Source organism: Lentibacter algarum (assembly GCF_018860975.1).
Lineage (GTDB): Bacteria > Pseudomonadota > Alphaproteobacteria > Rhodobacterales > Rhodobacteraceae > Lentibacter > Lentibacter algarum_A.
Window position 1 is genome coordinate 1 of the sequence record NZ_JAHKQI010000010.1, and the last position, 227916, is coordinate 227916.

214 protein-coding genes, 3 tRNA genes and 1 pseudogene are annotated in these 227916 nt (G+C 56.1%); 96 read left to right on the forward strand and 122 right to left on the reverse strand.

Annotated features, from left to right (window positions below; genetic code table 11):
- Positions 1-11: 11 nt before the first annotated feature.
- Positions 12-155, reverse strand: a complete 144-nt coding sequence (locus KO498_RS15300) for a hypothetical protein (RefSeq protein ID WP_215960801.1) — start codon at positions 153-155, stop codon at positions 12-14.
- Positions 156-292: 137 nt separating this feature from the next.
- Between KO498_RS15300 and KO498_RS15305 the strand changes: the two genes are divergently transcribed.
- Positions 293-1405: a CobW family GTP-binding protein gene (locus KO498_RS15305; protein ID WP_215960802.1), complete on the forward strand. Its 1113-nt coding sequence runs from the start codon at positions 293-295 to the stop codon at positions 1403-1405.
- Positions 1406-1489: 84 nt separating this feature from the next.
- Here the strand turns inward: KO498_RS15305 and KO498_RS15310 are convergent, their stop codons facing one another.
- From KO498_RS15310 to dctP, 4 genes are all read right to left on the reverse strand, one after another.
- Positions 1490-1978: a GbsR/MarR family transcriptional regulator gene (locus KO498_RS15310; protein WP_215960803.1), complete on the reverse strand. Its 489-nt coding sequence runs from the start codon at positions 1976-1978 to the stop codon at positions 1490-1492.
- 81 nt (positions 1979-2059) lie between these two features.
- Positions 2060-3457, reverse strand: a complete 1398-nt coding sequence (locus KO498_RS15315) for a TRAP transporter large permease (RefSeq protein ID WP_215960804.1) — start codon at positions 3455-3457, stop codon at positions 2060-2062.
- On the reverse strand, positions 3457-4086 hold the full coding sequence (locus KO498_RS15320) for a TRAP transporter small permease subunit (protein WP_215960805.1): 630 nt from the start codon (positions 4084-4086) through the stop codon (positions 3457-3459). Before KO498_RS15320 ends, KO498_RS15315 begins: the two co-directional genes overlap by 1 nt.
- A gap of 59 nt (positions 4087-4145) precedes the next feature.
- Positions 4146-5159: a TRAP transporter substrate-binding protein DctP gene (dctP, locus tag KO498_RS15325; RefSeq protein ID WP_215960806.1), complete on the reverse strand. Its 1014-nt coding sequence runs from the start codon at positions 5157-5159 to the stop codon at positions 4146-4148.
- Positions 5160-5358: 199 nt separating this feature from the next.
- On the opposite strand from dctP, the gene KO498_RS15330 reads away from it, so the two are divergent.
- Together KO498_RS15330 and KO498_RS15335 are read left to right on the forward strand one after the other, a co-directional pair.
- Positions 5359-6168: a division plane positioning ATPase MipZ gene (locus KO498_RS15330; protein WP_215960807.1), complete on the forward strand. Its 810-nt coding sequence runs from the start codon at positions 5359-5361 to the stop codon at positions 6166-6168.
- A complete protein-coding gene (locus KO498_RS15335) occupies positions 6168-7280 on the forward strand; it encodes a THUMP domain-containing class I SAM-dependent RNA methyltransferase (RefSeq protein ID WP_215960808.1) in 1113 nt (370 codons plus the stop codon). The genes KO498_RS15330 and KO498_RS15335 overlap by 1 nt, the downstream gene beginning before the upstream one ends.
- A gap of 91 nt (positions 7281-7371) precedes the next feature.
- On the opposite strand, the gene KO498_RS15340 is transcribed toward KO498_RS15335, so the two are convergent.
- Positions 7372-8133: a DMT family transporter gene (locus KO498_RS15340; protein ID WP_354667672.1), complete on the reverse strand. Its 762-nt coding sequence runs from the start codon at positions 8131-8133 to the stop codon at positions 7372-7374.
- Entirely contained in the window at positions 8130-8567 is a 438-nt protein-coding gene (locus KO498_RS15345; protein WP_215960809.1) for a MarR family winged helix-turn-helix transcriptional regulator, read from the reverse strand. The genes KO498_RS15340 and KO498_RS15345 overlap by 4 nt, the downstream gene beginning before the upstream one ends.
- A 72-nt stretch (positions 8568-8639) precedes the next feature.
- On the opposite strand from KO498_RS15345, the gene hmgA reads away from it, so the two are divergent.
- From hmgA to KO498_RS15395, 10 genes are all read left to right on the forward strand, one after another.
- Positions 8640-10001, forward strand: a complete 1362-nt coding sequence (gene hmgA, locus KO498_RS15350) for a homogentisate 1,2-dioxygenase (protein WP_215960810.1) — start codon at positions 8640-8642, stop codon at positions 9999-10001.
- Positions 10002-10086: 85 nt separating this feature from the next.
- Entirely contained in the window at positions 10087-11349 is a 1263-nt protein-coding gene (gene fahA, locus KO498_RS15355) for a fumarylacetoacetase (RefSeq protein ID WP_215960811.1), read from the forward strand.
- Positions 11350-11430: 81 nt separating this feature from the next.
- Positions 11431-11895, forward strand: coding sequence for a DUF2059 domain-containing protein (locus KO498_RS15360; RefSeq protein ID WP_215960812.1), 465 nt, complete (start codon positions 11431-11433; stop codon positions 11893-11895).
- A gap of 4 nt (positions 11896-11899) precedes the next feature.
- Positions 11900-12850: an MBL fold metallo-hydrolase gene (locus KO498_RS15365; RefSeq protein WP_215960813.1), complete on the forward strand. Its 951-nt coding sequence runs from the start codon at positions 11900-11902 to the stop codon at positions 12848-12850.
- Between the two features lie 54 nt (positions 12851-12904).
- Positions 12905-14530, forward strand: coding sequence for an FAD-dependent oxidoreductase (locus tag KO498_RS15370; protein WP_215960814.1), 1626 nt, complete (start codon positions 12905-12907; stop codon positions 14528-14530).
- Between the two features lie 4 nt (positions 14531-14534).
- Positions 14535-14729: a DUF2783 domain-containing protein gene (locus tag KO498_RS15375; RefSeq protein WP_215960815.1), complete on the forward strand. Its 195-nt coding sequence runs from the start codon at positions 14535-14537 to the stop codon at positions 14727-14729.
- A gap of 141 nt (positions 14730-14870) precedes the next feature.
- Positions 14871-16736: a cation:proton antiporter domain-containing protein gene (locus KO498_RS15380; RefSeq protein ID WP_215960816.1), complete on the forward strand. Its 1866-nt coding sequence runs from the start codon at positions 14871-14873 to the stop codon at positions 16734-16736.
- A gap of 60 nt (positions 16737-16796) precedes the next feature.
- Positions 16797-18206 (forward strand): pyridoxal phosphate-dependent decarboxylase family protein, encoded by a 1410-nt coding sequence (locus tag KO498_RS15385; RefSeq protein ID WP_215960817.1) that lies wholly within the window; start codon positions 16797-16799, stop codon positions 18204-18206.
- An 11-nt stretch (positions 18207-18217) separates the two neighbouring features.
- Entirely contained in the window at positions 18218-18997 is a 780-nt protein-coding gene (locus KO498_RS15390) for an aldolase/citrate lyase family protein (protein ID WP_215960818.1), read from the forward strand.
- A gap of 67 nt (positions 18998-19064) precedes the next feature.
- Positions 19065-19715 (forward strand): GntR family transcriptional regulator, encoded by a 651-nt coding sequence (locus tag KO498_RS15395; RefSeq protein WP_215960819.1) that lies wholly within the window; start codon positions 19065-19067, stop codon positions 19713-19715.
- On the opposite strand, the gene KO498_RS15400 is transcribed toward KO498_RS15395, so the two are convergent.
- The gene (locus KO498_RS15400) at positions 19712-20392 is read right to left on the reverse strand and encodes a type 1 glutamine amidotransferase (RefSeq protein ID WP_215960820.1); all 681 of its coding nucleotides are present in this window, start codon (positions 20390-20392) and stop codon (positions 19712-19714) included. The two genes, KO498_RS15395 and KO498_RS15400, sit on opposite strands and share 4 nt — an antisense overlap.
- 85 nt (positions 20393-20477) lie before the next feature.
- Between KO498_RS15400 and KO498_RS15405 the strand changes: the two genes are divergently transcribed.
- From KO498_RS15405 to KO498_RS15420, 4 genes are all read left to right on the forward strand, one after another.
- Entirely contained in the window at positions 20478-21734 is a 1257-nt protein-coding gene (locus KO498_RS15405; RefSeq protein ID WP_215960821.1) for a cytochrome P450, read from the forward strand.
- Positions 21735-21748: 14 nt separating this feature from the next.
- Positions 21749-23038, forward strand: a complete 1290-nt coding sequence (locus tag KO498_RS15410) for a glutamine synthetase family protein (protein ID WP_215960822.1) — start codon at positions 21749-21751, stop codon at positions 23036-23038.
- A gap of 27 nt (positions 23039-23065) precedes the next feature.
- Positions 23066-23380 (forward strand): 2Fe-2S iron-sulfur cluster-binding protein, encoded by a 315-nt coding sequence (locus tag KO498_RS15415; protein WP_215960823.1) that lies wholly within the window; start codon positions 23066-23068, stop codon positions 23378-23380.
- 67 nt (positions 23381-23447) lie between these two features.
- Entirely contained in the window at positions 23448-24665 is a 1218-nt protein-coding gene (locus tag KO498_RS15420) for a DegT/DnrJ/EryC1/StrS family aminotransferase (protein ID WP_215960824.1), read from the forward strand.
- On the opposite strand, the gene KO498_RS15425 is transcribed toward KO498_RS15420, so the two are convergent.
- The 4 genes from KO498_RS15425 to KO498_RS15440 all read right to left on the reverse strand — a co-directional run bounded on the left by KO498_RS15425 (position 24652) and on the right by KO498_RS15440 (position 28797).
- The gene (locus KO498_RS15425; protein ID WP_215960825.1) at positions 24652-25617 is read right to left on the reverse strand and encodes a LysR family transcriptional regulator; all 966 of its coding nucleotides are present in this window, start codon (positions 25615-25617) and stop codon (positions 24652-24654) included. The two genes, KO498_RS15420 and KO498_RS15425, sit on opposite strands and share 14 nt — an antisense overlap.
- 6 nt (positions 25618-25623) lie before the next feature.
- Complete coding sequence (phaR, locus tag KO498_RS15430) at positions 25624-26202, reverse strand: polyhydroxyalkanoate synthesis repressor PhaR (RefSeq protein ID WP_215960826.1); 579 nt, start codon at positions 26200-26202, stop codon at positions 25624-25626.
- Between the two features lie 141 nt (positions 26203-26343).
- The gene (locus KO498_RS15435) at positions 26344-26793 is read right to left on the reverse strand and encodes a phasin, PhaP (protein WP_215960827.1); all 450 of its coding nucleotides are present in this window, start codon (positions 26791-26793) and stop codon (positions 26344-26346) included.
- Positions 26794-27000: 207 nt separating this feature from the next.
- Positions 27001-28797 (reverse strand): PHA/PHB synthase family protein, encoded by a 1797-nt coding sequence (locus tag KO498_RS15440; protein WP_215960828.1) that lies wholly within the window; start codon positions 28795-28797, stop codon positions 27001-27003.
- Positions 28798-28910: 113 nt separating this feature from the next.
- On the opposite strand from KO498_RS15440, the gene phaZ reads away from it, so the two are divergent.
- Positions 28911-30197: a polyhydroxyalkanoate depolymerase gene (phaZ, locus tag KO498_RS15445; RefSeq protein ID WP_215960829.1), complete on the forward strand. Its 1287-nt coding sequence runs from the start codon at positions 28911-28913 to the stop codon at positions 30195-30197.
- Here phaZ and KO498_RS15450 read toward each other — a convergent pair.
- Complete coding sequence (locus KO498_RS15450) at positions 30194-30331, reverse strand: hypothetical protein (RefSeq protein ID WP_215960830.1); 138 nt, start codon at positions 30329-30331, stop codon at positions 30194-30196. The two genes, phaZ and KO498_RS15450, sit on opposite strands and share 4 nt — an antisense overlap.
- Positions 30332-30377: 46 nt before the next feature.
- Between KO498_RS15450 and KO498_RS15455 the strand changes: the two genes are divergently transcribed.
- Positions 30378-31157, forward strand: a complete 780-nt coding sequence (locus KO498_RS15455; protein WP_215960831.1) for a GNAT family N-acetyltransferase — start codon at positions 30378-30380, stop codon at positions 31155-31157.
- 126 nt (positions 31158-31283) lie between these two features.
- Here the strand turns inward: KO498_RS15455 and KO498_RS15460 are convergent, their stop codons facing one another.
- The 4 genes from KO498_RS15460 to KO498_RS15475 form a co-directional block, all read right to left on the reverse strand.
- The gene (locus KO498_RS15460; protein ID WP_215960832.1) at positions 31284-31997 is read right to left on the reverse strand and encodes an alpha/beta fold hydrolase; all 714 of its coding nucleotides are present in this window, start codon (positions 31995-31997) and stop codon (positions 31284-31286) included.
- Positions 31998-32081: 84 nt separating this feature from the next.
- Entirely contained in the window at positions 32082-32696 is a 615-nt protein-coding gene (locus KO498_RS15465; RefSeq protein WP_215961299.1) for a hypothetical protein, read from the reverse strand.
- Between the two features lie 17 nt (positions 32697-32713).
- Complete coding sequence (locus KO498_RS15470; protein WP_215960833.1) at positions 32714-33142, reverse strand: VOC family protein; 429 nt, start codon at positions 33140-33142, stop codon at positions 32714-32716.
- Positions 33143-33177: 35 nt separating this feature from the next.
- The gene (locus tag KO498_RS15475) at positions 33178-33927 is read right to left on the reverse strand and encodes an alpha/beta fold hydrolase (protein WP_215960834.1); all 750 of its coding nucleotides are present in this window, start codon (positions 33925-33927) and stop codon (positions 33178-33180) included.
- A gap of 159 nt (positions 33928-34086) precedes the next feature.
- Here KO498_RS15475 and thrS point away from each other — a divergent pair, with 159 nt between their 5' ends.
- From thrS to KO498_RS15500, 5 genes are all read left to right on the forward strand, one after another.
- Entirely contained in the window at positions 34087-36033 is a 1947-nt protein-coding gene (gene thrS, locus KO498_RS15480; RefSeq protein ID WP_215960835.1) for a threonine--tRNA ligase, read from the forward strand.
- Between the two features lie 211 nt (positions 36034-36244).
- Entirely contained in the window at positions 36245-36550 is a 306-nt protein-coding gene (locus KO498_RS15485) for a BufA1 family periplasmic bufferin-type metallophore (RefSeq protein WP_215960836.1), read from the forward strand.
- A gap of 54 nt (positions 36551-36604) precedes the next feature.
- A complete protein-coding gene (gene bufB, locus KO498_RS15490; RefSeq protein WP_215960837.1) occupies positions 36605-37462 on the forward strand; it encodes an MNIO family bufferin maturase in 858 nt (285 codons plus the stop codon).
- Positions 37459-38217, forward strand: coding sequence for an HvfC/BufC N-terminal domain-containing protein (locus KO498_RS15495; RefSeq protein WP_215960838.1), 759 nt, complete (start codon positions 37459-37461; stop codon positions 38215-38217). The genes bufB and KO498_RS15495 overlap by 4 nt, the downstream gene beginning before the upstream one ends.
- Positions 38214-38768 carry a DoxX family membrane protein gene (locus KO498_RS15500; protein WP_215960839.1) on the forward strand — a complete coding sequence of 185 codons (555 nt, stop codon included), beginning with the start codon at positions 38214-38216 and terminating at the stop codon, positions 38766-38768. Before KO498_RS15495 ends, KO498_RS15500 begins: the two co-directional genes overlap by 4 nt.
- 14 nt (positions 38769-38782) lie before the next feature.
- On the opposite strand, the gene KO498_RS15505 is transcribed toward KO498_RS15500, so the two are convergent.
- Positions 38783-39103 carry an ArsC/Spx/MgsR family protein gene (locus tag KO498_RS15505; RefSeq protein ID WP_215960840.1) on the reverse strand — a complete coding sequence of 107 codons (321 nt, stop codon included), beginning with the start codon at positions 39101-39103 and terminating at the stop codon, positions 38783-38785.
- Between the two features lie 177 nt (positions 39104-39280).
- Here KO498_RS15505 and KO498_RS15510 point away from each other — a divergent pair, with 177 nt between their 5' ends.
- Complete coding sequence (locus KO498_RS15510) at positions 39281-39487, forward strand: cold-shock protein (RefSeq protein ID WP_215960841.1); 207 nt, start codon at positions 39281-39283, stop codon at positions 39485-39487.
- 71 nt (positions 39488-39558) lie between these two features.
- Here the strand turns inward: KO498_RS15510 and KO498_RS15515 are convergent, their stop codons facing one another.
- Positions 39559-39837, reverse strand: coding sequence for a hypothetical protein (locus KO498_RS15515; protein WP_215960842.1), 279 nt, complete (start codon positions 39835-39837; stop codon positions 39559-39561).
- 132 nt (positions 39838-39969) lie between these two features.
- Positions 39970-40875, reverse strand: a complete 906-nt coding sequence (thyX, locus tag KO498_RS15520; protein ID WP_215960843.1) for an FAD-dependent thymidylate synthase — start codon at positions 40873-40875, stop codon at positions 39970-39972.
- A gap of 188 nt (positions 40876-41063) precedes the next feature.
- Here thyX and KO498_RS15525 point away from each other — a divergent pair, with 188 nt between their 5' ends.
- The 4 genes from KO498_RS15525 (at position 41064) to KO498_RS15540 (ending at position 44809) form a co-directional block, all read left to right on the forward strand.
- On the forward strand, positions 41064-42161 hold the full coding sequence (locus KO498_RS15525) for a hypothetical protein (RefSeq protein ID WP_215960844.1): 1098 nt from the start codon (positions 41064-41066) through the stop codon (positions 42159-42161).
- Positions 42161-43534 (forward strand): tetratricopeptide repeat protein, encoded by a 1374-nt coding sequence (locus KO498_RS15530; RefSeq protein WP_215960845.1) that lies wholly within the window; start codon positions 42161-42163, stop codon positions 43532-43534. Before KO498_RS15525 ends, KO498_RS15530 begins: the two co-directional genes overlap by 1 nt.
- A 61-nt stretch (positions 43535-43595) precedes the next feature.
- Positions 43596-44018, forward strand: coding sequence for a VOC family protein (locus KO498_RS15535; RefSeq protein WP_215960846.1), 423 nt, complete (start codon positions 43596-43598; stop codon positions 44016-44018).
- 68 nt (positions 44019-44086) lie between these two features.
- A complete protein-coding gene (locus KO498_RS15540; protein WP_215960847.1) occupies positions 44087-44809 on the forward strand; it encodes a DUF1194 domain-containing protein in 723 nt (240 codons plus the stop codon).
- Here KO498_RS15540 and KO498_RS15545 read toward each other — a convergent pair.
- From KO498_RS15545 to KO498_RS15555, 3 genes are all read right to left on the reverse strand, one after another.
- Positions 44748-45260, reverse strand: coding sequence for a MarR family winged helix-turn-helix transcriptional regulator (locus KO498_RS15545; RefSeq protein WP_436835944.1), 513 nt, complete (start codon positions 45258-45260; stop codon positions 44748-44750). The two genes, KO498_RS15540 and KO498_RS15545, sit on opposite strands and share 62 nt — an antisense overlap.
- Before the next feature lie 93 nt (positions 45261-45353).
- Complete coding sequence (locus KO498_RS15550) at positions 45354-45617, reverse strand: succinate dehydrogenase assembly factor 2 (protein WP_215960848.1); 264 nt, start codon at positions 45615-45617, stop codon at positions 45354-45356.
- Entirely contained in the window at positions 45617-46003 is a 387-nt protein-coding gene (locus KO498_RS15555) for a helix-turn-helix domain-containing protein (RefSeq protein WP_215960849.1), read from the reverse strand. The genes KO498_RS15550 and KO498_RS15555 overlap by 1 nt, the downstream gene beginning before the upstream one ends.
- An 87-nt stretch (positions 46004-46090) precedes the next feature.
- Between KO498_RS15555 and KO498_RS15560 the strand changes: the two genes are divergently transcribed.
- Positions 46091-47293 (forward strand): pyridoxal phosphate-dependent aminotransferase, encoded by a 1203-nt coding sequence (locus tag KO498_RS15560; protein WP_215960850.1) that lies wholly within the window; start codon positions 46091-46093, stop codon positions 47291-47293.
- Positions 47294-47311: 18 nt separating this feature from the next.
- On the forward strand, positions 47312-47713 hold the full coding sequence (locus tag KO498_RS15565) for a hypothetical protein (protein ID WP_215960851.1): 402 nt from the start codon (positions 47312-47314) through the stop codon (positions 47711-47713).
- On the opposite strand, the gene KO498_RS15570 is transcribed toward KO498_RS15565, so the two are convergent.
- The 17 genes from KO498_RS15570 to KO498_RS15650 all read right to left on the reverse strand — a co-directional run bounded on the left by KO498_RS15570 (position 47710) and on the right by KO498_RS15650 (position 70230).
- Positions 47710-49077, reverse strand: a complete 1368-nt coding sequence (locus KO498_RS15570; protein ID WP_215960852.1) for an MATE family efflux transporter — start codon at positions 49075-49077, stop codon at positions 47710-47712. The two genes, KO498_RS15565 and KO498_RS15570, sit on opposite strands and share 4 nt — an antisense overlap.
- A 140-nt stretch (positions 49078-49217) precedes the next feature.
- Complete coding sequence (locus tag KO498_RS15575; protein ID WP_215960853.1) at positions 49218-50405, reverse strand: HlyD family efflux transporter periplasmic adaptor subunit; 1188 nt, start codon at positions 50403-50405, stop codon at positions 49218-49220.
- Complete coding sequence (locus KO498_RS15580) at positions 50402-52903, reverse strand: ATP-binding cassette domain-containing protein (protein ID WP_436835947.1); 2502 nt, start codon at positions 52901-52903, stop codon at positions 50402-50404. The genes KO498_RS15575 and KO498_RS15580 overlap by 4 nt, the downstream gene beginning before the upstream one ends.
- 71 nt (positions 52904-52974) lie before the next feature.
- Positions 52975-54240, reverse strand: a complete 1266-nt coding sequence (locus KO498_RS15585) for a TolC family protein (protein ID WP_252731497.1) — start codon at positions 54238-54240, stop codon at positions 52975-52977.
- 123 nt (positions 54241-54363) lie between these two features.
- Positions 54364-57540 carry an Ig-like domain-containing protein gene (locus KO498_RS15590; RefSeq protein WP_215960855.1) on the reverse strand — a complete coding sequence of 1059 codons (3177 nt, stop codon included), beginning with the start codon at positions 57538-57540 and terminating at the stop codon, positions 54364-54366.
- 290 nt (positions 57541-57830) lie between these two features.
- Complete coding sequence (locus KO498_RS15595) at positions 57831-58670, reverse strand: alkaline phosphatase family protein (protein WP_215960856.1); 840 nt, start codon at positions 58668-58670, stop codon at positions 57831-57833.
- Positions 58667-59533, reverse strand: a complete 867-nt coding sequence (locus KO498_RS15600) for a DUF4349 domain-containing protein (protein WP_215960857.1) — start codon at positions 59531-59533, stop codon at positions 58667-58669. The genes KO498_RS15595 and KO498_RS15600 overlap by 4 nt, the downstream gene beginning before the upstream one ends.
- Before the next feature lie 231 nt (positions 59534-59764).
- Positions 59765-61402: an ABC transporter ATP-binding protein gene (locus tag KO498_RS15605; protein WP_215960858.1), complete on the reverse strand. Its 1638-nt coding sequence runs from the start codon at positions 61400-61402 to the stop codon at positions 59765-59767.
- On the reverse strand, positions 61399-62214 hold the full coding sequence (locus KO498_RS15610; RefSeq protein ID WP_215961302.1) for an ABC transporter permease: 816 nt from the start codon (positions 62212-62214) through the stop codon (positions 61399-61401). Before KO498_RS15610 ends, KO498_RS15605 begins: the two co-directional genes overlap by 4 nt.
- On the reverse strand, positions 62214-63170 hold the full coding sequence (locus KO498_RS15615) for an ABC transporter permease (RefSeq protein WP_215960859.1): 957 nt from the start codon (positions 63168-63170) through the stop codon (positions 62214-62216). Before KO498_RS15615 ends, KO498_RS15610 begins: the two co-directional genes overlap by 1 nt.
- Before the next feature lie 14 nt (positions 63171-63184).
- Positions 63185-64768: an ABC transporter substrate-binding protein gene (locus KO498_RS15620; RefSeq protein ID WP_215960860.1), complete on the reverse strand. Its 1584-nt coding sequence runs from the start codon at positions 64766-64768 to the stop codon at positions 63185-63187.
- Between the two features lie 121 nt (positions 64769-64889).
- A complete protein-coding gene (locus tag KO498_RS15625) occupies positions 64890-66866 on the reverse strand; it encodes a CocE/NonD family hydrolase (protein WP_215960861.1) in 1977 nt (658 codons plus the stop codon).
- A gap of 36 nt (positions 66867-66902) precedes the next feature.
- A complete protein-coding gene (locus tag KO498_RS15630) occupies positions 66903-67415 on the reverse strand; it encodes a hypothetical protein (protein ID WP_252731499.1) in 513 nt (170 codons plus the stop codon).
- Positions 67416-67681: 266 nt separating this feature from the next.
- On the reverse strand, positions 67682-68170 hold the full coding sequence (gene hpaR / locus KO498_RS15635) for a homoprotocatechuate degradation operon regulator HpaR (RefSeq protein ID WP_215960862.1): 489 nt from the start codon (positions 68168-68170) through the stop codon (positions 67682-67684).
- Positions 68171-68247: 77 nt separating this feature from the next.
- Entirely contained in the window at positions 68248-68910 is a 663-nt protein-coding gene (locus KO498_RS15640) for a DNA-3-methyladenine glycosylase I (protein WP_215960863.1), read from the reverse strand.
- Between the two features lie 9 nt (positions 68911-68919).
- Positions 68920-69528 carry a carboxymuconolactone decarboxylase family protein gene (locus KO498_RS15645; RefSeq protein ID WP_215960864.1) on the reverse strand — a complete coding sequence of 203 codons (609 nt, stop codon included), beginning with the start codon at positions 69526-69528 and terminating at the stop codon, positions 68920-68922.
- Between the two features lie 18 nt (positions 69529-69546).
- On the reverse strand, positions 69547-70230 hold the full coding sequence (locus tag KO498_RS15650; protein WP_215960865.1) for a nitroreductase: 684 nt from the start codon (positions 70228-70230) through the stop codon (positions 69547-69549).
- Positions 70231-70385: 155 nt separating this feature from the next.
- On the opposite strand from KO498_RS15650, the gene KO498_RS15655 reads away from it, so the two are divergent.
- A complete protein-coding gene (locus KO498_RS15655) occupies positions 70386-72347 on the forward strand; it encodes a DNA gyrase/topoisomerase IV subunit B (RefSeq protein ID WP_215960866.1) in 1962 nt (653 codons plus the stop codon).
- Positions 72348-72362: 15 nt separating this feature from the next.
- Positions 72363-73070 (forward strand): hypothetical protein, encoded by a 708-nt coding sequence (locus tag KO498_RS15660; RefSeq protein WP_215960867.1) that lies wholly within the window; start codon positions 72363-72365, stop codon positions 73068-73070.
- A 120-nt stretch (positions 73071-73190) separates the two neighbouring features.
- Here the strand turns inward: KO498_RS15660 and KO498_RS15665 are convergent, their stop codons facing one another.
- Positions 73191-73526, reverse strand: a complete 336-nt coding sequence (locus tag KO498_RS15665; RefSeq protein WP_215960868.1) for a hypothetical protein — start codon at positions 73524-73526, stop codon at positions 73191-73193.
- Between the two features lie 160 nt (positions 73527-73686).
- Between KO498_RS15665 and KO498_RS15670 the strand changes: the two genes are divergently transcribed.
- On the forward strand, positions 73687-74361 hold the full coding sequence (locus KO498_RS15670) for a hypothetical protein (RefSeq protein WP_215960869.1): 675 nt from the start codon (positions 73687-73689) through the stop codon (positions 74359-74361).
- On the opposite strand, the gene murD is transcribed toward KO498_RS15670, so the two are convergent.
- From murD to KO498_RS15715, 9 genes are all read right to left on the reverse strand, one after another.
- Entirely contained in the window at positions 74358-75749 is a 1392-nt protein-coding gene (gene murD / locus KO498_RS15675) for a UDP-N-acetylmuramoyl-L-alanine--D-glutamate ligase (protein WP_215960870.1), read from the reverse strand. The genes KO498_RS15670 and murD overlap by 4 nt on opposite strands.
- An 18-nt stretch (positions 75750-75767) precedes the next feature.
- On the reverse strand, positions 75768-76850 hold the full coding sequence (gene mraY, locus KO498_RS15680) for a phospho-N-acetylmuramoyl-pentapeptide-transferase (RefSeq protein WP_215960871.1): 1083 nt from the start codon (positions 76848-76850) through the stop codon (positions 75768-75770).
- The gene (locus KO498_RS15685) at positions 76851-78281 is read right to left on the reverse strand and encodes a UDP-N-acetylmuramoyl-tripeptide--D-alanyl-D-alanine ligase (RefSeq protein ID WP_215960872.1); all 1431 of its coding nucleotides are present in this window, start codon (positions 78279-78281) and stop codon (positions 76851-76853) included.
- A complete protein-coding gene (locus KO498_RS15690; RefSeq protein WP_215961303.1) occupies positions 78278-79756 on the reverse strand; it encodes a UDP-N-acetylmuramoyl-L-alanyl-D-glutamate--2,6-diaminopimelate ligase in 1479 nt (492 codons plus the stop codon). The genes KO498_RS15685 and KO498_RS15690 overlap by 4 nt, the downstream gene beginning before the upstream one ends.
- Before the next feature lie 127 nt (positions 79757-79883).
- Positions 79884-81665, reverse strand: coding sequence for a peptidoglycan D,D-transpeptidase FtsI family protein (locus KO498_RS15695; protein ID WP_215960873.1), 1782 nt, complete (start codon positions 81663-81665; stop codon positions 79884-79886).
- Entirely contained in the window at positions 81662-82015 is a 354-nt protein-coding gene (gene ftsL, locus KO498_RS15700) for a cell division protein FtsL (RefSeq protein WP_215960874.1), read from the reverse strand. The genes KO498_RS15695 and ftsL overlap by 4 nt, the downstream gene beginning before the upstream one ends.
- Complete coding sequence (gene rsmH / locus KO498_RS15705; protein ID WP_215960875.1) at positions 82012-83001, reverse strand: 16S rRNA (cytosine(1402)-N(4))-methyltransferase RsmH; 990 nt, start codon at positions 82999-83001, stop codon at positions 82012-82014. Before rsmH ends, ftsL begins: the two co-directional genes overlap by 4 nt.
- Positions 83002-83004: 3 nt before the next feature.
- A complete protein-coding gene (mraZ, locus tag KO498_RS15710; RefSeq protein ID WP_215960876.1) occupies positions 83005-83511 on the reverse strand; it encodes a division/cell wall cluster transcriptional repressor MraZ in 507 nt (168 codons plus the stop codon).
- A gap of 640 nt (positions 83512-84151) precedes the next feature.
- A complete protein-coding gene (locus tag KO498_RS15715) occupies positions 84152-85207 on the reverse strand; it encodes an Mrp/NBP35 family ATP-binding protein (protein WP_215960877.1) in 1056 nt (351 codons plus the stop codon).
- Between the two features lie 204 nt (positions 85208-85411).
- On the opposite strand from KO498_RS15715, the gene KO498_RS15720 reads away from it, so the two are divergent.
- Positions 85412-85642, forward strand: a complete 231-nt coding sequence (locus KO498_RS15720) for a DUF1127 domain-containing protein (protein WP_436835945.1) — start codon at positions 85412-85414, stop codon at positions 85640-85642.
- A 122-nt stretch (positions 85643-85764) separates the two neighbouring features.
- Here the strand turns inward: KO498_RS15720 and KO498_RS15725 are convergent, their stop codons facing one another.
- Positions 85765-88113: an ATP-dependent helicase gene (locus tag KO498_RS15725; protein WP_215960878.1), complete on the reverse strand. Its 2349-nt coding sequence runs from the start codon at positions 88111-88113 to the stop codon at positions 85765-85767.
- A gap of 177 nt (positions 88114-88290) precedes the next feature.
- Here KO498_RS15725 and KO498_RS15730 point away from each other — a divergent pair, with 177 nt between their 5' ends.
- From KO498_RS15730 to KO498_RS15740, 3 genes are all read left to right on the forward strand, one after another.
- Positions 88291-89769, forward strand: coding sequence for a tetratricopeptide repeat protein (locus tag KO498_RS15730; protein ID WP_215960879.1), 1479 nt, complete (start codon positions 88291-88293; stop codon positions 89767-89769).
- A 1-nt stretch (position 89770) separates the two neighbouring features.
- Positions 89771-90907, forward strand: a complete 1137-nt coding sequence (locus KO498_RS15735) for an alpha-hydroxy acid oxidase (protein ID WP_215960880.1) — start codon at positions 89771-89773, stop codon at positions 90905-90907.
- 94 nt (positions 90908-91001) lie between these two features.
- A complete protein-coding gene (locus tag KO498_RS15740) occupies positions 91002-94445 on the forward strand; it encodes a pyruvate carboxylase (protein WP_215960881.1) in 3444 nt (1147 codons plus the stop codon).
- A 90-nt stretch (positions 94446-94535) separates the two neighbouring features.
- On the opposite strand, the gene KO498_RS15745 is transcribed toward KO498_RS15740, so the two are convergent.
- A complete protein-coding gene (locus KO498_RS15745) occupies positions 94536-95213 on the reverse strand; it encodes a ZinT family metal-binding protein (RefSeq protein ID WP_215960882.1) in 678 nt (225 codons plus the stop codon).
- Between the two features lie 379 nt (positions 95214-95592).
- On the opposite strand from KO498_RS15745, the gene KO498_RS15750 reads away from it, so the two are divergent.
- The 3 genes from KO498_RS15750 (at position 95593) to KO498_RS15760 (ending at position 96485) form a co-directional block, all read left to right on the forward strand.
- The gene (locus KO498_RS15750) at positions 95593-95844 is read left to right on the forward strand and encodes a hypothetical protein (RefSeq protein ID WP_215960883.1); all 252 of its coding nucleotides are present in this window, start codon (positions 95593-95595) and stop codon (positions 95842-95844) included.
- An 85-nt stretch (positions 95845-95929) separates the two neighbouring features.
- The gene (locus KO498_RS15755) at positions 95930-96313 is read left to right on the forward strand and encodes an MAPEG family protein (protein WP_215960884.1); all 384 of its coding nucleotides are present in this window, start codon (positions 95930-95932) and stop codon (positions 96311-96313) included.
- A gap of 97 nt (positions 96314-96410) precedes the next feature.
- A tRNA-Gly gene (locus KO498_RS15760) sits at positions 96411-96485 on the forward strand.
- 89 nt (positions 96486-96574) lie between these two features.
- Here the strand turns inward: KO498_RS15760 and KO498_RS15765 are convergent.
- From KO498_RS15765 to KO498_RS18285, 3 genes are all read right to left on the reverse strand, one after another.
- Entirely contained in the window at positions 96575-97582 is a 1008-nt protein-coding gene (locus tag KO498_RS15765) for a tyrosine-type recombinase/integrase (RefSeq protein ID WP_215960885.1), read from the reverse strand.
- A 193-nt stretch (positions 97583-97775) separates the two neighbouring features.
- Entirely contained in the window at positions 97776-98066 is a 291-nt protein-coding gene (locus KO498_RS15770; RefSeq protein ID WP_215960886.1) for a hypothetical protein, read from the reverse strand.
- 274 nt (positions 98067-98340) lie between these two features.
- The gene (locus KO498_RS18285; protein WP_252731530.1) at positions 98341-98481 is read right to left on the reverse strand and encodes a topoisomerase DNA-binding C4 zinc finger domain-containing protein; all 141 of its coding nucleotides are present in this window, start codon (positions 98479-98481) and stop codon (positions 98341-98343) included.
- Positions 98482-98778: 297 nt separating this feature from the next.
- Between KO498_RS18285 and KO498_RS15780 the strand changes: the two genes are divergently transcribed.
- Both KO498_RS15780 and KO498_RS15785 read left to right on the forward strand, forming a co-directional pair.
- On the forward strand, positions 98779-98943 hold the full coding sequence (locus tag KO498_RS15780; protein WP_215960888.1) for a hypothetical protein: 165 nt from the start codon (positions 98779-98781) through the stop codon (positions 98941-98943).
- Positions 98940-99200, forward strand: a complete 261-nt coding sequence (locus tag KO498_RS15785; protein WP_215960889.1) for a hypothetical protein — start codon at positions 98940-98942, stop codon at positions 99198-99200. The genes KO498_RS15780 and KO498_RS15785 overlap by 4 nt, the downstream gene beginning before the upstream one ends.
- Before the next feature lie 413 nt (positions 99201-99613).
- Here KO498_RS15785 and KO498_RS15790 read toward each other — a convergent pair whose 3' ends face one another.
- From KO498_RS15790 to KO498_RS15810, 5 genes are read right to left on the reverse strand one after another with little or no spacing between them, the layout of a single operon-like run.
- Positions 99614-100534 carry a cation diffusion facilitator family transporter gene (locus KO498_RS15790; protein ID WP_215960890.1) on the reverse strand — a complete coding sequence of 307 codons (921 nt, stop codon included), beginning with the start codon at positions 100532-100534 and terminating at the stop codon, positions 99614-99616.
- A 3-nt stretch (positions 100535-100537) separates the two neighbouring features.
- Positions 100538-100942 (reverse strand): OsmC family protein, encoded by a 405-nt coding sequence (locus KO498_RS15795; protein WP_215960891.1) that lies wholly within the window; start codon positions 100940-100942, stop codon positions 100538-100540.
- A gap of 30 nt (positions 100943-100972) precedes the next feature.
- Entirely contained in the window at positions 100973-101209 is a 237-nt protein-coding gene (locus KO498_RS15800) for a thioredoxin family protein (RefSeq protein WP_215960892.1), read from the reverse strand.
- A 24-nt stretch (positions 101210-101233) separates the two neighbouring features.
- Positions 101234-102292, reverse strand: coding sequence for a permease (locus tag KO498_RS15805; protein ID WP_215960893.1), 1059 nt, complete (start codon positions 102290-102292; stop codon positions 101234-101236).
- Complete coding sequence (locus KO498_RS15810; protein ID WP_252731500.1) at positions 102289-102603, reverse strand: ArsR/SmtB family transcription factor; 315 nt, start codon at positions 102601-102603, stop codon at positions 102289-102291. The genes KO498_RS15805 and KO498_RS15810 overlap by 4 nt, the downstream gene beginning before the upstream one ends.
- A gap of 228 nt (positions 102604-102831) precedes the next feature.
- Between KO498_RS15810 and KO498_RS15815 the strand changes: the two genes are divergently transcribed.
- The gene (locus KO498_RS15815) at positions 102832-103002 is read left to right on the forward strand and encodes a hypothetical protein (RefSeq protein WP_215960894.1); all 171 of its coding nucleotides are present in this window, start codon (positions 102832-102834) and stop codon (positions 103000-103002) included.
- On the opposite strand, the pseudogene KO498_RS15820 reads toward KO498_RS15815, so the two are convergent.
- Positions 102999-103632 (reverse strand): annotated as a pseudogene (locus KO498_RS15820) (tyrosine-type recombinase/integrase). The gene KO498_RS15815 and the pseudogene KO498_RS15820 overlap by 4 nt on opposite strands.
- A gap of 322 nt (positions 103633-103954) precedes the next feature.
- Between KO498_RS15820 and KO498_RS15825 the strand changes: the two are divergent.
- On the forward strand, positions 103955-104470 hold the full coding sequence (locus tag KO498_RS15825) for a hypothetical protein (protein ID WP_215960895.1): 516 nt from the start codon (positions 103955-103957) through the stop codon (positions 104468-104470).
- 58 nt (positions 104471-104528) lie between these two features.
- Here the strand turns inward: KO498_RS15825 and KO498_RS15830 are convergent, their stop codons facing one another.
- On the reverse strand, positions 104529-107087 hold the full coding sequence (locus KO498_RS15830; RefSeq protein ID WP_215960896.1) for a PAS domain-containing protein: 2559 nt from the start codon (positions 107085-107087) through the stop codon (positions 104529-104531).
- 316 nt (positions 107088-107403) lie between these two features.
- Here KO498_RS15830 and KO498_RS15835 point away from each other — a divergent pair, with 316 nt between their 5' ends.
- Positions 107404-107829 carry a response regulator gene (locus KO498_RS15835; RefSeq protein ID WP_215960897.1) on the forward strand — a complete coding sequence of 142 codons (426 nt, stop codon included), beginning with the start codon at positions 107404-107406 and terminating at the stop codon, positions 107827-107829.
- A 337-nt stretch (positions 107830-108166) separates the two neighbouring features.
- Here the strand turns inward: KO498_RS15835 and KO498_RS15840 are convergent, their stop codons facing one another.
- Together KO498_RS15840 and KO498_RS15845 are read right to left on the reverse strand one after the other, a co-directional pair.
- The gene (locus KO498_RS15840; protein ID WP_215960898.1) at positions 108167-109015 is read right to left on the reverse strand and encodes a hypothetical protein; all 849 of its coding nucleotides are present in this window, start codon (positions 109013-109015) and stop codon (positions 108167-108169) included.
- A gap of 1 nt (position 109016) precedes the next feature.
- Positions 109017-109247: a DUF6471 domain-containing protein gene (locus KO498_RS15845; RefSeq protein ID WP_215960899.1), complete on the reverse strand. Its 231-nt coding sequence runs from the start codon at positions 109245-109247 to the stop codon at positions 109017-109019.
- A 99-nt stretch (positions 109248-109346) separates the two neighbouring features.
- Between KO498_RS15845 and KO498_RS15850 the strand changes: the two genes are divergently transcribed.
- Complete coding sequence (locus KO498_RS15850) at positions 109347-110309, forward strand: IS1595 family transposase (protein ID WP_215960900.1); 963 nt, start codon at positions 109347-109349, stop codon at positions 110307-110309.
- Here KO498_RS15850 and KO498_RS15855 read toward each other — a convergent pair.
- The 8 genes from KO498_RS15855 to KO498_RS15885 all read right to left on the reverse strand — a co-directional run bounded on the left by KO498_RS15855 (position 110306) and on the right by KO498_RS15885 (position 115591).
- Positions 110306-110677, reverse strand: a complete 372-nt coding sequence (locus KO498_RS15855; RefSeq protein ID WP_215960901.1) for a hypothetical protein — start codon at positions 110675-110677, stop codon at positions 110306-110308. The genes KO498_RS15850 and KO498_RS15855 overlap by 4 nt on opposite strands.
- Before the next feature lie 3 nt (positions 110678-110680).
- Entirely contained in the window at positions 110681-111166 is a 486-nt protein-coding gene (locus KO498_RS15860; RefSeq protein WP_215960902.1) for an ImmA/IrrE family metallo-endopeptidase, read from the reverse strand.
- 94 nt (positions 111167-111260) lie between these two features.
- Positions 111261-111677, reverse strand: a complete 417-nt coding sequence (locus tag KO498_RS15865; RefSeq protein ID WP_215960903.1) for a hypothetical protein — start codon at positions 111675-111677, stop codon at positions 111261-111263.
- A 311-nt stretch (positions 111678-111988) separates the two neighbouring features.
- Positions 111989-112270: a hypothetical protein gene (locus KO498_RS15870; RefSeq protein ID WP_215960904.1), complete on the reverse strand. Its 282-nt coding sequence runs from the start codon at positions 112268-112270 to the stop codon at positions 111989-111991.
- A 151-nt stretch (positions 112271-112421) separates the two neighbouring features.
- Positions 112422-112550 carry a hypothetical protein gene (locus KO498_RS18365; protein WP_289847847.1) on the reverse strand — a complete coding sequence of 43 codons (129 nt, stop codon included), beginning with the start codon at positions 112548-112550 and terminating at the stop codon, positions 112422-112424.
- 107 nt (positions 112551-112657) lie between these two features.
- Entirely contained in the window at positions 112658-113479 is an 822-nt protein-coding gene (locus tag KO498_RS15875) for an NTP transferase domain-containing protein (RefSeq protein ID WP_215960905.1), read from the reverse strand.
- Positions 113480-113513: 34 nt separating this feature from the next.
- Positions 113514-114281, reverse strand: a complete 768-nt coding sequence (locus KO498_RS15880; RefSeq protein ID WP_215960906.1) for a CDP-alcohol phosphatidyltransferase family protein — start codon at positions 114279-114281, stop codon at positions 113514-113516.
- Complete coding sequence (locus KO498_RS15885) at positions 114278-115591, reverse strand: pyridoxal-phosphate-dependent aminotransferase family protein (RefSeq protein WP_252731501.1); 1314 nt, start codon at positions 115589-115591, stop codon at positions 114278-114280. The genes KO498_RS15880 and KO498_RS15885 overlap by 4 nt, the downstream gene beginning before the upstream one ends.
- Positions 115592-116121: 530 nt before the next feature.
- On the opposite strand from KO498_RS15885, the gene KO498_RS15890 reads away from it, so the two are divergent.
- The 7 genes from KO498_RS15890 (at position 116122) to KO498_RS15920 (ending at position 120766) form a co-directional block, all read left to right on the forward strand.
- On the forward strand, positions 116122-116970 hold the full coding sequence (locus KO498_RS15890) for a TIGR01459 family HAD-type hydrolase (protein WP_215960907.1): 849 nt from the start codon (positions 116122-116124) through the stop codon (positions 116968-116970).
- Positions 116971-117352: 382 nt separating this feature from the next.
- Positions 117353-117865, forward strand: a complete 513-nt coding sequence (locus KO498_RS15895; protein ID WP_215960908.1) for a hypothetical protein — start codon at positions 117353-117355, stop codon at positions 117863-117865.
- Between the two features lie 81 nt (positions 117866-117946).
- Positions 117947-118420 (forward strand): tRNA (cytidine(34)-2'-O)-methyltransferase, encoded by a 474-nt coding sequence (locus KO498_RS15900; RefSeq protein ID WP_215960909.1) that lies wholly within the window; start codon positions 117947-117949, stop codon positions 118418-118420.
- Positions 118421-118945: 525 nt separating this feature from the next.
- Entirely contained in the window at positions 118946-119152 is a 207-nt protein-coding gene (locus KO498_RS15905) for a hypothetical protein (RefSeq protein ID WP_215960910.1), read from the forward strand.
- A 10-nt stretch (positions 119153-119162) separates the two neighbouring features.
- Positions 119163-119801, forward strand: coding sequence for a HipA domain-containing protein (locus tag KO498_RS15910; protein WP_215960911.1), 639 nt, complete (start codon positions 119163-119165; stop codon positions 119799-119801).
- Positions 119802-120075: 274 nt separating this feature from the next.
- Positions 120076-120294, forward strand: coding sequence for a nitrate/nitrite transporter NrtS (gene nrtS / locus KO498_RS18430; RefSeq protein WP_215960912.1), 219 nt, complete (start codon positions 120076-120078; stop codon positions 120292-120294).
- Position 120295: 1 nt separating this feature from the next.
- Positions 120296-120766 carry a MerR family transcriptional regulator gene (locus KO498_RS15920; RefSeq protein ID WP_215960913.1) on the forward strand — a complete coding sequence of 157 codons (471 nt, stop codon included), beginning with the start codon at positions 120296-120298 and terminating at the stop codon, positions 120764-120766.
- A gap of 9 nt (positions 120767-120775) precedes the next feature.
- On the opposite strand, the gene KO498_RS15925 is transcribed toward KO498_RS15920, so the two are convergent.
- The 5 genes from KO498_RS15925 to KO498_RS15945 form a co-directional block, all read right to left on the reverse strand.
- Positions 120776-121867, reverse strand: a complete 1092-nt coding sequence (locus KO498_RS15925; RefSeq protein ID WP_215960914.1) for a GlxA family transcriptional regulator — start codon at positions 121865-121867, stop codon at positions 120776-120778.
- A complete protein-coding gene (locus KO498_RS15930) occupies positions 121797-122501 on the reverse strand; it encodes a class I SAM-dependent methyltransferase (protein ID WP_215960915.1) in 705 nt (234 codons plus the stop codon). The genes KO498_RS15925 and KO498_RS15930 overlap by 71 nt, the downstream gene beginning before the upstream one ends.
- Before the next feature lie 14 nt (positions 122502-122515).
- A complete protein-coding gene (locus tag KO498_RS15935; protein ID WP_215960916.1) occupies positions 122516-123364 on the reverse strand; it encodes a 3-methyl-2-oxobutanoate hydroxymethyltransferase in 849 nt (282 codons plus the stop codon).
- Between the two features lie 657 nt (positions 123365-124021).
- On the reverse strand, positions 124022-124195 hold the full coding sequence (locus KO498_RS18435; RefSeq protein ID WP_354667681.1) for a winged helix-turn-helix transcriptional regulator: 174 nt from the start codon (positions 124193-124195) through the stop codon (positions 124022-124024).
- 113 nt (positions 124196-124308) lie between these two features.
- Positions 124309-124548 (reverse strand): Lrp/AsnC ligand binding domain-containing protein, encoded by a 240-nt coding sequence (locus KO498_RS15945; RefSeq protein WP_215960918.1) that lies wholly within the window; start codon positions 124546-124548, stop codon positions 124309-124311.
- Between the two features lie 131 nt (positions 124549-124679).
- Here KO498_RS15945 and hisB point away from each other — a divergent pair, with 131 nt between their 5' ends.
- A complete protein-coding gene (hisB, locus tag KO498_RS15950; RefSeq protein WP_215960919.1) occupies positions 124680-125267 on the forward strand; it encodes an imidazoleglycerol-phosphate dehydratase HisB in 588 nt (195 codons plus the stop codon).
- Entirely contained in the window at positions 125267-125905 is a 639-nt protein-coding gene (hisH, locus tag KO498_RS15955) for an imidazole glycerol phosphate synthase subunit HisH (RefSeq protein ID WP_215960920.1), read from the forward strand. The genes hisB and hisH overlap by 1 nt, the downstream gene beginning before the upstream one ends.
- On the opposite strand, the gene KO498_RS15960 is transcribed toward hisH, so the two are convergent.
- Together KO498_RS15960 and KO498_RS15965 are read right to left on the reverse strand one after the other, a co-directional pair.
- Positions 125906-126295, reverse strand: coding sequence for a DUF2147 domain-containing protein (locus KO498_RS15960; RefSeq protein ID WP_215960921.1), 390 nt, complete (start codon positions 126293-126295; stop codon positions 125906-125908).
- A 123-nt stretch (positions 126296-126418) separates the two neighbouring features.
- Positions 126419-126805, reverse strand: coding sequence for a DUF2147 domain-containing protein (locus KO498_RS15965; protein ID WP_215960922.1), 387 nt, complete (start codon positions 126803-126805; stop codon positions 126419-126421).
- A gap of 132 nt (positions 126806-126937) precedes the next feature.
- Here KO498_RS15965 and hisA point away from each other — a divergent pair, with 132 nt between their 5' ends.
- A complete protein-coding gene (hisA, locus tag KO498_RS15970; protein ID WP_215960923.1) occupies positions 126938-127660 on the forward strand; it encodes a 1-(5-phosphoribosyl)-5-[(5-phosphoribosylamino)methylideneamino]imidazole-4-carboxamide isomerase in 723 nt (240 codons plus the stop codon).
- Between the two features lie 8 nt (positions 127661-127668).
- Here the strand turns inward: hisA and KO498_RS15975 are convergent, their stop codons facing one another.
- Complete coding sequence (locus KO498_RS15975) at positions 127669-128121, reverse strand: DUF302 domain-containing protein (RefSeq protein WP_215960924.1); 453 nt, start codon at positions 128119-128121, stop codon at positions 127669-127671.
- A 184-nt stretch (positions 128122-128305) separates the two neighbouring features.
- Here KO498_RS15975 and hisF point away from each other — a divergent pair, with 184 nt between their 5' ends.
- Positions 128306-129070: an imidazole glycerol phosphate synthase subunit HisF gene (hisF, locus tag KO498_RS15980; protein WP_215960925.1), complete on the forward strand. Its 765-nt coding sequence runs from the start codon at positions 128306-128308 to the stop codon at positions 129068-129070.
- Positions 129067-129372 carry a phosphoribosyl-ATP diphosphatase gene (locus KO498_RS15985; RefSeq protein WP_215960926.1) on the forward strand — a complete coding sequence of 102 codons (306 nt, stop codon included), beginning with the start codon at positions 129067-129069 and terminating at the stop codon, positions 129370-129372. The genes hisF and KO498_RS15985 overlap by 4 nt, the downstream gene beginning before the upstream one ends.
- Here KO498_RS15985 and KO498_RS15990 read toward each other — a convergent pair.
- Positions 129369-129842 carry a CoA-binding protein gene (locus KO498_RS15990; RefSeq protein WP_215960927.1) on the reverse strand — a complete coding sequence of 158 codons (474 nt, stop codon included), beginning with the start codon at positions 129840-129842 and terminating at the stop codon, positions 129369-129371. The genes KO498_RS15985 and KO498_RS15990 overlap by 4 nt on opposite strands.
- A gap of 187 nt (positions 129843-130029) precedes the next feature.
- Positions 130030-130815 carry a 23S rRNA (guanosine(2251)-2'-O)-methyltransferase RlmB gene (rlmB, locus tag KO498_RS15995; RefSeq protein ID WP_215960928.1) on the reverse strand — a complete coding sequence of 262 codons (786 nt, stop codon included), beginning with the start codon at positions 130813-130815 and terminating at the stop codon, positions 130030-130032.
- 118 nt (positions 130816-130933) lie between these two features.
- Here rlmB and KO498_RS16000 point away from each other — a divergent pair.
- Positions 130934-131017, forward strand: a tRNA-Tyr gene (locus KO498_RS16000).
- A gap of 136 nt (positions 131018-131153) precedes the next feature.
- Here the strand turns inward: KO498_RS16000 and KO498_RS16005 are convergent.
- Genes KO498_RS16005 through KO498_RS16015 form a run of 3 tightly spaced genes read right to left on the reverse strand, consistent with a single transcriptional unit; the run spans position 131154 to position 136397 of the window.
- A complete protein-coding gene (locus tag KO498_RS16005; RefSeq protein ID WP_215960929.1) occupies positions 131154-134417 on the reverse strand; it encodes an error-prone DNA polymerase in 3264 nt (1087 codons plus the stop codon).
- Positions 134414-135829, reverse strand: coding sequence for a Y-family DNA polymerase (locus KO498_RS16010; protein ID WP_252731504.1), 1416 nt, complete (start codon positions 135827-135829; stop codon positions 134414-134416). The genes KO498_RS16005 and KO498_RS16010 overlap by 4 nt, the downstream gene beginning before the upstream one ends.
- A complete protein-coding gene (locus KO498_RS16015; RefSeq protein ID WP_215960931.1) occupies positions 135816-136397 on the reverse strand; it encodes an ImuA family protein in 582 nt (193 codons plus the stop codon). Before KO498_RS16015 ends, KO498_RS16010 begins: the two co-directional genes overlap by 14 nt.
- A 138-nt stretch (positions 136398-136535) precedes the next feature.
- On the opposite strand from KO498_RS16015, the gene KO498_RS16020 reads away from it, so the two are divergent.
- The 5 genes from KO498_RS16020 (at position 136536) to KO498_RS16040 (ending at position 143726) form a co-directional block, all read left to right on the forward strand.
- The gene (locus KO498_RS16020; RefSeq protein ID WP_215960932.1) at positions 136536-137222 is read left to right on the forward strand and encodes an NUDIX hydrolase; all 687 of its coding nucleotides are present in this window, start codon (positions 136536-136538) and stop codon (positions 137220-137222) included.
- Positions 137223-137231: 9 nt separating this feature from the next.
- On the forward strand, positions 137232-138233 hold the full coding sequence (locus KO498_RS16025; protein ID WP_215960933.1) for an SPFH domain-containing protein: 1002 nt from the start codon (positions 137232-137234) through the stop codon (positions 138231-138233).
- Positions 138234-138250: 17 nt separating this feature from the next.
- Positions 138251-139174, forward strand: a complete 924-nt coding sequence (locus KO498_RS16030; protein WP_215960934.1) for an NAD(+)/NADH kinase — start codon at positions 138251-138253, stop codon at positions 139172-139174.
- A gap of 169 nt (positions 139175-139343) precedes the next feature.
- Positions 139344-140615, forward strand: a complete 1272-nt coding sequence (locus KO498_RS16035) for an efflux RND transporter periplasmic adaptor subunit (RefSeq protein WP_252731505.1) — start codon at positions 139344-139346, stop codon at positions 140613-140615.
- Positions 140616-140618: 3 nt separating this feature from the next.
- The gene (locus KO498_RS16040) at positions 140619-143726 is read left to right on the forward strand and encodes an efflux RND transporter permease subunit (protein WP_215960935.1); all 3108 of its coding nucleotides are present in this window, start codon (positions 140619-140621) and stop codon (positions 143724-143726) included.
- Between the two features lie 3 nt (positions 143727-143729).
- On the opposite strand, the gene KO498_RS16045 is transcribed toward KO498_RS16040, so the two are convergent.
- The gene (locus tag KO498_RS16045) at positions 143730-144302 is read right to left on the reverse strand and encodes a hypothetical protein (RefSeq protein WP_215960936.1); all 573 of its coding nucleotides are present in this window, start codon (positions 144300-144302) and stop codon (positions 143730-143732) included.
- A gap of 88 nt (positions 144303-144390) precedes the next feature.
- Between KO498_RS16045 and KO498_RS16050 the strand changes: the two genes are divergently transcribed.
- The 6 genes from KO498_RS16050 to KO498_RS16075 all read left to right on the forward strand — a co-directional run bounded on the left by KO498_RS16050 (position 144391) and on the right by KO498_RS16075 (position 152341).
- A complete protein-coding gene (locus tag KO498_RS16050; RefSeq protein WP_215960937.1) occupies positions 144391-145395 on the forward strand; it encodes a hypothetical protein in 1005 nt (334 codons plus the stop codon).
- Complete coding sequence (locus tag KO498_RS16055) at positions 145392-145778, forward strand: hypothetical protein (protein ID WP_215960938.1); 387 nt, start codon at positions 145392-145394, stop codon at positions 145776-145778. Before KO498_RS16050 ends, KO498_RS16055 begins: the two co-directional genes overlap by 4 nt.
- A 162-nt stretch (positions 145779-145940) precedes the next feature.
- Positions 145941-147221, forward strand: a complete 1281-nt coding sequence (locus KO498_RS16060; RefSeq protein WP_215960939.1) for an O-acetylhomoserine aminocarboxypropyltransferase/cysteine synthase family protein — start codon at positions 145941-145943, stop codon at positions 147219-147221.
- 173 nt (positions 147222-147394) lie between these two features.
- A complete protein-coding gene (locus KO498_RS16065; protein WP_215960940.1) occupies positions 147395-149926 on the forward strand; it encodes a hypothetical protein in 2532 nt (843 codons plus the stop codon).
- 86 nt (positions 149927-150012) lie between these two features.
- Entirely contained in the window at positions 150013-150468 is a 456-nt protein-coding gene (locus tag KO498_RS16070; RefSeq protein WP_215960941.1) for an Lrp/AsnC family transcriptional regulator, read from the forward strand.
- Positions 150469-150475: 7 nt separating this feature from the next.
- Positions 150476-152341 carry a monovalent cation:proton antiporter-2 (CPA2) family protein gene (locus tag KO498_RS16075; protein WP_215960942.1) on the forward strand — a complete coding sequence of 622 codons (1866 nt, stop codon included), beginning with the start codon at positions 150476-150478 and terminating at the stop codon, positions 152339-152341.
- 174 nt (positions 152342-152515) lie between these two features.
- On the opposite strand, the gene KO498_RS16080 is transcribed toward KO498_RS16075, so the two are convergent.
- Genes KO498_RS16080 through pcaF form a run of 7 tightly spaced genes read right to left on the reverse strand, consistent with a single transcriptional unit; the run spans position 152516 to position 158055 of the window.
- Positions 152516-153262 carry a PaaX family transcriptional regulator C-terminal domain-containing protein gene (locus KO498_RS16080; protein WP_215960943.1) on the reverse strand — a complete coding sequence of 249 codons (747 nt, stop codon included), beginning with the start codon at positions 153260-153262 and terminating at the stop codon, positions 152516-152518.
- On the reverse strand, positions 153252-154322 hold the full coding sequence (locus KO498_RS16085) for a 2Fe-2S iron-sulfur cluster-binding protein (RefSeq protein WP_215960944.1): 1071 nt from the start codon (positions 154320-154322) through the stop codon (positions 153252-153254). The genes KO498_RS16080 and KO498_RS16085 overlap by 11 nt, the downstream gene beginning before the upstream one ends.
- 9 nt (positions 154323-154331) lie before the next feature.
- Positions 154332-154793 (reverse strand): 1,2-phenylacetyl-CoA epoxidase subunit PaaD, encoded by a 462-nt coding sequence (gene paaD / locus KO498_RS16090; RefSeq protein WP_436835946.1) that lies wholly within the window; start codon positions 154791-154793, stop codon positions 154332-154334.
- A 3-nt stretch (positions 154794-154796) separates the two neighbouring features.
- Positions 154797-155549 carry a 1,2-phenylacetyl-CoA epoxidase subunit PaaC gene (gene paaC, locus KO498_RS16095; RefSeq protein ID WP_215960945.1) on the reverse strand — a complete coding sequence of 251 codons (753 nt, stop codon included), beginning with the start codon at positions 155547-155549 and terminating at the stop codon, positions 154797-154799.
- Positions 155549-155833, reverse strand: a complete 285-nt coding sequence (gene paaB / locus KO498_RS16100) for a 1,2-phenylacetyl-CoA epoxidase subunit PaaB (RefSeq protein WP_215960946.1) — start codon at positions 155831-155833, stop codon at positions 155549-155551. The genes paaC and paaB overlap by 1 nt, the downstream gene beginning before the upstream one ends.
- An 11-nt stretch (positions 155834-155844) precedes the next feature.
- On the reverse strand, positions 155845-156837 hold the full coding sequence (gene paaA, locus KO498_RS16105; protein ID WP_215960947.1) for a 1,2-phenylacetyl-CoA epoxidase subunit PaaA: 993 nt from the start codon (positions 156835-156837) through the stop codon (positions 155845-155847).
- Between the two features lie 12 nt (positions 156838-156849).
- Positions 156850-158055 carry a 3-oxoadipyl-CoA thiolase gene (gene pcaF / locus KO498_RS16110; protein ID WP_215960948.1) on the reverse strand — a complete coding sequence of 402 codons (1206 nt, stop codon included), beginning with the start codon at positions 158053-158055 and terminating at the stop codon, positions 156850-156852.
- Positions 158056-158258: 203 nt separating this feature from the next.
- Here pcaF and KO498_RS16115 point away from each other — a divergent pair, with 203 nt between their 5' ends.
- Genes KO498_RS16115 through KO498_RS16125 form a run of 3 tightly spaced genes read left to right on the forward strand, consistent with a single transcriptional unit; the run spans position 158259 to position 162561 of the window.
- Positions 158259-160241, forward strand: coding sequence for an acyltransferase family protein (locus KO498_RS16115; RefSeq protein ID WP_215960949.1), 1983 nt, complete (start codon positions 158259-158261; stop codon positions 160239-160241).
- Entirely contained in the window at positions 160238-161791 is a 1554-nt protein-coding gene (locus KO498_RS16120; RefSeq protein WP_215960950.1) for a GMC oxidoreductase, read from the forward strand. The genes KO498_RS16115 and KO498_RS16120 overlap by 4 nt, the downstream gene beginning before the upstream one ends.
- A complete protein-coding gene (locus tag KO498_RS16125) occupies positions 161788-162561 on the forward strand; it encodes an SDR family oxidoreductase (RefSeq protein ID WP_215960951.1) in 774 nt (257 codons plus the stop codon). The genes KO498_RS16120 and KO498_RS16125 overlap by 4 nt, the downstream gene beginning before the upstream one ends.
- Before the next feature lie 29 nt (positions 162562-162590).
- On the opposite strand, the gene KO498_RS16130 is transcribed toward KO498_RS16125, so the two are convergent.
- Positions 162591-163358 carry a WecB/TagA/CpsF family glycosyltransferase gene (locus KO498_RS16130; protein ID WP_215960952.1) on the reverse strand — a complete coding sequence of 256 codons (768 nt, stop codon included), beginning with the start codon at positions 163356-163358 and terminating at the stop codon, positions 162591-162593.
- 196 nt (positions 163359-163554) lie between these two features.
- Here KO498_RS16130 and KO498_RS16135 point away from each other — a divergent pair, with 196 nt between their 5' ends.
- The 6 genes from KO498_RS16135 to KO498_RS16160 all read left to right on the forward strand — a co-directional run bounded on the left by KO498_RS16135 (position 163555) and on the right by KO498_RS16160 (position 171549).
- Entirely contained in the window at positions 163555-164682 is a 1128-nt protein-coding gene (locus KO498_RS16135) for a Gfo/Idh/MocA family protein (protein WP_215960953.1), read from the forward strand.
- Positions 164670-165602 carry an NAD-dependent epimerase/dehydratase family protein gene (locus KO498_RS16140; protein WP_215960954.1) on the forward strand — a complete coding sequence of 311 codons (933 nt, stop codon included), beginning with the start codon at positions 164670-164672 and terminating at the stop codon, positions 165600-165602. Before KO498_RS16135 ends, KO498_RS16140 begins: the two co-directional genes overlap by 13 nt.
- The gene (locus KO498_RS16145; RefSeq protein WP_215960955.1) at positions 165599-166864 is read left to right on the forward strand and encodes a glycosyltransferase family 4 protein; all 1266 of its coding nucleotides are present in this window, start codon (positions 165599-165601) and stop codon (positions 166862-166864) included. The genes KO498_RS16140 and KO498_RS16145 overlap by 4 nt, the downstream gene beginning before the upstream one ends.
- Positions 166861-167841, forward strand: a complete 981-nt coding sequence (locus KO498_RS16150) for a glycosyltransferase (protein ID WP_215960956.1) — start codon at positions 166861-166863, stop codon at positions 167839-167841. Before KO498_RS16145 ends, KO498_RS16150 begins: the two co-directional genes overlap by 4 nt.
- Before the next feature lie 7 nt (positions 167842-167848).
- The gene (locus tag KO498_RS16155; protein ID WP_215960957.1) at positions 167849-169942 is read left to right on the forward strand and encodes an NAD-dependent epimerase/dehydratase family protein; all 2094 of its coding nucleotides are present in this window, start codon (positions 167849-167851) and stop codon (positions 169940-169942) included.
- Between the two features lie 170 nt (positions 169943-170112).
- Complete coding sequence (locus tag KO498_RS16160; RefSeq protein ID WP_252731506.1) at positions 170113-171549, forward strand: CpsD/CapB family tyrosine-protein kinase; 1437 nt, start codon at positions 170113-170115, stop codon at positions 171547-171549.
- Between the two features lie 9 nt (positions 171550-171558).
- Here KO498_RS16160 and KO498_RS16165 read toward each other — a convergent pair whose 3' ends face one another.
- The 7 genes from KO498_RS16165 to KO498_RS16195 form a co-directional block, all read right to left on the reverse strand.
- The gene (locus tag KO498_RS16165; protein WP_215960958.1) at positions 171559-172860 is read right to left on the reverse strand and encodes a Wzz/FepE/Etk N-terminal domain-containing protein; all 1302 of its coding nucleotides are present in this window, start codon (positions 172858-172860) and stop codon (positions 171559-171561) included.
- A gap of 224 nt (positions 172861-173084) precedes the next feature.
- Positions 173085-173711: a 4'-phosphopantetheinyl transferase family protein gene (locus tag KO498_RS16170; protein ID WP_215960959.1), complete on the reverse strand. Its 627-nt coding sequence runs from the start codon at positions 173709-173711 to the stop codon at positions 173085-173087.
- Positions 173712-173752: 41 nt separating this feature from the next.
- Complete coding sequence (locus tag KO498_RS16175) at positions 173753-178360, reverse strand: MupA/Atu3671 family FMN-dependent luciferase-like monooxygenase (RefSeq protein WP_215960960.1); 4608 nt, start codon at positions 178358-178360, stop codon at positions 173753-173755.
- Complete coding sequence (locus tag KO498_RS16180; RefSeq protein ID WP_215960961.1) at positions 178357-179373, reverse strand: glycosyltransferase family 2 protein; 1017 nt, start codon at positions 179371-179373, stop codon at positions 178357-178359. The genes KO498_RS16175 and KO498_RS16180 overlap by 4 nt, the downstream gene beginning before the upstream one ends.
- Before the next feature lies 1 nt (position 179374).
- Positions 179375-185827 (reverse strand): type I polyketide synthase, encoded by a 6453-nt coding sequence (locus KO498_RS16185; RefSeq protein WP_215960962.1) that lies wholly within the window; start codon positions 185825-185827, stop codon positions 179375-179377.
- A gap of 132 nt (positions 185828-185959) precedes the next feature.
- Positions 185960-187324, reverse strand: a complete 1365-nt coding sequence (locus KO498_RS16190) for an oligosaccharide flippase family protein (protein WP_215960963.1) — start codon at positions 187322-187324, stop codon at positions 185960-185962.
- Positions 187321-188178, reverse strand: coding sequence for a glycosyltransferase family 2 protein (locus KO498_RS16195; RefSeq protein WP_215960964.1), 858 nt, complete (start codon positions 188176-188178; stop codon positions 187321-187323). The genes KO498_RS16190 and KO498_RS16195 overlap by 4 nt, the downstream gene beginning before the upstream one ends.
- 126 nt (positions 188179-188304) lie before the next feature.
- Here KO498_RS16195 and epsE point away from each other — a divergent pair, with 126 nt between their 5' ends.
- The gene (epsE, locus tag KO498_RS16200; RefSeq protein ID WP_252731507.1) at positions 188305-189531 is read left to right on the forward strand and encodes an exopolysaccharide biosynthesis GT4 family glycosyltransferase EpsE; all 1227 of its coding nucleotides are present in this window, start codon (positions 188305-188307) and stop codon (positions 189529-189531) included.
- A gap of 163 nt (positions 189532-189694) precedes the next feature.
- On the opposite strand, the gene KO498_RS16205 is transcribed toward epsE, so the two are convergent.
- Complete coding sequence (locus tag KO498_RS16205; protein ID WP_252731508.1) at positions 189695-192637, reverse strand: calcium-binding protein; 2943 nt, start codon at positions 192635-192637, stop codon at positions 189695-189697.
- Positions 192638-192751: 114 nt separating this feature from the next.
- Between KO498_RS16205 and KO498_RS16210 the strand changes: the two genes are divergently transcribed.
- Complete coding sequence (locus KO498_RS16210) at positions 192752-193240, forward strand: serine acetyltransferase (RefSeq protein WP_215960965.1); 489 nt, start codon at positions 192752-192754, stop codon at positions 193238-193240.
- An 82-nt stretch (positions 193241-193322) separates the two neighbouring features.
- Here the strand turns inward: KO498_RS16210 and KO498_RS16215 are convergent, their stop codons facing one another.
- Together KO498_RS16215 and KO498_RS16220 are read right to left on the reverse strand one after the other, a co-directional pair.
- A complete protein-coding gene (locus KO498_RS16215; protein WP_215960966.1) occupies positions 193323-194615 on the reverse strand; it encodes a glycosyltransferase family 4 protein in 1293 nt (430 codons plus the stop codon).
- Positions 194616-194621: 6 nt separating this feature from the next.
- Complete coding sequence (locus KO498_RS16220; protein ID WP_215960967.1) at positions 194622-196007, reverse strand: hypothetical protein; 1386 nt, start codon at positions 196005-196007, stop codon at positions 194622-194624.
- Between the two features lie 185 nt (positions 196008-196192).
- On the opposite strand from KO498_RS16220, the gene KO498_RS16225 reads away from it, so the two are divergent.
- A complete protein-coding gene (locus KO498_RS16225; protein ID WP_215960968.1) occupies positions 196193-197347 on the forward strand; it encodes a glycosyltransferase family 4 protein in 1155 nt (384 codons plus the stop codon).
- Here the strand turns inward: KO498_RS16225 and KO498_RS16230 are convergent.
- The gene (locus KO498_RS16230) at positions 197328-198017 is read right to left on the reverse strand and encodes a sugar transferase (RefSeq protein ID WP_436835948.1); all 690 of its coding nucleotides are present in this window, start codon (positions 198015-198017) and stop codon (positions 197328-197330) included. The genes KO498_RS16225 and KO498_RS16230 overlap by 20 nt on opposite strands.
- Before the next feature lie 1051 nt (positions 198018-199068).
- On the opposite strand from KO498_RS16230, the gene KO498_RS16235 reads away from it, so the two are divergent.
- The 9 genes from KO498_RS16235 to KO498_RS16275 all read left to right on the forward strand — a co-directional run bounded on the left by KO498_RS16235 (position 199069) and on the right by KO498_RS16275 (position 211115).
- Positions 199069-201957, forward strand: a complete 2889-nt coding sequence (locus KO498_RS16235) for a molybdopterin oxidoreductase family protein (protein ID WP_215960969.1) — start codon at positions 199069-199071, stop codon at positions 201955-201957.
- Complete coding sequence (locus KO498_RS16240; protein ID WP_215960970.1) at positions 201957-202814, forward strand: alpha/beta fold hydrolase; 858 nt, start codon at positions 201957-201959, stop codon at positions 202812-202814. Before KO498_RS16235 ends, KO498_RS16240 begins: the two co-directional genes overlap by 1 nt.
- Positions 202811-203545, forward strand: coding sequence for a 4Fe-4S dicluster domain-containing protein (locus KO498_RS16245; protein WP_215960971.1), 735 nt, complete (start codon positions 202811-202813; stop codon positions 203543-203545). The genes KO498_RS16240 and KO498_RS16245 overlap by 4 nt, the downstream gene beginning before the upstream one ends.
- Positions 203545-204414, forward strand: a complete 870-nt coding sequence (locus tag KO498_RS16250; protein WP_215960972.1) for a dimethyl sulfoxide reductase anchor subunit family protein — start codon at positions 203545-203547, stop codon at positions 204412-204414. Before KO498_RS16245 ends, KO498_RS16250 begins: the two co-directional genes overlap by 1 nt.
- 118 nt (positions 204415-204532) lie before the next feature.
- The gene (locus KO498_RS16255) at positions 204533-206602 is read left to right on the forward strand and encodes a 3-hydroxyacyl-CoA dehydrogenase NAD-binding domain-containing protein (RefSeq protein ID WP_215960973.1); all 2070 of its coding nucleotides are present in this window, start codon (positions 204533-204535) and stop codon (positions 206600-206602) included.
- A gap of 28 nt (positions 206603-206630) precedes the next feature.
- Positions 206631-207830, forward strand: a complete 1200-nt coding sequence (locus tag KO498_RS16260; RefSeq protein WP_215960974.1) for an acyl-CoA dehydrogenase family protein — start codon at positions 206631-206633, stop codon at positions 207828-207830.
- A complete protein-coding gene (locus KO498_RS16265; RefSeq protein WP_215960975.1) occupies positions 207827-208873 on the forward strand; it encodes an acyl-CoA dehydrogenase family protein in 1047 nt (348 codons plus the stop codon). The genes KO498_RS16260 and KO498_RS16265 overlap by 4 nt, the downstream gene beginning before the upstream one ends.
- Complete coding sequence (locus KO498_RS16270) at positions 208870-209649, forward strand: enoyl-CoA hydratase-related protein (RefSeq protein ID WP_215960976.1); 780 nt, start codon at positions 208870-208872, stop codon at positions 209647-209649. The genes KO498_RS16265 and KO498_RS16270 overlap by 4 nt, the downstream gene beginning before the upstream one ends.
- Entirely contained in the window at positions 209646-211115 is a 1470-nt protein-coding gene (locus tag KO498_RS16275) for a class I adenylate-forming enzyme family protein (protein WP_215960977.1), read from the forward strand. Before KO498_RS16270 ends, KO498_RS16275 begins: the two co-directional genes overlap by 4 nt.
- A gap of 12 nt (positions 211116-211127) precedes the next feature.
- Here KO498_RS16275 and KO498_RS16280 read toward each other — a convergent pair whose 3' ends face one another.
- From KO498_RS16280 to KO498_RS16340, 13 genes are all read right to left on the reverse strand, one after another.
- Positions 211128-212213 carry a DUF1513 domain-containing protein gene (locus tag KO498_RS16280; RefSeq protein WP_215960978.1) on the reverse strand — a complete coding sequence of 362 codons (1086 nt, stop codon included), beginning with the start codon at positions 212211-212213 and terminating at the stop codon, positions 211128-211130.
- Position 212214: 1 nt separating this feature from the next.
- Positions 212215-213231, reverse strand: coding sequence for an imelysin family protein (locus tag KO498_RS16285; protein ID WP_215960979.1), 1017 nt, complete (start codon positions 213229-213231; stop codon positions 212215-212217).
- Complete coding sequence (locus tag KO498_RS16290) at positions 213228-214793, reverse strand: di-heme oxidoredictase family protein (protein WP_215960980.1); 1566 nt, start codon at positions 214791-214793, stop codon at positions 213228-213230. Before KO498_RS16290 ends, KO498_RS16285 begins: the two co-directional genes overlap by 4 nt.
- Before the next feature lie 75 nt (positions 214794-214868).
- On the reverse strand, positions 214869-215876 hold the full coding sequence (locus KO498_RS16295) for a porin (protein WP_215960981.1): 1008 nt from the start codon (positions 215874-215876) through the stop codon (positions 214869-214871).
- A 76-nt stretch (positions 215877-215952) separates the two neighbouring features.
- Positions 215953-217215: an imelysin family protein gene (locus KO498_RS16300; RefSeq protein WP_215960982.1), complete on the reverse strand. Its 1263-nt coding sequence runs from the start codon at positions 217213-217215 to the stop codon at positions 215953-215955.
- Between the two features lie 16 nt (positions 217216-217231).
- Positions 217232-217747, reverse strand: a complete 516-nt coding sequence (locus KO498_RS16305; RefSeq protein WP_215960983.1) for a hypothetical protein — start codon at positions 217745-217747, stop codon at positions 217232-217234.
- Complete coding sequence (gene hemP / locus KO498_RS16310; RefSeq protein ID WP_215960984.1) at positions 217744-217908, reverse strand: hemin uptake protein HemP; 165 nt, start codon at positions 217906-217908, stop codon at positions 217744-217746. Before hemP ends, KO498_RS16305 begins: the two co-directional genes overlap by 4 nt.
- Entirely contained in the window at positions 217905-218078 is a 174-nt protein-coding gene (locus KO498_RS16315) for a hypothetical protein (protein WP_215960985.1), read from the reverse strand. The genes hemP and KO498_RS16315 overlap by 4 nt, the downstream gene beginning before the upstream one ends.
- Before the next feature lie 288 nt (positions 218079-218366).
- Positions 218367-218456: transfer RNA gene (locus tag KO498_RS16320), tRNA-Ser, on the reverse strand.
- A 74-nt stretch (positions 218457-218530) separates the two neighbouring features.
- Positions 218531-218794, reverse strand: a complete 264-nt coding sequence (locus KO498_RS16325) for a helix-turn-helix domain-containing protein (RefSeq protein WP_215960986.1) — start codon at positions 218792-218794, stop codon at positions 218531-218533.
- 265 nt (positions 218795-219059) lie between these two features.
- Positions 219060-219416, reverse strand: coding sequence for a hypothetical protein (locus KO498_RS16330; RefSeq protein WP_215960987.1), 357 nt, complete (start codon positions 219414-219416; stop codon positions 219060-219062).
- 11 nt (positions 219417-219427) lie between these two features.
- Positions 219428-220525: a redox-regulated ATPase YchF gene (ychF, locus tag KO498_RS16335; protein WP_215960988.1), complete on the reverse strand. Its 1098-nt coding sequence runs from the start codon at positions 220523-220525 to the stop codon at positions 219428-219430.
- 67 nt (positions 220526-220592) lie between these two features.
- Positions 220593-222161: a sulfatase-like hydrolase/transferase gene (locus KO498_RS16340; RefSeq protein ID WP_215960989.1), complete on the reverse strand. Its 1569-nt coding sequence runs from the start codon at positions 222159-222161 to the stop codon at positions 220593-220595.
- Between the two features lie 120 nt (positions 222162-222281).
- On the opposite strand from KO498_RS16340, the gene trpA reads away from it, so the two are divergent.
- The 4 genes from trpA (at position 222282) to KO498_RS16360 (ending at position 225723) form a co-directional block, all read left to right on the forward strand.
- Complete coding sequence (gene trpA, locus KO498_RS16345; RefSeq protein WP_215960990.1) at positions 222282-223073, forward strand: tryptophan synthase subunit alpha; 792 nt, start codon at positions 222282-222284, stop codon at positions 223071-223073.
- 83 nt (positions 223074-223156) lie between these two features.
- Positions 223157-224323: an alpha-hydroxy acid oxidase gene (locus KO498_RS16350; RefSeq protein ID WP_215960991.1), complete on the forward strand. Its 1167-nt coding sequence runs from the start codon at positions 223157-223159 to the stop codon at positions 224321-224323.
- A gap of 2 nt (positions 224324-224325) precedes the next feature.
- Positions 224326-224946, forward strand: coding sequence for a hypothetical protein (locus KO498_RS16355; RefSeq protein ID WP_215960992.1), 621 nt, complete (start codon positions 224326-224328; stop codon positions 224944-224946).
- Positions 224947-225066: 120 nt separating this feature from the next.
- Positions 225067-225723, forward strand: coding sequence for a 50S ribosomal protein L25/general stress protein Ctc (locus KO498_RS16360; RefSeq protein WP_215960993.1), 657 nt, complete (start codon positions 225067-225069; stop codon positions 225721-225723).
- Positions 225724-225794: 71 nt separating this feature from the next.
- Here the strand turns inward: KO498_RS16360 and KO498_RS16365 are convergent, their stop codons facing one another.
- From KO498_RS16365 to KO498_RS16380, 4 genes are read right to left on the reverse strand one after another with little or no spacing between them, the layout of a single operon-like run.
- Entirely contained in the window at positions 225795-226229 is a 435-nt protein-coding gene (locus KO498_RS16365; protein WP_215960994.1) for a hypothetical protein, read from the reverse strand.
- 27 nt (positions 226230-226256) lie between these two features.
- Positions 226257-226781 carry an SRPBCC domain-containing protein gene (locus tag KO498_RS16370; protein WP_215960995.1) on the reverse strand — a complete coding sequence of 175 codons (525 nt, stop codon included), beginning with the start codon at positions 226779-226781 and terminating at the stop codon, positions 226257-226259.
- Positions 226774-227142, reverse strand: coding sequence for an ArsR/SmtB family transcription factor (locus KO498_RS16375; RefSeq protein WP_215960996.1), 369 nt, complete (start codon positions 227140-227142; stop codon positions 226774-226776). The genes KO498_RS16370 and KO498_RS16375 overlap by 8 nt, the downstream gene beginning before the upstream one ends.
- Positions 227143-227197: 55 nt before the next feature.
- The gene (locus KO498_RS16380) at positions 227198-227869 is read right to left on the reverse strand and encodes an FkbM family methyltransferase (RefSeq protein ID WP_215960997.1); all 672 of its coding nucleotides are present in this window, start codon (positions 227867-227869) and stop codon (positions 227198-227200) included.
- Between the last annotated feature and the right edge of the window lie 47 nt (positions 227870-227916).

Consider the following 227916-nt stretch of genomic DNA (forward strand, 5'->3'; position numbering starts at 1 on the left):
GAAATTGGGGGCTAGACAGGATCATCGCACTGTATTTCAACCACCGAAACAAGCGCCTGCGGGCCCAGCTCTCTGATCTCTCGCACCAAACGCTTGATCCGCTGTGTATGCCAGAGCAAAGCTGCTTTCTGGCGAAAATCGAGCGTCAGACTCATAGCTGCGTGCCCTCTTCAATTTGTATGACTATGCTCTTGTTATTTTACAAAGTTCAGAGCATTGGCTGATCTTGCCGTTCACCTTGTTACAGTATAACAATCATATTCAGCAGAAAACCACAACCCGGAGCAATCGCATGACCCATCCGATCCCAGTCACCCTGCTCACCGGCTTTCTTGGTGCTGGAAAAACAACGATTCTGAACCACCTTCTGCATGATCCCTCCGCAGGCCGTGTCGCTGTTGTGGTGAACGAATTCGGCGAAGCTGGCCTCGATCATGACCTGATCGAAGAGGCCGCGGAAGACGTGGTTCTGATGCCCGCCGGATGCATTTGCTGCACAATTCGAGGGGATCTGACCAGAACGCTTATTTCCTTGCTCGCAAGACGCACCCGGGGTGAGCTTCCCTTTGATCGCGTTGTGATAGAAGCGACAGGCCTGGCCGATCCGGGCCCGATCCACCACACGCTTTTGGTTGATCGGGTATTGGCGCCAAATTTCGCGCTCGACGGTATTGTAACCGCCGTCGACGCCGTGCTCGGCACATCTACGCTACAACGCCATGAAGAGGCACAAACACAAGTCGCAATGGCCGACCGTATTGTGCTGACAAAATGCGATCTGGCAGACAACGCCACGATCAAAGCGCTCGCCGCGCGGCTTGATCAGCTTAACCCTGGCGCACGACGCATTACCGCCAATAAAGGTGCAGTGCCCTCTGGCGAATTGTTCGGAATCGGTGCGCTGCGCCGCTCGATAGAGCCGGATCATGCCCTAAACTGGCTGGCAGCCCCCGCACCCGCGGCTGACCCATTAGCCGGCCTTTCAGGAATGACCCTCCCGAAGAAAGACCCGATACTTGATCTCGCCGCGCCCTCGCACCATGCCTCCGATGATCGGATTGCCACAGCCTCGATCACAATAGATGAACCAATTCCGGCACAGGTTTTTGACTTCTGGCTTGATACTTTGATCTCCCTTAGAGGGCCTGACATCCTGCGAATGAAGGGGATCGTACATATTGAGGATGTGCCCAAACCTTTTGTGTTTCACGGCGTGCAACACATTTTCGAGCCCCCCGTGCCGCTCGAGAGCTGGCCAGACGGCAACCTCACCAGCCGCGTGGTTGTTATCGCGCGTGACATTTCTAAAGCCGACCTCGAAGAGAGCCTTTCCGTTTTGCACATGCGCCCGAAACAAGGCGATGACGCCGGTGGCCTGTCCGAGCACAGCCTGCCGACACCGTAACTCCATCAGATCATCACAAAACGAAGTCTGGGTTTTGCACCGCTGCGGTCGCGGAACGAATGCCTGCCTGCATGCATGAGCAGGTTATTCGTCCACGCGGTTCGTTTCATGCAAAGCCTGCGTGACACCTTCAAGACCCGCCCCCATTGCGCGATAATATGCAGCATAATCAGCAACACGCCTACGTGGCCCCACTTCTGATGCCGGAATGGTGTTGAGCGACTCCTCGATATCTCCTGCCGCACGATGCATCCGCATAGCAGCGGCTTCCACCATGTTTGCAAAAGCGTTATCAAGCACTTGGAAGTAGTCTTGCCTGTCGCCAGCCTTCGATACCCGCTTGATGAGCTGCTGGGTTTCCAGAATGCGCACGCTTGAGCTCACGCTGCCACGGCTGACTTGCAGCGCTGTTGCCAACTCGCCGAACGACACCCGATCGCCGTCATACAGCAACATTGCCAGAACGCGCCCGGCAATACGCGGCACACCTTCCGATTGGGCGATGATGCCGATTTTTTCAATGAATTCTGCGCGTGCCTCCTCGGCAGCGTGCACATCCCTGATTTTGGTCAAACCGCTTCTCCCGAAGTGCTGTTTTAACCATTCCTAGCTTCTGGACAGCGCCCCGTCCAGTGCGTTCAGTTTAGAGTGAACTTAGACCAGAGACGGCAGCCAAAGCACGATCCCCGGGAATGCAACAAGCCCCGCGATGGTAAACGCGTCTGCAATGAAGAACGGCGTCACGCCTTTGAAAACGTCCTGCACTGTAAGGTCATCACGCACGCCAGCGACCACAAAACAGTTGAGGCCAATGGGCGGGGTGATCAAACAGAACTCGGCCATCTTGACCACCAGAATGCCGAACCAAATGGCACACATCGGGCCCGACATACCGAACGCGCTGTCAGCAGCCGCGACTGTTTCACCGCCGTTAAGCGCCATAACCGCTGGGTAAACCACAGGGAGCGTCAGCAGCAACATACCGATCGCATCCATGAACATGCCAAGCACCGCATAGGCCAGAAGAATGCAGATCAAGATCAGCATCGGCGACATTTCAAGCGTGGTGATCCAGTCGGCAAAAGCACCGGGCAAATCAGCAAAACCAAGGAAACGCACGTAGATCAGAACGCCCCAGATGATAGTGAAAATCATCACCGTCAGCTTGGCAGTTTCGAGCAGTGCCAGCTTGAGTTGTGGCCAGCGCATCCCGCGGTAAAGCGCCATCAGGAAGACAACGAATGCGCCCACAGCACCGCCCTCGGTCGGCGTGCCCCAAGCATCGCCAAATGGGTTGTATACAAAGAAGATGATGATCACGACGACCATCACAATAGGCAGTGCCGGTGGCAGGCTTTCAAAGCGCTCACGCCATGTGAAGCCGGACACAGGCGGGCCAACGTTCTTGAACACCATGGCGATACCGATGATCAGCCCCGCATAAATAACCGCCGAAAAGACACCCGGCACAAAGCCGGCGAGCAAGAGCTTGCCCACGTCTTGCTCAACAATGATGGCGTAGATCACCAAGATCGCCGAGGGTGGAATGAGGCTGGCCAAAGTGCCGCCCGCCGCAACGACACCCGCCGCGAATTGCTTGTTATAACCGATCTTGAGCATCTCCGGGATGGCGATACGGGCAAAAACCGCCGCCGTCGCCACACTTGCACCTGACACCGCAGCAAAGCCCGCTGTGGCGAAAACCGTGCTCACCGCCAAGCCGCCAGGCACCCAGGCGATCCAGCGTTTGCAGGCCTCAAACAGCGCCGTGGTGAGGCGTGCGTAATAGGCCAGATAGCCGATCAGAATGAAAACAGGGATAAGCGAAAGCACCTGCGCACTCACCTTTGAGTGCGGTGTCAAACCCGCGATCTTGACGCTGATCTGAAAGGCTTTCCAGAACTTGTCAGGCGCATAGTCAAAGCCGTTCCAGCGCAGCCAGACAAGGCCGACGAAGCCCGCCAAACCCGCTGCAAACGCCACACGCATGCCCAGAACAACAAGCACCAACATGCCCGCCGAAACCCAAAGGCCGATTGTGATAGGATCCATCAGTCAGCCCCTTCCATCGCTTCTGCTTCAAGCATCGCCTGTTCGGCCGCGCTTAGCGTTAGCGGCACAGCAACCGGCGCTTCAAGCCCGAGCACAAACGCGCGCGCGTAGCCAACGGCCTGCAAAACAAGCCGTAAAGACAGCACCGCAAAGGCCACAGGCACAACCAGCTTTGAAGGCCAGATCGGAAGCCCGATGTCGATAGAACTGTCACGGCTGCAAAACGGTCGCGAGCAATCAAACGAGCGGTCAAAATGCTCCCATGCGCCCCATGTGAGCGACAGAATGAGCACAAGTATCAGCAGCACAGTGATCAACTCAAACAGCCACAACAGCCGCCCTTTGAGGTTGCCTACCAACAGGTCCATCCTGATATGCGAGCCGTCTCGCTGAACATATGAAACGCCCATGATCGCGATAATCGGCATCGCGGCTTCGATGTAATCAACATAGCCCGCCAGCGGTGACTGAAAGAACTTCCGGCCAAAAACCGAGTAAGCTGCCAGAAACATCAGCGAGAAAATCGCCAAACCGCTGAGCAACGCGCAAAACCGCTCAACAGGCAACAACGCCCTGTCCAAACGGCTCAATAAACTGGAATCCTCCAGCACTGCAGCTGATCCTGCCATCTTCCCCCCACGACGCAAAAGAAAAGAGGCCCCCGCAAGGGAGCCTCGTAATGTTTGGCTTACTCGGCCATTTTGGCTTTTTCGAGCTCTGCGGCGACGAGGTCATACAGCTCTTGCGCCGGAAGGCCCTGTGCCGTCATGTCCGCAATCCACTGCTCGCGAATAGGATCAGCCGCAAGTTTTCGGAACTCGGCCAATTGCGATTCCTCAATATTGATCTTGTCGACGCTCTTCTCGGCGAGAATAGTGTCCCACTTCTTGAGCAGCTCACCGTAGTTGGCAAGGTAGTGATCAATCGCTTCAGGGATCGAGCTGTCAAGCGCTTCGCGTTCGGCATCCGACAGAGCTTCATAAGCATCAGTGTTGACCACAACCGGGCAGTTCACAGTGCCGGGGTTGAGGTTCGCAGTCCACCACGACGCTTTGTTGATCGTGCCAAAGCTCAGGTGCGCGTGTTGAGCAAAAGCAACCGTGTCTACAACGCCCGAGTCCATCGCCTGAAAGGCTTCACTCGCAGTTACAGATGTCGGAACCGCACCAATTGCCTTGAAAGCTTCGCCGATACCGCCGGTGGCACGTACGCGCATGCCTTCAAAGTCACTCAGCAGAACACGTGGCTCGCCTGTGCCAACAAGGTTGTATTGCGGCATGGGCGAAGTCATGATGATCTTGGCATTCCACTGGGCCATCTCTTCGATAACTGCAGGATGTTGATAAACAGCGTGGCTGATAGCAACTTCCTGCGCGAGGTTCTCGACACCAAGGAACGGCAGCTCAAGCACGGTGATCGCGCGGTTCTTGTCGCGGTGATAGCCGGCACAGAACTGCGCCATCTCGAAGGCACCGATCGAGATACCGTCAAGGTTCTCACGGTTCTTTGAGAGCCCGCCGTAGCTCACGTTGATCGTAAACTCGCCGTTGGTTTTCTCGCTCACCAGCTCGGCCAGCTTTTCAACATGTTCGGTAAACGCGCGGCGCTTGCCCCAAACAGACACGTTCCATTCGGTCGCGGCTGCTTCGGTCGCAAAGCTCAGTGCAACGGCCGCAACGGCCGTTTTCGCTAGATAATTCATGGTGTTCTCCCTTAAGTCCGGCCTTTCGCGGCCAGTATACACATGAAACTAGCGCGGCTTCCCTCACTTGCCAACCCCCGCTTGCAGGCGCCCCCAACAATCGCCTTTCTAGCGCTTTTCTAATTGCCCACAGCGCTCTATAGTCGGCCTCAGAAAATTTCATTGCAGCAAAACTGCAATTCTTAGGGGGCACCGGGTCATGGCACATATCATCGTTGTGGGCAACGAAAAGGGCGGCGCTGGCAAGTCGACGGTCAGCATGCATATCGCAACGGCCCTGGCTCGTATGGGGCACCAAACTGCGGTGCTTGATCTTGATCTGCGGCAGAAAACCATTGGCCGCTATCTGGAAAACCGCGAAGCCTATCTGGCGACACTTGGCTTTGATCTGCCGTCGCCCGAGTATCACGAGCTTCCCGAGATCGACAAATCAAGCCTCAAGCCGGGTGAGAACATCTATGACCACCGCCTTTCCGCCGCCGTCGCCACACTCGAACCTGACAACGATTTCATCCTGATCGACTGCCCCGGCTCGCACACGCGGCTTAGCCAAGTCGCCCACTCGCTGGCCGACACGCTGGTCACCCCGCTCAACGACAGTTTCATCGACTTTGATTTGTTGGCCCATATCGACGCCGAGGGCGAAAAGATCAGCGGCCCCTCGGTCTACTCCGAGATGGTCTGGGCTGCACGACAACTGCGCGCGCAAGCTGGCCTCAAACCGATCGACTGGATCGTGATGCGCAACCGCCTCGGCGCGCAACGCATGGTCAACAAAGACAAGATGGAACGTGCAGTTAGTAGGCTCGCCAAGCGCATCGGCTTTCGTGTCGCGCCGGGCTTTAACGAGCGGGTGATCTTCCGAGAGCTCTTCCCAAGGGGCCTCACCTTGCTCGACCTCAAAGATGTCGGTGTGCAAAAGCTCAACATTTCAAATGTCGCGGCACGCCAAGAGCTGCGCGACATGATGAAGTCGCTCAACCTGCCCGGCGTCAGCATCAACTTCTGATGACAACCGCCTCAAATTTCGACATTTTCCTCATTTGCCCTCCTGGGCTCGAGCCGCTTTTGGCCGCAGAAGCAAAGGAATCTGGCTTTGCCCCTGCCAAGGCTGTTTCCGGCGGTGTCGAGGTGCAAGGCGGCTGGCCAGAGGTCTGGCGCGCCAACCTTATGCTGCGCGGCGCTGTTCGCGTTCTGGTGCGCATCGGTGGCTTTCGTGCCTTTCACCTCGCCCAGCTCGACAAGCGCGCCCGCAAATTTCCATGGGCCGAGTTCCTGCGCCCCGACGTGCCGTTGCGCGTTGAAGTCACCACCAACAAGCGCTCCAAAATCTACCACGCCAAGGCCGCTTCCGAGCGCATTGAACGCGCTATTTCAGAAGAACTCGGCGCACCGATCAGCAAAGAAGCTGCCTTGGTCTTGAAAGCACGGTTTGATGACAACCTCGTCACCTTCTCGCTCGATACATCCGGCGAGAGCCTGCACAAACGCGGCTTCAAACCCGCCGTCAACAAAGCTCCGATGCGCGAAACTCTGGCTGCCATGTTCCTACGTGACTGCGGCTACGACGGCAGCTTTCCGGTGCTTGACCCGATGTGCGGCTCGGGCACTTTTGTGATAGAGGCCGCCGAGCGCGCCCTTGGCCTCGCCCCCGGCCGCACCCGCAGCTTTTCCTTTGAAAACCTCGCCAGCTTTGATCCTGAGGTTTGGGATGAAATGCGCGCAGGCGTCACGCCCAAACCAACCGACCAGCGCTTTTACGGATCCGACCGGGATCAAGGCGCAATCACCATGAGCCAGCGCAACGCCGAGGCCGCAGGTGTAAGCGAGATCACCGACTTCGCCTGCACGCCAATCACAGCGCTCAAAGCCCCTGAAGGGCCAAAGGGGCTGGTTATAATCAACCCGCCCTACGGCGCGCGGATAGGCAACAAAAAGCCGCTCTACGCCCTGCACGCCGCCCTTGGCACGACACTCAAAGCCGAGTTCAAAGGTTGGCGCGTGGGCTTGATCACCTCCGAAGCGGGCCTTGCTAAAACCACAGGCCTGCCCTTCAAAGCCGGCCCCTACGTGCCGCATGGTGGCCTCAAAGTCAGGCTCTACCAGTGCGACGCGCTCTGAGCAGCAGCACCGCATTCGACACCAGCAAAGCCCCGATCACAACAGCTCCGCCGATCAACGCATAGCCGCCCGGATCTTCGCCCAGCGCATACTACACCAGCAAAGGTGCCAGCACCGATTCCAGCAAAATCAGCAAAGCCACTTCCGCCGACGAGATATACCTCGGCCCCAAGGCCAGCCCGATCGAACTGATGGCAATAAACCCCCCATGCAACACCGCAAGGTTGATCTGCCCGCTCGGCAAGACAGTCGGCGTCACAAATGGCCACAGCACAACAGCCGCTGCCAGGTAGGCAACCGGCAGCATCGGCACCATCGACACGCTGCGCAAACTGCGCGCCGCCGTTAAAGCCACCGCGAAAATCACTGAAACCGCAAGCGCATAAGCGTCTCCGACAAGGCTCGTCCCCTCGGTCTCACCCGAGCCGTAGACAATGATGCCAAGGCCAACAAACACCGCCGCCATCGTCAGGATCATCCGCAGCCTGATCGGCTCGGATAGAAAAACACGGCTGATCAGCGCCGAAAACACCGGCATCGACGCCAGAATGATAACCACATTGGCAACGCTGGTATGCCTGACAGCCAGCGCAAACAACACGCCGGTGCTGCCCATCGCGACAAGATAAACCAGCGATATCCAGCCCCCCGAGAAGGCCTTTCTGATCCCGCTCAAACCGTAAACCGGCAGCACATAGACCAGCAGCAACGCACCACAAGTCAGCGAGCGCCAGAAAGATATCTCAATGGGCGGCGCATCCAACAGCCGCACAAACAGCGAATCAGGGATAACAAATAGAACCCCGACAAGCGTAATAAGTAGCCCCTTGAGATGATCAGGCAATCGGCTCATGTCATACGTGCCAAGTGCCGCAACATCTGCCTGAGCTTGGCAATGTCCTCAGGCGAAAACTGCTCGGCCAGTCCGGCATCATACTCTTTGGCCACACTGCGCAGATCAACATAAGCCGCCTGTCCAGCCGCCGTTAGCGTCAGATACTCGAGCCGCCTGTCAGCTTCATCGCGTTGGCGCGTCAGCAACCGCCTCTCTTCAAGCTTAGCAACCGCGCGGCTGATCTTTGTTTTGTGCATTTTGGTACGCTCGCCAATTTCCTTAGCGCTCAGCGTGCCATAGATACCAAGGTGAAACAGCACCCGCCACTCCGTGCGCAACATGCCGTAACGGTCTTTATAGATCCGCTGAAAAGCAAGGCTGCTCTCTTCCGCCGCCTGATTGAGCAGATAGGGGAGAAAACCCTGCAATTGAAAATCATCTTTTTGTGTCATATCGCCTCTCTTCTTCTTGTTAGTTACAAAATCAACCGTTAACAATGCAACTATTATTTTGAGGAGACTGCCATGACCAACCAAACCTCCCCCCGCAAGATGACGCAAGCACCGAGCCCCGAAGGCCCGCATGCCGGGTACATGCCCGGCTTTGGAAACGACTTTGAAACCGAGGCCCTGCCCGGCGCATTGCCCCAGGGCATGAACTCACCGCAGAAATGCAACTACGGCCTCTATGGCGAGCAGCTTTCCGGCACGGCCTTTACAGCGCCGTCCCATCAGAACGAGCGCACATGGTGCTACCGCATCCGCCCGAGTGTAAAGCACTCACACCGCTACGAAAAAATTGATCTTCCCTATTGGAAATCTGCACCCAACGTTGTGCCTGATGTCACGTCTCTCGGCCAATATCGCTGGGATCCTGTGCCCCATTCCGACACGCCGCTCACGTGGCTCACAGGCATGCGCACGATGACAACAGCGGGTGACGTTAACACCCAAGTCGGCATGGCCACACATATCTATCTCGTGACCGAAAGCATGGAAGACGAATACTTCTTCTCGGCGGACAGCGAGATGCTTGTCGTGCCCCAAGAAGGCCGTTTGCGATTCTCTACCGAGTTGGGAATCATCGACATCGCCCCGCAAGAAATCGCCATCATCCCGCGTGGTCTTGTCTATCGCGTCGAGGTGCTGGAAGGCCCGGCGCGTGGCTTCGTCTGCGAAAACTACGGCCAGAAGTTCGAACTCCCCGGTCGCGGCCCCATCGGCGCCAACTGCATGGCCAACCCGCGTGACTTCAAAACTCCTGTGGCGGCATTTGAAGACCGCGAAGTGCCCTCGACCGTAACAATCAAATGGTGCGGCCAGTTCCACGAAACCAAGATTGGCCAGTCGCCGCTCGACGTCGTCGCTTGGCACGGCAACTACGCCCCGCTCAAGTATGACCTCAGCACATATTGCCCCGTCGGCGCGATCCTGTTTGATCACCCCGACCCCAGCATTTTCACCGTGCTCACCGCGCCGTCCGGCCAAGAAGGCACCGCCAACATTGACTTTGTTCTTTTCCGCGAACGCTGGATGGTCGCCGAAGACACCTTCCGCCCGCCTTGGTATCACAAAAACATCATGTCCGAGCTGATGGGCAACATCTACGGCCAGTATGACGCCAAGCCAAAGGGCTTCATCCCCGGTGGTGTGTCACTGCACAACATGATGCTGCCCCACGGCCCCGACAAGAACGCTTTTGAAGGTGCCAGCAATGCCGACTTGAAGGCCGAGAAGCTCGACAATACCATGAGTTTCATGTTCGAAACCCGTTTCCCGCAACACCTCACTGCTTTCGCTGGCAAAGAGGCTCCGCTGCAGGACGACTACATCGACTGCTGGACAGACATGGAAAAGAAATTCGACGGCACACCCGGCAAGAAATAGAACTCAGCGGCGCGCAGAAAATGCGCGCCCGACACCCACTCCGACGGGTGTGTTTTCGAGCACACCAAATTGACAAGGAACACCTATGACACTTCTCAAATCTTGGGTCACCTCGGCCAACACCGCCGATCACCCCTTCCCGCTCAACAACCTGCCTTACGGCGTGTTCTCAACCGGTGAAGACGACCCGCGCTGTGGCGTGGCCATCGGCGACATGATCCTTGATATGGCTCAAGCCGAAGCAACCGGCCTCATCACCCTCGGTGAAACAGCCTACTTCGATGTGCCCTTCTGGAACGAAGTTATGGAAGACGGCCCCGCGCTCTGGTCAGCTCTGCGCAAACGCCTCACCGCGATCTTTGCTGAGGGTTCAGCCGATCAGGCCGCAGCCGAGGCGCTTCTCGTAGCCCGCGCCGACGCCGAACTCTACATGCCCTTCCTCGTTGCAGAATACACCGATTTCTACGCAGGTCGCCAACACGCCGAAAACATGGGCGCCATCCTTCGCGGCGGCCCCGAGCTTCCAGCAAACTGGTTGCACATCCCGATCGGTTATAACGGCCGCGCCTCCTCTGTTGTTGTCTCCGGCACCCCCGTGCGCCGCCCCCTCGGCCAAATGAAAGCACCAGACGCTGAGATGCCAAGCTTCGGCCCCTGTAAGCGCCTCGACATCGAACTCGAGCTCGGCGCAGTCGTCGGCACGGGCTGCGATGTCGGCTCAAACATCACCACCGAGCAAGCCGACGATATGATCTTCGGCTACGTGCTCCTGAATGACTGGTCAGCCCGCGATATCCAGGCTTGGGAATACCAGCCCCTCGGCCCGTTCCAAGGCAAAGCCTTCGGCACCTCGATCAGCCCCTGGATCGTCACCAAAGAGGCGCTGGAACCCTTCCGCACATCAGTGCCGCCACGCGATCACAAGCTGCTGCCCTACCTCACCGAAAGCAAACCCGGCCTCTATGACATCGAACTCGAAGTGCTCATGCAGCCCGAAGGCAGCGAGACCACAACAGCGCTTACGAAAACCAACTACAGCCGCATGTATTACTCGGCCGCTCAGCAACTCACCCATCACGCCGTCGGCGGTTGCGGCATGACCCCGGGCGATCTCCTGGGCTCCGGCACCATCTCCGGCCCGACCAAAACAGAATACGGCTCGCTGATGGAAATGGGCTGGGCCGGCAAGGAGCCCTTCACACTCGACAGCGGCGAACAGCGCAGCTGGCTTGAGGATGGCGACACCATGACCCTACGCGGCAACGCCCGCGGTAAGGGCTACACCATCGGCTTTGGCGACTGCGTGGGTCAAATCCTTCCCGCCCTCAAAGACCAGTTCAACAGCTAGCCTTTTTTCTTGGCTCAAATATCCCCGCCGGAGGCTTCAGCCCAAGCCTCCGGCACAGCATCAGTTCAGAAAGCCCGGCCTATGAAAACACTCCTGAAAACACTCGCCCTGTTGCTCTTGATGACAGGTACAGCTCAGGCGCAAAGCCGTATGGAGCTTGCCCGCCAGTATGTCGAGCTGCCTGCAGTGCAACAAATGATGCGCGACATGTTTTCGCCCGAGACAATGTATCTGCAAATGAAAGCCTCAATGCCGGCGGCAGCCAAAATCTCCAACGCCAAAAAGCGCCGGATCGGCAACGTGATGTCACAGGGCATGATGCAAGTGCTGCCCACGTTCAACAAAGTGATGATCCGCGAGTCCGCACGTGCCTTCACCAAAGCCGAGCTCAAAGCAATGGTCACTTTCTATTCATCCCCTGAAGGCGCATCAATCCTGCGCAAATCAACAGGCTTCATGAACAAATCACTCGCGAAGATCGCACCTCAAATGCAAGCCGTGCAAAAGGCTGTAACACCCGCAATCATCAATATATTGAAGGACTAAACCAATGGCAAAAGCATTCGCATCCCAAGGGGACATGACGGAAAAGAAAATCACTTTCGATGAGGTCGGCAAAGATATCTACGCCTTCACCGCCGAAGGCGACCCGAACTCAGGCATCATCATCGGTGACGAAAGCGTGATGATTGTCGAGGCGCAAGCAACCCCGCGCCTCGCCAATAAAGTCATCGAAAAAGTGCGCTCCGTCACCGACAAACCGATCAGCCACGTTGTGCTCACCCACTATCACGCCGTACGCGTGCTCGGTGCATCGGCCTACGGCGCAGACCAGATCATCATGGGCGACGCCGCCCGCGCAATGGTCGTCGAGCGTGGCCAGGAAGACTGGGACTCAGAGTTCCAACGCTTCCCCCGCCTGTTTGAAGGCCACGAGAGCATCCCTGGCCTCACCTATCCGACAACAACCTTCTCGGACGACATGACAGTCTACCTCGGCAACCGCCGGATCGACCTTATGCACCTTGGCCGCGCCCACACAGCCGGCGACATCGTCATTCACGTGCCGGACGAAAACGTCATGTTCACCGGTGACATCGTTGAATACCACTCGGCCTGCTACTGCGGCGATGGTCACTTCTCCGACTGGGGCCAAACGCTCGACAACATCGCCAGCTTTGACGTTGACGCCATCGCCCCCGGCCGTGGCGACGCGCTGGTTGGCAAAGAAATGGTCAACGCCGCCATTGAGAACACCCGCGACTTCGTGGAAAGCACCTACCGCCCTGCCTACAAAGTGGCGGCTCGCGGTGGCACATTGAAAGAAGCATGGGACGCCGTGCGCGCCGAATGTGACCCCAAGTTCGCCGACTACGCGATCTACGAGCACTGCCTGCCTTTCAACGTGGCGCGCGCGTTCGACGAAGCTCGCGGCATCGAAACCCCACGCATCTGGACCGCCGAACGCGATCTGGCCATGTGGGCCGATCTGCAAGGCTAAAACACCTTGGTCAGCGTAAATATGCGCTGACCAAACCACCGGAGGAGAACACCCATGCTCGACGACAGATACACCCTCGCCTACAAGCTCTACCCCTACGCGCGGCACGCAGATCAGGACGCCGACGCGCCTGTGCGCCACCCCGTTGTGGTCTTGGGCGGCGGGCCAATTGGCATCGCCACCGCAGTTGACCTCGCGCAGCAGAACATCCCTGTTGTCGTGCTTGACGACCACGAGGGCGTCGGCATGGGCAGCCGTGCGATCTGTTTCGCCAAACGCACGCTGGAAATATCCGACCGCTACGGCGCGGCCAAGCCGATGGTCGATAAGGGCGTTGTCTGGAACATCGGCAAAGTGTTTCACAAAGACGGGCAGGTGTTTGACTTCAACCTGCTCCCTGAAGAGGGCCACGAGTTCCCCGCCTTTATCAACTTGCAGCAACCCTACTTCGAGAGCTTCCTCATTGAGCGCGCATACGAGCTACAAAAGCAAGGCGCACCTATCCAGATCCGCGGCAAAAACCGCGTCGATGCTGTGACAGTCCATGACGACCATGCCACGCTTGAAGTGATGACCCCCGAAGGCCCCTACACGCTTGAGACCGACTGGCTGATCGGCTGCGATGGGGCAAGCTCTCCCCTGCGCACAATGCTCGGGCATGAGTTCACGGGGCAGGTCTTCAAAGACAGCTTCCTGATTGCTGACATCAAGATGATCAACACCAACTTCCCGACTGAACGCTGGTTCTGGTTTGAGCCCTCGCATGGCTCGGGCGCGTCAACCCTGCTGCACAAACAGCCCGATGATGTCTGGCGGGTTGATTTCCAGATCGGCTGGGACATCGACCGCAAGGAAGAGATGAAAGAAGAGAACATCCGCCGTCGGCTTGATGCCTTCTTGGGCGATGACGTTGAATATGAAATGGTCTGGTCGTCGATCTACACCTTCCAGTGCAAGCACATGGACAGCTTCCGCCACGGACGGGTGATCTTCGCCGGTGACGCGGCGCACCAAGTCTCGCCGTTCGGTGCGCGCGGTGCCAACTCGGGCATGCAAGACGCTGACAACCTCGGCTGGAAACTCGGCATGGTGATCAACGGCCAAGCGCCCGAAAGCCTGCTCGACAGCTACAACTCCGAGCGTCTGCAGGGCGCCGCCGAGAATATCCTCAACTCGACCCGCTCAACCGACTTCATCACACCCAAAAGCGAGATGAGCCACGTGTTGCGCAACGCCGTGCTGGAGCTGTCCGGACACTATGAGTTTGCGCGCCCACTGGTGAACTCGGGTCGCCTCTCGGTGCCCTGTGTCTACGACGGATCACCGCTCAACTCGGCAGACGCGCTGATCGACGGCCCTGCCCGAACGCGCCCCGGAGCCCCATGCCCTGACGCGCCGCTTGCAGACGGGTTCTTGCTGTCAAAGCTCGGCGGGCAGTTCACGCTTCTGGCGATCAACTGCGAGGTGCCCGAAGCGCTCACAGAAAGCGGCGTGACAACAACCGTGCTCTCGCTGAAATCCGCAGATGACAAAACAGGTGCCTTGGCCGAGCGTTACCTTGGGGACGCCGCATCAGCGGTCTACCTCATCCGCCCCGATCAACACGTCGCAGCACGGCGCGAGCACTACGACGAAAACCTGTTCCGCACGGCCCTCAAACGCGCGATAGGCAAGGAGTAAACCCATGGCAGACCTGATCCTGACCCCGAACATCGCCTCCGGCGACGACTTTTATGAAGAACTGATAAGCGCCCACGACGGGCTGAGCAAAGAAGACAGCGACGCCTACAATGCGCGCTTGTTGCTGATCCTCGCCAACCATATCGGCGACAGGGAGGCTCTGAGCGCCGCCATAAAGGCAGCAAAACGGCAAAGCTGACAAACCAGGCGCGGCCGCCCAGGCTGCGCTTACTACCCCCTCCTGTCTCTGGCGCAATTCGCAAGTTGCGCCGATGGCCCCGCTGCGCATAGACTCTCTAAATGCGCGCAGCGGCCATGCCCCCAACAAGACAGGTTTCACATGACAGGCTTTCTTTTACTCGCAACTATTTTTCTGGTCGCCGGTGTGATCGCCGTGCCGATCGCCTCTCGGCTCGGTCTCGGATCTGTGCTTGGCTACCTCATCGCCGGCATCGCGATCAGTCCGGTGCTGGCTTGGCTGCATGTTGACGTCGTCTCGCTCCAACACTTCGCCGAATTCGGCGTGGTGATGATGCTGTTCATCGTCGGGCTTGAGCTTGAGCCCAAAATGCTCTGGGGTATGCGACACCGCCTCATGGGCCTCGGCGGCGGGCAAGTCTCGCTGACAACCCTTGCAGTCATGGCCGTGGCTATGGCTTTTGGCCAGCCTTGGACAGTGGCACTGGCCATCGGCCTTGTGCTGGCGCTTTCCTCAACCGCAATCGTGCTGCAAACGCTGGGTGAAAAAGGCCTCATGCGCTCGGACGGCGGGCAGTCTTCCTTCTCGGTGCTGCTCACTCAAGATATCGCCGTGATCCCGATGCTCGCCCTCATCCCGCTGCTCGCCCTGCCCGAGCTGCACGACGCCCTCAGCCACGCCGGCACCGATCATGGATCAGATCACGGCCCCGAACTTTCCCTCGTGGCAAACCTCAACGGCTGGCAAACCGCCTTGATGACCCTCGGCGCTGTCGGCTTTGTGCTGGTGGCAGGGTCCTTCCTGACATCCCCGCTGTTTCGTTTCATCGCCGCGGCAAACCTGCGCGAACTCTTCGTCGCTGCCGCGTTGATGATCGTCATCGGCATTGCCCTTTTGATGACGCTGGTGGGCCTCTCGCCTGCGCTCGGTACCTTCCTCGCCGGTGTGGTGCTCGCCAACTCCGAGTACCGTCACGAGCTTGAGAGCGACATCGACCCGTTCAAAGGCCTGCTGCTTGGCCTCTTCTTTATGACAGTCGGCGCAGGCATCAACTTCGCCCTGCTGTTTGAAAACCTCGGCACCATCGTGGCACTCACCCTCGGCCTGATCGCCCTCAAAGCCGCTGTCCTACTTGCCTTAGCGCACATTTTCAAACTTGAAGGCGCCGACAAATGGCTGTTCGGCCTCGGCCTCGCACAGGCCGGTGAGTTCGGCTTTGTGCTGCTCAGCTTCACCGTAGCAAACGCGGTTATCCCATCGGCCATAGCCGATCAGCTCCTGCTGGTTGTCGCGCTCTCGATGCTGCTCACCCCGCTCCTGTTTATCGCCTACGACAAGCTCATCGCCCCGCGCTACTCGCTTGACCAAGAGCGCGAAGCCGACACCATCGAAGAAAACCGCAAGATCATTATCGCTGGCGCTGGCCGTGTCGGTGCGCTTGTCTCGCGTATCCTGCGGCCCGCTGGCTATGACACCACAGTGATTGATTACAGCTCTGCCCAACTCGACATGTTGGCGCAGTTCGGCGTCAAGCACTACTACGGCGACGCCTCGCGCCCCGACATGCTGCACGCCGCAGGCATTCATGAGGCCAGCATCCTGATCATTGCGATTGACGACAAAGAAAAGATCTCTGAAATCACCGAATATGTTAGAAAAAATCACCCGCATGTGCACATCGTCGCCCGCGCGATGGACCGCAACCATGTCTATGATCTCTTCGCTCACGGCGCGAATGACATCATCCGTGAGACATACGACAGCACCCTGCGCATGACTCGCTCGGTGTTTGAAGCCCTCGGCATGAGCCGCGCAAAAGCCACCGAACTGGTCGAAGCCTTCGATGACTCAGACCGCCGCGTTATGCTCGAAATGGCTTCTGCTTACAAAGTCGGCATTCATCCGACGCAAAATGAGGAGTTCATGGAAATCGCCAACACCAGCCTACCCGCCTGGAGCCAGGAGCTGACCGAAAGAATGGAAGCCATCATCGTCAAAAAGAAGTGATCAATCACTTGCGTCTTATGTGCTTTTCGTTAACATGATAACAAATAAGGGAGGCACTTGATGCGCTGGACAGATTTCCCCAAATGGGGCCGCTACGTTGCCGATTGGGCCGCAGACTATCACGCAACCGTGCGCGAGCGGCCCGTGCGCGCGCAAACCAAACCCGGTGATATCGCGGCACAACTGCCCTTCACCGCGCCAGAAACGGCCCAACCGATGGAAGACGTGATCGCCGACTTCGAGAGCATCGTCATGCCCGGCATAACCCACTGGCAACACCCGCGTTTCTTTGCTTACTTCCCGTCAAACGCCTCTCCGGCGGCGGTGCTGGCGGACTACTTCACAACCGTCATGGCGCCGCAATGCATGCTCTGGCAAACCTCCCCCGCCGCCACCGAAATGGAAACCCGCATGATGGAATGGCTGCGCGACGCGCTTGGCCTTTCTGGCGAGTTTCACGGGGTGATCCAAGACAGCGCCAGCGGGGCAACCCTCGCCGCGGTGCTAACCATGCGCGAGAAAGCCCTTGGCTGGGCTGGCAACGAAGACGGCCTCTCGGACATGCCCCGCCTGCGCGTTTATGCCTCCGAAGAAGTGCACACCTCCGTTGACCGCGCGATCTGGATTTCCGGCATCGGGCAGAACAACCTCGTGCGCATCCCCACGCGCGGCCCCCTGCGCGCGATGGACCCTGAGTTGCTCGACCAAGCCATCAAAGCCGACATAGCAGCAGGCTATAAGCCCGCAGGCGTTGTCGCTTGCACAGGCGGCACAGGCACCGGCGCCTGCGACGAGATCGCCGCGACTTGTATGGTCGGCAAAGCGCATGGCCTCTATGTTCATGTTGACGCCGCATGGGCCGGTTCAGCGATGCTCTGCGAAGAGTTCCGCTCGCTCTGGGCGGGTGTTGACTATGCCGATTCTGTCGTGCTCAACCCGCACAAATGGATGGGTGCGCAGTTTGATCTCTCGGCTCACTTTGTGCGCAACCCCGAAGACCTGACGCGCACATTGGCTATCCAACCCGAGTATCTGAAAACACACGGCAAAGACGGGATCATCAACTATTCCGAATGGTCAGTTCCGCTTGGCCGTCGCTTCCGTGCGCTCAAACTCTGGTTCATGTTCCGCGCCTACGGGCTTGAAGGCCTGCGAGAGATGCTGCGCAATCATGTTGCATGGTCGGTCGAGCTCTGCGAGCGGCTACGAAACACGCCCGATTTCGAGATTGTCACCGATCCGGTTCTGTCGCTGTTCACCTTCCGCTTTGCGCCCTCAGGCGTGGATGACCTCGACGCGCTCAACCTAGACCTCGTCAACAAGATCAACGATGATGGCCGCATCTACATCACCCAAACCCGCACACAGGGAAAGCTGGTCATCCGCTTCCAAGCAGGCCAATGGGACGCCACCCGCGATGATGTTATGACCGCCTATGACGTGATCACCGAAATCGCTGCAACGCTCTAAGGAGAGACAACATGCCTGCTCGCAAGAACTCTTTCAAAGCCGCTTTGAAAGCTGGCAAAACTCAAATCGGCTGCTGGGCTGGCTTTGCGCATGCCTACCCCACAGAGGTGTTGGCCACCGCCGGGTTTGACTGGCTAGTGATCGACGGTGAGCACGCCCCCAACGACTTGCAGACTCTTTCGGCGCAGATATCTGTGCTTGACGGGCAGCATTCCGAAGCCGTGGTGCGCCTGCCGGTTGGCAACGAATGGCTAGTCAAACAGGTGCTCGACGCGGGCGCGCAAACCCTGCTCATTCCGCTGGTAGAAACCGCCGAGCAAGCAAACGACATGGCCCGCGCCATGCGCTACCCGCCCGAAGGCATCCGCGGCGCCGGTGCCGCCTTGGCGCGCGCCTCGAAGTTCTCGGCAATCACTGACTATGTGCCAACCGCCAACGCCGAAATGTGTCTGCTGGTGCAAGTCGAAACCAAACGCGGCATGGAAAACCTTGATGCGATACTAGACATCGAGGGCGTCGATGGCGTGTTCATCGGCCCGGCCGACTTGGCCGCCGACATGGGCCACCTCGGAAATTCCGGCGCGCCCGAGGTAAAAGCTGCAATCAAAGAAGGCCTCGCTAAAATCTCTGCTTCCGACAAAGCCGCTGGCATTCTCGCCGTCGACGACGGGGTCGCGCAAGAATATCACAGCTGGGGCGCACAGTTTCTCGCCGTGGGCATTGATGTGCTGATGCTGGCAACGACCGCGCGCTCAACGGCTGGCCTTTGGCGCGATCGCATTGCAGACTGAACACATTTAGAACCGCCATAAATATCCAGATATGGACATCGTTTCCCAGTTGCCTGTAAGTTGAGGCATGGCTGGACAAACAGAGATGATCATCACAGGGATTTTACAGAGCATCGACGACGGTGCCCTCAACCCCGGTGATTTGATCGAAGATAGCACCCTGATTGCGCGTTACGGCGTGTCGCGCACACCTGTCAGAGAGGCGCTCATCCAGTTGGAAGCCGAAGGTCTGCTCATCCGCGCACCGCGCAAAGGCGCCGTGATCTTCAAGCCGACGCTTGAGCAATTTTTGTCGATACTTGAAGTGCATGCCAAGCTCGAAGGGCAAGCCGCCGGCCTTGCCGCAAGGCGTCTCTCGGCGAAACATGCAAGCGCCCTTGAAGCCGCAACCGTCGCCTGCGAAGCCCATGCCAAACAGCATGGCGACAATGCTCCGGACGCCTACTACCAGCTCAACCTCGACTTTCACCGTGTTGTCGCCGAAGCCGCCGGAAACACATTCTTGCTGGACATGATCAAAAGCAACGCCCGCAAGCTGATGGCCTATTACCGTGCGCGTTATCACTATCGCGGCGTGATAGCTGCCTCCGCCGTCGAGCACCGCCAAATCACCACTTTGATCTTAGCACGCGATAGCGGCAACGCAGAAAAAGCGATGGAACAGCACGTCAGCTTTGATCACGTGACCGCAATGGACCTTTTAGCAGCTCTAAGCTAACTTTTCTCTAAAAACAAAGCTATACGCTCCGCCATTGCCACCATATCAGCCTGCCCGACCAAGGATTCTCGCGCCGCGTCGATCACATCCGCTGGCAGTTCATCCGCCAGATGCTCAACCAATGCCGCGATGAACTCAGGCTCCATTTCGGGGTGGTACTGGTTGGTCATCACCCCCTGCCCGATAACAAAGCCCGCGACGCCGCAGTCAGGCCCTTCAGCGATAATTTCGGCGTTGTCCGGCAGTTTGATCACTTGTTCAGAGTGGCTCGCATATAGCGGCAGGCTGGTTCCGTCGCGGTATTTGGCCTCGACCAAACCAAAAACCCAGCCTTCAGGATTATCGCCAACTTCCCCGCCAAGCGCCTTGGCAATGGCCTGATGCCCGAAGCACGCGCCGAACATCGGCAGGCCCTTGGCATAGATCTCACGGATCAACCCGAACAGCCTTTCGACCCACGCCTCACCCGAGTTTACAGAGTGTGGCGAACCGGTGATCATCACCCCGTCCAGCCCCTCAAGGCTGTCGGGGAACACGCCGTCCTTGACGTCAAACACCTCGAACTCCCAGTCGGGGCGCACCTTGAGCATCATTGCCGGAAACTTCTCGCCGTCCTTCGGCCAAGCCTGTGAAAACGCGCTCTCATCGGTGTTTGTCATCAATACGGCTATACGCATGGTTTGGTTCTCGCAGATTCTTCTTTACATATTCTAAGCTCCTTATAATATACTTAACAGATGAACAACAAGGTGAAATTCTGCAATGACTGTCTGGAACCCGACTGACGACGGCTATGCCGACCTCTCAAGCCACGACACGTTCGAGCAAGGTGCGCCGCACAACACCTTTGCCCGTCTGCGCCGCGAAGACCCACTGAGTTGGACAGAATACGCTGGCGGCGAGAACTACTGGTCGGTCACCCGCCAAGCCGACATCCTTGAAATGAACCGCAACACAGCGGTGTTCTCCTCCGCGCGTGGCATCCGCATGGAAGACCAGAGCTACGAGGAATACCTCGCCCGCCGCACCTTTCAGGAAACGGACGCACCCGAGCATATGATGACGCGTATCAAGGTTGCCAAAGCCTTCTCGAAACCGGTGATCGCGAAGTTTGACGACGAAATCACCAAGCTCTGCGACAACATCCTCGACGAGGCGCTGAGCGAAGACAGCTTTGACGCCACCAAAACGATCGCCCGCCAACTGCCGATGCAAATGCTCGGCCGCATCCTTGGCCTGCCCGAGGAAGACCTGCCTTGGCTGGTGGAAAAAGGCGACGCCCTTATTGCCAACACCGATCCCGATTTCACCGACCACGTGCTTGATAAAATGAGCACCGACGAGTTCCGCATGATGCCGTTCAACTCCCCCGCCGGAGCCGAACTTTTCGTTTATGCAAAAGAGCTTATGGCCAAAAAGGAAGCCGCCGGAGACACCTCGGGCATCCTTCATATGATCATGCAAGAAGGCAAAGACGGCAACACCATCACCGAGGAAGAGTTCCGCAATTTCTTCTGCCTGCTGGTTGCTGCGGGCAATGATACCACGCGCTATTCTATCGCCGCGGGCATTCAGGCAATGTGCCACCAGCCCGAGCTTTTGCAGCAAATGCAAAGCGACGATATCTGGGCCACAGCCCCCGACGAGATCATCCGCTGGGCCACACCTGCGCTCTATTTTCGCCGCACCGCGATGCAAGACTACGAGATGCACGGCAAGACCATCCGCGAGGGTGACAAGGTGCTCTATTGGTGGTCATCAGGCAACCGCGACGAGAACGCCTTCGAGCAGCCCTTCCGCGTGAACCTTGCCCGCCAAAACAACAAACATGTCAGCTTCGGCCAAGGTGGCCCGCATGTCTGCCTTGGCATGTGGCTGGCGCGGCTTGAGGTGCGCGTACTGTTTCAATCCCTTGCCAAACGCCTGTCTCACATCGAAGCTGACGGAGAGCATAAGTTCCTGCGTTCAAACTTCGTTGGTGGGATCAAATCACTGCCCGTGCGCATCAAGCGCGCCTGAATTAGGAGAAAACCATGCCAGACCGCTTGCGCGCCCTTTATTGCGACCATCTCAGCATCATGCGGGGCAAATACCTGCCCGCCAGCAAGATAGCCGACAGCGACACGCGGTTTTGCCGCTCCACATTCGGCGTCCATTACGACAAGGACTTACTGCCTGCCCCGGGCGCTATGATGATGGAGGGCCTGCCGGATATGGAGCTCAAATGGCGCGCAGAAGAGATCCGCGACAGCTGGGATGACGGCACGAAAATCGTGCTCGGTGACTTGTATGATGATGCGGGTGCGCCCCTGCCTATGTGCCCGCGCGGGGCCCTTAAGCGGGCGGTTAAGTCGTGGGAAGACAAAGGCTTAACCCCGAAAGTTGGCATCGAGCTTGAGTGCTTCGCTCTGCAAACCGACGACCAGGGCCGCCTCGTGCCTTACGACGCCCCCGGAGGTGTAGTTTACGGCACAGGCCCCTTCTCTGATCCACTCAGGTTTAACGACGCGATCTGGGAAGAAGCCACGCGCCTTGGCTTTAACATCGACATGATCACCGCCGAGTATGACAGCCCGCAGTATGAATACACGCTGACGTTTGACAACGCAGTGAAGGCCGTCGACGACATCGTCTTGTTCCGCCTCATGGCGCGTGAGATCGCGCTTGAGCACGGCATCTTGCTGACATTCCTGCCAAAACCTATCGCAGAAGCCGGCGGCTCGGGCATGCATATCAACTTCTCTTTCGTTGATCACGACGGCAAAAACGCTGTCTCTTCCGGCGACAAGGGTGGCCCCGAGCATATGAACGACCTCGCCAAAGGTTGCCTTTCCGGCCTCATGCACCACCACAAAGGCCTTGCCGGATTGATTGCTCCGACAGCCAACAGCTACCAGCGCTTGCAGCCCGGATCGCTTTCCGGATTTTGGAAAAACTGGGGCGGCGACCACCGCAATGTGACCACCCGCATCAGCTCGGAGGGCGGCGCAAAAGCGCGGATGGAACACCGCATGGCTGACGCCTCCTCAAACCCCTACACCTCGGTTGCGGCGGTGTTGCAAGCCTCGCTGCTCGGGGTCGAAAACGGCTATGAACTGCCACCAATGGAAACCGGCGACGGCTTTGAGAAAACCGATGCCAAAGAGAGCACAAGTTCAGACCTCAAAGGCGCAATTGCCGACCTGAAGGCAGACACAGCCCTCTGCCAAGCTGTCGGAGAGACGCTCACGGCCAACCATGTTTTCATGAAAGAAAAAGAAGCAAAGAAAACCCGTGATCTGGAAGGCGACGCGCTGCGCGACTTCTATGTGCACTACATTTGAACTCGGTCTGATCTGGAGAAAACTGAAATGAAAGTCACTTGGAAACTGCCCGATGGCAGCGAGATTGCCGCCGATGTTGCGAATGGCACCAATATGATGGAAGCCGCCGTCGCCAACAACGTGCCCGAAGTGATCGGCGAATGCGGCGGCTCGCTCGCCTGCGCGACTTGCCATGTTTACGTTGACGCGGACTGGGAAGCAGCGACAGGCGAGATCGACGACTTTGAAGACGCAATGCTCGACGCAACCGAAGCAGAACGCTCTGATGCATCGCGATTGTCCTGTCAGATCATCGCGGCAGACGCGCTTGACGGTTTGGTGCTGATCGTTCCGAAAGCGTAAGCGAAGGGTTTTGTTTTTTTATGATTTGATTTAGAATACCGGAAAGCAACTTTCGGATAATCTGAACATGTCACAAAATCCCGCCTCCGTCTATGACGCCGAACCCATCCCCGCCGAAGCCCGCGCCGAGATCGACGAGATGCTACAAAGCGGTGATTTGTTTCGCTATACCGCACCGGAAAATGCGCCGGTAACGCTGCTGGAGCGCGAATTTGCCAGCCTGCTCGGCAGCAAATACGCGCTGGCTGTCAGCTCTTGCTCGGCGGCGCTGTTCCTGTCGCTCAAGGCGCTCGGCCTGCCCCGTGACGCGCGGGTTCTACTTCCCGGCTTCACCTTCGCCGCGGTGCCTTCCTCGGTTGTGCACGCGGACTGCGTGCCAGTGCTCTGTGAAGTGGCCGACAACTACCGCATTGATATTGCTGACTTTACGTCCAAGCTTGACGACAACATCAGCGCCGTGATCATCAGCCATATGCGCGGACATACCTCCGACATGGATGCCATCATGCGGCTTTGCAATGCGCGCAACATTCCCGTTGTCGAAGACGCTGCGCACTCTCTCGGCACCACGTGGCATGGCGAAAACATCGGCACGCTGGGCAAAGTCGGTTGTTTCTCTTTTCAATCCTACAAAATGATCAACGCGGGTGAAGGCGGTGTCTTGGTCACCGATGATCCCGAAGTGGTCGCGCAGGCCGTGATCATGTCTGGAGCCTATGAGCACAACTGGCGCAAGCATATGCCCGTGGGTGACAATTCCTCTGCTCTGGAAAAAGCCTTTGCGCGCTGGCAGAACAAACTGCCGCTCTATAACTTGCGTATGTCAAACCTTTCGGCAGCGGTTATCCGCCCGCAACTGCCGCACCTCGCACGGCGTGTTCGTGACGGGCTGAAAAACCACGACTATGTGGCTGCCCTGCTCGCCCAATGCCCGTGGATCTCGGTTCCCGACAAACTCGCGGCAGAACAGCGTGCGCCAGACTCGATCCAGTTCAACCTTGTCGGCATGTCTGATGACGAAACATTGGCATTTGCCCAAGCCGCAGCCGAGCACGGCGTTAAGGTGCAGGTCTTCGGCCTGTCGCAAGACAACGCCCGCGCCTTCTGGAACTGGGAGTTTCTGCCGGAGGGCATCCCCGATCTGCCGCAAACCCGCAGTATGCTGTCACGCGCCTGCGACACCCGCCTGCCCGTGCGCCTGACACAACGCGAGCTCGACAATATCGCGAATGCGATCATTCAAGCCGCGCAAGATGTTAAGGGAAGCTTTGCTAAAGCAGTTTGATCGCCGCACCGAGCTGTGGATAGGCAGCAAGAGCGGGGCCAACAACCTGCTTTTGCAGCACCGGCCGTAGCTTTTGCGCGGTCTGGGCGGGCATTTCCTGCAACACGCCAGACCGTGCAATCAGGCTGATACGCCTTTCCAAAGGCTCGAACGGCAGCTCCATCACATCAATCCTTGAGGCAAAACGCCTCGCGCGCATCAGCGCCAGTGGCGTCAGGATCGTCCAGCCCGCCCCCTGCGCAACCATCGCCAAAATCGCATGATAGCTATCAAGTTCGAACCGGTGCGCCAGCCGCAGGTTTTGCCGCGCCAAATGTGACGCGATCTGCCGCCCCATGTGATGCCGAGACGTATATTGCACAAACGGCAACCGCTTGAGTTGCTTGAGCACATCGCCCCCGGCTTCAACCGCGCCTTTGGGGGCAGCAACAACATAGCCGTCTTCCAGCAGCGGATGAACTTCCATCCAGTCGGCAACCGCGCCCATTTCTGCGGCGACGATCACATCAAGCGCGCGCGCATCTAACTGATCATAAAGAGAATGGCTGGCGCCGGTCTCGAGCAAAAACTGGCATCCCTTGAGTTCACCCGCCATCTGGGTGAGCAGCTTCGGGGTTACGTCTGCTTCGAAATCTTCAATCATTCCAAGGCGAAAGCGTGTTAGCGCCGCAAGATCTGACATCGCCAGTTCGGCGCGCACCTGCTCGGCTTCGTTCATGATGTTTTGCGCCCTGCGGCGGAAAATCTCGCCCGCTGGCGTCAGCCGCACCGGGCGCGCATTGCGCTGTAACAGCGTCACCCCCATCGCCCCTTCAAGGTTGGTCAGCTGTTGGGAAACCGCCGAAGGGCTCGCTCCGAGCCGCCGCGCTGCTGCCGTGATCGAGCGCTCCTCGGCCGTAGCAATAAAGACCTCGACGCCCCAAAGTGTAATCTTCCCGGAGGCCTCTACCATGAAAGCCTACTTTCCCATCTTCGCAAGTTTGGCCTGAAGTGCCGCCAACTCGGCCTTGATGCCGTCAAGCCCTTCGTCCTCGGCTTCGGACGCATCCCCGGCACTCTCCTCAGGTGTTGGTGCGGGGTTCCCGCCAGCAATCCCGCCAGCAATCCCACCTGTAACTGCCTTCAGAAACGCCTGTTGCTGGGCTTTCATGGCGTCAAATCCGGGCATGTTGCTTATCGGGTTCATCGCCCCCATGTTTTCCATCATCTTTGACTGGCCGTCGCGCAGCATGTCAAAGCTGGCCTGCAAGAACTGCGGCATAACGCCTGCGGCTTGGTTGGTATAGCTGCGCACAATGTCGTTGAGCACCGACACTGGCAACATGTTCTCGCCGCGGCTTTCGTGCTCGGCAATGATCTGCAAGAGATATTGCCGCGTCAGATCATCGCCTGACTTCAAATCAACAATCTGCACTTCGCGCCCCTCGCGGATAAACGAAGCGATGTCTTCAAGCGTCACATAATCACTGGTTTCGGTGTTATAGAGCCGACGGCTGGCATACCGCTTGATCAGTAGGGTTTTTTCGGTGTCTGACACGGGCTGTATCCTCCCAGGATGTGTGCGCTGCAGCATAGCTTAGTGGAGCCGCACACAAAAAGAAAGAGCGGGCCCAATCAGACCCGCTCTTCAAATGCGCTTCACCTTAAGGGAGGGAAAGGGAGCGCAAGACTGCTAAGCTTACTTGGCTTTTGTAGTCGCTTTTTTCGCAGCTTCAGTCACGTCGGCTGTTGCTTTTTTAACTGCGGCTTGCGCACCTTCTGAGGCGTCTTTGCCAGCGGCCATCATAAGCTCAACTGTTTCCATTTGAACTTTTTTCGCAACTTCGGCGAAAGCGGCCATGTTTTCAGCAGCAACTTCAGCTTGAGCTGACGCGAAGTCTGTCATCGCTGACGCGTAGTCTGTAGGCTCTGCTTTGGCTTTTGACATGTCGCCAAGTTTGGCAAGTGTGTCAGCGGCCCATTTGTTTGAGATTTCGGCTGATTTTTCTGCAGCTGTCAAAGCAACTGAAGAGAACTTTTCGCCAAGCTCGGCTTGGTTTTTGAACGCGCCGTCAAAGGCTGCGGTGTCAACTGGGAAGGCACCCATAAGGTCTTTGAGTGTCGCGGCGAAATCAACTGTCTTAGTCATGTGTCTAATCCTTAGGTTGTGGCGCGGTGCAACATCTGCGGCGCCTGTTCTGTTCTGATGACAAACATATAGACGCTGCGTTGCAGCATTTCAAGGATTATTCTGCAATGCAGCAAATTCCAGCCAGATCAACATACCTCTTTGTTTTTATAGCAATAAAGTGTGACATTCATGCAAATGCTGCGCTGCAGCATCATTAACACCAACTCAAACAACCGGTTTTTCTGTCACATAACTGCCCGGCGCATCACAAAGTGAGTCGTAGCCCTTGCCGCCTGCCGTCTTGGGCGCTGCGACTTTCTCGCCTGATTGGGCAGCAAGCCAGTCGCCCCACCTGTGCCACCATGAGCCTTCGTTAAACTCGGCACCGCTCATCCAGCTGTCGGCATCCTTGGCTAAGGTCGCGTTGGTGTAATGCCCATACTTCTTCTTGCTTGGCGGGTTGACGATCCCGGCAATATGGCCCGACTGGCTGACAACAAAAGTCTTGTCCTTGCTGCCCGTCTCCCTAAAGCCGCGGTAGCAATCTTTCCAAGCAGCGATGTGATCTGTCTCGCAAGTGATCGCAAACAGCGGCACATCGACATCACGCACATGCAGCGTTTCTCCCAGTACCTCAAAGCCGTCAGTCACAAAGGCGTTCTTCTGGCATAGCCCTCGCAAATACTGCATCACCATCTTGCCGGGCAAGTTGGTGCTGTCGCCGTTCCAGAACAGCAGATCAAACGCCGGAGGTGTCTCGCCCATCATGTAGCTTTTGATCGCTGGCCCGTAGACCAAGTCATTGGAGCGCAAAAAACTCATGGTCCGCGACATGATCACAGAGCGCAGCACGCCGTAGTTTTCCACTTCCGCCTCGATGCCGTTGACAAAGTCGTCCTGCAAAAACGGGGTGAACTCGCCCTGCTCGCCAAAATCCGTCAACGCTGTAAAGAATGTCGCTGACTTAACCGAGTTGTCGCCCTTGGCTTTCATATAAGCCAGCGCCAGATGCAACGTCGTGCCGGCAATACAGTAGCCAACAGCGTTGACTTGCTTTTGTCCGCTGATCTCTTTGACAACCCGCACAGCTTCAAGAATGCCGCTCTCTATATAGTCATCTAGCCCTGTGTCGCCCTGCGCACGCCCGGGGTTGCGCCAGCTGACCACAAACAAAGTAAACCCCTGCTCGGTGATCCACTTGATCAAACTGTTCTGTTCCTTCAGATCAAGAACGTAAAACTTGTTGATCCACGGCGGAAAGACAATCAGCGGCACCTCATGCACCTCCTTGGTGCGTGGCGCATATTGAATGAGCTCGATCAGCTCGTTGCGAAACACCACCTTGCCCTCGCTGGTCGCGACATTGCCGCCAAGCTCGAATGCACTGCTGTCCGCCAGCCGCACCAGCATCTCGCCGTTGTTGGCTTCAATGTCGGCAACAAAGTTCTCCAGCCCCTGCACCAGCGACTCACCATTGGTCTCAACGGCCTTCTCAAGCGCATCGGGGTTGGTGCCAAGAAAGTTCGTTGGCGCCAACATGTCGATAATCTGATCCGAAAAGAACGTCAGTCTGCGCTTATCCGTCGCATCAAGATCAGAGACATCGTCAACCGCTTTGCGCAGCGCGTCCGCGTTGATCAGATACTGCTGTTTCACATAATTGAAGTAAGGGTTGCTCTGCCACAACGGGTTGGCAAACCGCTTGTCTTTTGGCCCCCGATCTTCCGGCGCTTGAAAGCCTTCCTCTCCAAAAGCCTTCTGTGCTTCTACATAATGCGCAAGGGATTTCCCCCAGTATTCAAGCTGATGCGCAAAAACGCGTTGCGGGTTTTCCAGCATCTCTGCCCAATAATTGGTCGCGGCCTGCTGGAACAACTCAGGGTCAGGCCCGGACAGCGAAGGGTTCACAGGTTGGCGTCCCTTAAAGGCCGCCAAAAGCCGCGCCGTAAGCGCCTCAACCCGCTCCATGTTGGCCTTCATCTTGTCGGCAGCAGCGCCACTATCACTATCTGTTGTTGTCATCTTAACAAATTTCCCCTAGCTTTTCTGCTCTGCAGCATAAACAATGCTGCAACACGACAATCGCGAACCCGACGCCTCACCTCCCGTAAGGCGCTCAGAGCAAGGACACCGATATGCGCTACATGGCTACATACGACTGGATGGAAACCATTCGGAATACCAACCAGTGGCTCGGTGCAACGGCCCTGTCTATGGCATCCTACCCTGCTTTTGCCATGGTGCCAAACCCCGCGCTTGAGTGGATGGCCGCTTGGGGCCAAGTGACGGAACGTAGTTTCCAACGCATGACAGCCAAGCCCGATTGGAACATCGACACGCTGGCAGGCGCCGATGGCCGCGATCACATCGTTGACATCAAAACTGTCGTCAGCCGCCCGTTCGGTGACTTGCTGCACTTTGACGTGACAGGCCGCGAAACAGCCAAGCGCAAGGTGCTTGTCGTCGCGCCCATGTCAGGCCACTACGCCACGCTTCTGCGCAAAACCGTCAAAAGCCTCATTCCTGACTGCGAAGTCTATATCACCGACTGGCACAATGCCCGCGACATTCCCGTCTCCGAGGGCAAGTTCGACATTGAAGACTACACGCTCTACCTTGTTGATTTTATGCGCGAACTTGGCCCCGACACCCATGTCATTGCCATCTGTCAGCCAGCCCCGCTTACCCTCGCTGCAACGGCCTACCTTGCCGAGCAAGACCCAGACGCCCAGCCGCGCTCACTCACCCTTATCGGCGGCCCGATCGACCCTGATGCAACCCCGACTGACGTCACTGACTTTGGCAACCGCGCCACGATGGGCCAGCTGCAAGAAACCATGATCCAACGTGTCGGCTTTCAGCACAAAGGCGTTGGTCGTCAGGTCTACCCCGGCTTGCTTCAGCTCACGTCCTTCATCTCGATGAACGCCGAAACGCACAGCCAGGCCTTCATTGACCAGATTCATCGTGTCGCTCAAGGCGAGGCATCGGACAACGACAAGCATAACGCTTTCTACGACGAATACCTCGCCGTGATGGACATGACCGCCGAGTTTTACCTCTCGACAGTCGAGCGCATCTTTAAAAATGGTGAAATCGCCGCCAATGAATTCGTTGTTGATGGCCATAAAGTCGACATCGGCGCAATCACCACTGTCGCCGTCAAAACTGTCGAGGGCGAGAAAGACGACATTTCGGCGCCCGGCCAATGCATTGCCGCGCTTGATCTTTGCACAGGCCTGCCCGACAGCAAAAAGGCCTCACATGTCGAGCCCGGCGCAGGTCACTACGGCATATTCGCAGGCAAAAGCTGGCGCAATAACATCCGCCCTCTGGTGCTTGATTTCATCGATGCCAACGCCGCCGCACCAGCAAAGGCCCCGAAAGCCAAAAAGAACGCCGCAAACAGCAACGCGGCCTAAACGAGCAGCCACTCGGCCAACCACAGAATACAGCCAAAGGGCAGCGCAACGGCCAAAGCCAACAGCGCTGCCCCAAGCTTTGTCAGCCGCACCGCTGCAATTTCGCGCCCGTAGACAGTTTTCTGTTTTTTCATAGGCCACATTAACCACGTCTTAGTTTCAATTGTCCTAACTCGGGGCATGACATCCGATCTGCCCCTCCAACAGTCCGAGATTTTCGCCAAGGCCATGGCGCTCATCAATCGCCCGACCGAGCAGGTCGCAGATACGCTCATCTTGCGCCGCCGCCCTTTCCCCGCACTTGCCTCTCGGCCTCTGCTTTCCGGTAATGGCTTCAAGCTGCTCGCCCGCCACGGTGTTCGCCTGATCAACGCCGAGCGCCCGCAAGACGCCCCCGCCCTGCGCGCCGCAGGCTTTCGCCAGATCATGACACCCGCGCACATCGCCGAGCTTGACCTCTCGCAAACTCGCGAGCAGCTGCGCGCCGCCATGCAAGGCAAATGGCGCAACCGCCTTGCCGCCGCGCAGGCCCGCGGCCTGCATCAGGTTCATCATCGTGTCTTTGACCCTGCCCGCGACGCATGGTTGCTCAAAGCCGAAGCCGCACAGCAAAAACGCCGCCAATACCGCGCCTTGCCGCCTGCCCTTACCCTTGCGATGAGCCAGGCCTCGCCCGAAAGTTCGCGCCTTTTCACATGCGCAGACGCAGCGATGCTTTTCGTCTTACACGGCCGGCGCGCCAGCTACCACATAGGGCACTCCGGGCCTGAAGGGCGCGCGGCGTCAGCCCACAACCTGCTCCTCGCCACCGCGATGAAAGCCCTGCCAGATCATGGCATCCGCTGGCTCGAACTCGGCACGATCGACACCGAAACAGCTGCAAGCCTCGCCCGCTTCAAACTTGGCTCCGGTGCAAGTGTTCGTGCCCTTGGCGGCACATGGCTGCGCGCGCTGCCTTAACTTTTAGCCTCGCTAAATCGCCCCCAAAAACTGTGCATACGCATTATGCATGTGTTTATGCACTGTGGTATGCACGGGTTGTGCAAGCTGGTTTTCAGCAATTTGGCAATGGTTAACGACGCCCGATCAGGCGCGCAAAACATAGGGCTGCTTTAACCAATCCGAGAGCAATTGGTTAACGCGATCCGGCGTTTCCAACGGCGGCACATGGCCCGCCTCTTCAATGATCTCAAGTTTGGCATAGGGGATCAGTTCCGCCATGAACTCATGTCGTTTCGGCGGTGTCAGCCCGTCTTGAGCACCACACATAACCAGCGCCGGAACACGGCACTTTCGTAAAGCAGCCTGCTGGTCTCGGCGGCGTTGCAAGGCCTTGAGTTGTTTGACAAAAACCTCAGGGCCAATGGCTTCAGCCATCTCCTGTAGCCGCGCCTGAACCTCGCGCAAACCCGCACCTTGAGCAAGGTATTCCGCCTTCAAAAATCCGCGCAAAACCTCCATCATCCGCCCGGATTTGATGCCAACCAACATCGGCTCGTAGGCGGCAGCGCTTTGCGGCGTTTCCGCAAGCGGGTTGGTGTCCATCAAGCATATTCGTGTCACCCGCTCGGGCGCGCGCCGCAGAATTTCCATCGCAATGATGCCGCCCATCGACAGCCCCGCGAGCGCAAATTTTTGCGGAGATTCCAACAAGATAGCCGAGGCGATCTCTTCGATCCGCTCGCCCCGTGTGGTGCAGGCCACCATCACATTACGCTCCAAACAAAAATGCTCGATCTGCGCCTGAAACAGTCGCGCATCGCACATCATTCCCGGAATAAACAGAAGCGGTTCGCTCATCAGCGCTGTGTCCTCTTGGCTGGATCAGATGCACTTTCTCACACCCGCCGCGCGCGTCAACCACTCAATGTTAACCGCCATGAATTAACTTGTCGCAAACCCGCGAAACTTTGGGAAATCGGCATAGCGCCGCTGCCGTTCAGCAAGCTCCTCTTTCGGCTCAGCCCCACGCATCAAAAGCGTGCCCCGCGGCGCAATGTAACTTGATATCACCCTCCACGGCTCGGGCCTCCAGCTTATGTTGAATGCGCAAAGCTTAGGGAAGAACCACAGCTCGGAGTAAGGCAAATGGTCATGAATGAAGTATGCTAAGTCCCTCCAATCACGCCCTTTTTCATACTGATCGGCAAACCACGGAATGACGACAGACGCCCCCGCAATCGCTTCTTCGCCTACCCCCCTGTCCCAGACATGGCACTCTTGAGGATAGTCGTTTCGCGCGCAGTTCAACCCGTTTTCATTGCCATAGGTGTTAAGCTCGGGCGAGCGATACCCCGAGCGCACCGCCACCCTTCCAAAAGTCTCTTCCAGCGGGTCAAGAAGCGCCTCACAAAACGCCTGCCCATTAACAATCGTTAACTCCGGATCGCGCGGAATATTTTGCAACCTGTGAAAATTGGCAATCTCCGAATACAGAAACTCACGCATGTAGAAATACTTCGAAAGCCGCACTCTACCTAAAGTTTCAAGGCTCCACATGCTCTTCGGGCGCCGCATCACTCGTGGCCATTCCAGCGAAATTCGCCCGCCTCTGACAGCTTTGAGAACGGGTTATGCGCAACCTCCCAAACATGCCCGTCAGGGTCAGCAAAATAACCATGATGCCCACCCCAGAATACATCTCCGGCCTCTTTCAGAACCGTCGCACCAGCCGCCTTAGCCGCCGCCAAAACAACCGCAACTTCAGGCTTTTCACGCGTGTTATACCCGAGTGTCATCGCCCCGTTTCCAAGTTCTTCAACAGGCAAGCCAATGTCTTCAGCAAGCTTGTCACGCGGATAAAGACCCAGCGTCATGCCAATCAGATCATAGGCAACAATGCCGTCCTCGGTATCCACGCGCTGCCAGCCAAGTGCGTCATAAAACGCCGCAGACTTGCCAATATCAGACACCGCCAGCGTTATCAGTGATACTCTTTGCTCCATGGCCTAACCTCATGTTATTGATTATGAAAAATCGCCTATACTGTGCCGGAAACCTGCTTCACAGCCTGCACAATCATGGCCAAACACCGCTCGTCAGAGAAGCGGTGGTCAGCGTCTTTCACCAGCCTAAGTTGCATATCCGGCCCCTCGGCATGCTCAAGCAAACGCACCGCCGTTGCCACACTCACAGCACTATCATCGGTGCCTTGCAAAAACCGAACAGGAAACGGCAGCGGCAACTCACTGCGTAAAACCAGGTGCTCGCGCCCGTCTTCGATCATCCGTTTGGTGATCACATAAGGCTCCATATAATCCGACGGCAACTCGACATGCCCGATACTCTCAAGCGCAGCTTTCTGTGCGTCCGTAAAGCTTGCCCAGTAGCCGTCCTCGGTAAAGTCGGGTGCTGCGGCGATGGTCACCAGCCCCGCGATCCGCTCCGCGCGCGCCCGCGCCAATAACAATGCCTGCCAGCCGCCCATCGAGCTTCCAACCACGACCAAAGGCCCCTCCGTCAAAGCATCAATCACTGCCAATGTGTCCTCATGCCAGTCGCCGATGCAGCCCTCTTCAAAGCGTCCCGAGCTTTCGCCATGGCCGGAGTAATCAAAGCGTAAAAACGCGCGGCCCTCGGCTTTGGCCCAGTCCTCAAGAACCACCGCTTTGGTGCCCTGCATGTCTGACTTGAGGCCCCCAAGGAATACCACGCACGGCCCAGATCCTTTGCTATAGTGGTAAGCAAGCTCGCGGCCTACAGGCGTTTTCAACATCTTGGCTTGGGTCATCTTTGCCTCCCTGCAACTCGACCATCACCTTGCTACAACACAATGCGCGCAGCAACCCCAGAGCCGCTTGACTTTACACCTCCAAGCGCTCAAAAACCACGCGAACCATACCCGCAACCGGGCGCTTTTGTAGGCGCCAAACTGACGAGGAGCTAGGCCATGAGCCAGATTTCCCTTACTTTTCCTGACGGCAATTCACGCAGTTACGAGGCTGGCGTCACTGCCGCCGATGTCGCCGCAGACATCTCGAGCAGCCTGCGTAAAAAGGCGATTTCGGCAACAGTCAATGGTGAGCACTACGACTTGCAATGGCCGATTGAAGCCGATGCCAGTATCGCGCTGCACACCCTCAAAGACGAAGAGCAAGCCAACGAGCTTATCCGCCACGACTTTGCGCATGTCATGGCCCGCGCCGTGCAAGAACTTTGGCCTGACACCAAAGTCACCATCGGCCCGGTAATAGACAACGGCTGGTATTATGACTTTGACAGACAGGAGTCGTTCACACCAGAAGACCTCGCCCTGATCGAGAAAAAGATGAAAGAGATCATCAACTTGCGCGACACCGTGCGCACCGAGATCTGGCCGCGCGACAAGGCAGTTCAATACTACAAAGACAATGGCGAACCCTATAAAGTCGAGCTGATCGACGCCATCCCCGGCGACGAACCTCTGCGCATGTATTGGCATGGCGAGTGGCAAGACTTGTGCCGCGGCCCACACCTTCAGCACACCGGGCAGTTGCCTGCTGACGCTTTCAAGCTGATGAGTATTGCCGGCGCTTACTGGCGCGGCGATAGCAACCGCGAGATGCTCCAGCGCATTTACGGCGTGGCCTTTACAGGCAAGGAAAAGCTCAAAGCGCACCTCAACATGCTTGAGGAAGCTGCCAAGCGTGATCACCGCAAACTTGGCCGCGAGATGGACTTGTTCCACATGCAAGAAGAGGCCCCCGGGCAGATCTTCTGGCACCCGAACGGCTGGCGCATCTATACCGAGTTGCAAGACTATATGCGCCGCCGTCAGCGCGCCGGTGGGTATGTCGAGGTCAACACACCGCAGGTGGTCAACCGCAAACTCTGGGAGGCATCCGGCCACTGGGAGAGCTACCAAGAGAACATGTTCATCGTCGAAGTTGACGAAGACCACGCCCGCGAGAAAACAATCAACGCCCTCAAGCCGATGAACTGCCCCTGCCACATTCAGGTTTTCAACCAAGGCCTTAAGAGCTATCGTGACTTGCCCCTGCGCATGGCCGAGTTCGGCTCTTGCAACCGTTACGAGCCCTCTGGCGCTTTGCACGGCATCATGCGCGTGCGTGGCTTTACTCAAGACGACGGGCACATCTTCTGCACCGAAGATCAGATCGTTGACGAAACAGCCAAGTTCATCAACTTCCTCTCGGCAGTCTACTCAGACCTTGGCTTTGACGACTGGGCAATCAAGCTTTCCACCCGCCCTGAAAAGCGGATCGGAAGCGAAGAAACTTGGGACAAACTCGAAGCCGCCTTGGGCGACGCCTGTAATGCTGCTGGACATGAATATGAGTTGCTGCCGGGCGAAGGCGCGTTCTATGGCCCCAAGCTTGAGTTCACCTTAACCGACGCGATCGGCCGCGAGTGGCAATGTGGCACCCTGCAAGTTGACAGCAACATGCCCGAACGGTTGAACGCCGCCTACATTGGCGCCGATGGCGACAAGCACCTGCCCTATATGTTGCACCGTGCCACGCTTGGCAGTTTCGAGCGCTTCATCGGCATCCTGATCGAGGAGCACGCAGGCAAGCTGCCTTTCTGGCTCGCCCCGCGTCAGGTTGTTGTCGCCACAATCATCTCGGACGCTGACGACTACGCTGCTGAGGTTGTTGCAGCACTTCAGGCTGCAGGTGTGCGCGCCGAGCTTGATACTCGTAACGAGAAGATCAACTACAAAGTCCGCGAGCACTCACTTGGCAAGGTTCCGACGATCCTCGCTATCGGCCACCGCGAAGTTGAGGAGCGCACACTTACCGTGCGCATCCTCGGTGAAAAGCAGACAAGTGTTACAAGTTTCGACGAAATCATCGAGAAACTGGCAAAAGCTGCCACTCCGCCCGATCTTCTGTAACATTTAACGAGAAAAACCAGAGCGGGCGCCCCCTAACAGCGCCCGTTTTTGTAACTATTGGGCAAAATTCGGCTCAAAAGGGCCAATTTCACCCACGAAACCTCGCATACGCGTGACACACGCGACCGTGAATGGTCTGAAATCTTCCTTCAAGTTAGCTTTGGATCACCGCAACACCGCGGCCCGATTTTAACACTTAAGGGAGATACCCATGTCAAAGATGATGAAAACAGTTGCCGTAGCAGGCGCAGTCGCCGCAGCACTTAGCGCCCACGCAACCACCGCCTCAGCCGCCGAAAAAGAAAAATGCTTCGGCGTTGCCCTTGCAGGCGCAAATGACTGTGCAGCAGGCCCGGGCACGACATGCGCCGGCACCTCAAAAGTTGACTACCAAGGCAACGCTTGGTCGCTGGTTGACGAAGGCACATGCCTGACAATGGAACTTCCGGCTGGCATGGACGACATGGCACGTATGGGCTCACTCGAGGCTCTGGATCGTGACCTTCCTAAGTCTTAAGCTGACGATCAAGGGCGGGGAAACCCGCCCTTACCCACTCTGAGAGGCCTCGCTATGCTCGACGCAAACAAGCCGTTTCCCAGCCTTCCTGCCAAGAGTGGCGTTGGGTATAAACCGCAGCATTTCGCCGAGATCATGCAAGACGCGGGGCCTGTCGGTTGGCTCGAAATACATGCCGAGAACTACATGGGCGACGGTGGCCGCCCGCTTGCACAACTGCGCCATCTCTCCGAAAGTTTTCCGATTTCCGTTCACGGCGTTGGCCTGTCGATTGGCGGCGAAGGCGCGCTTGATAGCGAGCACCTCGCCCGCCTCAGACACCTCTGTGAATGGCTTAATCCTGCAAGCTTTTCCGAGCATCTGGCTTGGTCGTCACACGAAAGCGCGTTTCTGAACGACCTTTTGCCGCTGCCTTACAACACCGTAACGCTCAACCGTGTCGCCGATCACATTGATCAGGTTCAAGAGGTTCTTGGGCGTCAAATGCTGCTCGAAAACCCGTCATCCTACCTCGCATTCGAGGCTTCAGACATGAGCGAAACCGAATTTCTGCGCCAAATCTCCAACAGAACAGGCTGTGGCCTGCTGCTGGATGTGAACAACGTGTTCGTATCGGCAACCAACCTCGGCTATAGCCCGCAGGCTTACATTGACGATTTCGCGCTTGCGAATGTTGGAGAGATCCACCTCGGTGGTCACGACGAAGACGAAGATGATGCCGGCCGCCCGCTGCTGATCGACAGTCATGGTCGCGAAGTGATTGATCCGGTCTGGGCCTTGCTGGACTACACACTTGAGCGCTCCGGTGTGCGCCCTTTGCTTGTCGAATGGGACAATGATGTGCCCGAATGGCCGCTGCTCGCAGCCGAGGCCGAACGCGCAGACGCCGCACTGCAAAAGGCTCTTGCATGAACAACCATACAGCCTTCACCAGCGCGCTGCTCGACCCTGCCTTACCGGTCCCCGAAGGCTTGCTTGACGGCTTCGGCGCATCTGCAGGCAAGCGGTTTTCTGTCTATCGCAACAACGTGACGGTTTCGCTGATCGACGCGCTGCATGAGGGCTTCCCGGCCATAGTAAAACTGCTCGGAGAGGCAAACTTCAGCAATGTAGCGCGCGACTATCTGCGCGCCGAGCCGCCCTCATCCCCTTTGATGATGCTCTACGGGCGCGGCTTTCCCGACTACCTCGCAGCTTGCCCGCCTTTGGCCAAATTCGGTTACTTGTGTGACGTGGCGCGCCTTGAGTTTGCCCTCCGCGAGAGCTACCACGCCGCCGACGCGACTCCCATTGCTCCACAAGATTTTGCGCAAATAGCTCCGGAGCAACTCGCACAGGTTAAGATAACGCTCACGCCGTCTGCACGGCTGATCACCTCAGCATGGCCCGTATTTTCGCTTTGGCGCTACAACATGCAAGACGGGGCGGAGAAGCCCATCGCTCGTGCTGAAAGCACGCTCATCACCCGTCCGGAATATGACCCCATTCCTCATTTATTGCCCTCTGGCGGTGACATTTTCCTGAACGCGATAATCGCCCAAAACTCACTTGAAGAAGCGGCCAGCCAAGCCTCTGAGAAACATAGCAATTTCGACTTATCCACAATATTATCCACATTGCTGTCGTCACAGGCAATATCTCACTTATCACTTGAGGATCAGCCATGAACTTATTGTTTTCATTTTATAATAGCCTCTCGCAGAGAGCTTCTAAACTGGCTCCCGATCTGCTGCCATTGCTCGCACGCTTTACCTTTGCAGCAGTTCTAGTGGGCTATTTTTGGGCCTCCGGCGCGACCAAACTAGGCGATGGCGCGCTCGGTTTCCTCTATCCGTCAACAGGCGCCTATGCACAGATATTCCCACGGGCGATGGAGGCCGTTACCTACGACACCTCGCAGTTATCCGTCTTTCACTGGCTCGTCGTTGTCGGCGGAACACTGGCGGAGTTTGTCCTGCCGCTTTTGGTGCTTGTCGGGCTGTTTACCCGCCTTGCTGCACTCGCGATGATCGGCTTTGTCGCCCTTCAGTCTCTAACCGATCTCTTCGGTCACGGCGGGCTAAAACACCCCGAAACACTTGGTGCCTGGTTTGACAGAATGCCTGACAGCGCAATCCTTGATCAGCGGGCTTTCTGGCTCCTGTTGCTAATAACACTGGTGCTTCACGGCGGCGGCTGGCTTTCACTTGATCGCTTGCTGACACGCTCGAAAGCCTGATCGCGATTGTCCAGTCAGCCCAGCAATACCGCCTGCACATCATTCCCCCACCCGAGATAAAGCGCATCTCCGGCAACGATCAATGGTCGCTTCATCAACGCAGGATGCGCCATGAGCAACGCAAGTGGCTGTTCGGAACGCTCAGCCTCACTTAACCCCCTCCAAGTCGTTGATCTTGTGTTCAAAAGCGTCATTCCGAACTGCCCGAATGCTCGCCCCAACAGAGCCTCGTCTATGCCATCAGCGCGCACGTCAACCAAAGTGTAGCCCTCAAGTGCCTTCAAGGCCTTGCGGCAAGTGTCGCAGTTCTTCAGCCCGTAAATTGTCCGAGACATCTCATACCTCCATATTTCATTTGATTTTCGCACAGATCGTGCAATCCTGACAACGTGACTTTCAGTTTCCGAGCTCCGATTTTCACGCCTTTCAGCTGCCGGACGCTTCGAAAACGCGAGTGTCACTGACAATCGCGGCCGGCCAGATACGCCCCGCCAAGTGAAGGAGACAACACTATGCCAAACGGAACCGTAAAGTGGTTTAACACCACCAAAGGTTACGGCTTCATCGAGCCCGAAGGCGGCGGAAACGACGTATTCGTGCACATTTCTGCGGTCGAACGCTCGGGGCTAACTGGCCTCGCAGACAACCAGAAGATCACATTCGAACTACAAGAAGGTCGCGACGGGCGCGAGATGGCCTCAGATATCAAGCTTGCTTGACGTCACGACAAAAGCAAAAACGCGCGGATAACTCCGCGCGCTTTGATCTTAGCCAATGCTGGCAAGACGGCTTAGTAGCAGCCCTTTGAGCCTTCAAGGCAAGTGTCTTTGTAAACGTGGCGAACCCGCTTTTTGCGCACAACCCGCTTCTTTACAGGGTGTGACATCATGCTGGCATATGATTGCGACTGGTTCGGTGTTCCGCAGCAAATAACGCCACCCATAACAATCGGCGACAGGCCGTTCGGGCAGTTGTTCGTGCCTCCGTAAGGATAGGTAGGAGCCTCGGCAAAAGCCGGAAGCGCGATCATGGCAGCAACAGCCGCTCCGATAAGTGTGTTCAGTTTCATTTCGTGTCCCTCACCCAAATGTTGTGTGTTCTTTCGTCTAGGCTACTGATTGTCGCCGAAAGGTCAAACGAAAAGCTTTGAAACAACGTGTTTTCAGTCGCGTTTCCAGTTTCAATTCCGCGCTCGCCAGCCTTACTTGAGCAAGCCCATAAACTCGCGCCATTCGCCCTTGCTCATGCCCGAGCTTTCCTGAGTGACGTCTTCGCCCTTCAGCATTGCGCGCACAGCCTCAAGCGCTTTTGACGACAAGGTAGCACCGCCCATGCGGTAATCTTCAAAGGCAGCATAAGCAGCAGGCACCCAATCCGCGACAACTTTACAGATCGCATCGGCATAAACCCGAATCTCGTATTGCGCATGTGCATCGGCCCGCAAGCGCAGGAAGTGCAGCAAGTTGTGCAAGTCAACCTTCCAATACCACTGTGTATAGATGTTCGCGGGTAGGTTCATCCGTGCCAGTTCGCGCGCCAAACCTTGCTGGCCGTCATCTGAGATCATCTCTTCATAGTGATCATATGCGCGCGATGCGTCGTCGCGCAAGTAACGCAGCACACGCTCGGCCTCTTCGCCAGTCAGCGCTTCGCCGCGACCTTGGTTGTTCACAACCGACTGAGCTGCGAGCTGGTCTGCTTGAGGAATGTAAAACTCACGGTCCAGGATAGAATAGCGCGCCGAATACTCGTTCACATTTGCTGTCCGGTGCCTAATCCATTGGCGCGCCACGAACACCGGCAGCTTCACATGCAACTTCACTTCGCACATTTCAAACGGTGTCGAGTGCCAATGGCGCATGAGATAGCGGATAAGCCCCTCGTCATTCTGAACCGACTTCGTCCCGCGGCCGTAGCTTACCCGTGCCGCCTGACAGATCGCCGCATCGTCGCCCATGTAGTCGATCACCCGGATAAACCCGTGATCAAGCACAGGGTAAGCCGTGTAAAGATGCTTCTCCATGCCTTCACTCACAGCACGCAACGTGTTTTGCGGCGTGGCGCGCAATGCCTCGATTTCGGCTATCTGATCGGCATTGAGCGGCATAGAAAGAATCCTTTTTGGCGGCTGAGTCGTGGCGACTATATCTTGCGAAAGCACATCAATGAAACACAAGAAGTTGCGCGGAAACGCCACAATTGAAGATTCTTCCTCCAATCAGGCATAGCTTTGATTGACAACGCCCGCACAACCAGCGATTTTTCATCAAATTTGGGACATCGAGGGCTGCCAGCATGAAACGAGCATTTTCACTTTTCACACTTCTTGCCTTCCTTTCAGCCTGCGGCGGTGACGGAACAAACCCCTTTGATGATCCGATCGACCCGACAGACCCAAGCTCAAAAAACAGCAAGTTCCTGTTTGATATTGATGACAAGTTCACAATGAATGATGTGGTCTACAACGAGGCCAGTGATCAACTCGTAATCAACAACCTGCCGTTTGACGGCCCTGACGGCATTTATGACCGCACGCGCACCGAACGCGGTGTTGGCGTGTATCGCAGCCGCAAAACCGGCACCACAGGGCAGATCCGGCACTATGCGGTGTTCATGCGTAACGAAGACATGCAGGTTGCCGCAGCCGCTGGTGCGGAGTGGGTTGATGTCGGCTATGGCGGCGCCAACGTAAAACGCAACGGCTACAATCTGCCTGGCGGTGTTGGTGAATATGTCTTCCTCGGAACATACGGCTCGGTCAGAACACGCAGCGACGGCGCAGGGGCGCACATCGTAACCGGCGACGTGACCCTACTTCTCGACATCTTTGACTTTGATGAAAGTGGCGGTGAACCGGGCGACGGCATTCTTGAAGGCAGTATTGTCGGCTACATCGACAACCGAACCCGCACCGACGCCGAGACAGGTGCACCTATCACAAACAACCTCCCCACCGTGAGCCTGACTCTGGTTCAATATGATCCGGAAACCGGCGAGTTTGACGAAGGTATTACCAGCACCGGCCACAACGGAAGTATCCGCGATGAAGGCCTCTGGGAGGGCTTTGTTGGTGGCTCGGATGGCAGCTCGATTGGCGCCTATGTGACGCTCAACGGCCCTGCCGAAATCCAGACAATAAGCTATGAAGTCGCTACATACACTGCCCCTGATGGCTCGACTGGTGTTGTCTCGGGCTACACGGCAGAAACCGATTACGATGCCATTTTTGCAATGGTTAATGCTGGCGAACAAGTGGGGCTCCAGACGGCCGACCAATCAGGCATACCTGCCGGATCAAGCGTGTCAGTCGAAATCGAAACCGTCACAATTGAAACGGCTGCGGATGGCCGCGAGATCGGTGTCTTGCTGACAGAACAAGAGCCTGACAGCTAATGCAACGCTCGGTGACGGGCCTGCTGAAAGCGGCCTCTTTGGCCTTGTCATTGCTTGCTCTTCCGGCATTTGCCCAGCAGGAACCTGTGCGCTTGTCGCCGCAAGAGGCCCGTGGCTTCGCAATGACGCTACTGCGGCAGGACAGGCCAGCCGCCGCCCGCGCTATAGCCCTTGGTTTGCTCAAAAAAGACAGCCGTGACTTTGTCGCGCTGATGGTTCTGGCTGATTCCGAGAAGAAACTAGGCCGCCCCGTGCAAGCCAAATTCGCGGCCCGCCGCGCCTTTCGCACCGCCAAGCGCGACAAAGACCGCTTTACCGCTGCCTATATAATGTCCGGTATTCTCAAGGCGGAAGGCAAGTTTCAGCAGTCGCAACTCTGGCTGCGTCGCGCCGGACAAGCCACCGACGAAGAGCGCCTGCAAAACGCCGCGCGCGGCGAATTCCGTCGCGTTCGCGCACTAAACCCGTGGACGCTCACCTTCGGCCTCACCGTCACTCCGACATCAAACGTCAATGGTGGCCCGAACGACAACACCTACACCATCGGTGACTTTGTCTTTGTCGATGATACCGCCGTGCCGCTCTCGGGTTTTGAAATCGGGGCGCGTTTTGGCGTCAAGCGCCGCTTCAAGCCGCAGGACTGGGGGCAAGTTTCCTTCTCGCTCAACTACGACGAGCGCCAGTATGTCCTGTCAGACAGCGCCAAAGCCAGCCAGCCCTCCGCCCGTGGCAGCGACTATGCGTTCCGCTCCTTGCAAGGCAACCTGAGCTTTGATTTTACTCACAAAAATAAGGCGGCCAGTTCATCGTTTGACGTAACCCTCGGCCACCATTGGCAAAAAGAAGAGTCCCTCTCCAGCTACTACAAGCTGCGCTATGGGCGTCAGAACACCCTGTCGGACATAGCCCGCATCGGCTACGGCGTCAGTTACGAGAACCAGTCGCGCAAAGACACGGCCGCGCGCTCGACAGAATCATTCGGCCTCGACGGGTTCTGGCTCAAAAAAATGCCGTCAGGCGACTATCTGCGCCTCGGGTTCAATCTTGCGAAAGTTGACAGCGCTTCAAGTGACATGGCCCACACCGCCTACGGGTTTTCAACCGGCTATGTGCGTGCCAAGCCTTTCCTCAAGTCGCGCCTGACGCTTGGGGCGTCGCTACACATGCGCGAGTATGACAGATTGCGCTATGCGTCCTACGGCGTTCGCCGCGACAAGAAGCTCTCACTATCCGCCGATATGTTGTTTACCGAGATTGACTATTTGGGGTTTTCGCCCTCGATCACCCTGCGCGCAACGCGCAACCTCTCCAACGTGACCCTGTTTGACAGTCAGGAATTCGGGATCAGTTTCGGCGTGAAGTCAACTTTCTGAACTTGGCGCTGGCGAAAATTTCGCTAGTCTTGGAGACAAAGCAGAAAAGGACACCTCCGCAATGAAGTATCTTCACACTATGGTTCGGGTCAAAGACCTCGACAAGAACATCGCGTTTTTTGAGTTACTCGGCCTCGTAAAAACCCGCCAGTATGACAGCGAAGAAGGTCGATTTTCACTGATCTTCATGGCTCCGCCCGAACAGCCTGAATGCCCTGTTGAGCTCACATACAACTGGGACGGCGACGACGAACTGCCCTCTGACAGCCGTCACTTCGGGCACCTCGCTTATGAAGTCGACGATATTTACGAGACCTGCGCACACCTTCAGGCCAACGGCATCACCATCAATCGCCCGCCGCGCGACGGTTACATGGCCTTTATCCGCTCCCCCGACAATATCTCGATCGAGCTTTTGCAAAAAGGCGAGCGCCTTGCTCCGGCCGAGCCTTGGGCCAGCATGGAAAGCGTTGGCCACTGGTGATAAAAAAGGCAGCGTTCGGATTGGCTCTTGCGATTGCGCCCTTACCAGCGCAGGCGCAAGAATGCCGGATGGCGCTGCTGCTCGCCGTCGATGTCTCCACGTCGATCGACCAGGTTGAATACGCCTTACAGACAACCGGCCTTGCCGCCGCCTTGCTCGCCCCCGATGTGGTGCATGCCTTTCTTGCCTTTCCCGATCAGCCTGTAGCTTTGGCGGTTTTTGAGTGGTCAGGGCGCTATAATCAAGTCACTGTTCAAGACTGGGTGGTGGTCACGACACCCGCGCAGCTTGTTTCAGTCGCCGACACCGTAAGCAAACACCAGCGCAGCAACAACGACTCGCCAACAGCAATGGGGCATGCCCTGGGCCATGCCAGCACACTGTTACAGTTGGCGCCGCGCTGCGTTGAGCAAACGATCGACATTTCCGGTGATGGCAGCAACAACGAGGGCTTCACCCCCACGCAAGCATATGGCGCTTTCCCTTTTCAGGCTGTCACGGTCAACGGTCTGGCGATTGAAGTCGCCGCCATTGAGGCCGAAGCCGAACTGATCGAGTATTACCGCAACGAAGTGCTGCACGGGGCTGGCGCATTTCTCGAAGTTGCACAGGGTTTTGAAGATTTTGAGCGCGCTATGGCCCGTAAGCTGCAACGCGAACTGGCTCCGAGCAATCTTTCGAAAGCACCGGAGCCAGCCGCACCGCATAACCAAAAACCTCTAAAAATCGCTAGTAAATATAGCGAATCTGATCAGCCCAGTAGCGCTCTACCCGTTTCAGCGCACTGGTGATGTTCTCAAGCCCTTCATTGGTCAGCACAGACTTTGACACCAGCCCCTCTGCATGCCGTTGGAACAACTCGGCCACAACCCTATGGATCTCGCGCCCGCTTGTCGTAAGCTTCACGCGCACAGAGCGGCGGTCAATCTCACAGCGTTGATGGTGCATATAGCCCATTTCAACCAGCTTCTTGAGGTTGTAGCTCACGTTTGAGCCTTGGTAGTAACCGCGCGACTTTAACTCGCCCGCTGTCACTTCGTTGTCACCGATGTTAAACAACAACAATGCCTGCACTGCGTTGATTTCGAGCACACCAACGCGCTCGAACTCGTCTTTTATAACGTCTAGTAGCAAACGGTGTAGCCGCTCTACCAAGGCCAGCGACTCTAGGTAGCCAGCCATAAAACCCGCCTCGGGGCCCGCGCCGCTAGGCCCGTTGCTCATATTCATGTGTAAGCTCATTCTTGTCTCCGTCGAAACTGATCTGATCGGAAACTGAAGCATAAAGCCGAAAATTCAGTTAAATTTCCGCGGGGTCGTTAAAATTCTACCAAACTAAGTTGAATGCACGAGATCGGATATCTCGCTTACGAGCACAGAATGCGCGTCCGGCGGCGCAACCTGCCCGCTCACCCATTGGTACAGGTCTTGGTCGTTCTCATCGAGCAACGCCTCGTAAGCGTCAAGCTCGTCAGCGCTCATGCCCTCAAGTCGGGCAGCAGCAAAGCGCATGAAGATCAGGTCCATCTCTTTGATGCCACGGCGCATCGAGCGCATGTGCAGCCGCTTGAGCCGGTGTTCATGTGTCTCACGCGTCATCAGCCGTTCCAGGCCCTTAGGCGCTTTTCCAAAGCACTCAGCCGGTTTGCCGTGCGAATAGAGCGGCCTTTCAAATCAACGATCTCGGCGATAATCGCTTCAAGGTCAGCGCCATCAGAAGCCCCTTCAAGCGGCCCCTGCCCTTCGCCCTCGCCTTCAAGCAGCCACATGATCGAGACATTCAACATTCCCGCCAGCATGCTCAGTTTGTTGGCGCGCGGCTCGGCCATGTCGTTTTCCCAGTTTTGCAACGTCGCGAGCTTAACGCCCAACCGCTTGGCAAGCTCCTCTTGAGACATCTTGGCAATCTCGCGTGCACCTGCAACACGATCCCCGAAAGTTGAGGTTTCAGGGTCAAACCAGTCATTGGTCATTTCTTCCGACATTCCGCTCCTATCTGGCTGATCTTTCTTGATCCGCACTCAGACGCAACCTATGACAGTGAGCAGCTAAGTCAAACAAGGTTTATTGTCATGTCTTTCCTCGCCAAGTCTCTTGCCCGTGTAAAACCCTCGCCCACAATCGCTGTCACCACCAAAGCAGGCGAGCTTAAGGCTGCTGGCAAGGATGTGATCGGCCTCGGCGCGGGTGAGCCTGATTTCGACACACCTGACCACATCAAGGCAGCAGCCATCGCCGCGATCAACGCGGGCAAAACCAAGTATACTGCCCCCGACGGCATCGTTGAGCTCAAGCAAGCAATCTGCGACAAGCTCAAGCGCGACAACGGGCTGACATATACCACCGCGCAGGTTTCAGTCGGCGCCGGCGGCAAGCAAACGCTCTACAATGCGCTCATGGCAACGCTCAACGAGGGCGACGAGGTGATCATCCCCGCGCCCTATTGGGTGAGCTACCCTGACATGGTGCTGCTGGCTGGCGGCACCCCCGTCACCGCCCCCGCCAAGGCCGAGAACGACTATAAGCTCACCGCCGATGAGCTCGAAGCTGCGATCACGCCAAAAACCAAATGGCTGATCTTCAACTCGCCGTCTAACCCGACAGGTGCGGGCTACACCCGAAGCGAGCTGAAGGCCCTGACAGATGTGCTGATGAAACACCCGCATGTCTGGGTGATGTCTGATGACATGTATGAGTTCCTCGCCTACGACGGATTTGAGTTCTGCACTCCTGCTGAAGTCGAACCAGAGCTCTATGAGCGAACCCTCACCTGCAATGGCGTCAGCAAAGCCTACGCGATGACGGGCTGGCGTATAGGTTACGCGGCTGGCCCTGTCGAGCTGATCTCTGCCATGCGCAAGATCCAGTCGCAGAGCACTTCAAACCCCTGCACGATCTCGCAGTGGGCAGCGGTCGAAGCCCTCAACGGCACTCACGACTTTGTCGCCACCAACAATGTGATTTTCAAGCGCCGCCGCGATCTGGTGGTCAAAGCGCTCAACGCGATCGAGGGCATCACCTGCCCGACACCGGAAGGCGCGTTTTACGTCTACCCTTCCATCGCGGGGCTGATCGGCAAAACATCAGAAGCCGGCACGCTGATCGACACAGACGAGGCCTTTGCAACTGCGCTTCTGGAAGAAACTGGCGTTGCCGTGGTGTTTGGTGCAGCCTTTGGACTTAGCCCCTGCTTTCGTGTAAGCTATGCCACATCAGACGAGGCCCTCACAGAGGCCTGCGCACGTATTCAAAAATTCTGCGCTGCGCTGACATAATTACAGGGGTTCTCGGGCATGGTCGCTGACCTTCCAAACTACTACTTTCGCGTGCGTGACAACGGCGCTTTCGTGTTTCGGGTTGATACCGAAAACCGTCAGCGCCGCATCGACATGGACCAAATCGCCGTGGTCAATATCCGCAATGGCGAGATCAAACCTCAAGGCCAGCGAGAACTGTCAAAGGAAGACATCACTGCGATCAAAACCTGGATGGCCGAGCGCATTGAACTGCTCGCCTACCGTGACATCGACGACATCCACCGCGCGGTTGACTACCTCAACACCACCAGCCATTGGGCCCAGTCAAAAGCCACCGATGAGCAACTCGAAGCCGTGACCGACGCACTCTTGCTGGCCATGCACGACCTGCGCACAACCCTCGTGCGCAAAAAGGCCGAGCGGCTGACCAACGACTAGGCTGTCGCGTTTTTCTGCCCCGGCTGCCAGCGCAAAAATCTCCAGATCAGCAGAACTGCAGCGACGGCAAGCCCGAGTGCTAGCCCGAGCCAGATGCCGATTCCGCCGAACCCAAACACAAAGCCCAGCAAGTAAGACACCGGCACGCCGATCACCCAATAGGAGATCGCCGCGATGATCATCGGGCCTCGCGTGTCCTGGACCCCGCGCAAGATACCAAGCCCCATAACCTGTGCCGCATCAACAAGCTGAAACAGCGCTGCCGCCGCCATAAGCCCGACTCCGATCGCCAGCACAGCAGAGGTGTCAGTGTCCTCAGGATCAAGAAAGGCAGAGAGAAGCACCTCGGGCATGGTCAAAAACACAACCGAGGCCACCAGCGCGACGACAACCGACATGCCCAACACCACCAGCCCGCCGTGGCGCAAAGCCGCATAGTCACCTCTGCCAAAAGCACGCCCTGCGCGCACCGTCGCCGCATTCGAGAGGCCCAGATGCACCATGAACGTCAACGACGCGACCTGTAGAGCAATACCATGCGCCGCAAGTTGTAACGTGCCAAGCCAGCCCATCATAACAGATGAGGCCGCAAACAAGCCGACCTCGGCAAGCGTGGTGATGCCGATAGGCCAGCCGAGCCGGAACACTGCCAAAAGCGCAGGCCAATCAGCCCTCCAGAAGCGCACAAACACCTCATGCTCGGGCGTGGCATAGCGCGTGTAGGCCACCATCAGAATGACAGAAATCACCTGCACCGAAAGCGAAGCCCAAGCCGCACCAACAATGCCAAGCTCGGGCGCTCCCCAGTTGCCAAAGATCAAAGCATAGTTGATCAGAATATTGGCAAAGACGGCAACAATCGTCACCCAGAGCACAACTTGCGTGCGCTCTAACGCAGAAAGAAAGCTCTTGAGAACCATGACGATCAGCGCCGGAAAAATGCCCCAACCCGCAACTCCGAGATAAGCAGCCCCCAGTGCCGCCAACTCCGGCTTTTGCCCAAGCGCCAGAAGCAGTGGCTCGGCAAAAAGAAACACCGGCAACACGGCAATTCCGAACAGAATCGACGCCCAAATCCCCATGCGTGTCACACGCCGCGCACCACGCTCATCGCCCGCACCCTCGGCCTGTGCAACCATCGGCATCACCGCAAAGGCAAAGCCAGCGCCAAAGATGAACAAAACAAAGAACAGCGTGCCAGCCAGCACCTGTGCGGCCAAAGCCTCAACACTATACCAGCCAAGCATGATCGTATCCGCCAGCTGAATAGAAAACTGCGCCACATGACTGCCCACCAAGGGCAAGCCAAGCAGCAGATAAGCATTAATATGCTCGCGAGTGGTTTGAGTTTTTTCCTGCGTCATAGCCAAGCCTTACGCCCGCAGAACCGCCGCGGCAAGAGGTCGCAACATGATAGGCAAGTAACCGGCTGGTCAGGCTAACGTTCGGCTTGATCACTCCAACATAAGTCGCTGGCGATGATCACGCGACTGCGCACACACCCCTAAGGCTCGCGGAAGGCCTCACGTGACTTGTAAAGCGGCTTGAGCAAGTACTGCAGCACCGTCTTTGAGCCAGTGTGAAGCTCGACATTGGCCTGCATACCCGGGCGTATCTCGATCCGGCTCTGACGGTCGGTAAGCTGGCTCATATCCACCCGCACAGTTACCTTGTAATGCGCCGAAGCCTCAGGATCGCGCGCCCGGTCATCCTTGAATGTATCTGCCGAGATCACGTCAACCTTGCCCTTAAGCGAGCCGTAAATGGTGTAGTCATAGGCCGACAACTTCACAGTTGCCTCCTGCCCGCGCCGCACACCAGCGATGTTCTCAGGCTTCACCCGCGCTTCAACGAATAGCTCTTCGTCCAGCGGGATAATCTGCAAAATCTCTTCACCGGGTCTCACAACACCGCCAATAGTTGTCACGGCAAGGCCGTTGACGATACCGCGCAGAGGCGACTTCAACACAGTCCGCTCAAGCTGGTCTTGGCTGGCCTTATAGGTCTGCTTTAACGTCGCCAACTCCTTAAGCGTGTCCGAGTATTCCTGCGCCCGCTCAAGTTCGGTCTGGGTGACAATCTCATCATACTTGATCTTGGCATCCGCATAAGACTTGCGCGCACGTGTCACTTCGATCAAAGCGACGATCTTCTTTTTCAACAAGCCTTCAAGCAGGCGTTTCTCTTGAGCGGACTGTTCAAGAACCTGCTTGGCACCGGCTTTCGCCGAGGCAAAATCAGTCTGTCGAGCAACCAGCAATGCGCGCTCTGAAGCCACAATATCGGGGCTGCGCACCTGAAGCGCTTCCGGCACACCAAAATCGCTGCGGCCTTCAAGCTCGGCCTCAATACGGCGGCGGCGGATATCAAGCGCGATGATCTGATCACCAAGGTCATCAACCGAGCTTTGAAACTGCGTGCCGCGCAGCTTTGCCAGCACGTCACCTTCGTCAACAACCTGGCCTTCTTTTACCAAAAGCTCGGCCAGAATGCCGCCTTCAAGGTTCTGGATAATCTGCGGCCGCGAGGAAGAGATCATCTCGCCTTCGGCGCGCACAATCTCGTCGACCCATGCAAAGGCCGCCCAAGCGACAAACAAAAACACCGTCAGCGCACAGAGCCAGATTGTCAGGCTCGGCCCACGCAGCTTGGCGTTCATCTGGCCTGCTAGGTTGGTTGTTCCTGCGCTCATGATTGCCCCCCCGAAGCCTTGCTAAGATGTGCAAGCACTTGGTCGCGAGGCCCGTCAACGGCCATACGCCCGCCCTGCAAAATCAGGGTGCGAGTGGTCAGCTGCAAAATCGGCACGCGGTGTGTCGCGATAACGGCAGTGCGCCCCTTGAGCCAAGTTTCCAAACGGTCAACCAGCACCTTCTCAAGCGTTTGGTCAAGCGCGGCAGTTGGCTCGTCGAGCAGGCAGATCTTGGGGTTTTGCAGCCACAACCGCGCCCAGCCAATAGACTGACGCTGGCCAACAGAAAGCCCGATACCGCCATCGCGGATCTCAAGATCTAGCCCCTTGGGGTGGTTCTTCACAAACGGCCCGAGGCCTGAAAAATCAAGCGCCTGCATCAGCCGCTCGTCGTCACGCTCTAGCAGGCTGAGGTTAAGGTTGTCGCGCAGGGTTCCGGCAAAGAGTTTCACCTCTTGGCCGAGGTAGCCAACCATGCGCCGCACATCGCGCGGATCAAGCTGGCTCATGTCGGTGCCGTCTAGCAGCACACGGCCCGTTGTCGGCGCATAAAGCCCCGCCAGCACCTTGAGCAGCGTTGACTTGCCTGAGCCGTTCGAGCCAAGCACAGCAACCGCCTCACCCGCCTTCAGCGCGACATTGCTCACATCAAGCTGCGGGGCGGTGCCCTCGTCATAAGTGAACTTGAGATCAGAAAGCTCGAAGCGCCCTTCAAGGTTTTCACGGCGCAAGAAGCTGCGCTCTTGCGGGCGGTCCTGCTCGGCCATTGCAATGCTATCAAGCCCGTCGAGCGCCGCCTTCACATTGCCCCAACGGGCCATTGTGCCTGCAAGCTGTGTTAGTGGGCTCAGCGTGCGGCCTGTCAGCAGGCCAACAGCGATGATCGAGCCAACCGTAAACTCACCGGCGAACACAAGGTATGTGCCCATGATCACCGCGCTTACATAGGTCGCCTGCTGCACGCCTTGACTCCAGAACGTCAGCGACGAAGCCAGTCTGCGCTGCTCACTGGATTTGAGCGCCGACAAAGCTGTCAGCTCTTCCCAAAGCCGCTTGACGCGATCCTCCGAGCGCTGTGTCTTGACGGTGTCGAGTTCAAAGATGACCTCATGCAGCATCCGGCTTGATTTGGCGCTCGCGCCCTGCGTTTCCTTGGTCAGCGCGATCATTTTCTTTTGCAAAAAGAAACCGGGAACGACCATCAGAATGCCACCAAGGATCAAGACCCAAACCACATTGCCTGCGATCGACGCCACCAGGAGCAAGAACACAAAGATAAACGGAATGTCGGTGAGTGCGCCCACAGTTGACGCGGTGAAAAACTCGCGAACAGAGCCGAACTCGCGCATCGACGAGAAAATCTGGCTTGGCTCTTTCCCGGCCCGCTCACTGCGCATGCCCAAAATCCGGTTCATCAACAGCTTTTGAACATTGAGTTCTATCTGTCTGCCCGAGCCGTCCATAAGACGGGCGCGCGCCACTTTCAGCATCCCTTCCATCAGGATCGCCAGCGCGGCACCGCCGGCAAGCACCCACAATGTGGCCTCGCTCTGGTGCGGAATCACGCGGTCGTAAACCTGCAAGCTAAACAGCGCCACCGCGACAGCCAGCAAGTTCGACACAAACGAACCAAGCCCGACTTCCATAAACGGTTTGCGAAAGCCCTTGAACTCGCTCCAGAACCAATGTGGCGCATCACTCTTTGGCGCGTGTGCTTTTGAAATCTTCTCTAAAGGCGCCTCAGCCTTGACGTAAGTGCCTGTAAAGTATGGCTCGAATTCAGCCATCGGCACGAGAGCGCGGTTGTCTGTGCATGTGGTGTCATAAAGCACCACAGCCTCACCGTCGCGCTCAAGCACCAGCAGCATCTGCCCGTCGCTCATCAATGCAATCGCAGGCCACTCCGCTTGCCCGAGCTGCCTGACTGTCTCAACAGCCGCATTCAGCCCGACAGCCTCAAGCCCTTCAACAAGCACACTTGGTTGCTTCTCTGCCGCGGCACCTTCCTGGTGCACGATCACGTCAAGAACGTCTCGTGCAACCGCCTGCACCCCTAGCAAACTTGCATAGGTCGCAGCCAGTTCGGCACGCGCACGCGTCTGTTTTGGGTTGGCGGGTTTCGGCTTGGCCTTGATAAGCGCTTTCGCGGCTGGTTTCGCAACTGGTTTTGCGGCTGGCTTCACCGCCAAGCCCACAGTGGCCTTGATGGCAGGCTTGTCCGCCGGTGTTGCAACACCTTCATCAGCAGTCTTTGTTGTCCGCGCGCCCAGAGCTTTGCCGAGCGGTTTGGCATGGATCGCAGGCTTGGGCTTGGCACGGTGCTTGGCGCGCGCCGCCTCTTCAGCTTCAGCCGCAAGCACATCACGGCGCTTGATCACCGGCTTTTTCTTGGCAACAACGGCTGGCTCCGGCTTCACAACGGCTTCAGGCTTCGCCCGCCGCTTCATCTTTAGTTTGCCGGTAGGTGCTTCGGTGTTGGCAGGCGTTTTGGCGGGCATTTCCGCGCTATCAACGGCCTTAAGCCGGGCTTTTCCCCCGGCTTTGATGCTCAACGTGACAGGATTCTTGCTCAAATCTCGCTCCCGTCAGCAAGCAGGCCAAGTTCTCGCGCCATTTCAAGGTTTGCAGCTGCAAGGCTGTATTTCAACTCGATCGCCGCCTGCGCTTGCGTGGCGTAGGTTTCATATACGCCGACAACATCCATCACCTGCCGTTGCCCTGCGTCATACTGGGATTGGAACAGATCAAGGTTTGCCTTCGCCTGCCCCGTCAGTGCTTGGGCTTCTGCCGCCTGGCGTGCCAGAGCCGAGGCTTGCGCGCCATACTTGGCAATCCGACGGTCAGCCTCTTCACGAGCCTGCGCAACGCGACGCCCTGCAGCTTCTTCTGTCGCTTTGATAGCTTCGAGGTTGGCTCCCATACCAAGGCCAATCGGGTTCTCCGGAGCAATCGATCCAGTGATGCCGCCGCCATTCGAGTTTGCAGAGGCGGTAACTGTCGGCAGATACCCTGCTCTGTCAATCTTTGCACTGGCGATAGAGCGTGTCTTCTCCGCCTCGGCATGCATCACGCTCAAGGGCTGCACCGAGCCGCGCGCCACGACGATCTTGCTCACACCCTGCACGGCATCAAGCTTGCGAACCGACATCGCGTTTAGCTCGGCAATCGCCGAAGCCGCTGCATCCGTCTCGGCGGAAAGCTCGGCATGCATCTTGGCGAGCTTGTGGCGAATGACGTTAAGATCAGACATATCCGAAACACCGCCTTTGACGCGCTCGGTCATGATCCACTCGAAGTGCTTCATATCTTTCAACGCAGCACTCAACATCGCCGACTTTTCGCGCGCTTCCTGCCCAGCAAGATAGAGCGAAAGCGCCGTATGCACGCGCTCGTTGGTGTCAACAGCAAGGTTCACCGCAGCCACCTCGACATCGGCCTTGGCAAAGGCGCGCTCGGCCTTTTTCTTGCCGCCCGAGTAAAGCACCGCGTCAACCACAATGCTGGTCACGGCGTCACTCAACGATGTCAGCGAAATGCTCGGCCCGATGGTTGGCAACCAGTTCTTTGACTGCGCTTCAGACCTGAGCCGCGCACTCTTGAGTTCGCTTTCTGCTGCACGCGAGTTCGCGGCGAGAACTGGCGTCGCGACTTGCTCGTAGGCGCTGCCCGAAGGCAACACGCTGCTGCGCGCCTGCAAACTGGTGATAACAAATGATCCGGCATCAGCCGTGTCTGTCTTTTTGCTCTGACCGGCCCCGAAAGGCGCCGTCTTCATCCGGCTGACAATGCCTTCTCCGTCTTGGCTCATACAGCCGCCAAGTGCGGTAATCCCCATCAGAAATCCAACAGTTTTACCGCTTAAAAAATACCCATGCCCCATGGCTCGCCTCGTTTTTTCCGGCGTTATAATTATATGTCGTCGGCGGGGCGCCCCTGCTCAAGGCGCCCCAACCGTAGTTTAGATAACTGTGATATCGTCGTCGATCAGCACCTGCGTATCGCCGACTGTGTAGACATCATAAGTGTCTGTGCCTTCGCTAACGCTTGTGTCAGATTTGACAGCACCGTCGATTGTCACTGTATCGTCGTTACCACCGTGGATCGCCAGCGTGTCGCTGTTGTCCGCAAAGGCTTCGATCTGATCAAGTGACAGCGTCAGGTTGGTGTCTTCCGCATAGGTCAGATCAATCGCTTCGATCTCAAGCCCCGCAAGGCCCGGGTTGACGCTGCTCATGTCAAGGGTGTTCGAGCCCGCAGGGTCATCCAACGCAACGAATGTGCTTGAAACGTTACCTGCGGCATCTTCAGCCGACACAACCAGATGCGATCCATCCTGAACCATCGGATCAAGACCGTAGAGGCTGTCGCCACCAAGAGGGACACCATCGCTATCAGCTGCAACTTCCGTCGCCGAACTGCCTGACACTTCATAGACCGTCTGGGTGTCATCGCTGCTCACAACCTGAACTGCGCTATACCCGTCAACACCGGCGACATTGACGTCAAACACACCGTTGATCTCTGGGCTATCAGGGATATCCGCATCAATCTCGATGGTTTGAGTTTCGCTCAACACGTTGCCCGCGAGGTCCTTCGCAGTGATGACAAGATCAGCCGAGTAGCTTTCAGCCGAGAAGGCTTCTGCCGGCAAGTCTGCCGTCCAGTTGCCGCTTGCATCAACAGTGGCCGTATAGTCAGAACCGCCGAAGCTGACAACAACGGTTGAACCCGCTTCAACCGAGCCCGTTACGCTGACACCGTCAGCAACATCGCTTGCGTTGAAGACAGCCGTGCCGCCCTCTTCTACGGCGCCGCCCGAAAGCTCGTTCACCAGCGTGTCAAACTCGACAGAGCGTGTGGTCGAGGCCGTGTTGCCCGCGCGGTCTGTCACATCAACTTCCAATGTGTGCGTGGCTTCACCTTCAGGCAGGGCATATGACGGATACGTCACCGACCAGTTGCCACCCGCATCAACCGAAGCCGAGCGCGTTTCACCATCAATCGTGACCATAACGCTTTGCGAGCCAGGCTCTGTTGTGCCGCTAAACTCAACGCCACCATCGCGCTCGACAGCATTGACGACATCATCGCCAGCAACCAGGTCAGTCGAAATGCCGAGGTTAAGAACCTCTGTATCGACATCAACATTGCCCGTTACGGTGCGCACGTTACCCGCCGCATCCATCGTCGTGGCGGTGATTTCAGCGTTGTAAGTGCCCTCTTCGATCTGGCTGGCGCTAAAGTTCGCTGTCCAGTTGCCGGACGCATTGGTTTCTACAGTGACCGTTGCATTGCCAAGCTGCACATCAACCATGTTGCCTGCATCCGAAGTGCCGCGAACGGTCACGCCGTCTGAAGCTTCCTGTGCGTTGACGATGTTGTCGCCTTCGATAGGAAGTGTGCTCAGCGTCAGAGAACCCGCAACATTGTCGATCACCACTTCCTGTGTGAGTGTCGAGCTGTTTTGAGCACCGTCTGTCGCTACGGCCGTCATCATAACTGTGCCACCGTCGCTCTGCGGCACTTCACCCGCCGAGAAATTGACAGTCCAGTTGCCACTCGCGTCAACCGTTGCCGCACGATCAATGCCGCCGAAGTTAACCATAACGGTTGATCCCGGCTCGACCGTGCCGCCAAAGGCCACACCGCTTTGCGCTTCGGTTGCGTTTACAACGCCGTCCGCGCCGCCAGTTGTCGTGTTGATCACGTAATCGCTTACAAGCGTGTCAAACTCGACAGTGCCCGTGGCGCTTGATGTGTTGCCGTTGGCGTCGGATGCGTTCACCGTAACGTTACCCGTCCACTCGCCGGTCTGAACCTGGCTTGAGGCGTAAGTCACGCTCCAGTTGCCGCTCGCATCAACCGTGGCAGGCATTTCAACCCCGTCGAGCGTGACCATAACAGTCGAACCGGCCTGCGCCGTCCCTGTCAATGTCACCCCTTGGGCGTGCTCGGCCTCGTTGACAACACCGTCAGCGCCGCCGTTTGCACCAGTCAGCGTGACATCACCGATGGTATCAACAACCAGTGTTTCCACTGTCGTTGTCGAGTTGCCAAAGCTGTCTGTCGAAATGATTGTTACATCAGTTTCATACTCGCCACCGACAATTTCGGTGTTCGAGAAAGTCACATTCCAGCTGCCATCTTCGCCAACAACCGTTTCGTGCGTAACGCCGCTCACGGTTACAGAAATCGAAGCGCCAGCCTCGCCTGTGCCGCTCAGCTCAACACCGTCTGAATGGTCTGCGAAATTCACCAGATCACCGGTTGATTCAACACCATCAACCATAACGATCTCAGGGCCGGTCAAATCAATTGTAATATCCGGGCCCGTCAACTCGGTGACAGTGCCGCCCTCTTCGGTGACAGTAACCTGCGCCGTGTAAACGCCGTCATCAGGGAAGTTTTCACCGTCAAAAACAGCCTCCCACTGACCGTTCTCGTCGCTGACCACAGTGACAGTCTCGCCACCGATCACAACCACAACCTCCGACCCCGGATCAGCGGTGCCGGTTACGCTCACAGTCTCCTGCTCGCTGGTCACATCGTCACCACCGATAACAACTGTGCCGTCATTGACGGTTGGCTCTACATAGGTCGAGCCACCTCCACCGCCACCTGCAATACCGCCGATGAGACCAACACCACCAGCAACCGCGCCGGCAGTTCCGAGCGCGCCACCAAGGCCACTCAAAATGCCCGCTCCAAGCATACTCACATCATCGTCAGCCATGCCCGCATGCGCAACTTCGGTGCCATCCACAAAGATAAGCTCGTCGGTATCACCATACTTACCCCAAGCTTCCGCAACGCCGTATTGGCCGTAAAGCTCGCCGTTAGCACCTTCAACCAGGCTCACCTGACTGATGTAAGTGTCCGCCGAAAGGAACAGATCAGCAACCGGTTGCCCCGATGCGTTGAAAAAATCCTCAATCAGGATGATCCGGCCGTCTGCCAGCGTGATCTCCAGATTGCCGCCCAGCCGCTTGTAGCTGGACACGTCGCTCTGGCGCAGGTTGAAAGAGTAATCAGCCCCCGCCTCCGCTTCGATTGTTGTAATATTCTTACTTGCTTCGACCGAACCACGATCGACATTTCCCGTGCCATCACGGGCAACAAAACTAATAGGTTTCATTACACCACCATTTGCCTCAACACACGCGACGTCATTTGTTGCGCCGCATTTCTGACACATTCAGTATCAGATAGGTGATTCGTTTGGCTAGTGCCTAAATGTTGCTCACCCCCTAAATAGCCTATCATTGCAGACATTTAGGGGGTCCTACGTTGCAAGCTTGCAACAAACATCACGCAAAACATGCTCCACGCTGCGCCGCTGCTATCGCTTAAGTTGTTCGAGGTTCAACTCACTATTCTTGGGGATGTCTCTCAGTTGCAGATCTCTGGACCATATCATCACCGAAATCACTCAGTCAGAAAAACAGACGCTTTCATTGTGTCCGGCACAGGCGCCCCCAACCGGCTCAGGATCGTTGGCGCCAGTTGCAACTGGTCAATTTCGACATCTTTTGCCGGCCCCTGCCCCGCACCAAAGTAATACAGCGCCGAGAGCTGCTGCAAATCACCCTTACCGCCGTGATGCCCGCGCTCGTCTTGCCCGTGATCGGCGGTCACCATGATCTCATAGCCCATCTGCCGCCAGCGCCAGATAAACGGTGCCAGCATCTCGTCCATCACAAAGCAGGCATGGTCCATCTCCTGACAATCGTGAAAGTAGCGGTGCCCCATGCTATCAAGCGTGCAGGTGTGCAGCATGCCGTAATCCAGCCCCTTGTTCAGACAAAGGTTGGTCAATGTGCCAAACAGATCAACATCAGAAGGCGTCATCTGGTTGTTCGCCCCATACCCCGTCATCGAGTGAAAGCGCCCGTGGTTGATGCTATCGCTCTCGGGCTCGTCATACTCCACATCGCGCACATAATCATAAGGGTGCCGGTTGAAGAACTCACTCCAGAAACTATGCGCCACAGCCCCCGTCACGCCGCCGCCCTTGCGCACCGCGGCAAACACATCTTCCTGCTTAAGCCGGAACACATTGCCGTTGCCCGTGCAGCCGTGCACTTGCGGCGTCACGCCGGTGTGAATGCTCGCATAGCAGCTGGCCGAGATCGACGGCAGCGTTGCGCGTATTGTCCAGCTCTGCGCCTCGCCACTTGCAACCCAACCCTCAAGGTTGCCAAACAACCGCCGAAAATTGCGCAAAGGCACGCCGTCAAGGATGATCAAAAGTAGTTTACGTTTCATGCTTTGCTGTCTCCATCGCCTGCCAGCGCCTTCAGCCAGCGCATCGCCAAGATGCTCAAAAACGAAGCACAAGCAAACATAAAGAACGCCCCGATGAGCAAAAAGTAATACTTCACCGCCCACTCAAGCGCCACTTTACTACGTGTCATCAAGCCAATCTCACGCACCTTCGCTGCAGGCACCTCACGCATCGTCAGCTTAATGGTGACAAACTCGAACTCGCTGTCAAACTCCCCGACCGAAACACCAAGCGACTGGATCTGGCTCTCAAGGTCGAGTATCCGGGTCTCAAGCGCGATCAAATCCGCCAGCTCCGCCTCACGGCTCTTCAACGTCACAAGGTTGTCGCGCGACTTTTCCAAACTCTCCCGCCGCGCCAGAAGCTCGCGATACTCGTTGGTCTTGTCGGTCTTGTTCACCTGAAAGCTCACAGGCTGCCCAATCGCCCGCAGCTGCTCGATAACAGCGTCAAAGTGGTCAGGGTTCACTCCGAGTGCGATTTGCAAATGCCGTTGCCCGGCAAGCCCGAAGGCCTGCTCATGCTGCACCAGTGCCTTCACGCTCTTGGCGATGCGCCGCAACTCGGCTTCGTCCTCATCAAACATCTCGGACACAAGCCCAAGCGTCGCCACCTTCTCGTAGCGTTGATCAACCGAGGCAGGCCCAACTCCGATGGCCTTCTTCTGGCCTGCATAGTTCTTGCGTGACAGCTCGAAACTCGAGTTCACCTGCTGATAGAACGCTCCCGTCGAGACCACCTCGCCGTTCGGCTGGGTCATATATCCATAACCAAGCCGGAACAAAAACATCAGCAAAAAGCCGATCAAAAAAACACCCAAGCGCCGCGCAAATACAGATTTCAAATCACATCCTCCAAATATTCATTCAACCTGCCCACTACAGATCGCAATCACAAGCGAGCAACCGCAAGCAAGCAACCCCCCGCCGCTTTTCTTTTCGCAAAAATACTCATTCGAACTCTCAACCAAATACAACGAAATGCGCGCGGGGGCTTTAGCCTCCGCGCGCGAGTCCTGTGCGTCAGCACAGGAAATCCAACAGCCTTGGTTTCAGCAGCCTTGGTTTCAGCAGCCCTAGTTCCCGCCGCTCTCCATTTTGCGGTTGGCAATAACCTCTTCCAGCCAGCCAAGCTTCATCTCCGGAACAGAGCTGAGCAGCAAGTCGGTATAGTCGTCAAATGGCGGCGACAATACCTGTGACTTTGGACCATAGCGCACCACTTCACCTTGATACATCACCGCGATGCTGTCAGCGATCGCGCGCACGGTCGCAAGGTCGTGGGTGATAAACAGGTAAGCCACATCTTCACGCTTCTGCAAGTCCAGCAGCAACTTCAAAATTCCATCCGCAACCAGCGGATCAAGTGCGCTCGTCACCTCGTCACAGATGATCAACTTGGGCTTTGCGGCCAGCGCGCGAGCAATACACACCCGCTGCTTTTGCCCGCCCGAAAGCTCGGCTGGGTAGCGGTCTTGAAACCCCTCGCCCAACTCGATCTCGTCGAGAAGTTCCTGAATGCGCTTTTGCTTTTCGGCGCCCCTAAGCCCGAAGTAGAACTCGAGCGGACGGCCAATGATCGTGCCAACGGTCTGACGCGGGTTCATCGCCGTATCCGCCATCTGGTAGATCATCTGCAACTCGCGCAAGTCTTCCTTCGGTCGGGTTTTCATCACCGGTTTCAAGTCGCGTCCGGCAAAATGCACATTGCCGTCTTTCTGCGGCAAAAGCCCGGTGATCACCCGTGCCAGCGTTGACTTGCCCGAGCCGCTTTCGCCAACCACAGCCAAGGTCTGGCCAGCATGCAGCTCGACATTGATGTCCTTGAGAACATCAAACTTCGTGCCTTTGTAGCGCGCAGTCACATTCTCGACCTTGAGCACAGCTTCATCCGAAGAGACCTTTTCTTCATGGTCAATCGAACGCACAGAAACCAATGCCTTGGTGTAGTCTTCTTTGGGTGAGTTGATAATCTGGTCAACACTGCCGTATTCAACCATTTCGCCCATTTTGAGCACCATGATGTCATCTGACACCTGCGCCACAACCGCGAGGTCGTGGGTGATATAGAGCGCCGCGACACCCGTATCCCTGATCGCTTCCTTGATCGCCATAAGCACATCAATCTGCGTCGTCACATCTAGCGCTGTTGTCGGCTCGTCAAACACCACAAGGTCAGGCTCGGGGCACAGTGCCAGTGCCGTCATACACCGTTGCAACTGCCCGCCCGAAACCTGGTGCGGATAGCGTTTGCCGATGTTCTCGGGGTCTGGCAGGCCAAGCTTGCGAAACAGTTCAACACCGCGCGCTTCCGCGTCTGCTTTGCTGAACTTCCCGTGCCGGATGGCCGCTTCCGTGACTTGCTCCATGATCTGGCGTGCAGGGTTAAAGCTCGCCGCTGCCGATTGGCTCACATAGGTCACTTCCCCACCGCGCAAAGAGCGCAGATCGTTGCGCGTGGTGTGCAAAATCTCGCGGTCATTGACCCAGACTTCGCCCCCCGTCAGCTCAACACCGCCGCGCCCGTAAGCCATAGCGGCAAGGCCGATGGTTGACTTACCCGCGCCACTTTCGCCGATCAATCCAAGCACTTTGCCCTTCTCGACCTCGAAATCGACACCATGCACGATCTCGATATCATGCGGCTTCTCACCGGGCGGATAAACCGTCGCGCCGATCTTGAGGCCTTTGACTTTCAGCATTGCGTTGCTCATCCGCGGCCCCCTTTCAGGCTGGTGGTGCGGTTCAGCACCCAGTCAGCGACAAGGTTCACCGAGATCGCCAGCGTCGCAATCGCAACCGCCGGATAAAGCGCAGCACCAATGCCATAGACGATACCGTCTTTGTTTTCCTTCACGATGCCGCCCCAATCGGCCAGCGGTGGTTGCACACCAAGCCCGAGGAAGCTGAGCGTCGAGATGAAAAGAACCATAAAGATGAAGCGCAGGCCAAGCTCGGCTACAAGCGGGCTAAGCGCGTTTGGCAGGATCTCTCTGAAGATCACCCAAGCCCCGCCCTCACCACGCAAACGCGCCGCTTCAACATAGTCCATGACGTTAATGTCAACAGCGACAGAACGCGCCAGCCGGAACACGCGAGTGGCGTCAAGTAAGCCCATCACAAGGATCAGCACAGGCACGGTGACAGGCACCATCGCGAGGATAACCAAGGCCATGATCAGCGAGGGGATCGCCATGATCAAATCAACGAACCTGCTCAACAGCTGATCCGCCCAGCCGCCCAGCGTCGCCGCCAGAAAGCCAAGCGTTGACCCCGTCACAAACGACAGGATCGTGCCCGCTGTGGCGATAAAGATCGTCGTCTGACCACCGTAAATCATCCGCGTGAGCAGATCACGGCCAATGTTGTCAGTGCCCAGCAAATGCTTACCACTGGAAGGCTCCCAAACATCGCCGACAATTTCAGCCATGCCATAGGGCGCGATGAAAGACGCAAAGATCGCTGTCAGAAAATAGGTGATTGTTATGAACAACCCGAGCTTGGCCGATAGAGGAATATTTTTTATCATTTCGGGTGCCTCAATCTTGGGTTCGCAAGGATCGAGATAATATCCGCCAGCATGTTCAGGCCAATGTAGATCGCGGCAAAAATAATGCCGCAAGCCAGCACAACCGGCACATCGCGTTTCGTCACCGCATCAACAAGGAACTGCCCCATGCCCGGGTAAACAAACACAACCTCGACAACGACAACGCCAACAACAAGGTATGCAAGGTTGAGCATCACCACATTCACAATCGGTGATACCGCATTTGGAAAGGCGTGTTTGGCAATCACATTAAACGTGCTCAAGCCCTTAAGCTCGGCAGTTTCGATATATGCCGACTGCATCACGTTGAGAATTGCCGCGCGTGTCATACGCATCATATGCGCCAGAACAACCAGCGTCAGCACCAACACAGGTAGCGTAATCGCGTTCAGCTTCTGCCAAAGGCTCATACTGTCATTGACCATCGCCAAAGCCGTGCCAAAACCAAGCTTCACCGCGAGGAAATACACCAGCACATAGCCAATAAGAAATTCGGGAATAGAGATCGTCGTCAGGGTGATCGCCGAAATCAGCTTGTCAGGCCAGCGGTCGCGGTAGCGCACGGCCAGCAAGCCAAGGAAAATCGCCAGAGGGACTGAAACAACAGCCGCCCAGAAAGCTAAGAAAAGCGTGTTACCAAGGCGCTTTCCAACACTTTCCGCAATGTCGAGCCGGTTCACGATCGAGGTTCCGAGATCGCCGGTCATGATGCCGCCGAGCCAGTCAAAGTATCGTGAAACAGCAGGCTCGTTCAGGCCCATTTCCTCGCGCAGGTTGGCAAGGGATTCAGGTGTCGCCGCTTGGCCAAGAACAGCCTGTGCCGCGTCACCCGGAAGAGCCTCAGTGAGGCCAAATATCATCGCGGAAGCCGCGAACAACAACAGGATGCCCAGCGATAAACGCTGGGCAACCAATTTGATAATGGGGTGCATACTCTATGTCCCGCTTACGCGAACCATGTCCGACGGGTAATTTGTCCGTTCATCAGCTCACCGCTTGGGTCAAGGTCCCAACCAGCAACAGTTGTGCTGACACCGTCGATGAAGTCGTTGAACATCGGGCAGATCAAGCCGCCTTCGTTGCGCACCAGAGTGCCCATCTTCGAGTAGATATCTTTACGCTTGGCTGTGTCGAGTTCGGCACGGGCCTCAAAGAGCATCTTGTCAAATTCGGGGTTGGTGAACTTTGTGTCGTTCCAGTCAGCCGTCGAGAGATACGCAGTCGCATACATCTGGTCTTGCACAGGGCGTCCGGCCCAGTAGCTGCAGCAGAACGGTTGCTTGTTCCAAACTTCTGACCAGTAACCATCGTTCGGCTCGCGCTTGATCTCAAGCGGAATACCGGCTTGTGCAGCAGTCTGCTGGAAGAGCGCAGCCGCATCAACAGCACCGGGGAAGGCACCGTCAGCTGTGCGCAGGATGATAGGGCTGCCGTCGTGGCCAGAAGCCTTGTAGTGCTCGGCCGCTTTCGCCAAGTCAAACTCGCGTTGCTCGATGCTTGTATCAAACAGCGGGTAAGCCGCGTTGATCGGCATGTCGTTGCCAAGCGAGCCGTAGCCGCGCAGGATTTTGTCAACCATTTCAACGCGGTTGATGGCATACTTCAGCGCAAGACGCAGTTCGTTGTGGTCAAACGGGGCTGTGTCTGTGTGCATGATAAACACATAGTGCCCACGGCCAGGCGTTGACTTAACGTTGATGTTTGGCGCGCGGTCAAGCAGGCTGGCAACCTTAGGCTCAACACGGTTGATCGCGTGAACCTGACCCGACTGAAGCGCCGCTGTGCGCGCTGTCGAGTCGTTGATCGCGATGACTTCAACGCCGTCGTAATGCGCGTCGTCACCCCAGTAGTTTTCAAACTTGCTGAAAGTTGAGCGAACACCTGGCTCGTCAACGTCAACTTTGTATGGCCCCGTGCCGATGCCCGCATCCGGTGCATCCATGCCGCCGTTAGGCTGGATCATCAGGTGATAGTCCGCCATCAGATATGGCAGGTCAGCGTTGGCTTCCGAAAGCGTCACGCTGAACACGTCGCCCTCGACTTTCATGCTCTCGATGCCCTTCATGATCCCCAGAGCACCAGACTTTGAGTCTTCATTGCTATGGCGTTCCATTGTCTTGAGAACGTCATCACCCGTCATGGTTTTGCCATTGTGGAACTCAACATCCTTGCGCAGCTTAAACATCCACGTCTTCGCGTCAGGTGTGCTTTCCACGCTCTCCGCAAGCCGTGAGTCGATGCTGCCGTCTGCCGCAACTTCTACCAACGGGTCAGCGAACTGACGCCCGATGTGGTAAGGCATCTGACTCGCCCATGTTGCCGGATCAAGCGAGTTGGTGCTTTCGCCGCCAATCGAACCAATCTTGAAAACGCCGCCTTTTTTGGGGCCTTCAGCCTGCACAGCCGTGGCAAACATCGTGCCTGCAGCCGCTGCCGAAACACCAAGTGCGCTTGTTTTGCCGATAAATTCACGGCGTGAAAGCTTGCCTTGGCCTGCGCGTTTCTTAAGATAGTCAAGTTCGTTGGTCATCGTGTTCTCCCAGTTGGATAACGTCCGGTTTTCCGGCGTTTTTGTTAATCTTTGCCACAAAAGACCCGATCAATCGTTTCGTATCAAGGGTTTTCTGAGTCTTATAATTGCTTGACGCCCGTCATAGCATGTGCCGTGGCCGCTTTTCCGTAACGTCGCGGGTGTATATTTTTTTGTCGTTTTCATAGGCCTCAAGCCGCCCCGTGAGGTAAAAGTTCTCGGCATCCGCGTGCATCTTCGCATAGGTTTCCGTGCGCAAGGCAAGCCCCTCACGCTCAAGCTCCTCTGTCCAGTGTGTCTCGCCGCGCGCGCAAAGCGGGTCATCAGGGTGGATGGCCCAGATCTCCCGCGCACAACCGCCCGACACAAGCCCGTGAACACTGTCGCGTCGCTTGCCAAAATCGTCATTGATATGCAGTGACACCTCTCCCGTGACCATATCAAGCCGGCTCTCACGGCTGTTCTTGGCCTCACGTATCACCTCAACCTGCCACTCCGGCGCACTCACGGCTGGCTCAAAGCCGCATTCGTCGCCTTCACCCACGGGGCTTACGGGCAAAGCAAGCTCACCGCCCGTCAGCGTCAAGGCGCAGGCTTCGGGTGAAGGCCACAACAGCGGCCAATAGGCCGAGCTCACCGCCACGGCAAGCCTGTGCCCGCGCGGCAGTTTGTAAGCGATATGATCGAGCTTCACAGTGATAACAACCGCCTCGCCAACGGGCATCTCTTCAGGCCGCTCATGACTGTTGCGATGCGTCAGGTTCAGAACCCCATAAGTGATGCGCGCACTCGCCCCGTCAGGGTGAATGTGGTTGAGCCGCACACAGACCTGCCCCAATGGCTTGTCCGCGGCCAGCGTCAAAGTCACCTCCGGTGCACCGATGATCTCGATATCCTCGCGCTGCACCTCCCCCGTAAACACAGCTGAAAAGGCGTCATCAACCCGCTGCTCACTCGGCATCTCGGGCCCAAGCCAGATCGCGCAGTATTCCCCTGCCGCCGCCCCGCAATGCGCCGGAGAGGCAACCACAGCCTCAAACGCACCGCCGCTGCCAAGCTTGCCACCAGCCCCGAGCTTCATACGCGCCACATCGGTCGCAGGCCCGCGCCGCGCCGTCCACCTGCCCGGCCGCTCGTCATACCATGCTTTGGGCCGCAAGCCCTCCATCACATAGGCTCGGTAGTCGGCATCATCCTCAACGCCGGTTTCAATGCCCTTAAGCCATTTGTCCCACCAGCGCTGCGCCTCTTGCAAAAAGCCGATGCGCGGCTCGGGCACAGCAAAATGCGGATACTTGTGCACCCACGGCCCGACAATCCCCTTGGCACCGACATTCTCAACCAAAGCAGGCACGGTGTTCTTGTAGGCATCACCCCAGCCACCCACAGCCAGAACCTTGGCCGTGATCTTGCTATAATCCTCACAGACCGAGCCGTGCTTCCAGTAGTCGTCTCGCGTCTGGTGCTGCAGCCACTCCGCCGCCAGAAACGGCTCGTTCTCAAGCCGCTCAAGCCAGATCTCGCGCCAGTCGTCAGGCCTTAAAGCAGGGTCAGGCGGACGGCTTGAGTAGGCCCACATCGTGCTGCCCCAACCGAAGTTCTCGTTGAGCAAACAACCGCCCTTGTAGTGAATATCGTCAGCATAGCGGTCAACCGTCGAGCACAGCGTGATCACCGCCTTAAGCGGCGCGGGCTGCATTGCGGCCACTTGCAGGCTGTTGAACCCGCCCCAGCTGATGCCTTGCATGCCAACGTTACCGGTGCACCAAGGCTGCGCCGCCAGCCATTCGATCACCGAAACAGCATCATCAAGCTCCTGTTGGGTATATTCATCTGTCATCAAGCCTTCGCTGTCACCGTTGCCGCGCATGTCGACGCGCACCATAGCGTAGCCCCGCGCCGCCATCCAAGGGTGGCTCAGCTCGTCGCGCGCAGTGGTTCCATCGCGCTTGCGATAGGGCAGATGCTCAAGCACCGCTGGCACCGGATCATCACCCGCATCAACAGGCATCCAGACCCGCGCTGACAAACGGCACCCATCGGGCATCACAATGCCCATGTCCTCAATTTCAGTTATGTCGCGGGTGTTGATGCTCATACGTGGCCCTCCAGATGAGGGCCACGTTAGGCGCGATCAGTCAGCTGTCAAGCCGCTGTTGGCCTGACTGTTGGCCTGGCTGTGGGGCGCGCGAACCGACAGAAACACCGAGATCAGATAGGACATGATCAGCGTCATGCCGACATGACCCACAAAAGATGACTGCGTGTATGTGCCAAAGCCCATCATAAACGTGCGCCCAACCAGCGGTGCCAACATTCCTTGCGCCACAAACCAAAGCGCTCCGCCCGCAACCAGCCCCGCCACCAGCGTCTTTGTCGGCATCAGGAGCCGCACCAGATAAGTAAATAGCCCGAACCCGAGCGCTCCAATGGTGAAATGCACCACAAAAGCCGCGCCATAGCCAAGCTTTACGCCGGTGAACATATCCGTCAGCGCGATCACAAGGTTTGCAGGCTGTAACGCAACCCCGAAAAGCAAGGGCGACACCAGCCAAGCATAAAGCTCAAAGCTGAACTCGCCGATCAGCCCTGCAAGGGCCACAGCCATCAGCATCCGCGGTTGAAAATTGTCAAAATATTGGTTCATGTTGTTTGCTTTCATTTTAGCGATCACTCAAAAAAGCCTTAACCGCCAAATAATCTGGAAACAAATCACGTCTATTCACCAGAAATACCAGTCTTGTGACTGCCGCGTGACTTGAGCCGGATTTATCTAGCAAACGACACAAACACCCTCACCCAACACAAGCGGCACCTAGGCTTAGGCCCCGTCTTGGTGCCCGCTCTTGTGAGCCTTGCGTTCCTCGCAGTGATTTTTGGCAAAGTCGTTACTTCACAACCGGCAGCTAGCGCCTATCCCAGATCAAGTTCCGAAATCTCGTTGAGCAGGTTGAGCAAAGCCCGCCGCTCCTCTGGGCCGAAACGTGCCTCAAGGCGGGCGCTGATCTCGGCGCTTTCAGGCATCGCCTGTGCGATCAATTCCTTGCCAACTTGCGTGATATTGACCAACACCTTGCGCTTGTCGTCAGGGTGCGCGCGGCGGCTGATGTAGGCCTTGCGCTCCAATAGCTGCATGATCCGCGTCAGCGACGGGTTGAGCAAACAGGCGGCCTCGGCAATGTCTTTCGGGTCCATCGTGCCGCGCTCGTCAAGCACCCGCAAAACCCGCCATTGTTGTTCTGTCACATCAATCTTGCCAAGCATCTTGCGATACGGCGCCATGATGTTCTCACGCGCCCGCAACATTGCGATCGGCAAAGAACGGTTGGTCCGCGGCAGGTTCGACTGTGGCGGCAGGTTCGACTGTGGCGTCTGTGGGGTCTGTGGCTTCTTGTCTGTCATGCGCCCTTTTTGCCCAAACACGGCAACAATTCAAGCAGGCAGATTAGCGCAGCCGCAACCATACGGCTTCTTTGGCGTTAGACGCTCATCGCCAGCACACGGCTGATCTCGGTCAGCGAGCGGCCGGATTGCTCCGACCAGGTGTTAAAAGCGCCCTGCACCGCCCTAAGCGCTGTCTTTGAGCTCGGCGCTTTGTCGATCACCCCCTCGGCCACCAAGCGCCCCACGACATCGGGCGAGAGAATAAAACTGTCGCGCCCGAGCATGCGCATACCATACGCACCCGTCTGGCCGCCAAGTCGCGAACCGCGTTTCTTGAGCATGTCCAGCAGGCCAACAAAATCATCCGCGGGCCAACCGCCCAGCACCTTGCCAACGCCGCCCTCCTCACGCAGTTCAAGCAAAAACGCTGCATTGTCGCGCACCGAGGCGATCTTCGGCCCCGAGCGCACAATCCGCTTATCCGTAAGCAGGCTGTCAAACATTTCGTCATCCATGAAGGCACAGCGCCCAAGGTCAAAGCCGTGAAATGCCTGCTCAAAATCCGGCCATTTGTTTTTGATCACCGTCCAGGCAAGGCCGGTGCTAAACACATATTTGCTAAGCTCGGCAAGCCAGCGGTCTTCGGGAATAGCCGCCAGCTGAGCCGCGCTCGCAGGCTTCTCAAGCATCGCCTCAAGCGCCGCCGCGCCGCCTTTGCGCTTGGCAGCAATGCCGAAAATCTCGTCAAAACTGCGCATATCGGCTCCCTATCTATGCGACCAATCGTCAGGGTTTTCCGAGTTGTTGGGCGACAACCCGATGACATCACCCTGCGTGCTGACACCAAGGCCAAGCACCGTGCGGTTGGCATAGCTGAAGTAAGCGCTGACTTGGTTGATCTCCAGAATCTCACCATCATCAAAGCCCGCATCGCGCAGCGCTGTCATGTCAGCTTCGCGCACTGTCGCAGGCGCAACTGTCAGCTTGCGCGCATACTCCATGCCCGCCATCTCTCGCCCGTCAAGCGGCGCGCTGGTAATATCTCCCGCCTCTATCGCGGCCCTCAAGGCAGTTGAGCGCGGCTCATCGTCAAGCAACCGCCGCATGCCCTGAAAATGGTGCTCGACACAATAATTGCAGGCATTCAGTGACGACACATAAGTGCCGATGCACTCCAAATACCACTTCGGCAGCGTGTTGCCCGTATGATGCAGCACATACTTGTAAACAGCCATATGCCCTTCCATAGAATGCGGGCGCAGGCTGTGGGCCATCATGATGTTGTCGACGTTATCATCAGGGCCCTTAACGCGATCATAAAGTCGCTTGAGCTTACCCGTGGCGTCTTCGTAAGGAACCGTTCTGATCCAGCTCATCGCTCACCTCGCTCTTGCTTAGCTCTCGTCAAACCCGACAAACCGCGCAACATTTGGCACAGCGCGCCGGTGTGATCTGACAGAGTTGGCAGCAAATTCCTCGTCTGGCCAGCCCAAAGCAACACAAGTCAGGATAACTTCATCGTCAGGAATACCCGCATGCTCGCGCACAACCGGCGACTGCATGATGCCCTGCCCGTTGATCACCGTGCCAAGCCCCTTGCTCCACGCGGCAAGCACGAGGCCGTATGTCACAGCCCCCAAATCAAAATGCGCAATGGTGCCGTTGCCCATGAGCGAGCGGTCAAACGTCACCACGATCGACACTGGCGCATCAAACTGCCGAAATCCCCGCATCACCCAGTCCTGACGCATCTCTTTGTCGTGACGCTCGATGCCCATAACGGCGAAGAGCTGCTTGGCAATCTCGATCTGCCGCTCGCGGTGCACACCGTCATAAGCGCCATGATCCTCGATCTCACGCTCCGGCGGCACACCCGCCAGCATCCGCGCGCTGTTGCCATTGCGCACAGCCTCAAGCGGCGCACCCGTCAGCACATGCAAATGCCAAGGCTGGGTGTTCATCGAACTCGGCGCACAATTGGCCATCTCGATGACCTCTTCCAACACCTCGCGCGTCACCGGCTTGTCGGTAAACCCTCTTATGCTGCGCCGCTCGCGCATCGCTTGCTCAAGTTCCATCGCCCGGTCTCCTTTTGCTCTATCGCAGGCAAGCTTCCACAAAGCCGCACAAGCGTCACATGTTCCCCTACGTCAAAACCACGCGGCTTAAGCCTTCCCCCCCGCGCGCTGCTCTGACATACTGTGCAAAAGCAAAAAATGAACGAGCAGCGGTAATGTCAGACGATCTTCTCAATGGCTCGGGCCAAAGCCCCGACAGCTACGACGCCTCCTCCATCCAGATCCTTGAGGATATGGAGCACGTCCGCCTGCGCCCCGGCATGTATATCGGCGGCAAGGACGACCGCGCCCTGCACCACATGGTCGCCGAAATCATCGACAACTCAATGGATGAAGCCGTCGCAGGCCACGCCACCTGGATCGAAGTCGAGCTGCACGAAAACGGCCATGTCTCTGTGCGCGACAATGGCCGCGGCATCCCCACCGGCCCGCACCCCAAAGACCCAAGCAAATCAGCGCTCGAGATCATCTTTTGCACGCTCAACGCAGGCGGCAAGTTCTCCGGCGACAGCTACGAAACATCCGGCGGCTTGCACGGCGTTGGCTCATCCGTCGTCAACGCCCTGTCCGATCACCTGCGCGTCGAAGTCGCCCGTAACAAAGAGCTCTTCGCGATGGAGTTCTCCCGTGGCGTCCCGCAAGGCAAACTCGCCAAAATCGGCGCAGCGCCCAACCGCCGCGGCACCGCCGTCACCTTCCACCCTGACGCCGAGATCTTCGGCTCGCTCAAACTCAAGCCCTCCCGCCTCTTCAAAATGGCGCGCTCAAAGGCCTACCTCTTCTCCGGCGTCGAAATCCGCTGGAAAACCGCGCAGCAAGACGGCGAAACCCCGCAAGAAGCCACATTCCACTTCCCCGGTGGCCTCGCCGACTACCTGTCTGAGACCATGGGCGGCGCAACCACATACGCCGAACAACCTTTCGCAGGCACAGTGTCATTCGAGAAGTTCGAGCGCCCCGGTAAAGTCGAATGGGCGATCAACTGGACACCCTCGCGCGACGGCTTCATCCAAAGCTACTGTAACACCGTCCCGACCCCCGAAGGCGGCACCCACGAGGCTGGCTTCTGGGCCGCGATCCTCAAAGGCATCAAGGCCTACGGCGAGCTTGTCGGCAACAAAAAAGCCGGAACAATCACGCGCGAAGACCTCACCACAGGCGCAGGCGCACTGGTGTCGTGCTTCATCCGCGAGCCCGAGTTCGTCGGCCAAACCAAAGACCGCCTCGCAACAGTCGAAGCACAGCGCATGGTCGAAAACTCGGTGCGCGACCACTTTGACAACTGGCTCGCCGCCGACACCAAATCAGCCGGCGCGATCCTTGATTTCCTCGTGCTGCGCGCCGAAGAACGCCTGCGCCGCCGTCAGGAAAAAGAAACCTCGCGCAAATCAGCCACGCAAAAGCTCCGCCTGCCCGGCAAGCTCACCGATTGCTCGTCAAAAACCCGCGAAGGCACCGAGCTGTTCATCGTGGAAGGTGACTCAGCCGGCGGCTCTGCCAAAATGGCGCGCGATCGCAAAACCCAAGCGCTCCTGCCTCTGCGCGGCAAAATCCTCAACGTGCTCGGCGCCGCCTCCTCCAAGATCGGCACCAACCAGGAAATCGCCGACCTCACCCAAGCTTTGGGCGTCGGCTTGGGCAGCAAATTCAACGTCGATGACCTGCGCTACGACAAAGTCATCATCATGACAGATGCCGACGTCGACGGCGCCCACATCGCCGCCCTCTTGATGACATTCTTCTTCACCCAAATGCGCCCGATGATCGACGCAGGGCATTTGTATCTGGCCTGCCCCCCGCTCTACCGCCTCACCCAAGGCGCACGCCGCTTGTATGTCGCCGACGACGCCGAAAAAGACCTGATGATGGAAAAGGGCCTCGGCGGCAAAGGCAAAATCGACGTGCAACGCTTCAAAGGCTTGGGCGAAATGGACGCGAAAGACTTGAAAGACACCACAATGAATCCGGAAAGCCGCAAGTTGATTAGGGTAACAATCGACGAAGACGAACCCGGCCAAACCGGCGACTTGGTAGAACGCCTAATGGGCAAAAAACCCGAAATGCGCTTTCAGTATATCTCCGAGAACGCTAGGTTCGTTGAGGAGTTGGATGTTTAGTTGAGGGAGAAAGAAATGCCCAATAGGATTTCAGCGGAATGGGTAGGCGTCATTGCCACTATTGCATTTGGCCTTTTGGGTTTTTGGGGAGGCCAAAGCTATGAGGAAGCATACGGCTTACAGCTCGATCAATTCACCCATCAAAAGGGCGTCGATGCCGATCAAAAAGTTATTCAAGAAGCACAGTTGGCAGCCGAACTGTTGGGCCACCTCACTAGTGAAGATGAGCTCGAAAGGGCATTAGCCATCGAAACAATCAACTACGGCATGGAAACCTTTGGAGCACAATTGCTAACACGTGTCATTGGCAAAGACGGGAATAGCTCAGACGCGACTGTCATTGCGGCAAAAGATGCAATTACAGAGCAACGCAACAGATTAGCCGCCAACTTGTTTTCTGCGATCAAAGATACGCGCTACGAAAGCTTTAAGATCATTGAAGCCGGTTGGACTAATGACCAAGAAATAGTCGGCAACCTGTTGAAAGAAATTGAAGATCATAACTCTAAGGAAACATGGCCAGTTGTAGATGCAGCCCCTAATGAGTGGCTATTTGAAACTGGTGTTCTGAATGTCTTCAATGTTCTTGGTCGCTTTTCAAAAGAAACTTTATCTTCCGATAAGGCTGACATCTGTTCAATAACAAATGAGCAGATGTCAAATGGCCCTCAAACGAAAAAAGCAGCGCTCTACCTTCAGAGACAAGCTGGAGGGTGCTCCTAAAGAACTTGCGCAGATTCATTCAGCGGCCCAAAACTAGACAGTGATAGTTCCCCATAGGGCGCAGCTCGGCCAAGCCGAGCAACGATGGTTATTCCCGTAGCACTAGCAATCTACAGCCCCTCAAACAGCCACACCCTCCCGATCACTCCACAGCACCGCAAACAGCCCAGCCGCCGCCAGCGCATCAAACAGCGCGAAGCCGCTTGCCAACCAACTCGGCGCGCCCCAAGGCTCACTCAACGCCACGCACATGCCGCCAAGTGCGAGGAAAAAGCAAAGCCACGTCAGCCCGCGCGAGCCACGCCTTACCAGCCGCCACGCCAGCACCGCCCAGACAGCGCCGATCACCGCCAACAACAGCGCCCCGCTCGTCAGCCCGATCACAGCAGGTGCCGCCAAATGCAAAGCCGCCGATCCATACATCATCCACGCTGCGAATTTCAGTCTAGCATTCATGTCTTTCTCCTTGGTTAACCGCACGCCGCATTAACTCATCGAATTTGCCTAAAATCGTCTGCATCCATTATGCACATAAATATGCACTGCGGTATGCACCCGAGTCACAGCAGCCCTTTTCGCCCTTTAACACTTTCAGGCCCGCCGCTAACCTGCCCCGATGCGCTACCTTGCCTTTGCCCTTCTCCTATCCGTCGCCGCCTGCGGGCGGCCCTTCTCCGAAAACGAGAAAACCTTTATAAACCAGATATATGGCGAGACATTCAATTCCGGCCGCCCCCGTTTTCACAACGGCGCATTGGTCGGCTCTGTCACGTTCAAACGCCAAAAACGCCCGCGCCTCACCTGCCGCGAGCGCATATTCCCCGAGCCGGTAGAGGAAATCGTCACAACAGGCCCCGCCGCCGTCGCACTTTTTAACCATGTTTTCTATACTAAGCCCTTTTACGTGAAGGATTATTTGCCAGATTACCCGCAAGAAATGCACCTCTACGCCGCGATGCTGTTTGCCCATGAAGCAACCCATATTTGGCAGTGGCAAAACCGCGAGAAAACCGGCTACCACCCCCTTAAAGCCGCAGCCGAACACGGCCGGGTTGATGACCCCTATCTCTTTGAAATTTCAACAGAAAATAAATTCTTGAGCTACCCCTACGAGCAGCAAGCCAGCCTTGTCGAGGAATATGTCTGCTGCAAAAGCCTCGATCCGGCAGCGCCCCGCACAAAGCGGCTCGAATCACTGCTCAAAGGCGCATTTCCCCTCGGGAATATTGTTATACCTCAAAAGGTTACGCTCCCGTGGGCAGGTGCGAAGACAGAGCGAATATGCCGTTAAAGGCGCTTTAACACTTCTTGTGTAAAGTCATCCCCACGTTTCTCGAAACTGTCATACTGATCAAAACTCGCACAAGCCGGAGCCAACAAAACAACGTCCCCCGCCTCGGCATCCTTCATGGCTGATTCGACAGCCTTTTTCATAGTTCCGCAAGTTTGCACATCAATTCCCTGAAGTTGCATCGCAAACTGTGCCGCTTCGCGTCCGATAACATAAGCCTTCTTCACGTTGGGCAACCCTTCAGACAAGCCGCCCAAACCGCCTTCTTTCTCAAGTCCGCCACATATCCAGCGGATATTCCTGAACGCCTTCAATGCCTTTTCTGCGGCATCAACATTGGTAGCCTTGCTGTCGTTAACGTATTTGACACCGCCCTCCTCTGCAATCAGCTGCGAGCGATGGGACAAGCCCTTAAAGCTATGAAATCCCTTCTCAATTTCCCGAGGTGCAAGGCCCAAGGCCCGACACACAGCATAGGCGGAACAAGCGTTCTGGTGGTTGTGCGCGCCCGGCAATCCTGGGACTTCACGCAGGTCTACTGACGCAACCTGCCGCCCTTTGCGCCACTCGGCCAAGAAGCCTTTGCGCGCAAAAACGTTCCAGCCAATGCCTCCAAGTTTTTGCTCTACAGACACGCGGATAACCCGATCGTCTCCCGTGCCTTGGCTCAGTTGGTTCTCCAAAAACCTTCCCTCGGCCTCATCAATGCCGATCACCGCCCGGTCCGGGCCGCCTTCGGCAAACAAACGGCGTTTGGCTGCAAAGTAGCCACCGATGCCACCGTGCCGGTCTAGGTGATCAGGGCTGAGGTTGGTGAACACGGCTATGTCCGGCGTCAAGTTCCTGGCCAGTTCCGTCTGATAAGACGAAAGTTCAAGCACAATCACCTCACCGGAATGAGGGGGGTCAATATCCAGAACTCCGCGCCCGATATTGCCGGCCAACTGCACTGGTTTACCAGCGTTTTCAACAATATGTGCTATCAAAGCTGATGTAGTTGATTTGCCGTTCGACCCCGTCACAGCAACAACTCTAGGCGGCACGTCAAGCGCATCCCATTCGCCTCCGCCAAGAGAGCGAAAGAACAGGCCGATGTCATTGTCTACAGGCACTGAAGCTGCCATCGCAGCCGCAATCACACGGTTCGGTTCTGGGTAAAGATGCGGAATTCCCGGGCTGACAATCAGCAGTTCCAGTTCGGCCATCACCTTAATCAGGTTCTCGCACTCAAATCCTTCAGCCCCGGCGGCTTCGCGCGCTTCTTGGTTGTCGTCCCAGCATAACACGACGGCTCCACCTGCCCGCAGTGCCCGCGCAGCAGACAGCCCGCTTCGTCCAAGCCCCAGCACCCCGACGCGCACGTTTTCGTAGCCAACTACAGGGATCATCCGCCGCCTCCTTTACGCTTAGCGAACCTTCAAAGTCGCAAGGCCGATCATCGCCAGAATAAGCGCAATAATCCAGAACCGGATTACGATCTGCGGCTCAGCCCAGCCCTTCTTTTCATAGTGATGGTGGATCGGTGCCATCAGAAACACACGCTTGCCTGTCCGTTTGAAGTAGAGCACCTGAATGATTACGCTGAGCGCTTCAACAACAAACAAACCGCCCACGATACCAAGCACCAATTCGTGCTTTGTAGCAACTGCGATCGCACCTAGAGCACCGCCCAATGCAAGTGATCCCGTGTCGCCCATAAACACAGCTGCCGGCGGAGCATTATACCAGAGGAACCCGAGGCCACCGCCAAATATCCCTGCGCAAAATATAAGAATTTCCCCTGTCCCAGGAACATAGTGAACATCGAGATACTCGGTAAAATCGACGCGACCAACGGCGTAGGCGATCACCCCAAGAGTGCCCGCTGCGATCATAACTGGCATGATCGCAAGGCCATCCAAACCGTCAGTCAAATTGACCGCATTCGCAGCGCCAACAATGACGATCATTGCAAAGGGAACAAAGAGATAGCCGAGGTTTACCAGCGTGTCTTTGAACACCGGCAAAGCCAGCTTATATTGCAGCGCGTCGGGGTGATAGCAGGCCGCCCAGTACCCCGCGATTGCACTTATCACAAGGCCCAGCAGCATACGGATCTTGCCTGAAACCCCCGCGGTGTTTTGCTTGGAAACCTTGGCATAATCGTCGGCGAAGCCGATCGCAGCAAAGCTCATGGTGACGAACAAAACCAACCAGACAAACGGGTTATCAAGCCGCGCCCAAAGCAACGTCGAGGTGAGCAAGGCCCCGACAATCAGCAAGCCTCCCATCGTCGGTGTGCCGGCTTTTGCCATATGGCTCTCGGGGCCATCATCGCGGATAGGTTGCCCTTTGCCCTGACGGCGGCGCAGCACGTTGATGAGCGGAGGCCCGAAGATAAACCCAAACAGTAGAGACGTTAGAAAAGCACCGCCTGCACGAAAGGTGATATACCTGAAAAGGTTGAAAAAATCACCGCCGTCAGACAGCTCGGTTAGCCAAAATAGCATCTACTCATCCCTCGTTATTTGCCCGTTTCTTCGGGCTTTTGAGCGCACCGCATCGCGGATCGCCGTCACAACTTTGCTCACGGCGATGCCTTTTGATCCTTTAACCAAAATGATGTCGCCCGCGAACAGATAGTGCCGCACGTTATGGGCCAAGTCGTCGGCAGTTTCAAACCATTCACCTTGCTTGTCAGCAGGCAATGCATCCCAAGTGTTTTTCATAAGCGGGCCAACACAGTGCACCTGATCAATCGCCTCGATAGATGGCAATTCTGCGACTTCGGCATGCAACTTCACCGCGTCTTGCCCCAGTTCAAGCATGTCTCCCAAAACCGCGAGCTTGCGGCCTTTTTCTTGAGGGATATCCGCCAATACTTGTAGCGACGCAGCCATCGAAGCTGGATTGGCGTTAAAGGCGTCATCGATCAATTCGATCACATCATCTTCAACCTCGTCAAGTCGCAGGATTTCGCGTTTGCCGCGTCCCGCAGGAGGTTGCCAATATGCAAGGTCAGCCGCAGCAATGGCGCAGTCTATCCCAATTGCCTCACAAGCCGCAATTGCACCCAGTCCGTTCATTGCAAAGTGCTGACCGGCAGCACCCACTTTGAACACCAGGTGGGCGCCGTTCACTTCCGCCTCGGCTACAGTGATATCCCCATGAAGTTTGGTCGATAGAAGCCTATAATTAGATGCTTTAACACCATAATCAACAGATTTTGCACCACAGTCAGCGGCCGCCTCTGCCAACACATGTGCAGTCGAAATATCAGCATTCCAAACCGCCACGCCCCCGGCCTCAAGCCCCTCGAGTATCGCTGCTTTTTCGCGTGCAATACCGTCAAGGCTTTCAAACGCGGCCATATGGGCAGCAGCAACTGTGGTAATAAGCGCGACATGCGGCCGCGCCATTTGTGCCAGTGGCCCGATCTCACCAGGATTACTCATGCCAATCTCGATCACGGCGAAATCTGTCTCGCGCGGCATTCGCGCCAGTGTTAAGGGCACACCCCAATGGTTGTTATAGCTCGCTTCCGCCGCGTGGCAGAAACCTTGCCGCACCAGTATCTCGCGTAACATTTCTTTTGTTGAAGTTTTGCCAGCGCTGCCAGTCACCCCGATAATCTTCGCGGTCGTGCGCGCCCGCCCCGCTTTACCGAGGGCTTCAAGCGCTGCCTGCACGTCATCAACCAGCAACAACTTGTCAGAGCCCTCAAGCCCTTGCGGCACATGGCTCACAAGTGCGGCAGCAGCTCCTTTTTCCAAAGCGGATGCAACAAATTCGTGCCCGTCACGCGCAGCACGCAATGCGACAAACAAATCACCGGCAACAAGTGTGCGCGTGTCGATGGATACGCCCAGAGCCGCCCAGTCAGACCTGACAACACCACCCGTAGCAGCAGCCGCTTCAGCACTTGTCCAAAGTGGCGTCATAACCTGCCCTCCAAGGCTGCAACGGCAATGCTGGCTTGCTCTACATCATCGAACGGCAGCACATCGTCACCGACAATCTGGCCGCTTTCATGGCCTTTACCAGCTATCAACAGCGCGTCACCCGGTTCAAGCAAGTCAACGCCACGCAAGATAGCCTCGGCCCGATCACCGACGTTGTTTGCCTCTGGACACCCCTGCATCACAGCTTCGCGAATGCTGGCAGGATCTTCTGAGCGGGGGTTGTCATCGGTGACAATAACCACATCTGCGTTTTGTGCAGCAGCGGCCCCCATCAAAGGGCGCTTGCCTGCGTCACGGTCGCCGCCCGCACCGACAATCGCGATGATCCGCCCTGCAACATGTGGGCGCATCGCCTTAAGTGCAGTCGCCACAGCATCAGGCGTGTGGGAATAGTCAACAAACACCGACGCGCCGTTCTTGCGCGTCGCGGCAAGTTGCATACGGCCGCGCACGGTGCTCATCTGGTCAAGCGTCTCAAACACCCGCGCAGGCTCTTCGCCACAAGCTATGACCAGCCCGGCCGCAAGCAACACGTTCTCGGCCTGAAAGCCACCAATAAGCTTTAAGTCAGCGCGGTAGCCCTTTGATGCGTGCTTAAAAAACACTTCCTGCCCCGTGCCGTGGTATCGCTGTGCTGTCAGCTGAATGTCGGCACCGTCTGTGCGCCCGACCGCCATCACCTTAATATCACGCGCCGCAGCTATCGCTGCCATTTCCGGCCCGCGCGCGTCGTCAACATTGATCACAGCGGTGCCGTCTTCCGACAGAACACGCGAAAACAACCCCGATTTGGCGGCAAAATACTCATCGAACGTGCTGTGATAGTCGAGATGATCTTGCGTGAAGTTGGTAAACCCAGCGGCCTTTAGGCGGACACCATCTAGCCGGTTTTGCGCCAAACCATGTGAAGATGCTTCCATCGCGGCGTGACTTACGCCTGCATGTGCGGCCTCCGACAAAGTGCGGTGCAATGTGATCGGCTCGGGCGTCGTATGTGCAAGCGGTGCGTTCCAGTCCCCTTCAACACCAGTCGTGCCCAAGTTTATCGCCCGTTTGCCCAGCTCTTGCCAGATCATCCGCGCAAAGGTGCTGACACTGGTTTTGCCGTTGGTGCCTGTCACAGCTAACATCACATCCGGCTGCGCGCCAAACCAGAGAGCAGAGGTGTAAGCCAATGTTTGTCTTGGGTTCTCTGTCAAAACGAGCACAGCATCTGAAGCATCCAGCTCGGCCTTGGCAAGCAGCGCACCCTCGTTATCCGTCAATACCGCAGCAGCTCCCATGCGCAACGCATACTGGATAAACTCACCGCCATGCACCTGTGTTCCCGGAAGGGCCGCAAACAGGTAGCCTTCCTTCACCTCACGGCTGTCAACGGCAAGCCCTGTGATGCTTGCATCGTCCCCACGTGAGGCTCGAAGCCCCAGCTCACTTAGTTTTTTCTGCAACGCCAGCGCCCCACGCTTAAACTAAAACGTTTCGCAAAAATCCTGCCTCACAGGTTTGACGCGACACGCTCACGACTTTGAAGTAGTTATATCGCCCCGCACTACCCTTTCTTCGGACAAAACGCGAGACGTTTTAGTTTGATGTCAGCGTTATACCAGTCAATTTCCCCGGTTCAATCTCTGGTCGCAGCCCAAGCAGCGGCGCGACACGATTTATCATCTCGGCAGCAACAGGAACGGCTGTCCAGCCCGCAGAGCGACGCTTTTCACCGTAGGTATAAACCTCGGGTTCATCGAGGGTCACAATCAAAACATAACGTGGGTTGTCGCTTGGAAACATACTGGCAAACGTCGCGATAACTTTACTTTTGTAGTAGCCACCACGCGGTTTTGGCTTGTCGGCCGTGCCTGTTTTTCCTCCGACAGAATAGCCCGCAACCTCACCGAAACTCGCGGTGCCGTCAGTAACAACCTTGCGCAACATGCCCTGCATAAGGCGCGCGACTTGTGGAGAAAGCACCTGCGGGCCACTGACGGGTGCTTGCTGCTTTAACAAGGTCGGCGTCACTTTCCGGCCGCCGTTGGCGATCGTCGCATAAGCGGCAGCAAGGTGCATAGGCGTTGCCGAAAGCCCATGACCATAGGAGATCGTCATTGTCGAAATCTCCGACCAGTTCTTTGGAAACAGTGGCTTGCCGCCTGCTGCTTCCGGCATTTCGACAGCTGTCTTTTCCAGCATTCCAAGCGCACCCAAGAACTCTTTTTGTCGCTTGGCTCCGATCATCTGGGCGATCCGCGCCGTGCCGATGTTCGAGCTTTTGGTCAGCACGGTTTCAACATCTAAACTGTTGCCGTAGTTGTGAAAATCTCTGATCTTGTGCTTGCCCCACTTGAGTGGCCCACGGGTGTTGATCATTGTCGAAGGGTTCACCAGCCGCAGATCAATCGCTTGCGCAATGGTAAACGCCTTGAATGTTGAGCCAAGCTCATACACGCCCTGCAATGCACGGTTAAACAGCGGGCTGTCATCGGGGCTGCCTTCTACCGGCGGCAACGGGCGGTTGTTTGGGTCAAAATCCGGCAGACTGACAACCGAGATAATCTCGCCGGTTCTCACATCCATCAAAATGCTGGCGGCACCTTTGGCGCCCATCAGCTTCATCCCGCCGTAAAGCACCCGCTCGGCGGCGGTTTGAACGGTCATATCTAGTGAAAGTTGTAGCGGCTTGGTGCCGTTGCCCGGATTGCGCAGATAGTCGTCAAATGTCTTCTCAACGCCAGCGGTGCCGATCACCTCGGCAGCATGCACGCCCTCGCGGCCAAAGCTCGTGCCGCCAAGCACATGCGCCGCCATGCTCCCGTTAGGGTAAAGGCGTGCCTCGCGTGGGCCAAACAGCAGCCCCGGCTCGCCGATATCATGCACAAGCTGTAGCTGCTCGGGGCTAATCTTCTTTTTCACCCATACAAATTTGCGTTTTCCGGTGAAATCTTTCTGCAAACGTGCGAGCTTGAGGTCGGGGAAGATCTTCACCAGGGCTTTCGCAGCCTTTTCTGGTTCGATCATTTCTTGCGGCTGCGCATAGAGCGAGTGCGTTTCGATGTTTGTCGCCAGCACGCGGCCCTCACGGTCAATGATATCAGCACGCTGCGCCAAAATCTCGTGTCCACCCGCAGCTGCGCGCGGCTCGGCGGCTTCCGAACTGGCCAATAGGGCCATTCTCGCCCCGATCACAGTGAAGGCACATAGGAACATCACCCCGAGAACAAGCAATCGCCCCTCGGCCTTGCCGCGCATTTCGGCTTGCATAACTTCATGGCGTTGGCTGGTGTGGCGCCGCTCGATGACATCTGGGTCAGCGCCACGTTTGCGTGCATCCAGTATCGTCGCCAACGGCCGAAGAGGAATGCGTGTCATTGGTCGGCTCCTTCACTTGAAACGTCAACAGACCCGTCCAGATCAAACTCCAGTTCGTCTATCGGTGCAGGGTAATCAACCTCGCTCACCGCGCCAAAATGCTCGGGCGTCAACGGCAACAAGCCGATGCGCTCAAAGTTGAGCTCCGCAAGCTCACGCAAACGATCAGGGCGGTTCAGGTATGCCCATTCGGCCCGCAGAACGGCAAGCCTTGCGCGGGCTTTTCCGATGTCGCGTTGCAGGTGGTCCAGTTGCGAATATGCTTCCTGCGTCTTGTAGTTTTCATGATAGGCCCAAAAGGCGCTTCCGATCACGCAAAGCGCTGTTAACAATACAACAATCGTTCTCATGATCTTCGTCCTTCTAACTCTGGCGCACCCAATTCAGCCGCTGTTACATGACGTGCCGGCGCCTCGGTTCTAACCGCCAATCGCAAAAGCGCACTGCGGCTGCGTGGGTTTTGTGCCAACTCGTCACCGTCTGGCCCGATGGCTTTTTTGCTTTTCAACTCAAATGTTGGCGCTTCGACTTCTTGCAGTGGCGCATAGCGGCTGCCCCCGCCAGAAAGCCCCGCACGATCTCGCAGGAACCGCTTAACAACGCGGTCTTCCGACGAGTGAAACGAAACGACTGCCAGCGTGCCACCGGGCTTGAGCGCGCGCTCAGCTGCCTGCAAGCCTTCAACCAATTCGCCAAACTCGTTGTTCACCGCGATGCGCAACGCCTGAAAACTTCGCGTCGCGACATGGCTTTGCCCCGGTTTTTTGTTGCGGGGCATAACACCTTCGATGATCTCGACAAGTTGCCCCGTAGTGGTGATCTGGCTTAGCTCGCGCGCCTTGCCAATCGCCCGTGCAATCCGGCGTGAAGCGCGTTCTTCTCCGAAAAGATAAAGAATATCAGCGAGTTGCTCTTCACTGTCTTCATTGACGATCTCACGAGCGGAACGGCCTTCCTGACTCATCCGCATATCAAGCGGCCCGTCTTTCATAAAGGAAAACCCGCGCTCGGCTTGGTCAAGCTGCATTGAGCTCACGCCCAGATCCAGCAGGACACCATCAACACCCTGCGCAACGTCATCAAGCTTTGAAAAAACTGTCTGCGCCAGCTCAAGTCGCGCACCAAACTCTGCGCCCCACTCAACCGCCATTTCATGCGCAAGAGGGTCGCGGTCAATGCCGATCACCTTGGCAGCACCAGCTTCCAGGAAGCCGCGAGTATACCCGCCAGCGCCCATCGTACCATCAATCCAAACGCCCCGAACAGGTGCGACACGTTCAAGAATGGCCCCTAGCAAAACCGGAATATGAGGACGGCTCGTAGCGGCGGATGTCATAAATTACTCCTCGTCCGCAGCCTTATCAAGGTAGACCAACGGATCGAAATCATCGGGCAGCTCATCGAGCCACTCCTCAGTTTTCGCCAGCTCTTCCTGTTCGTAAGTTTCAGGGTTCCAAATCTGGAATGTATCGCCCGCAGCAATGAAGAACGCTTCATTTTTTAGGCCGATTTTCTCGCGCAGCTTTTGTGGCAAAACAAGGCGGCCCGTATCATCAACGCTGGTTGGCAAAGACTGCCCCTGATAAAGGCGTTGCAGTAATTTACGCTGAGGGGTGCCACGGCCAAGTTTGGCGATCTTGTCGTCGACTTCGTTAATTGCCTCGACAGTATAGACTTCTAGGTAAGCGCGGCGGTGATCGCCATAGACAATCACGAGCTCCGGTGTATCGCCTTCGCGCCAGTTGGGGTCAGAAGCTTCGAGCACACGTCGAAAAGAGGCCGGAATTGACACCCGCCCCTTAGCATCCACCTTATGGTGGCTTTCGCCGCGAAATCTACGAACCAACCTGTCCGCCTCTCATTTACGTTCCCCCGAAACCTGTCCTTAGAAATGAAAACGGCGGTTGATCTGCTGCCACTGATCAACCACCGCCCTCGTCCCGCTTAGCGGGGTGTCCAGCTGCGCGCGCCACCTGGGGGGATGTCTGCTCGCCCGCGCGCCGGATCTCTTGTTCTGATGAAGTAGGGGCCTGTATGAAACCTGACTTAGGGAGTTTGTTTCGGGGTCTTTTAGATCGCCCCTTTGTTTCCCAACCTCATCTCGTATCAATAGGGATAGTGTGGGATTTCATGGTAATCAATAGAAATCTTTGGAAATCGACACTGTATTTAGAAATCTGGACCTTCAAAAACTACATCTAGTGGTGAATTTACGTCAGAAAAACACCAATTGTGGCAGCGAAGGCAAAAATCACCACCATATATAGTGGCCAACCGTGAGAAAATTAAATTCCCATGAAATCCAAACTTTCGGGCGATAAGTCGTGTTTTTCAGCCTGAGAATCCGAATTCTCACCCAGATCAGCCCAAAACCGATGAAAAACTAGGCCGCCGCCGCGTTTGATTCGGGATTTAGCCCGCCAAAAAGCAAGAACGCCCATGGTTTCCCATGCGCGTTCCCATCGTTTCCCACGAAGTATCGACTATCAGATCAGTTTTCGCGCCAACTCGCGGTAAAGTGCGGCGGCTGCCCCCTCGCCCGCTGCAACCGGCGTGCCAGCATCACCGCCAAGTCGTGTATCCAGATCAATCGGCAACTGCGCCAAAAGCGGCGCCTTCATCGCTTTGGCCTCGGCTTCGACGCCGCCATGACCAAACAGATGCGCCTCATGCCCGCACTTAGGGCAAATATAGAGTGACATATTCTCGACCAACCCCAGCACCGGTATGCTCAGCTTATCAAACATATCAATTGCCTTGCGCGCATCAATCAAGGCAACATCCTGCGGAGTTGAGACAATCACCGCCCCATCCAACACCTTTTGCTGCCCGAGTGTGAGTTGCACATCGCCGGTGCCAGGAGGCAGATCAAGCACCAGCACATCAAGCTCTCCCCAATCAACGTCACCAAGTAACTGCTGGATCGCGCCCATCAACATCGGCCCGCGCCAGACCAGTGCTTGCTTTTCCTCAACCATCAGCCCGATCGACATCATCTTGATGCCAAAAACCTCAGGCGGAACGATCTTGCCTTCCGGACTTTGCCCAGGACGATGAGTAACCCCAAGCATCCGCGGCTGGCTTGGGCCGTAAAAGTCGGCATCAAGCAGACCAACACGCTGCCCCTCTCGCGCCAGAGCCACAGCGAGGTTCACGCTTACTGTAGATTTGCCGACACCACCCTTCCCCGAGCCAACCGCGATAACGCGCTTAACACCCGCAGGCCTGATGTCGCGGCGCTTTGGATCTGGGTGACCACCAACTTTCAAACTAGGCGGCGCCTTCTGAGCAGGCTGGCCTTCATGCGCAGTTAACACAACCGTTGCTGTTTCAACCCCGTCGAGCCCTTCGACCAGCTCGACAGCTGCTAGCCGTATTGGTTCCATCTTGCGAGCATCATCTGCACTCGGCGCTTCAAGGATAAACCGCACGGCTCCTGCCTCAACTTGCAAAGCACGCACCATGTCAGCGCTGACAACATTGCGCCCGTCCGGCAGCTGTAGGCGGCTCAACTCTGCCAATACTTGATCTTTCGTCAGCATATCCTGCCCCTTTTCTAACCTGTTGCTAAGGTGCCCTTTCACAAGTGAAGTTCAAGCGAAAACACTCGCCGTGAGCAATCACAAAACTTTACGCTAGGGAAGTATGCAAATGCTGCATGGCGGCATTGCAAGATTGTCCCTTTTCGCAGTTGCAGCATTTCCCTATCTTACTCTCAACACAGTAAGACAAATGAGTAACAAGATATGAACTACGTATTCGCAAGCACATCCGGCGCGCTCGAAGCCGCCATCTCATCCGCAGCTGGCAAAGCCGTTGCAATGTTTAGCAACGCAATCGAAGCCGCGAAACTCCGCAGCGACTACCGCAAAACAGTTGCAGAACTTTCCGAGCTTTCAAACGCTGACCTGGCAGACTTGGGTATGTCACGGTCTGGTATTCACGCCGTTGCCTATAAGGCTGTCTACGGCATCTAACACAGTTTCACGAGATTGTGCCGGTTTCTCCTCCCTTTTTACCGGTGCATAATACGGCGACGAACCTTCTCCTCCCTTAGGTTCGTCGCCATTTTTTTGTCCGCTGCCTAGCCTGAAGCCGCTCAGAACGGCACATTGCCTGCCTCGGCCGCATCGACAATAAATCGCGCAACAACTTTCTTGGTGCCCGCTTTGTCAAAAGCAATTTCCAGTTTGTCGGCATCCACGTTCAGCACGTTCCCATAGCCGAATTTGGCGTGGAATACCCGCCCCCCAACCGCAAATGACGCCACCACTTTGGCGTCAATCACTTGCCCGCGTGGCTCTTTGGGTTGCGTTGTTGGGCGTTGGCTCGCCCGCGTTTGCATCCGCTTCCAGCCTGGTGAGTTGTAGACATTCGCATCGGCAACAGCGCTTTCAAGCCCCGAACTCATACCAGACCCAACATGTGGTTGCGCGGCACCAAAGTTGCCACCGTAAAGCCCGGGGGGTGTGAGCACATCAACATGCGCTTCCGGCAACTCATCAATAAAGCGGCTCGGCATCTGGCTTTGCCATTGCCCATATACAAGCCGGTTGCCCGCAAACGAGATAGTGCAAACCTCCTCCGCCCGCGTGATACCGACATAGGCCAGCCGCCGCTCTTCCTCGAGGCCCTTAATACCGCTTTCATCCATCGAGCGTTGTGACGGGAAAAGCCCCTCCTCCCATCCGGGCAAGAATACGGCCGGAAACTCCAAGCCCTTCGCCGCGTGCAGTGTCATAATGCTGACTTTCTCCGCAGCATCCTCGCTCTCGTTGTCCATGATCAGGCTGACGTGCTCCAAAAACCCTTGCAGGTTCTCAAATTGTTCAAGTGCTTTGACAAGCTCCTTCAGGTTTTCAAGCCGCCCGGGAGCCTCGGGTGTCTTGTCATTCTGCCACATCTCGGTGTAGCCGCTCTCATCCAAGATCATCTCGGCCAACTCGACATGGTTCACTTCAGGGCTGGCATCAAGCCCCCGCCAGCGCTCAAGATTGTCGAGAAAACGCCCCAACTCAACCGCGCCCTTGCCGCCAAGCCCCTTGGCCTCAAGCAAAAGCCGCGCACCGGCACTGAGCGGCACAAAATTGTCGCGCGCGCTGGTTTGCATCTTCTTTTGCGCAACATCTCCAAGCCCGCGTTTGGGCGTGTTCACCACGCGCTCGAACGCAAGATCATCTTCAGGGCTCACAACCAGTCGAAAGTAAGCCATCGCATCGCGGATTTCCAAGCGCTCATAAAACCGCGGCCCGCCGATCACCCGATATGGCATGCCAATTGTCAAAAACCGGTCTTCAAAGGCGCGCATCTGGTGGGACGCACGCACGAGGATGGCCATGCTATCAAGCCCGAGCTTGTCGCGCCCGCGCGTGCCTCGTTGCATAGCCTCAATCTCTTCTCCAACCCAACGCGCTTCTTCCTCGCCGTCCCAATGGCCAATCAGGCGCACTTTCTCGCCCTCGGTTTCCGCAGTCCAAAGCTCCTTGCCAAGCCTGTTTTCATTGCCTTTGATTACACCCGAAGCCGCCGCCAGAATGTGCGGTGTCGAGCGGTAGTTCTGCTCAAGTCGAACCGTCTTCGCGCCCGGGAAATCTTTCTCAAATCTCAAGATGTTACCGACTTCGGCTCCGCGCCAGCCGTAGATCGACTGATCATCATCACCGACACAGCAGATGTTCTGATGCGCGCCGGCCAGCAAACGCAGCCACAAATACTGCGCCACGTTGGTGTCCTGATACTCGTCTACCAACACGAATTTGAACCAGCGCTGATACTGCGCCAGAATGTCGTCATGCTTTTGAAATATGTTCACTACATGCAACAGGATATCGCCGAAATCGACTGCATTGAGCTCGCGCAGGCGGGTCTGATATTGCCTATATAGCTCCGGTGCGCGCCCGTCATAAGCCCCCGCCTCGTCCGCAGGCAAATTCTCGGGAAGCCAAGCGCGGTTCTTCCAACTGTCAATGATCCCCGCGAGCATTCGCGCAGGCCAGCGCTTGTCGTCAATCTGCGCCGCCTGCACCAACTGCTTGAGCAAACGCAGCTGATCATCCGTGTCCAAAATCGTAAAATTGCTCTTTAGCCCGACAAGCTCTGCGTGTCGTCGCAGAATTTTCACACAAACCGAGTGAAACGTGCCAAGCCAAGGCATCCCCTCAACCGCGCCGCCCATCATCGCGCCGACACGGGTCTTCATTTCCCGCGCCGCCTTGTTGGTAAAAGTAACCGCTAATATCTCGTTTGGCTGTGCACGTCCGGTGTTGAGCAAATGCACAATCCGCGTGGTCAAAGCCTTGGTTTTGCCGGTGCCAGCACCTGCCAGCATCAAAACCGGCCCATCAAGCGTCTCGACAGCCTCGCGCTGTTCGGGGTTCAACCCGTCCAAATAGGCCGTGCCCTGCGCTGCACCACGCGCCGCTAGGGCCTTTTCCGATAAAGAAACCACTGCATCACCACTGTTGTCTGTCTTATGTCCTGCCTCTACCCCTATCAAACTAGCGCGTCGAGTCAAAGCAATGTTCGCCTTGTGTTCTCCACTCAACAACCAAAACCTGGTTGTGGCTGGACAAGGTTGTATTTCTGCGGCCAAATGCGAGGCTCTCGCTGCCAACAGATCGCACTTATGAACCGCCTCGCCCGACACTTGCTTTCCTTTTGCGTCACGGCCTCCATCGCAGTGTTTTCAACTGTCGCCTCGGCACAGGAAATTCCGGCCAAACGCCTGAATGACGTCACCTTTAACCTTGCCCTGAGCGAATGCACGGCTGGTGACAAGCAATCCTGTTATAATGCGATGATTTTCTCGCCTTACAGCCCCCCCATCTCGCATTCTGATAAAGAGATCGCAGCGCTGCTTGTACGCGCCACAAACCTTTGCAGTGGAGGCAACATGCTTGCCTGTGGCGATGCTGGCAAACTCACTCAGATCATTCAGTCCTACAGGGTTACCGCTGACGCCTATGACTTCTTTTCAAAAGCCTGCGACGGCGGCGACGGATATTCTTGTTACCGAATGGGTGATTTTGGCTTTGCCTTGCAGCAAACCGAAGATGCAACACCGTTTCTGCCTTATTACGAAAGCCTGAAAGCACCTTGTGACGCTGGCGATCATCCTGCCTGCACAAACCGCGCAACGCTCAATGCCTATCTTGCCGATGTCTACCCCGAGCCCGCCATCTGGCATGCGCCCTTGCTTGCGGCCTGCAAAGGAGAGCTCGCCCGGGCTTGTGCCATGCTTTCCTATATCCACAGCAGAGATGGCCAGGAGGACTACTTCTCAAACTTGGGAACACCACCAGGCATGAGCAAAAGCCAGCGCACGCGCGACCGCCACGCATACAACTATGCCATCGACGCCTGCAAACTGGGAAACCCTACCGGCTGCTGGAATGCCAGCATCGCGCTGGTCAACGGAGAAGGAGCCAGAACAAATTGGGAGCAAGAACAAGCCTACCTCGTTCAGGCCTGCCGCCTAGGATATCCTGACGCATGTGGCGAGATCAATCACGAGACATACTGGCGCAAGAGTGATCGCCTCTCTGATCTGGAAGCGGCCTGCCGCGAAGGCGACTTTAGCGCTTGCCTATACCTGCTAGAACGAAAAACACCTGCAAAGCAGTTGCTTACAAAAGATTACACCGAAAGGAGTCTTGAAATATGCGAGATGGGAAGCAGTGTCGCCTGTGGCACCGGCGCACATTTGATCCGCGTCGTTTTGAAGGATTATCCCCGTGCCCTACGCTATGCCGAGGCTGGATGCACTAGGAACGATAGCAACGCCTGCACCGTGGCCGGCGCGCTTTACTGGGTGAACATTGACGGCGGCAAGCAATACGAGAAAGCCAGCACATACTATCAAAAGTCCTGTGACTTGGGCAATGCACAGGGCTGCAACGCAATCGGATTTTTCCATTTCAAAGGCTATCACCTCAAGCAAAGCAACACCCGCGCAGCCCATTTCTTTAACATCGCCTGCGATAAAAACCTCGCGATTGCATGCTTTGACTTGGCCTCAGCACTCATAGATACAAACGCTGATGCAAGCCGGAAAGCCGCGCTCAAAGCCTGTCAACTCGCGCCCGAAAAATACTGCGATAATTAGCATGGAACTTCACAGCACTTACCCCGGCCTTCCTGACTTGCGCGCCGCCGCTCGAAAGCGCATTCCCAAGTTTGTGTTTGAATATCTCGACAGCGGCACAGGGCTTGAGACGACAACCTCCAGCAACGCCCGGCGCTTGCAGGATATCAAGTTCATGCCATCAATCCTGCATGGCACCCAAACACCCGATCTAACCACCAAGTTACTTGGCCACAGCTACGCGCGGCCCTTCGGTATCGCACCTGTCGGAATGTCCGGCCTCATTTGGCCCGATGCCGAGCGCCTTTTAGCTGCCGAGGCCGCAAAGGCAAACATTCCTTACTGTCTCTCGACCGTCGCCAGCCAGACGCCCGAACACGTCGCACCGGTTTTGGGCGACGGCGCGTGGTTCCAGCTCTACCCGCCCAAAGACGAGCGCATCCTCAAAGACATCACCCGCCGCGCCAAAGACGCCGGATTCGAAGCCCTCGCCCTCACTGTTGATGTTCCTGTCGCCTCTCGCCGCGAGCGTCAAACCCGCTCAGGCCTGACGCAACCACCGCGCCTCAGCCCCCGTATTTTGTGGCAGATCGCCCAGCGCCCCACTTGGGCTTTAGCCACTGCCAAAAATGGTGCGCCGCGGATGCGGCTGCTTGATGACTACATTGACGACAACCGCAATCTGCCGCCGACCGAGCACATCGGCTACCTCCTGCGCACCTCGCCAGACTTGGACTACCTCAGACAAGTCCGTGCTGCATGGGACGGCCCGCTGATCCTCAAAGGCGTCATGGACGCCAATCAAGTCAAAACCCTGCACAATGAAGGTGTCGACGCGTTATGGGTTTCAAACCACGCTGGCCGCCAATTTGACGGCGCTCCTGCCAGCATTGACGTGCTGCCTGAAATTCGTGCGGCAACAAAGCTGCCGCTGATCTTTGACAGCGGCATAGGCGGCGGCCTTGATATCCTTCGTGCGCTGGCTTTAGGGGCTGATTTCGTCATGTTGGGGCGCGCGTGGCACTATGCCCTTGGAGCGCTTGGCGCTAACGGGCCCGCGCACTTAACTGACGTGCTGCATAAAGACATACTCGCCAACCTTGGCCAAATCGGCGTCGAACACCTCGAAGATCTACCCCAACGCCTCGTGCCACGGTGAGCATCTTAGGTTTTGCAAATTGGTAAAGGAATGTTACCAATGCCAACAAGAATCATACCGACCTCAAATACAGCCCATTTAGCGGAGTGACACTGTGCCCGAATTCAAGAAAATCCTGATCGCCAACCGTGGTGAAATCGCCATTCGTATCATGCGCGCTGCCAATGAGATGGGCAAACGCACCGTGGCTGTCTACGCCGAAGAAGACAAACTCGGCCTGCACCGTTTCAAGGCCGACGAGGCCTACCGGATTGGCGAAGGCATGGGGCCCGTTGCAGCATATCTGAGCATCGACGAGATCATCCGCGTCGCCAAACAATCCGGTGCTGATGCCATTCACCCAGGCTATGGGCTGCTCTCGGAAAACCCCGAACTGGTAGATGCCTGCGAAGCGAGCGGCATCACCTTTATCGGCCCCAAAGCGGCAACCATGCGCGCCCTTGGCGACAAAGCCAGCGCCCGTCGTGTGGCGCTTGAGGCTGGTGTGCCGGTTATCCCCGCTACCGAGGTTTTGGGCGATGACATGGACGCCATCATCAAAGAGGCCAAAGAAGTCGGCTTCCCTCTTATGCTCAAGGCGAGCTGGGGGGGCGGCGGTCGCGGCATGCGCCCCATCCACAACGCTGAGGAACTACCCGAAAAGGTCATGGAAGGCCGGCGCGAGGCTGAAGCAGCTTTTGGCAACGGTGAGGGCTATCTTGAAAAGATGATCGTGCGCGCCCGTCACGTCGAGGTGCAAATCCTTGGCGATACCCACGGTGATATCTATCACCTATGGGAGCGCGACTGCTCGGTGCAACGACGCAACCAGAAAGTTGTTGAACGCGCACCCGCCCCCTACCTGAGCGAAGACCAACGCGCTGAAGTCTGTGAACTTGGCCGAAAAATTTGTGCGCATGTGAACTATGAGTGCGCCGGTACTGTTGAGTTCCTTATGGACATGGACACCGGCACATTCCACTTCATCGAAGTGAACCCCCGCGTGCAAGTCGAGCACACTGTGACAGAAGAGGTCACCGGCATCGACATTGTGCAAGCGCAGATCAAGATCGCGGAAGGCAAAACCCTTGCCGAAGCCACAGGCAAAGCCGAGCAAAGCGAGATCAGGCTCAACGGCCACGCCCTGCAAACCCGCATCACCACAGAAGACCCGCAAAACAACTTCATCCCCGACTACGGCCGCATCACGGCGTATCGCTCTGCGACAGGTATGGGCATCCGGCTTGACGGCGGCACCGCCTACTCCGGCGGCGTCATCACACGCTACTACGACAGCTTGCTGGTCAAGGTTACGGCCCACGCCCAAACCCCGGAGGCGGCCATAGCGCGGATGGACCGCGCCCTGCGTGAATTCCGTATTCGCGGCGTGTCCACAAACATCTCCTTTGTGGAAAACCTACTCAAGCACCCAACCTTCCTGAGCAATGAATACACCACCAAGTTCATTGACGAGACACCCGACCTCTTCAAGTTCAAGAAGCGTCGTGACCGTGGCACCAAAGTGCTGACCTACATCGCTGACATTTCTGTCAACGGCCACCCCGAAACAACCGACCGTGCCGCACCTGCCGCTGACTTGAAAGACCCGCGCTTACCCCAGCTGCACGCAGTTAGCCCAGCCAACGGCACTCGCAACTTGCTGGAAGACAAAGGTGCCAAGGCCGTTGCTGACTGGATGCTTGAGCAAAAACAACTGCTGCTCACCGACACCACCATGCGCGATGGCCACCAATCGCTCCTTGCGACACGGATGCGCAGCATCGACATGATCAAAGCTGCGCCAGCCTATGCCGCCAACCTGCCGCAACTGTTCTCGGTCGAGTGCTGGGGCGGGGCGACATTCGACGTCGCCTACCGCTTCTTGCAAGAGTGCCCGTGGCAGCGCCTGCGTGACTTGCGCATTGCCATGCCTAACCTGCTCACCCAAATGCTGCTGCGCGCCTCAAACGGCGTTGGCTACACCAACTACCCCGACAACGTGGTGCAAGAGTTCGTGCGCCAAGCCGCCGAGACAGGCGTCGATGTTTTCCGCGTGTTTGACAGCCTCAACTGGGTTGAAAACATGCGCGTGGCGATGGATGCCGTTCAAGAGAGCGGCAAAATCTGCGAAGGCACAATTTGCTATACAGGCGATATCCTTGACCCTGACCGCGCCAAATATGACCTCAAATATTACGTCGGCATGGCCAAAGAGCTTGAGGCCGCCGGAGCACATGTGCTCGGCCTTAAAGACATGGCTGGCCTGCTCAAGCCAGCCTCGGCAACACAGCTCGTCAAGGCCCTTAAGGAAGAAGTCAGCATCCCCGTGCACTTCCACACGCATGACACCTCAGGCATCGCAGGGGCAACAATCCTTGCGGCATCTGACGCCGGTGTTGACGCGGTTGACGCAGCGATGGATGCCTTCTCGGGCGGCACGTCCCAACCTTGCCTCGGCTCAATCGTCGAAGCCCTGCGCCACACGCCGCGCGATACGGGCATTGCGCCCGAACGCATCCGCGAACTCTCCGACTACTGGGAGCAAGTGCGTGCGCAATATGTGGCCTTTGAAAGCGGAACGCCCGCACCAGCCTCGGAAGTGTATCTGCACGAAATGCCAGGCGGGCAATTCACCAACCTGAAGGCCCAAGCGCGCTCACTCGGCTTGGAAGAACGTTGGCATGAAGTCGCGAAAACCTATGCAGATGTGAACCAGATGTTCGGTGATATCGTCAAAGTCACACCCTCTTCCAAGGTTGTTGGCGACATGGCACTGATGATGGTCTCACAAGGCCTTACCCGCGCCGAAGTAGAAGACCCCGACAAAGACGTCGCCTTCCCTGACAGCGTCATCGACATGATGCGTGGTAACCTCGGCCAGCCGCCAAACGGCTTCCCCGAAACGATCATCAAAAAGGTGCTGAAAGACGAGGCCCCCAACACCACGCGCCCCGGCGCGCATTTGGAACCTGTCGACATCGAAGCAACCCGCCTCGAACTTACAGCCGAACTCGACGGCTTCCAGGTTGATAATGAAGACCTGAACGGTTACCTCATGTATCCGAAAGTGTTCATGGATTACATGGGCCGCCACCGCGCCTACGGCCCAGTGCGCACGCTTCCGACACGCACGTTCTTTTACGGGATGGAGCCCGGCGAAGAGATCACCGCCGAGATCGACCCGGGCAAGACGCTCGAAATCCGGCTCTCTGCCCTTGGCGAAACCGACGAGAAAGGCGAAGTCAAAGTCTTCTTCGAGCTCAACGGCCAGCCACGCACCATCCGTGTGCCAAACCGCTTGGTTAAATCAACCACAGCTCAACGCCCGAAAGCGATCGAAGGCAACCCCGACCACATCGGCGCCCCCATGCCCGGCGTTGTGGCGACGGTGGCCGTGACCGTCGGTCAGAAAGTCTCAGAGGGCGACATGCTACTAACCATCGAAGCGATGAAAATGGAAACCGGCATCCACGCCGAGCGCTCGGCAACCGTCAAAGCCGTGCACGTGCAAGCCGGCGGTCAAATTGACGCGAAGGATTTGATGATAGAATTCGAGTAAGGGCCTCTCCCGATCAAATAACCCCTGTAGAAGAAAGCCCTGCCAAAACAGCAGGGCTTTCGCTTTTTCAAAGTTCAGACCAACCGCTGATTAATGCGCGAGCATTTCCTCGACGATCTGCTCGGCGCTCAGCGCCCGCGGGTAATATGTCGGCCAGTTGGTCACTTCCTCAAGAAGAGCAGCACGATCATCGCCCCAATACAGGTGATAATGATCAGCTTTTGCTGGCGCGATTTTATGATCAGAAAACTGGAAGTAGTCAGGCGCCGCTTCATCTCCTCCGACTTGCTTGAAGATGTAACGCACCCCGCGGTTGCCCTTTTTATAAGTCAAAACCTCGAAGCCATCATAAGCATACTCGCCCGAGAGCGTGCCGTCCGGTGTAAAAAACGCGGCGTTTTGCCCATCAAATGTTATGCGCTCGACGTCGGTCTTGTAACCGGTATCGTAGTAAGCCGTGTATTGCTCAACAGTTTTGCTACCGGCTTCTGCTTTCTTCGCCATCACGGGTGCCAGCGCCCCGCTCTTAAGGAGCGGATAAACAGACTGCCAGTCGCCTTCCCAGTCAGCAAGAGAGCGGTCTTTGATTTGGCTATCTTCAAAGTATCCTTTGTAGATATCTTTTGCGGCCTCATTTTCATCTGCGTGATCGTGTGAGTGGTCATGTGAATGTTTGGTTTCGGCCTGCACGCTCGTGGTTGCAAGAGCCAAAACCGCGCTGGTAACCAAGACTTTGAAGACAGAGTTTTTTGAAGACGTTTGAAGCATGAGAGTACCTTTTCGAGTCAGTGATATGTTATAACATATCATGTTATAGCCGCTCGTAATTTCTCCACAATCCCCCTCTTTACTGCTTTAGGCAGCAAACCGCGCAATATGCGTGTCGCCACATGCGCAGAAATCTCGATAATCATTGTCAAATTTGTCAGCTAAGGTTTGTGCAGACGTCATCCGGGTGCGATTGAAACGCCGTGTTTTTGTTCCTAGAAAAGCAGGGCTTCTGCTTACATCCAAAAGCAGAAGTGAATACCGCTACCAGTGCTCTCTATAAATGTGCAGCTATTCTAACGGGTACGGAATACCTGCCTTTGTGAATCTCCCTAAGCCTGCAACACTGCCCATATTCTAAACCTGAAGGGGAAAGACTATGGAAGCCGACTTTGAAACCATCCGTCAGCGCATTCTATATGCCTATGGCCGCGAGTCCGACAACAAAGATAACCTCGATCAAACTGCACGGATCAAGCTCAACTCGGGCGACTGGGTCGATGGCCGCCTCTTGACTGCCGGCAGCCAGACCTTTGTTCTAAGGCGTGTCACCGGCTATCGGGAGAACATAAAACTCGAGATTCCCTATCACGCGGTTTCAATCATCGAGCTTCGTACGAGCGCCGAGTAACGGCTGACAAGCCTGCGTGACGTGAGGTCTACCTTGCAAGGCAACGGATGCTGCGCAAACTGGGAGGATCAAACAAGGAACGCGCATGCTTGCCATCACACCCCTCTACGCCGCGCTCATCGGGCTATTGTTCATCGCCCTCAGTGTGAACGTCATCCGAACGCGCTTCAAACATCGCGTCTCTGTCGGTGACGGCGGCGAGAAAGCCTTGATCAAAGCCATGCGCGCCCATGCGAACTGCGCAGAATATGCGCCCTTCACGCTCTTGCTCATTGCTATGGCCGAGCTTCAGTCCGGCCCCGCATGGCTCATACACCTGCTCGGCCTGCTGATCCTTGGGGGGCGCTTTATCCACGCCTACGGCTTTGGCCGCACGCCGCAAATTGTTCCGCTTCGCCAAACGGGAATGTATCTGACATTCACGGCCATTCTGGTGAGCGCTCTGAGCAACATCTTGCTCGCATTTTGAAGATCATCAGATGACTTCACCAAAAAAATCGTAGCCCCATGCACTTTTCCTCTTGCAGCACCGCCCCGCATTAATTAGATCACGCCTACCAAAGGAAGCGGGCGTAGCTCAGGGGTAGAGCATAACCTTGCCAAGGTTAGGGTCGGGCGTTCGAATCGCCTCGCCCGCTCCAAAATTAACTAACGAACCCAGTTAGTTACGATAAGGGTCACCCTCGGGTGGCCCTTCGTCGTTTTAGGCTGTTGCCATTTGTTGCCATTTTCATTTCGCTTTTTCTGCCAAAACATTGAGAACAAGCACAGCATCACGTGCTGATTCAGCGGGCATATGTAGGTAGTTTTTCTCTGTGACCCGTGAATTCGGTGAGTGACCTACAGTCTTACGGATCAGTTCCAACGGAATGCAGCGCAGCCATTGATAGGATGTGAAAGCCTTACGTCCGAACTTGGGCGTGAACCGCATCGGCTCACCATACCGCATAACGCCAGACTTTTTCACTGCGGTTTTTAGTGCCTTACGGTAGTTATCCATCGGTATGCTTGGATCGCGAAACCCTGGAAAGACGTGAGCATGCTCCTGCCCGAGAGCTATCAAGTCTTGAGCCAAACCTTCACCGATCATGACTTCACGATGGCTGTGCGCCGTTTTAGGTGTCATCTCTGTCGTGTCGCCGATCTTGATAACAAGCCTGACCAGATCGACCTGTTTCCACCGCAGGCCCATCGCTTCAGAAACACGTAGCCCAGTTTCGCACATCAGTCGGGTCAATACACGATGACGGAATGGCAGGTGTTCGAGTATCGACAACAACTCGTGCAGCGTTGGCACTTCGGTCTGCACGGGTGGCTCAACCAGATCGGTGATAACGGGCATCTGGTCAATCATCCGCTTCCGAAAGCACCACTTCAGCATCAGCCGCAGTTTGCGCACCTCAGTGTTGATGGTGACAGGCTTCACGCCTTCATTTCGTCGCTGGCCTTGATAGAATGCAACAACATCATCATCGATCTGGCTGATCAGATGTTCACCCAGATGGTTCAGTACATGGGTCAAGCAGTTCAGATCGGTGCGTAGTAAACCAATACGCTTACGGCCAGCTTTCACCTTTTCATGCTCGGATTTCACAAAATTAGCGAACACATCATTCAGCATGTAGCTATGATCATCTTGTCGTGCCAGATGATCATTGATCTCGATCTTCTTGAGGGGTAGCGATACCGTGCCCGTTTGCCCGCTGGACTGATCTTCGGCGACAGGTCGATACGCCATAGGCCAGTGGGAACGCCCCTCTTGGCATCCTCGGTGATTGTGATGCCATCCATGCGGGTGTGTTCTTCTTCATGCCTCTGCCCCTGCTGCAAGGCTTTTGAGCGCATCAGCAGCCAAGTTGCGTGACCCAGCCTTCCGGTCAGGACGGAAGTTGGCGGACTGGCCCAACCCTGACCGCCGTTTCTGGTGCCGCTTACGATGATGGATGTAGTTTTGCACGTCCTCCATACGGCAAAGCCCCCCTGCCCGGCCCGTCATAGCTGGCCAGTTCATCAAAGGGGATACGGAGCACGGTATCAACGGAACACCGCATCACCGCAGCAGCACCTTCGACTGACAGGATGCCAGACTGCGCGACCGACAACGCCGATGTCAGCGCTCCGAACCACGGGTAGTAGATGGAAGCGCGATCTTCGTCGGTGTTACTTTCTGGAGGGAGAATCTTGGTTGGGTTGATTGCCAAGGGCAACGTTGCATCATGCATCACGGAAGACCTTTCATAAGGTCCGACCGTGGTGAAGCCACCCGTCTTCGGAATTGAAGTTTAAAAACGTGGCATTGAGCCCGTCTTGAATTGAGACAAAGGGGCGAGACCTTAACCTTCAAGTGGCAATGCCTTTTTTGGATAATTCCCGCGAATAAGATTCGCCAAATTACAATCGTTTGAGAAAATAGCTGCTTTCTCTCAACCACTTTGTCAGTGACCTAAGTTCGGCGCGAGTTACAAGCGCTATCGGCAATATGGGGAACGCCATCTGTCAGCGCAATTTCATCTTGCCCTTGCAACGAGGATAGCTGACGCATCCCAAAAACTGACCATACCGGCTCTTACGTTCAACCAACCACCCAGCATCGCACTTGGGGCATTTCGGATATTGGGCACCGCAAGAGCATATCATCTGATCTGAATTGCTCTGCTGCACTGGAAGTCCATTACCGCATTCTGCACAGGCAGTCAGAGCAAACCCACACAGGTCGGCGTGTTCGCACCGATACCACGTGCGACCGTCTTTGGTTGGAAAGGCCAACAGATGCCCGCCGCATTCAGCACAGGTATGGTTTGTTTGATCAACTTCTACATCACCCGCGACACCGTATTCGGGATCGTCTTGCAACTCAGTCACGAAGACAGATGGTTTGGATGCTGACCCCATCAGTGTTACCGTCTTGCGCGCTCGGGTGATGGCAACATAGAGGTGGCCGGGTCTGGTGCGTCATGTCATGTCGGCTACAGATCCTGCTTCTATCGCGCAGTTCCAACTGGTGCAGAAGCAGGCAGCGCGTTGGTGTTCACCGAAGCCGAGCTGGTTTTTGACCCCGTCACTGTCTACGGCGATGCGCCGAACCCTACGCAGCTATGAGCCTGGCAGTCGGTTTCCGGCAAAAGGCCGCTGTGCTCTGGCATACCCAGCGGATCAAGCGCGTGGTGCGAGAAATCGGAGGGCTGGGGCCGCATACGCTTGTTTCGGTTGCTGAAATAACTTGCGACGACCCAGCTTGCCCTGGACCCGTGACGCAGATCACAATCCTTGGTCTCGACCTTAGACGCAACGTTCTGGTGGTTCACCGCCCTGCAGCCGAAGTTGCTGCTGCCAATTTGCAGATGTTCAGTCGCTGAACAAACTTTGTCATAAGCTGATCGTTGTCCCTCAGTAATGTTGTCCCTCAGTAATGAGGTGAAAACTATGGAAATCGTCAGCCAGTGAGAATTTGCCCATACTAGGTTTGCGCAATTGTAGCGAATGGTCGCTACGGAGGACTGCTCCGCAGCATTCACTTGTCATATCGAATAGCAGCTAAGGGCCGTGAGGGGCGGAAACCGGACCTTCGCTGCAGGTGCCAGGTTGCAGTGCGTCAAAGGCGAGACCGGACATTAAAACAGCACGGATCGAGTGTTTGTGCAGTGGTGCGGAAGGTGGCTCCGAGCCCACACCTGGTTTTTTTGATTTCATGCAGCGTTCGCTCGCAGCGCAAAATAGTGCAGCAAGCACGCTGTTTTTTGTTTCCTATTGGAGCTTAATGAGCGGCCCTTCATACAAATTGCAGAGATGATGAGGTGTCTTCTGAAAAACAGGCAGTGGCCTCATCGCAGCGGACTTGTTCGAGTTGGATCGTTGCGTGAACGATACCGAAGTCGTGTTCCAATTCATGCGTGATATGGCGCAGTAAGGCATCTCCCTCATCACCCTCCCATACCAGATGAACGGACAGGGCGGTGCGGGTGGTCGAAAGGGCCCAGATGTGTAAGTCATGCACGTCACTGACGCCGGGTTGATCGCGCAACCAGTTGGTGATCGCTTGACGGTCGATATTCTCGGGAACGCCGTCCAGCTCCAGTCTCAACGAGTCGCGCAGCAGGCCCCATGCCGTCACCGCGATCACCAGACTGACGCCGATCGCGACCACGGGATCAAGCCACGTCCAGCCGGTCAGCATGATGCCCACTGCCGCAACGACGACCGCAAGGGACACCACTGCATCCGCCGCCATGTGTAAATACGCGCCCTTGGCGTTTAGGTCCCCCTTTTGCGAGCCCATGAACAACATTGCCGATCCGGCGTTGACCGCGATACCGATAAGCGCGACCCACATGATCGTCGCCCCCGGCAGATCAACCGGCGCGCCAATTCGCTGTGTTGCCTCCCAAATCACCAGCACGACGCCGATCAAGATGGCAACGGCGTTGAGCATTGCTGCCAAAATTGTCGCCCGCCCATAACCGAAGGTGTAACTGCTGTTGCCAACCCGCTTGGCCAGAACCGCCGCTCCCCACGCGATCAAGAGCCCCGCAACATCGGTCAGGTTGTGCGCAGCATCAGCCAGCAGCGCGAGGGAACCCGTCAGGAACCCTGCCGCACCTTCGACGATCACATAGCTGGTGTTCAGCCCGACCGCCCAACGAAACGCGGGGCCAAGGTCGGTTGGAATGGAATGCTCGTGATCATGTGGCATGGTCTAATCCTGTCGGCGGATGCTGCCGGAAAGCTCGGTCGCACCTGCCAGAGTATTGTAAATGGTGCCGTATTTCTGAAGGTTGCGATGCAGCAGGTCGAGCCTCTGATCCGTCTCATCAGTATCCACAACGATCTCGTATTCGATCTGTGTCATTTTGGGCGGGCTATCCTGCCGCGTTCCGCGAAGCGCAACGTCGATACCTCGCAAATCAAAATCGAGCATGGGAATGATACGCTCTGTCCCCTTGAGGATACAGGCCGCAAGGCTGGCCAGTAGCATTTCTGCCGGATTGAAGGCGTCAGGCCGTCCCGCCATATCGGTATCGAGCACAATCACGGCATCTTTGGCGTGGGCTTCTGATCCGTGACTATCAATACGGCGGGCCGTTACAGCGTATTCAAGCATTTCTCTCTCCGTTAGGACAACGGTGCAAACTCAGGCGATCAGCCATTGCTCCAGCTTCGTTACATCAGGAAGGCCGCCGGCATGGACGAGCTTTCCGTCAACGGCAACTCCGGGCGTTGACATAACACCGGCCATCGCTATGGATTTTGCGTCCGTCACTTTTTCAACTTCAACGGCAACGCCCAGCTTCGTGGCGGCGTCGCGCACCATTGTTTCAGTTGCTTCACAGCGTTTGCAGCCGGGGCCGTAGATTTTGACAGTTTTCATGAGGCGTCCTTTCAGGATCTAATATTACAGGAGGAAGTTGAAGAGAAAGCCGGTGGCCAGAATGCCCGCCGAAACGACTGCGATGAAGATCGCGATCAAACGCAATGTCAGAACCTGCTTGAGAATGATCATTTCCGGCAGCGACAAAGCAATCACTGACATCATGAAAGCAAGCGTTGTGCCAAGGGCCGCGCCCTTGCCGAGCAAGGCTTCGACGATTGGGATAACGCCAGCCGCATTGGTGTACATCGGCACGCCGACCACGACCGCTGCAGGCACTGACCACCACGCTTCGCCGCCCATGATTTTTAGCATCATCGCTTCGGGCACATAGCCGTGGATCAAAGCACCGATGCCGATGCCGACCAGCACCCAGATCCAGACCTTGCCGACGATCTCGCGAACTTGTTCAACACCGACCTTCAGCCTGTCGACAAAGGTCAACTTTTCTTCCGGCAAGTCGCCTACGGGGCCTGCATTCAATTCACGCACCCAGTCTTGCAGGTAGCGTTCCAGCCCCATTTTACCCATTGTATACCCTGCAATGGTGGCAATCGAGAAGCCGAACACGAGGTAGATCGTCGCGATCTTCCAACCGACCAAACCGTAGAGTAGCCCGAGCCCGACAGGACCGACCATAGGGCCTGCAATAAGGAACGAAAACGTCACGCCCAAGGGGACGCCTGCGGAAACAAATCCGATGAATAGAGGCACCGATGAGCACGAGCAAAACGGTGTCAGCACACCCAGCATCGCAGCCAGTGGATAGCCGAGTATTTCGCGTTTGCCTGCAAGAATGGCGCGAGTCTTTTCGGGGCTGAACCAACTGCGTAGCACACCCGTTACGAAGACGATACTTGTGAGAAGCAGTAGGACCTTTGGCACGTCATATGCGAAGAAAGCGATGGCCTCGCCGGTATGGCTACTGCGGGCGACAGGAAACAAGGCGGTGATCCATTCAGAGAACGGGATCAGTTGTCCGTAAGCCAACCAACCAAGGATAGCCGCGCCAAATATGCCCGCATACCAGAGCTTGTCTGACGCTTCTCGTAGGGGCCTGGTGTCATGTGTTTCAGTAGTCATGCTGTTTCCAGTCCAAAGGATTTTTCTGCATTCAAGACGGCGGAGATCACGGCCATGATTTCCGGCGTCATGTCCGGGTTTCGCCGATATCGCACCCATTGCGCATCGCGCCGATCAATCACGAGGCCCGCTTCACGCAATATTTTCATGTGCCGCGACATCCGGCTTTGGCTTACTTCAAGCTGGTCCATCAATTCACAAACGCAATGCTCGCCCCCATCCCAAAGGATGGCGAGGGCACTGCGCCGGGTGGAGTCGCAAAGAGCGTTGAGTATTTGTTGCATGGCTGTCGTATATGCTTCACGACGCATATGCGCTTTGATCCATGTCAATTTGCCTTTAAAGAAACAAGAGTTTCAAAATATGAGGTTGTAGTAAGCACCCAAAGCTCACACATCGTCCCGCGTCCTTCGAACTTGGGCACATCGCGGCGAAAGGGCAGCTTGGATGGAACAACAGAAACTCTTCGGCAACGATGGCTTCAACGACTCAGGTCGCACCGCAGAGGAAGGGCCTCCGCACATGCAAAGCAAAGCTGTGTGAACGAAGCTGGAAATTCCAAGTTCGGTTTTGCCCTGCTCAGCCGTCGATGGCCAGCCGTTGATCGTACAGCTGCAGAGAATGACCGGTTCGGTGAAGCCGCATACGGCGCAGACCTCTGCGTCGAGTGTCGGCTGTGGGCCGTCCGTGAAGACGGCCCAATTGTTTAGATTTCAATGGCTTCAGCGATAGCGAGGGCATCTTCCAGCTCTACGCCGAGATAGCGCACCGTGCTGTCCATCTTGGTATGACCCATACAGCAGCTGAACCGCCCGCAAGTTTCCAGTCTTCTTGTATATTTGGGTGGCTTTCGTGCGTCGCATTGAATGGGTTCCATATGCCGTCACTTCCAAACCAATCGAGGAAACCCAGTCCCGAACGATCCGAGCATACTGGCGGGTTGAGATGTGCAAACGCTCGTGGAAGCGGCCAGGCCAGAGATACTCGGACCCGACCATCAGCGGATCTTCCATCCACTTCGTGAGCGAAGCTCTGGTCCCTTCGGAAATCTCGAAGCGCACCGGTTTCTGGGTTTTCCTTTGCAACACTGACGCCCTCTCTTTGATCTGACCGGATGCCATGACATCGACCACTTTCATTTTGACCAAGTCGCAGCCGCGCAATTTGCTGTCGATGGCCAGATTGAACAGCGCGAGATCGCGGCGGTTCTCGGCAAGCTCAAGCCTAACCCTGATTGCCCACACCTGCTTTGGCTTCAATGGGCGTTTCTGACCGACGATGCGGCCCTTGTTCCAAGCGGGGCGTAGCGCGCGAATGGCAGGTAAGTTTGGTGTTTCCATGACTGATCCTCCGATCCGCCATGCCCTCCCACATCGACAACCCCACGTTGACCGAACCTACATATCACAGGATGCTGCGACCGATCTAACGGCGGGTTTGAGCCCACTTTGACCGATTGGGCAGGTGCAGGATTTCGCTTCTGCAGCGAAATTGCGCGAGAAAGATCGGCCCTAAGCGGACGCTCGAAGTGTCGTCGACACTGCGCTGCGGCTTCCCGGAAGCAGTCATTAATCGTAGGCGCAGCAATCCAGTAGACAAAGAAATGGCTATGTGGCTTCTTGGACATGAACAATGCCCATCTAACCTCGAGTTGAGATTGAAGTGCCGGATACTGGCCAGACCATCACCTTCGAGCAGATGAAAGGCACTACCGGCTCACTCGTGTTTCTTTGGTCGGGTATCGAACAGTCCCTCGATGAAGCAATTGAAAATCTGCACGCGGAGAAGAAGCCCAAATCGGTTCATGGCATATCGAGGTCCATCGATGTGTGGTCGCTGGCGGTCAAACAAGCCGATAACATCAGTATACTTCAGGCAGACCTTTGCGATCGCTTGGTCAAAATGCTTAAGGAAGCGCTCGTGATCCGGAACCTCGTATGTCACGGATTGACTGGCATCTCTGCGCGACTTCATATCGATCACCCAGAAGCACATCTCAAAGTGCAGCTTGGCGAAGATACTCGCATCCTAACTTGGTATCAACTTGATGAAATGTTTGGTTGGATGTCTAGGAGTAGATGGCTAATCAAAGATTTGACCGAAGCCGCCATGGCAAACGACGCTCAGCCAGCCAATGATAGACTGCTCAGTTGGGAAAAATTCCCCGAGCAACAATAACGGCCCAAAGCCGATATTTGACCATAATGGAGCAAATGTGCGGCTACGAGTATTAACTCTACTCGCGGATTCGTGCGGCTAGTAACTTTTCAATGGCTGCGAATAAATCTGCGCGACCGACCGGCTTCATCAGGCGAATATCTTCGGGACGCAAACCATTGCCATGAACCGTGGCTTCGCTGGCATACCCCGACATAAAGATGACAGGTAAGTCCGGATATTCTTTGCGCAATACACGAGCAAGCGTTGTCCCCTGAAGTGTTCCGGGCATAACAATATCGGTCAACAAAAGATCAAAGTTCGGGTTGGCCTCAAAAATTTCTTTCGCTTGATCGCCCGAGCTAGCCTGAGTGACAGAATACCCTGCTTTCTTCAGGTTCGCGACGATCACGCGTAAAACCTCTGGCTCATCCTCAGCGACAAGTATTTTTCCGCTCCCTCCAGACGTTTCGGGCGACCGGATGATCGGCTTTTCGACGCTCCTATCATCACCTAGAAATGCCGGGAAATAGAGCTTGAAAGTAGTACCAACGCCGACCTCGGAATAAACCTGCACAGTGCCGCCTGATTGGCGCATGAAACCTTCAATCATGGAAAGCCCAAGCCCCGACCCGGCTCCCGGTGCCTTGGTCGAAAAGAATGGCTCAAAAATACTCGCTAATTTGTCGTCCGCAATCCCATGTCCCGTATCCGAGACCGCTAACATGACGTACCGACCCGGCTCCAATGTTTCATCTCGGGAATCTATGTATTCCTCATCAATCCGCACATTGGCAGTCTCGATGGTCAACTCCCCTACGTCCTCCATCGCGTCGCGCGCGTTCAAAATCAAATTTAATATAGCGCTCTCGGTTGAGCTTGGGTCCGCGCTGACCTGCCAAAGCCCTGCCAAGAGTGACAATTCAACCGAAATGGTCGCAGGAAGGGTTCGAGCCGTCCAGTTCTTAGTATCGCGTACCACCTTGTTCAGATCGATAGGTTTTGGGTCCAGTTGCGCCTTACGGGCGAAAGCCAGCATGTTACGAGTAAGGTTGGCCCCTTGGAAAATGGCCGCGATCCCACTGTCAATCAGTTCGATCTGCTCTTCGCTAGTAAGCTCGTCCCGAAGCAGCTCCATATTACCCAGTACAACCGCCAAAAGGTTATTAAAATCATGGGCTACACCGCCGGTTAACTGGCCAATACTTTCGTGCTTCTGTGCGCGATGTGCTACCTGAGTTTGCTCCGTTAATCGGAGTTGGGCCTCGACTCCATTCGTAATGTCGATAAACAGGCCATCCATTGAAACAATACTATCCGTTTTATGAGAGGTGGTTACACGTGCTTCTAACCACTTGACCGCACCAATCCGGTCCGTGATTTTGAAACGGCGCGTAAAACCATCAAGTTTTTTCGCGGCATCTTCCATGGCTTTCAAATGGTCATCAAGATCCGCAGGATCATGTGCGTTCACCAGTATCCGGTGATCGTCAATGATTTCTTGCGCAGTGTAACCCCAGATATCCTCGCATTGATGGGATATGTAAGTCACTCTAAAATCGTTGTTCTCCAGAAAATCAAAGCTCATCAGGACCCCAGGAAGATTGTTCGCAATCCCTGCGATGCGAGCCTCTGCAATAGAGTGTTTGCGCTCTGCCTCTTGAATGTCGGTGACATCGGTGAGTACGCCGATAATTTTTTGAACTTTTCCATTTTTCGCACGACTGACGAACCAATTGGCCCGGACAAATGCGGTCGCTCCATCGCGGCGTAAAATCCGGTAGGCATATTCTGGCGATGGTAACGTATCCGTCCACAGAGCATTGAAGGTCGTTTTGGTTGTCTCAAGGTCATCAGGATGGACCAATGAAAGCCATTCCTCGATTTTTATATCTCCTCCGTCACGATCCAGACCAAAGATCGCCATCGCTGCGCCGTCAAAATACAGCGTGTCGCTATCCGCAATGACAACGAAAACGCCAAGTCCGGCTGACTCGGTTGCCAGTTCGAACCTTGACGTATGAGTGTCTGACCTTGCTACAATTTCAGCCCAGTACTTAGAATACTTAATGACAATGGAAGTGGCTAGTATCGACAGCGCACCAGCGCCAAGCAACGCAAAACCATTTGCCAAGGACCAGTGCATTTCCAAACGACCCAATAGGCCGCCCAAAAGAATAAGGAAAAACAATTGAACCGTAAGAAAGCCAAAAATCGAGGCTAAAATCACCCGTGCGTTTATGTCCGCCCACTGTTGATAAGGCCGCAGGTAACCAACAAGTACACCCAAGAACGGTAGTGATGCAGACGTCAAGGCAGCGAGTAGTGGCGACGGCCTTCCGCCCCAGATCTGAGCAGTCAATCCAACCAAGCTTGTAATAATTGCTGCTATTGGTCCACCAAGATAGCCTGCCAAAATCAATGGCCCGGCACTAAAGTCTACATCTAGCGGGAAGGCGGCGTCATTTAGAACGCTGGGATGTGATATAAATAGGAAACTGCAGGCTCCTAGTGCGGCACCGATCAACATGCTGCGGTGGTACGTACCTTTGGGAGATATCGGCGTCGAAAAAACCGAGTACGTGACAAAGCCCAACAAAAGAAAATACGCAAAGTTTTGAATGAAAGCGAGGTGCATGCTTCAACCTTAGATGGCGTTTATTCAACCTTGGCGTATTTGATCAAAAGCGTCAAATGGCCTGAACATTGCCAAAATAGGACACGATAGTTGTGTAGGCTCCAATATTTTTTGCATTGTAGCTCAAGGCGCATTGCTTTCTGGTCGACGAATATCCATTTCCTGCGTTCGTGAATTTCTCATTGCACGATTTCGCGCAGGAAATGCTGACGAACCCTTACTCTACAGTTTTCAAGACTATTAAAGAAAATTTTAGTAACAAATACGTATATGTGTTAGGATTTAATTGCAAAACATACGATTGTGATGGAAAAAAATGCACATTGTTGACTCTAATGAGAATAATACGGCTTTTAGGGTTTTTGTGGTGGATGATAACACCGCGTTTAGAACGGTCATCACAAAGCAACTTGAGAAGATGGGGGGCTGTGTCGAAAGCGCAGAGGACGCCAGTGGTTTTCTGAGCAACCTAGCCACCTCGGCGTTAAGCTACGACTTATGTGTCATCGACCTACAATTGCCCGGTTTGCATGGAGACCAGATAATAACTTGGCTGCGCGAAAGTGAAGAATGCAAAGTTCGCACAATGCCGATACTTATCGTAACTGGATTTCCAACGGAACTATCTGACGGCGTTTCGTTAGATGGTGCGACAACCGCCCTTCTTAGCAAGCCATATACATACAGCGATTTGAAAGAACAGGTATTCCACCTGCTTAGCAATAGTAAGCGTGACAATTAGGCTAATACAGACCTGACAGACTTTAGCGCGCCGCAGCGAAGGTCCGCTTTCGTAACGTTTGTTTGGCGGAGTTGCAGTTGCAGCGAAGTTCTGCAATCCGCCCCTTGCGTCGGACGATGAGATCGGCCCAAACCTGCCGTTCACCTGAGCGTTTCAATGCCACAGTCGCAGCCCGCATAGCGGACCTTGGTCGTTACCGCAGCATTTATGGGCGTCCAGATGACCGCAACGCGGGACGAAGCCGACCATTGACCCCTCGAAGCCAATGGCCGCTTTAGCATGGCTGCAATCGCGGCGAAAAACACCATTTGCGGCCTTATGTATCAAACGCACCAAGCTAATCGTCGCGCTCGGTGCTTTCGTGAATATCAACGACTGTGAAGCCCTTTGGCTCACCATCAATGCGCTGGATATGCACATCGACTACAAAGACTAAATTCAGCGGGTTTTCTTCACCTTGCATCATCTTTTCTTTCAAATCTTGGATGCTTTGACGGAAATAGACAGGAAGTACCTTGTCCGATATTTCAGGGATACGACCGCGATCACCTGTGCGGCCCTTTTCTTTGCCCGGCCCTCTGTTTGCTTGCTCCAAAAACAGCATTACCTCTTTTCGGATTCCGCTTTCGGTTGGTTCAACATCATCCTTGGGGGCAGGTAGCGCTAGGGCTTGGTCCATATTTATGGAAGCCTTGTTTATTTCGGCTTCATCAAAGTTATACTCAACGACCGTCTTTTTATCACCGTCTGACTTCTCGTATCTTGCGTGCTTAACGCCAAGCCGCGCGCCCGTCTTACCTGTAAGAGGCTTCATGAATTCTTTTAGATCAGCAGCGTCTTCTTTAGAAGGATGCTCTAGCTTCTGAACTTCATCGCGCTTTCCAGAAAAGTAACTAATTCCTCGCCAGACACGGTTCGCGAAGTCCGTAATTATCATTCCGCCATCCATCATGGCTATACCGCCCATCATCAGGCCATATGGGGCTATTTCGGCTATGACAGACCCTGTTTCTAATCGGGTCACAAACAGCTTTGGCGCGGCTTCATCTTTGCTGCGATAGTGCCGCTCATACATACGCGCCAGCGAAGCAAAGCTATGCCCTAATTCTTCGAGCCCTACGGGTTCGCCAGGATCAAGCGTAATAACAAGACGGTCGCCATGCTCTACGACATCATATGAAACCATCTCAAAGCCTCAATTCTGTTACGTCTATCGCAGACATGCATTGCAGAAAGAACGCCATGGTAAATACGCCTCTGCTGATCTTGTTCGCGATGTTCTTTTCGTTTTCGTTTACGTCTATTTTATTAAGTAAATCAGATAGTTGAGCGTATGTCACGCCTTTTCTCTTAAGCTCTGAACGCAATAAATTCTTTGCCTTATCAGACCATTCTGCGTCCGTGCTGTGCTTTGGCATATCTATCTCCGTGGTAAAAACCTCATTAATAGGGTTATATCCCTTGACGTGATGATGTGTAACCCCTATTTATAGGGTATAGACATCATAGGTAATGACATGGCCCAGCACTTCCTCCTTTCAGCAGCTTCCCGCACCACCAGCCTTCGTGCGATCTACAAGGCTGGCGAAGACGCGGCATACGCAACCTTCTGCGAAATGCGCTGGCCTGAGACAGAAGGCGAAGCGGTTTGCCCACGTTGCGGCCATGACGAGACTTACAGCATCACCACGCGCCGCAAGTTCAAGTGTAAGGCTTGCGCGCACCAGTTCTCAGTCACGTCCGGCACGATATTCGCCAGCCGCAAGATGGACTTTGTTGACCTGCTGGCCGCGATTTTCCTGATCGTGAACGCCTCAAAAGGTATGAGCATGGTGCAACTGTCGCGCAGCATCGACTGCCAATACAAAACGGCTTTCGTGTTGGCCCACAAGCTGCGCGAAGCAATGGCGCTTGAAGTGCAGACAGGCGAAGTGCTCGAAGGCCACGTTGAGATTGATGGCGCTTACTTCGGCGGTCATATCCGCCCCGCCAACGAGAAAGCCAAACGCATTGACCGTCGCCTCAAGAAGCACCAGACAGGCACACGCCGCGTTGTGGTTGCCCTGCGTGAGCGTGAGGGCCGCACACTGCCATTCATCGCCATGAACGAAGGCGAAGGCGTAGCGCTGGCAGTTGAGAACGTGAGCCGCACAGCCACTATGTCAGCGGACGAAGCAAGCCATTGGGACTTGCTGCACGATGGCTGGATGGTTGACCGCGTAAACCACTCCGAGATTTACAGCGACCACGGCAAGCACACCAACATGGTTGAGAGCTTCTTTAGCCGCCTGCGCAACATGATCGAAGGCCAGCACCACGGCGTTAGCCCTAAGCACCTGCACCAGTATGCCAACCACTCGGCATGGCTTGAAGACAGCCGCCGTTCAGACAATGGCGAAATGGCGCACCGTTTGGTTGCCAACTCGATGGAAGCGCCTGTGTCGCGGAATTGGAAGGGGTATTGGCAGCGGGCGGCTTAACTGCCACCATCTGCGAAAAGGTAACGGACGGCGATTGCACCTAAGCCAACAATTTGCAGGAATGTTTGAACGATTACAGCAGTGATAAACCACTCATAATCAGAGTAGTCTAACCATCCCGCGCCTACTGCTACGGTTATCGCTGCATTGAACGCTATTAGTGCTGTTGTCCACTTGATAATCCAACCTGACCACTTGTCTCTAAGATCAAAGTAACGCTTGCGTCCAATAATTTCGACAGCCGTGCGAGCGCCGTCTACCAGCTTTTTCGCCTTTTCGTTATCCTCATCTTGCTCAGATTCAACGATGATTTCTAGTAGCGCTTTGTCTCGCTGAAGTACTTCTGGTAGGTTACCCTTCGTCGCCATAGACTACAGGAAATCCATTTGGGCTGTCACAACGTCTCGTGAAACGGCGAACATGGAGGATAGCTCTTCGATACTTGCAACATCTTTGTATTTCTTGAGGGCGCTTGGAGGAACAAGAAGGCAAGCCGCAAAAACATCAGCCTCTTTTTCTTCTGGAGGCTTATCAAAGTGAACGTTGCTTCTTGGCATCGCACGATAGTCAGTTGATTCTGCATATTCCTGATGGAGAATAGCATGTGCAAGTTCGTGTGCGATTGTGAACGTCTTCCGGTTGGATGGAAGGGTTTTGTTCACATAAATTTTTTGAGCGTTAAAGTCGTACAGCCCTGAAATCAGCTTAGATGCTTTTTCGTTGAACTCAACGTAAACTACATTTATGCCTTCGCTTTCCGCGATAGCTTCCGGATCAATAGGAAGCGAACGTATACTGTAATGCTTTAACAGTCTTGCCGCCTCAGCTCTTGCCCTTTTATAATCAGGTCTCTTCATCACACTTTCACCAAATTGGGTTTTGATACGCCATCATACCATTTGTACCTTACATATGTTAGCAAAATATGATGAGTTCAAGGGCGTAGGTTGATTACGCAAGCCGCCACAAACACCCATCCGGCCCAAAGTCCTGAACAACACGCCCGACTTTCTGCTCACGTTGCAAGGCATCCCGCGCTCGCTTTAGCACGTCAGCCCGCAGCGTGTCGTCTGCATCCCAGCCCTTACGTTCAATAATCCACGCCGCGATGGTTTCGTCATCCGCTGGGCCTTCGCGCAACCGCTCGCGGGTCAACAGCTTCAACTCATTGCGCCCGAATAGCTGCTTATACTTCCCACGCGGCGCAATGCCCTTGGGGTCGTCCTGATAGCCGCACAGGGCTAAGGCGCGGTCTATCGCCGCCAGATCGTCCTTGATGGTGTCAGCGGCTTTCTGCGCGGCCTTGTGCAGCCCCGCTATCTCTGCGCGCTTCTTGATTAGGCCGTGAATAACGATTGATTGCCCCATGCCGCATTATGGATTCACAGGCCGTTATTTATAAGCTAGATTGTTGGTGCGTTTGATACATAAGGCCGACCATTTGCGGAAAGCTGACATTCTCTACAGGCACTAAACCTCAGTTAAAATGGAGACAAAGCAGACGTTGGAAGATATGAAGTTCTGTGATTGCAGCGAAGGATAGAAGTGAACCGATTGGCCAGTCTTCTGTGGTTCGACGAAGCTCGAAATTGTTTCTCGATCATAGGCCTGAATGGAACCATCCGATCCGTTTCCAGGTGCTCGATTTGGAGTATCTGCAAGCCGGCCATACGGGTATTTCAATACTCACCGGCATCCGGAACAGCCCCAAGCCTTACGATGAACGCAGGCTCCCCTACTTCACCCGAGTCTGGGTCCTCAATCACCATATAGGCATCAGCACCGGCGCATTCTTCAGATCGAAATTCGCGTTCAGCACGGGTTTCCGCCTCATGCGAGGTGGAATACTCAAATTGTTTAACGATCTTCAATCCTGCCTGCCCACCGCGCGTAGCCTTCGTTTCGGCGTAAGTCTGGCAGATATAATGCACCTTCAGGTTGGCTTCGTTTGTTTCGGTCACAACTCTCTCCTGAGTTTATTGTCGGTTAATGAAACTGTGTTTCGCCGTGGCACTGTTTCTGTCCGGCGCTGCAGTCAAAATACGGCCCTAGTGAACATCGCGTTCAAAAGGGCCATGACTGAGCTAGTGTCTTTTTAAGAGCCGTCGGGGGTTACTTTACCTTCCTACCACCGATCGCAATGGCAGGCTTCCCGGCCAGGGAATTCGCCGTTGCCAGGACTTTCGGCTTTTCTTGCTTTGGTTTCTTAGTCTCTTTTTTACTGTTTTTACCTTTAGCCATCGAATGTCCTTCCAGTATGCAGCGATCCATTGCCGGAATGGCAATAGTACTGCTGCGGTCGTCCACTGTTGCCTATCTGGGCACACAGTGGTGTTGATCTGACGGGCTTACGAAAGCGTAACCACTTTTCCTGCGGCTTCGTCTATCGCTTTTTGCTGACCACGCGAAATAGTCGTAACTGGTGAGCCGAACATCGCATTAGCCGCTGCAAAATCTTCGGCGGTATCAATCTCGGTCCAGTTCAGACCGGTGATATCAAGCGCACTAAAAACCACGCCCTGCGTTACAAGCATTGCATAGGCAGCCTCATAGTATTGCTGCAGGTTCTCATAGCTCTCCATCATCTGGGTGAGCTGTGCGAAAAGGAGTGAACCCGTTTTGCCGCTGATCTTTTCGATCCCGATAGATTCACCCAATGCCAGCTTGGAGTCGACGGATTTCCCGACTTCGAGAACACGCATTTGATCATCAGTGATAACCTTAACCTCTTCGTCCTCAAGCGCGATGTTTCGGTCGATACACAACATGTTAGCCTGATGACTATCGACGAGTTGACGCAAAATTTTGGCATCAAACACCACGTCCGCATCGAACTTGATAAATTCAGCCGATCCAATAGCCGGAGCGGCCAGCATCAAGGAGTACCCCGTGTTCGTTTCGCGGTAACGGTCGTTGATCACATAGGTGACGCGGATGCCGCGAAAGGTTTTGTCGACGAATTTCTTGATTTCATCGGCCCTATGGCCAAGCACCAGTACGAACTGGGACAGACCGCAGCTCAGGCAGTTGCGGATCATCCGTTCCAGAATGACGGACCCGCCAACCGACAACAAGCACTTGGCGCTATTGTCTGTGAGTGGGCTAAGCCGAGAGCCGATACCGGCAGCAAGGATGACGGCCATGGGTGGGCGATTGGCTTCGTGTTTCATAGTGAAGGTATCCTAAGTTGGTCGTATTGACAGGCTATTTCTGTAAGAAGGTTTTTCGGTTCTTCCCGATATTTTGCCCCCGGAGCCAAGATTTTGAGATGCCCCAGAACAACTGGCTTGCTGCGAACACCCATAGCATTGGAATGAGTTGGTCAAAGATTAGGGCGGCCGATAGCATGAAGATAAACACACCTTCATCAAAGGCCAAAACCTTGCGTTGTTCCTTCATGAACCACTTCAAGTTTGCCCGCAGACCAAAGGCCACACCCGCCGTGGTCTCTGCCCGTTTCAGCCGCGCCATCTTGGCCGGATATTCAGGGTCCCGTGCCGTTTCTATTTCAAGAGAAATGTACTTTGCATAGCCCCGCAAACCGTAAAACGCGATGCCGATCATTGCGAGAAATATAGGGGTGGCGTTGCCTGTTTGCACATAGGCCGCATATCCGGCGGCCCCGAACCACAGAGAGACCTGCACCTGATCTGTTAGGCGGTCATAATAGCTGCCTACGGGGGATGAGACCCGTCGGTACCGCGCCATCTGTCCGTCCATACAATCGAGGATGTGGCTCACATGGATCAGGATTGCGGCCGCAATGAACCATCCGGTTCCGCCGACAATAATGCCAATTGCCGCCACGATTGCGACAACAAACGACGCCGCTGTTATCCGGTTTGGCGTGATCCAGGAAATTTCGACAGCGCCATAATTTGAAACGATGGCAAGTGGGGACGTAATGAAAGAGGACCACCATTCATCATCGGGTGTTTTAGTGGCCCAAAGCTGTGTAAGTTTGCTTGTCATGACACTACCTTCGGCCTCACTCGGTTGGGGGTTGGCAACATGACCAAGCTCGCGACTTTCGGTGTTACAGGTGCAACCAGATCAGCAGCTTCTGCCTGCAAGGTCAGCAGCACGTCTTTGAGGGAGGCGAGAAAATAGCGGATGTCGTAATCGGACAATTCCCCGATATTACCAACCTGGAAGACCTTATCAGCAAAGCAACCTTTGCCCTCGTATATGATGATGGACTTTTCGCGAAGCCGGTCTCGTAGGGCGCGCACTGATATCGACGGCGGCACCTGAACAGTTGTCAGGATAGAACACATGTCTGGCTCTTCAATCAAAAAATCGAGGTTGAGTTTACGCATGCCGACACGCAGAAGATCCGCGCGGGCTTTGATGCGCGCATAGCGTTTCAAAGTACCTTCACGCAGGATATCGGTCAGGGCCTGCTCAAGCGCAAAAAACAAGGGAACGGCGGGGGTGTTTGGGGTCTGGCTGTGATTTTTGAGAAACGCGTAAAAAGTTGCGAGGTTCAGATAGGTCGTTTTCGCTGCGTGTTGTTTTAGTCGTTTGAAGTGCTTTTTACGGCCAACGACAAATGACAGCCCTGGATATGAACCAATGGCCTTGGAGCTGGAGCTGGACACAAAAGCAATGTTGCACGCCTCCATGTCGATCACCTCGGCACCAACGGAGCTGACACCATCCACCACGAACAACGCGCCGCTGGTTTTTGCCAATGCGCCGATCTGGGCAAGCGGGTTCAACATGCCGGAACAGGTCTCGTGATGCACCATTGCCACGACATCGATCTTATGGGTCGTCAGATATGCTGCAATCTGGGGGATATCGAACCGTGCGCCCCAAGGCATTTCGATGAGGTGGGTCTGTTTGTTGTGGATGACAGACGTTTTATGCAATCGCTCGCCAAACTCACCGTTCGACAGGATTAGGATCGCGCCCTTTCCCACGACAGAAGATAGGATAGCTTCGTTGGCCGCCGTGCCGGAACCGGTAATGACAACGGCACGATAACGCGCACGGTTTCTAATCTGAAAGAGCGAGATCAGTTTTTGCTCGATACTGCCAAGAAGATTATCAAAATCGGGTTCACGATGACAGATATCCTCTTTGCAGATCGCCGCTCGCAAGGTTTGGGCCACATTCACAGGGCCGGGGGTGAAAAGCAGGTATTTGTCCAAAATCAGGTCATTCTCCAAGGACAACATGACCGAGATCATGAGGTCGCCGCGCCCATGATACGTCCGCACACGTGAGCCGTGCGGGGACATCGAGAGGGCACAAATCGAGTTAGAAAACGCAGCCATCAAGGGTGACTGTCGCGACGCCGTCCGAAAATTGAACGTTTGTATAAAATACGAGAAACGCCTGATCTCTGAAATGCGTGCGGATCAAGCGAGCATCATCCGTTGGAAAACAACGGCTTAGAAGCTATGCAGTAAAGTCGAACAAATCGGCAGGTCGCAAGATGAAAACAACACGCACTGATTGGGTGTTGGGTTTTGACCGGAAGCTTCCGGCGGCAAGATCAGATATTCTGACCCGCCACGATTGACCTTAGAAAAGCTGTCGGTCGTTTTCGTTAAGCGTCCGAAGTTTGTTCTATAAGGAACATTAGGCCCAATAGCAAGGAATGGTTTCCGACCGCCCCATTGCATCTGCCGGATTACCCGATATTGCGTTGTGAAAACTACGTCCTGTTACACCGAACATACGTGTTAACTTGGCATCGCATCTTTCTAACGCCCCGCTTGCACAGCAGGATGCGTGCGACTAACCTCAAGTTCTCATGAAAACACCCATTCAGTCTTTGGACACACCAAGAGCGCTCCTCCCATTGAGTAAACTTGTAGACCACTATGACGGCCTGCTTTGTGATATTTGGGGGGTGCTGCACAATGGCGTTGCTGCATTTGATGAGGCGGTCGATGCATTGTGCAGAGTTCGTGCCAGTGGACGCTATGTTATTCTGATCACCAACGCGCCACGTTTATCCAAAGACATATACCCTCAGCTAAAACGCCTCGGCTTCCCGCGTGAAGCTTTCGATACCATCATCACCTCTGGCGATGTCGTGAATGCACTGATTGCGCCTCACCCCGGCGCGCCCCTATATCACTTTGGCCCTGCGCGTGATCTATCCGTTCTAGAAAGCCTGAAGAATCCGGTTGTAGAATTGCCTGATGCAAAGCTGTGCCTTTTGACGGGGCCTCTGGATGACGCGATAGAAACGGCGGATATCTATCGCAGTGAACTTGTCAGAATGCGAGACAACGCGGTCTTGATGATCTGCGCAAACCCCGATCTTGTTATTCGAAGCGGCAACCGAATGGTCATTTGTGCAGGATCCATTGCGCAACTTTATTCTCAGTTAGGTGGCAAAGTTATTTTTGCAGGAAAACCTCAAGCTGCAATTTACAACGAGGCATTGAAGCGAGCGAAGGATCTTGCAGGTCAGGATTTACCAAAAGAACGGTTGCTGGCTGTGGGCGATGGGTTGTTAACAGATATCAAAGGGGCCGCTGACAACGGGTTTGACGCCTACTTTGTTGCAGGCGGCATCCATGCCAGTGAATTTGGCGAAATGAGCTCTGTTAGTGAAGCGACAAAAGCCGCCAACACGATCAAAAGCCGATACTCAAATCTTAAACTGGTTGGTATTTGTGACAAGTTACGCTGGACCTGACTCTGCGGTGTTTAGCTCACCAGCTTGGGGAATGGGACTAATTCTAAATGGCGTGTTCATATTTTTAACGTCCGTTGTCCCCAAAAGGCCATTGTTCCAGACGTTATAAAAAAACTATTTGCCTCGCAAAGTAAGCCTCCAACCACTTCATAGGCCGCATCCTCCATGAGGGCCGGCTTTGGGACAGCGGCCAACACAGCATCTCCTAAGGTTCGCTAAGCGCCGTTCCTGATTGGGCTCGATGGTTGCGTTCCAAATGATCGCTCTCATGAGCGGTTGCCTGAGTGATTGATATCTACGGGGCACACAATAAACCATTCCTGCCCCTATCTTTCCTAGCCCTGTAGCTTAAGGGAAGGTAGACCCATACGGAGAATGAACGATGACAACGTCACAGAATGTGCCGGATCTAATTGCGGCAGCGCAGGCTAAAGCAAAGTTGTCCGAAGATACAATTTCGGGTGTTCGAAGCCATTTGGAGGGGCCGTCCGGTTCCGAAACGCAAGTGGAAGAGCTTCGAGCTGCGCATGTCGCGCTTAAACGGATTGCGGTTGATGCTTTCACTCTTTTTGAGGCGCGCATGCAACACCACTTCAAGCGGGGGCCGTTTTCGCGAAAACTAAGATCAGCTCTTTTGGAGGCCGAGCACACAGACCTCGCCGATAGAATTCACAAATATTATCTAGCAATCAACGTGCTTAAACACGGAAACGGCGCGAGCTATCGGGAATTGCTAAACACGCCTACAATACTTTTTCATATAAAGCCCTCTGAAAACACCACGTCACAAGAAGAAAACGCGCCCTCAAACCTTATAGATGTTAGCTTGCCCGGCTTTTTTGACGGGCTCGCGACAACACTTCTTGAAGCTTACCAGTTTCTGGAAAAACGGTAGCTAACCGAACTCAATTTGCAAAAACAAGCATGCGGCGCACTGCAAATTCAGCAATCTCAATAGAGAAAGGTCACACATCTTATGTCTGAACCGCGCATGAAAATCGTGTTGGTCACACCCGAAATTCCGTACAATACGGGCGCAATCGGACGGACCTGCGTTGCGTTGAATCTAGAGTTGATTTTGATCAAGCCTTACGGGTTTTCCCTTGATGAGAAAGCCGTGCGGCGGGCCGGAACGGATTACTGGAAGTACGTTAACCTTAGCGAATATGACACTTGGGAAGGGTTCCTAGAGGCTCGCAAGCCATGCCGCGAAAGCCTGTACTTTTTTGAAGAAAACCGTGCCCAAACCCTTTACGATCCGGCCTATGAACAAGACGCCTATTTGGTATTCGGCTGCGAATCTGCGGGACTGTCTTTGACGATCCTTGATGGTATGGAAGACCGGACATTCAGCTTACCTATGCTTGATACACGGGTCCGATCGCTCAATTTGGCAAACGTAGCCACAGCAGTTGTCTATCAAGCTATGCGCACCCAGCTAGGCGGATGAAAGCGGCCATAGGCGACATTGTTGGCGGTGCCTGCAGAATTCCGCAGTATTTCAATTAAGCTGTCAAAAGTGCTGCGCGATACATGAATGGCAGGTCTAGCGAAGCTGCGATGCAGCAAAAAAGCCACCGGTGGGCAGCAGCTACAGGCTGCCGTTCACGAACGCAATTTCATCAATTTCCCCAAAGCGGATATCTGTCCAAACCGCAGCATACGGTACAATGGGCTCAATTTGAGCTTTCGCTGCAATATACACCAATGACTGCTGTGTGGAAAAATTCAGTGACGTTCTGCACCATGTCCACGGCCTACGTAATATCCTCATGCAATGGCCGTTGCGGTTCAATAGAGAGCATCGTATTCGTAACGCATGACAGATCATATTTCCGTTACGGCTCGCTGCCACTGCAAGGCACCCATTCCTTCGACAGGCACCCGCGCTGACCGAAAATTCTGTTAAGACAAGTGCCGCCAAGCTGACTACCGACGCCGAAAGAAGATCACCACCAATCCTGTCGAAGCATTGGTGCGTGGCAGCAACGCTGATCTCATCAAGGAAGTCTCTCGGCTGTATGCAACCGACCCTAACCTGAGCATCGCAGATGTGACGTATGGCCGTGGCGTATTCTGGAAGAGATCACCTCACCTCAACGTAACGGGTTCTGATTTGCTGACAGTTCCAGAACGGCCCTACGACTTCCGTGATCTGCCGTATCAGGATACCCGTTGTTGAAGCTGGAATCGTGACAGCAGGAGAACGAACCTCCTTGGCTGTAGCACGGTATGATCGCGCCACCCGAAAAGACGGCAGACTACGACGGTTGCATCAAGAAGACTTCGCGCAGGCCAACTCCATTTTCCCCGCCCAGAAATATGAGCAAGGCACCGTGAGCGGTTTAGATATGACCCAACTGCTTACTACGGCACGACACATGTCTGCCAAGGATGCGCTCACGCTACAGGATCAGGTGATCTTCAACATCCTCGTGGCAAACACAGACGCCCACGCCAAGAACTACTCAATGCTGCTTGATAATAGCCCCAGAATGGCACCGCTCTACGATGTATCAACTGTGCTGCACTGGGATCACGTCAATCAATATCACGCCCAAAAACTCGGTGGCCGCAAACGTAAGCCGAGCGACATGGCCCGTCGCCACTGGGACCGCATCGCCGAGGCCGCAGGGTTCAACCCCGCAGGTTTAAGATCGCGGGTGCAGGAACTGGTTGACGCAATGGTAGGTGCCCGTGTGGAAGCCGTTCATGTGGTCAGCGCCCAGCGCGGTGCAGAACCGAATATGGTCGAACATGTGGCAAAGCTGGTGGAAGAGAACGCATTGCGGATCGCTGGGCGGCTGGATGATCCTAAGAACAAGGTTTAAGACAGGCAGCATTTAGAACCGAATTTTGTAACGTAAGCTTCGGGAAACAGGAGTCCGATACGTGCCCCCAATGCACGTTGGAAAGCACGTTCATCCACTCTCAAATTTTCTTACATGATCGTAATATAAAATGGGGCATGCTCCAGCCAAAGAACCTCTACCGCAAGCGTTCTGTGACGGCCTAAGCGCCAAAAACTTCGTATATGGAGTGATTTTCAAAACTTTGCTATACTAAACTGTCAGAAGATAAACCTTACAGATAGGATAAGTTAAAGTGATCACTGGTTTGAAGCTAGCAGCTACGAATGGCCTATCTTTACGGTCGTTGAAGGTTGCCATCGTGGTTGGCACTGCGCTAAACCTCATCAACCAGTACGATGCGGTTTTTGGCGATAGTAACTTTAGTATGCTGAAGGCGGCTTTGACATATTGTGTGCCCTTTTGCGTCGCAACATACGGCGCTGTAATGGCGATGGAAGCAACGGAATCTTGAGATGCAGGACAAAAACTTGATAAAGATCGGCGATCTTGCACGGAGCAGCAACCTAAGCGAACGATCACTTCGCCATTATGAAGAGTTGGGAATTATCACCCCTAGCCGAACCAAAGGCGGCACCCGGGCATACACACAGCAAGATATCGCTGTCGCAAAGCTCGTCCAGCGCATGCGTGACATCGGGATATCCCTCGACCAGATATCGTCAATTGCGACCGCACGGGCCGAGCACGAGACAGGGGCCAAATCCGCCAAGGCGGTGCGCCGGCAACTTTTGGCACTGTCCAATAACCTGATGAAAATGGCGCGTATGGCCATTGAATTGGAAAGTGAAGTTACCGAGGTCATCATGGCCGTTGATGAGTGCCTGTCGTGTGAGAACAAAGCGTCAAACACCGGGTGCCCGACCTGCCCGATGAACGAGGTTTCCAAAGAGTCATCGCTTGCGGACCTCATCTGGCGAGACTAAATCGCCAGATCAATTACCCCCACCCGGCGTTGGGGATAGCTTACGTGTCCGAACTTGGTACGGTGTTTTCCCATATTCATCCCGAAACGCTTTTGAGAGCGTATTCGACGATGAAAACCCCGTCGCCAATGCAATTTCCAATATGTCCAAAGGTGTCTCTTCGATGAGTGTCCGCGCTCGCTTCAAGCGCAGGCTTTTGTAGAACTTTGCAGGCGTCGCGCCCATGTTGGGCTTGAAAATCCGTTCAAGTTGGCGAGTTGAAATGCCGACGCACTCTGCTATTTCCTCCACCGATTTGGGCTCTTCTATGCCTTGCTCCATGAGCTTTATTGCCCGACTGAGTTTGCTATCAAAACATGGGTAAACATCTGCGATTGAGTTCGGCTGATCCGCCCGACAATTTCGAATAGATGGCAAAACAAGGTGGTTTCCGACTTCTGTCATTTCGTAAGCCGTTAGAAAGCCGCTGAGAAGTTCAATCACAAGCTCAGATGTTGAGCCAGCACCGGCAGACGTAATAATGTTCCCGTTTCGCTCCGACAACCGATTGGAAATCTCGCAACGATAGCCCCCCTCTCGCAGCGCGGCGTGGTCGCTCCAATGCGTGGTGACGGCTCCACTCTGCAGGTTGCTCGCCTTGATATAGGCAGTGGCTGCTGATGATAAGAGAGCCACAGTCCGGCCAACGCGATCCATACTGCGAAGTCGCGGCAACCAATCTTGCGGATGATGGTTAAGCCCTCCAACAACGATCATGTGATCGGACAGATTGTGATCGGGAATAACAGGCGCTGCCCTGACAATTTGCCCGCCCGCCCCAGTTACAAAGCCTGGCGTGTTCGAGACAAAGCTCCACTTGCACCGCGTTTCGCCGACAACATGATTGATCACTTCAAGGGTGTGAGTGATCGCTGACACTTCAAAGTCGGAAAACCCGCTTTGCACATAAATCTCAAAGCTCAGTTCCGCCGGAAAATTATGGCCAGACAACTCCTGTTTTTCTTGTGAATGAGCATGCATCATAAAAGTATCAAACCTCGGGATATTGTTGGCGGTTAACGAACTTGAAGGCGCGACCCACCACAGGCCAACTGACTTCAAACCGCGTGTCTAAATGCCCCTTTTTCTGGACAACTCGTGGCGGTAACGTGCCTGCCGATTTCGCAAACCTAGATGCACTCAACCCACGGATATGCCGTTCAAGATCATCGTAGGTCATCTGCTTTTGCATCCGCGCTTTGGGCAGCGACAAAGGTCGTCCCGCAAATTCCAGATCACTATATCCGCCGACAACCCAATCTCTTTCGGGCTCCCAGTAAGGCTCCAATGCCTCAAAAACCGGGGCGTATTCAGCAGCCACGGCTTCTGGAAGTTGCATCTCGCCCCATGCAAGAGCGGCAAACACACCTCCCGGGCGCAAGATACGGCTGGCTTCCTTCACATGCTCTTTTACATCAAAATGTTGGAGCGCTTGCATTGATATCACCATGTCCACCGAGTGGTCTTCAAACGGAAGCGTCTCAGCCGGACACGACAAATAGTTGAACCTCGCCTTCTTCGCAGCAGTAATAGAACTGCGCGGCGGCTTCAAGTCAGTTGCAGTAACAGTGTGGAAGCGCGGCGCGAGAAAGGCGGAAATCTCAGCATCACCCGCACCGCATTCCACACAATGCAAAGGTGTGCCGCATTGAGTTGCAAGCCAGCCGATCAAATCGGCTGGCCCAAAGGTTATCATCGGCCTCATATCCTCTAGCCGACAGATTCCAAGAATTTGGCAAGTTCGCCGTCATGCATATTGTGCGAAAGGTCGGGGTTAGGGAACTGGCCACCGGTTGCCGCTTTGTAGTAGGCAGCGTAGGCTTTCTGCATTTCCCCCCAGACATCCCCGTAAACTTCACGCTTGGGCGGGATCGGAAAGACCGAACACCCGATGATATCGCTGGATACGTGGAAAATACCGTGCGCGTGAGGGCCCGAACCGAGACTTGCAACGGCAACAGGCAGGTTTTCGTAGCAATATTTAGTTAGTTCGACCGAAGTATGCTCAAACAATGCAGCAAAGATACCTGCATCAATTGACGCATGCACAAGCTCCAAAATGGCCTTGGCTTCTTCTGCTGTCCGTCCAGCGGGTGCGTGACCAGAGTTCATTACAGCCCGTTCACCTTGAACACCAAAGTGCCCGACGACAGGTATGCCAGCGGCCACAATAGCGCGGATATGCTCAACCGTGCCCATCGACGGCTCGATGTGAACGCCGTCAGCGCCCAACTTCACCACTTTGGCAGCATTGCGAACGGATTCTTCGATTGAAATACTTGCCGTCGTATTTGGCATGTTACAGATGATGAACGGTGACGTAGCGCCCCGAAGCACACCCTCAAGCATGTAAAGCTGCTCTTCGAAATCTACGGTCGCCATAGATTTGTGCCCCATCAGCCCCATAGGCCCCGGACTACCACAACACAAAAGGTCCATTCCGAGTTCTTCTGCCATGATAGCACTTGGCGTGTCGTGACACTCCATGCCTATGATACGTTCACCCTTTTGAACTTTTTCCGCCAGATGCTTCAAGCGCGTTTTTCTTCTTTTAGCCATGTTTTCCTCCCAGAATTAGCTGACTGCGACCTCCTGCCGCACCCCATTACCTCACATCAATGTCAGATAAGCAAGAAAAATGACCTACAATCTTGCGCAACGGCCATTAACAATCTGATCTGTATGTTAATTTATCCAGAGGTAAGCGCAATTTTGGGCTACTCTCGATGTGTCATGAGCATTTTCGGCAGTAGCTTGCGATAAAAACCACCCCACCTGACGACAACTCACATCACAAGCAGTGCATAATTGGAGTACTGCCAAAAGGGTATTGCGAGCCATAGATGCCGCGTCTCTCAGTCAGGCTAAGCCAACGATAGCCTGGGCGCACCCGCAAATATGATGTGCCAAATCGTTGCCAAATTTGCCAAAAAACTTGGCCCCCCCCCAAATTCACCCCCGTTTGAGGCACATTGCTTGCCTTAACCACGAGAATTAATTAAATAATTTCAACTACTTAAAAAACAACCAATCAGACCAAAAGATTGCCAAGGTTAGGGTCGGGCGTTCGAATAGCCTCGCCCGCTCCAATTTGGCCACAGACCCCATGTGGAAAATGAACAAGGTCGCCTTCAGGGCGGCTTTTTTCATTTCTGCCCCTGAAATAACGCCTTTGGTTGCCTCGGTGCGCAATTCTAGTTTTCGCCCGTTCACCAGTCAGGCAGGGCTCAAACTTCCGGCTTTGACGGCATGCAAATATTCCTCGCCCCATTGGCTGATTGCTTCGACAACCGGCGCGGTGCTCTTTCCGATTTCGGTTAAAGAATACCCGACCTTCGGCGGAACTGTCGCATAGGGAACACGGCTCAATGTCCCACGCGCCAAGAGCACGTATGACCGCGACAACTGCAGCAATGAGCGTCTATGACAACCGCTATCACTTCATGTTCGAGATCGCAGATGGCCGTATCAAGCGCATGAAAAAGCGCGCGCCGCCTTGCGCCTTAAAACGCCCTAAACGTCAGCGTCGTCAGCGAGCGCTCAATACCCTCGATGTCGAGCAGCTGATCGTTGATAAACATGCCCACATCAGTGTCCTGCGGAACATAGATCTTCAGCAACAAATCCCAGTCACCGCTGGTTGAAAACAGCTCCGAGTGCATTTCCTTAAGCACAATTGCCTCCGCAACCTTATAGGTCGTTCCGGGCTTGCACCGAAGTTGCACAAATACACAATCAGCCATGCTCGGCTCTCCTTTTAGGTTGTTGCCAACAGAGTGCCACGCAGGCGCAACAGGCGCAACGGCTCTTGTGCATGCCCCCTTGGCCCGCCCGCCTTGCCGCCGTATAAGCGCCCCAACACAAAGGACAGCCCATGCGCACAGCGACCGTAACCCGCGATACCAACGAGACAAAAATCACTGCCGAGCTCAACCTCGACGGCACTGGAACCTATAACAACCAGACAGGTATCGGCTTCTTTGACCACATGCTTGATCAACTTGCCCGTCACGCGATGATCGACATGAAAGTGCGTTGCGAAGGTGACTTGCACATCGACGATCACCACTCCGTCGAAGATGTCGGCATCGCCCTTGGGCAGGCGTTGGCAAAGGCCGTAGGCGACAAGGCAGGCATCACCCGCTACGGAAGCTGCCTTCTGCCGATGGATGACGCCCTCGTGCGTGCGGCGCTCGATATTTCGGGTCGCCCGTTCCTGATTTTCAATGTAGATATGCCAACCGCCAAAATCGGCACATTTGACACCGAGTTGGTGCGCGAGTTCTTCCAAGCATTCAGCACCCACGCAGGCCTCACCCTGCATGTCGACGCATTGCACGGCTACAACTCACACCACATCGCCGAAGCGGCCTTCAAATCCGTCGCCCGTGCCCTGCGCATGGCCCTTGAAGCCGACCCGCGTGCAGCAGGTGCCATTCCTTCGACCAAGGGAACCCTCTGATGCGAACTGTCATTGTCGACTACGACAGCGGCAACTTGCACTCGGCCCAAAAAGCCTTTGAGCGTATGGCAAACGAGGCCAACGCAGGACAAGTCGTGGTTACATCCGACCCTGCTGTCGTGCTCAAAGCCGACCGTGTCGTGCTCCCCGGTGACGGTGCCTACCCCGCCTGCCACGCGGCTCTGCATGATCACAAAGGTATCTTTGAGGCCATTCAAGAAGTGGTCGTCAGCAAAGCCCGTCCTTTCATGGGCATCTGCATCGGCATGCAAATGCTCGCCACGCGCGGGCTCGAGTATACCGAGACACCGGGTTTCGACTGGATCAAAGGCGAAGTGCGCAAGATTACCCCGTCCGATCCTGCCCTACGTGTGCCGCACATGGGCTGGAACGCTCTTAACATCGAGCACCCTCACCCGGTTTTTGACGGAATCGAGCAGGGAAAGCACTGCTACTTCGTGCACTCCTACCACTTTGTCGCCGACACCCCACAAGAGCGCCTCGCCAGCACTGATCATGGCGGGCCAATTACTGCAGTGGTTGGACGCGACAATATGATTGGCGTGCAATTCCACCCCGAGAAAAGTCAGGCCACAGGGCTGAGGATGATCTCGAATTTTCTGAACTGGGCGCCTTGACTACTTAACGCGCGTCCACGACTGCTTGCCGCAAACCGCGCCAGCGCAGCCGCTCAACTTCATGCTTGATCCAGACACCACAATTGTTGAGTTCACCTTGCGATTATACTTTGGGATCAACACGCTACCTTCGTAGGTGCCGGTTTTGGTTTCGACCAAATCAAACAGAATTTGCCTGCCAACATTCGGTGTCACCACCTCGTTTGACTGCGCGTCAAAAGCCTTGGTGATCGTCCCGCAAAGGGCAGCTCCACAAGGCGTAACACTAACAATACCAATCTGGCCTTTGCCGTCAGGTTCCGTCTGCCAAAGGCCCTTAGCGCTGTTGGCTTGTGCGGCCAAAGGCAAAGCTAGGGCCACGACAATAGCAATACCAAGTATATGCCGCATCATTCTGCTCCTGCATCGGGCCCAAAGCACCATGTTTTGGGCCACATATGTAGAATATAGCCTTGCTTGTGACGAATGATTTGAAAAAACTTAGAGCAGAACCCTGCCTCGGCGCCTTTTGGCTTAATTGACCTTCGTCCATTTCTGGCTTGCACAGAGCAGCCCGCCGGCGACGCAGCCTTTGAGCGTTAGCTTCTTGCCACTCACCTGCATTTTGCCGATGTAGATCTTGTCATTTGAAGGACGCCATACCTTGCCGGCATACGAGCCACCGCCCGAGGGCTTCATTGACCGAACGATCTGTTTGCCTTTGTTCGGTGAATTGTACTCGCCATTGCCGTTAAATGTTTTGACGATTGTGCCACAGATGTTGCTTCCGCAAGGCGCCATACTGACATGGGCATATGAGCCGTCATCAACTTCGGTTTTCCACATGCCGACAGCCGGGTCAGCAAGCGCAGCACCCGCCGCAAACACACCCAGGACCGCAGTCAAAATCACACACTTCATAACAAATCTCCCTTTTGTTACCCGCATAAGGCCGTGTCAGTGGCCGCTACGTCAAGTCTAACCTCAGGTCACGTTGCATTCCCTGCGCATCCGTGCAAAACCGCATTTTCTCCAGCACTAAGGCCTGATAACATGATCCTCTATCCCGCGATTGACCTCAAAGATGGCCGTGCCGTGCGCCTTGTTCATGGTGAAATGGACCGCGAAACTGTCTTCAACGAAAACCCGGCTGCGCAGGCGCTTGAGTTTGTCGAGGCGGGCTGCGAGTGGCTGCATCTGGTTGATCTCAACGGCGCTTTCGCAGGCGAGCCGGTCAATGCCGCGCCCGTCGAGGAGATCCTGAAACAATGCAATGTTCCCGCGCAACTCGGCGGCGGTATCCGCGACATGGCCACAATCGAGCGCTGGATCACCCGTGGCCTCGCCCGTGTTATCCTTGGAACGGTAGCTGTCGAAAATCCGCAGCTTGTGCGCGACGCCGCCCGCGAGTTTCCGGGTAAAGTCGCCGTCGGCATCGACGCGCGCAAAGGTATGGTCGCCACCAAAGGCTGGGCCGAGGAAACCAACGTCAACGCCACAGACCTCGCAAAGTCGTTCGAAGACGCAGGCGTAGCCGCGATCATCTACACCGACATCAACCGCGATGGCGCGATGAAAGGCCCCAACGTCGATGAGACCGCCGCCCTCGGCAACGCGGTCAGCATCCCCGTCATCGCCTCGGGCGGCGTCAGCTCGCTGGCCGATTTGCAGGCGTTAAAAACCTGCGCCGCGCCGCTCAACGGAGCCATTTCTGGCCGCGCGCTCTATGATGGTGCGATCGACCTGAAAGAGGCATTGGCCCTGCTGAAAGCCTAGTCGGCGGTTCACTTACCGGCCGCCATGCTGGTAAACTTAGCCAAAGCACCACTCATTTTCGCCAGATAGGCGGCCTCAGCGTCAATCCCGTCAAGCTCGGGAAGTATATCCTTGGGGTCTTCGTATGCGAGCCAGACTTGCCCGTCGGTGTCTTCATAGACCAAAACCTTGAGCGGCAAATAGAGTCCCGCCAAGGCATTCTGTTGCATCGGCGGTGTGCCAAGCTTAGGATTACCAAAGATCAGCAACTGCTCGGGCGCGAGGTCCATCTCGACCTTTTTTGCCCCCGCCGCGTGGTCAACCCTTGCCATAACAGTCGCCCCCGCGCCCGTCACCGCCGCTTCTAAGGCCTCCATGGTTTCCGCAACGCTCTTTGTCGCTTTTACTGTCGTGATTTCGGCCCAAGCCGGTGTGGACAGTGCAATCACGGCTGCAAGTCCGGCAATCAGTCGTTTTCTCATATCAAGTCTCCCGTGTTTCAGTTGTCTATGTGGTCGACATTCCCTTAACTGCTCCCGAAATCCCAAGCACATTCCCGTGATCACCTGCGGTATCCTGCCTATGCGCACTCTTCTCAAAATTGTCGCTAAGCCTCTGGTTTTCAGCGCTGAAACCGTCTATTTCGCAGTTGCACACGGAGCGCTCATGTTAAAAACCCGCATCATCCCCTGTCTCGACGTTGCTGACGGCCGCGTTGTCAAAGGCGTTAACTTTGTTGGCCTGCGCGACGCGGGCGACCCTGTCGATGCCGCCAAAGCCTATGACGCCGCCGGTGCCGACGAGCTCTGCTTTCTCGACATCCACGCCACGCACGAAAACCGCGGCACTATGTTTGACATGGTCACCCGCACAGCCGAGCAGTGCTATATCCCGCTCACGGTTGGTGGCGGTGTGCGCACCGTTCAAGACGTGCGTGATTTGCTCCTCGCAGGCGCCGACAAAGTCAGCTTCAACTCCGCAGCAGTGGCTAACCCTGATGTCGTCGGTGAAGCCTCAGCCCACTTTGGAAGCCAGTGCATTGTCGTCGCCATCGACGCCAAAACCACCAGCCCCGGCAAATGGGAGATATTCACCCACGGAGGCCGCAAACCAACCGGCATCGACGCTGTGGAGTTCGCCAGATTGGTGACCAAAAACGGCGCCGGTGAAATCCTGCTCACCTCGATGGACCGCGACGGCACCAAAGCCGGCTACAACCTCCCCCTCACCCGCGCCATCGCCGATGCCGTCAACATCCCCGTCATCGCTTCGGGCGGCGTCGGGACGCTTGATCACCTCGTAAAAGGCGTCACCGAAGGGCACGCCTCAGCTGTGCTCGCCGCGTCAATCTTCCATTTCGGAACTTACACAATCGCCGAAGCAAAAGCCTATATGCAGGATCACGGCATTCCGATGAGGATCGAAACATGACCCTAGAAGAGCTCCAGAACATCATCGCCACCCGCGCCGAAGCCTCGCCTGACGAAAGCTGGACAGCCAAGCTGCTCGCCAAAGGCAATGACAAAGTCGCCGAAAAGCTCGGCGAAGAAGCCATTGAAACCGTTATCGAAGCAGTGAAGGGCAACAAAGCGGGCCTCACATCAGAAGCTGCCGACCTACTCTATCACCTGCTCGTCACCCTCCACGCCAACGACGTTCACATCTCAGATGTACTCAAAGAGTTAGAGCGTCGCACAGCGCAATCGGGCCTTTCGGAAAAGGCCGCGCGCTAGAGCTTTGACGAAATCACACCCGTGTTAAACCCGCCCTTGCGCAACTCGCCAAACAACCGCTGATGCTCGATCTTGGGGCAGCGGTTCATCACCACATCAACGCCCTTCGCACGTGCCAACTCAGCCGCTTCCTCGTTCACAACCCCGATCTGCATCCACACCGTTTGCAACTTTGGCAACCGCTCAAGCGCCTCTTCAACAATCGGCAGCACATCTTCAGAGCGCCTAAACAAGTCAAGAAAATCAACATCCTGCGGCATTTCGTCAAGCCCGCCAACATAGGGCGCGCCCATAAAACTCTGCCCCACATATGCGGGGTTTACCGGCACAATTTTGTAGCCCCGCAGCTTCATGTAGCGCCCGACAAAAAAGCTCGGTCGGGTCTGTTTTGACGACAGGCCAACAATTCCAAGCAGCTTGGCGCGTTCCAAAATCCGTTTCAAAAACCTATCTGAATATGTCTCATCCATTTAAGGCACCTCTCATCGCGAGCCTACACACAAAAAAGCGCCCGAGCAAAAGCCCGAGCGCAGTTACGGAACGAGGGACAGTGTTCAGAAAGCAGGTGTTCCAGCCTGCCTTCATGTTCAATGTAGGAACGAATCCGACGATATAAAGGGAATGTAAACAACCTGTGAACACTCGGTTAACGCCCGCTTACTTGGCCCGTGTCGCCGCATAAAGCGAAACCGCAGCTGCATTTGACACATTGAGCGAGCCAAAAGCCGCCGCATATTCGATTTTTGCCAGTACATCACAAAGCTCTTTTGTCTTCTCGCGAAGCCCTGGCCCCTCGGCACCGAGCACAAGCGCCACAGGCCGCGTGCCAATCGCTTCAAGCTCGGCTTCGATGACAACATCCGCCTCCCCGTCCAGCCCGATCACATAGTAACCAGCCTTCTTGAGCTGCTCCATTGTGCGCCCGAGGTTCACAACTCGCAGGTAAGGCTGCCGCTCAAGCGCGCCGCTGGCCGTCTTGGCCAAAGCGCCTGTTTCTGGCGCGCTATGGTGCTTGGTGCCGATCACCGCCCGCGCCCCGAATACTTCAGCCGAGCGCAAAATCGCGCCAACATTGTGTGGATCAGTCACGCGGTCGAGCAACAAAACCCGAGCTGGCCGCTCGTCACCACCGCCGATGCACACTTCGTCAACCGAGCCCCAATCAAGTGGCATCACTTCAAGCGCGGCCCCTTGGTGGACTGATTGCGGATCTAGCGGCGCCGCAAACTTACGCGGGTCTGACATCTCCGGTTCAATCCCCGCTTCTGTCACCGCATCCTGCAACTTTCCCAAAGCGTTTAGTGTCACCACAAGCCGTAGTTTCTTGCGTTTCGGGTTCAGCAGTGCATCGCGCACCGCGTGCAAACCAAACAGCCAAACAGTCTCTTTGGCCTCGCGCTTCTCACCGCGTTCTTTTTCCACAACCCACTTAGGTTTCTTCATCCCGGCACCTTGCTTTGGCCCGCTCACAAGCCAATTTCAAAAATCTCATTGTCTCGCGCTCTAACACGGCAGTTTGCGGTTGACGACCCTAAGAGACGCAAGTAATCACGCCGCAAGTGGGCGACAGGCCGCAAGGTGTGGCAGGGGACTGTAACTCCCTCGCGGAGACGCACGCCTGGTTCGATTCCAGGGTCGCCCACCACTTCAAACAGTTTTACCCTTCCTTTTTGTCTCGTCAAATGTCCTTTGATTGTTGTGTCGGGCGCTGGCGCAAATCCCGATGATTGCCGCGTTACCCCTAGGTATGCGGGCATGCGGCAGGTGGCATGCAAAGCGTTCTAATGAAAATCCCTGCTTGGAAACAGCTTTCTGGCTTGATCGCGCGGGTGGTATGCGCGGCCTCCTGTCGCCTCCTGTTTTGGTCTGGGGGTGTCGTCTGCTTGAGGCAGCGTCTGCCCCACGGCGTCGCCCATCGGATGGCCAAGCCCCGACAGCCGATGCGATATGTCCTGAATATCTTGGGCAATCAGATGCACAACAATGCCTTCACGTTGCAGATATCCAGTCACCTGCAACAACCGCCCGCCCATCACAGCCTTGCGAAACTGCTCATATACTTTGGGCCAAACGACGATATTGCTCACACCGGTTTCATCCTCCAATGTCAGAAAAACAACTCCCGAGGCCGTGCCCGGACGCTGGCGCGTGATGACCAGCCCACACACGGCAACACGCCCAAGCGGCACATCTGCAAGCTCGGCATGCGGCGTAACCATGCTGAGAGAGGGCCGGATCAACTCAACAGGATGCGCCCGCAGTGACATGCGCATTGAGACATAATCCTCAACCACCTCCTCACCGAGGTTCATCATCGGCAAGACCACCTCTGGCTCGGCAATCACCTCGCCATCAATCGGATCATTGAACAGCGGCAACGGCGTGTCGGCTCTGATCGCTTTTACCTGCCATAGCGCATCGCGTCGGGTTAAGCCCACACCCGTAAAGGCATCGGCTTCCGCCAGCCGCTCCAGCGAGGCCGGAGAAACACCCGCACGATGCCAAAGGCTCGGGATGTCATGATACCCGTTCCCACGAGCAGACACGATCCACTCGGCATCATCGCGCTTCATCCCCTTGATCTGCCGAAACCCCAACCGCAGAGCCAAGGCCCCGTCAGCGCGTTTTTCCAAGTGGTTGTCCCAGCCTGAAGTGTTGACGCAGATCGGGCGGATTTCGATGCTGTGTTCGCGGGCATCCCTGACAATCTGTGCAGGGGCATAAAAGCCCATCGGCTGTGAGTTCAGCAGCGCACATGCAAACGCCGCCGGATGATGACACTTCAACCATGCCGAAACATAGGCCAGCATCGCAAAGGCCGCCGCGTGGCTTTCGGGAAAGCCATACTCCCCAAAACCTTCGATCTGAGAGAAACACCGGTCTGCAAACTCGGGCTCGTATCCACGCTCCAACATGCCACTGACGAACCGGTCGCGAAACGTGCCGATCGTCCCCATCTTGCGAAAGGTCGCCAAAGAACGCCGTAAGTGGTCGGCCTCTTCAGGGCTGAAACCTGCGGCGACCACGGCAATCTGCATCGCCTGTTCCTGAAACAAAGGCACGCCGCATGTCTTGCCCAACACAGCCTCCAACGCCTCTGACGGAAAGTTGACAGCCTCCTTGCCTTGACGCCGGTTGATATAGGGGTGAACCATGCCGCCTTGAATAGGCCCCGGACGCACAATCGCTACTTCGATCACCAAGTCATAGAATGTGCGTGGCCGCATGCGTGGCAAAAAGTTCATCTGTGCGCGGCTTTCCACTTGAAACACACCAATCGCATCGGCCTTGCACAGCATATCGTAGGTCTTGGTATCTTCCTGCGGAACACTTGCAATATCCAGCTCAGGGCCGTCATGCAAAGAGACCAGATCAAAGCACTTGCGAATACAGGTCAGCATTCCCAGTGAAAGCACATCAACCTTGAGAATGCCCAAAGTGTCGATGTCGTCCTTGTCCCACTCGATCACCGTGCGGTCTTCCATCGCGGCATTTTCAATCGGGCAAAGCGCATCCAACCGCCCCTGCGTGATGACAAAACCGCCCACATGTTGCGAGAGATGGCGTGGAAACCCGATCATCTCGCCAATCAAACGCAGGGTTTGTGACAGCCGCCGATCACTCGGATCAAGGCCAAGCTCGCGCACACGGGTCTCATCAACGCCCGCCCCCGACATCCCCCATATCTGGCTCGTCAGCCCGCTCAACACGTCCTGTGACAGCCCCATAACCTTTCCAACTTCGCGTATGGCTGCACGCGTTCTAAAGTGAATGACCGTGGCGCACAGCCCTGCCCTGTGCCTTCCATATGTCTGATAGATATGCTGGATCACTTCCTCGCGGCGTTCATGTTCAAAGTCGATATCAATATCAGGCGGCTCCCCGCGGTGCTCTGACATGAACCGCTCAAAGACCATCGTGATCGTCTCCGGCCCGACATCGGTGATGCCCAGCGCATAACACAGGATCGAGTTGGCCGCCGATCCGCGCCCCTGACACAAAATCCCCTGCCCGCGGGCAAAGGTGACAATGTCATGCACCGTCAGAAAATAGGCGGCAAACCCCAGTGACTTCACCAGTGCCAACTCCTTTTGAACCAGCCCGCGCACGCGCTCGGTTGTGCCCTTCGGATAGCGCCGCTTCAGGCCGATGTCTGTAAGACGCACCAGCCTGTCATGGGCTGTCTCCCCCTCGCTGATCTCGGTGGGGTATTCATATGAAAGCTCTGACAGGCAAAAGCTGCACCTGTCCGCAATCTCTTGAGTTCGCCGGATCACCGCTGGGTGCTTGCGAAACAGACGTGCCATATCCTGTAGCCCCTTTAGGCGGCGCTCTGCATTGGGAAGCGCGCGCTTGCCGATGTCATCAATGCTGCACCCCTCGCGCAAACATGTCAGCACATCCGCCAACTGCCGGCGGGCCCCGCGGTGCAGCAGCACATCACCAACAGCCACCATCGGCGCCGACGTGGTGTGCGACAATGACCTGCAGCGGTCAAAATAGGCTTGATCACTGCCGTCATAACGCGGCGCGCAACCCAGATATACGTTTGACGGAAACGCTCTGACCACCTCGGCAATATGCCCCGCAACCTGCTCCTGGCGCCCCCGCTCCCCCTGTCCTCTCTGTTCTCCCTGCCCTCTCTGTGGCAAGGCAATCAAAATCATCCCCTTGCCGCCCTCCAGCAGATCACGCTGCGACAAATGGCACGCGCCCTTTTCAGCCCGCCTCTTGCCCCGCGTTAGCAGGCGCGACAGGGCCTCATAGCCCTCGCGGTTCTTGGGCAACGCAACCCACTGCACCAAGCTGTCTTGTAACACCAGCCTTGCGCCAACGATCAGCTTGGGAAGCAGCGCGTCAGCATCCGTGCGCTTTAGCTCTTTTAGCGCCGCATAGGCCCGCACAACACCCGCCAGTGAATTGTGATCGGTTATCGCTATGGCCGAGAGCCCCAACTCGGCGGCCCGCGTGATCAGCTCTTCAGGGTGAGAGGCCCCCCTGAGGAAAGTGAAATTGCTTGTGGTGCAGAGTTCAGCATAGTTCATGCGAAGGTCCCATGCACAAACCAGCCGGGGCTTTGCGGCGTATGGAACATCCACAAACGATGCCCCTCACGGGTCTCTACCTTCCAATAGTCGCGCACACCATGCCGCCAGTTCTCATCTTCCAGCCACCATTCCGGAGCAATGCGCTCTGGCCCCGTCACCCGACCAACCTTGAAAGACATGCCCCGCCACTTGAAGCTCCCGGGCGGGCGGTTTGTGCTTGCGGCAACATACTCGGGCGGAAACAACCGCACCGGCCTTGGAGTCAGCGAAACCCACGCGCCGCCCACCTCAGACCACGCGGCCGGAGCGATGATAAAGCTGCGTTCGGGAATATGGCTGTCAGCCGGCAGGAACCTCTGGATATTCTCCAAACCGATGCGATTGCCCAGCCGCGTGATCAGGTCGTGCAAGCCGTCATCCTGCCGTGACTGGCCCTGCGAGGCTTGTGTGGTTTGCTCGGCGGGCAAAGCCTCCACCTGCACAGCAACCAGCCGCAACTGGTCAATGCCAAATCCGGCATCTATCTCGCCGATGCCCCGTTCAAACAACGGGAGTATTCTGGCAGGGTCACGTAGAGGCCGTGCAAGGCGTAGCTCAACCGTTTGCGCCCCACCGTCAACCAGCCGGCAAGACAACGACAGCACCCGCACCCCCGCCATCATGCGCATCAGTTTTTCACACAAGGGCGGCAGCAAGCGCTCGACCCCCGCCATCACATCTTTTGCCAGACCAATAGGCTCAGGCAGCGTAAGCCGTGTCGCATAGACCGGAGCATTGACCTCCGGAGAAATGCTCTCGGCCTGATGCCCTAAAGCCTGGTCGAGCCGCATCAGAACCGATGCCCCGAAGCGTTGACCAACCGTTGCGCGCGGTAGATCGGCAAGCTGCCCAACCGTCTTGATGCCCAACCGCTGCAATGTGGTGTCTTCTTTCGCCGTGATCCGAAGGCTGGCAACAGGAAGCCCCCGAACCGCTTTCAAAGTGTCGCCAGTGTCTGCACAGCCCTGTCCAAAATGCGCCAAGGCCCAGGCAGCCCCCGGAGTATCGGCAATACCGATGCTCACTGTCAGCCGCGATCGGGCCAATCGCGTTCGAATGTCGTGCAGCAACGCCGCCTCTCCTCCCAGCAGGTGAGCCGAGCCCGTGACATCCAGAAACAGCCCGTCAACGCCGTCCTCGCCAACCCAAGGGCAATAGCGCTGCGCCCACCTGACAAGGCGGCGCTGAAACGCCTGATCGGCCTGCGCATCGTGCAATTCGGTCAGCAGCGACGGGCAGAACGAGCGGGCATCAGCCAGCCCCATACCACGCCTCAACCCGTGCTCTTCAGCCGCAGCATTCAAGCAAACAAGCCGGTCGGCATTCTTGATGTGCGCGGTAACCGCAAAAGCACCCTCAATATGCTTCATGCGCAGAATTCGCTCGCTGGACAGGCTCGGAAACCACAGAGATACGATGCGCTTCGTCATTCCAGTCTATCCTCCAATCTCCACATGTTCCCGCTTTGTTCTTAATAAGCTCCCACTGCATGAGAGTCGAGACATCAGCTGAATATCTGGGCGAAACACGCCAGCGGGTTTGTGTGGCATTGCTGCCCATGCCCTCCTGCACAATCATCAGCCCCGTTGATGCCCCCGCCTCTGCCGCAAGTTGCAATCGGCGGCCAGATGTCAGTGTCAGAGGCTTGGTAAGCTCCGCAACAACCAGCGGCACCGCACCCGAGCGCAAGGCCTCTTCTGTCGCGGCCAGCACATCGGCCGCATTACCGCACTTCCCGACCAGAAGCTGATGCGGATCGCAATAGGCTTGCAGCCCGTTCGGGTTCAACACTTCCGGCACCCAGCCTTCCGCGAACCACAGCACCCTGCTCGAAACGAGCCCGCAGCAGATGGCGGCAAAGCTATACGAGCCTGCCCCTGTCACCTCGTGATACCGGCAGGGCTTTAGGGGAAACACATCTGGGAATCGAACAAGCATCCCCCTTTATGTTCACTAAACGTTCTGATTTTCAAGTGCCTGTAGCCGCCCCGCAACCGCTGAAATCCCGCGGCAAGTCGATTTCACTTTACTTATATCCAAAACAGTAATATCTATTTTGGCAATAAGGAGACTCACATGACCTATCCCAAGCCGACACTCGCCGCAGATATCGCTTTCATCACTGTGCATAACGCCAAACTGCATTGCCTGTTGATGAACCGTGATGATGCGACACAAGTCGGGGGGGATTGGGCCCTGCCGGGCAAATTTGTCCACGAAGATGTCTCGCTGGAAGACACCGCGCAAGCGGTTGCACTAGAGAAAGCGGGGCTGCGTGACGTCTATCTTGAACAGCTTGCAACCTACGGCGCACTCGACCGTGACCCGCGCCAAAGGGTGATCAGCATCACCTATCTCGCGCTGGTGCCACACAGTCGCATTCAGGCCGCCATAGCCGCAAACCCCGCGCTGGCACTGGCAGAAGTAACAACCCGCTGGTCAGGCGAGACCGGTGGCCAAGCTCAAGCAACTTCGCCTGAGCACGGCGCCCTCGCCCTCGCCTTTGATCACGCCGACATCCTCGGTGATGTGGTCAAACGCCTGCGCGGCAAGCTTGACTACTCCCCCGTCGGGCTTGAGCTGCTGCCAAAGCTGTTCACCCTGCGCGATGTTCAAGAAATTCACGAGGCGATCCTTGGTCAAAAACTGGCCAAACCCGCATTCCGCCGCAAGCTGCTTGACAGAAACCTGATCAAGCCAACCGGCCAAAAAGAGCAAGCGTCGGCCTTTCGCCCCGCCGAGCTCTATAGCAAAACCAAGTAAGGAAACCACATGGCACATATTCAAAAATTCCCGCTCGTGCGTCACCTGCGTGCAGACGCTTCCCGCCACATCCAGCAGTATCGCAACGGCAAGCGTGTGCGCTCTGGCAAAGGCCTCGCCTTCTGGTTCCTGCCGCGCGGCACCTCATTGAGTGAAATCCCGATGGATGACCGCAACCTGCCCTTCCTGCTCAAAGGCCAGTCAGCCGATTACCAAGACCTGACAGTGCAAGGCAGCATCGCTTGGCGCGTCTCCTCCGCCGAGGACTTGGGCGAGCGTATCGACTTCACCATCGCGCCCTGGACCGGCGATCTGATCGGACAGCCGATTGATCAGATCAACAACCTGCTCGGCTCGCTCGGGCGCCGCTACATCGCGACTTACCTCAACAGCAACTCTGTGCGCGCCTTGCTTGAGGCGGGGGTAAAACCGGTGCAAGCCGCACTCAAGGCGGGTTTTGAAAACGACAAAACCCTCACCAGCATGGGTCTAGAGATCGTCGGTGTCAGTGTTGACGACATCGCCCCGACATCCGAACTGGCCCGCGCCCTGCAAGCGCCAACCTTCGAGAGCCTGCAACAGCAAGCCGACGAAGCAACCTTCGCCCGCCGCGCCCTCGCGGTCGAGAAAGAACGCGCCATCGCCGAAAACGAGCTCAGCACCAAGATCGAGCTGGCAACCCAGCAAAAAAGCCTGATAGCTCGGGAAGACGAAAACGCCCGCTCACAGGCCGAAGCGCTGGCCGCTTCGATGAAGATCGACGCGGACGCCGAGGCAAACCGCATTCGCACCATCGACCAAGCCAAGGCCGACATGGAAAAAGAGCGCATGGACGTCTACGCTGGCCTGCCGCCCTCTGTCTTGTTCGCCATGGCAGCGCAGGAGTTTGCCGGTAAATTGCAAAACATCGACAACCTCACTGTCACCCCTGACATGATGTCAAACTTGATCGGGCAGTTCCAAAACGTGATGAAAGCCAAGCCCGAAACCCTTCCCAACGCTGTAAAGTAAGAAAGCGGAATAAGAAAATGACTGGCCTCGCCCCCCGTATTGTCTTTGTCACTCGGCACTCCGAGTATCAGGCCCTCTTGCTGGCACATGGCACTCGGGGGCAGGCAGAGTTCTTTCTCAAAAGTCGTGACCAAAAGCTCAGTGACGTTGAAAGCACTCACACCGCTCTGCAAAATGCCATCAGGCAAGCCAAAGCCGGTGTGCCTGATGACTGGTCGGTTGCGGAAGTCGAGCGCAACGACCTTGACCGCTTCCTCTTCGGCAACAACGACATCATCATCGCTGTCGGTCAGGACGGGCTGGTTGCCAACCTGGCCAAATACCTCTCGGGCCAGCCGGTAATCGGCGTGTTGCCAAGCGCCACTGGCTCGGAAGGTGTGCTGACATCAACCGCTCCTGCCGAGGTGCCGGCCCTGCTGGATGCGATCACAGGCAACAATGCCCAAATCCAGCCCCGCACCATGGTCGAGGCAAACCTGAGCAGCGGCGAGAGCTTGGTTGCGCTCAATGAGCTGTTCATCGGCCATCGCAGCCACCAGTCTGCCAAATATATTCTGCAAGTCGACGGCAAACAGGAGTTCCAATCCTCCTCTGGTGTGATCATCACCACAGGCACCGGCGCGACAGGTTGGGCAAAGTCGATCATGACAGCAACCAGCCACTTTATTGACCTCAAACCAACCGACACCAAAGCCGCCTACTTCGCCCGCGAGCCTTGGCCCAGCAAAGCCAGCGGGTGCACACTCAAAGCCGGACAGATCGGCAAAGGAAAATCTATCACCATCACTTCGCGGATCAACGAGGGCGGCGTTATATTTGCTGATGGCATGGAGCAGGATTTTCTCAAATTCGACTGGGGCCGCCGCGCCAGCATCACAGTCTCTCACAAGGTGTTGAACCTTGTGGTTGGATCCCGAAAGCTCGACGAGGTCCCTGCGTAACACGCAAATAGTCACAATCTCGGCATGATGTGAGGTTTCATTCAGTCACGACTGAACATTCCTTGACTTGCAACTCAAATACACCTTAAACGGCCTGCATGTGGCGGCGCTCGGCATACCTATGCTAAACGCCAAGGGGCTAACGAGTGTGAGGCTCCGCAGGAGCTCGATGAGGACCAACGCAATGTCAGAAGATGCCAAACAGCCTGCCAAATCGGCCAAAGCCACGGCAACCAAAAAGCAAACCACGCGCGCCAAGGCCAAAAAGCCTGCCCAACCAACAGTTCAGGCAGACACGCAGGCAGAGGTTCAGCGCGAAGCTCAGCCTGCCCCGTCAACCGAGACAAGCCATCAAACGCTGTCCTTTACCGATGACGCAGGCGCCTCGCGCTCGACTTGGATCGCTGGCATTCTGGTCATCGCCATTGTCGCCTGGATGGGCAGCGGGTTTATCATTCCCTCTGCCGAGGCCGACATCCAAGTCGCCCGTCAAGAGCCCAAGCCGATTGCCGTTGCTGTCAAAACCTCACAGGCCGAAACCGTCACCCAGTTCTATCAGGCCGAGGGCCAGGCCCTCCCCGACCGCGACACAAGCCTGCGTGCCGAAACAGCCGGCGACGTGGCCGAAGTGCTTGTCCAAAAAGGCCAAGACGTTAAGGCCGGTGACGTCATCGCACGGCTTGATGCCGCCAGCAACGCCGCCGACGTCATCCGCGCTCAAGAAGAACTCGCCAGCGCCCAGCGCGAGTTTGACAATGCCGAAAAGCTGCTCGACCGCGGCGTGGCCACAGCCGACCGTGTCTCGCAAGCCCGCGCCGCACTTGCCGGTGCCCGCTCGCAACTTGCCAGCGCTCAGGAAGACAGCAAAGCGCTGGCCATCACCGCGCCCTTCACAGGCCGCATTGAAACCCTTGATCTTGATGTCGGCGAGTATGTCTCCTCGGGCGCAGAAGTGGGCCGCCTGGTTGACATCACCCCGCTCACTGTGGCCATTCAGGTGCCGCAACAGTCGCTCACACTGCTCAAAACCGGACAGCCTGCCACAGTGCGGTTCATCACCGGTGAAGAGCGTGAGGGCAAGGTCACCTTCGTCGGCACCTCGGCGGCTTCCGAAACGCGCACCTTCCTCACCGAGATCGAAGTCGCCAATGACGACGGAGCGATCCCCGCCGGAATCTCGGCCGAAGTGATCATCCCGACAGGTGAGGCCAGAGCGCATTTCCTCTCTCCGTCCATTGTTTCACTCAATGTCGAAGGCACGCTCGGTGTCAAAACCGTTGATGCCGACAACACGGTTGCCTTCTACCCGATAGAGATCGTCAAAGCGCAGATCGACGGCATATGGGCAACCGGTCTGCCCGATCCGGTTAACGTGATTACCATCGGACAAGGCTTTGTAAACGAAGGCGAAACCGTTGCACCAAGCATCTCGGAGAAATAAGCCATGAACGCGATAATCGACGCAGCCTTCTCGCGCTCGCGCGTTGTCGTCATGGCGCTTGTCATGGTGCTCACCGTGGGCGCATATGCTTATTCAGCGATCCCCAAAGAGAGCAACCCCGAGATTCCGCTGCCGTTTTTCTACGTCTCGACAGGCCTTGACGGCATCAGCCCGACAGATGCCGAGCGCCTGCTGCTAGAGCCGATGGAAGCCGAGTTCGGCTCCATCGAAGGCCTCGACAGTATGAACTCCGACGCGGCCGAAGGTTTCGCCAGTATCCAGCTCGAGTTTACTGCCGGTGGCGACACCGACGAGGCCCTCGATAAGGTGCGCGAAGCCGCCGACCGTGCGCAAAGCGAACTGCCTTCGGACGCCGACGATATCGTCATCACCGAGATCAACACCGCCCTCTTTCCGATCATCACCGCGATCCTGTCAGGCCCCGTCCCCGAGCGCACCTTGAACGACCTCGCCGAAACCCTGCAAGAAGAGATCGAGGCCCTCCCCGGCGTGCTCGAAGCCGACATCGGCGGGCAGCGTTTCGAGTTCCTTGAAGTGCTGATCGACCCAACAGTTTTTCAAACCTACAACCTGTCTTTTGACGAGCTCATCGGCCAGATCCAGCGCAATAACATGCTGATCGCTGCTGGCGCTATCGAGACAGGCGCAGGCCGTATCGTGCTCAAGGTGCCGGGCCTGATCGAGAACCTCGACGATGTGATGTCGATGCCCGTCAAAGTGCGCGGCGATGCGGTTGTAACCTTTGGCGACGTGGCCACCGTGCGCAACACCTTTGAAGACCCGACATCATTCGCACGCATCAACGGCCAGCCCGCTTTGGCACTCGAAGTCACCAAACGCTCGGGCGCCAACATCATCGAAACCGTCGCCGAAGTGAAGGCGCTCGTCAAAGAACTGCGCGTAGACTGGCCTGAAAGCGTCGAAGTCACCTACCTGCAAGATCAGTCAAAGCAAGTCAAAGACATGCTGAGTGATCTTGAGGCAAACGTCATTGCCGCTGTTATTCTGGTGATGATCGTCATCGTGCTCGCCCTCGGCACGCGCTCTGCGATCCTCGTCGGCCTGTCTATTCCCGGCGCTTTCCTCGCTGGCGTTATCGCGCTCTGGTCTATGGGCTTCACCATGAACATCGTCGTGCTGTTCTCGCTCATTCTGGTGGTGGGCATGCTGGTTGACGGGGCCATCGTCACCACCGAACTTGCCGATCGCAAGTTGCAAGAAGGCGCCCCGCCCAAAGAGGCCTACGCCTTCGCCGCCAAGCGCATGGCTTGGCCGATTATCGCCTCAACTGCAACAACGCTCAGCGTGTTCTTTCCCCTCCTGTTCTGGACAGGCATGGTCGGCGAGTTCATGAAGTTCCTGCCGATCACCGTGATCATGACGCTCTTCGCCTCGCTGTTCATGGCGCTGGTCTTCATTCCCGTCGTCGGCGGAGTTATCGGCAAACGCCAGCCGCAAACGGCCCAAGACAAACAAGCGCTCTATGCCGCCGAACAAGGCGACCCGCGCACAATGCGCGGATTGTCGGGCAAATATGTGCGCCTCCTGGAAAAAGCGATCCTACGCCCCGCAACGACATTGCTGCTGGCCATTGCCATGTTGCTTGGCAGCTTCGGCCTCTATGGCACTTTCGGCTCCGGCGTCAGCTTCTTCCCCTCGGTCGAGCCCGACTTCATGCAGGTGCAGGTGCGCGCCCGTGACAACTTCTCGATCTTCGAGCGCGACAGCCTCGTGCGCGAAGTTGAATCCCGCCTGCTGCCCTACGACGAAATCGCCAGCATCTACGCGCGTTCAATGATGTCGGCAGGCCAAGGTGACGAAGAAACCATCGGCACATTGCAACTCGAACTGACCGACTGGGACACCCGCCGCACCGCTGAAGAAATCGGCACTGATATCCGCGCCAGCGTTGCTGACATCGCCGGTATTGACGTTCAGGTGCAAACCGAAAGCGGCGGCCCGAACTCCGGCAAACCCATCAACCTCAAAGTCACCGCCCGCAACCCCGATGTGCAAAATCAAGCCGTGCAACAGATCCGCGATATCATGGACAAGCTCGGCGGTTTCACCGATGTCACCGACACCCGCCCTGTTCCCGGCGTCGAAGTGTCGATCTTGGTCAACCGTGCCGAAGCCGCCCGCTTTGGTGCTGATGTGAGCCTGCTCGGTCAGGCGGTTCAGCTCCTCACCCAAGGTATCACCGTGGCTGACTACCGCCCCGATGACACCGACGGCGCGCTTGATATCCGCGTGCGCTTCCCCCGTGAAGAACGCTCCCTGTCCGAGCTGGCCAGCCTGCGTGTGCCAACCGCCTCTGGCCTCGTGCCAATCAGCAACTTCGTCACCTTCGCCCCTTCCGAGCGCACAGGTATCATCCGCCGGGTTGACGAAAAACGTGTGACAACCATCGAGGCCAACGCCGCCCCCGGTGTGCTGGTCAACGATCAGGTCGTCGCCCTCACAGCCTTGCTTGAAGAGGCCGAACTGCCCGAGGGCGTTGACTTTACCTTTGGCGGCGAGGCCGAAGACCAAGCCGAAAGCATGATCTTCCTTATCGGTGCCTTCGCAACAGCGATCTTCCTGATGTTCTTGATTCTCGTGCTTCAGTTTAACAGCTTCTTCCAGGCCTTTGTTGTTATGAGCGCAATCGTGTTTTCGATTGCCGGTGTCTTGCTCGGTCTCATCGTCACAGGCCGCCCCTTCGGCGTGGTCATGGGCGGCATCGGTGTGATCGCGCTTGCGGGTATCGTGGTGAACAATAACATCGTTCTGATCGACACTTACAATGACCTCAAAAAGATCGGCCAGTCGCCGCTTGAAGCTGCCCTGCGCACCGGAGCACAACGTCTGCGTCCCGTCATTCTCACTTCGGTAACAACAGCCCTTGGCCTCATGCCAATGGTGATCGGCCTGAACCTCAACTTCTTCACCCGCGAGATCGTCTATGGCGCGCCTTCAACCCAATGGTGGACAGAGCTATCCTCGGCCATCGCTGGCGGTCTTGTCGTTGCCACGGCCCTCACCCTTGTTGTCACCCCGGCCATGCTCATGCTTGGCGAGAGAAACCGCACAACAGGAAAAACCGGCTAGGCTCTAGGGTATCCGCACATCCTTGCGCGCGTAGCTTCCGGACATTTCGCTCATATCATCCAGCAGTATTTCAACCTGCATCGACTGAATAGAGCCAAGCTCGTAGCTGCGGTAAATCATCAAGGCCTGATCATCCGGTATCGCATTGGGCGTCGAAAACTCCGTCTGGCAGCGTGGCAGTTCCCACACCTCTGGCGCTGCCCCGTTAAAGCCGACACGCACCTCATGCAGCCCACAGCGCCAGGCGATCAAATGTGTAAGGTAAACAAGGTCCTGCCCGTCATACTCGCGCACCGCAATCCAGTTGCCCCGCGTCGCTTCCAGTATCGGCTTCACCTCGCCCGCAGTGGTAAACTTGCCGCTTGCCGTCTGGTCTTCCGCCGCAAAGGGCTTACCTTCAACAACCACGGTGTTGGGATCACCAATCACCACACCACTTCCGATAACAACCGTGCTCGGCTGTGCAGCCGGTGCAACCACAGCCGCACTCTCGGTCGCACTCTCGGTGCCGCTGCCACCGTCACTCTGTCCGCCCACCCCGAGTGCCAAAAATGTCAAAATGGTAAAAAATAGCATATCATTGTTTCCCTTCCCTGCATTGCCCTTGAGCGCACAACCTGTTTGTATCTATATGAGCAACAATTTTTCAATAGCCGAGCAGCCCATGGCCAGAAGACCCAAAAAACCAACAGAGTTCAATGTTTTCGTTGTCGGGCAAGCTGGCCGCCTACAATATGAAGCCCTGTTGTTTGCCGCTTCTTTCCGGCAGTTCAACCCTACATTTACAGGACGCCTCATCGTTGCCGAGCCGCAGCCAAGCGAGCACTGGAAGCGCGACCCGCGAATGAACGACGCGCTCGTCCTTGAAGCCCTCGCAGAGCTCAACGTCGAGATCATTCCATTTGAAAACAAGCACTTCGGCCAGAGTTACCCCTACGGCAACAAGATCGAAGCCCTCACCGCCCTCCCCAAAGGCGAGCCCTTTGTATTCTTTGACACCGACACTCTGATCACCGGTGATCTCGCCGCTGTGCCGTTCAAGTTCACCAAGCCCACAGCCTCGCTCAAGCGCACCGGAACATGGCCGACACTTGAGCTCTACGGCCCCGGCTACGGCGAAATCTGGGGGTCGCTCTACGACAAATTCGGCCTCGACTTCGCCAGTTCTCTCGACCTAAGCCAGCCCGATGAGTATTGGAAACGCTACCTCTACTTCAACGCAGGCTTCTTCTTTTACAAATGCCCGCATGCTTTTGGTGAAAAGTTTCTTGAGTATGCCCTCGCCATCCTCAACGACGCCCCTCGCGAACTTGTCTGCCAAAAGTTTGACCCATGGCTTGACCAAGTCGCCCTGCCGCTGGTTATCCACGCCCTCGGCGGCGGCCGTGACACCCTGCCCGAAGGCCTGCTTGATGGCGACATCAGTTGCCACTATCGTGTCTTCCCGCTGCTCTACGCCCGCGAAAGCGACACCGTCGTGCGCACTCTCGAAGAGGTTGCCGCGCCCAACAAGATCAAAAAAGCGCTCAAAAACTATGACCCGATCAAGCGCATGGTCTACCAGGGCCGCGGTCAGAAAGTCCGTGATCTGTTTGATCAGGATGACCTCCCCCGTAAGGAACAAGCCATCCGCAACCGCATAAAACGTGAAGGCTTCTGGATGCGATGAGTGTCGCCACGTACGACCTCGCCAACCTAACCCAGATCGGGTGGAGCTACTCCCCAAGCGCTGCCGCTCTCACACTTTCCGCGCTCGAGGCGGCTGGCTATGATGTCGTCATGCCGCATTTTCACACCCACGCCTTGCTCGCAAATCAAGCGCTTGCGCTTGGTGGCATCCCTATCGCCGTGCCCGCCTCACAGGCCGACGACGCGAGAGCACTCTTACAAGCCATTGATGCTGGCAAGGTTATTGACCTTGAAACCAAGGCCGCACCGTCCGAGCCTGCGCTCCGCAAGAAAAGTCTCTTATGGAAGATCGTGTACTTTGTGATTCTTTGGAAGGGCGGCGCTGGCCATAACCTCAACCAGACTTTTGTTAAGCCTCAGTGAACCACGCCAAAAACACCCGTTCTCCCGATGCACAACAGCAAGGCGCTTTTCCCTAGCGCCAACGGGTTTCGCTACCTGCGTCCCTCTTTGCACAAGCCCCGTTGCTCCCCCCCGCTTTCCCGCCTAGTCTCGCGCTCAAACAAATCAGGGAGAGACAGAGATATGTCATACGGCTTCGACACGCTTCAAGTTCACGCAGGCGCCGCGCCTGATCCGGCAACAGGTGCACGCAACACGCCGATCTACCAGACAACCGCCTATGTCTTCCGCGACGCGGATCACGCCGCCGCTCTCTTCAACCTGCAAGAAGTTGGCTACATCTATTCACGCCTCACCAACCCGACAGTTGCCGTGCTCGCCGAGCGCATCGCAACCCTTGAAGGCGGCCAAGGCGCGGTTTGCTGCTCCTCTGGCCACGCCGCCCAGATCATGGCGCTTTTCCCGCTCATGTCCCCCGGCAAGAACGTCGTCGCCTCAACCCGCGCCTATGGCGGCACGATCACGCAGTTTTCGCAAACCATCAAACGTTTCGGCTGGAGCGCAACATTCGTTGACTTTGACGACCTCGACGCCGTCAAGGCCGCAATCAACGACGACACCCGCGCAGTGTTCTGTGAATCCATTGCAAATCCAGGTGGTTACATCACCGACCTTGATGCAATTTCCGCGATCACCGATGAAGCCGGAATTCCCCTCATCGTCGACAACACCTCGGCCACGCCCTACCTTTGTAACCCGATCGAGCACGGCGCAACCTTGGTCGTTCACTCGACAACCAAATATCTCACAGGCAACGGCACAGTCACAGGCGGTTGCGTGGTTGACTCAGGCAAGTTCGACTGGTCGGCCTCCGACAAGTTCCCATCACTGAGCCAACCCGAGCCCGCCTACCACGGCCTCAAGTTTCACGAGACATTCGGCGCGCTGGCCTATACCTTCCACGGCATCGCAATTGGCCTGCGTGACTTGGGCATGACAATGAACCCCCAAGCCGCACACTACACGCTCATGGGCATCGAAACGCTCTCGCTTCGCATGCAAAAGCACGTTCAGAACGCTGTTGAGGTTGCAGGCTGGCTCGAGAAGCACGACGCGGTGGAAGAAGTCACCTACGCTGGCCTCAAATCCTCGCCCTACAACAGCCGCGTGGCAAGCATCTGCCCCAAAGGCGCGGGTGGGCTGTTCACCATCTCGCTCAAAGGCGGCTACGACGCCTGCGTCAAATTTGTTGATAGTCTGGAGATCTTCAGCCACGTCGCCAACCTCGGTGACACTCGCTCGCTGGTGATCCACTCCGCCTCGACCACCCACCGCCAACTCTCCCCAGAGCAGCAGAAGGCGGCGGGCGCTGGCCCCGAGGTTGTGCGCATCTCGATCGGCATCGAAGACGCCGCCGATTTGATCGCCGATCTGGACCAAGCCCTCAAAGCGGCCACAAGCTAGAAGTATTGTTAAAAACAAGGCCTGAAAGCGTATAACCCTACGCTTTCAGGCCGCTCCGCAAGCGCAGGCTTCCGCTGACATACACCTGTTCATGCAACCCCCTGTTTTCTTGACGGGAACCTTGATATAATAGACCCTATGTTAACGCGTTCCCGCAGGTCAGGGCCTGTCCTATGAAGCCAAATTTTGCACTCACGCTTTCCTTTGACGGAATAGGCCTGCTCAGCCGTGCTGACGCGGGCTGGGAGCGTGTCGGTGAGGTTCCGCTTGATGTGCCAGACTTGCAAGCTGCGCTTAAAGTGCTCAAAGAGTCAGCCGGCGAGCTTGGCTCAGAACCGCTGCACAGCAAGCTGATTCTGCCTGACGAGCAAATCAAATATCTAACAATCGTTGACCCGCAAGGCAGCGATGACATCCAGACCGAAGCCGTCCGCCACGCGCTTGATGGGGCCACGCCCTACTCACTTGACGAACTCGCCTATGATTGGGCCAGCGATGGCAAGATGATCCACATCGCCGCCGTCGCCCGTGAAACACTGGCCGAGGCCGAGGGTTTTGCCGTCAGCAACGGCTTTGCACCGCTCTACTTTGCCGCCAAACCGGCGCAAGCAGCCTTTGGCCGCGAGCCCTTCTTTGGCCAAACCCAACACTACCAAGACAACGAATCTGCCCTTGGTGCACTCGAAACCGACAACGAAGTCGTCACCATCAGCGGCATCGCCCGCCCCCCCGAGGTTGCTCCCGAAAGCCAGCCCGAACCTGAGCTGTCAGAAGCCGAAGCGAAAACAGCGGCTCCGGAACCAGAGGTCGTGAAAGCGACCCCACCGGAAACAGCCGCAGAACCGGAAGCACAGCCAGAGCTAGAGTCAAAACCGGAGCCAGAGCCAGAACCAGAGCCCGAACCAAAACCGGAGCCCGCCGCCCCTGCCTTCAGCTCGCGCCGCACCGAAACCGACACTGGCGCAGCACCAGCCCTAACCGGTGTCACCCGCAACGAACCCGCCACAACCAAGCCAATTGTCACTGAACCCACGATCTCGGGCGATGAAAACCCGCCACAACCGGTGGCCACAGCGTCCAGTGTCCCTCCGCCGCCAACACCGGTGAGCGAAAGTGCGGTCACAGCCTTCTTCAGCCGCCGCAGCAATAAGCCTGATCCCAGTGACGAAGACGACGACAATGATGTCGGCACAGCCCCCGCAGGAGCGGGTTTCAGCCTGCAAAACCTGCGCCGCTCCGAGCCAGTCATCGTGCCGCCTCCCCCGCCCAATCTTGTGCCGCCAACAGCGTCCGAGCAGCAGCGGCTAACTGTCTTCGGGGCCCGCAAGAAAGCCGAACCCGCACCACAAAAGCCCCGCGCTGTCGGAGGCAAGCCACGCTACCTTGGCCTGCTTCTCACGGCTGCCTTGCTGGTGTTTCTTGTCGGTGTCGCGGCTTGGGCCTCGGTCTTTGTTGACGACGGTCTATCGCGTTTCTTTATCCGCTCGGACACCGAGTTCGCAGCCAGCCCCGACGCGCCTGACGAAACTCTCATCGAGGGTGATGAAGCCGGCTTGCCCAACGGCACTCTCGAGCTTGCCTCGCTTGATCCTGACGCGGTTGTTCCGAAAAACCCACAGATCATGCCCCTGCCGGTCGAGCCGATCTCCGACGAGGAAGCGCGCGTCAAATACGCAGTTACGGGTATCTGGGTGCTGCCCCCAGCCGCGCCACAAATACCCACAATTCCTGGGCAGGACGACCTCTATGTAGCCTCCATTGACCCTGTCATCGGCAGCCATGATGCCGTCGCGCTACCGGCGCTCGACTTTGATCTCGCTGATCGCGGCATCGCACCGCAACACAACCCCGCCGAAGCTGGCAAGCGCTTCACCCTTGATGCGCGCGGGCTGGTTGTGGCCACGGCTGAAGGGGCTTTGTCGCCCGAGGGCCATGTCGTGTATCTCGGCAAACCACCCAGCCTGCCTGCCGTCTGGCCCGCGCCCGTCGAGACAGCCGAAGCAACGCCCGAAGAACCGACCGACGCTGAAACCGCCGCCCTCGCCCACCTTGCATCGCTGCGCCCTAAGCTGCGCCCAACGACACTGGCTGAAAGCAACGAGCGCGCAAACCTTGGCGGGCGTTCTCTCAAAGAACTCGCCGCAATCAGGCCCCGCCTGCGTCCGCCATCTCCGCAAGAGATAGCTGCCGCACAGCCGCAACCGACCAAGCCGGAAACACCCGAAACCTTGCCGCCAACGCCCGGTGCCGTGGTTATCCCCGTGCCCGACCCCTCGGTTCCCAAGCGCGATCTTGACCCTAACGCAACGCCGCAGGCCGTGGCCCGTTCGGTCAAGCCAAAGCCCCGCCCGAACAACTTCGCGCGCATTGTTAAACGTGCGGAGCGCAATGCCGAGCGCAATGAACAGGTCACAACCGTCGCCGCCGTTGCGCCCAAAACAGTAACGCCGCGCATTCCCTCGACTGCCTCTGTCGCCAAACAGGCAACCGTGCGCAACGCCATCAACCTCAAGCGTGTGAGCCTTATGGGCGTCTACGGCAAGCCCTCTAGCCGCCGCGCCCTCGTGCGTCTCGCGAATGGCCGCTACAAAAAAGTCAAAGTTGGTGACAGGCTTGAAGGCGGGCGTGTTTCTGCCATCGGTGAAGGCGAGTTGCACTACAAAAAAGGCAACCGCAACGTCACACTCAAAATGCCGCGCGGATAACGGTGTATAGGCATTTTTCCGCGCGCTATACCAAATATTTACGCAATCTTGTCGCAGTGTTTACATTCACGCGCTAGATAGCACGCATGCTTGATGAAATTGATTCAAAACTGATCACCGCTTTGCAGGAAAACGCCCAGCTCACCAGTCAGGAGTTGGCCGAGCGCCTCGGGCTGTCGGCCAGTCAGGCTGCCCGCCGCCGCCAGCGGCTTGAGGGTCAGGGCGTGATCAAAGGCTATCGTGCCGAGCTGAGCGCCGCAGAACTCGGCCTTGGCGTGCAGGCCTTTGTGCAGGTGCAACTCACCTCGCACGCGCCCGCCCACTCTACCAGCTTCAACAAGCTGATCAAAAGTCAGCCCGAGATCGTCTCTGCCTGGACGATGACAGGCGATGCCGACCTCCTCTTGCGTATCTACTCGCGTGATTTGACCACCCTCAATGACCTTATCCACAACATCTTGCTGCCGCATGGTGCCGTTGGCCGTGTCCACAGCCAGATCGTCATGAGCCAGATCAAACAAGACGCCCCTTTGCCCGCTTGATATTATAATGCATTCACTCCTCCTCCTCCCGACGCTCTACCTGCTCGCTGCGGTCATTGCCGTGCCTCTGGCCGCACGGCTCGGGCTTGGCTCGGTGCTCGGATATCTCAGCGCCGGTATGATCATCGGCCTCATCCCCGGCATCGGAGAAGAGACCCGCGCCTTGCAACACTTTGCCGAGTTCGGTGTGGTGATGATGCTGTTTATCGTCGGGCTTGAGCTCGCTCCACGCACACTCTGGGGCATGCGTCACAAACTCTTGGGGCTGGGTGGGTCGCAGATATTGCTCAGCACGCTGATAATTTTCGCTGTCGCCGTTCTGCTTGATGAGGCCTGGCAAACCAGCCTCGCTATCGGCCTTGTTCTTGCTTTAAGTTCAACAGCTATCGTATTGCAAACACTAACAGAAAAAGGCCTGATGAAAACCTCAGGCGGCCGCTCTGTCTTTTCGGTCTTGCTCACACAGGATATCTCCATTGTGCCGCTTCTGGCACTGATCCCGCTGTTGAGCCTAGCCAACCCAACCTCGATGAACGCCGATGGATCAATCACTCGCCTCGCAGAGGAAGCCGAAAAGCACCACACGATTTTTGAGGGCCTTCCTGCATGGGGCGTGGCCCTTGCAACCCTTGCCACAATCGCCCTGATCATCGCCGCTGGTGTCTTCCTCACCAAGCCGATCTTTCGCTTCATCCACGCCGCTCACCTGCGCGAAATGTATACCGCTCTCGCACTCTTGATCGTCATCGGCATCGCCTATCTGATGACACTGCTTGGCCTCTCGCCCGCGCTTGGCGCGTTCCTCGCCGGTGTGGTTCTCGCCAGTTCCGAGTTCCGCCACGAGCTTGAAAGCGACATCGAGCCGTTCAAGGGCCTGTTGCTCGGTCTGTTCTTCATCACCGTCGGTGCCTCGGTCGACTTTGCCACCCTCACCTCCGACCCCCTGCGCCTCGTCAACCTTGCCCTGGCTCTGATCCTTGTCAAAGGTGCGGTGCTCTTCGCGCTCGGCTTTGGCTTTGGCCTGCGCAAACGCGAGCTTTGGCTGTTCACACTCAGCCTCGCTCAAGCTGGTGAATTCGGCTTTGTGCTCATCTCGTTCGCCAGTCAGCAAGGCGTGTTTGGCCCCGCGCTCGGCGGCACGCTCACCCTCGTCATCACCCTCTCGATGCTGGCCACACCGCTGCTGTTTCTGGCCTTTGACTATATCGCCAAGCGTCAAGACAAAGCCGCCCCCGATCACACCCCTGACGAAATCGACACGACCGGCCCGGTGATCATCGCCGGCATTGGCCGCTTTGGTCAGATCGTCAATCGCCTCGTTGAGTCCTCGGGTTTCAAAACTGTGGTGCTTGACCATGACCTCGAGCGCATTCAGCTCATGCGCTCCTTTGGCTATCGCGCCTTTCTCGGAGATCCGACACGCCCCGAGCTTTTGCGCGCCGCTGGCCTGCGCGACGCCCGGGTTCTTGTCGTTGCTCTTAACACCCCCGACGCCGCGCTGCGCCTTGTCAAACTCGCCCGCAAGGAGCGCCCTGATCTGCACATCATCGCCCGCGCGCGCGACCGCAGTCATGTCTTCGCGCTTTATGAAGCCGGCGCAAATGACATCGTTCGCGAGATGTTTGACAGCTCGCTGCGCGCGGGCCGCTATGTGCTTGAGAACGTCGGTCTGAGCGAGTTTGAAGCCGCCGAGGCCGAGCAAGCGTTTTTTGCCCACGACCGCGAGGCACTCAAAGAACTCGCCGCGCTCTGGAAGCCCGGAATGAATGCCTCGGCAAATCCTGCCTATATGGCCCGCGTGCGCGAGCTCGAAAAAGAACTCGAGGTGAACTTGCTTGCTCTGGCAGAGAAACAGTCAGACAAAGCCGGTTGAGCAACGCGCGCTCCGTTAAGTTAATCTGTGTTAACCCGCCCCGCAAAACTGTGCATACGCGTTATGCACTGAAATATGCACTGTGGTATGCACCCGAGTCACCTGCGATTGGCTCTCAACTGGCTGTGTTAACGCTCATAAACGCAGCCCTAACAGTCTGGTTAACTTAACAGACTATGCTGCTTCAAATGCCTTGTTTTCAGGCCTTTCAAGCGCTTCAAACAACTCACTCACACGTTTACGTGCCTTATATCCGGCCCAGTCTTCGCCTAGCATCTGCTCGACAGCGCTGTCATGGCGCAAAACAATCCGCCGCCAATGGTGCAAAACCAGCACCCGCAAGCTGTATCTTTGAAGGCTGTTCTGCGGCATGTGGTCGAAGCTCAGCGCCTCTTCAAGCCCGGCGAACTCTGCTGCTTCTGCGTCGCTTACAAGGGCCGTTTTCATCCAGTCAGGCACCTGCGCGAAGGGTGTTTCAACAATCAATGCACCCTCAGGAGCCTCTGTATTATCCGGCAAAATCATCAGGTTATCTCCGACGCGCAGCCCGGAAACCTCGGCCGCTTCAACCAAAGCCAGTCGCCAGACAGAAGGCGCCTCGCAAGCACCGCGATACACCTGCTCATAGGCGCTTTGCGTGGCCGTCACACCTGCTTCACTCAGCTTGTAAACACTGCCGCGCCCCTGCCGTTCAACCATAAGCCAGCCATCCTTTCGCAAACGATGCAACGCCACTCGAAATGCCTCGGGTTTCACCCCAAAAGGCGCACAAATCTGCTGCATTTTCTGGCTGCTAAGTGCCTGTTTCGCCTGCGGTTCCAAGTCGCCCAAAAGCGTCACGATCAGTGACCACGTTTTAAGCGGTGCAAGCCTCTGCAAGCGCGCAAAAGCAGCCTCAAACTCGGGTGAACTACTGGTCATAATCCACAACAACCCGCGCACTTACAGGGTAGCTTTGGCACGACAGGATATAGCCTTTTTCGACTTCGTAATCTTCCAGCGCGTGGTTGGCGCGCATGTCAACTTCGCCCTCGACAACACGGCAGCGGCACGTCGAGCAGACCCCTGCTTTACAGGCATAGGGCGCGTCCATTGTCGCGGCGCGCGCGGCGTCCAGAACCGACAAAGTGCCATCTGCGTCAATGGTTTGCGTCGCTCCGTCGAGCGTCACCAAGAGCTTGATCTGCCCTGCTGCACCTGCCGCTTTTGACGCAGTTCGCACGGCCAAACGCCCGGGTTGTGACGAGGCAAACAGCTCGAATTTGATCTGCTCATCCGTCAACCCGTGCGCTTTAAGCGCTTTGACAATGCCAAGCATCATCGGCTCCGGCCCGCAAATAAACGCCGTATCAATCGCCGTGATATCGACCCATGATTTGAACAGCTCGGCGCATTTTTCTTCGCTCACACGGCCAGTGAAAAGATCAATCTCCTGCGTGTCTTGCTCAAGCACATGAATGACGTTGAAACGCCCCATATACCTATTCTTAATGTCTTCGATGTCTTCTCTAAACATGATCGTCGAAACACCGCGATTGGCATAAACCAGTGTAAAGGAGGCGTTCGGTTCAACATCTAACGTGGTTTTGATCAGCGAAAGCACAGGCGTTATGCCAGAGCCGCCGGCAAAACCGAGGTAGTTTTTCTCACTGTCCGCATCAAGCGATGTGTAAAACTTGCCCATCGGCGGCATCGCTTCAAGCTTGTCGCCCACAGCGAGTTCCTCGTTGGCCCAAGTTGAAAAAGCACCGCCATCAACCTGTTTGATGCCGACTTGCAAGATCCCCTCTTGCTTGCCTGCACAGATCGAATAGGAGCGGCGAATTTCCTCACCGTCAAAATCGCGGCGGAAGGTTAAGTATTGCCCTTGCGTGAAGTCAAACGCCTCTGCCGCACCGTTCACAGGCCGCAAGGTAACAACAACCGCATCGCGAATTGTCTTATGAATATCAGTGACTTCTAGCTCATGAAAGCGTGGCATCTTTTCACCTCAAATGCATTTGAAATAGTCGAAAGGCTCAAGGCAGCTTTTACACCGCCACTGGGCCTTGCAGGGGGTCGAGCCGAACTGGCTCAGCTTCTCTAACTCTTGGCTTTCGCACCGCGGGCAGTGCTTTGGCCCGCCCGCCGGTTGCGGCGGCGCGATGCCATATTCCTCAAGCTTTTCGCGGCCCTTGGCACTCAGCCAATCGGTCGTCCAGGGCGGGCTGAGTTGGCGCTTCAAAAGCACCTGCTCGACCCCGTGTTCGCGCAGCGCTTTTTCAATGTCAAAGTTGATAACACTTGTCGCCGGACAGCCGGAATATGTAGGCGTTACAGTCACTTCCAGCACATCACCCGCCCACTCAACAGCGCGGATAATGCCCAGATCAACAAGGCTGATCACCGGAATTTCCGGATCAGGCACCTCGTCAAGCCAGGCCATAACTTCAGTGGAAGTCGCTTGCATCATGACTTACCAAGACGCCCCCGGATAGGCCCGCTGAAGCCACTGCATGTTGGTCAGCATATGCCCCAAATGCTCGGTGTGAGTGCGGCCCGTGCGCCCACCTTTGTGGGCGAATTTACTCTCGGGCAAGGTCAATGTCGCCGCATTCATTGTCGCTGCAATAGCTGCATCATAGCCCGCTTTAAGGCTGTTCAACTCTGGCGCAATGCCCTCTTTCGCTGCAGCATCATCAAGCGCATCCGCAATGAAAAACTCACCAACGTAAGGATACAAGTAGTCCAACGCAGCTTGCATTCTGGCATGGCTTTCTTCCGTGCCATCACCCAAACCAATCACCGTATCGCGCGAGCGCTCCAAGTGATAACTTGCTTCCTTCACGGCCTTGTCAGCAATCGCCGACACACGGTCATCCGACGAGCCTTGCAAGGCTTTGAGCATCCCTAAGTGCCACTCATCAAACAGATATTGCCGCATCAGTGTTTGCCCGAAGTCGCCGTTTGGCAACTCACACAACAGCGCATTGCGAAAGTCCCAAACATCACGCAAAAACGCGAGATCATCTGCGGTTTTGCCGCTGCCTTCAACTTCAGCGGCAAGCCCAAGCCAGAGTTGCGTTTGGCCGATCAAGTCGAGCGCCGTGTTCGCCAGTGCGATATCTTCCTCAAGCACCGGCGCAAGCCCGCACCACTCGGAAACGCGATGCCCAAGCACCAGCGTGCTGTCGCCCATTCGCAGGCAAAACTCATACAGAGCACTCATCACATGGCTCCCGCATCGTCAGGGATATCAAAGAACGTAGGGTGCCGGTAAACCTTGCTCTCGCTCGGCTCATACATTGGCCCCTTGTCGCTGGGGTTTGACGCCGTCACATGCCGCGCCTCAACCACCCAGATACTCTGCCCTTCGTTGCGCCGCGTATAAACATCCCGCGCATTTTTCACTGCCATCTCGGCATCAGGCGCATGCAAGCTGCCCACATGCCGGTGCGACAGCCCATGCTGTCCGCGGATAAACACTTCCCATAGGGGCCATTCTTTAGACATATCGTCGTTCCTTATTCTGCGGCTGTTTTGCGGGCTGCGCGTTTCTCGGCGTGGGCCAAAAGGCCGTCACGCACCCATGCGCCGTCGTCCCATGCCTTGTTGCGTGCTGCGAGGCGGTCGGTGTTGCAGGGCCCGTTGCCTTTAACCACATCAAAGAACTCACCCCAGTCTGGCTCGGAGAAGTCATAGCCGCCTTTTTCTTCATTCCAGGCAAGGTTCTCATCAGGGATCGTCAGCCCCAAAAGCTTGGCCTGTGGCGCAGTTTGATCAACGAACTTCTGGCGCAGCTCGTCGTTGCTATCCATCTTAATCTTCCAAGCCAGAGACTGCGCAGAATGCACAGAGTCCTTGTCGGATGGGCCGAACATCATCAGGCTCGGATACCAAAAACGGTTGAGGGCATCCTGAGCCATTTTCTTTTGCGCCTCAGAGCCTTCCACCATTTTCATCATGATGTGAAAGCCTTGCCGCTGGTGGAAGCTCTCTTCCTTGCAGATCCTGATCATCGCCCGGGAATATGGTCCGTATGACGTGCGCTGAAGCGGCACTTGGTTCATGATCGCTGCGCCATCAACCAGCCAGCCGACCGCGCCCATGTCGGCCCATGTCAGCGTTGGATAGTTGAAGATCGAGGAATACTTCATCCGCCCCGAGAGCAGGTCTTTCGTCAGCTCGTCACGGCTCACCCCAAGCGTCTCGGCGGCGCAGTAAAGGTAAAGCCCATGTCCGGCTTCGTCCTGCACCTTAGCCAGCAAAATAGCCTTACGCTCAAGCGTCGGCGCACGGGTAATCCAGTTGCCCTCAGGCAGCTGCCCGACAATCTCGGAGTGCGCGTGCTGGCCGATTTGCCGGATCAAAGTTTTGCGGTACCCTTCAGGCATCCAGTCCTTGGGTTCGATCTTGATATCCGCGTCGATCTTATCTTGAAACGCCGCCTCTTCAGGGCTCATATCAGCGCGGGCTTTCACCCCCTCGCCGGTTGATTTTACCATCTGTGCATACATCAGTTTGCCTCCTCAGACCCGTTCCAGAATGATCGCAGCACCTTGGCCAACGCCAATGCACATCGTGCAAAGCGCATAGCGCCCACCGCGGCGTTTAAGCTCGTAAGCAGCTGTCATAACCAGCCGTGCGCCCGACATGCCCAAAGGATGGCCAAGCGCAATCGCACCACCGTTCGGGTTCACATGCTCGGCGTCGTCAGCGACACCCAAAGCGCGCAACGTGGCAAGGCCTTGGCTGGCGAATGCTTCATTCAGCTCGATCACGTCCATATCGTTGATCGTCAGCCCGGCGCGCGCCAGAACCTTCTGGCTCGCAGGCACGGGGCCAATACCCATGACACGCGGCTCAACACCGGCGACAGACATGCCGACAACTCGCGCGAGCGGGGTTAGCCCCTGTTTTTTGGCCATCTCGCCAGAAGCCAGCAGCAGCGCCGCTGCACCGTCATTGACACCCGAGGCATTGCCAGCCGTCACAGTCTTATCGGCGCCGTTGATGCCGCGCAGCTTGGCCAATTTGGCCTCGTCGGTTCCTCCACGCGGGTGCTCGTCGGCGGCAAACTCAACTGCTTCGCCCTTGCGCTGCGGAACCTGCACTGGCGTGATCTCATCGTCAAAGCGCCCTGCCTTGGCAGCGGCCTCGTAGCGCGCCTGACTGCGGGCGGCAAAAGCGTCTTGGTCTTCGCGCGAGATACCATAGTCCGCCGCCACATTATCGGCCGTTTGTGGCATGCTGTCAGTGCCATACATTTCATGCATTTTCTTGTTCACAAAACGCCAGCCGATGGTGGTGTCAAACACCTCATTGGTGCGTGAGAAGGCCGTCATCGCCTTGGGCATCACAAAGGGCGCACGGCTCATACTCTCGACGCCGCCGGCGATGGCCAGATCATAGTCGCCGGCTTTGATCGCCCTTGCGGCCATGCCTACAGCATCCATCCCTGAAGCGCATAGCCGGTTGATCGTCGTGCCGGGAACCTCTGTTGGCAGCCCCGCCAAGAGTGCCGCCATACGTGCTACATTGCGATTGTCTTCGCCCGCTTGGTTGGCTGATCCAAAGATCACATCATCTATCTTGGCCCAATCAACACTCGGGTTGCGCGCCTTTAGAGCGGCAATAGGCAACGCCGCCAAATCATCGGTGCGTATGCTGCTCAGGCTTCCACCATAGCGCCCGATCGGCGTTCTTGTTGCATCACAAATATAGGCGTCAGCCACAGCATGCTCCCTTAAGACTTTGTTCTCATTCCCGCCTCATGATGAATGCTCCGGCGATTCGAGGCAAGCATTGCGTTACATAAGTCGAAAGTTTTTTTGAAAACCGTAACGCATTTAGTGAAATTTTAATCTGTTGTCCAAATTCCCGCCGCAATGTTGTAGTAAATGGCTCAACACATTGAAGAGTCTTTAGTCGTGCCCCTATGAGCCAGCAACATTTGCGTTACCGCCCCGAGATTGACGGGCTCAGAATGATCGCCGTTTTGGCCGTTGTTCTCTATCACTTCGGCTTCACAGCCCTAAGCGGTGGCTTCGCCGGTGTTGACGTGTTCTTTGTTATTTCCGGTTATCTAATAGGTGGCATTCTGTGGCGTGAGCTGCACACAACCCGCCGCATCAACCTGGCTAATTTCTACAAACGCCGCGTCAAACGCTTAGCGCCTGCTTACTTCGTTATGGCCTTTTCAGCAGCCATCGCCAGTTGGTTCATTCTGCTACCCTTCGAGTTCCGCGAGTTCGGAAAATCTCTCATTGCGGCAACGGTTTACCTTTCAAACCTGCTGTTCTACCGCGGTGAAGGCTATTTTGACATCGGCGCAGACAGCAAGGTTTTGTTGCACACTTGGTCGCTTTCGGTGGAGGAGCAGTTCTACATTTTCCTGCCGATCTTGCTGCTCGTTCTTAACCGTTGGCCGCGCGTGCTTATGGCCGCCCTTGCCGCCGGTTTTGCCAGTTCCCTTGTTGCCTGTATATGGTTCACATCGACGGCTCAAACCGCGACATTCTATCTTTTCCCTTTCCGCGCTTGGGAGTTGCTTGCAGGCGTGCTTCTCGCCGTTTTCACGAGCAACCGCAGGCCTGCCTCGCTTGGCAGCGGGGCCAGTTGGCTTGGCCTCGCCTTGGTGCTCGCCGGCCTCGGGTTTATCGACGCCAGCGCTGGATTTCCCGGATGGCAAGCCGCAATTCCGGTGCTCGGAACAGCGCTCATTCTGTTTAACGGACAACACACGAACCCTGTAAACCGCCTGCTTTCATCAGGTATCGCAGTGTTCTTCGGCAAGATATCATACTCGCTATATCTGTGGCACTGGCCTGTGTTCGTGCTTTCAAACTACTGGCGTGATGGCTATGCAGGCTGGCCAGAAACAGCGCTTTGGTTGGCCGTTAGCATTGCCCTCGCGACCCTGTCGTGGCGCCTCATCGAAACCCCGTTTCGCAGCAACCACGCAACATCGGGCCGAAAGGTCCTGGTTGCGCTCGCCTTACCAACGGCTGTCGCACTCGGCCTTGGTGCGCTGGCCTATGTCAAAAACGGACTTCCTGGTCGCTTCCCCGCCGACACCCGCGCGCACATTGCGGCGAGCGGTGATTTCTTGCAAGACTGGAGCCGCTGCAGCACGCCAACGTCCGGCGCGTTTACAGGTGTCGAGCTTTGCCCCATTGGCCCCGCAGGCGCACCTGAAGTTTTGATCTGGGGCGACAGCCACGTGCGCGCAATCAAAGAAGGCTTGGAACAAGCGGCGTTCGAAGCCAATACACCAGCATTGATCATCTGGCATGCGGGTTGCCCACCTCTGTTTGATGTCGCCAAAACCGAGAGCTACGCAACGCCTCAACAAGACGCGGCCTGTAGTGACGAAAAAGCCCGCCTCAAAACAGCCTTGCCTGAACTGACCAAGTTAAAACAAGTGCTGCTGGTTGGGCGTTGGGCCTATTACGCTGAAGGAACTGGGGTCGGGCTTGATGCTGACAACACTGTTTCCATCCGCACCGGAAACGGGTTAAAAAAGGACGCCGCTCTACGTGAAGGCTTCACGACAACGATACGTTATTTCAATAGGTTAAAGATTAAACCTTATGTGATGCAACAACTTCCGGAAATCCCCGCATATGACAGTCGAAGCGCCGCACGCCGCTTGGCACATGGGCATGCCAACTATGCGCAAATCAAAGCAGAGGCCCAGGTTGATCTGTCCGAGGTCCTCAAACGCCAAAAAGCCGCAAACTCTGCCCTCAAGGCCCTGCCACAAATAGAGACCTGGAGCGCTGTTTGCGGCCCGGTAACCTGCAGCGCATTGCATGATGGCGCGAGCTGGTATTTCGACAACAACCACATCACCAATAGCGCTGCACGTGTGCTTAGCTCAAGGTTTGCGCCCCTGTTTGAAAACGAGGGCCGGCCATGAACGCACGAGTTGATCAGGCTTGGGACGTGATCGTCATTGGCACAGGAATCGGCGGAGGAACAGCAGGACGAAAGCTTGCTGAAGCCGGCCTCAAGGTTTTGTTTGTCGAGCAAGGCCCAAGCGGATACCGCGCCGAACAAACTCGGCTCGACACAGAGATGTTTGTGCCCGAAGCGCGGCTGGCGCGTGGCTTCTGGCCCACGCCGATGACCGCCACAGTCGACGGTTACGAGAGCACATTTTACGGCCCGCTCGGCGCGGGTGTCGGCGGCAGCTCGGTGTTTTATGCCGCCACATTCGAGCGCCCCGAGCGCCACGATCTTGACAGTAGTAATGCGCGCCCTCACCCCAGCGGCGGCTGGCCCATCAGCTATGATGCCTTCACCCCCTACATGACAGAAGCCGAAAGCCTTTATGCCGTGCGCGGCACACAAAATCCATTGGCAAACACGCCTGCGAACCTTGCAGAACCGGCGCCGATGAATCCAGCCGACAGCAAGATTTTCGAGCGGTTACAAACGGCCGGGATGCACCCCTACCAGCTGCACAGCGCTGTTAAAAACCTTGAAGGATGCGCGAGTTGCTTTGGTCACAAATGTCCCAGACCCTGCAAGATGGATGGCCGCTCCGCCGGAGTGGAGCCTGCACTTGCCAGCGGAAATGCCGCCATACTGGACATGGCTGAAGTCACCCGACTAGATGGCAAAGCGGGACAAATCACCCACATAACAGCGCGCCGCAATGGTGCCGAAATCACTTTGAAGGCGCCTGTAGTTTTACTCGCCGCCGGTGCATTTGGCTCGCCGCGCTTGTGTTTAGCTTCAACCAGCGAAGAGCACCCGAACGGCATCGCAAACAGCAGTGATCTCGTGGGACGTGGGCTCATGTTCCATCTGAACGAGATGTTCGCAATCTGGCCGGGAATTGCAGATGAAGCGCCTTCCAAATCTGTCGGCTTTCGAGACCTTATGTGGCGTGACAACCAGCGGCTTGGCATGGTTCAGGCGATGGGCATCAACGCGTCTTACGGCGAAATCCTGCACTACTTGCGGCTGCGCATGTCTCGTTCTGCTCTTGGGCGCAATCGTATCAGCCAAGAGGCCGCGCGCCTACCTGCGGCTCTGGCAACAAAAATGCTCGGCTCTGCCAAGATTTTCTCCGGAATAATGGAAGATCTTCCCTATGAAGAAAACCGCGTGTTGGCGCCGGAACACGGCGAAATCCGGTTTGAATACCGCCTGCATGACGAGTTGCGAGAGCGTCGCCGCCTCTTTCGCCGCGAGATCAAACGCGCTTTCAAAGGCCAGCGGATGATGTTTCTGTCACATGCCCCCGAGCTGAACTTCGGGCACCCAAGCGGCACCATGCGCTTTGGCGAAAACCCCCAGAAGGCAGTGCTCCGCAGTGACGGCCGCTCTCATGATTTCAACAATCTATATGTAGCCGACGCAAGCTTTATGCCCACGTCGATGGGCGTGAACCCTTCGCTTACCATCGCGGCACAAGCGCTGCGCGTCGCTGAAGCTATCATCAAAGGATACCGCCAATGAGCAAAAATCATCCGAGACTGCTAAGCGGCGTCGCGCTCGTCACCGGTGGCAGCTCAGGCCTAGGGCGAGCTTTGGCACGTAAGCTTGCATCTGACGGATTGACCGTTGCCGCGATCGGACGTTCAGAAGCCGCGATGAAGGCGACAGCTAAGGGCCATGATACACTACACTCCTATGTTTGCGACATCTCTGACACCCGCCAGCTTGCTTCAACCTACGAAAAAATCCGCGCTGAACTTGGCCCGATCAGCCTGTTGATCAACAACGCCGCGGTTTACCCCCGCCGTGATGTTATGCAGGAAAGCCACGAAAGTTTCATGCAGGCCGTGGCGATAAACCTGGGAGGCACCTTCGGAGCCACACGCCATGCGCTTGATGACATGACACAATCCGGCTTTGGCAGGATCCTCAACATTGCGAGCTTTGCCGATATCGCTCCGTTGCCCTCCTCTTCAGCCTACTCGGTGTCAAAGGGCGCGGCACGCATACTGACACGTGCTTTACTCGCTGACATCAGTGATCGCTTCCCAGATATTGTGATATCTGATTGGCTCCCTGGAATGTTGGCAACCGACATGGGCGTGCCTGACGGGCTTGCCCCAGAAGCCGCAGCCCTTTGGGGTGCCGAACTGGCATGTTGGCACGCGCGCTCGTTGAACGGATCCGTGTTTGAAATGGATTGCGAATTACCACCTGCAAAGTCGCTGAAATCACGCCTCAAAGACAGGCTACTGATGCAGAAAACTGCTATCAGAAGGCTCGGAGGTTAACTCGCTTGTTTGGTTAGTGTCTGCTTTGGTTAGTGTTTGCGCAATGCGGCCGCCTCTAGCACCAACGACGGCAAAATCGCCAGACATCTGATGTACCGTGGCCCAAGACGCGCCGGCGAACTCAACATGCGCCACGCCCACTCAAGCGCCAGAGCACGGGCCCATTTAGGCGCCCGTCGTTGCTCGCCTGACAGAAAGTCTAGGCCTGCGCCTATCGAGGCAAAGCCCAATGTCGGTGCCAACTTGCGGCCCCGCGCAGCAAACTCTTCCTGCTTGGGGGCCGTGAGCGCCAAGAACACCAAACCGGCGCCCGAACTTTCAAGCTTGCCCAGCATTTCGGCCGCAGCATCACTGCTGGCATCAAAGCCCATCGGTGGAGCGATGGCCGTCGCGACATCTAGAGAAGGAATCTGCTTTTTCAAAGCCGCCGCGGCGGCTTGCAAACTGCTTTCAGTCGCCCCAAACAGCGCGATAGAGGTTCCTGCCTCAGCCGCTGCTCGCGCTAGTGGCACGACCATATCAGACCCGGGAACCAACGAAACAGGGCGTTTGGCAAGTTTTGATAGCCAGACAACCGGATTTCCGTCGGCAACAACAAAGTCATGCTCAGCATAGGCCTTTGCAAAGCGTTCGGAGGTGCGCAGCTTCACCAAATGATCAAGATTAATAGTCGCCAGCGCAAAACCTTGCTTCGAAGAAAAGCGTTCGCTTACAGCGCGCAACAAGGCGGCCTTGTCTTCCAAGTTCACTTCGATCTGCTGTGATTTGGCTTTGAATAGCACGTTGTCTTCCCACATAATCTATTGCTCAGGCATACATCCTGCACCGGCAAACCGACAGTTCAAAAATTTGTAAAAACATTGATACTTGCCCCAGTCTCGCCACTTTTCCCCGCCAAAATGGCTTTGTATTGAAAAAAAGAGTATACCCGACCAGCCTGACAGGCTGAAGTGCGGTTGAATTGCCTGTTTAATCTGTTCCTGGAGGCATCTGATGAAGAGTGTTGCGATTGTCGGATGTGGGTTTGTCGCCGACCTTTACATGCGGTCATTGCAAACCTTTCCCGATATTCGTGTCAGCGCAGTATTTGACCGGTCTCAACAGCGGCTCGCAGCATTTTGCACGCATTGGGGCGTTGAGCCTGCCTCCAGTCTCGACGCATTGCTCTCTGGGCTGCCAGCGAACGGTCTGTTGCTTAACCTCACAAATCCCTCAGCGCACTACGAGATTAACTGCGCCGCTCTTGAAGCCGGACATCACGTGTTTTGCGAAAAGCCTCTGGCCCTGTCACTCAAAGAAGCACAAAAACTGTGCGCGCTTGCCAAACAGGAGAGTTTGCAACTTGGTTCCGCCCCTTCCTCTGTGCTTGGCGAAGCTGCGCAAACACTGGGTTATGCTCTCAGACAGGGCGTCGGCGGAACTCCAAGATTGATCTACGCCGAGCTTGACGATGGCTATATTCCGCAAGCTCCGATTCAAGACTGGGCTAGCGAAAGCGGTGCGCCCTGGCCTTATCAAGACGAATTCAGAGTTGGCTGCACCCTCGAGCATGCGGGGTACTACCTGAGTTGGCTCATAGCAATGTTTGGCCCGGTGAGTAAGGTGCTCGCCAGCTCCTCCGAACTTGTCCCCGACAAGCGAGGTGTCACCGGAGGCGCACCAGATTTTTCCGTTGCAGTTCTACATTTTGAGAACGGGCCGGTTGTGCGCCTGACTTGCTCGATTTCAGCACCACATGATCACCGTTTTAGAGTGATCTGCGATGAAGGCGTGATCGCGTTGACCAAGGCGTGGGACAATGCGGCTCCTGTCAAATATCATCGTCGCTTAAAGATCAGGCGGCGCTTGCTTGAGCATCCGCTTGGTCGGCGAATAAGGCTAAAGCAAAAAGACACGCACCCTAAGTTGCCACGCACAGGTGCAGCGGCGATGAACTTCGCCCTTGGCCCTGCCGAAATGCTTGACGCGATCGCAGCGGGCGTTCCGAGCCGTATCGCCGGCGACTTTGCCTTGCACCTGACAGAAGTGACCCTCGCGATCCAGAACTCCGGCGACAGTGGAGGCGCATACCAACCCGTTAGCCGTTGTGAGCCTATGGAGCCAATGCCATGGGCACATTGAACATAGCAATAACCGGTGCCGCGGGCTTTCTCGGCGGCGCCTGCGTAGCGTCTGCATTGGCGCATGGGCACAAGGTGCGGGCTTTGGTTCGAGCCGACACATCAGCCTTGCCTCGAGGCGTTGAAACCATCGTATGTGATCTCGCTGAAGGCTTACCAACTGGCTCGCTTTCCAACGTTGATGCCGTCATCCATATCGCCGCTGCGATGAGCAACGACCAAAGCCTTCTGGCCCGTGACACGACTAAAGCGACTGACAATTTACTCGCGGCGATCAAGCAAGAATCCCCTGAGGCGCGCCTTGTCTTGGCCAGCTCGATCTCGGTTTACGACGCTTTTGCTGTGCAACTCGGCGACGTGTTAACCGAAGGCAGTCCAACTGAAAGCCAGCCGCAAAAGCGCGAACCCTATGCGCAGTCAAAACTATTGCAAGAGAAGCAGGCCAAGGAGGCCGAACTCGCAGCCTGGATATTGCGCATCGGGGCCGTTTACGGTGGCACAAGAGTTTGGAACGCCCATATCGGGCCGCGAGTGGGGCCGCTTCTCATGAGTTTGGGGCGGCAAGGTGACGTGCCACTCGCACATGTGCAAAACGTCGCAGAAGCGCTCGTGCTAGCAGCGCAAGCCGAACCCGAAAACGGCTTTGAAGTCCTCAACATTGTTGACAACGACCTGCCCGATCGGCGGGCTTTTATCGCCCTTGCCCATAAGGGCCCTCACCTGCCCTTGCTATGGCGGTTGTTGATGCCCTTCGCCTACTGCGCCGAAGCCCTGCTTGGCGCGCGCGCGCCCGGCATGCTGCGACCTCGCGTTCTTGCGGCACGTTTGCGCCCGATGCGCTACTCAAACGCCCGAGCCAAGGAACGCTTGCAGTGGGTTCCACATTCCCGTTTCGGCTATGGCGCGGAGGGACGTAGATGAACCTCCCGAACATCGCATATCTGACAGGTGAGTATCCCCGTGCAACCGATACATTCATTCAGCGAGAAGTCGTCGGCTTGCGTGCAGCCGGCCTAAAGGTAAGCACCTGTTCGATCCGCAAAACCGATGCCTCACATCATGTGGGCCCCGAACAAAAGCATGAGGCAACCAATACTTTTCATGTGCTCGCCGCCACGCTGCGCCCGTCAACGCTCCTGTCGGCCCATTTCAGCTTGATCAGAAAAGAACCGAAACGCTGGGGTAAAGCGTTGATGCTCGCGGCTAGAACATCTCCGGGTGGGGTCAAGGCCTTTGCCTATCAAATGATTTATCTTGCTGAAGCAGGTGTGCTTGCGCGGCATATGCAAGACAATGGCATCACCCATCTGCACAATCACATCGCCAAGTCGAGTTGCACCGTCGCGATGTTGGCCAGTGCCCTATCAGGCATACCTTTTTCGTTCACCTTGCATGGGCCTGATATCTTTTTTGAGCCGATCCATTGGCGACTGGACGAGAAAATAGCGCGCGCCAGTTTTGTTGCTTGCATCAGCCATTTCTGCCGCTCGCAAGCGATGAGCTTCTCATCGCCGGAGCAGTGGCGCAAACTCCATATTGTGCATTGTGGCGTCGAGCCGGCGCGCTACGCTGAACAGCCTCAAAAACCAACTGGCAAACGGCTTTTGTTTGTCGGTCGTTTGGCCGCTGTCAAAGGTCTTCCTGTGTTGATCGAAGCGCTGCAAAACGTCACAACAGATGGCATTACCTTGCAAATTGTCGGGGATGGCCCCGACAGAGACTCTCTTCAGGCCAGCGTGACGGCGGCAGGGCTTAACAAACAAGTCAGTTTTCTTGGTTACCGTTCGCAAGATGACGTTGCCACTCTCTTGTCTGAGAGCGACATATTGGTCTTGCCCAGCTTCGCTGAAGGACTGCCAGTTGTTCTCATGGAGGCTATGGCCGCCAGCCGACCAGTCATCGCGACACGCATTGCCGGCACAGCGGAATTGGTTGAAGACGGCGTCAGCGGCAAGCTTGTCTCTGCCGGTGACGTGGAGGCCCTTACTGCAGCCATAGACGAGCTAGCAACATCTGCGCAGAAAGCTGAAAAGATGGGCCAAGCCGGGCGACAAGCTGTTTTGGAAGGCTTTCAGTCCGATATCGAAGCGCGGCGACTGGCAACACTTTTTTCTAATGTTGGCACTGAGACTCGGTCAGCTCTCAGACCGGAACCTCTCAAAACCGAGTTGGAGAAACCATGAGCAACGCCGCAAACATCGGCGCGGTCATCATTGGCCGCAATGAAGGCCAGAGGCTCGTCAACTGCCTTCAGTCCTTGAAAGGAGAAGTCGGTTTGGTTGTCTACGTTGACAGCGGATCGACAGATAACTCGATGCAGAACGCCGCCGAGTTGGGTGCGGAGTGCATATTACTAGACAACGAGACCCCTTTCACAGCCGCCAGAGCGAGAAACGCCGGATTTGAAAAAATCATGGCACGGCCTAACCCGCCCAAGTTTGTTCAATTTGTCGATGGTGACTGCACCCTGGAACCCGGTTACCTCACCCATGCCGCCGCCGCCCTCAGTGCAGATAACAGCCTCGGTCTTATCACTGGCTGGCGCTCGGAAATTCACCCTGATGCCAGCATTTACAATCAGATGTGTGACTATGAGTGGCACCGTCCTGCGGGCGAAATTCTGGCTTGCGGAGGTGATATGATGGTGCGCGTCAAAGCCTTTGAAGACATCGACGGCTTCAACGGCGAAGTGATTGCAGCTGAGGATGACGAGTTTTGCACCCGCCTGCGCAAGGCCGGCTGGAAGTTAAAGCGCTTGCCTATCCCGATGACGCACCACGACGCAAATATGCTGAGCTTTGGCCAATGGTGGAGCCGCGCAGTGCGCACGGGGCACGGCTTTGAGCAAGTTAATGATCTGCATAGCGACTATTTTGTTCGCGAGCGTATGCGCATGTGGCTGTTTGGCGCGGCACTGCCTTTGGCGGCATTGTTTGGAGCCGTTCTCTACTGGCCCTTACTGGCGGCTATAATCCTGCTTTATCTGGTTTCTTATGTCCGTTCGGTGCGTGGCCTCGAAAAAGCAGGAATGGAGCGGAAAAACGCTCTGCGGCAATCAGTTTACCTGTTCCTTTCAAAGTTCCCCAACGTGATCGGGGCTGCAAAGTATCGCAAGCGAAAGCGCAACGGCGCCGAGATGGAAATCATTGAGTATAAGTGAGCCAGACATGACCAAGAAAACACGAGTGGCTATCATCGGTGCAGGCTATATTGCCGACTGGCACGCCGACACAATCGCAGCGACGGCCGGAGCCGAGCTAACCTGTGTCGTGGACAGCAGTGCAGCCGCCGCAGAAGGCTTTGCAACCGCACGTGGCATTCAGGCCTTTAGCTCGGTTGCTCAAATGCTGGAGGCCAACGCTGCAGACGCCGTGCATGTACTGACACCGCCCGATTTTCACCGAAAAGTAGCCGAGGAGTGCATTGCTGGTGGGTTGCATGTGCTGGTTGAAAAACCAGTCGCTCTCTCAGCTGAAGACGTGATAGCTATGAATTCCGCCGCGAAAAAGGCTGGTGTTCAGTTTGCTGCTGGGCACAATTTTTTGGGCCTGCCGTCTTACAACCGTCTGCGCAGCAAGCTTATCACGGGTGAATTGGGGCGTGTATCAACAGCCGAAATCAACTGGTGTTTGCCTCTTGGCCCCTTGCGTGCAGGCCCTTACGGCATCTGGCTCATGCGTGAAACCCGCAACTTGCTGCTTGAACTAGGTCCACATCTTTATGCGTTTATGCATGATCTGTTCGGTCCCTCACGTATCTTGCATGTGCAAACCTCAAACGAAGTCGCGCTGCCCGGTGGAGGCAGCCGCCCACAAAACTTCCGCATTCTCGCCCGTGCGGGAGATGTAGACGTGGCTCTCAACATTTCGCTGGTTGAAACCTATGATGACCGCTCGGTTGTGCTCCGTGGGTCTTCCGCCCTTGCACGTCTTGACTACGCCAATGACACCTTGGTTGTGACAGGTGTAAACACCTCGGACCTTGTGCTCAACCCGCTGCGAAACGCGCTGAGCCAAAGTGTCAGCCACTTGAGGGAAGGTGTTGTTAACGCAGCCCGGCAACTCACATCGCTGAACCAAAAATCACCTTATGGACTCAGCTTTCGGGGCATGTGCGCCGAGGTTTACACCGCACTCAACCACGCACGCCCCCTTGATGAACGCTATACAGGTGAAAGCGCCGCCGATGTTATGCGTGCAATTGAGGACACGCTGGCATTTCTACCGAAAGAGCAAAAGTCACCCAGACCGGTCGGCACTCCCAATCCAACCGCACTTGTCATTGGCGGCACAGGTTTCATCGGCCGTGCCTTGACACGAAAACTGGCCGAAAACGGCACCCATGTGCGGGTTTTGTCGCGTGGCAAACTAGGCCCGTTTGCCGATATCTCAGATAAGGTGGAAACCTTCAGCGCATCCCTGCACGACGAAGCAGCCTTGAACGCCGCGATGCGGGGTATCACCCATGTTTACAACCTCGCCAAGTCCGACGACAAAACTTGGCAAGCTGCGCTTAACAACGATGTCGCCGTAACCGAGCGCATCGCAAAAGTGGCCCAAAATGCAGGTGTCGAACGCCTAGTCTATACCGGCACAATCGCTTCATACGACATGTCCGATCCTGACGTAACCATCACCGAGGCCACAGGCTTTGGCGACGACATGCAAGATCGCAACATTTATGCGCGCTCCAAAGCCGAGTGCGAAAGCCGGCTGTTAGAGATGCACAAACGAGACGGACTACCAGTGACAATCGCTCGGCCCGGTATTGTCGTTGGAGCAGGAGGGCCATTGCAACACTGGGGCATTGGTCGCTGGCACGGAGCCGGTGCGGTCAAAATCTGGGGGAACGGAAAGCATACTCTACCCTTTGTTTTGATCGATGATGTCGTTGATGGGTTGATCCTGATGGCTGAGCACAACGATGCCATTGGACAAAGCTTTAACTTGATCGGCGAACCTATGCTGTCGGCGCGCGGCTATTTCTCTGAAATCCTCGCCAGAACTGGTGCAAACATCCGCTTGTCATCGGGCCCTCTTATCCCATTTTTCGCCTCGGATGCCTTGAAGTTTTTCCTCAAAACCAAAGTCCTGCGCAAGCGTGGCCTTTCACGGCCTAGCCTACGAGATTGGAAAAGCCGCGCTCATTTTTCACAGTTTGACAATGCGAAGCCCAAACAAATACTTGGTTGGTCGCCCCAGAACGACCGCGAAGCCTTTCTGAAGGAAGCCATTGATGAGGCAAACTTATTCGGCTTCTAAGGTTCGTTTTGTGTGAAAGTGGCACAATTTCGCCTGAATTGTTTGGTTAACTGATTTTGATACTTATCTGATGTTGTGACGATAACATCAAAGAGACAGGTGAACTTTGAAGCGATTGCATTTGGAAACATGCACTAAAGCGCGGCTTGCGAGCCGTCGTGAGGCCTGTCATGTCTGAACGACGCACATTTAGTCGCACAGCGCGCAAACAGCTTTCGTCAGAAGACCGGGATCGCATGATCGCCGATATGCTTGGTGACGCCGAAACAGATACAGCATCCAAAAGCTCAGCAGCATCAACCAAACTCCCTGCAAAAACTACCTTTATCGAAAGCCTTGATGCGCTTGATGCCCTTGATGCAGAGTTCGACCCCGAACTTGCTGAAGTGCGCGCTGAAGAGGTTGAGCAACAAATCATTAACGAGTTGCGCGAACACAATGCTTTGGTTGACGAAGCAATCGCACAAATAGCCGATGTTTCTTCCGAACCACTCGCGGATGATGTTGCGCACGACGCTTTGATCGAAAACTTGCCTGCCGAAAGCTCTACCGAAGTTAACGAAGCGTCTCAGCCAGTTATGCCAAGACGGGTGAAACCGAAGCCACTTTCGCTGGGGCCCGAGTTTGCAATGTCGACGGCAATTTCCGATGCAGTGGTCAACGAAGAGATCAACATTCCGGTCTTGCCTGCCGTTGATGAAAGCACCGCGCCAGAGCGTCTGGAACGCGAAGCCGAGCCTATTCCCGAACCGGAACCAGAAGTTGAACCAGAGCGTGAGCCTGAGGTTTCCGTCGCACCAGCCCAGGACACAGCCATCCAAAACAAGCTGCGTTCCGCTTATGAGACCGCAGACATACCTGACGTGACAGAGCCTGCTGATTTGTGGAACAAGCTTGCCGTCATGCCTGTAGATGCTGCTCATCTTGAAGAAAACTTGATAATCACGGCCAGCAGGCAAGAACAAGCGCACGGTGCGTTTGATGTATTGCGCACACGGCTTGTCCAAACCCTGCTTGAACACGGATGGAAACGCGTTGCTATTACGTCACCTTCCAGAAACTGCGGCAAAACCTTCACCGCGGTTAACCTCGCTATTTCGCTTTCCCGTTACGAAGCAAATAGAACTGTTTTGCTAGACATGGATATGCGAAACCCCTCGGTCGCGAATGTAATAGGGGATCCAAACCCCGGCTGCATGGGCGATTTTCTGCGTGGTGCGACAACTGCCGAGGACTTTCTTGTAAAGTTTGATCGTAACAACCTGAATATCGGTTCGAGCCTTGCGATCGGGACAAACGGCATCGTTGAGCCCTACGCTGCTGAACTTGCGCAGGATCCGCTGACCGCACAAAGCATCAACCGCATGATGCAAGAAATGTCGCCAGATATCGTGTTGTTTGACATGCCGCCAGCCCTCGCATTTGATGACGTTATCGCCTTCAGGAAACAGTTTGACGGTGTTCTGATGGTCGTTGGCGGAGGCAGTACCAGCCCCGAAGAAGTGCGCGAAGTTATGCGCCGCTTAGGTGAAGATACGCCACTATTGGGTGTCGTTCTCAACCAGGCAGAAGGCGAAGACGGCAGCGATTATAGCTATGGCTACTAACGCCGAAGTTCAGCCAACTGGCTTGCGCTGAAGCAAGCCGATCAAGCCACTCATACCGTCTTTAAGCACGCCAAAAGCTATCGCGCCAATTGCCAGCAATGCAACAAGCAGTGCAGCACGCATTACTTTCTTGCGCTTCTTACTACGCGGGCCGTTGATCTGCGGGATAGCAACGACAGCTTTAACGTTGAGCTGGCGTTCCAGATGCTCGCGCGTTCGAATGACCGGGCGAAGCAACTCAAGCAAGAACGCCAAGCCAAGACCGAGCATTCCACTCGCACCGAAACCCAGCACAACCTTTTTCTTACGGCTGCCGGACACCGGGTTTTCAGGAACTAATGCCGTTTCTAGAACTTCAATGCGCTCAAATTGATCTTGATTTTCAAGCGCCTGGCTCATTTCAGCACTCGTCGCCCGTTGCGTAATAACCGTGTATTGTTCTTTCAATTGCTCTTGCTCGCGCTGCAGAGCACTGAACTGCCGTTCTACCTCCGGCGCCCGACTGATTGCAGTCTGGATTTCGTCGATGCGCGAGCTGATCAGGCTACGTTGCTCATTGATCAGCGCACGTTGATTGGCTTTGTTTTGCTGTCGAGCACCACCACCTTCAAGCTCGATCAGACTTTGATCAAGCTCCAACAGTGTGCTGCGCAATTCCAACATCTCTTCGCGTTGAGCCGATATTCCATCCGGCAGAAACTTGGTATTGGCCTCTTTGAACTCCGCGATACGCGCTTCAAGCTCTGTGATTTCGGTTTCGACACGTGCACGCTCTGTTTGAAAAAACACTAACTGTTCCGATGCAGCGGCAGACCGTCTTTGGTTGTTCAGATCAAGCAGGTTTTGAAGCAACTCGTTTGCTAGAAGAGCAGCCATCTCCGGATCCGTATCCGAGACGGTAATGCGCATACCAGTGGGTGTGCGCGGGGCGCCCCAACCTGCACTTTGATCCGTGATTTGAAGCAACCGAGCAGAATCCCGCAATGTCGCAACCTTCAGGTTTGTTGACATATCAACCCCAGAATAGAGGCCGTATTTCTTGATTATTCCAACAAGATTGTCGCGTGCCATCAGTTGTTGTTCGAGCAAACGCAATCTGCGGTCGATCGAAGTAGTCCCTGCAGCCCGTGTCCCAGCATCAACAATTGTCGGTGCCTCGATCTGCGCAACGGCAGTCGCTTCATAAATCTTCTTTTGGCCCAATGCCCAATAGATTGACGCTAAGGTGCCCAAGAACACAACAAGCGCGATCAGCCAAAAACGCCGGCGCACCATACTAAAAAAATCACCCAAGGACTGGATCTGGCCCATTGTCCAACTCCGTTACGAGGCGCCATTCCCTGCCCCCGCAGGAATTTTGCTGAAAACGAAAAGCACAGCTCTGCCCCAAGCGCAGAACTGGAATTCACTTTTCAACATACACGCCCTGCCATGTTTTTGCCAATATTTTCACAAATTTGACCGAAACACATTGTTTCCAAATAGTGCCTGCAAGATGCGTGCACTAAATCAATGTTTCAATACTTTTCAAATAGTTAAGCGATCAGCACAATATGGTAAAAGTGATCGTCAAAAAGGAGCGCATGGCCATGACCCTCGAACTGCTCCTCAAAGTCATTCTCCGGCCGAGTGAACCGTGCCAAAAACTGCGTCGATGTTGGAAACGCGATCTCAAAACCACCAAAACCTAACATTTTTCCAGTGATCATGTACTGGGCCTTAAAAGCCGCTTCCTTCGCGGAAAACACTTGTTTTGCCCGCACCAAAGGTGTCGCCGAGGCGTTAATCAGGGTGCTAACCTCGCGGGGTGTGCATACCTCGGCAACAAGTTCTGATTTTAAGGGGCCCGCGCTTTCAACATCAACCCCTAGGCTCTGCACATCATTTTTGAAAGCTACAAGAGCAATGCACTTTTCGGTGCAATGGCTGATGCTTCCGACTGTTCCTTCAGGCCAAATTGGAACGCGATTTGCGGCAGCTAACAAAGGCTCCGCTGGAAGACCCAGTCGGCTCAAAGCGTTTCGAGCTGCGCGGCGTCCAGCGGCATATTCACACTGTCTTTTCGCAATCGCGTTTGCAATGCTTCTAGCCTCTTCAGGCCAAAGGCCTTCGGGGGGGCTTTGCGGATCGTCGCAAGCAAACACAACTTCACTGGGCAGCACGTCTGTTAGGCAGGTTGCAAAACGCTCGGGAGGCAGCGGTTTCACGAAGCACGTGCCGCTTCGCGAAGGGCACGCATTTTTCGCCGACGTGACATCGTATCGCTTGGTGGAACAATCTCGGCTGGTTTTTCTGCGGCCTGAAACTTCGCTTTCTCATCCGCTTTCCCAATCGGTTCGTGCGTGTTTTTCACCGTCGGCCCCAACTCACGAACCCGCCCTGCCAAATCCTCGAGTTTGGGGAAGCGAAACACATCAGTGATCGACAAGCGCGAAACTTTGAAATGCTCTCGGATTTCACGATGCGCCTGCACCGCCAACAAAGAATGTCCGCCCAAGTCAAAGAAACTGTCACGCCCGCTAATCCGGTCAACGCCCAGGACACGCGCCCAGATTTTGGCGATTTCGTCGTCGATCTCATCTCCGGCAACTCCACGGCTCTGTGGTTGCGGCGTGTCGTTGGCTGCCGCCTGCGCCTGCGGTGTCGGCAGCGCGTTTCGATCGATTTTTTTATTGGGAGTCAGTGGGATATGATCTAGTTTCACATAGTGTTGCGGGATCATAAACTCCGGCAAATCGCGCCCGAGCATTGACCGCAAAGCCGCTTCATCCGGCTCTTGATCAGTTGCTAGATAGGCCACGAGACGTACATCACCCGGTGTATCCTCTCGCGCAATGACAACAGCTTGTCGCACGCTAGCTTGCTCATGCAGCCTTGCTTCAATTTCACCAAGTTCGATCCTGTAGCCGCGTAACTTTACCTGATTGTCAGCCCGGCCAAGGAAATTCAGGCGACCATCTTCTCGCCAACAGGCAAGATCACCGGTGCGATACATACGCCCACCGTGAAACGGGTTGGCAACAAAGCGCTCCTGAGTCAGATCTGGGCGTTGCCAGTAGCCACGCGTAACACCAGCTCCGCCAATAAACAGCTCGCCGGCAACACCGACAGGACAAGCTGCCCCTTCAGCATCAAGAACATAGGTCTGCGTATTGGCAATAGGGCTGCCAATGTTAACTGTGTTTTCACCGACATCGGCTGTCTCGGTAGTCGACCATATTGTGGTTTCTGTAGGCCCATACATGTTCTCGACACTCGCATCGCTTAGCTCTCGCAACTCTTGCACAAGACCACCTGAAAGTGCCTCTCCGCCAATCAGCAAATGCTTCACCTTTGACAGCGCCAAGTTGCTTTCGTCATTTGATGTCAGCATCTTGGCAAGGGACGGCGTGCACTGCAAATGCGTCACCTTGTGCCGTACAATTTGCGCCGCGATCGAGTAGTCTTGTTCATCAGCCGCATCCAAAAGGTTGGTGCGACGATGCACTTCCGCCAGCGGTTTCAATCCTTCCAGAACTGTCTCGGGTGCGATGCCGTAATCTATCAGACAGCCGATCTCATCAACACCGATACGCTTTAGTTCCTCCACCCTGTCGAGACATTCATCGACGGTGCCAAACAATCCACTGTCTTCAAAATAACGCTCAAAGGCAAACTCCAGGATGGCGTCAAGCTCGTCATCTTCTAGGATATCAAGATCAAGTTGAAATGGGTTTTCGACACCCTTTGGCTTCTTGAATGCAGGAAACGCCCAGGCGTATTGCTTGATCAAACCTGCTGCCGCATTGAGGTAATCCTTCATAGGGCCGCGGGCAATTTCCCGTGCATGGGCACGCGTGTCGGCCACGTAGGTATGCAGCATCAGCGTCACAGTGAACGCGTCAGGTTCGTGCCCGGCCCTGGCAAGCGCCTCCCGGTAGATCTTGATCTTTTCGCCAACCTCGTCAATTGACTGACCAAGCAGGTGGGTCAAAACATTTGCACCGTTTTCACCAGCTTCGCGCCAAGTGTCAGGGTTGCCAGCTGTTGTCACCCAGATCGGCAACTCCTTTGAGATCGGCCTTGGTTGCGTGACAATTTCCACATCTTTACCCGATCCGTTCGGATAGCTGACAGGCTCGCCGCGCCATAGTTTCCGCAGAGTATCCAGCGCTTCAAACATTGCTGTTTTGTTGTTTGGCGGGGCATTTTCCGGACGCAAGACAAAATCGTCTGGTTGCCAGCCAGAGGCTATCGACAATCCCGCGCGCCCATTGGTCAGGTTGTCGATCACAGCCCATTCCTCAGCAACACGCAGAGGGTGATGCAGCGGCACCACGCAAGACCCGGACCTGACAGCTATGTTTTCCGTCACTGCTGCAACTGCGGCACCAGTAACTGACGGGTTTGGATAGGGTCCGCCAAAGGCATGAAAATGCCGTTCAGGTGTCCAAACCGAACTAAACCCATGGGCATCAGCAAACTTTGCACCTTCGAGCAGCAAATGATACTTTTGCTTTCCTGGCCCGTCGTCGTTCCCCCAGTAAAACAAGCCAAAGTCCATGCCCTTGCCTGTCATCGAAAGGCGACCGCCCGACAGTTGCGTGCGGTTCTCATCGCCCGCCAGAACAAGCTTGAACCCGCGCCCGAGCGTGTAAAACAACTCAAGCACAGAGATATCGAAAGACAACGATGTCACTGCCAACCAAACAGAGTCTGCGTCTCGTGATATGCGCGTATCCATGCCTGTGAAAAAGTTTGACACATTGCGGTGTTCAACCATCACGCCTTTGGGCTTGCCCGTCGAGCCCGAGGTATAGATGAGGTAAGCTAGGTCAGAAGGCCCTGCACCGCCGTCGAGGTTCTCAGATGATGCTTCCGCAAGCCTCGGGTCTCCGGTTACGGCACTATCCAGCTCTAACAGTTGCACATCACGCGCTGGTAAATCCGCTGCAAGCGCCCTTTCGGTCACGATCACCGGTGCAGCACTGTCACGAATGTAGAGCGCTATGCGGTCTGCCGGGTAGGCGGGGTCGATGGGCACATAAGCGCCACCGGCCTTTAGAATGCCCAGAGCTCCAATTAGAAGTTGCGGACCACGGTGAACAGCAAGCCCCACAAGCGTGCCCGCATTGACACCCATACTCCGCAAAACATGCGCTGCCTTGTTCGCTTTCGCATTCAACTCGGCGTAGGTCAGCACTTCCCCCTCGAACACCAGCGCTTGGGCGTCCGGTGTCTTGGCAGCTTGGGCTTCAAAAAACTGGTGGATACAAGCTGACTCGTCATACTCGGAAGCTGTATTGTTAAAGCTCTCAATAGTGGTTTCACGCTCGCTTTCGGGCAGGATCGGCCAAGCCGCAAGCTCCGCAGGCAAGCTTTCTTGAGCGGCAATATGTTCTATGCGCCTTGCCCATAGCTCTGCCAAAGCGGCGGTAACACAACTGCTGTCATAGTAAAGCGCATCCGGTGCGATCGTCAGTGCACAGCCAGCCACGGCACCTGCCTCTGACAGTCCGATATCCGGCTGCACGGGGCGAGAAAGGGATGGATCGCGCAACGCCAAATCGGCAGCAAAACTCGGCCATTTCCGCGCCGAGGCCAGTGCCTGAGCAAAACTGTCCGAATGACGTAAAGGCACCCAATGGCTTGCATGCCCACTGGCCGAAAAGGTGTTAGCCGATTGATATGCCAAATCGGCAAGGCCCTCTTCGCTCAAGCGCGAAACGAGCCCAGTGCAGCGCTCAAAAAGGTGTTCTGCACTAACAGAAAGCTTCAACGGGATGCGCTGTATCGAACTATCGTCAGAAAGAGCTCTTGAAAGCGCAAGTTTTGCTGGCCGGAAGCTAGCGAAAGCTCTACGCCAATGTTCATCACCACGCGCGACAATCTCCTGTGCCTTATCAAGAGAGGCAAGTTTCTGGGCATCAAGTTTGGTGAGCATATCACCTTTTCTGAAGACATCTGATGGGACAACCTGAGCACCGGAAAGATCGCTCATCTCGCGCAATATGACGGGGCTATCTGATGTCGCAAAAGTGACGGAATACTCAGAGACATCAAGCACAGTACCTGCTGCGGCTCCTGTCGAAGGCAGGCCTGCCACCGCTGCGCTGCCAACAACAAGCAACTGGTCTTTAAACAACAGTCGAGGCGTCGTCAGCGGGTTCCAATACGGTCCATGATCAAGCCCGAGGACCAGCGCAACAACGGCCTCGGAGGTAGTTTCAAAGTCAATCATCCCGAAGGCTTGCGGGCGCTTGAACTTGCCAAAGTAACTGCGCATTTCAACATCCTGAGCCGTAGATGGCACGGGACTGCATGCAAGCTTTTCTACCAAAGCATCAAAACTTCCAAGCGCTGCTTCATAAGCCTTGGTGTTGAGTGTCAACGCGGTATCGGTATCTGCAATTTCAAAGTTCACTTGCGAAATGATAGCGCCGGTATCAACTCCGCTTTCGATGAAATGCCAGCTAATCCCGTGGCTGTTCTCTCCTGCTAGGCGCGCCCAAACCGGTGCATTCAGCCCCGCATATCGCGGCAACGGGCCGTCATGAAAGTTGACAGCGCCGAGTTCTGCCCGCGCCAGAACATCCTCGCTAAGAAGATCAAGATTGGCGATCGACAACAACCAGTCAGCGGTGTGCGAAGATAGCCGCTCACTTAAGCCTTTACCTGGCGCAACGATGGTCACCCCCTTAGACTCTGCCCAAGCCAGAACTTCGGCGTTGCGAGACACCAACGCTGTGATGCTGTGCCCCGTGGCAAGCCACTTTTCGGCGCATTGCTGCGTGAGGCTTTCATTCCCGATCACGATTGCTGAAAAGCTCATTTACACTCTCCTTGTGTAGGGCATCCCGCTGGGCCGGCTGTCGTATTCCGCGTTTGCGGTTTGAATACTGATTTGCAGGCATGGCTGGCTAAGGTGCGCAAAAAATGAGGAGGCATTTGCGGATCTTTGCGCTCGGCGAACCGCCTGAAGCGGTAGAACCCCCCTCCCAACAAATGCAGTGCCGTTGCATACAGGGCGTATATCTTGCTGTAATTTTTCGCAAAATAGTACCACCGGCTGTCAAACCAATAGTTCGGAACACGGGCCCATTCCTTCATGCCGGTTGAGACAGAGCCAATGTGTTCGACTTCACTTTCACGCACATAGACGGTTGGCCACCCCGCAATAGCAGCCCTTCGGCACAGGTCGGTTTCCTCGAAGTAAAGAAAGAAAGTCTCATCGAACTGGCCGATCTCTTCCAACACGTCCATACGCATCATCATGCTCGCTCCTGCCAGCCAATCAACCATAACTGTCTCGTCTGGCACTGGCAGCGGCACGATATGTTTTCTCAGCAAACGTGAAACAGGACCGAACCGCATAGCTCCCTCCAGCTCGCTCAACGCTGAGGGAAACCGGAACGCTGTTTCGTGCGCAATACCGTCTGAGCCATGGATATAGCTTCCTGCAAACCCGATATTCGGGTGCTGCTTCAGATAGGTTACAAGCTTGCGCACAGCCTGTTTCGCTGGAAAGGCATCAGAATTCAGAATGTAGACAAAGTCTGCCCGCTCACCGTCGCTGCGACCAGTATTGATGCCAAAGTTGTTGCCCGCGCCAAAGCCGCCGTTATGCCCTGACTGCACCACGCGCACAGGCATGTTATCAGACATGTTTTTGGCGGCCACGCCTGAGCTGAGCATCTCAAACGAACCATCACCGCTGTCATTATCAACAATAACCAACTCAGCGTTCAAACCTTCAAGAGCGCGCAAGGCTGCCTCAGCAGACCGTAAAGTCATTTCGGCGGTCTGATAGTTCAAGATAACAGCAAGGAGGCGTGGCTCGGTCATGTCAGCTCGCTTCCTTTGCATTTTGAGGCATCGCCGAGACCCTAGCCGCACGCGCAGCGGGGTTTTCGGCGTCTTCGATACATCGCCGCAACCGGGCTGCCAAAACCCTCACGTTCGGTTCCAGTACCATTGAGTCATGATCCCCGGGAACTTCAATCACCTGCACCAAAGGAGCATGTTCCGTCCAGTCGTTGTCGGGCGTTACATAGCTTCTCTCCGAGCTGACCATCGCACCGTTTGACACTTTCCATTTGCCGCTTAGAGGCGGACGGAACAACGCCAAAGGACCATCCCATGCCTGCAATTTATACTGCCCGACAGCCTCAAGAAACGCTGTTTCGATGTCTGAGTTGTGAAAGTTTACTTCAGAAATATCAGCGTCTTGAGGGACACTTTTAAACCTTTTAGTGAACTCCCACTTCACCCGTCGAACCAACCATTTAAGCGGATAAAGTATCCCTCCTGACTTCAACTCTTGAAGTTGAATCAGCGCGCGATCACCAAGCTCAAGTGGCCGGCGTTGCGGCAGAGGTGTGTCGAGCATGACCAGCATCATGACGTCTTCACCCTGCGCCCGAAGCAATTGAGCAATCTCTAGCGCAATAATCCCGCCACCAGAAAACCCACCCAACATGTAAGGCCCGGATGCCTGCACTTGCTTGATCTCGTTGAGATAGTCTTTGGCAGCTTCGGGTATCGAACGATGCGGTGCCTCATTCCCATAGAGCCCGCGGGCTTGCATGCCATAAAACGGCCGGTCGGTTCCGAGCAAATGCGCCAGATGACGGAGGTTCAGCACATTGCCAAACATGCCCGCAACGAGAAAGAAAGGCCGCCTTGGCCCACCCTCGCCCTGATGCATCGGCACGAGGTGCGTAAAGCGGCGCTCGGGCGCGCGTGGTGTTTCAGCATCCGTTGCGTCGGAAGATGGCGCGACATGCACACCTTCCGCTTCAATCAGTGCTGCACATTTTTTGATCGTGGGCGCTTCAAACAGCACTGAAATCGGAAACTCGACATCAAAGGCTTTTTTGACTTGTGCAAACAAACGCACTGCAATCAACGAGTGACCGCCGAGATCAAAGAAATTATCGTCAGATCCAACCTTCTCAACGCCAAGCAGCGTGCTCCAGAATTGGCTGAGCTTCTCTTCAATCACCCCTTCTGGTGCTACATAGTCTGTATCCAGATCAGGACGCTGGAAAGTCTGACCTTCAGTTTGCTGGCTTATAGAACCTGCCTCGGCCTGTGCCTTCAAACCCGCAAGATCAAGTGAGCTAATCACCAACTGGGCCCGCCCTGCTGACAATGCCCGCAAGAATGCCTCAGCGCCTTCGGGTGGTGTGATCCCCATGCTCAAGTTGTGACGCAACCGCTCTTCTGCTGGCGGCGATTGGTGCTTTTGTATCTGGTCATCAAACTCCAAATCAGTCGGGCGCACAGGCGCACGGGCAAATCCTTCTGCTTCGTCCAGTCGCCGGATGGTAAATCCGCGTATCTCGGCGCAAACTTCGCCAGTTGTGTCACACAAAACGATGTCAAAGCTGGCTGCGCCTGCTTGAACAGTGTTCTCGGCTGCATTTTGCACCCAGCTAACAAGCTCTTCAGGTAGGTCACGATAAACCCGCAGTGCGCCATAAGACACGGGCACCCATAAGTGGCTTGCAACGTATCCTTCAATCAGCTCCATTGCCCAACCTGTTGCAAGGTCCATGATCCCCGGGTGAAGCAAGCAATTGTCACCCGACGCAGCCTTAGGCAACGCCAGCCGAGCAAGCCCCTCGCTCTCGCCTAAAGCAGTCTCTTTCAAAACCCTCCAGCGTGGCCCGAAGTTAAGGTGTTCTTCCTGCGGTGAGCGCAACGTCCGCCCCTCTTCTGCAAGCGTAAACGCTTCGCAGCGGTCAGCGATCGGAGCGAAGTCAATTGGTGCCGGCTGGGGCATGTCTGTCAAAACCAAAACACCTGTGGCATTGGTCTCAAAGCCTTGCCGACCATCAAAATCACGCGAAGACTGCACCTTAAACTGATAGCCAATGTCGTCACGCTCTAGAGTTACACGCAACTCCCGACTCTCGTCATCGGCCACTTCAAGGGCGCGCAAAAAGTAAAGATCGCGCAACTCGAACGGCGCAGTCTCTCCTTGAGCGTGCAGCGCCTCCGCGGCGAGTTCCAGGTAGCCCGTTCCCGGCATTAATGCGTGGTTTTGCTTCGTGCGGTGTTCATTCAATATCCAGTGTCTTGTCGTCAACTCGGCTGTAAAGAGACGGTTACCTGCGCGGTCAAACGTTGCCGCCTGCAGCAACGGCGCTTGCAGGTCCTGCCGCGTTTGGTCTGGCTGTTGGGCCGTCAAACCAAGCGCATCGGCGGCCATGCCGACTTCTGCCCAAATGCCCCAATTGAGTGCGAGAACCTTGGTTTTCCCGCCGCTCCGCGACTTGGCATATGCGTTCAAAAACTCGTTTGCAGCAACATAGTCAACTTGCCCTACAGGCGCTGTGACAGTGGAGCTTGAAGAGAAGAGAACCATACAATCAAGCGTCCCATCAGGGAACAACTGACCAAGAACTTCAGTGCCGTGCAGCTTGGGCGTAAACACGTCTTCGATCTCGGCCATGGTTTTACTCAGCAAAGGCGCATCGTTGATCGCACCAGCAGCATGAATGACACCGTGAATGTCACCAAAACGTAGGCTGACTTGCTCAACCGTGCCGCGCATGTCTTCGATGTTTGAGACATCGCCCGCGACGACCATGACCTGCCCACCGAGTGCTTCGAGTTTTTCAACCGCAGCAATGCGACGTGAAATGCTGTCATGCGAGCCGTGTCGCAGCTTTTGAGCCTCCCACTCATCTCGGGGCGGCAAAGCTGTTCGCGCGAGCAAAACAATTTTTGCGGCGTAATCGCGCACAAGTTTCTCGGCAAGCGTCAAACCGATGCCGCCAAAGCCACCGGTAATCAGATACGTGCCTTCCTGTCTCAGCGGCAGTTCGGATGTATCCTCAACTGCAAGGTTAAACGGCTTGAACACTTCTTCAAAACGACGTTCGCCGCGTATCGCCGCGATGGCGTTGTGAGGCGCTGCAAGCAACTCCTCAAGCAACAAAGGCAACAGCGCTTTAAAGCGATCCCCCTTACGTTTTGTATCCGGCAAGCTGATATCAACCATAGCAGCAGTAAGGCCTGGCATTTCGCGTGGGATCATCATTATCGGGCCACGCAGACAGCTCTTCTCCGGATAGACCAGCGCTTCACCTCGCACAGTTGCCGCGCCGGTTGTAAATGCTGAAATCGCAATTTCCGACCAATCGGCGGCAGCCATAGCTTGCGCCAAAAAGAGCAGTGAGTAGAACCCTTGCTCTTGATTGCGGTGAAAGAAGCTCGAGCCAGCGCGGTGCGTTTCTTCATCTGTTACCAACCAGAAGTGCGCAATTCGTGTCGGCTGGATGCTGCGAGCGCTAAGATCTTCAACCAACAAATCATAGCCTTCACGGCCACGTTCCGGTGACAATACATAGCCGCCACTTGCGTCACGCCCAAAGGCATCTCCGGCGCGCAGTTCAACAACTTCGTGCCCGGCATTCCGCAGGGTGTTGGCAAGCGCTTTCCCTAACCCCGCCTCGTCCATAAAGAACAACCAACACTCCTTAGCAGCGTCTTTGAGGCCGTGGACTACATCAACGTTGCAATCAGCGGCAACGGGTTTCCAAAAAGGGGCAAAACCCCAGTTTTCAAGCTCCGGAATACGCGCCAAATGACTTGAAGCTTGCTCTACGCGGGTTTGACCTGGCTCGATGAAATACGGTTTTTTCTGAAACTGGTAGGTAGGAAGCGGCAGGCGATTACGCCGCGCATCCCCCCAGACTTGCGCCCAGTCAAAACGACCGCCCATCGCCCAGATGCGGCCCAGTTGCGACACGAACCAACGGTCGTCGGCGATGGCATCGTCGGGGTGTCGCAAAGCCGATATCACTTGATCACGCCGGATGTTCGGACATTGTTGTGCCAAAGACGACAGCGCTCTGCCCGGCCCCATTTCAATATAAATCCGGTTTTCACGCGCGCTCAGAGTCTGCACACACTCCGCAAACAAGATCGTGCCGCGCAGGTGTCCGACCCAATAGTCCGGGTCGGTCGCTTGATCATCGCTAATCAACGCACCAGTGCGGTTTGATACAAACGGTATGACTGGCGCATTTAGAGTGATCGAGCGCAAATAGTCCCCGAAGCCCTGCAAGATTGGTTCAAGCATGCGAGAATGCGCTGCGATGTCGATCGCCACGCGCTGACAGTCAATATCAAGCGCCTCAAGCCGCGCCTGCAAGCTCGCAAGCTCGGCGTCTGGCCCTGAAGCGACTGACAAGCCCGGTGCATTCACTGAGGCCAGATCCAGCGTCTCACCCAGATGTTTGCGCAGCTCTTCTGCTGGCAAGGATACAGACAACATGCCGCCCGCAGGCACTGTATCAAACAGCCGCCCGCGCAGGTGCACCAAGCCTATGCAATCTTCAAAACTCATCACACCAGCGAGACAAGCCGCCGTGTTTTCGCCCATCGAATGCCCGACCAAAACATCAGGCTTCACGCCCCAGCTGATCCAGAGTTGTGCCAAAGCGTATTCAACGATCATGATTAGCGGTAGCTGCACCGAAGGGCGCTTAAGCATTTCGTTCGCTGCGTCTTTCTCGTCGGGAGCCGGCAGCCAAAGCGGCTTGATGTCATACTCAAGACGCGGCTGCAAAACCTCAAAGCCACGGTCCATCCATTCGGCAAACACCGGCTCGGTCTCGTACAAATCTTGCGCCATTCCGGCATACTGCGCCCCGCCCCCCGGGAACATAAAAACAGTATCCGGCGCGTCCATGGCCTGATGGGTAAACACGCGGCGCGGGTCGTTTTCTTCGAGCAACTGAGCCGCTTCTGCTGGTGTTTCGGCAACTAGCGCGCGCCGTTTCTCAAAAGCACGGCGCCCCTCCTTGAGCGTAAAAGCAACATCAGCCAGATTTTGCTCAGGGTTCTCACGTAAGTGCTCGGCAAGAGCTTTCGCATTGCCTTCAAGCGCGGCCTTAGAGCGGGCCGAAACTGTCATGATCTGAAAGGGCCAGTCGCTCGCATCACTTCCCTCAGATTCTGGCGCTTCCTCAACAACAACATGCGCATTCGTCCCGCCGACTCCAAGTGAGTTCACCCCGGCCCGCCGCGCTGTAGAGCCGCGCGACCAAGGTGTCAGCCTGTCGTTAACCACAAAGGGCGAATGCTCAAAATCAATCGCTGGGTTGGGCTTTTCATAGCCCAGAGACGGCGGCATTTCGGCATTCTTGAGCGCAAGCGAAGCCTTGATCAGACTGGCAACACCTGCGGCTGTGTCCAAATGCCCGATATTGGTTTTGACACTGCCAATGCGACACCTGTGCTCACTATCTGAGCCACCAGCGAAAGCCTCCGTTAGCGCGGCAACTTCGATCGGATCTCCGAGATAGGTTCCTGTGCCGTGACATTCAACATAGTCAATTGTTTCAGCCGGCGTTTGCGAAACAGCCAAAGCCTCTCTGATCGCAGCCGCCTGCCCGTCAACCGACGGTGCCAGATATCCGGCTTTTGCAGCGCCGTCATTGTTGACAGCACTGCCCTTGATAACAGCCCAGATATGATCTCCGTCGCGCAGCGCGTCTTCCATCCGCCGCAAGACAACCGCTCCCGCACCCGATCCGAAAACCGTGCCCTCTGCTCGGTGATCGAATGCATGACATGCTCCGTCAGGTGACAGAACCTCACCTTCCTTGAACACATAACCATGCCCGTGCGGAAGCTCGATTGTCACACCGCCAGCAAGAGCCATGTCGCACTCACCTGTCAGCAAAGATTGCGCCGCATAATGCGTAGCAACAAGTGAAGTCGAGCAGGCGGTTTGCATGCTGATCGACGGGCCTTTGAGATCAAACACATGGCTGACACGCGTGCTCAAGAAATCTTTATCGTTGCCGGTGTGGCGCAGTAAAAACATGCCAACGTCATCGACAAGCTCGGGGTTGGAGCAGATGTTAAAGTAAAAATAGCTGCCCATACCGCAACCAGCGAAAACACCAATCGGCCCGTCAACGCTCTCTGGCGGGTGACCGGCATTCTCAAATGCTTCCCATGCAACTTCGAGAAATTGCCGGTGCTGCGGGTCAAGAATGGCCGATTCTTTGGGGGAAAACCCGAAGAAGTCACCATCAAAATACTCGAACTGATCCAACATGGCAGCAGCAGGAACATAGTCGGGCCGCGCAAGCAGTGCTTCGGAAACGCCAGCATCGCGCAACTCGTCTGGTGATAGTTTACGAATAGATTCAACGCCTTGACGCAGGTTCCGCCAATACTCATCAATGTTACCCGCACCGGGAAGATGCGCCGCCATCCCGACTATTGCGATATCGTTTTCGTCGTAGTTCTTTAAAATTGTTTTGTTGGACATACTAAATACAATCCCCAGAAGGCCTTCAAACGCCCGGGAAATATCTCACAAAAATGCGTTATAAATTGGGCATGTGCCTAAGTTTACCAAGACTATGCGCTGTTTTTAAAAGAAAAGACAGATTGTTTCCTCTCAGTAAACAACCGTAACCAATGCACTGATCTCTTCAGCATTCATCCAAAGCGCCAATGCGATAACCGCAAGGCCAAGCAATGCAAGCACCGCGTCATGAAGCACGTCCCAAGCACCGGTGTGTCGCGAAAGCCAGACAACAACAGGGTATGCCGCTATTATTGAAAGCCCCTGCCCAACAATCGCACCAACAAGGCCAGCGACTTTCAGTCCGACCATCAAAAACACCACCATCAGCACCGCTTTCGTGCCCGCCAGCACAAAAAACCGCTTGCTGTCGCCAGCCGCCAAAGCCGCTTGATCATAGGTCAGCGCAATGATGAACGGGATCTGCATACAAGCGATCAACACAGTGATAGCACCAGCGCTTTGATACCGCGGATCATACATAAGCTCGACCAAAGTTACGCCAAATACCGCAAAAAACATGACCAGCCCCAGCAGAGTACCCGACACCAGGAACCGCATCTTCCTGAGTTTCAGAAAGTTGCTATGGCTCGCCTTGGGTGGCCACTCGCGATAAACTGGTATGAGCATCCTGTTGACCAAAACCCCGCCCATAAGCAGCGGAAAAGACGCGAGAAAATAGCCGATATTGTAAACCCCGAACTGGTCTAATGGCAGGTATTTCCCGATGAGTAACTTATCCGCCTGACTGATGACAAATCCGGCGACGGTTGCGAGGAATATCCACTTTCCAAAGTTAACAAGCTCTTGCGCTGCCGGACGCTCCCAGCGGAACCGATTGCGTTCCCCCGGTAAAAACAACTCGTAAATCACAAACTCCGCCAGCCCACCTATCAGGCCAGAAAGGATCAACGCCCAGACCGACTGAAACATGTAGGCCAAAACGAGGGCACTGATCACGCCGATCGCTTGACTGACCATGTCGATCAACGTGATCCGACCCAGCAACAAATGCCTGTTGGCCTCTTGATAGCGGGTGGTGCAAAACCCCTTAATCACAAGACTAAATGCGGCCACAGGCAGCATAAATGCAAGTTCCGGCACCTCGTAGATCAGCGACACCGGCCAAGCGAGAAGGCAAGCAACGACCCATAAGAGCCCGCCTCGAATAACTTGAATGGTCCACGCTGTATCAAGAAAATCCCGTTCATCGCCACGCTTTGACTGCAAAATTGCAGGAGCGACGCCAACGTCGGAAAACATGTTGAGCCCCATAAGAAAAACAGAGATCAGCGCCATCAGACCAAAGGCCTCAGGAAACAGAAGACGTGTCAATATCAGGTTCGAGGCAAGACGCAGCCCTTGGCTCCAGCCAAACCCAAAAACAGTCAGACCAGCACCACGCAGAACACGCGCTGCCAGACCGGAAGATTTCTCGGTGACGTCAAGGTTGCTCATCGCCCGCGGCTCCAGCCGTCCTCGCCGCCAAAGCGTGTAGCGAAGATAACACTCGAATACACTGCAAAGCCGATCGGATCTTTCAACACAAGCGACAGCACCGAGAGCCGACCCAAACTGAGCTTATCATCGTTCTTCATAAGGTGCTGATATTTTGACTTTATTTCTGTCACGCCGGTGTTTTGCCGACGCCGAACTTTGATAAGGTTTGCGTAGCCTTCAACCAATGGCCACGCGTATTTGCCCCGTAGTTTCAACCGTTCTTCGGGCGCGAAGCTTAGGCGGACGTAGGTGTCGTCGGATATGATGTCCGGGAACTTGCCCCATCGTCTTCGGCCCGATGCGCTGACGCCGAAGAGGCCGCAGCCAGGGGTGCCGTGGGTCATGAAAGGCACCTTTGCATAGATCCTCGCATAGGCGCGTGTGGCCCAGCTTTGCGCCGGTGCGATCACACATTGACCGCTGGCATAAATCGGTTTTTCAGACTGCAAAACCCGTGCCAGTTGATCAAGCAAACCAGCCCCCAAACGCACGTCGGCATCAAGGTATGCGCGCGCGCGGTGCATGGCTACCGCATCACCGGCATTGAGAGCCCCCATTTTGCCGCCTTCAGCGAGATCAAGAACCGTAAAATCCCACCCCATTGCTGCAAATCGCGGCGCATATTTCCTAGCAACATCAACGGTTTGATCAGAGCATCCGTTTGCCACAACGACAACTTCAATCGGCATCGGAACCGGAATAGAACCCGATCCATACCCCGGTTTCGGATCAGATTTCAGCAGGGATTCAAGGCACCCGCCGATCTCCTCTGCCTCGTTACTGGCAGGAAGAATGATGCTCAAACCTGCCATGCGGAACCCTCCCCAACGAGAGGGTTGCGCAGACTTGGTTCGGCGGTGCAAACTGCCCGTGAAATCACGTTGGTGTTTGCCTCGTTTGCATGCTGTTTACGGGTCGAAAAATGGGAGCGAATTGACTTGGTAAAAACCCACGAAACTCTCGAAAAAATTGGCATTTTGATCCCTCAGTTCCCCGGTCAAACTCATATGTTCTTTTGGCGTGAAATCCTTGAACTACAGAACTTGGGCACCAATGTGACGCTCTTTAGCACCCGCCCTCCGGTGCAAGGGCTGATCTCTCACGCCTGGTCGGATCAGGCGATGCAGAATACAACGTATCTGGTTGATTTTGAACCCTTAAATGCACTCGCAGCCATGATAAGGGTGCCACTGTTCAAAATCTGGCGTGATCTTGCCAATGAGCCGTTTGAATTTGCCAAGGATGTGCTGGTTTCACTGCCCGCGGCACGCCGGCTTGCCAAGGCTTGCAAGGCGGAAAACATCCGTCATGTTCACGCGCATTCTGCACGGCGTGCCGCAACAATTTGTGCCCTCGCCAAGCTCATGTATGGGCTGGATTACTCACTCACGCTGCATGGCCCGATGTCAGATTACGGCCCCGGGCAGGCGTTCAAATGGCGGCATGCACGCTTCGGCACGGTGATCACAGAAAAGCTGCGCGGCGAGTTGCGCGAGGCTATTGGCGACGATATGCCCAAGGCCACGTATTTGCAGCCAATGGGCGTTGATACCGATGATTTGCAGCGCCCCGCGCCCTATGCCCCGCCTCACCCCGCGGCCCCTCTCAAGTTGTTTTCCTGCGGTCGTTTGAACATTGTCAAAGGCCATCAAGACGCGATGGATGCGGTAAAAATACTGCGTGATCAAGGCATTGATGCAAAACTTGAGATTGCCGGACAAGACGATGACGGCGGCGGCGGCTACTACAATGTGCTTCGTGACAAGATTATCGAGCTAGAACTACAAGAGCATGTTACTTTGCTTGGAGCGATCGACGCGGATGCAGTCAAAGACAAAATATTGCAGGCACATATCTTTGTGCTGGCAAGCTGGCACGAGCCGCTCGGTGTCGCCTACATGGAAGCGATGAGTTGCGGTGTGCCGACAATCGGAACCGACGCAGGCGGTGTGCCGGAACTGATAAGGGATGGCATCGACGGCGTGCTTGTCCCGCCGAAAGACCCTGCCACGTTAGCCACCGCAATTGCTGCGCTTGCAAGCGACACAACGCGGCTAACTGCGTTGTCAGAAGCCGGACGAAAGCGCATTGTCGAGGGCTTTTCTTCCAAGCGTGGCGCCGAAACTCTGATCGAAGGCGTCTTGCAGGCCGAAAACCACGCATGACGCCAATTGGCGTCATAGTTAACGCCTCACCAGCGCCCAAAAAGCCAAGCTGTGACTCGCGTGCATACCACAGTGCATACCGCAGTGCATAATGCGTGCTGACAGTTTTGAGCGGCCAATGGTTAAGACAAATTAACTTAACGCAGCGCGCGTTGCCTTTGTGTTAGCGCTTCGCTGTGAGCCGGTATTTACGCGTCGGCTCTTGCGAAAAATACAAGGTTTCGACGTCACGCAGCTGTGACGTAACCGATCCTCGTGTCGCGAGGACAAGCCCATCGCGGCTGCGCACTTCATACTCGGACGCCTTCCCCGGCAGCTCAACAATGTCAAAGCCGCCGCCACCATGAAAGTGATCAGCCCCACCCATTGAGCGCATCACGTCATCACCCGGCCCGCCGACAAGCGCGTCTTCTTCGGGTGTTCCGATCAGTTCGTCAGGCCCCTGCCCGCCAAAACGGGTGATGCCCTGCAAAAAAGTGCCGGGAGCCCGCGGTTCGGTATCAGGCGCGAGCGCGTTTGCGGCCATCAGGGAGTCGTAGCGCGGGTTTACGTCTTGCAAGTGACGTAAAGCACCCCAACTGCCGTATTTGGTTGCGGGCGCGACATCAACAAAGGCATTGAAAAGCTGCCCGCCTTGCGCCCGCCAGCGGCGCAGAAGCTCTTCATAAAGCTTGCCGACTTCGCCGTGGTAGTTGAACGACACAAAGAAGCTTACCAAGTCTTCATCATTCAAGGCTTCGCCATGCGGGGTGACGTGCGTGCCGCCCTCATACATGATCAGATCAAGGCCTGACCTTTCGGCAAGGCGTGCGTGATACGGCCAGAAGGTATCGGTAAGCTCGGAAAATGACCCTTCCCACAACAGTTCAGCGACTTTCGGGTAGGCTTCATCAAACTTCACCGGTGCGATAGCCTCTTCAAGCAGTTTGCGCTTGAGACCGCGTTTGCGCGCTGCTGCCTCGGCGTTGGCGACAGACTTTGCCACGATCTGTCTGACTTTCGGCAGGTTCTCTTCCTCTAGCCCCAAGTCAAAGCCGAAGTAGCCGGACACAGCGTAGGCATCAAAGCTGTCTTGCGGGGGCTTACCGCCCTCGGCGACAAACAAAGGCGCTGTCATGAACGGCTCTTCAAGGCCGAGCCAACCGGTATGAACGCCCATGACCCGCACCAAGCGGCTCTCGGCTTCAGAGCCGTAGACCTCGCTCCAGATGTTCATGACTTCAGCGGCGCGCAGGCCGGCAAACTGCATCCAGCCGTCACCCTCGGCTTTTTTACCCCAGCGTTTTGTGGCCTCGGCAACATTCCATTTTGTCTGCGGGAAGATGTGGTTCCAGACCTCGTTCGAGTATTCGACATAGGTCATGAGGCGCGGGTCAAGGTCACGCTTCACCAGCGCGGCAAAGTGGCGTGAATAGGCGTCATCGGCGGCGTGCGGCATGCAAAACCAAGGGTCGGCGCCGACTTGATTTGCCAGTGCTATCATCACTTCAGCTGGCACACCGCGCCACGCGTAAGAGAAATGCTCAACTTTCGGGCGGCCTTCCCATGTGCTCACAGGTGAGCCGTTGGTGAGCATCCAGTCCATAAATCTGAGCGAGCGCGCATTGGCGATCACCTTTATCCAACCGGGATTGAACAGCACACCAGCGTCATGCAACGGGATGTGATCTTCGCGCACAATCTCGATATCTCGGATGTAGTTGCCACTGCCTTGTGGATCAGTCTCGGTGATGGCGATAGCCACAAGGCCTTCGCCGGGCGTGTAGTCAAGCCATGTCTCGTTGTCGCTGCCACTCATGCGCTCGGTTTGACCACGGCCCGCGACCGAAAGTTTGCCCTCGCCTTTCCAGCGGATACGGTAACGCCCTGCCATATCGGTTGCGGCTTCGGGCTGGTCAGTCATCACAAAGGCTTCAAGCTTGAGCGCGCCATCGGGGATGAACTTCGGGTAGCCGTGGTCATCAAACACACCCGCTGCGGCGAGGTCCTCCGTCGGAAAAGCGCCCCATTGTGCCGCCGAATGCCCGATCCACGGCCTCGCGGTTTTCATGATGTTGATAAACGGGTGCTGGGTTGACCAGTCAGATATCCCGTCCAGTCCAAAGGCCAGCGAGGGGTTTGCGACTTGCCCTTGAGGCGTATCAAAGCTGGCTTGCGATGGTTCTAGCACTGGTTGCAGTTTGATTTGTGGTTCCTCGGTGGGCGTTGGCGTTTGAACCGCGCGCGCCTCTTGCGGCGATCCAAGCAAATCAGCAAGCCGTGCGGTGATCGCTGGCAAGTTGTCTTTCACCAACGGATGCAGGCTGTCCGGCAAGCTGATGTCGCTCGGAGCGGGCCGCCCGAACAGCGCCGGATAACTCGCCAAAGCCGCTAGAAAATAAAGTGTCGGGGTGCCGTGCGGGGCATCATCAATGTAAAGGTCTGTCGCCGCGAGCTTGTTAAGCGGGGCTTCTGAGAACAGAGTTGAAAGGCTGCTCGCAACCGGGATCAGACTGACTTGCGCATCAGGCCGCTCAGCCTTGAACTGGCTGATTAGGGTTACATACCAGTCATGATACTCGCCGCGGTTGAAGCCATGATACTTGCGTTCGCCGGCTGTGCGCGGCGGAAAGTTCCCCGCGATGCCTGCCATCTCCGCCCAGCCCTCGTAAACAAGCAAGGGGCGCGGCGCAACGTGGGTGTCATAGAGCTTGAGCAATGTTGACAGAGGCGAGGCATTATCGGCATTGGCGCCGTCATAGGGCGCATCGGGCGACTGATACTGCACGAAATTTGCCGGATTGGTGACGATCGCTGTGAACGGCGTTGCAGCAAAACTCACGTTGTCGCGGTTCCACGACGGGCGCACACCGGTGATCGACCAGTTGGAAAGCGGCTTACCCTCGCGTGCAAAGTCTCTCAGAAAGCCCCATTGCCCGTCGGCGCTAAACCCTTGCCCATCGGCCTCGGCCAGCTTGCCAAGCCAGTAAGGCACAGTGGTTTCGGCACCGCCCTCAAGGTGGTTTATCAATGAATTGCCAAAGAAATACACCCGCGCATCTTTCGCCGCTAAGCCCTGCGTCGTCAGCACCCAAACCAGTGCCGCTGCCATCCATTTAACTAGCATCTCATCTCCCCGAAAAAGCTCGCCAAGTGTTGCGCTTGGCGCAAATTCTTGCAAGCATGTTTAAGGCCTTTATACCGCTGAATAGGGTCCAAGCCGCGATTTTTAGGGAACAAAATGTCAAACGACAGCAATGTATCGGCTTCTGACCCCGATTGGAGCCGCGAAACCATCCAGAGCTTTTGGGATCCGGGCCGCAAGCTTCTGCGCGCGATCCGCCGCTATCAGGCCCTGCAAAACCGGAGAGGCATGCTGGCCAAAATGGCCTCGAAATACTGGGTGCTCAACCATTGGTTCTGGTCGCTGATCACCCAATGCGAAATTCACCTGACAACCGAAATCGGCGGAGGCCTGCGCTTAACACATCCGACAGGTATCATCATTCACCCCAAAGCCAAAATCGGCCCCAACTGTATGATCTTTCACCAAGTCACCCTCGCCGGCCCTGTCACCTTGGGCGGTCATGTTGATATCGGCGCAGGCGCCAAGCTGATCGGTCCACTCACGGTTGGTGATCACGTCACCATCGGCGCCAATGCAGTGCTAACAAAAGACGCCGCCGACAACAGCACACTCGCAGGCATCCCCGCAAAGCCAACGCACTAACTTTTTCTTGGCAAAATATCCCGGGGGTTCGGGGGCTGGCCCCCGTTGTCGGATTTTGCGCAGCAAAATTCGATCAATCCCCTCAGCTAAAGTCAAACCTCCGCAATTCATCACCGGCGATAACAGCCCGATACAACTGCTCCGCATGTGCTCCCTTTTGCGCCCAAGTAAAGTTGCCATCTGCATAGGTCTGCGCACGCTTTGCACATTCTGCCATATGCGCAGGTTCGGCGGCGCAAGCTTCAAGCCGTTCGGCAAACCCGGCGACCATCGCGTCAATCTGCGCTATTGGCACTGCATCGCCTCGGCCCTCAGAAGCCAAAGCCCCGGGGGCTCCGTAGTCTGCAACCAGACAGTGCATTCCGCAGGCCATCGCTTCGATCACCACGCCCGCGCCGAGTTCGCGGATCGACGGGAAGATGAACCCGTCACAGCGCCGCATCAAATCCGCGACTTCGCTTTGGGTCTTGCGGCCTTCCATAGTCACACAGCCTTCAAGGCCGAACTCGGCGATCACCGCACGCATCCGCTCCTCTTCCGGCCCGCTACCGAGAATGTGCAAATGGTGCGCTTGCAAGGCAGGTGACGCGGCGAAGGCGCGTATCGGCAGTTCGGGCAGTTTGTAGGGCACAAGCCGCCCCGCATAAAGGAAGTGCAGCTTGCCGTCATCCCCGCGTTGCCCCGCAGGCTTGGCACCTTTGGTATGGAAAATCTCCGGATCAAAACCGATCTCCGGCACCATAACAATGCGCGCGTCTTCAACACCCGTCAGGTCAGCGCGGGTGTGCTCGAACGCGGTTAGCACAGCCGCGGCCTTACGGTATGTGCTGCGCGCATAGGGCAAGTATTTATACAGGCCACGCAGGCCGCGCAGCTTCTCTTTTTCGCGAGCCTGCTCCTCAAGGAACTCTTGCGGCCAGTCAAGGTTGCCGTTGAGCGGCCCGATCAGAAACGGCACCTTCACTTTGCTGGCAATGTAGCTCGGCAGCGTCGGTGACATCGGCGTGATGCGGTGAACAATGTCAAACTCTCCGGCCCTAAGCGCCGGTTTGAAATGCTGCCAAACACCACGCTCAAATGCGAGATACGGCAGGTAGTTCATCATCATCGAGGTTGACCAAGCCACCTCCTCGCCACCGCGCAAAAACCGCGCGAGTTTGAACATCGGTGCGGCCAGCCATTCCGTGTCAATATAGACAACGTTCAGCCCCGCCGCCGCCTTTTCGATGTTCTCGCGATTGCGCACATGTGTCGCCACCGTCACGTCACAATGCTCGGCGATCTCGAGTGCATATTTGTAACCCACGATCGGTAGCGAGGGCCACTCGGGGTTGCACTCATCAGCGAGGATCAGAACTTTAAGTCGCGCAGCCATAGTCACTCACATGATTGTTTTTATGTTCATTTTTGCCTCGCGGCGGGTTGGTAGCGAGCCCTCGGTATAGGCAAGCAGCGCCCCCGAGAGCAACCAGGTCAGCGAGGTGATGGTTGCGTTTGGCAACAAGTCAAACAAGTTGAAGCCCAGGATCAGTGCCAAAGCGCCAAGGTAAGGCGAGACATGTTGCTCGCGGCCGAGCACAAAGCTGCGCGAAAAGAGCACAAACAATGGCCAACTGAACAACACAAACTCGGCCAGATACCCGACCCAGCCATAGACCCCGATCGTAATGATCCACCGCCCGTCCGTCACCGTCAGGATGCGGCCAGTAACAGGATCAAGGATATGGTTGCGCCCCCAGCTTCCCCATCCGAACACCGGCTTTAGCAGCGCCCGGTCAAGCAGCACCCTTTCGTTGTCAAAGCGAAACTGAAGCGAGCCTGCGCGGTCCGGATCAATCGCGGTGGCCTGTTCAAGCATGTATTGCTCCGGGATATACTCGAGCCCTTTCAGGATAGGGTAAGCCACAGCAAGAATGCCCAGCACCGCCGCCAGCCGAAACTGCCATATGCGCCCTGCAAACAAGATAAACGGCACCATCACCGCCGCATAGCCCAGCGAAGCAACTGATTTGCAGATGATCAGGATGAACGTAAAGTAGCCCGTAAAGACTGCGTAGATGACTTTAGCTCGCGCTTGAGAATGACGAAACAATGCAGCGGCGGCGGCCAGCATCATCACAGCGAACAGCGCCACCCACAGACCGTGATACAAAAACACGATCGGGCGGAATCCACCGAAGCGGATGAGCTGGTCAAAGTAGTGTTGGTAGTAGCCGTATACCCACAAATTGAGCTGCGGGCTGAGCCGCACTTCAAGCACCATTAGCACCGAATAAATCGCCCCAAGCACCACAAATGCGAACAGAATATCGCGTTGGTCGGCCTCGGATTTCAAAAAGCTATAGGCCAGAATGAAGGGCATGAGAACCATAGCCTGCTGCACCATCAGGGCGACCCCTTCAACCAGCCGCAACCCTGGCAACCCAACTTGGCCAAAGAAGATCGGTTCGTCGTTGGTCAGCACTGTCGCGAGCGGCGTGAGCACGAAAACCACCATCAAAACCTTTACAACGTTTGATTTTGGCAGCAATATCAACTGCTTGTTATACATGAACAGGCATATCAGGAAGGCAACAAGCGCGGGTATGCTTTCTTTGTCGAGTGGCGGCATTGCGGGAAAGTCAAACACAGTCGGCGGCGGTGGCAGGAAGAGGTAACTAACCAGCAGTGACCATATCACTGCGCGCCCGACTGGCAGTTTACGAAACATAACCAGTGAGATCAGAGGCCAGCTTGCCAGTGTCAGAAAGGCGAGTGCGTTTGGCATTTCGTCGCTTTGTTCCTACTGCGCCCCCGCTCAGCTTTCTGGTGTTTTACACGGGCTGCAGGGGCTTGTCGCTTCTTTCTTAACATTTCACATGAATTCCCCGACAAACGTGGGCATAATAACGCACCATAACGCACCGAACGAAGCGCTTATACGCCCAGCAACGGCTCCGAGGACGAAACTCTATGAAAATCGCCTATCTGTGCGACATAAGCCCCGAGCACGCGCAGCCCTATTCAGGCGGCAACGCGCGGATTTATGGCGCACTCAAGAAACATGTTGGCGAAGTTGATATTTTGCCGCAGGCTTGGGGGGCCGTGGAAGGTGTGCGCAAGGCGATCTATGCTCTGCCTGACAGTGCTAATTTGCGGCTGCGATGGCGTTTGCATTTGCTGCTTGGCAAGATCATCTCGCGCAACGTGACGCGGGCCTTGGCTGACAAGCAATATGACGTTGTGTTCGGGGCCTATTCCTTTCAGTCATTCACACATTTCAAAGCGCCCTATCCTTTGCTTACGGCCTATACTGCAGACGCAACATTCAGCGTCTACAAGCGCTCGGAAGTCGGCCAGAGTTTTGGCTCGTCCTGGGCTTCGCGTCGTTTGCTTGATCCGCTGACAGAACGCGCCGAGCGGCGGATTTACCAACAGCTTGACCTTGCCCTGTGGCCGTCCGAGTGGCTCAAACGCGAGGCAGATGCGCTCTATGGGCTAACTGACAGCCAGAGCCTTGTGTTGCCTTGGGGCGCAAATATCGACCCGCCCGAAGCGCCTGTTCCCGTGCCGCTTGCCCCAAACACGCCTGTTAACTTGCTGCTTGTCGGGCGTGACTGGTTCGCCAAAGGCGGGCCGCAAGCTTTTGAAACGATGATGTTGCTACGTGACAAGGGCGTTGATGCGCGGCTCACTGTGATCGGCACCACGCCGCCGGAGTTTCACTGCAACGAACAGGTCACTGTGCACCCCTCATTGAACAAAGCCCTGCCCGAAGACGCGGCGGTTTTTGAAGCGGCGTTCCGGCAGGCTCACTTCATGGTGCAACCCAGTTTCGAAAGCTGGGGTTTTGCCTTTTGCGAGGCGGCCGCGTTTGGTCTGCCGGTGATATGCCTGAATGTCGGCGGCGTGCCGGTGCAAAACGGCCTGACGGGCCATGCCCTGGAGTCGGGCGCTGGAGCGGCCGAGTTTGCCGCGCTGATCCTACAGCATATCAACGCACCGGACGGCTACCGCAACATGCGCGATGCCGCACGACAGGACTACGACGCACGGCTCAACTGGGATCAGTGGGGAAAGTCTGCTGGCGAACTGTTTGAAGCGCGGCTTAGTAGCCTGTCGCCTTGAACACTACGGTTACTGTGCGCAGCATCACGTGCATGTCGGTTCTGAACGACAGCTCGCGATAGTAAAGCGTGTCATACTCGGCGCGCTGCGAAAAGCTGCTCTCGTTGCGCTCGGAAATCTGCCAAAACCCAGTGATACCTGGACGCATCGCATAGTATGCGCGGCCCGGGTAAAGGCTTTGCTGACCTTCCATCATCGGGCGCGGCCCAACAAGCGACATGTGCCCGAGCAGGACATTCAGCAACTGCGGCAGCTCATCAATTGAAGACTTTCGCAAGAAGCGGCCAAAGAATGTGATCCGCGGATCATTCTTGAGCTTTTGGGTGTCGTCCCACTCGCTACGTGCAGCCGGGTTCTTGTCGAGGTAGGCCTCAAGTATCTGATCGGCATCTGCAACCATCGTGCGCAGCTTGAACATACGGAAGCTTCGTCCGCCCATACCCAAACGCTTTTGGGTATAGATCGGTGCGCGCCCATCAAGTGCGATCAGCGCCATCAGCGGAACGAGGATCATGATGGCCGGCACAATCGTGACCAAAACCAGCAGTATGTCGAGAAGACGTTTGGCATGCGAACGATACGCACTGCCGGCATGACGCGCGGGCGCCATGTCGAGCAACTGCCGTAGCTCTGCCAAGTTCAAACGAGTTGTCACGCGTTCATTCATCATCTCACCCATGGCTCGCGCCACTCATACACCTCTGCCATGAAAGTTCTGTGTCTGGGTTGTGGCCGCGGGCCGATAAGGCCGTCTGGCGCGCAACACAAGGCGCAGAATTGATTTCCCGTTGAGGTGGTCTGGCAGCTTGACCCCCAAGGAATTCAGATATCGTGTAGCGCTCCCCAAGCGTGTTCCGTCTCTTCAAAGCACACAAGCAGTGCCCGAACCGTTGGGAACAAGCCTTGTTAGGCCTATGGCAGTTTTTAAGTCAATTGCTCAAAAACTCTTACGACTTTTCTGCGCGTTCAAACCTCGTCTGATAGCGTCGAAATTTACCGATCACGATTTTGCCGATACAACCTCAGCGAGAACTAGAAACACTAGACGGTGCTGAAACATCCAACCAAGGCGGCCAAACATCTAGCACTGCTCACAGCTGCAAATTAGCGCCCATTTGGAAACAGTTTAAGGGGAATTGCCGCCAAGTCGCGTCATTCACAACAATCGCGCCCGGAAATGTCGCTCAAATCAGTATTTGGCTGCTTATCGGGCTTGGTTGATGAAGTTCGAAACGCGCGTTTACGTCCCTCTTCACGCAAAAGGCAGCCATGAGCAAAAACCTGACGCCCCAACGCCGAGGTGAATCAATTCACAATTCTAAGCTGAACTGGATTGTTTCTCATTCGGAAATGAAGTTTTTGCGGGCCATCCGGAAATTTGCAACGCATTCAAACTATTCTTAACGAAAATTCGAATCAACACGCGCGCAGTTTAAGGCGCGACTTGGCGGCGCGCTTTGTTACAAGCACCGCACAACTGGCCTTATCAACCGACAAACAATGACTCCAGTTTGCAAATAGCTGGCTGATCAGATAGCGCCAATGCGCCGATGCCCCCTTGTTTTACCTGCTGTGGTGCTATGCCAGCCTTTGTGAGATGTCTGGCGGACAAATGCAGACAGAGGAAATTCTTTGACGCGCCAAAGCTGCTGCGGCATCCTTTTTTGCAACAGGACAGCGCCTGATCACGGGCAGCTCAAATCAAGACGAGAATGCGCATCATGGCGACAGATAATGACGAGGCGACAAGCGGGACTTCTAGCAAGAGGTCTGGCAAGACGTCTGGCAAAATCTCTGCACGCCCTTCTCCGAAAGTCTCTGACGAGATACGCCAGACCACTTGTTACATGTGCGCCTGCCGCTGCGGCATTAATGTTCATATGCAAGACGGCAAAGTTAAATACATTGAAGGCAACAAAAACCATCCTGTGAACAAGGGCGTTTTATGCGCTAAGGGCTCGGCTGGCATCATGCAGCACTATGCGCCCTCGCGTCTGAATGCGCCGATGAAACGGGTCGGGCCGCGCGGCTCGGGCGAGTTTGAAGAGATCAGCTGGGATGAGGCTTATAGCATTGCCGAGAGCTGGCTGGCGCCACTTCGCGAGAGTGCGCCCGAGAAGCTGGCGTTTTTCACGGGACGCGACCAAAGCCAGAGCTTCACTTCACTTTGGGCGCAGGCGTTTGGCACACCCAACTATGCCGCGCACGGCGGGTTTTGTTCGGTCAACATGGCCGCGGCGGGTATCTACACGATGGGCGGCGCGTTCTGGGAGTTCGGGCAGCCCGACTGGGACCGCACCAAGCTGTTTATGATCTTTGGCGTTGCCGAAGACCACGACAGCAACCCGATCAAGATCGGCCTTGGTAAACTCAAGGAACGTGGTGCGCGGGTGATCGGGGTGAACCCCATTCGCACTGGCTATAACGCGATTGCAGATGACTGGGTTGGTATCACTCCGGGCACTGACGGTTTGTTTATCATGGCGCTGATCCATGAGTTGCTCAAGGCGGGGCAGATCGACCTCAACTACCTGAGCCGCTACACCAACGCTGGTTTTTTGGTGAATTGTGCTGAGAGCGGGCCGGATGCGGGGCTGTTTTTGCGCAGTGAGAGCGGCAAAGCGCAGGTGCTTGACCGCGCCACTGGCAAGCCGGCCGACTATGACGGCGCGGGTGTAAAGCCCAAGCTGTCTGGCCATTATCGCAAGGCTGGCAGCACGTATCGGCCTGCGTTTGAGCTGCTCGCCGAGGCTTACATGGATGCGCAATATGCGCCCGAGGCCGTCGAAGAGCGCTGCGGCGTTGAGGCCAAGCGCATCAGGGCGATCGCCGCTGATCTGGCGCGCGTGGCCTTTGAAGAAGAGATCGTGATTGATCAACCCTGGACTGACTGGAAAGGCGAGAAGCACGCGCAGATGATCGGGCGGCCTGTCTCGTTTCATGCGATGCGTGGTATCTCGGCGCATTCCAACGGCTTTCAGACCTGCCGCGCGCTGCACATCCTGCAAATCCTGCTTGGCAGCGTTGAAGTGCCCGGCGGTTTTCGCTTCAAGCCGCCCTACCCCAAGCCGCCGGAAGCGCATCCGAAGCCGCACGGCGCCGACGTGCCCGGACAGCCGCTTCCCGGGCCGCACCTTGGTTATCCGATGGGGCCGGAAGACCTGCTGATCAACAAAGACGGCAGCGCACAGCGTATCGACAAGGCCTTCACGTGGGAAAACCCTATGAGCGTGCATGGGCTGATGCATATGGTCATTTCCAACGCGCATGCTGGTGTGCCTTACAAGATCGACACGCTGTTTATGTATATGGCCAATATGGCTTGGAACTCGTCGATGAACACCTCTTCGGTGATCGACATGCTGACAGATAAAGACGAAAGCGGCGAGTATGTGATCCCGCATTTCATCTACTCGGATGCTTATAGCTCCGAGACGGTTGCATATGCTGATCTGATCCTGCCTGACACCACGTATCTGGAGCGGCACGACTGTATCTCATTGCTCGACCGCCCGATTTGCGAGGCGGATGCCGCCGCCGATGCGATCCGCTGGCCTGTGGTTGAGCCAGACCGCAATGTGAAGGGCTTTCAGTCGGCATTATGCGACCTTGGTGCGCGGCTTGGCCTGCCCGGGTTTGTGAATGAAGACGGCAGCCAAAAGTATGCAGACTATGCCGACTATATCGTCAACCACGAGCGCCGCCCTGGTGTTGGGCCTTTGGCGGGCTTTCGTGGTGATGGAACGGAAGAAGGCCGTGGCAAACCGAACTCCGAGCAGCTTGATAAATACATCGCCAATGGCGGGTTCTGGAGCGCGCATCTGCCCGACGATGCGCAGTTTTACAAGCCGTGGAACCAAGGGTATCAGGATTGGGCTGTAAAAATCGGCCTGTTTGATGCCCCCGCGCCTTACGTGTTCAACCTTTACCTTGAGCCGATGCGCAAAATGCAGCTCGCAGCTGAGGGCTACGGCGACAGACAGCCGCCCGAGCACCTGCGCGCGCAACTTGTGCAGGCCATGACACCGCTACCGCACTGGTATGCGCCTTACGAGCAAAGCCTTGTGAGCGAAGAAGAATACCCGCTGCACGCACTCACGCAACGGCCCATGCATATGTATCATTCATGGGGTAGCCAGAACGCTTGGCTGCGTCAGATTACCGGTGTGAACAAGATGTTCGTGCCTGGCAATGTCTGGGAGCAACACGGCTTTGAAGACGGCGACTGGGCCTATCTCACCTCGCCGCACGGGCGCATCAAGGTTCCTGTCGCGCGCATGGACGGCGTGAACGGCAAGACGCTTTGGACATGGAATGCCATCGGCAAAAAACGCGGTGCTTGGGCATTGTCTGAGGATGCTCAGGAAACCCAGCAGGGCTTTTTGCTCAACCACCTGATCAACGAGCTTTTGCCGCCAAAGGGCGACGGGCTCCGTTGGGCGAACTCTGATCCTGTTACAGGCCAAGCCGCGTGGTTTGACTTGCGGGTGAAGATCGAGAAGGCTGATACCAAAGGGCATAAGGGAAATCAGAGCGAACCACAGCTGCCATCGTCAAAAAGCCCTGTCGGCAAAGGGCCGAAGAATGTCAGCTACGGGGAGGACTTCTGATGGAACGGCGCGCAAACACATGGGTTGAAGGCCACGGAGGTGTGACGCTTTCGATGTCGGATGTCGGGCCGCTCAACGCCCCTGAAATCATCCTGATACATGGCTGGTCGCAATGTTCCGAAAGCTTCAAGCGCCAAGAGCGCTCGTTTTTGACCGAGAAATACCGGCTGATTATGCCGAACCTGCGCGGGCATGGTTTCTCTCAGGCGCCTGATGAGGCGGAAGCCTATAGCACCTCGGCGACATGGGCCGCTGACATTGCTGCCGTGATCGAGCAGCTCGAATTGCACAAACCGCTCCTGATCGGTTGGTCGATGGGCGGTTGGATCGTCAATGACTATATCCGCGCATATGGCGATGATGCTTTGGCCGGCAGCGGGCTTGTTGGCTCTTCGCTGACAACAGGGCGCTACCTGTCAGAGGCGGCGCGCAAATCAAGGCTCGATGATCCGGACGTCGCGGCATTGGGCATGTATGAAGAAGACAAGAATGTGCAGCACGCAGCCGTCGAGGCCTTTTTGCGGGCCTGCTTTGCAACTCAACCCGAGCCGGAAGATTTCAACCACATGGTCTGGTTCAATATGATGTGCAAACCGCATGTGCGCCGCGCCTGCCGAATGCGAAACGAGGACTACCGCGAGACCGCCGCTAGAATGCGCCGCCCCTGCCTCGTGAACTGGGGCGCGCAGGAGCGCTTGGTAACGCGGCCGATGGTTGAGGAAGCTGTCGCCACCATACCGCGCGCAACGTTTTATGAGTATGATGACGCAGGCCATGCACCATTTTGGGAGAAGCCGGAGCGGTTTAATGCCGACCTTGATGCCTTCGCCACGCAAGCTTTCGAGGAGGCCGCATGACAGATCTGCCGAAAAGCACCGAGAAAAAACTCGGCCTTGTGATCGACTTGGACACATGCGTTGGCTGCCATGCTTGCGTTGTGTCTTGCAAAGAATGGAACACCTCGAACTATGGCACGGCCCTGTCAGATGTTGACGCATACGGCGCCGAGCCACAGGGCACTTTCCTCAACCGTGTGCACAGTTTTGAAGCGCAGCCCGAGAGCGGCGGATGCTCGCAAACAGTGCATTTCCCCAAGTCATGCCTGCACTGCGAAGACGCACCATGCGTTACCGTATGTCCGACGGGCGCGAGTTATAAGCGCGAGGAAGACGGTATCGTGTTGGTCAATGAAGATGACTGCATGGGCTGCGGTCTTTGCGCGTGGTCCTGCCCTTACGGGGCGCGCGAGCTCGATCAGATTTTCGGTGTGATGAAGAAATGCACGCTCTGCGTTGATCGCATCTACAATGAGAACATCCCCGAAGAAGACCGCGTGCCATCCTGCGTGCGCACCTGCCCTGCCGGTGCGCGCCACTTTGGCGATTTGGGCGACCCTGACAGCGATGTGAGCCGCCTTGTGGCCGAGCGCGAGGGCATGGACCTGATGCCGGAAATGGGCACCAAACCTGTGAATAAATACCTGCCGCCACGACTTAAAGATGTGCCGTCAGACGCCGCGCTTGAGCCTAAGTATAAAGACGCTGCAGGCTTGTTTGGCTGGCTCGACAAAGCCTTGGAGAAGTTCTGATGCATCCAGCACCTTCCGTTATCATCTTCACCATGTTCTCGGGCCTCGGCTTTGGCTTGTTGGCCTACCTCGGTCTTGGCTTACCGCCTGTCGCAGGTTGGGTTGCTTTCGGATTTTTTACGCTTGGGTATACGCTGGCGGTTGGAGGTTTGCTGGCCTCTGTCGGGCATTTGGCCAACCCCAAGAACGCGATCAAGGCCTTTAGCCAGTGGCGGTCGAGCTGGCTCAGCCGTGAAGGCGTTATGGCGGTCGCATCGCTGTTGGTTATGGCTGTCTACGCGATTGCGCTGATCTTCTTTGACATACGCTTGCGTATGGTTGGGCTGCTCGGGGCCGTTTTGTGCATCGGAACGGTGTTCACCACCTCGATGATCTACACCCAGCTCAAAACCGTGCCGCGCTGGCACGATTGGACCACACCGCCGGTTTTCTTGCTGCATGCATTAGGCGGTGGTGCGCTGCTGGCGGGGCAAGTCCGAATGGCTGGTATCTTTTTGGCCATGCTTGGTTTTCTTATGGTTTGGGCCTGGATCAAGGGCGACGAGAAAGGCCTTTCTGGCACCACACTGGAAAGCGCCACGGGGCTTGGCCGCATCGGCAAACTGCGCTTGCTTGAGCCGCCACATTCGGGGCAGAACTACCTGCTCAAAGAGATGGCTTATGACGTTGGCCGCAAGCATGCGTTCAAGTTGCGCATCATCGCGCTGGTGTTGGGCTATGCCCTGCCTGCCGCGCTACTATTGCTCTTGCCCGTCGGCCATGTGCTGGCACTTGTGATCGTCATTGCGCATGTTGCCGGTGTGGCTGCCGGACGCTGGCTTTTCTTTGCCGAAGCGGCACATGTGCAGCGGCTTTACTACGGAAAATAGCAAGTGCGACGTAACGGCTTTTTGATCAGTGGTTGAATTGTGGTCGCGGTTCAAGCGAAACTGCGCATGAAACGGGCAAAAGCCCGCTAGCACAGTTTTGCATACATGGGAGCCTCCAATGAGCATCAGCTTTGAACGCGACGGCGATATCGTCATTCTCGCCGCCAACAACCCGCCTGTGAACGCACTTGGCGCAGAGGTGCGCCGCGGGCTCAGTGAGGGTATCAAGCGAGCAGTTGCCGAGGGCGCGAAGGCGGTGCTGATTTATGGTGAAGGTCGCACTTGGTTTGCGGGGGCTGATATTCGCGAGTTTGGCAAGCCGCCTGTCGAGCCCGGCCTGCCAGGGGTGTGCGACGAGATCGAAGCCTGCCCTATTCCGGTCGTTGCCGCGCTGCACGGCACGGTGTTGGGCGGCGGGCTTGAGGTTGCGGTGAGCTGTCATTACCGGCTTGCGCTGCCCTCAACAAAGCTTGGTGTGCCTGAAGTGAACCTTGGCCTTTTGCCGGGGGCTGGCGGCACACAGCGCCTGCCACGGTTGGCAGGTTACGAAACGGCGGTTGCTATGGTCACATCGGGGCGACCTGTGAGTGCCGCAAAAGCGCTTGAGGCTGGCATTGTCGACAGGGTTGAAGACGGCAAGCCGCGCGCGCTTGGATTGGCGTATGCGACAGAGCTTGTCGCAGAGGGCGCGAAGCCACGGCCGGTTGGCGCCCGTCCTGCACCGCAAGCACCCGACTTTGCCGCCATGCGCGCCGAAGTTGTCAAAAAAGCCCGCGGGCAACTGGCGCCAGTCACTGCATTTGACGCAGTCGCAGCCTCGGCCAGCCTGCCGTTTGCAGAGGGCCTCAAAGAAGAGCGGCGCTTGTTTATGAGCCTTATGGACACTGATCAACGCAAGGGAATGATCCACGCGTTCTTTGCCGAACGTCAGGTTTCAAAACTACCTGAGCTCAAAGGCGTTGCCCCCCGCGCGCTGAACTCGATCGGTGTGATCGGAGGCGGAACGATGGGCGCGGGCATTGCCACGGCAGCTTTGCTGGCGGGCTTGCGCGTGAGCTTGATCGAGATGACGGAGGAAGCCGCCGAGGCCGCGCGCGGGCGCGTTGCAGGCAACCTTGCAGGCGCACTCAAGCGCGGCAAAATCAGCCAGCAAAAGCATGATGCGATGCTCGGCACTGCGCTTACAACCGCAGCTGACTATGCCGCCTTGAGCGATGCCGACGTGATCATCGAAGCCGTATTCGAGGACATGGCCGTCAAAAAGCAAGTGTTTGCGCAGATTGAAGCACATGCCAAACCGAGCGCAATTTTGGCGAGCAACACCTCGTATCTCGACATCAACGAGATCGCGGCGAACACCACGCGGCCTGCCGATGTGATCGGGCTGCACTTTTTCTCGCCCGCTCATGTGATGCGGCTGCTTGAAGTTGTTGTGGCCGATGCCACAGCGCCTGATGTTGTCGCGACGGGCTTTGAGCTTGGCAAAATGCTCGGCAAAACTACTGTGCGCTCCGGGGTTTGTGACGGCTTCATCGGAAACCGCATCCTTTCGACCTATCGCACCGCTGCCGACCATATGATCCTCGACGGAGCCTCCCCTTACGAGATTGACCGTGTGCTGGAAAATTTCGGGTTTGCCATGGGCCCCTTTGCGGTTGCCGATCTGGCGGGGCTTGATATCGGCTGGGCCAACCGCAAGCGTCTTGCCCCGAACAGACACCCCCGCGAGCGCGTATCCGAGCATGCTGACAAGCTTTGCGAGGCGGGGCATTTCGGCCAGAAAACCGGACGCGGCTACTATATCTACGAGGGCCGTTCCAAGAGCATCAACCCTGATGTCATGCCGTTAATTGAAGCAGAGCGCGCAGCCCTTGGCATAACGCCAAAAACGTTTTCTGACGACGACATCCTGCGCAGATATATGGCAGCGATGGTCAATGAAGCGGCGAAAGTTGTTGGCGAGGGCATCGCGCGACGTCCGCTTGATGTCGATATGGTGCTGCTAATGGGCTACGGCTTTCCGCGCTATCACGGAGGGCCGCTCAAATGGGCCGACATACAGGGGCTCGGCAACCTCCTTGCCGACATCGAAGGCTTTGCCAAAGAAGACGATCACTTCTGGCAACCGGCCCCGCTTTTGCAAGAGCTTGTCGCCAGCAACCGTAGTTTTGACGACCTAAATACATAGTGCCAACACCGGCAGTTAAGGAGCAATCATGGACCTGAGTTATTCCGAGAAAGACGAGGCCTTTCGCGCAGAAGTGCGGGCCTTTCTGGCCGAGAAACTGCCAAAGGAGCTGTCTGAAAAAGTGCGGCTCTCGCAAGACCTTGAAAAGTCTGACATGGAGTTTTGGCACGCGCAGCTGAATGCCCGTGGCTGGCTCGCCGCGAACTGGCCAAAGAGCTTTGGTGGCGCCGAGTGGAGCGCGGTCGAGCGTAACATTTTTGAAGAAGAGTGCGCCATGGCCGACGCGCCGCGCATCGTGCCGTTCGGGCTTTCGATGCTGGCACCCGTGTTGCAAAAGTTCGGCTCCAAGGCGCAACAGGACCACTGGTTGCCACGCATTTTGAACGGCGATGACTGGTGGTGCCAGGGCTATTCCGAGCCCGGTGCTGGCAGTGACCTTGCCTCACTCAAAACCCGTGCAGTGCTTGAGGGCGACCACTATATCGTCAACGGGCAGAAGACATGGACGACCCTCGGGCAACACGCAAACATGATCTTTTGCCTCGTGCGAACCGACACCACTGCGAAGGCGCAGGAGGGCATTTCGTTTTTGCTGATAGACATGAACACACCGGGCATTGAAGTGCGCCCGATCACGCTGATCGACGGCGGTGCCGAAGTGAATGAAGTCTGGTTTACTGACGTGAAAGTGCCTGTCGAAAACCTTGTCGGAGAAGAGAACAAAGGCTGGACCTACGCCAAGTATCTGCTGACGCACGAGCGCACGAATATTGCTGGTGTCGGCTCTTCGCGGGCTGGTTTAGCCGCAGTGAAGCGCATAGCCAAGAAGGTGCAGGCACGTGGGCGGCCGCTGATAGAGAACCCGCATTTTGCCGCCCGTATGGCACAGGTCGAGATAGACCTGATGGCGATGGCGACAACCAATTTGCGCATCGTTTCAAAGGCCGCTGCGGGGCAAGCGCCGGGTGTTGAAAGCTCACTGCTCAAGATCAAAGGCACGCAGATCCGACAGGAGATAACCGACCTCGCCCGCCGCGCTGTTGGCCCGCATGCAATGCCTTTTGCCAGTGACGCACTAGACGCCAGCAACACGCCCCTGCCCGATCCGTATGATGCTGGTGAAGTGGCCGGCCCCTACTTCAACAATCGCAAGCTGGCGATCTTTGGAGGCTCCAACGAGATCCAGCGCGAGATCTACTCCAAGCACATGATGAGAGGTGCAAAATGAACTTTGATCTGACAGAAGAGCGGCAAATGCTGCAAGATACCCTGCGCCGGTTTCTGGCCGGTGCCGAGGGTGATCTCTGGCCGCAACTCGCCGAGTTGGGCGTGATCGGCGCATTGTTCAGCGAAGCTCAGGGCGGCTTTGGCGGCGCTGGTTTTGACTTGTCCGTGGTGTTTGAGGAGTTGGGGCGCGCCGACGTTGAAGTGCCGCTGATCGACAATGCCTTGCTTCCAGGCCTGCTGCTTGCGGCAGCTGGCGAGAGCGTTGAAGCGCTGATTGATGGTTCCGAGCGGCTGGCATTTGCGCACAACGAACAGGCAGCGCGCTATGACTACAACTGGGTCGAAACCCGTTTTGAGAACGGAAAGCTGACGGGCGAGAAATCTGTGATCGTCGGTGCCGACAGCGCTGACAGCTTTATCATTTCAGCACGCCACGCAGGCACGCCGGAAGCCGAGCAAGGCATCGGCCTTTACCGCGTCGACAAGGCCGCGACCGGGCTGACCCTGCGCGCATATGACCTGATCCAAGGCGGGCGCGGCGCGGACATCACGCTAGAGAACACGCCTGCGACCCTCCTGATGGAAGACGCCTACGGCGCCATCACGGCCGCTATGGCTGCCGCAACATTGGCAGTATCTGCAGAGACGCTCGGCAGTATGCAAACGGCTGTTGAGATGACGGCTGAATACCTCGGCACCCGCAAGCAGTTTGGTCGCCCTATCGGCACCTTTCAGGCGCTGAGGCACCGGCTGGTTGACATGATGGTCGAGCTGGAGCAAGCGCGCTCGGCGGTGATCTTGGGAGCTGGTAACCTTGATGCAGCACCAAACGAGCGCGACTTTGTGCTCTCGGCAACCAAGAATATCATCGGGCGCGTGGGCCGTTTGGTCACCGAAGAGAGTATCCAGATGCACGGCGGGATCGGCATGACGCAGGAATATGCGCTTGGCCGTTTTGCCAAACGTATCACAATGGCCGACCACCGCTTTGGCGATACCGACCACCACCTCGAGCAGTTTATTGCATTGGGTGTCGGCGTATGAGCGCAAGGCTTGAAGACAAGGGCAGCTACCTGATCGTCCACAACAGTGACGAGAAACGCGGTGCCCTATCTGCGAGCCTTGTCGAGGCCTTGACGCAGGCGGCTGTGCTTGCCTGCGAGCCGCGCATCGGGTGCTTTGTGCTCACCGGCGGTGCGTTTTTTTGTTCAGGTGGTGATCTCAACGTTCTGATCACCCGCCGCGAAATGCAGCTTGACGAGCGCATCAGCTCGATCGGGGTGCTCAATGATATGATCCGCGCGGTGCACGACGCTCCGGTGCCTGTGGTCGCTGCCATCGAGGGCGGCGCAGCTGGAGCCGGCTTGTCGCTGGCCTTGGCCTGCGACTTGGTCGTTGCGGCCAAGGGCGCCCAGTTTAGCGCGGCATACGTGAAGGCGGGCCTCACACCGGACGGTGCGCTAACCCACAGCCTGAGCCGGGCCTTACCCCGCCAGTTGGTGATGGAAATCTGCCTGCTGGGGCGTGCAGTCACCACCGAAAAGCTGGCAGGCCACGGGCTTATCTATGCTCTGAGCGAACCAGGCGCTGCTTTGGCGGAGGCCGAAGCATTGGCGCAGATGATCGCCAAAGGGCCACGCGTGGCGCAATCGCGCATCAAGGCGCTGGTCAATCGTGCGGTCGACAGCCCCTTTGAAGACATTCTTAACCAAGAAACCAAGTATATGGCCGAGGCGCAGGGTGGCCAAGAAGCCGCAGAGGGCATCAGCGCTTTCCTGCAAAAAAGAGCCACCAATTTTGAACCGGACAAAGACGCATGAGCCAGCCCATCCACGCGTTGCTCGATGAACAGGCCCGCGCCCGCCCCAACGCACCCGCGTTGAGCGACAGCCTCGGCAACATATGGAGTTACAGCGACTTGGCCCGCGCCAGCGCGGCATTGGCTGACAAGCTGTCCGACCTGGGCGTGCGTCGCAACGACCGTGTATTGGCCGTCGTCGAGAACTGTGCTCCTGCTGTCGCAGCGATATTTGCAAGCTCGCGTGTTGGCGCGGCTGTTGTGCCGGTAAACGCCCGTCAGACTGCACCCGAGATTGACCGTATCATCGCACATGCCGGGCCCGCGATGCTGCTGTTCAGCGACAAAGTCTCGCCCGAAGCAAGCGCACATGCCGCGCGGTTTGACGCTGAACCGGTTCTTGAAGGGCTGAGCGGCAAAGCTCTGCTCTCCTCACCTGATGACAGCCTGAGCGATGTTGCGACACTGCTTTACACAACCGGCACAACCGGCCCGCCCAAAGGCGTAATGCTGACCCATGACAACCTGATCTTCGGCGGTGGGGCCACTTGCACAACCCGCAATGTCACGCCGGCTGACGTCCTTTATGGGGTGCTGCCTATCAGCCATGTTTTCGGGTTGACCTCGATCGTCATGGCCGCAGTAATCGCCGGTGCTTCCGTCCGGCTGGCCCCGCGGTTTTCGCCCGCCAAGCTCTATGAGGCGCTCACTTCCGGCGTTACGCTCCTTTCGGCGGTGCCGCAAATGCACGCACAGCTGATGCATTACACTAGGGGCCAAGGCCACACCCGCCTGCCAGCAACCACTCTACGATACGTGTCTTCAGGCGCAGCACCTCTGGATATCGACTGGAAACGCCGCGCCGAGGCCTTCTTTGGCATTCCCCTTCAAAACGGTTACGGCATGACCGAAACAACCGCAGGCGTATGCCTAACCAGCCATACCGAGAGCAATGATGACATTTCTGTCGGCACGCCCTTTCCCGGTGTATCGGTCAAGCTTGACAAGGCTGCCGCCGGAGCCGAGGGCGATGTTGGCGAGGTTCTGGTTGGCGGCGGCGGTATCATGAAGGGCTATTTTCGCAACCCCGCCGAAACCGCAAAAGCGCTTGACGCGGAAGGCTGGCTGCACAGTGGCGACTTGGGCCGCTATGACGCAGCAGGCAACCTGCACATCTCCGGGCGTGCCAAAGAGCTGATCATTCACGGCGGGTTCAATGTCTATCCGCCGGAAGTTGAAGCGGCGCTCAACGATCACCCGCAAGTCATCCAATGCGCGGTGATCGGCGTGAAACGTGACGGAGACGAGCTGGTTGTGGCCTTTGTTGAAGTGAGCGCGGACGACGCGCCTGACATTGATACGCTGCGCAGCTTCGCCGCAGAACGCCTTGCGGGCTACAAGCGACCTTCACAGATTGTCCTGACCGAGAAGTTGCCCGCTGCGCCTACCGGTAAGATACTGAAAAGTAAACTGAAAGACCTACTTTAGCCCTTGTTCCCATCAGGCAACCGGAACCAAATGATTGTCCCATCTCAGCTCTGTGAGCCGCCGCAAAAGCCGAGTCGAACCGAGCAAGTGCCGCATCTCGCCATTTCCCGAGCTGACTGTGAGTGTCTCGCCCACCGCCGCGATGCCACAAACATCTGGCATTGCAAAAGTTTCCAACTGCCCCTGCATTTTGGCATCATATAGCTGCACCACACCGCCCCGAGGCGAGGTAACGGCGATCGCTTTAGCGTCCGGCGTGAAAGCAATGCTGCCGACATAGCCCTGCATGGCCCGCAGCGCTTGTGTTGGCGCCTCCAGCAGTTGAACCTCTGCCCCTTGCAGATGAACGCCGACGAGCGTTTTTAACGGGCCGCTGCCCTGCCACTGCATGCCAAAGGCAACCTGCCCGCCAACACCAACCGCAAGATGCCTGATCGAGTTCCGGTGCAACTCCGCTGCTAGTTGCACCCTTTCAACCACTGCACCGCCGGCTATATAGGCAAGGTTCGGCGCCATTGTCGCTATGTTGAGCTTCGTGCGGCCGCTGTCAGGGTGTGTCTCGATACCCCCGTTGGCGACAACAAGCGTTTCGCTGTTCGGCAGTCGTTTGACATCATGCGGCCCAACGCCGCCGCTTGCCCACTCATCAATGCGTTTGTAGCCCTGCAGCGTGTCCCAGACACCAATGCGCCCTTGTCCGGCCTCGTAGTCGTTTTCTGTTGTGAACAGCAGACTGCCGTCAGAGGAAAACGCGCCGTGCCCGTAGAAATGACGCCCGTGGGGCGCGCAAAGCGTGGCCCTCTGCGTTCCGGTGGTGCAATCGATCACCACTGCAAAGGTGCCCGGCCGGCGCGCAAAGGCAACAGCTTCTGGTCGGGTCGGATGCGCAGCAGCGGCGTGACCACGCGCAGGCAGTGGCAACTCAAACAGCACTTGCAAGTTGGCTCCGACACCACAGAGCACAGAGCTGCCATCCGGCTTTGCAGCGGCTGAAAGGAATGCAGGCGCGCCAACGTCAGCCCATGTCGGCTTGGGGAAAACTCCCGCTGCGAGCAAACCGCCAAGAAAGCGCCTGCGGCCTGTGTTCTGCGCGGTCATGTTAGTCTCCATCAAGCGCATTGAAGCCGGCAGCAACGCCCAATGCTGGTCCCATCTCGTCGCGAACAATGGTGCGGATTGCGGCAATGCCTTGTTGAACGATCTCGATCTTGAGGCGGCTTTGCGGGTTGCTAACGCCTGCAAAAACCGGATCGTTCAGATCAGCCAGCTGCGACTGCGCCCGCTCAAAGGCGGCCTCAAGCTTGCCTGACAGGGCCTTGTCGCCCTCAGCCAAATGCGCAGCGAGGCTCGAAAGTGCTTCCAGGCTAAGCATCACATGCCGCGACGAACGCCCCGAGCGCCGTGCCTCGGCGCGTGTCGGTCGTGGGCGATCAAAACTGCCAAGAGGCCGCCCGAGGCGTGTGTCGGCCGTGAACTCAAGCCCCGTGGCGAGGGATTTGAACAGCGTTTGCAGAACTTCTTTGTCGGTCTGATAAACCCCGTCTGGCGAGGGTGTGAGCATCGTGACGGCGTAACCTGACTGCCAGCCTTCAAGGATGTGCTTTGACGTGAGCGCGATATCGGCGCTGATGGTTTGCACGAGCGTGCAATGATATCCCGCCTCCCCTGCTGTCATCAGCCTGTCGTCGTAGAGCAGAAACTCAAGCGCGTAAAACCCGCGCGCCGCGATCGAGACTTGCGCATAGTCTGTCACGGAAGAGGCTATTGGATCTTGCTCTGATAACAGGCCGGCAAGGGCACGTGGCGTCACCCCGCGACTGTCGGGCCAGAAGGCCAATGCAAAGGCCCGGTCGTTGACTTCTGTTGGCCCGAACCGCAGGTGACTGACCGAGACCCATGCATCAAATGCCCGCCCATAGGCTTGGCGCAATGTGTCAGACGCCGGATCACAGCTTTCTTCGGCAGCCTTCGAAAGGGCCTGAGACTGCGTCGCAAGGGCTTCAAACCCCGGCAAAATATGAGCCTCGACAATACCCTCAATCAAGGCATTGTGGCTATCGGCTTGCGCGCTCAGCGGGGTGACGAGCAAGGCCAGAACATAGGCAAAATATCTCATAGGCTCTCCAGAAAGGCGATCAAGGCATCGCGTTCGTCGGTTGGCATGTCAACAACAGCAGCGCGTTGTGACGCGGCCTCACCACCATGCCATAGCACGGCTTCCAGAAGCGAGCGAGCGCGGCCGTCATGCAAAAATGTCGTATGTCCGCTGACTTGTTTGGTTAGCCCAACGCCCCACAGCGGCGCTGTGCGCCATTCGCGGCCAGTCGCACGGGCTTCGGGGCGGTTGTCAGCAAGTGCCGGGCCCATGTCATGCAGCAGCATGTCGGTATAGGGCCAGATCAGCTGGAAGCTCTGTTCAGGCTGATTTTCAAGCCGATGTGTGACAAAACCGGGCCTGTGGCAGGAGATGCAGCCTGTCTCGTAAAAAACCTGCTTGCCGCGCAATACCTCGGCGTCGTCGACGCCGCGCCGCGCCGGAACCGCGAGGTTTCGGCTGTAAAACGTCACCAGATCAAGGCCCTCGGCGTCGATCTCGGTGCCACGGTCATCGCCATCCCCGTGAACAGCGTTCTGGCAGGCTGTCTGCGCTGCCGTGCACTCGCCTGCGCCTGCTGAAAACAGCGGGTTGGAGATACCGATATCGCCTGAAAAAGCACTTGCCGATTGCTGTTTGATCGTCGGATTGCCCGCCTTATGCCCGAAGCGGCCTAGCATCGGCTGATCAAACTCGACCGACCAAACAATGTTCGGACGGCCCGAGATTCCGTCGCCGTCGGTGTCGTCAGGGTCGGCGCCAGCAAGAATGTCAGCCGCCGGAACCGCCTCTAGCAAACCAAGGCCGATCATCTGCGGCGCGACGCGCGGGCTGAGCATTGCGTCGGGGTGAAGTGGGCCATAACCAAGGTCGGCGGCGGTGTAAGTCGGATGCCGCAGCGAGGCTTTCGCACCGTCCGCTAAAGTAACAACTTCCTCGGTGTAAGCGATATCAAGCCGGTATTCCGAGGCGTGGCCCTGCACGGCAAAGTCCTGCAACTGACTGCCGTATGTCGGCTCGGGCAATGTCGCGATGTAACCTTCGATCTCGGATACCTCTGCCTCGGTCGGGGCCGGAATTGACACCCGCAGGAACATCGAAATCGCGTTATCTTCAGCGTTCGCTGGAGGATGGCCACGGCCATCTTTGATGTGGCATCGCTGGCACGACCGCGCATTGAACAGCGGCCCGAGACCATCAGATGCCAGCGTCGATGACGGGGAGGACACCCAGACCTTGCGGAACAATCCGTTGCCAACCTTGAAGTTCAACTCGTCTTCAAATGTGATGTTTCCGGACGGCGCGGAAAAGGCATTGCTGTCGGGTGCAACACGAACTGTTGCGGCCCCTGCCGAGCGCTCTTCAAACTTCTGAGGTGCCGAAAAATCAGTTGTCGGGGCCGTCACCTTTGCAATGCGCGCCGCTTCTTTATCGGTGCGGAGGATAACACTGAGATGCGGATCACCCAGCTGCAACTGCTCGGGCGCACCCTCGTCTTCAGCAAAAGCAATGCCGCCCGCCGACAAAGCGACGAGCAACACTGTGTATAGGCTGAACCATTTTGTTTCTGCGATAGGCCGCATGCCTTTTACCTAACTGTTTTCTTACAACACGGTCGATGCGCTTTTTTGGCTACCAGCTCAACCTTCTTTGCTCCATTAGAAGGACATCACTGCCGCAAGGCCAACAGACGTTGATTTGACGCCGCCGATATCAAACCGCGCAACTCCGAAATTGATCTCGGTGCTGTCGGATATCGCGCGATCAACGCCCAGCGCAAGCATGGTGTCATTGCCACCTGCGCTGAAATCAACATTTGAAGCCGTGGCCGAGAACGTCCAGTCGTCAAACGAGTAAGCGCCGCCCAGTGTTGCGTAAGTTGCGTCGTCAGCCGTGCCGCCTGCGCCGTTGAAATGTGCAACTTCGGCGATCACGTCAAAGCCGTTACCAAAACTGTGCGAAACACCCGCAACGATACCCGTCTCGTCGGAAACATCACCCAGGCCCGCAGACAAAAACCTGCCGCCAATCCATGCTGTCGTATCGCCGAAGTTGTGCGTGTATTGCAGCGCCACGTTGTTTAGCTTGCCGGTGTTGCCGACACCACCCGCCGCCGCAGTGTTGCGACCACGCTTGGTTCCGATGCTGTTGCTCAGCTCCGTGTTGTCGGCATAAAACAGGGCGAACGAAAGCGCGCCATTTGCACCGATAGAGGTGTTCAGGGTTGCACCGATCATCTCGCTCAGCTCATAATCTTCGGCCAAAGACGTGCCGTAAAAGCCTGGTGCCTCGTCCCATGCGACACCGAATGCCGGGCTCAGCTTACCCAGCGCAACCTCGGTCTCTCCAAAGCTGAACCGCACGCCGAGTTCGGCAATATAAAGGCCCATATCTTCAAAGGCGCGGTCACCTGTCGCATCAGTCACCGACTCAAACGTCAAGCCACCGAAAGCCACAACACGCTCCGAAAGAGCAGCTTCGAATGCGGCTTCAAGCGTTAGGTAGGTATCGGTTAACTCGGCGGTCGGATCACCGGATGAAACGGTGCTGTCGATGCCGATCTCGGCACTGCCTTCCCATGAGAAGCCTGCACTTTGGGCCTGAGCTGTGGAACCCGCAGCCGCAAGGGAAAGGGCCAAAAGGCCCAGTGTCGTATGAAGTTTCATTGGAGTTTTCCTATAGTATGGTTCTTCTGGATAACCGTCGAAAAGGTTACCCAGAATGTGTTAGATTATGACAGTTTCACTGAAAAACGGCATCTGGGTCATCGAGGCTGTCGGAGCCTTCAAACGCAATGCCGTCAAGGCCGAGAACTTTTACGACACGCTCGATAGAACGGGTTTGATCAATGAAGCCGTTGACGCCACCCATCACCAATGCTTCGCCGGCCTCATTGCCCCGCTCCAGCATCTGATCATAGGCAAAACCGGTTTCAGCGGCAGTCTTGATGCGGCCAAGCGACATCATTGTGCCGCCGAGTTTGCTGCGCATTTCAACATCAAGAGCAGCGTCTTGCGCCTTCACCAGATCCGACAGTGACGGGCCTGAAACCAGCGAGCCATCGATCCGGACATATTCACCAAGGTAGACATTCTGAACACCCATACCGTCATAATAGTGATCGTTGTGAGTGTTGTCGGCAAAGCAGGAGTGCTCTTCTTCCGGGTCATTCAGCATGACGCCAAGGCGCATCCGCTCGCCGGCAACTTCACCATAGGACAGCGAGCCCATGCCAGTGAGAATAGCCGCGAGGCCCGCATCGGTGTTGCCAGTAAGCCCGACACGCGCCGCGCCGGCGTCTGCCCATTGTGCCGTCATCCATTCCAGATCGGAAACCAGCAGATCTGTTGCCGCAACAAGATACTGCCCGCGGCGTTCACAGTTGTCGTGGGTGCAGATATCGCCAGCGGCGTAATCCGTCCAAGGGCGGTTGCCTGCTCCGGCTGCATGACCGTTAAGATCCTGCCCCCAAAGGAGAAACTCGATGGCGTGATAGCCTGTAGCAACGTTTGCCTCAACGCCGTCGGCTTCATGCAGGGTTTCTGACAGCAACGCAGGGGTAATCTTGGACGCGTCGACTTCCTTGCCTGAGAGCGTGAAGGCCGGATTGGCAACCACGTTCAATGCGGCAAAAGCGTTTTCGTCAGACGGCCCGCCGTAGGACGCGTCGACATAGTCAATCAAACCTTCGTCAAGCGGCCAGGCGTTTACTTTGCCTTCCCAGTCATCGACGATTGCGTTGCCAAAGCGGTAAACTTCGGTCTGTTGGTAGGGCACGCGCGCCTTAAGCCACGCTTCCTTCGCCGCTTGAAGAGCCTCGGCTGACGGATCGGCAACCAATGCGTTAACAGCCGTTTGCAAAGCCTGCGCCGTTGTCAGGCTGTCACTGTATCCGGCAGCGGCAATATCAGCGTAGGTCTCCAATACATCTGACTTAACATCCGCAAAAGCAGGTGTCGCGAGTGCTGCGATCAGGGCGGTCGAAGTAAGGTAAACGGTTTTCATATTTAGTCCTGTTAGTTTAGTGGAGGGTTTTTGCCTCAGGTTGAATTTCAAAAGTCCCATCCGCCAGGTTGCGGATGCTGGTTCGCGGCGTGGCTTGCCGGGAAGACATGTTCATGCGCTTTAAGGCCAAGCCGAAGTCGGTGGCGAGCGATGTGATCTGCGGAGCCATATCCGACCGCACCAAGAGAGTGGCGATCATCATGGCGTCGTCGCGATCTCGGTTTGCAGCAGCGCCGATGAAATTTGCAAAGCAGGCTTCATCCGACCCGAGGCATTTAAAATTCAAAGCATGGCGCATGAGTGGTCTGCGACCAAACTGCGCGCAAAGCCTGCACAGTTCCTCAAACGCCCCCATCGCGTGCTGGCCCTGCCGCTCGCCCAGGCAGCTCGAAAAATCGCTCAGCATTTTATCGTTGCCGCGCGCGCCCTCACACCAGCTCCGCAAGTAGATAACCGACGCCGCTTCGAGCGCATCCAGTTCCGAAAGAAACCCAACCGGTGCGCCCCCACGTTGTGCTGATGAAATGCTCATTTTGTCAGGATCAGTTTTCCGGCCCGCGTGATGCGCAGGGTGTAAGTTTGATCGCGCAGAACGATCTGGGCCTGATCGCCGCCTTCTGTCAAATCGTGGGCTGAATAGGTCGGCAAGTTTGGCGCATTTGTCTGCCGCGGTGGTGTTGAATGAAAACTCATGACGCAATTCCCCCTGCATCCTGCTGCCGCTCAAACAACCATTTCGCACAGATAACTTCGCCTTCGAGCGCAGCTGACAACATATCCATACGTTCGTTGTGTCTGCCGAAAGCCGGTTCGCTGGCATGGGTATCTTTGGCCTCGGGCTGTGTTGGTTTCAATCGTTGCATCTGGAAGTCCTCACATGATTCACGTGTCGGGCTTCCTCGAACAAGAATCGAGGTGGCTTGACTTGATTTATATCTGAGTGAAACAGTAGGATATGTCAACTTGATTGTTTTACTCAGTTACTCCCTGCCTTCACTCACACCAAAACCCCACCGCCTGCGGCCGTGTTAGCTTTAACAAAACATGAGATTGAGATGAGATGAAGCTAGGCCCGAAAACCCAAAGCCCGATCACCATACCCTATACCACACCTAGCTGGTGCCGAACTCGATATCTAAGCAATGATGGTCTGGCGGAGACGAAGGGATTCGAACCCTCGAGACCCTTCCGGGCCTACTCCCTTAGCAGGGGAGCGCCTTCGACCACTCGGCCACGTCTCCGCCGGTGGGTTTAGCCGCGAGATGCAGGCGTGACAAGGCGAAAGTCGGGCCGAGGGTGAAAAACTTGCGGGCTATTAATTAGACTGGACGTCCCGCAAAACCGGTAGCACTTTGGAGCCTGCGTCGTTGATCACTTTCAACAACTGGAAAGCCGGGCCGCCTGGTCGGCGGGTGCCGCGTTCCCAGGCTGAATAGCCAAATTCGCCCATGCCCATCACCTCAGCCATTTCCGCGAGCTCTAGCCCCAGCATCTCGCGCACGGCCTGAGGCTTCAGTTCTGTGCTGGTTTGTTCGGTGGCCGGAGTGCCTTCGATAGGTTTACGGAGTGTCTTAGTCATGTTTTCACCTGCTCAATTCCCGCGCCCCGATACGGTTTGATTTGGCCTGCTGCTTGGCAGGCTCGCATGGGCGGGGCAAATGAAGTGGTAAAACGATAAGCACCATGCGCGCGCAGATTGCTTTCCCTTTGCAGGGTGCAAAATAGTAAAATCAATGATTTACAGCGCGGTCCTCATGCCAACACCCTAGCAGAAAACAGTAAAGATTCAAACAACGCGAAAAACCGGCGTTGCGCAATTGCACCACGCTATGAGCGCCAGGGGCCTATTGGGCATCAAAGAACAAACACTGGTAGCGTGCCTCGGTCGTATCAACCAGAACCTCCGCTTCAGCACCGATGCCCTTGTTAATCTTCGCTGGATCGACACCATTTAGAATGTGAACGGCATACTTCTCACCAATGGCGTTGATACCCTTGTCAAAAAACGCGTGCGCCTTGCCAGCGCGGGCTTTGGTTGCCGCGACTGTCGGGCCTCTCTCGCAGGTGTAGGAGTTCACGTCTGCGCCATCGCTGGTGCGAAACCGAAACACCTCACGATCAGGGTAAGCAGACGTAACGAGCGTATCCGTGCTGCAACCTGCCAAACCAAGAACAAGTGCTATCGCCGCCGGAATACGCATCAACATACTCCTTACTTGTTGAACAGGAAGTGCATCACATCGCCGTCTTTAACAAGGTAGCTTTTGCCTTCAGCGCGCATCTTGCCAGCTTCCTTGGCCCCCTGCTCGCCGCCGCCTGTGACGAAGTCATCAAAGGCGATCGTTTCGGCACGTATGAAGCCTTTTTCAAAGTCGCCGTGAATGACACCAGCCGCTTGCGGCGCAAGAGTGCCTTCTTTGATCGTCCAAGCGCGGGCCTCTTGCGGGCCAACGGTGAAGTAGGTTTCAAGGTGCAAAAGCTCGTATCCAGCGCGTATAAGCCGATCAAGGCCCGCTTCCTCAAGGCCCATTTCTTCCAAGAACATAGCCGCTTCATCGTCTTCAAGCTGGCTGATCTCTTCCTCGATCTGCGCCGAGATGATCACATATCCTGCGCCCTGCTCGGCCGCCATTTTGGCGACGGCTTCCGAGTGTTCATTGCCGGCGGCCGCGCTGCCTTCATCGACGTTGCACACAAACAGGATCTTCTTTGATGTCAGCAGTTGCAGGCCCTTCCAAGCCTTCATGTCTTCGTCGTCAACCGCAACCATGCGCGCGGGCTTGCCCTCTTCCAACAGCGCTTGAGCAGCGGCAAGCAAGCGGTCTTGCTGCGCGGCTTCTTTGTCGTTGCCCTTGATCTTACGCACGAGGCCCTGTCGGCGCTTCTCGATGCTCTCCAAATCAGCCAGCATCAGCTCGGTCTCGATCACCTCTGCGTCTTCGACAGGGTTCACGCGGCCTTCAACATGGGTCACGTCACCGTCTTCAAAGCAACGCAGCACATGGGCGATAGCATCAACCTCGCGGATGTTGGCCAAGAACTGGTTGCCTAGCCCCTCGCCCTTGCTCGCGCCTTTTACCAACCCGGCGATATCAACAAAGGTCATGCGTGCCGGAATGATGGCCTTAGAGCCCGCAATCTCTGCCAGTTTGTAAAGCCGCGCGTCGGGCACGTTCACTTCGCCGACGTTCGGCTCGATCGTGCAGAACGGGAAGTTGGCCGCCTGCGCCGCCGCTGTTTTGGTCAGCGCGTTAAAAAGCGTTGACTTGCCCACATTCGGCATGCCGACAATACCCATCTTAAAGCCCATGGCTCTTCTCCATCTGGTGTTTGCGGCCTTCTAGAGCGCGACAGAGCTTTGCGCAAGCGAATGCCGCCTAAGGTGTGCTCCAGCTGTCATCAACCCAGACCGCATTGCTAAGGCCAGGATTGACATAAAGCTCCGCATTCAGGGCTCTAAATCCCTTTTCCTCAACCAATGTCGGCGCATCTGACAACAGCGACACTCCAAGGCCTGCACGAACGGGCTCACTTACATCAACCAGCCCCAGCCACTCAAGCAGCGTCGGATAAACATCAACCATCGAGCCCTCTTTCAAGTTGCGCGCAGGCTGTTGGTTCGGCCCCATCAAGATCAGCGTGTTGGCCCGACTGGCCAGATCAAGCTCCTTTTTGAACTTGGGATTATGATTGAGATGATCTGACATAATCACAATCCGCAAAGGCCGCGTGCCTTGCTGGGCTTGCAACTCCGCAACAAATCGTTGTGTTTGCTCGCTAAAGCAGGCCAGTACCTTCTCGGTGTCACGATCCAGCGAAGCCCGCCCGTCGGCCCGACACTCGCGGCTAGCATAGGCAATATCGCCGTGCGGGGTCATGGTTTCAACGACCAAACCAAACGGGCGGTCGCGCTTAGCCAACTTTTTGTGCCGTTTCAATGCTTCCTCAAAGACCAGTTGGTCATCGACGATCCAGTCAATCGAAGCACGCTTGATGAGTTTGCGCGGGTAGCTGTCACGAAAGTGTTTCTTGCCCATGATTTTGTTATAGCCGTGCTGCTTCAGAAATGTGCCCAGCCCAGCAAAGCGCAGCTCGCCGCCAACCACAAACTCAAGATCAAACCCCGCGTCGCGCATCACATCGCCCAAACAGCGATGACTGCCCAAATAGTCATCAACCCCGTGAAAGTTGTTGCGCGTGCGAAAGCCGTTTGGCACCAGCGGAATGCCACATTGCGACGCCACGACACCGGCCATACTCCAGCCCGTTGCTTCGATCTGGCGAACGGCGCCAAAGCTCAGACCAGCACTTCTGAACGCGGCCACGTCATCCATCGTGTCGCCGTAAAGCTCTTGATCAAAGAATATCTCTTCCAAACCTTCAAGATAGAGCAGCAACACGTCTGCCTCTGGGGCTTTGCCGCTCCATTCGGGCGCCAGTTTAAGCTTGCTTGCCAGATCAGAGCTGCCAACCTGGGCGCTCAGGCTGTGAAACGCGAAGATCACCAGCGGGTGCGTGACCAGCAAGAGCGCCATCAACCCGATGTAAAGCTTGTTGCGCAAAGCATAGAGGCTGCTCAAGGCCCAAGCCGCAAACAGCACCCACAAAAGCGCCAAAACGGCGGTGAATATCTCGTTGCGCAGCTCAAGCAGGCCCGCACCGCCGACGCCGAACTCGGCATGAAACATGAAGGCAATCATATCGACCGTGCCAAAGCCCTGCATGATCACCACAAATGGCCCGACCAGCAGTGTGACCACAAACAATGGCCAAAAACACCATGCCGGACGCCGCCAAAGCCAGCCTCGCGCCGTGGCGATAAGCGCGATGAACAAGAGCAATCCAAGGATGCCGAGCGGATCAGGCTTTGCCGCCGGAAACAGCACAACCGAGAGCGACACCAACAAAAGCGAGATGGCAAGCAGACTGGAAATCTTGAGGCGCATGTTGTCTCCGAAAGTGAATTACCACGAACGAACCAAAGCACTGACTACATATTGGCATTGATCTGCGACGATAATCTGCTACGCAGCAAGGCTCAAGAGAGATTAACGAGAAGCCACGCCATGACACGCATCGACGCCAAGTTTGCCGCCCTCAAAGCCCAAGGCAAGAAAGCCTTTGTCTCTTACATCATGGCCGGTGATCCTGACGAGGCGAAATCACTTGAGGTGATGAAAGGTCTGCCAGCGGCGGGTGTTGATGTGATCGAACTTGGCCTGCCGTTTACAGACCCGATGGCCGACGGGCCGACCATTCAGCTGGCGGGCGGTCGTGCGCTTGACGCAGGTATGACGCTCAATAAAACCCTCGCTATGGCGCGAGAGTTTCGCAAAAATGACGACACCACGCCGATTGTCCTGATGGGCTATTACAACCCGATCTACTCACACGGCGTCGAGGCGTTTTTGAAAGACGCCAAAGAGGCTGGCATCGACGGGCTGATCGTGGTCGATCTTCCGCCAGAGGAAGACGAGGAGCTCTGCATTCCGGCGCAGGCCGCAGGCATCAACTTCATCCGCCTTGCCACCCCGACGACCAACGACAAACGCCTGCCCAAAGTGCTGCAAAACACCTCGGGCTTTGTTTACTATGTGTCGATCAACGGCATCACCGGCGCGGCTGTAGCGCAGGCTGGCAATGTGGCGCCGGAAGTGGCGCGCATCAAAGCCCAGACAGACCTGCCCGTGATCGTCGGCTTTGGCATCAAAACGCCCGAGCACGCCGAGGCGATTGCGCGGGTGGCTGACGGGGCTGTCGTCGGCTCGGCGATTGTCGAAAAGATCGGCGCAGGCGAGAGTGTCGCCGACGTGCTGAGCTTTGTGAAAAGCCTCGCGGACGGCGCGCACAACGCTTGAAATGCGGACTTTCCAGCAAGTCTTGTTGTCACCTCTGATTTGAATTGGTAAGCTTTGCAAACCAATCTTGCGGAGGGCGTACAGTGCCAGTCATCACCAACATCAACGACCTGAAAAAAATCCACAAACGGCGCACGCCGAAGATGTTTTACGACTATTGCGAAAGCGGCTCATGGACGGAGCAGACCTTCCGTGAGAACACCTCTGACTTTGAGAAAATCTATCTTCGCCAACGGGTTGCTATCGACATGTCCGGTCGCTCGACCAAGACGCAGATGATCGGACAAGACGTGAGCATGCCTGTCGCGCTGGCCCCTGTTGGGCTGACGGGAATGCAGCACGCTGACGGCGAGATCAAGGCAGCAAAAGCCGCCGAGAAGTTCGGCGTGCCCTATACGCTTTCCACCATGTCGATCTGCTCTATTGAAGATGTGGCCGAACACACGCAAAAGCCCTTTTGGTTGCAGGTCTACACCCTCAAAGACGACGACTTCATGCAGCGCCTGTTTGATCGCGCCGAAGCGGCGAAATGCTCGGCGGCGGTTATCACGGTTGATCTGCAACTGCTCGGCCAACGCCACATGGACCTCAAAAACGGCCTCTCTGCCCCGCCCAAGCTGACAGTAAAATCTGTCGCCAATATGATGACCAAAGCGCAGTGGGGCCTTGGTATGCTCGGCACCAAGCGGCGCTTCTTTGGCAATATCGTGGGTCATGCCAAGGGTGTTGAGAACGCAAGCTCACTCAGCACATGGACATCAGAAGCCTTTGATCAGTCGCTCGATTGGGCGCGCATCAAACAGTTCCGCAAAATGTGGAAAGGCCCGCTGATCATCAAAGGCATCATGGATGCGCGCGACGCTAAGGAAGCGCTCAATGTCGGGGCGGATGCGATCATCGTATCAAACCACGGCGGCCGCCAGCTTGACGGCGCGCTCAGCTCGATCCGCGCACTGCCAGCGATACTCGATGCCGTCGGTGACAAGATCGAAGTGCATATCGACAGCGGCATTCGCTCGGGGCAAGACGTGCTCAAGGCGATGGCGATGGGCGCGAAAGGAACCTACATCGGACGGGCCTATGTCTATGGCCTTGGCGCGATGGGTGAAGCTGGTGTGACCAAAGCGCTCGAAGTGATCCACAAAGAGCTCGACACCTCTATGGCGCTTTGTGGCAAACGAGATATCAACGATGTGGATCGCGATATCCTGATGATCCCCAAAAGCTTTGAAGGCGACTGGCAGGACTAGGCGTGCAGGTATTCTTCAAGCAAAATCTGGCGATCCTTGCAGTGCCAAAAACCGGCACAACCGCCTATGAAACCGCGCTCAAAGGCAAGGCTGATATCGTCTTTAAAGGGCGGCGCAAGCATATGTCAGCGGCAGCGTTTGACCAACATTGCGCACCGTTTTTGCAGGCGACCTACAAGCTCACACCCGAACGTGTTGCTGTCATGCGCGAGCCGCTTGACCACCTGCGCAGCTGGTTCAAATACCGCACGCGCGATGTGCTCAAAGGTGACAAACGCTCAACCTTTGGCATGAGCTTTGAGGACTACGTGCAAATCGCCATCGACGCGCCGACAACGCCCTGCGCCAATGTCGGCACCCAGTTCAAGTTTCTCAGCCTACGTGGCGGCGAAATTCCCCTGCATCATGTCTTTGCCTATGAGGCGCAGCCTGTGTTCCTCGACTTCCTTGAAGAGCGCTTCAAACGCGAGATCACCCTGCCCGAGATCAACAAATCACCGCAAATAGACACACCGCTCAGCGACGATCTCAAAGCCGCATTCAAGGCCGCACGCCGCAAGGATTATGCGCTTTATGAACGTGTGCAGGAGGCCGGCGGGCATCTTGAGCTGGAATACGGCTAAACGATCGCGACAAAGATCGTTACAGGGCCTTGCAATGTTGAATAAATCAAGTTAATCGCAGCGCTTCACGCGGGGATACAGCCTTGGAGGATCCCCGCCCTAACTTATGGAGTATTCATTATGGCCGGAAAGATCCCTGATCTTCACGCCGAGGTCCGCACGGGGACAGGCAAGGGCGCCGCTCGTCAAGCTCGCAGAGCAGGCATGGTGCCTGGTATCGTTTATGGTGGTGACGGCGATCCCCTCGCAATCAACATCCCCTTCAACAAATTGTTCAAAAAGCTCAAAGAGGGCCGTTTCCTCTCGACACTTTTCAACATGAAAGTTGAAGGCCAGGAAGACGTTCGCGTCATCTGCCGCAACGTTCAGCGCGATGTTGTCAAAGACTTGCCAACTCACGTTGATTTCCTGCGCTTGCGCCGCACCTCGCTTATCAAGCTGTTTATTCACGTTGAGTTCATCAACGAAGAAGAAGCGCCTGGTATCAAAAAAGGCGGCGTATTGACTGTCGTTCGCCCTGAAGTCGAGCTGGAAGTAACAGCTGGCGATATCCCAGAGAGCATCACAGTTGATCTCGACGGTTTGGATGTTGGCGACATTGTTCACATTTCAGACGTAAAACTGCCTGAAGGCGCCAAAGTCACGGTTGATCGTGACTTCGTGATTGCTAACATCTCGGCCCCATCGAGCCTGCGCTCGGAAGAGGACGAAGATGAAGCAGCCGAAGGCGATGTCGAAGTGCCAACAGTTGGCGACGAAGAAACCACTGAAGAGTAATCTTCCTTGCCTTCAAGACATACGAAAGCCCGCCACAGCAGTTGGCGGGCTTTTTCTTTTGTCTCAGCTGGTTATCGGAAGCGACGTGACAGCAGCGTGAAGCCGATCGTTACCGAGACAACCACAACAGCAATAATCGCCTCTTCTGTCGGGCGCGCCGAAGCCGTTCCTGAAATCACGTAGATATACCCGTAGTAGACTGCCGCCGAGATCAGCGAGATGGCAAAAGCCGCAAAAGCCGCACCGCGCCCCATAAACAGCAGAGCGGCCCCCACGAGCCCTGCTCCCGAGGCAACTGCAAAGCTCGCCCAGACAAATCCGGGAACACCCGCATGAGCCGCCGCATGGCCTGCCGTCATCTGGCCCGCAGCCACAGCGACACCGGTGTCGAGCGTAACGCCGAGCCACATCTGCAAGAGCCCGAAAGCATACCAAACCACGCCAAGCGCGGCGATAACCTTCAGCCAGGCAGGTGCCGGTTTTGTATTCATATCTACAGTGGTCATCGTTTTTCTCCTCTTAAGGGCCAATTCTCAATCAAGCGGCCAGCTTTCGATCTTTTGTTTGTCTTTCGCCAGCATGGCGAATATCGGCCCGAGCAAGCCAACCATGCGCCCTGAAAACGCCGGCTTGCCTGTTTCGCAAAGCGCCTTGAGGTTTGCTGAGATAAACGACTGTGCACCTTTCATCTCTTTGATCAGCTTGCTGCCAACAACAGCATCCTCGATGATCAAGTTAAACTCGGTGCCGCCGTCTTTTTCCGACAAGCAATAAGTCACCTTGCAGGGCGGCTCGTCGATGCCCGTCATCTGAAAGGTATGCGCGTATTTGTGCGGCGGCTCAAACGCCAGCACCTCTCCCACAACCATCGCCAGCTTTCCGTTCGGACTAACCATGCGCAGCTTGGCACCGACCTCGCGAGAGCGCGTCTCGCAGGTTGATCCAAAGAAAAATGGCAACGGTTCGTCGGTGGCAACAAGCGTGCTCCACACAGTCTCGATCGGAGCCTTGATGAAAGTGCGATTGTGGATCGCCTTGGCGTATTCAGGGTCACTCATTGTCTCGTCCTTTGTTGCCTTTGGCCGCAGCCGCAGCCGCAGTCTCGGCGATTTGCTTGATCATCACAGTGCGATCCGACCAAAATGCGCTATAGCTGTCTGTCCAGCGCGCATGAATTTCGGCAATCGGCATCACATTCAGCGTCAGCCGCCGTGCGCGCCCGTCCTTTTCAGACAGGATCAGCCCTGCCCGCTCAAGCACAGTGAGGTGGTTCATGATCGCGATGCGGCTGACATCAAAATGCGCCGCCAATTCCCCGACTGCGAGGCCCGGGGTCTCTTTGACCAAGTCCAAGATCTTGCGACGCGAGGCATGTGCCAAAGCATGAAAGACCGAATCTAAGTTTTCATCTGTAATCATGTAATTACATTATTACATATAAAAAGTGAGTCAACCCCGCTTCCGACTTTCTCGACTAAACCCGCCGCAATGCCAAAACGTTGCCGCGTGATGCCTGCGGATCATAGGTCAGGCCCGATGCCGACATGCAATCAATGATCTTCTTGATCGTGGCGCGACTATCAAAATAGCGCGGATGCAGCTCCATAACGACCACACGCACCGACTTGGGCCATTTGTTCTCAAACAAATACTGCTCGGCGCCCTCAACATCCATGATCACCGCATTGGGCCGCAGCTCTTTGAGCAATGCGCCGATCTTCAGCGCAGGCACCTCGACAACGCCGTCACCGTCGCCCGGCTCGGCAATGCGCGACGACCAGAACAGCGGATTGCGCGCAAAAGCCAGCGTGTCGCCTTCATAATCATCGCCAACAACAGCTCCGTGTCGCAAGTCAATTTCGGCAGCATCATTGCGTACATAATTCTCGCGGATCACTTGGAGCATGTCAGGGTTGGCTTCAACGCAGGTCACATTGAGAGCATCCGTCAACTGGGCCGCCAACGCGCCCATATAGCCAAGGCCAGCACCCAGCTCAAGCACCCGCCAGCCGGGTTTGACACGCATCATCACAGCACGCGCCTCGGTGCCTTCGTATTGCCCCGAGGAGAGCTTGCGAGTGATCGCACGAGTGCCAAGCGCTTCAGGGCAGCCGATCTGCACACCGTTGAGTTCAAAAATATCCAACTGCCCTGCCTCGCAAAAACTGCAGGTGAACTTTCCCCCGAAAGACT

What these genes read in the sequence shown, in the direction of transcription:
- KO498_RS15300 (WP_215960801.1), bottom strand. Translation starts at nt 155, where the DNA reads ATGAGTCTGACGCTCGATTTTCGCCAGAAAGCAGCTTTGCTCTGGCAT.
- KO498_RS15305 (WP_215960802.1), top strand. Translation starts at nt 293, where the DNA reads ATGACCCATCCGATCCCAGTCACCCTGCTCACCGGCTTTCTTGGTGCT.
- KO498_RS15315 (WP_215960804.1), bottom strand. Translation starts at nt 3,457, where the DNA reads ATGGATCCTATCACAATCGGCCTTTGGGTTTCGGCGGGCATGTTGGTG.
- KO498_RS15320 (WP_215960805.1), bottom strand. Translation starts at nt 4,086, where the DNA reads ATGGCAGGATCAGCTGCAGTGCTGGAGGATTCCAGTTTATTGAGCCGT.
- dctP (WP_215960806.1), bottom strand. Translation starts at nt 5,159, where the DNA reads ATGAATTATCTAGCGAAAACGGCCGTTGCGGCCGTTGCACTGAGCTTT.
- KO498_RS15330 (WP_215960807.1), top strand. Translation starts at nt 5,359, where the DNA reads ATGGCACATATCATCGTTGTGGGCAACGAAAAGGGCGGCGCTGGCAAG.
- KO498_RS15335 (WP_215960808.1), top strand. Translation starts at nt 6,168, where the DNA reads ATGACAACCGCCTCAAATTTCGACATTTTCCTCATTTGCCCTCCTGGG.
- KO498_RS15340 (WP_354667672.1), bottom strand. Translation starts at nt 8,133, where the DNA reads ATGAGCCGATTGCCTGATCATCTCAAGGGGCTACTTATTACGCTTGTC.
- KO498_RS15345 (WP_215960809.1), bottom strand. Translation starts at nt 8,567, where the DNA reads ATGACACAAAAAGATGATTTTCAATTGCAGGGTTTTCTCCCCTATCTG.
- hmgA (WP_215960810.1), top strand. Translation starts at nt 8,640, where the DNA reads ATGACCAACCAAACCTCCCCCCGCAAGATGACGCAAGCACCGAGCCCC.
- fahA (WP_215960811.1), top strand. Translation starts at nt 10,087, where the DNA reads ATGACACTTCTCAAATCTTGGGTCACCTCGGCCAACACCGCCGATCAC.
- KO498_RS15360 (WP_215960812.1), top strand. Translation starts at nt 11,431, where the DNA reads ATGAAAACACTCCTGAAAACACTCGCCCTGTTGCTCTTGATGACAGGT.
- KO498_RS15365 (WP_215960813.1), top strand. Translation starts at nt 11,900, where the DNA reads ATGGCAAAAGCATTCGCATCCCAAGGGGACATGACGGAAAAGAAAATC.
- KO498_RS15370 (WP_215960814.1), top strand. Translation starts at nt 12,905, where the DNA reads ATGCTCGACGACAGATACACCCTCGCCTACAAGCTCTACCCCTACGCG.
- KO498_RS15375 (WP_215960815.1), top strand. Translation starts at nt 14,535, where the DNA reads ATGGCAGACCTGATCCTGACCCCGAACATCGCCTCCGGCGACGACTTT.
- KO498_RS15380 (WP_215960816.1), top strand. Translation starts at nt 14,871, where the DNA reads ATGACAGGCTTTCTTTTACTCGCAACTATTTTTCTGGTCGCCGGTGTG.
- KO498_RS15385 (WP_215960817.1), top strand. Translation starts at nt 16,797, where the DNA reads ATGCGCTGGACAGATTTCCCCAAATGGGGCCGCTACGTTGCCGATTGG.
- KO498_RS15390 (WP_215960818.1), top strand. Translation starts at nt 18,218, where the DNA reads ATGCCTGCTCGCAAGAACTCTTTCAAAGCCGCTTTGAAAGCTGGCAAA.
- KO498_RS15395 (WP_215960819.1), top strand. Translation starts at nt 19,065, where the DNA reads ATGGCTGGACAAACAGAGATGATCATCACAGGGATTTTACAGAGCATC.
- KO498_RS15400 (WP_215960820.1), bottom strand. Translation starts at nt 20,392, where the DNA reads ATGCGTATAGCCGTATTGATGACAAACACCGATGAGAGCGCGTTTTCA.
- KO498_RS15405 (WP_215960821.1), top strand. Translation starts at nt 20,478, where the DNA reads ATGACTGTCTGGAACCCGACTGACGACGGCTATGCCGACCTCTCAAGC.
- KO498_RS15410 (WP_215960822.1), top strand. Translation starts at nt 21,749, where the DNA reads ATGCCAGACCGCTTGCGCGCCCTTTATTGCGACCATCTCAGCATCATG.
- KO498_RS15415 (WP_215960823.1), top strand. Translation starts at nt 23,066, where the DNA reads ATGAAAGTCACTTGGAAACTGCCCGATGGCAGCGAGATTGCCGCCGAT.
- KO498_RS15420 (WP_215960824.1), top strand. Translation starts at nt 23,448, where the DNA reads ATGTCACAAAATCCCGCCTCCGTCTATGACGCCGAACCCATCCCCGCC.
- KO498_RS15425 (WP_215960825.1), bottom strand. Translation starts at nt 25,617, where the DNA reads ATGGTAGAGGCCTCCGGGAAGATTACACTTTGGGGCGTCGAGGTCTTT.
- KO498_RS15435 (WP_215960827.1), bottom strand. Translation starts at nt 26,793, where the DNA reads ATGACTAAGACAGTTGATTTCGCCGCGACACTCAAAGACCTTATGGGT.
- KO498_RS15440 (WP_215960828.1), bottom strand. Translation starts at nt 28,797, where the DNA reads ATGACAACAACAGATAGTGATAGTGGCGCTGCTGCCGACAAGATGAAG.
- phaZ (WP_215960829.1), top strand. Translation starts at nt 28,911, where the DNA reads ATGCGCTACATGGCTACATACGACTGGATGGAAACCATTCGGAATACC.
- KO498_RS15450 (WP_215960830.1), bottom strand. Translation starts at nt 30,331, where the DNA reads ATGAAAAAACAGAAAACTGTCTACGGGCGCGAAATTGCAGCGGTGCGG.
- KO498_RS15455 (WP_215960831.1), top strand. Translation starts at nt 30,378, where the DNA reads ATGACATCCGATCTGCCCCTCCAACAGTCCGAGATTTTCGCCAAGGCC.
- KO498_RS15460 (WP_215960832.1), bottom strand. Translation starts at nt 31,997, where the DNA reads ATGAGCGAACCGCTTCTGTTTATTCCGGGAATGATGTGCGATGCGCGA.
- KO498_RS15465 (WP_215961299.1), bottom strand. Translation starts at nt 32,696, where the DNA reads ATGTGGAGCCTTGAAACTTTAGGTAGAGTGCGGCTTTCGAAGTATTTC.
- KO498_RS15470 (WP_215960833.1), bottom strand. Translation starts at nt 33,142, where the DNA reads ATGGAGCAAAGAGTATCACTGATAACGCTGGCGGTGTCTGATATTGGC.
- KO498_RS15475 (WP_215960834.1), bottom strand. Translation starts at nt 33,927, where the DNA reads ATGACCCAAGCCAAGATGTTGAAAACGCCTGTAGGCCGCGAGCTTGCT.
- thrS (WP_215960835.1), top strand. Translation starts at nt 34,087, where the DNA reads ATGAGCCAGATTTCCCTTACTTTTCCTGACGGCAATTCACGCAGTTAC.
- KO498_RS15485 (WP_215960836.1), top strand. Translation starts at nt 36,245, where the DNA reads ATGTCAAAGATGATGAAAACAGTTGCCGTAGCAGGCGCAGTCGCCGCA.
- bufB (WP_215960837.1), top strand. Translation starts at nt 36,605, where the DNA reads ATGCTCGACGCAAACAAGCCGTTTCCCAGCCTTCCTGCCAAGAGTGGC.
- KO498_RS15495 (WP_215960838.1), top strand. Translation starts at nt 37,459, where the DNA reads ATGAACAACCATACAGCCTTCACCAGCGCGCTGCTCGACCCTGCCTTA.
- KO498_RS15500 (WP_215960839.1), top strand. Translation starts at nt 38,214, where the DNA reads ATGAACTTATTGTTTTCATTTTATAATAGCCTCTCGCAGAGAGCTTCT.
- KO498_RS15505 (WP_215960840.1), bottom strand. Translation starts at nt 39,103, where the DNA reads ATGTCTCGGACAATTTACGGGCTGAAGAACTGCGACACTTGCCGCAAG.
- KO498_RS15510 (WP_215960841.1), top strand. Translation starts at nt 39,281, where the DNA reads ATGCCAAACGGAACCGTAAAGTGGTTTAACACCACCAAAGGTTACGGC.
- KO498_RS15515 (WP_215960842.1), bottom strand. Translation starts at nt 39,837, where the DNA reads ATGAAACTGAACACACTTATCGGAGCGGCTGTTGCTGCCATGATCGCG.
- thyX (WP_215960843.1), bottom strand. Translation starts at nt 40,875, where the DNA reads ATGCCGCTCAATGCCGATCAGATAGCCGAAATCGAGGCATTGCGCGCC.
- KO498_RS15525 (WP_215960844.1), top strand. Translation starts at nt 41,064, where the DNA reads ATGAAACGAGCATTTTCACTTTTCACACTTCTTGCCTTCCTTTCAGCC.
- KO498_RS15530 (WP_215960845.1), top strand. Translation starts at nt 42,161, where the DNA reads ATGCAACGCTCGGTGACGGGCCTGCTGAAAGCGGCCTCTTTGGCCTTG.
- KO498_RS15535 (WP_215960846.1), top strand. Translation starts at nt 43,596, where the DNA reads ATGAAGTATCTTCACACTATGGTTCGGGTCAAAGACCTCGACAAGAAC.
- KO498_RS15540 (WP_215960847.1), top strand. Translation starts at nt 44,087, where the DNA reads ATGGCGCTGCTGCTCGCCGTCGATGTCTCCACGTCGATCGACCAGGTT.
- KO498_RS15545 (WP_436835944.1), bottom strand. Translation starts at nt 45,260, where the DNA reads ATGAGCTTACACATGAATATGAGCAACGGGCCTAGCGGCGCGGGCCCC.
- KO498_RS15550 (WP_215960848.1), bottom strand. Translation starts at nt 45,617, where the DNA reads ATGACGCGTGAGACACATGAACACCGGCTCAAGCGGCTGCACATGCGC.
- KO498_RS15555 (WP_215960849.1), bottom strand. Translation starts at nt 46,003, where the DNA reads ATGTCGGAAGAAATGACCAATGACTGGTTTGACCCTGAAACCTCAACT.
- KO498_RS15560 (WP_215960850.1), top strand. Translation starts at nt 46,091, where the DNA reads ATGTCTTTCCTCGCCAAGTCTCTTGCCCGTGTAAAACCCTCGCCCACA.
- KO498_RS15565 (WP_215960851.1), top strand. Translation starts at nt 47,312, where the DNA reads ATGGTCGCTGACCTTCCAAACTACTACTTTCGCGTGCGTGACAACGGC.
- KO498_RS15570 (WP_215960852.1), bottom strand. Translation starts at nt 49,077, where the DNA reads ATGACGCAGGAAAAAACTCAAACCACTCGCGAGCATATTAATGCTTAT.
- KO498_RS15575 (WP_215960853.1), bottom strand. Translation starts at nt 50,405, where the DNA reads ATGAGCGCAGGAACAACCAACCTAGCAGGCCAGATGAACGCCAAGCTG.
- KO498_RS15580 (WP_436835947.1), bottom strand. Translation starts at nt 52,903, where the DNA reads ATGCCCGCCAAAACGCCTGCCAACACCGAAGCACCTACCGGCAAACTA.
- KO498_RS15585 (WP_252731497.1), bottom strand. Translation starts at nt 54,240, where the DNA reads ATGGGGATTACCGCACTTGGCGGCTGTATGAGCCAAGACGGAGAAGGC.
- KO498_RS15590 (WP_215960855.1), bottom strand. Translation starts at nt 57,540, where the DNA reads ATGAAACCTATTAGTTTTGTTGCCCGTGATGGCACGGGAAATGTCGAT.
- KO498_RS15595 (WP_215960856.1), bottom strand. Translation starts at nt 58,670, where the DNA reads ATGAAACGTAAACTACTTTTGATCATCCTTGACGGCGTGCCTTTGCGC.
- KO498_RS15605 (WP_215960858.1), bottom strand. Translation starts at nt 61,402, where the DNA reads ATGAGCAACGCAATGCTGAAAGTCAAAGGCCTCAAGATCGGCGCGACG.
- KO498_RS15615 (WP_215960859.1), bottom strand. Translation starts at nt 63,170, where the DNA reads ATGCACCCCATTATCAAATTGGTTGCCCAGCGTTTATCGCTGGGCATC.
- KO498_RS15620 (WP_215960860.1), bottom strand. Translation starts at nt 64,768, where the DNA reads ATGACCAACGAACTTGACTATCTTAAGAAACGCGCAGGCCAAGGCAAG.
- KO498_RS15625 (WP_215960861.1), bottom strand. Translation starts at nt 66,866, where the DNA reads ATGAGCATCAACACCCGCGACATAACTGAAATTGAGGACATGGGCATT.
- KO498_RS15630 (WP_252731499.1), bottom strand. Translation starts at nt 67,415, where the DNA reads ATGAACCAATATTTTGACAATTTTCAACCGCGGATGCTGATGGCTGTG.
- hpaR (WP_215960862.1), bottom strand. Translation starts at nt 68,170, where the DNA reads ATGACAGACAAGAAGCCACAGACCCCACAGACGCCACAGTCGAACCTG.
- KO498_RS15640 (WP_215960863.1), bottom strand. Translation starts at nt 68,910, where the DNA reads ATGCGCAGTTTTGACGAGATTTTCGGCATTGCTGCCAAGCGCAAAGGC.
- KO498_RS15645 (WP_215960864.1), bottom strand. Translation starts at nt 69,528, where the DNA reads ATGAGCTGGATCAGAACGGTTCCTTACGAAGACGCCACGGGTAAGCTC.
- KO498_RS15650 (WP_215960865.1), bottom strand. Translation starts at nt 70,230, where the DNA reads ATGGAACTTGAGCAAGCGATGCGCGAGCGGCGCAGCATAAGAGGGTTT.
- KO498_RS15655 (WP_215960866.1), top strand. Translation starts at nt 70,386, where the DNA reads ATGTCAGACGATCTTCTCAATGGCTCGGGCCAAAGCCCCGACAGCTAC.
- KO498_RS15660 (WP_215960867.1), top strand. Translation starts at nt 72,363, where the DNA reads ATGCCCAATAGGATTTCAGCGGAATGGGTAGGCGTCATTGCCACTATT.
- KO498_RS15665 (WP_215960868.1), bottom strand. Translation starts at nt 73,526, where the DNA reads ATGAATGCTAGACTGAAATTCGCAGCGTGGATGATGTATGGATCGGCG.
- KO498_RS15670 (WP_215960869.1), top strand. Translation starts at nt 73,687, where the DNA reads ATGCGCTACCTTGCCTTTGCCCTTCTCCTATCCGTCGCCGCCTGCGGG.
- murD (WP_215960870.1), bottom strand. Translation starts at nt 75,749, where the DNA reads ATGATCCCTGTAGTTGGCTACGAAAACGTGCGCGTCGGGGTGCTGGGG.
- mraY (WP_215960871.1), bottom strand. Translation starts at nt 76,850, where the DNA reads ATGCTATTTTGGCTAACCGAGCTGTCTGACGGCGGTGATTTTTTCAAC.
- KO498_RS15685 (WP_215960872.1), bottom strand. Translation starts at nt 78,281, where the DNA reads ATGACGCCACTTTGGACAAGTGCTGAAGCGGCTGCTGCTACGGGTGGT.
- KO498_RS15695 (WP_215960873.1), bottom strand. Translation starts at nt 81,665, where the DNA reads ATGACACGCATTCCTCTTCGGCCGTTGGCGACGATACTGGATGCACGC.
- ftsL (WP_215960874.1), bottom strand. Translation starts at nt 82,015, where the DNA reads ATGAGAACGATTGTTGTATTGTTAACAGCGCTTTGCGTGATCGGAAGC.
- rsmH (WP_215960875.1), bottom strand. Translation starts at nt 83,001, where the DNA reads ATGACATCCGCCGCTACGAGCCGTCCTCATATTCCGGTTTTGCTAGGG.
- KO498_RS15715 (WP_215960877.1), bottom strand. Translation starts at nt 85,207, where the DNA reads ATGCTGACGAAAGATCAAGTATTGGCAGAGTTGAGCCGCCTACAGCTG.
- KO498_RS15720 (WP_436835945.1), top strand. Translation starts at nt 85,412, where the DNA reads ATGAACTACGTATTCGCAAGCACATCCGGCGCGCTCGAAGCCGCCATC.
- KO498_RS15730 (WP_215960879.1), top strand. Translation starts at nt 88,291, where the DNA reads ATGAACCGCCTCGCCCGACACTTGCTTTCCTTTTGCGTCACGGCCTCC.
- KO498_RS15735 (WP_215960880.1), top strand. Translation starts at nt 89,771, where the DNA reads ATGGAACTTCACAGCACTTACCCCGGCCTTCCTGACTTGCGCGCCGCC.
- KO498_RS15745 (WP_215960882.1), bottom strand. Translation starts at nt 95,213, where the DNA reads ATGCTTCAAACGTCTTCAAAAAACTCTGTCTTCAAAGTCTTGGTTACC.
- KO498_RS15750 (WP_215960883.1), top strand. Translation starts at nt 95,593, where the DNA reads ATGGAAGCCGACTTTGAAACCATCCGTCAGCGCATTCTATATGCCTAT.
- KO498_RS15755 (WP_215960884.1), top strand. Translation starts at nt 95,930, where the DNA reads ATGCTTGCCATCACACCCCTCTACGCCGCGCTCATCGGGCTATTGTTC.
- KO498_RS15765 (WP_215960885.1), bottom strand. Translation starts at nt 97,582, where the DNA reads ATGGCGTATCGACCTGTCGCCGAAGATCAGTCCAGCGGGCAAACGGGC.
- KO498_RS15770 (WP_215960886.1), bottom strand. Translation starts at nt 98,066, where the DNA reads ATGCATGATGCAACGTTGCCCTTGGCAATCAACCCAACCAAGATTCTC.
- KO498_RS18285 (WP_252731530.1), bottom strand. Translation starts at nt 98,481, where the DNA reads ATGATATGCTCTTGCGGTGCCCAATATCCGAAATGCCCCAAGTGCGAT.
- KO498_RS15785 (WP_215960889.1), top strand. Translation starts at nt 98,940, where the DNA reads ATGAGCCTGGCAGTCGGTTTCCGGCAAAAGGCCGCTGTGCTCTGGCAT.
- KO498_RS15790 (WP_215960890.1), bottom strand. Translation starts at nt 100,534, where the DNA reads ATGCCACATGATCACGAGCATTCCATTCCAACCGACCTTGGCCCCGCG.
- KO498_RS15795 (WP_215960891.1), bottom strand. Translation starts at nt 100,942, where the DNA reads ATGCTTGAATACGCTGTAACGGCCCGCCGTATTGATAGTCACGGATCA.
- KO498_RS15800 (WP_215960892.1), bottom strand. Translation starts at nt 101,209, where the DNA reads ATGAAAACTGTCAAAATCTACGGCCCCGGCTGCAAACGCTGTGAAGCA.
- KO498_RS15805 (WP_215960893.1), bottom strand. Translation starts at nt 102,292, where the DNA reads ATGACTACTGAAACACATGACACCAGGCCCCTACGAGAAGCGTCAGAC.
- KO498_RS15810 (WP_252731500.1), bottom strand. Translation starts at nt 102,603, where the DNA reads ATGCGTCGTGAAGCATATACGACAGCCATGCAACAAATACTCAACGCT.
- KO498_RS15830 (WP_215960896.1), bottom strand. Translation starts at nt 107,087, where the DNA reads ATGCACCTCGCTTTCATTCAAAACTTTGCGTATTTTCTTTTGTTGGGC.
- KO498_RS15835 (WP_215960897.1), top strand. Translation starts at nt 107,404, where the DNA reads ATGCACATTGTTGACTCTAATGAGAATAATACGGCTTTTAGGGTTTTT.
- KO498_RS15840 (WP_215960898.1), bottom strand. Translation starts at nt 109,015, where the DNA reads ATGGTTTCATATGATGTCGTAGAGCATGGCGACCGTCTTGTTATTACG.
- KO498_RS15845 (WP_215960899.1), bottom strand. Translation starts at nt 109,247, where the DNA reads ATGCCAAAGCACAGCACGGACGCAGAATGGTCTGATAAGGCAAAGAAT.
- KO498_RS15850 (WP_215960900.1), top strand. Translation starts at nt 109,347, where the DNA reads ATGGCCCAGCACTTCCTCCTTTCAGCAGCTTCCCGCACCACCAGCCTT.
- KO498_RS15855 (WP_215960901.1), bottom strand. Translation starts at nt 110,677, where the DNA reads ATGGCGACGAAGGGTAACCTACCAGAAGTACTTCAGCGAGACAAAGCG.
- KO498_RS15860 (WP_215960902.1), bottom strand. Translation starts at nt 111,166, where the DNA reads ATGAAGAGACCTGATTATAAAAGGGCAAGAGCTGAGGCGGCAAGACTG.
- KO498_RS15865 (WP_215960903.1), bottom strand. Translation starts at nt 111,677, where the DNA reads ATGGGGCAATCAATCGTTATTCACGGCCTAATCAAGAAGCGCGCAGAG.
- KO498_RS18365 (WP_289847847.1), bottom strand. Translation starts at nt 112,550, where the DNA reads ATGGCTAAAGGTAAAAACAGTAAAAAAGAGACTAAGAAACCAAAGCAA.
- KO498_RS15875 (WP_215960905.1), bottom strand. Translation starts at nt 113,479, where the DNA reads ATGAAACACGAAGCCAATCGCCCACCCATGGCCGTCATCCTTGCTGCC.
- KO498_RS15880 (WP_215960906.1), bottom strand. Translation starts at nt 114,281, where the DNA reads ATGACAAGCAAACTTACACAGCTTTGGGCCACTAAAACACCCGATGAT.
- KO498_RS15885 (WP_252731501.1), bottom strand. Translation starts at nt 115,591, where the DNA reads ATGGCTGCGTTTTCTAACTCGATTTGTGCCCTCTCGATGTCCCCGCAC.
- KO498_RS15895 (WP_215960908.1), top strand. Translation starts at nt 117,353, where the DNA reads ATGACAACGTCACAGAATGTGCCGGATCTAATTGCGGCAGCGCAGGCT.
- KO498_RS15900 (WP_215960909.1), top strand. Translation starts at nt 117,947, where the DNA reads ATGTCTGAACCGCGCATGAAAATCGTGTTGGTCACACCCGAAATTCCG.
- KO498_RS15920 (WP_215960913.1), top strand. Translation starts at nt 120,296, where the DNA reads ATGCAGGACAAAAACTTGATAAAGATCGGCGATCTTGCACGGAGCAGC.
- KO498_RS15930 (WP_215960915.1), bottom strand. Translation starts at nt 122,501, where the DNA reads ATGATAACCTTTGGGCCAGCCGATTTGATCGGCTGGCTTGCAACTCAA.
- KO498_RS15935 (WP_215960916.1), bottom strand. Translation starts at nt 123,364, where the DNA reads ATGGCTAAAAGAAGAAAAACGCGCTTGAAGCATCTGGCGGAAAAAGTT.
- KO498_RS15945 (WP_215960918.1), bottom strand. Translation starts at nt 124,548, where the DNA reads ATGGCTGATTGTGTATTTGTGCAACTTCGGTGCAAGCCCGGAACGACC.
- hisB (WP_215960919.1), top strand. Translation starts at nt 124,680, where the DNA reads ATGCGCACAGCGACCGTAACCCGCGATACCAACGAGACAAAAATCACT.
- hisH (WP_215960920.1), top strand. Translation starts at nt 125,267, where the DNA reads ATGCGAACTGTCATTGTCGACTACGACAGCGGCAACTTGCACTCGGCC.
- KO498_RS15960 (WP_215960921.1), bottom strand. Translation starts at nt 126,295, where the DNA reads ATGCGGCATATACTTGGTATTGCTATTGTCGTGGCCCTAGCTTTGCCT.
- KO498_RS15965 (WP_215960922.1), bottom strand. Translation starts at nt 126,805, where the DNA reads ATGAAGTGTGTGATTTTGACTGCGGTCCTGGGTGTGTTTGCGGCGGGT.
- hisA (WP_215960923.1), top strand. Translation starts at nt 126,938, where the DNA reads ATGATCCTCTATCCCGCGATTGACCTCAAAGATGGCCGTGCCGTGCGC.
- KO498_RS15975 (WP_215960924.1), bottom strand. Translation starts at nt 128,121, where the DNA reads ATGAGAAAACGACTGATTGCCGGACTTGCAGCCGTGATTGCACTGTCC.
- hisF (WP_215960925.1), top strand. Translation starts at nt 128,306, where the DNA reads ATGTTAAAAACCCGCATCATCCCCTGTCTCGACGTTGCTGACGGCCGC.
- KO498_RS15985 (WP_215960926.1), top strand. Translation starts at nt 129,067, where the DNA reads ATGACCCTAGAAGAGCTCCAGAACATCATCGCCACCCGCGCCGAAGCC.
- KO498_RS15990 (WP_215960927.1), bottom strand. Translation starts at nt 129,842, where the DNA reads ATGGATGAGACATATTCAGATAGGTTTTTGAAACGGATTTTGGAACGC.
- rlmB (WP_215960928.1), bottom strand. Translation starts at nt 130,815, where the DNA reads ATGAAGAAACCTAAGTGGGTTGTGGAAAAAGAACGCGGTGAGAAGCGC.
- KO498_RS16005 (WP_215960929.1), bottom strand. Translation starts at nt 134,417, where the DNA reads ATGAACTATGCTGAACTCTGCACCACAAGCAATTTCACTTTCCTCAGG.
- KO498_RS16010 (WP_252731504.1), bottom strand. Translation starts at nt 135,829, where the DNA reads ATGAAGCATATTGAGGGTGCTTTTGCGGTTACCGCGCACATCAAGAAT.
- KO498_RS16015 (WP_215960931.1), bottom strand. Translation starts at nt 136,397, where the DNA reads ATGCTTGTTCGATTCCCAGATGTGTTTCCCCTAAAGCCCTGCCGGTAT.
- KO498_RS16020 (WP_215960932.1), top strand. Translation starts at nt 136,536, where the DNA reads ATGACCTATCCCAAGCCGACACTCGCCGCAGATATCGCTTTCATCACT.
- KO498_RS16025 (WP_215960933.1), top strand. Translation starts at nt 137,232, where the DNA reads ATGGCACATATTCAAAAATTCCCGCTCGTGCGTCACCTGCGTGCAGAC.
- KO498_RS16030 (WP_215960934.1), top strand. Translation starts at nt 138,251, where the DNA reads ATGACTGGCCTCGCCCCCCGTATTGTCTTTGTCACTCGGCACTCCGAG.
- KO498_RS16035 (WP_252731505.1), top strand. Translation starts at nt 139,344, where the DNA reads ATGAGGACCAACGCAATGTCAGAAGATGCCAAACAGCCTGCCAAATCG.
- KO498_RS16040 (WP_215960935.1), top strand. Translation starts at nt 140,619, where the DNA reads ATGAACGCGATAATCGACGCAGCCTTCTCGCGCTCGCGCGTTGTCGTC.
- KO498_RS16045 (WP_215960936.1), bottom strand. Translation starts at nt 144,302, where the DNA reads ATGCTATTTTTTACCATTTTGACATTTTTGGCACTCGGGGTGGGCGGA.
- KO498_RS16050 (WP_215960937.1), top strand. Translation starts at nt 144,391, where the DNA reads ATGGCCAGAAGACCCAAAAAACCAACAGAGTTCAATGTTTTCGTTGTC.
- KO498_RS16055 (WP_215960938.1), top strand. Translation starts at nt 145,392, where the DNA reads ATGAGTGTCGCCACGTACGACCTCGCCAACCTAACCCAGATCGGGTGG.
- KO498_RS16060 (WP_215960939.1), top strand. Translation starts at nt 145,941, where the DNA reads ATGTCATACGGCTTCGACACGCTTCAAGTTCACGCAGGCGCCGCGCCT.
- KO498_RS16065 (WP_215960940.1), top strand. Translation starts at nt 147,395, where the DNA reads ATGAAGCCAAATTTTGCACTCACGCTTTCCTTTGACGGAATAGGCCTG.
- KO498_RS16070 (WP_215960941.1), top strand. Translation starts at nt 150,013, where the DNA reads ATGCTTGATGAAATTGATTCAAAACTGATCACCGCTTTGCAGGAAAAC.
- KO498_RS16075 (WP_215960942.1), top strand. Translation starts at nt 150,476, where the DNA reads ATGCATTCACTCCTCCTCCTCCCGACGCTCTACCTGCTCGCTGCGGTC.
- KO498_RS16080 (WP_215960943.1), bottom strand. Translation starts at nt 153,262, where the DNA reads ATGACCAGTAGTTCACCCGAGTTTGAGGCTGCTTTTGCGCGCTTGCAG.
- KO498_RS16085 (WP_215960944.1), bottom strand. Translation starts at nt 154,322, where the DNA reads ATGCCACGCTTTCATGAGCTAGAAGTCACTGATATTCATAAGACAATT.
- paaD (WP_436835946.1), bottom strand. Translation starts at nt 154,793, where the DNA reads ATGATGCAAGCGACTTCCACTGAAGTTATGGCCTGGCTTGACGAGGTG.
- paaC (WP_215960945.1), bottom strand. Translation starts at nt 155,549, where the DNA reads ATGAGTGCTCTGTATGAGTTTTGCCTGCGAATGGGCGACAGCACGCTG.
- paaB (WP_215960946.1), bottom strand. Translation starts at nt 155,833, where the DNA reads ATGTCTAAAGAATGGCCCCTATGGGAAGTGTTTATCCGCGGACAGCAT.
- paaA (WP_215960947.1), bottom strand. Translation starts at nt 156,837, where the DNA reads ATGTATGCACAGATGGTAAAATCAACCGGCGAGGGGGTGAAAGCCCGC.
- KO498_RS16115 (WP_215960949.1), top strand. Translation starts at nt 158,259, where the DNA reads ATGAGCCAGCAACATTTGCGTTACCGCCCCGAGATTGACGGGCTCAGA.
- KO498_RS16120 (WP_215960950.1), top strand. Translation starts at nt 160,238, where the DNA reads ATGAACGCACGAGTTGATCAGGCTTGGGACGTGATCGTCATTGGCACA.
- KO498_RS16125 (WP_215960951.1), top strand. Translation starts at nt 161,788, where the DNA reads ATGAGCAAAAATCATCCGAGACTGCTAAGCGGCGTCGCGCTCGTCACC.
- KO498_RS16130 (WP_215960952.1), bottom strand. Translation starts at nt 163,358, where the DNA reads ATGTGGGAAGACAACGTGCTATTCAAAGCCAAATCACAGCAGATCGAA.
- KO498_RS16135 (WP_215960953.1), top strand. Translation starts at nt 163,555, where the DNA reads ATGAAGAGTGTTGCGATTGTCGGATGTGGGTTTGTCGCCGACCTTTAC.
- KO498_RS16140 (WP_215960954.1), top strand. Translation starts at nt 164,670, where the DNA reads ATGGGCACATTGAACATAGCAATAACCGGTGCCGCGGGCTTTCTCGGC.
- KO498_RS16145 (WP_215960955.1), top strand. Translation starts at nt 165,599, where the DNA reads ATGAACCTCCCGAACATCGCATATCTGACAGGTGAGTATCCCCGTGCA.
- KO498_RS16150 (WP_215960956.1), top strand. Translation starts at nt 166,861, where the DNA reads ATGAGCAACGCCGCAAACATCGGCGCGGTCATCATTGGCCGCAATGAA.
- KO498_RS16155 (WP_215960957.1), top strand. Translation starts at nt 167,849, where the DNA reads ATGACCAAGAAAACACGAGTGGCTATCATCGGTGCAGGCTATATTGCC.
- KO498_RS16160 (WP_252731506.1), top strand. Translation starts at nt 170,113, where the DNA reads ATGTCTGAACGACGCACATTTAGTCGCACAGCGCGCAAACAGCTTTCG.
- KO498_RS16165 (WP_215960958.1), bottom strand. Translation starts at nt 172,860, where the DNA reads ATGGGCCAGATCCAGTCCTTGGGTGATTTTTTTAGTATGGTGCGCCGG.
- KO498_RS16175 (WP_215960960.1), bottom strand. Translation starts at nt 178,360, where the DNA reads ATGAGCTTTTCAGCAATCGTGATCGGGAATGAAAGCCTCACGCAGCAA.
- KO498_RS16180 (WP_215960961.1), bottom strand. Translation starts at nt 179,373, where the DNA reads ATGACCGAGCCACGCCTCCTTGCTGTTATCTTGAACTATCAGACCGCC.
- KO498_RS16185 (WP_215960962.1), bottom strand. Translation starts at nt 185,827, where the DNA reads ATGTCCAACAAAACAATTTTAAAGAACTACGACGAAAACGATATCGCA.
- KO498_RS16190 (WP_215960963.1), bottom strand. Translation starts at nt 187,324, where the DNA reads ATGAGCAACCTTGACGTCACCGAGAAATCTTCCGGTCTGGCAGCGCGT.
- KO498_RS16195 (WP_215960964.1), bottom strand. Translation starts at nt 188,178, where the DNA reads ATGGCAGGTTTGAGCATCATTCTTCCTGCCAGTAACGAGGCAGAGGAG.
- KO498_RS16205 (WP_252731508.1), bottom strand. Translation starts at nt 192,637, where the DNA reads ATGCTAGTTAAATGGATGGCAGCGGCACTGGTTTGGGTGCTGACGACG.
- KO498_RS16210 (WP_215960965.1), top strand. Translation starts at nt 192,752, where the DNA reads ATGTCAAACGACAGCAATGTATCGGCTTCTGACCCCGATTGGAGCCGC.
- KO498_RS16215 (WP_215960966.1), bottom strand. Translation starts at nt 194,615, where the DNA reads ATGGCTGCGCGACTTAAAGTTCTGATCCTCGCTGATGAGTGCAACCCC.
- KO498_RS16220 (WP_215960967.1), bottom strand. Translation starts at nt 196,007, where the DNA reads ATGCCAAACGCACTCGCCTTTCTGACACTGGCAAGCTGGCCTCTGATC.
- KO498_RS16225 (WP_215960968.1), top strand. Translation starts at nt 196,193, where the DNA reads ATGAAAATCGCCTATCTGTGCGACATAAGCCCCGAGCACGCGCAGCCC.
- KO498_RS16230 (WP_436835948.1), bottom strand. Translation starts at nt 198,017, where the DNA reads ATGATGAATGAACGCGTGACAACTCGTTTGAACTTGGCAGAGCTACGG.
- KO498_RS16235 (WP_215960969.1), top strand. Translation starts at nt 199,069, where the DNA reads ATGGCGACAGATAATGACGAGGCGACAAGCGGGACTTCTAGCAAGAGG.
- KO498_RS16240 (WP_215960970.1), top strand. Translation starts at nt 201,957, where the DNA reads ATGGAACGGCGCGCAAACACATGGGTTGAAGGCCACGGAGGTGTGACG.
- KO498_RS16245 (WP_215960971.1), top strand. Translation starts at nt 202,811, where the DNA reads ATGACAGATCTGCCGAAAAGCACCGAGAAAAAACTCGGCCTTGTGATC.
- KO498_RS16250 (WP_215960972.1), top strand. Translation starts at nt 203,545, where the DNA reads ATGCATCCAGCACCTTCCGTTATCATCTTCACCATGTTCTCGGGCCTC.
- KO498_RS16255 (WP_215960973.1), top strand. Translation starts at nt 204,533, where the DNA reads ATGAGCATCAGCTTTGAACGCGACGGCGATATCGTCATTCTCGCCGCC.
- KO498_RS16260 (WP_215960974.1), top strand. Translation starts at nt 206,631, where the DNA reads ATGGACCTGAGTTATTCCGAGAAAGACGAGGCCTTTCGCGCAGAAGTG.
- KO498_RS16265 (WP_215960975.1), top strand. Translation starts at nt 207,827, where the DNA reads ATGAACTTTGATCTGACAGAAGAGCGGCAAATGCTGCAAGATACCCTG.
- KO498_RS16270 (WP_215960976.1), top strand. Translation starts at nt 208,870, where the DNA reads ATGAGCGCAAGGCTTGAAGACAAGGGCAGCTACCTGATCGTCCACAAC.
- KO498_RS16275 (WP_215960977.1), top strand. Translation starts at nt 209,646, where the DNA reads ATGAGCCAGCCCATCCACGCGTTGCTCGATGAACAGGCCCGCGCCCGC.
- KO498_RS16280 (WP_215960978.1), bottom strand. Translation starts at nt 212,213, where the DNA reads ATGACCGCGCAGAACACAGGCCGCAGGCGCTTTCTTGGCGGTTTGCTC.
- KO498_RS16285 (WP_215960979.1), bottom strand. Translation starts at nt 213,231, where the DNA reads ATGAGATATTTTGCCTATGTTCTGGCCTTGCTCGTCACCCCGCTGAGC.
- KO498_RS16290 (WP_215960980.1), bottom strand. Translation starts at nt 214,793, where the DNA reads ATGCGGCCTATCGCAGAAACAAAATGGTTCAGCCTATACACAGTGTTG.
- KO498_RS16295 (WP_215960981.1), bottom strand. Translation starts at nt 215,876, where the DNA reads ATGAAACTTCATACGACACTGGGCCTTTTGGCCCTTTCCCTTGCGGCT.
- KO498_RS16300 (WP_215960982.1), bottom strand. Translation starts at nt 217,215, where the DNA reads ATGAAAACCGTTTACCTTACTTCGACCGCCCTGATCGCAGCACTCGCG.
- KO498_RS16305 (WP_215960983.1), bottom strand. Translation starts at nt 217,747, where the DNA reads ATGAGCATTTCATCAGCACAACGTGGGGGCGCACCGGTTGGGTTTCTT.
- hemP (WP_215960984.1), bottom strand. Translation starts at nt 217,908, where the DNA reads ATGAGTTTTCATTCAACACCACCGCGGCAGACAAATGCGCCAAACTTG.
- KO498_RS16315 (WP_215960985.1), bottom strand. Translation starts at nt 218,078, where the DNA reads ATGCAACGATTGAAACCAACACAGCCCGAGGCCAAAGATACCCATGCC.
- KO498_RS16325 (WP_215960986.1), bottom strand. Translation starts at nt 218,794, where the DNA reads ATGACTAAGACACTCCGTAAACCTATCGAAGGCACTCCGGCCACCGAA.
- KO498_RS16330 (WP_215960987.1), bottom strand. Translation starts at nt 219,416, where the DNA reads ATGCGTATTCCGGCGGCGATAGCACTTGTTCTTGGTTTGGCAGGTTGC.
- ychF (WP_215960988.1), bottom strand. Translation starts at nt 220,525, where the DNA reads ATGGGCTTTAAGATGGGTATTGTCGGCATGCCGAATGTGGGCAAGTCA.
- KO498_RS16340 (WP_215960989.1), bottom strand. Translation starts at nt 222,161, where the DNA reads ATGCGCCTCAAGATTTCCAGTCTGCTTGCCATCTCGCTTTTGTTGGTG.
- trpA (WP_215960990.1), top strand. Translation starts at nt 222,282, where the DNA reads ATGACACGCATCGACGCCAAGTTTGCCGCCCTCAAAGCCCAAGGCAAG.
- KO498_RS16360 (WP_215960993.1), top strand. Translation starts at nt 225,067, where the DNA reads ATGGCCGGAAAGATCCCTGATCTTCACGCCGAGGTCCGCACGGGGACA.
- KO498_RS16365 (WP_215960994.1), bottom strand. Translation starts at nt 226,229, where the DNA reads ATGACCACTGTAGATATGAATACAAAACCGGCACCTGCCTGGCTGAAG.
- KO498_RS16370 (WP_215960995.1), bottom strand. Translation starts at nt 226,781, where the DNA reads ATGAGTGACCCTGAATACGCCAAGGCGATCCACAATCGCACTTTCATC.
- KO498_RS16375 (WP_215960996.1), bottom strand. Translation starts at nt 227,142, where the DNA reads ATGATTACAGATGAAAACTTAGATTCGGTCTTTCATGCTTTGGCACAT.